Consider the following 191697-nt stretch of genomic DNA (forward strand, 5'->3'; position numbering starts at 1 on the left):
AGGACTTGCGACAATAGTGGATGTTGAGACAAAAAACGCATATTGTGATTTTGTAGATAATTGGTATAAAAAAAATTCTGGCAAGAATATCTATGACGATTTTTTTTTGCAGCTATTTTTGAAAAAAATGCAATGGAAAATCCACTTTATCAGAGAGAGGGAGGAGATTGGATAAACTTTAGAATTCCAAATACGGACTTAAGTATTCCGATGATACAATCGGGATTTGGAGATGGGGTATACCCTGTGTATTTTGGATATGATAAGGATAACAATCTTTGTGATGTCGTTATTGAATATATTTATTTAGGATAGAGAGGTTTTATTAGAGAGAGCATTAAATAGGAGTTAATATTATATTCACCTTCAAAGTGTTTTAACATACGATTAATAAATAGAAGAAACTGTTAAAATATGGGAAGTAAGAATAATAAAAGAGACATTGTGATATAGGAATTCAAGTCTTGAATAGTAATATTATCAAACATCTGTGTAACATATAATTTTAAACATTTTGTTTTATGATACGATTAATTGATGTTTCGTGAACAATTTTGGATAAATTGAAAATTTAGGGAAAAGAAAATGAAGATAGAGAATAAATAGATAAAATTGTATACTGGTAGGAGAAGTTCCATAAATGGCTATTTTAAATGAAAAACAAATAAAATACGGATTTGACTACTGTCATCAAGATGAACCACAGGATAGGTGTATTGTTGAAGTATCAGAATATAATGGAGAAAATGCGTTGACAATAAATTGTACCCAATTAGGTGACAGTTTTACACCTCAATATAAGACGGCAAAAGAGAAGAAGAGTATTTTGCACCAGTGGTGTGATTTTTTGTATGATAATACAACCGCATTCACAGAACTTACATTTTGTACGAGGATGCCACAGGAATTATTTGATGCTGTTTGTGCACAGCAAAATCTGAGAAAGTTATATATAAAATGGGGTGTATATCCAGACATTTCTAAGATTGCAAATCTTAAAAAACTTGAATATTTGCATTTGGGTTCAGGTGCAAGTGTAGGAAGTATAGAGCCTATTTCAAAATTAAAAAATTTGGTTGCGTTATCGGTAGAAAATTTTCAGAAAATTGATGATTATAGTCCGCTTGTTAATCTTAAAAATTTGGAAAGTCTTTCAATTGAGGGTGATTGTTTTGGACCTAAGTATATTCATATAAAGTCTTTGAATTTTTTGAATAATATGAAGCAATTAAGATTTTTTAGTTTTTTAACCGGAATAGTAAAAAGTAAAGATTATACGCCTATTTTAAGTCTTGAAAATGTAGAACATTTAACTCTTAGACCGTCTAAAGAGCTTAAAAACTTATATAGTGAGATAATCAGATTGCCAAAATTGAAATATGGTTTATTAGTGAATAAAGCGGAACTTTATACGAAATAGAAATTTTTGAGGTAATATGATGCTAATAGATAAAATTAAAGCAATTGAGAAATATATCTGTGAAAACTTTGAAGAATGGGACTTGGATGATCCTGTGGAAGAAGAATATTTTGAAGAATACCGAGAAATATCAGGAGTTTTTGAGGAAGATATATTATCGTTTGAGGAGAAATTTAATATAATTTTGCCTGATGATGTAAAAGCACTCTATAGGTATAAAAATGGAAGTAAATACTTAAGTATTTTACCTTGTGTTATTGATGAAAGAGAAATGCCCTTTTGTTTAATGAGTTTGCAGGAAATAGAGAAGACAAAAGAATATTTTCAAAACAGATATGCCTTATTGACGGAATTTACTGATTATTTTACAAATGAAGATATTGATAACATGAAGGATGATAGGATTAAGCCTTATCTTTTTAATAAAAGATGGATTCCATTTGCAAAATATTGCGACAGTTGTTTTCTGATGCTTGATTTTGACCCTAATAAAGGCGGAAAAGAAGGACAGGTTATCTGCTATATTCATGATCCGGATGAGGTAATTTATGTAGCATCATCCATTACAGAGTTGGTTTTGGAGATAATTATAGAAGAAATGGAATAGAAATGATAGGAGTTAAAGTAATTACAGCCTTGTTAAAAAAATGTTTAATAACCTCAGAAAAGGTTGAGCAGTTAATTAAACAGTGTTACCTTAGGCTTTTTGAAAAATATATTATACCCAAAATAGATGGCGTGTTTTTATTGGATATAGTTATTAATTTTCAAACATAAATTAATTCAGGTACATTTGTGTTTATATTGTGAGTACATAAGAGAGGACATGGAGAATGGATATCACAAGTATTATTTATTTAAGCGTGCTTATAATGCTGGGAGTTTTTTTCGTTAACAAGATGTTTAATCCACCTGTTGTACATGACTATAAATTAAAGACTATTGTTTTTGCAAAAGAAGCAGAGAAGAGTCTAAAAACAACAGAGCGTGGCAAGCATATTTTTACTTCAAATGCAAAAAACAAATTGATACTGCCTTGGGAATTTGATCTTTGGACACAAGCGGATTTGTTTGAAAATGCGATTGTCCTAAAGAAATATAAAAAAGAGAAGGTGGTATATTTTTATGAATTATATGCTATACAACCTTTATTGGTGAATTCGCTTTTTGTAAAAGGTAAATACTTTGGATATGTTTTTATATTTAGAGATAAGAAGGAAATTATTTTAAAAAGCTGTGATATGTGCGATATGGATGTTTTTGTAAATAAACTCTGTTCGCTCTTTCCCCCAGAAAAAAACGAAGCGATTATAAGAGATGTTGATTAAAAATCGTATTGGTAAGCTATATGAAAAATAATTTAACTAAACGTTGATTTAATGTGGTATTTGCAGAAATGCTGTCACTTTTTTTAATCTTGGTAATTACCATAATTTTTTATAAGGTGCTTGTGAGAAAGCCTGCATTTTCTTGCAAATATATTTAAGATGAATATATTTGTGTTTCTGTTTTTTCGGATATCTTGATAGAATTATTGGTATGACGAAAGAAGAGATTAGGCAGTATTAAGCTGATGAATTATTCGAAAGTGTTGAATAAGGCTCTGTGCTTAGAAAGTATATGGCAATATGGATATCTATATAATCTACTACTATAGGAATATTAAAGAAAGATATGATGGATTAAGTAAAATGGAGAATTCATTTTGAAAATATATAAAAATAAGGAGGCCTCGTATGGGGGGAAGATTGATTTTTATCACAATACTTTCTTTTTTAGGTATTATTTTTTTTGCAATTGTATTCAGAATGTATATTTATATGAAACGAACTGTTTCAGATGGAAAATCATTGATGGAAAAAGCGGTAAACGAACAGACAAATACTGAAAAAATGGGAATTAGGGAGTTTCTGATATATGCAGTTGCGATATTTGGAGCGTTATCATTTGCTTTGAAACTAATAAAACGAGGTGGTTCCGGTTTTTCTCTTTTGGCAAAATCTATAGTGCTACCACCACTTATGGCACTTTTTAACGCACGAAAGCGTAATGGAAGAACATTATTTGTGTGTACAGTTATTACAATATTTTCATTTTATCTGTTTATGATATATATTTTCATTGATATCCCACCTAAAGCACCGGTTTTTACTATTAATGATATGGAAATTACTCTGGCACATACCACTGTTGCAAGTTTATTGTCAGATGGATTTGATATTTATATCAGACAGAATGATGCTCATAGAACTGATTATGAAAAATTGCTTTATTCCGATGATTTTGAGAAATATACTGCTAATAGAAGTATTCTTGTTGAAAAGGGCTTCCGAAGGAATAATGAATCTGTACCATATTCTATGTACATTCTTGCAAAAGGCGGTGTTGTAATTGGAACTATAGGTCTTTATGGTCACGAAACCAAGGACATTGTATTGGAGGACTGCAAAATAATCCATTTTAAACTTGATGAAAACTGTGTTGCGTCAGCGAGAGAAAATTTGATAATTTATAGTCTTAATGATATTAAACTGCTTGCTCCACTGAAGTTGGAAGAACTGCAAAAAACATTTGATAAAAAACTGTGGTTAGTTCCACCAACTGCTCCTATAGATATAACACAGTTGCATTATGGAATAAAATGGTCAACTCGCAGTGATCATCTCTTTTGGAATGAATATTTTGCCTATATTAATTTCGATGAGAATAATAATATGACAAAATTTGAACTTTCAACTGAAGTGGCACGTGATTGGAAGAAATGATGAAAAACCAGGTCTTGTGATTACAAATAGTATATTTATATATTAAATTATACTGTTTTTACAAAATACATCATATTAGATGTAGGAAGAGACCATTTATGACATTAGAGCCTTATATGGCAGAAGTAGTGAATAATTGCTATCGGCTACTGGAATATATTGGAGATAGTCAATCGGATAGCAGATTGGAAGAACTGATTGCAGAATATTTAAAACCGGTAGTAATCAAAGACTTAATAGGAGAATTTATATTAAACAGAGCGTATTCATGGTTTGAGGGAAGTATTGATTTCAATGGAAATAAAGTCAGCATTATGCTAGATTCAAATAAAAATGAAAAGTTGCCTCCAAAATCTTTTTCTTATCTGAAAAAATTTGTTGAAGATATAGAAAATAGAGACTATAAAATACGTAAATTTATAGTAAAAGAGCTATGGGAAACTGCAAAGGACTGGATAGAGTCTGAGAGAGAAGCTGATGATTTAACAGAAGAATATTTTTATAATTCATTGTATCTTGGGGAGTTATCCATCAGTGAAGCGGGCGATATGACATTATATTATGGAGACAAAGAGGATATTTTTGCAGGTCATGCTATAGAAATTAATGTTAGAAAAAACGGTGAGATAGATGGAGCGACATTAGTAGGTTAGTGAAATATTAAAAAAATATTTTTTTCGTGATTAAAAATATATTATGAAGGTAATATTATAAATATGATATTGAAATATATTTTTAAAAAACTTAAAGTTTATAAAAGTTTAAATATATAACTTTTGTGAACAGATATTTATCTTTCTGGTATTTAACATATATATTTATAATTGTGTTCAAATAAAATTTAAAAAGAATACAAAAAAAGATAATTTTTATATTGACATAATTACAATATTGTTTTATAATTAATACCATAAAAGTATATATTAAAAATTAGTATATTAATTAAAATAAATTTAATAATAGGGAGGATTTTTTTATGTCATTAATAAACAAAAAAGTTAGTGATTTTACAGTGAAAGCATTTAAGAACGGGGAATTTATAGATGTATCTTTGAAAGATACTCTTGGAAAATGGGCAATATATTTCTTTTATCCTGCAGATTTCACATTTGTTTGCCCTACAGAGCTCGAAGATTTGGCTAATAAATATGAAGATTTCCAAAAAGCTGGAGTTGAAATATATTCTGTTTCTTGTGATACTCACTTTGTTCACAAAGCATGGCATGACACATCAGATACTATAAAGAAAATAAAATATACTATGCTTGCAGATCCTACTGCAAAACTTGCAAGAGATTTTGATGTTTATATAGAAAGTGATGGTTTGGCAGAAAGAGGAAGTTTCATAGTAAACCCTGAAGGAGAAATAGTAGCATACGAAGTAAATGCCGGTGGAGTTGGAAGAAATGCAGATGAATTATTCAGAAAATTACAGGCTTGCCAATTTGTTCATGAGCATGGCGATCAAGTTTGCCCTGCAAAATGGAAACCGGGTGAAAAGACTCTTAAACCAAGTCTTGATTTAGTAGGACAACTATAACAGTTTAAAAATTAAGCTACATTTATAAGTTTTATATGCTTATGAATGTAGCTTAATTTGATATAAACTTCGTTTAATTTTAATAACTAACTGTTGATTTTTATTTATACTATGCTTAAACAAACAATTGAAAAAATTTTACTTTCAGTTATTTAATCATTTTTTTAGATATAAAAAAATTTTCTTGAATATTTAAAAAATATTTTATAAACATAAGAGGAGGAATTATGGCTAACAATAATCTATACGATTTGATAGTAATAGGCTCCGGACCTGCGGGGCTTACAGCAGCGATATATATGGCAAGAGCAAGATATAAGACATTGGTACTTGAAAAAGCTGATGTAGGTGGACAGATAACTATAACAAGTGAAGTTGTAAACTATCCTGGAATAAAAATTACAGACGGAAAAAAACTTACACAAGAAATGGCAAAACAAGCAAAATCATTTGGAGCGGAAATAAAAACAGATGAAGTTGTAGATATAGATTTGTCAGGGGATATAAAAAAGATAATCACAAAAAACAACACATATGAGGCGCTTACAGTAATAATAGCTACAGGTGCAAATCCAAGACAACTCGGTTTTGAAGGTGAAGCTAAATTTAAAGGACGTGGTGTTGCCTATTGTGCAACTTGCGATGGAGAATTTTTTACAGATAAAGAAATATTTGTAGTAGGCGGAGGTTTTGCTGCATGCGAAGAAGGTATGTTCCTTACAAGATATGGTAAACAAGTTACTATGATTGTAAGAGAAGATGATTTTACTTGCGCATCGTCAATAGCTGAAAAAGTAAAAAGTCATGTTCCTAAGATAAATATTCATTTCAATACACAAGTAGAAGAGATAACAGGCGATAATTTTCCTAAAAAAGCGGTATTTATAAATAATAAAACAGGTGAAAAATTCACTTATGAAGCTCCTGAAAATGATACATTTGGAACATTTGTATTTGCAGGATATGTTCCAAATACTTCTCTTATAAAAGGTAAGGTAGAACTTGACTCTCAAGGATATGTAATAACAGATGAAAATAGAGCTACAAATGTAAATGGAGTTTTTGCTGCTGGAGATTTGTGTGTAAAAAATTTAAGACAGGTTGTAACTGCTACAGCAGATGGAGCAATAGCAGCAACAAGTGCTGAAAAAATTGCTGCTCAAAAACATATTGAATTAAAAATAGAAAATTTATTTGATATAAGTAGAGTAAAAGTTGATGAAAACAACGAAGTAAAAAAAGTAGAGGCAAATGCGGGAAATGACAGCTTTATAACAGATGAAATGAAAACTCAACTTTCAGGAGTATTTTCTAAATTTGAGAGAAAATTAATTCTTGTAACCAATGTAAATAACTCTGATTTGAGCAAAGAAATAAGCGGATTTTTGTCAGAAATGTCAGGAATATCAGATAATTTAACAATAAAAACAAAAGAGATTCCATCAGATGAAACAGCGTTTATTTCATTAGAGACACAAGACGGTAAAGATACAGGATATAAGTTTGTGGGAGTACCTGGAGGACACGAATTTACATCTTTTGTTCTTAGCATATATAATTATTCAGGAAAAGGTCAAGCTATAGAAGAATATCAAAGAGAAAAAATATCATCTATAAAAGAAGAAAAAAATATAAAAATAGTAGTTTCATTGAGTTGTACAAAATGTCCTGATTTAGTAATAGCTACATCTCAAATAGCAGGCAAATTGGAAAAATCAAAATTTGAAGTACACGACATAGCTTATTCTCAATATCTTAGAGAAAAATATAATATAATGAGTGTGCCTTGCATGATAATAAATGATGACAAAGTCATATTCGGTAAAAAGAACGTGGATGAAATATTAGAAGCACTGTAATTAATTCTATATAAAATAGCTTTAAACTATGTTTTACAGCATTGGTTTAAGGCTATTTTTTGTTATATAGATTGATTTTATAATTTTTAGTTGATATAATATATTGTGTATTTTTATTTATGAATTTATTATATTAATACTAAAATTTAATAGACTTATGCGTATATTTCATAAAAGGATACAGTGATGCTAAAAGTATAAATCATATCATTTAGATAAAATAAATATTTTAAATAGGTTTTGTATAAAATTAATTCAAGAAAACCATACAATTTAATATTTGTTTATACATTTATTATTTCATTACTTTATTTTATTATGTGAATGTCTTTAAAAAAGTTTCAGTATCAATATAATAGCAAATAAAAAAGTGAGCATTTTAAACATTTGAAAAAATTATTCACAAATATAGAAATATTGATTTATTATATTAAAATTCATAGGAGAAGTTTATGAAGAAAATAGGTATAATTGGAGCGATGCAAGAAGAGATAGATTCTCTTATAAAAATACTTGAAAATAGAAAAGAGCAAAATTTGAATCATCTCACATTTTATGAAGGAGTTTATAATAATGTTGAATTGATAGTAGTGAGATGTGGTGTAGGTAAAGTTAATGCGGCTGTTTGTACTCAACTTCTAATAGATAAGTATAATCCGGATTATATAATAAATATAGGTGTGGCAGGTAGTGTATCTGATGATGTCAATATATGTGATATAGTTGTATCAACTCATTTAGTGGAGCATGACTTTGACTGTACAGCGTTCGGATATAAAAAAGGTGTTATACCGAGGTTGGATGACAGCGAATTTAAGGCAGATGAGTATTTGTTGGAACTTTCAAGAAAGTCTCAAACATCTCTTGCTAATAAAATAAGATTTTTTGAGGGTGTAATAGTATCAGGAGATATATTTGTAAGCTCAAAAGAAATAAAAGATGAACTTCAAAAGCTGCATAAAGCTATGTGTACTGAAATGGAAGGAGCTTCGATAGCACACGTTTGTTATCTCAACAACAAGCCGTTTTTAGTAATAAGGTCTATGAGTGATAAAGCTGACGGCAAAGCACCTGATAATTTTGAGCAATTTGTGATAGAATCTGCTGAAAATTCAAGGACATTTATACAAGAGATGATTGCTAATATGTAAAGATAAAATTTACTACAATTAACAAATTAAAAAGTATTTTAAAATATTATTTAACAAATATCTATTGTTTAATTATATAATAGCATCAAAACTTAATGTAAAAATTATAAATTTCCTTGTATAAGGAGTTTTGTATATGAATATCGACATAAATTTTGTAAAGATAAAAGACGCAAAAGAAATCATTGAATATTGCAAACAGGTAGGTTCTGAAACCGATAATTTATCATTTGGTTCAGAAGGTTTAGGTATTTCTGTAAGCGAAGAAAAAAGAATTATACTGAGTTTTTTACAAGATAAAAAAAGTATGATGTTTGTAGCAAGACATAATGGAAAAATAGTCGGCTTGGCTGCATACAGATCTATGCCAAGAAGATTTTCTCACAGAGCTGATATAGGAATAAGCATTTTAAAAGATTATTGGGGAAATAAAATTGCGACAAGGCTTATAGAAACTATGCTTGATTTTGCCCAAAATGTTGCAAGGTCAAAAGTAATTTCTCTCGAAGTTGCTACAGATAATATAAGAGCAATAAGACTATATGAAAAATTCGGATTTGAAAAAATAGGTTTGTTTAAAAAATATTTTAAAGTAGGAGATGAATTTTTGGATGCATATATAATGACTCTATATTTGTAAAGGTATATAAATGAAATATAATTTTGTTTAAACAATTTATGCTTAAGACATTTATATATAAAATTAAAACAATAGATTTGTTCGATAACTCAATTTTAAAAATTGATGAAAGTAATTGTAAAAACTAATATTAGAAAAGCTGTTTTTTTTAATCTGAAATTTTAGATATTTACAGTTATTGACTATAGGTAATCTAACAAATCTAATAAAAGGAGATACAAAATTGGAAGAAAAAAATATTATATTTTCAGGAGTGCAACCATCAGGAGAACTCACAATAGGTAACTATTTGGGAGCACTTAAAAATTGGGTAAAATTGCAAGATGAATATAAATGTTATTATTGTATAGTTGATGAGCATGCAATTACAGTTCCACAAGTGCCTAAAGATTTGAGAAGAATGAGTCTTGAAGTGCTTGCGAAGTATATTGCAAGCGGAATTGATGAGAACAAATCGTGTTTGTTTATGCAGTCTCATGTACCACAACACGTTCAACTTATGTGGGTGTTAAATTCAATCACATATATGGGTGAATTGTCGAGGATGACACAATACAAAGATAAATCTCAAAAAAAAGCTGAAAATCTAAATGCGGCATTATTTACATATCCTGTGCTTATGGCGGCGGATATATTGCTCTACAATGCCAATTTAGTGCCGGTTGGTGAAGATCAACGTCAACATTTGGAAATTGCAAGAGATTTGGCAAACAGATTTAATTCAAAATATTCGGATACTTTTGTAGAACCTAAGATGTATACTTCAAAAGAAGGTGCAAGAATAATGAGCCTTCAAGAACCGACTAAAAAAATGTCAAAATCTGATGAAAATCCTAACGCTTATATTTCTATGGTAGAAGAAGATGATGTTATAAAATCCAAGATAAAACGTGCTGTAACAGATTCAGTCGGTAAGATAGATTATAATGACGAACAGCTTGCAATAAAGAACTTAATAAATATTTATTCAGCGTATTCCGGGAAAAATGTACAAGATATAGTATCTATGTATGAAGGAAAAAATTACGGTCAATTTAAAAATGATCTTACAGAAGTTGTGATTGAAGGCATAAGACCGATAAGAGAAAGGTATAAAGATTTGCTCAAAAACAAAGACCATTTAGAGCAAATATACAAAAAAGGTGCTGAACAAGCCAGATATGTAGCAAATAAGACACTTAGAAAAGTATATAGAAAAGTAGGTTTTGTAGAATATGAATAAAATTGATAAAAAAAGCATATTCTATATAATATTAGGGATATTTTTATTGATAATAGATCAAATAGTGAAAATCAATATAAAAGATAATATGACAGTAGGAGACAGTATAAAAGTTGTAAACGACTTTTTTTCAATAACATATGTACAAAACAAAGGGGCGGCATTTGGTATATTGCAAAATCAAAAATTTCTATTTTTAATCATAGGGATTGTTATGATTTTAGGACTTATATATATGTTTATAAAAGATGAAGATAAAATTACAAGATTATCAATCACTATGATAATATCCGGAGCATTAGGTAATATAGTTGACAGATTGAGATACGGATATGTTGTAGATATGTTTGATTTTCATGCAATATGGTCATATGTATTTAATGTAGCTGACATATGTGTGGTTTTAGGTATAATATTGATGAGTATAAGAGTATTTACAGACAGAAAGAAGAATTTGATTTAATTTTTAGTTGAGTATTTTGAAGTATTTATGGTATTTTTGCATTTAGCTGTTATACTAAAATCTATTTGAAAATAATAATCTATCAAAAATAATATAAAAAAATAGTAATATTCAAATTATTATACAATCTTTTATCTATCATGGTAAATAAAAATAACCTATAATTACAAGGAAATTCAATGCAAAAAATAATAGAAGTAGATGAAAATTCTCAAGGAAAAAGACTTGATATATATTTGAGTGAAAAATTTAATGAACTCTCCAGAAGCAGAATAAAAAAACTTATTGAAGAAGAGCTTATTTTATTAAACGATAAAGCTCAAAAACCAAGTACCAAATTAAATATAAATGATGTTATTACAGTAAAAAAATTTTCTGATGAAAAAAAGGAAATAATATCTCAAAATATAGCACTTGACATAGTATATGAAGATGATGATGTGCTTATAATAAATAAGCCGAGAGGTATGGTTGTGCATCCTGCAAACGGAAACTATGAAAACACACTTGTAAATGCGCTGCTGCGTTATTTAGGAGATAATTTATCATCTGTAAATGGAATCGAAAGAGCAGGTATAGTTCATAGAATAGATAAAGACACATCAGGTTTATTATTGGTTGCAAAAAATGACAAAGCACATATACATTTGGCTGAGCAACTTAAAAATCATACTATCACAAGAAAATATACCCTCATATGCCATGGCATTATAGATGAAACTATGACAATAGAAACTATGATTGGAAGAAATCCTAAAAACAGGCTTCAAATGGCAGTAGTTAAAGAGGGTAAATATGCACATACAACTATAAAACCTATAGAAATATTTGATAAATACACATATGTTGCCGCTATACTTAAAACAGGTCGTACACATCAAATAAGAGTACATTTAAAATATATAAATCATCCGATAGTTGGCGATACTACTTATTCAAATTACAAAGAGAATATAAATGGGCAGTTATTACACGCAGGATTGTTAGGTTTTATACACCCGACAACGCAACAATATCTTGAATTTACAGTAAAAGAACCGGATATATTTATAAAAGAATTGAAAAAATTAAGAACAAAAATCTAAGGGTAAAGATATGAATTTACAAAAACTTATAAAAACGTTAAAGATACAAAATATAACAGGAAAAACAGATGTAGATATACAAGATATAGTATATAATTCAAAATTTGCAAGAGAGAATACAGTTTTTGTGGCTCTTGTAGGAATGAGTGTGGACGGACATAACTATATACAAGATGCATATGATAAAGGAGTAAGAGTTTTTATAGTATCAAAAGAAACAGATATTAAAAGCTATGATATAACTCTGATAACAGTAGAAGATACAAGAGATGCACTTGCAAATATATCAGACGTGTTTTTCTGTTCACCATCAAAAAATATTACTGTAATAGGAATAACAGGTACAAAAGGTAAGACGACAGTATCTAATTATATAAAACAAACTTTGGACAATTCAGGTATAAATTGTGGAGTTATTGGGACTAACGGAATATTTTTTGCAGATAAAAGTATAAAAACAGTAAATACCACTCCTGAAAGCTATGAAATACAAAAATATTTGAGACAAATGGTGGATGAAGATATAAAAGTGCTTGCTATGGAAGTTTCATCAAGTGGTATAATGATGAAGAGGGTTAATTATATAGATTTTGATTATGCTATATTTACTAATCTTACACCTGATCATATCGGAGAAAAAGAGCATCCGACATTTGAACATTATGTAAAATGCAAATCACAGTTATTTTCTATGAGCAAGTATTCAATAATAAACCAAGACGATGAAAAATCAGACATTATGAAAGAAAATGCAAACGAGTATATGACGTATTCAATAGATAAAGAGAGTGACTTAAAAGCTGAAAAAATAATATTTCCATCATCAATATCAAATATAAAGACATATTTCAATGTAGATAATCAAGAATACATAGTAAATTCTTTCGGTAAATTCGGAGTATATAATGCACTTTGTGTTATAGCGGTATGTAAAAAAATAGGATTATCTGAATTGCAAATAAAAAACGGATTATCTAAAGCACACGTCAAAGGCAGATTGCAGATACTTAATATAATAAAAAATACACCGATAATAATAGATTATGCTCATAATGAAGTAAGTTTGGAAAACATATTAAAGACTATAAAAGTTTTGAATCCGAAAAGAATAATAACTATGTTCGGCTCTATAGGCGAAAGAGCAAAGCACAGAAGAATAGAACTTGCTGAGGTATCATCTAAATACAGCGATATAATAATTGTGACTTCAGATAACCCGGATAAAGAAGATATGAAAAGTATAATAGATGAAATAGTAAGCCATATATCAGAAGATAAATTGAAAAATACTTATACTTATATTAACAGAGAAGATGCAATAAAAAAAGCGATAGAAATCTCTCAAGCAGGTGATATAATTGTATTGGCAGGAAAAGGACACGAAGAATATCAACTTATAAATGGCGTAAGAGAACATTTTTCAGACGAAGAGCAGGCTGTAAAATGGGCAAAAATTATAAAAAAAGTATAGGTTTTGTAATATCAAAGAAATATTTTTTAATCAAATGTAGCATTGAAAAATATTTCTTTTTATGTTAATATAATCAAAGATATAAAATATTTTTATAGTTTTTATGAATGTTATATATTGTTTTTTTGTACCACAATATAGTATAAATATGTATATATTTAATTCAAATTTTGCATATTACACATGGAGTGAAAAATAAAAATATAAGTATATATAACTTAAATAAAATCTACAATTTGAATAAATTTTAGCATTACTTTAAAAAATTATATTAATTTATGAAATGATTTTGTTATTTATCATAGTGTATTGAGAGCAAGCTGATAAATATTGTATCATATAATATTTTTATTGGATAGGGGTATAAAACATATATTATAGTAAGTTTAAAAATATTTAAAACTTGGGGATGTACTGGTTTCGACAGGGTTTTGAAGTATTTGGTAGCGAGCCGTGGAATTTATCTCTTAATCACACGTTAAACTTAGAGATATTAAATATAAACGCAGAAGATAATTTTGCAATAGCTGCCTAATAGTTGCAGCTCGTCTTACTGAGAATTCCTGCGACTTGGATAAGGCGTCGTAAGCAGGCAACCTTTCTTGTAGTTAACTGGAATAAGAATTGTACAATTCAGTTGTAGCGATGAAATAGTTGTGATATCAAGACAGTTTCAAAGCGAAAATAAATATTGATATCTACGCTCGTAGAAGCTGGATATGGATGGATTTTGGACATGGGTTCAATTCCCATCATCTCCACCAAAAAGAAAAATAACCTATTGAAATTAAGCCTAAACAGCTTGATATCAATAGGTTTTATTATTTGCATATCTTTGTTTTTTTTATGTATTTTTTGGTAATTTTTATACTATTTTCTAATAAAAATATGGATGACTTATACAATTATATAACATTAATATAAACAGTTTATTTTAAAAATTAATTATTATAATTTTCCATTATTCTATAAGATTTTAGTATAAAAGTAAGTATACTTAAAGTAAGTGCTTTATATAAATGTATCCATCGATTAAACAGATATTAGTATTAAATAAAAGTAATTTTTCAATTTTTACTACAATATTTTTAAATATGTTAATATAATACCTAAAAATCCAAACATGAATATCACAAGTATTGGATGAAATTTTTTTGAGTATAGAACTATAAAGGATATTATAAAAATCATCAAAGATTTGATATCTAATATGCTTTTTTGAAAGGTTGATAGAAAAGCTGAAAATATAAGTGCTACAGTTACAGGTCTTATATGATGTAGTATATTTTCTAAAAATTTGGAGTTTTTATATTTATCTAAGAAAAGACTCGCCAAATTCATAAATATAAATGGACCTGAAACTATTCCAAGTGTTGCTAAAGCTGCACCTAATATACCTATATGTTTTAATCCTATGAATGTTGCAGCATTTATAGCTATAGGACCAGGGGTTATTTGGGATATGGCGAGTATATCCAAAAATTCATTATATGTAAGATAGTGAGCACGTTTAATTATTTCTTCTTCAATAAAAGGTAACATCGCATACCCTCCACCAAAGCTTACAGCGCCTATTTTAAAGAATATTAAGTACGTTGAAATAAGTGTGTGCATATTCCTACTCCACCTCCTAAGGCTATTGTCCAAAGCGGATTTAAATTCAATATGAATACCAATAAGAAAGATATTAGTATCAAGCTATAATATATATAATTTTTGTCTATTTTTTTTAATATGGATATGAAAGAGATTGCCAACAGTGCAGGTACAACAGCACTTACACCGTTAAAAAATCCGCGAACAATTTTAGAGTTTTTAAATGTTACATAGAAGAAGCCTACAGCTAATATGCTTAAAAAAGACGGCATTATTACTCCTATCAGGGAAAACACACTTCCCCAAAAACCGTTAAGCCTGTGACCTATAAGCAAGGATATATTTACTGCAATAGGGCCTGGAAAACTTTGGGCAACAGATACAAAATCTATAAATTCGTCATCAGTAATAAGTTTATTTTTCTCTACAAGTTCTTTTTCAATTATCGGTATCATAGCATAACCACCACCAAAAGTGACAGCTCCGATTTTAAAAAAAATCAAAAAAAGTTTAATCATAACATAATCCTTAAAATTTGTATTTCTATAAAAACATATATTTGAATTAATACTAAACGCTATTGTAAATTATAAAATTTCTAAACACTATATAATTTGTGTGTTTAAAAAAAAATAAATTTTAAAAAATATAATTATAATGTGCTTTTAATTAGTATTTATTATAATAATTTTTTGTAGAAACTTTTATGGCAATATAGTAAAAAATTATTATATATACAGCTTATAGCAAATTCAAGTCTTATTTTAAAAATTGAAATTATTAAATAACATAGCAATTATATACACATAAGATGCTGTAAATATTATTGAGTCAGCTCTATCTAAAATACCACCGTGGCCGGGAATTAAATTTCCGTAATCTTTTATTTGCATTTGTCTTTTGAAGGCGCTTGCGAATATATCTCCTATTTGGGATACTATAGAACCTATAATTGCAAAAGGTATTATAATATAGCCCATATCTTGATGATAAAAACGTGCATATAAATAGCAAGCTAATAAACAAAATACAATGCCACCTATGGCACCTTCTATAGTTTTTTTAGGGCTTAGATTTGGTGACAGCTTATGTTTTCCAAAAAAATATCCGCTGAAGTATGCAAAGGTATCTGTAAACATAGATATTATAAAAACATACCAAAAAAATTTGGGATATTCTTCTGATAACAGATATATATAAGACATGGATACACTTACATAGCAAAATGTGAATATACTTAAGGCGGCTTCAAAAGGTCTTATTTTTTCAAGTACAACCATAGCACCTTGTAAGAATAAGAGTATAAAAATAAATGCTATTGTGAATTTTGCTTCATTTTTATAAACTGCAAGCATTTGAAAAAAAGTCATAGTAAATAAAAGAAATTTCGTCTGTTTTGAAGAATACTCTTTAAGAGCGTTGCAAAATTCATTTATTCCTATTAAAGCACAAAAAAATGTAAATATAGCAAGATAATATCCGCCTTTTATAAGTATGAATATTAATAAAGGCAATAAAACTATTGCAGAAATAATCCTCGTTTTCAATTTTATATACTATCCTTTCCTATATTTCCAAATCTTCTTTCTCTGTTTTGATATGAATATATTGCTTTGCACAATTCTTCGCTGTCAAAATCAGGCCAAAGTGTATCGCAAAAATAAAATTCGCTGTAACTTGCTTCGTACATCATAAAATTCGATAATCTCTGTTCTCCGCTCGTTCTGATTATAAGATCAGGATCAGGCATAAACGAAGTGTAAAGATAAGATTTAATTGTGTCTTTATTGATATCTTCAACAGATATGTTATCTTTTATAAGATTTTTTATTGCGTTGGCAAGATCATCTCTGAATCCGTAGTTGAGTGCAAGTGTAAGTGTTACGCCGGTATTGTTTTTAGTGGTTTCCATAGATTTTTGCAATTCTTCATAAGGTTTTTCTGGTAATTTTGTTATATCGCCTATGGTTTTTATTCTAACATTGTTTTCGTGTAATTCTTTTAATTCATTTTGTAAATATGTAACTATCAAACCCATTAAAACGTTGACTTCATCTTTAGGTCTTGTCCAGTTTTCTGTTGAAAATGCATATACTGTGAGATATTTCACGTTTAATGTGTTACATTTTTTTACAATCTCTCTTATTGCTTCTACACCTGCTTTATGTCCGAAGGTTCTTGGCATAAATCTTTTCTTTGCCCAACGTCCGTTGCCGTCCATTATTATGCCTATATGTGTAGGAATATTTGATAAATCCAATTTGTCTTCAAAGCGCATAATTACTCCTAATTTTAGCAGATTTAATACCAATATAGTTGAAATAGTAAATATAAAAAATGTCATATTATTTTTATTGCTTTATTATTTAATATGTATTGGCTATAAATTAAAAATGCTTATTGTAATATTTTTTAAATAATGTTTTTTAAAAAACTTTGTCTATGGATAGGGCAGGGACCGTATTTTTTTAGTGCATCTATATGTTCTTTTGTGCCATATCCTTTATTTTTTGAAAAGTGGTATTGTGGATATATTTTGTCATATTCTATCATCATTTCATCTCTTGTAACTTTTGCTATTATACTTGCTAAAGCTATCCCGAGTATCTTGGAATCACCTTTTATAATGGCTGTCTGATCGATATTTATATCTTTTATTATTTGATTGCCGTCGATAAGTATATGTTCGATGTGTTTGCCGAAATTATAGGCTACATTTGACATTGCTTTGTAAGTTGCATTAAATATATTTAATTCGTCTATTATGTTGTTATCCAGTATTTCTGTTTTATATTGTATATTTTTTTTATGATTTGTGAATATATGTCTTTTCTTTTTTCTTCGCTTAATTTTTTCGAGTCATTTACATAAAGTATATTCGGATTGTTTTCAAGCATTACTCCACAGACTACAACAGGTCCTGCAAGAGGACCTCTGCCAACTTCGTCCAAACATAATACGTTATTTATATTATCACTTATCTTGATATTTTTCTCATATTCATACATATCTTGTATTCTTAATTTTTCTTTTTCTAATTTATCTAATTTTTTAGACATTGATATACCTATATTTTGTATAGACTTTTTTTCGCTTAAAGAAAATTGATTTATATAGTATGGATATTGTTCAAATTCTATATTAGAAACAAAATCTTTTATAAATTTTGAGTTTTGTTTTAATAATTCGTTTATTTCCATTTTTCACCTATTTTATAGAACTTATTTTGTTTGCTACATATATGCCTATAAGCATAAATATAATTGAAATTGATATACTTGCGAAAAAATATATAAAAGCAGCCATATATTGTTTTTTTATAAGCAGGTTTACTATATCTCCTATAAATGTGGAAAATGTTGTAAATGCACCTATTATTCCAACAGTTACGGCTTTATGAAGTAAAGAGGAGGTTATGAGTTGATTTGCATTTAAAGTATTGATGAATCCTAATGCAAATGAGCCTGATATATTTATAAGCATAATAGAGTATATGCCGATATTAAGAATATTTATAAATAGATATCTTAGTGATACTCCAATAATTGCTCCTATTAAGATTAATATAAGCTGCATATTATATTATTCCGTTTTCTTTTCGTTTCAGATATGTTTCGAGTATATTGACGGCTGCAACGGTATCAATAAGACCTTTCTCTTTTATTTTTTTCATATTCATATGTTTTAGACTGCTTAATGCCATTTTGCTTGTGAGTCTTTCGTCAATATATACTATTTCTATATCTTGTTTTTTTGCCGATATTTTTTCTACAAAGTTTTTTGTCCAGCTTGCCTGATCACCTTCGCTGTCATTCATATTTTTAGGCAGACCTACAACAACTGTTTTTATTGAGTTTTCGTCTATTATTGCTATTATTTTGTCGATTTGTTCTTCCAAATTTTTGCTTCTTATAGTGGAATGTGGCTGTGCAGTTATTTGCAATAAATCAGTTATTGCTATACCTATTTTCTTCTTGCCTACATCTAAAGCTAATATTTTTTGCATAATTAATTCCTATATTTCATAAAAAATTTTAGTTTAATAAAAAAATTATCTGATGTTGTTATCTAATAAAACAATGGGTAATCGAAATTTTTTAATAAATAAAAAATAGTTTCATAAAAAGAGAAGGTGTCCATTTTTTAAAAGATATCAGTATGAAAATTAAAAATAAGATTAATTCAAATATGGTGAAGATGAGTTTATTTTTTGCTTTCAAAATAAATATCAGTTTCTATCCAAATAATCTTTTATTATCATCTCTAATAAATCATCACGTTCGTATTCTGTGATTATTGAACGTGCATTTTTATGATTTGTTATATAAGTAGGGTCTCCTGAAAGCATATATCCTACAATTTGGTTGACACTGTTATATCCTTTTTCTTCAAGTGCATTTTTTACGTAGTCGATGACTTCTTCTCTTGTCATTTTTTGATTGTCTTTTTTACTCTTGAACATCATTGTAAAATCCATATTTTCTGACATTGTAATCCTCCTTTTTTATATATAGCAAATTTAATTTATTAAATTTACATTATAATACAACATTTATCTTAAAATACAAATAACAATTAATTTGTTTGCTTATTTTTTATTATTTATCAACTTTTTTTCTTAAAATATAATCTTGTTTTACGTCTATTCCTAAATCAACATATACTTCTTGCATAGGTATATTTGAACAATCCATATCCTTTCCGTCTAAGGACGTTATTGATTTTATGGTTGCTGTTGTAGTAGGAAAATTTGGACCTATTATTTCTATTTCGTCATTTTTGAAAAATCTGTTTTTTTGTCTGACTCTGCAAAGTTTGGTGTTTTCATTATAGCTGAGCACATTTCCTATTATATCATAAGTTCTTATATATGAGCCTGAACCGTAATTTTGTGAATTTGATGTATCTTTTGAACCGTCAAAGAATGCTGTTGTAAAATCTCTGTAGCTTGCTTTTTGTACTTCATCAAGCCATTCCTGTTTGAATTGCCAACCGTCAGGATTTTCATAATATGAGTCTATCGCCATACGATAAGCTCTTACAACTACTGCCACATAGTATGCAGTTTTTATTCTGCCTTCTATTTTCATTGAATCTACACCGGATTCTATTATTTCTTTTGTGTGTTCTATAAGGCATAGGTCTTTTGAGTTAAAAAAATATGTTCCTCTTTCATCTTGCTCTATAGGGAAATATTCTCCCGGTCTTTTTTCTTCAACTAATGAATAGTTCCATCTGCATGGTTGAGCACAAGCTCCTTTGTTTGCGTCTCTATTTGTCATGAAGTTGCTCATGAGACATCTTCCTGAATAAGAAATGCACATTGCACCGTGTACAAACATTTCGATTTCAAGATCAGGGCAATGAGTTTTTATATCTTTGATTTCTTTCATGGATAGTTCTCTTGCAGATACTATTCTGCTTATACCTTGTTTGTGCCAAAAATCTGCTGTAATGTAGTTTGTGGTATTTGCCTGTGTGCTTAAATGAAGTTCCATATCAGGTACAGCTTCTTTTGCGATGCTCATGAATGCCGGATCGGCAACTATTATAGCATCTACACCTAATTTTTCAAGCGAAATGAAATATTCTTTAACTCCGTTTAAATCCATATTATGAGGTATTATATTGCAAGTCACATATACTTTCTTACCTCTTGAATGTGCAAACTCTATACCTTCTATCATTTCTTCGTCTGTGAAATTTTTTGATGCGGCTCTAAGTCCAAATTTTTCACCGCCTATATAAACCGCATCAGCACCATATATTATAGCTGTCTTTAATTTTTCCAAATCACCTGCAGGTGCGAGTAATTCTATTTTTTTCATATATTATATATGGTGTAAATTAATACACCATAATCTCCCTTCTATTAAATCATTAGACGTGTGTAAAATGTAGTTTTTATAGTTATTCGCAACTATATATTATATTGCAATAATATAGTTATATTTCCATACTTTATGTTTATAGATATGCTTTTTCTTATTTTGCACATCTCTATATTAAATCATAATTGTATAATTTTTATTTAAAATATATAACAAGCAATCCGTCTCCAAGCGGAAGCATATTATATGATATATCTTTGTTTTTTTTAATATTTTCTAAAAATCTTGTCATTTTGTCATATATAGTTTTTTGTCTTTTTGGAATACCCGATCTGTCCATACATAGATAACCTTTAAAAAGGGTGTTGTCACATATGACTATTGCATTTTTTTCCAATTTATTTAATATTAAGCTGAAAAATTCATCATAGTGACTTTTTGAGGCATCTATAAATACAAAATCGTATTTTTGGTCAAGTGATGGTATTATATCCGATGCGTTACCTAATATGACATTTATATTAGTAAGTGAAAACTTTTTGATGTTTTCACTTGCTGTATTATACATATTTTCATTTATTTCTAATGTGTCGATATGCACATCATCATTTAAAACGGATGACATAAATATTGATGAATATCCTATTGCACAGCCTAATTCTAATATTTTTTTTGGTTTTGTTATGTTTAAAAAAGTTTTGAGAAAATTTTCAACATCTTTTTTTATTATGGGGATATTATTTTGCTCTGCAAAAACTCTAAGTTCATCTATAATTTTATTTTCTTTTTTATTAAATTCATCTATATATTCAAAGATTTGTTCATAAGTTACATCATTTATCTTATACATCAGTTAAGTACCTCTTTTTAGTATTCTCCGTATATATCTTTTGTTGCTTTCAAGTGTTCATCATATGTTCTGGAAAAAACGTGAGAACCGTCTTGTTTTGCCACAAAAAATAAATAATCGGTACGTTTATAGTTTTTTACAGCATTAATTGAAGAGATTGTAGGTGTGCATATGGGTGTAGGTGGAAGACCTGCGTTTATATATGTGTTGTATGGGGATTGCACCTGAGTATCTTCATAGGATAATCTTTGTTTATGAATTCCTAAAACATATTCTACTGTTACACATGATTGTAAGGGTATACTATTTGCCAATCGGTTTATGAATATACCGGCAATGATGTCCCTTTCACTATTATCAGCACTTTCTTTTTCAACTATTGATGCAAGTGTAATTAAATTATTCAAATTCCGAATGTTTGGATTTATATCATTTATATTTGAAAGTACAGAGTTTTCATCAAATATTTTTTGTGTCTGTGATAAAAACATAGATATTATTTCAGTTTCAGAAGTACCTTTAGGTATAAAATATGTTTCGGGATACATAAAACCTTCAAGGCTTTGTATGCTTTCATCTTGTAAAAAAGTGAATTTGTCTGAAAAATTAGCCTTATTTTCAGTTAATTCTATGAAAAATTCTTTGTTTACAAGTCCTTTTTCTTCAAGTAATTCGGCTATTTGTTTTATGCTGTATCCTTCTTTTATAGTCACTTTTTCACCTATAGGTCTGCCGCCTGTATTGAGTGATTTGAGTATTTCTTCCAAACTTTGAGATTTTGAAAATTCGTATACCCCTGATTTTAGATTACTTAGATTATTTGTTTTTGCATAGTACAAAAAATATTTGTCATTTTTTATAAGATTATGAGATTTTAGGATTTTTGCTATTTTTATTGAACTTGTGCCGTCATCTATCTGTACTTCTATCTTTGAAGTATCATTTTTGTCTACAGGTGATTTGAGAGTGCGGACATATAGTATACCTAAAATAATAAGTATTATTATGATTGTCAGAAATTTTAAAATATTGTTGTTTTTTCTTTTTTTTCTCAATGTGAATCCTTTCTATTTTACGGTTATAAGATCTTTTATCTGCTCAAATTTTTTTTCGCCTATACCGTTTATATTTTTTATATCATCTATGGATTTAAAATTACCGTTTGTTTCTCTATATTGTATTATTTTTTCGGCTGTTTTTTCTCCGATTGAAGGCAACGAAATGAGAATAGTTTTATCAGCTGTATTTATGTTTACAAGGTTGTTGTTTTGTAAGGATTTGTTATTTGATGAGGTATTTAATTGTAAGTTTTCACCAATCTTAGGTATTACATAGTGATCTTCATCTTTAAGCAATAATGCAAGATTTACAGCGTTTTTATCAGCGTTTTCAGTCATTCCTCCACATTTTTCAACAGCGTCTATAAGTCTATCTCCGTCTTTCATTTCAATAACTTGTGGATTTACAACTTCTCCGCTTATATATACCACTACTTTTTCATTTTTAACAGCAGCACTGTCTTGTTCAATAACAGCATCATTATCCTCTGCTTTAATTTTTTCTGAAATTTTAGTATTTTCACTTTTATCAAGCAGTATATCAGAGCTTTTTGTTGAATGAAAAATTATCATACCTAAAGACAAGATTATTGAGATTGTAATTATAATGATAATATCTTTTCTTTTCATAAAAACCGCCTTTAATAAAAAAATAAGTTTGTAAATTATAAAAAATAAATTCAAAGAAACCCGATAAAAAATAAAGTTATTAAATAGAATTATAGCAAATTTTGTGATATAATAAAATAGACAAAATATAATATCTTAGATTTATACTATTATTTTTATAATGCTTTTTACATAAATTTGTATAATAGTATTTATTAACGGGTATTTAGTGAATGTAAAATTTTTAAAATTTATATTTTACTTTGGAGGTAAATAATGTTAGTTTCAGCTGAAAAAATGTTAAAAGAAGCCGTAGCAGGCAAATATGCGGTAGGTCATTTCAATATAAATAACCTTGAATGGACAAAAGCGATACTTCTTACAGCGCAAGAAAATAATTCTCCTGTGATACTTGGTGTATCTGAGGGAGCAGGAAAATATATGTGCGGATATAAGACAGTAACAGCGATGGTAACAGCAATGTTGGAAGAACTTAACATAACAATACCTGTTGCACTTCACCTTGATCACGGTTCATATGAAGGAGCAAAGAAAGCGTTAGAGGCGGGATTTTCATCAATAATGTTTGACGGATCACATTATAATATAGAAGAAAATATAGAAAAAACAAAAGAAATAGTTGCACTTTGCCATTCAAAAGGAGTATCTGTTGAAGCGGAAGTAGGGGCAATAGGCGGAGAAGAAGACGGTGTTATAGGTTCAGGTGAAATAGCAGACCCGAATGAATGTAAAAAAATAGCAGATTTAGGAATAGATATGCTTGCAGCAGGAATAGGAAATATACATGGAAAATATCCTGCAAATTGGGCAGGATTAAGTTTTGAAACTTTGGCAAAAATTAAAGAGCTTGTAGGAGATATGCCTATAGTTCTACATGGCGGCACAGGAATACCTGAAGAAATGATAAAAAAAGCTATATCTTTAGGAGTTGCCAAGATAAATGTAAATACAGAGTGTCAATTAGCTTTTGCTGATGCTACAAGAAAATATGTAGAAGCAGGAAAAGATTTGGAAGGCAAAGGGTTTGATCCGAGAAAGTTGTTAGCGCCTGGAACAGAAGGAATAAAAGCTATTGTAAAAGAAAAAATGGAAATATTCGGTTCAATAAACAAAGCTTAAAAAATTTTTAGTTATTCGACTCTTTCTTAAAATCTAAAAAATACTTGATTTTTGAGTAATTTTCTGATAAAATAACGATAGAGAAAGTTTAACTTGAATAGTAAATGACTCAGAGTGGGTAAAGACCCACTCTTTATTTTTAGAAAAAATCAGATAAATCTTATTGAAATTTTAAGCATTTTATGGAACTTTACAGATTTTCAATAAGCATAAATCTAAGTAGAAAATATATTAAATTATGTTTTTGATTTTAAAATTTAATTAATTTTTTATACAATTTTTTATACATAGATTTTTTAATTTGTATCAATATATATAATATATGAAATTTTAATTTCAGCGAAAGTATAAGCTGAAGTTTGAAAGGAGAAAAAATGTCAAGGAAAATTGAGCAATTGGCAGAAAAATTGGTAACAGGTGTAATAAGCGATGAATATGAACTTGTAGATGTGGAATATGTAAAAGAAAATAAAGAAATGTATTTAAGGATATTGATAGATAAAGCAGGCGGTATGGGTATAGATGATTGTGAAGAGCTGAGCAGAATTATAGGAGATAAGTTAGATGAAGATGATTTCATAGAGGACAGTTATTATTTGGAGATTTCATCGCCTGGACTTGACAGAACACTCAAAAAAGATAGAGATTTTATAAGAGAAGCCGGTAAACTTGTAGAAGTAAAACTTTTTAAAGCTATTGAAAAATATGGAAAAGAGTTTGTATCTAAACTTAACGGTCTTAACGGCAATATGGTATTACTTGATGTAGATGGAGATTTACTCGAAATTGATAAAAAAAGCATAGCGAAGATAAATCTGTATATAGAATTTTAATTTTCTTGATATGTTTTAAATTTAGTGAAACAGTATAATAGGAGGATAAGAAAAGATGAATGCAGAGTTTTTAAGAGCTCTTGAACAACTTGAAAAACAAAGAGGTATAAAAAAAGAAATATTATTGGATGCAGTAAATCAAGCTATACTCAATGCCTACAAGAAAAATTACGGCAGTAATGCGGATGTAGAAGTTAATATAGATATTAAAAAAGGCGAAATAAAGATAATAAATCCTATAACTATTGTTGATGATGAAAAAATAGATATAATGGATAATGAGATGACTGTGGAATATGCCAATAGATTTTTTGGTAAACAGTATAAAGAAGGAGATATAGTAAGAGAAGAAATCACTCCTAAAGACTTCGGCAGAATAGCTACTCAAGCAGCAAGACAGATAGTTGTTCAAAAGATAAAAGAAGCGGAAAAAGATATACAGTATACAGAATTTAAGCAAAGAGAAACAGAGATGATAACCGGAGAAATAGGCAGAATGTCTAAAGGTACTGTGTATGTGGATATAAGCTTGATAGGAGAAAACTCTGTAACTATAAGTGCTGAAGGTATATTGCCACAAAGTGAACAAATGGCAACAGATGAATATAAATTAGGTAAAAGAATGAAATTTTATATACTTGAAGTAAAGAAAAATAATAATAAATCTCAGATAATATTGTCAAGAACACATCCCGGACTTGTGAAAAGATTGTTTGAAACAGAAGTGCCGGAAATATTTGATGGAACAGTAGAAATTGTTGGTATATCAAGAGAAGCGGGATCCAGAACAAAAATATCTGTTAAAACAAATATTAAAGATGTGGATCCTATAGGTGCATGTGTAGGTTCAAAAGGTCAAAGAGTAAAAAATATAGTTGATGAGATAAATAATGAAAAAATAGATATAATAGAGTTTGATGAAAATGTTGCTGATTACATTACATCGGCATTATCACCTGCGAAAGTTTTAAGTGTTGATATAGATGAAGAAAACAAGATTGCAAAAGTAATAGTTCCTGATGATAAGTTGTCATTAGCAATAGGAAAAGAAGGTCAAAATGCGAGGTTGGCTGCAAAACTTACAAACTGGAAAATAGATATAAAATGCGAATCACAAGATATATAGCAATATAATCATAAATGGAGATGATGATATCATGAAAGTGAAAAAAACACCTCTTAGAAAATGTATAATATGCGGCAATCAATTTGATAAGAAAAGCCTTAAAAGAATTGTACGAAATAATGAAGGTATAATATCAATAGATAAAACATTCAAAGCAAACGGTAGAGGAGCTTATGTTTGTGACAATAATGATTGTATAGATAAACTCTTAAAGACAAAAGCATTGGACAGAGCGTTCAAATGCAAAGTGGAAAAAGAGATTTATGATGAGATAATATCGGAGATAAAAGAAGTTGAATAAAGAAAAGATATCAAAACTTGTAGGATTTGCAATGAAAAGCAGAAATCTGACATTTGGAGAAAATAATTGTCTTACTTCAATAAAATCAAAAAAGGCAAAATTGGTTTTTATTGCAAATGATGTGTCTGAAAATACAAAGAAAAGATTGCTTGATAAATGCAATTTTAGAAATATAAAAACAATTCTCATATTTGACAGATATGAGCTTGGAAATATGATAGGTAGAGAATTCAGTGCGTGTATAGCAATAACGGATAATAATTTTTGTAACGGAATTTTGGAACAATTAGGGGGAGAAGCTATTGGAAAAGAAGAGAGTATATACAATTGCTGATGAGATAGGTATTACGAGTAAAGAATTGATTGCAAAGCTTGAAGAATTGGACATAAAAGTATCGAGCCATATGAGTACTCTTACAAGAGAAGAAGCTGATATAATAGTAGAGATGTTCAAAGAAGAAAAAGCGGTAAAAGTAAAACCTAAAGAAAAAGAAGTAAAAAAAGTGGACTTAGTGCTTGAACATTCAGATCATGAAGAAGAACCAAAAAATAAGAAGAGCGAAAAACAAGACAAAAAAGAAAAAATAAAAAGCAAGATAAAAAAGAAAGTAAGAATACGGAACATATAGAAGCAAAAAAAGAAGAAAAACAAGATAAAGCTGAAGTTGAGGAACAAAACGATAATGATATAATCGTATTGGATGAAACTGTGGTTGTTGGAGAATTTGCAACACTTATAGGTGTACCACCAACACAAGTGATAATGAGCCTTATGAAAATGGGTATTATGGCAAACATAAACCAAAATATAAAATTTGAAACTGCTGAAAAAATAGCCTTTGAGTTTGATAAGCTTGTAGAATTAAAAGAACCTGAAGAAGAAAAAGAGGATATAATAATACAAGAAGACTCAGAAGAGGATTTGGAATTACGTCCGCCTATAGTTACAGTTATGGGACACGTCGATCATGGTAAGACTTCATTATTGGACGCTATCAGAAAGACAAAAGTTACAGATAAGGAAGCCGGCGGAATAACACAACATATAGGTGCTTCAGAAGTATATATAAATGGGAAAAAAGTTGTTTTTCTCGATACACCTGGACATGAGGCTTTCACACAAATGCGTCTAAGAGGAGCACAAGTTACAGATATTGCTATCTTGGTTGTAGCGGCGGATGATGGTATAATGCCACAGACAATAGAAGCTATATCACATGCTAAAGCAGCAGATATTCCGATAATAGTAGCTATAAATAAGATAGATAAGCCGACTGCAAATATAGAAAAAGTTAGACAAGAATTATCAAACAACGGACTTTTGGTGGAAGATTGGGGCGGAGATATAATAGATGTTCCCGTATCAGCAAAAAAAGGACAAAATCTTGATAAACTCTTGGAAATGGTATTACTTGTTGCGGAAATGGAAGAATTAAAGGCAAATCCAAACAGACCTGCGGTAGGAACAGTAATAGAATCCAACTTAGACAAAGGTAGAGGACCTGTTGCAACAGTAATAGTATCAAACGGTACTTTAAAAGTTGGCGATCCTGTAATAGCAGGAACAGCTTATGGAAAAATAAGAGCCTTGGTAAATGATAAAGGTCAAAGAGTAAAAAAAGCTACACCTTCTACACCGGTGGAAATATTAGGTCTTAACGAAGTTCCAATGGCAGGAGATCAGTTTGTGGTTATGCCGAGTGAAAAAGCGGCAAGAACAATAGGAGAAAAAAGACGTATAAAACAAAGAGATGAACAGATGAAAGCCACTTCAAAAATAACTCTTGAAGATTTGTTTGATAAAATGCAAGAGGGAGAAGTAAAAGAATTAGATATAGTTTTGAAGGCTGATGTTCAAGGTTCTTTGGAAGCCATTCGTCAATCAATAGAAAAAATATCAAACGAGCAAGTTCAACTGAAAGTAATACATTCAGGTGTCGGAGCAGTAGCAGATTCAGATATAATGCTTGCATCCGCTTCAAATGCAATAGTAATAGGATTTAATGTAAGACCTACATCAAGTGCTATAGCTATGGCAGAAAGAGAACAAGTGGATATGAGAACTTATAGGATAATATACGAGCTTATAGAAGATATTGAAAAGGCAATGAAAGGTATGCTTGATCCTGAATATAAAGAAGTAGTGATTGGACAGGCTGAGGTTAGAGAAACATTTAAAGTGTCGGGAGTAGGTACGATAGCAGGTTCATATGTTACAGAAGGAAAAGTTACAAGAAGCTCAAAAGCAAGATTGGTAAGAAACGGTATAGTCATATATGACGGAGAAGTTGCATCAATAAGAAGGTTCAAAGATGATGTTAAAGAAGTAGCTCGTGGTTATGAGTGCGGTATAACATTAGCCAATTTTAACGATATAAAAGAGCAAGACATAATAGAAGCATATGAAATGCAAGAAATTGAAAGATAAATTAATGGAGCAATTATATGAAATTTGAAAGAACACAGAGGATATCAGAAGAAATAAAAAAATCTATAACAAAGATGTTGATTGAAGGGCATATAAAAAATTCTGTCATATTAAATACTCATTCATTGATATCAGTAGTTGCTGTAGAAGTGGTTAGAGATTTGAAATATGCCTATATATATATCAGTGTACTTGGAAGTGGAAAAGAAGAAATAATAGAATCTTTCAAAAAATCTGCAGGCTTTATAAGAAGAGAAGTAGGAAAACAAATAAAACTCAGATATACACCGGAACTCATATTTTTATCAGATGACTCCATAAAAAACGGTGTAGATATGATTAATAAAATAAACGAAGTCGCTAAGCATGACGAAGATACACAAGTAAATGAAAATTTTGAAAGAGATGAAGATTAAACTTGGGGATAATCTATGAAAACTATAATAAAATTTATAAAAGAAAATGATAATTTTTTAATAACAAGTCATGTATCTCCTGATGGAGATAATATAGGCTCATCAATAGCGATGACAAAATATTTGCAAAATATTGGAAAAACAGCATATCATTTTTTAGATGATAATGCACCTCAAAATTTGTCGTTTATAACAGATAGAACAAATATATACAAAAGTGATCAAATAAACGAAAAATTCAGACCAAATGAGTACTTTTTGATAGTTCTTGACTGTGGCAATAAAGCCAGAGTAAACGTGTCGGGAGATATTATAAGTAATGCGAAAGGTATAGTTTGCATAGATCATCATGAAAGCAATGAATATTTCGGTGATATAAATTATGTAGATAAGACAGCTTCATCTACTTGTGAATTGGTATATGATTTTGCAAAGCTATATGATGAACACAGTATATGCGAGCTTACAGCAACAGCATTATATACAGGTCTTGCAACTGACACAGGACATTTTAAATATGATTGTACCAAAATAAGCTCATTTAATATGGCGGGAGATTTGATTAGAAAAAATGCCAAAAAGCAAGAAGTTGTAAAATTCATATATCAAAGCGATAACTATAATTATAAAAAATTAGAAGCTGATTTGATAATCAATCAAATGGAAAAAACAGATGATATCTGTATAATGCTACTTCCACAAGAAACGTTGATAAAATATGATGTAGATTTGAAAGATACTGAAAATTTGGTAAACAATACGCTTAATATAAAAGGTGTAGAAGTTGGGATACTGTTAAAAGAAAAAGAAGATGGAACAATAAGAGGCTCACTACGTTCAAAAGAAAGAGTCAACGTCAATAAAATAGCAAATATATTTGGTGGTGGCGGACACGAAAGAGCAGCGGGTTTCACACTTAGGGATACAAGCTTAAAAGAATCAAAAGAATTAGTGATAAATACAATAAAAGAATTATTAAATAAATAAAGTGATGAAAATAGGAGATTAGGAACTTGAATGGTATATTCAACATATTGAAACCTACCGGAATGACGTCGCATGATGTGGTATATGAGATAAGAAAAAAATTCAACATACAAAAAGCAGGGCATACAGGCACATTAGATCCTAATGTCGCAGGTGTATTACCCATAGCGGTAGGAAAAGCAACAAAATTAACTCAGATGCTTATTGATAAAGATAAATCCTATAGATGTATGATGACATTCGGCAAGCAGACAAGCACATCGGACACATATGGAGAAGTAATGAACATAAGTGATAAAATTCATAGTGTTAGTGATTTTGATAAAGCTTGTAAAAGTTTTGTGGGAGAAATCATTCAAGTTCCTTCAATGTACAGTGCCATAAAAGTAGGTGGGCGCAGATTATATAAAATAGCACGTAAAGGCGAAAAAATAGAAAATATTCCAAAAAGAAAGATTGTTATAAATTCTATAAATATAATAGAATTTACAGGAAAAACAGCTATCTTTGATGTTAGTTGTTCAAAAGGGACGTATATACGAACTCTTGTAGAAGATATAGCTAAAAAATTAGACGATATAGCGTATATGAATTATTTAATCAGAACGAAATCAGGAAGTTTTGATATAGAAGATAGCGTAACATTATCAGATATTGATGAAAAAGATTTAATATCAATGGATGACATATATATAGACGGTATTAAAAATATCATATTAGATGAAAAACAATTGTATAGATTTATAAACGGACTTGATTTGAACCCTCAGTATATAAAAAATTTTGAATACTCAAATAAAAATATTTATAAAATATATGATGAAAAAAATAAATTGGTATCAATAGCTAATGTACAGGATAATAAGATAAAAAATATAGCTATGCTGAATAATTAAAAACAATTGATTAATATTTTTACCGTAATTCTAAAATTAATGTCAAAATTCGATTAAATTTTGAGTTTTATTTTAAATTATTGATATATAAAAGAACAGTAAATCATAAAAATGACGACTTTAATGTTATTGTCATATACAATGAATATATTTGCTGTTCAAATTTATTATATGATATCAAAATATATTATGATTAGGGAATATTATGAAACTTTATAAAAATTTTGATATAGAAGATAGATTTCCAAGAACTATGACTATTGGAAATTTTGATGGTCTTCATATTGGACATAAAAAATTGATAGAGGAAAGTATATCTATTGCAAAAAGTTTTAACCAAAAATCTTCAGTTTTGACTTTTTTTTACACATACTGCGAATATGAATAATGATAAGATAAAATACATTAGCACTATAGAGCAAAAGTTGAAACTGTTTGAAGATATGAATGTAGATGAATTATTTATGATAAGTTTTAATGAAGAAATAAAATCAACCAAAGCTAAAGATTTTGTAAAAAATATATTGCTGGATAGATTAAATGTACAAAATCTTGTGTTGGGAGATGATGCAAAACTTGGTAGCGATAGATTGGATATAAATGGTATAAAACTTATATGTGATGAGCTGAAACTGAAACTGTTTAAATTGGACGAAGTAGATGTGAATGGAAAAAGAGTTACAAGCACACTTATAAGAAATATGATAATGAACGGCATTGTTGGGGAAGAGTTATTGCCTTATTTAGGAAGAACTTATTTTTTAGAAGGAGAAGTTGTACATGGAAACAACTTTGGTAAAGAATTGGGTTTTCCTACAGCCAATATAATTATTGATTCAAATTTAGTGGTACCTAAATATGGAGTTTATTATGCTACTTGCGAATTAGACGGAGATTTGTATAGAGCTGGTATAAATATAGGTAATAAGCCGTCAGTAGAAAACAGTTACTTCGGGGTAGAAGCCTTTCTTATTGATTTCAATGAAAATATATACGGAAAGCGTATAAAAATAAATTTATTAAAACATATGAGAGATGAAATAAAGTTTTCAACGATAGATGAACTTAAACGCCAAATAGGATTGGATATAAAATATATAAAAGAACTTTATAAAAAAGGTGATTAATTTTTATTAATTTATGATATATATTTGTATAATAATACAAGTTTTATTTTTTTATTACATTAATGTTAAATTAAAATAATTTATTATAAAAACAATTTAAGCAAAATAAATGTGGTATATAATAGATATATCATGTATTATCATATTTTTAATTAATTTCTAAAATTTAACATTTTAATATAAATATGGCTAAATACAATGCTCAGACGTTCTTAAGCGAAGTATACTGAAGAAGATGTGTATATAATTTTTCTAAGAAAGGAGAAGTTATTGTGAGAAAATGTAGTGAATGTAATGAAAATGTAGCCATGCTTTATATTCAAGATATGAATGACAGGACAAAAGTTAGGGGACTTTGCCTAAGTTGTGCAAAAAAACTTAATGTACCTGGAATTGATGAGATTCTCGAAAAAGCAGGCATAGATCATGAAAATATAGACGAAATAACAGAACAAATGAATTCTGCGAGTGAGATGTTTGAACAACAAATGAGAAATATTGATCCGTTATCCATGAAAGAAGTATTTAATTCTATCAGTACAAATGAAGATTTTGTAAATATAGGCAAAAGTTTATCAAACCTGTTCGCAAATTCAAAAGAAGATAAAAATAAAGACAATAAAGATGATGAAAAGCAAACTGTAATTATAGATGAAATAAAAGAAGATAAAAAGAAAAAAACGACGAAGATACAAAAAAAGATGATGGTCTCATAGATATGGGTACATTTGAACAAGAGCTCAGAGATATGATTGGAAATCTTGGAAGCGGTGCCAGTGTGTTTGGAATAGGTATGGGAGATCAAGGTCCTGTATTCGAAGATATGACTAAATTTTATGAAGACAAAGATTTAAAAGAAAAGCATAATAAATATCAAAATCCCAAAGATAGAAAACGCAATATGAAGACAATAGATAAATTTGGAAATAATCTTACAAGGCTTGCACAAGACGATAAAATTGATCCTGTTATAGGCAGACAAAAAGAAATCGACAGAGCTATACAAATATTGAACAGGAGAACTAAAAACAATCCTGTATTGTTAGGAGAACCCGGGGTAGGAAAGACAGCTATAGCAGAAGGACTTGCACTTAAAATCGTAAAAGGTGAAGTTCCACAAAAATTACTTGGATATGAAGTTATACAGTTGGATATGGCAAGTATAGTAGCAGGTACACAATTTAGAGGTCAATTTGAAACAAGATTGAAAAATATCATTGACGAAGCAAAGAAAAACGGAAAAGTTATACTTGTAATAGATGAGTTGCACAGTATAATGGGCGCAGGAGATTCTCAAGGAGGGGGACTTGATGCAGCCAATATATTAAAACCGGCTCTTGCAAAAGGAGAAATACAAGTAATAGGTGCAACAACACTAAATGAATACAAAAAAACTATAGAAAAAGATAAGGCATTGGAAAGAAGATTCCAAAGTGTAATTGTAGAAGAACCGACAGTCGAAGAAACGATAGAGATAATAAAAGGGTTAAAAGATTACTATGAAAAATATCATAAGATAATTTTATCGGATGAAGTCATACGAGATGCTGTAAAGTTATCAAACAGATATATAACAGATAGATTTTTACCTGATAAGGCTATAGATGTGATAGATGAAGCAGGTTCAAAAACCAATTTAAAAAACACATATATTCACGAAATTGAATCTATAAAAGAGAGCATAGAAACAACAAGACAAAAACAAATGGAAGCATCGGATATGCAAGACTACGAAAAAGCAGCCAATTATAAGACACAGGAAGCAAAATTACAAGAAAATCTTAAAGAGCTTGAAAAAAAAGAATATATAAGCGTAACAACAAAAGATATAGCTGATGTAATAGAAGATTGGACAAAAATACCTGTAAAAGAGCTCACAGTAGAAGAAAGTATAAAACTTATGAATTTAGAAAAAAATCTTCAAAAATCAGTTATAGGACAAGACGAAGCAATAAGTACAGTATCAAAATCTATAAGAAGAAACAGAGCAGGAATATCGCCTGTAAAAAAACCAAGCTCATTTATATTTGTCGGTCCTACTGGAGTTGGTAAGACACAATTGGTAAAAAGCCTTGCAAAAGAAATGTTCGGCTCAGAAGATATGATTATACGAATAGATATGAGTGAATATATGGAGAAACATTCCGTATCTAAATTTATAGGTTCACCTCCGGGATATGTAGGTTTTGATGAAGGCGGTCAACTTACCGATAAAGTCAGAAGAAAACCTTACAGCATAATATTGTTGGACGAGATAGAAAAAGCGCATCCGGATGTATTTAATATGCTGTTGCAAATATTAGATGACGGTAGACTTACAGATTCACAAGGTAGGGTAGTAAGATTTGAAAATACAATTGTCATTATGACGTCAAATATAGGAACAACTTTTAAGAATAAATCATTAGGATTCGGTTCAAGTGAAAATGTAAAAGAAAAAAGCAGAGTACAAGAAGCACTAAAAGAAACATTTAAACCTGAATTTTTGAATAGAGTTGATGATATTGTAGTGTTCAATAACCTTGACAGAGAAAATCTAAGAAAAATAGTAGATATAATGTTTAATCAGCTTAGCGATATGATAAAAGACAAGGGAATAAATATTAAGATTACAGATGAAGTAAAAGACTTCATATTAGAAAAAGGATATGATGAAAAATATGGAGCAAGACCATTAAGACGAACAATTCAAAAATATATTGAAGATGAAATAGCAGACTTGTTCATAATGCAAGATATAAGTAAATATAATATGCTGACATTAAAAATGCTTGAAAAACAAGTAATGATAGAAAAAGCATAAAATAAATATCCACCAGCGTAGCTGGTGGTTTTTCATATACGCCTATAAGGCTCTATTTCCAGTAACGCCCTAACAGGCGTACATACTTTCTGACATTTGCATTATACTTCTTTACTTGCTACCCATAAATGGGTCTTCTTTATAACTTATTTTCATCTGCTTACCTATTTTATCTTCTTCTAACTGATTCTTTATATATTCTGCTATTTTCTTTGCATTCTTCCCTACTGTATCTACATAATACCCTCTGCACCAAAATTATCTATTTCTGTATTTGATACTAAAATTCCAATAAAGAGTTGAAAAACAAGTAATAAGAGAGTATAATCTGAATGGTGATAAAAATGTATAAAATAACAGAAAATGAAGTAGAAAATATTGGTATGTCAACACTTTTTTGTACAATTTTAAAAAGAACAAAAATAAGTTCTATTTCATCAGTAATTTTTTAAAAATGCTTCTTTATACTTTATCGGACTTTGATATCCTAATGAACCATGTATTCGTATATTGTTATACCAATATATATATTCTGACATTTCTAATTTTAGATGTTTAATATTTTCAAATTTTTTCTGATATATGAATTCTTTCTTAATTATCTTGTTTGTCGCTTCTATCACTGCATTATCATAGGGGGTGCCTTTATTACTTAATGACCTCCTTATTCCAAATATTGATAATATTTCTTTTATTTGTTTATTACAAAATTCCAATCCTCTATCTGTATGAAATAATTCTATTTGCTTTAATGGATACTTGATTGAATATAATGCTTCTTCTACTAACTTTGAATCTTTCTTATCTCCTACTGAGTATCCTATTATTTCTCTATTATTTAGATCTATAATTGAAAAAGGAAATTAAACCCCCGATTGAAATGGGGGTTAGGTAACTTTTCTGTAAATGCCGAAACATGGTATCCAACTTTTTTTGGAATTATCTGAGATGAAGCTACGAGGAGATATTAAGCTGAAATTAAGGATTATTCCGCCTAATGAATCTGAAATAATGTGGACGCACTATTATCCTCTAAAACATTATGACAGACTAGATTTGTTGAAAGTGTGGGAATTTGATACAGAAAAAGAGTTTGATAGAGAATTATCATGTAAGGCTGCTAAGTTTGCTTGTTCAATATCAAGTAATGGGGATGTATTTGGTTGTAACTTAATGTCCTCTATCAAGGAGTTATGTGCAGGAAATGTAAAATTTAATAGTTTTGAGAGTATATGGAATGACTCTAAAGTGTTTATGGAGTTGAGGAACTTGAGTATAGCTGACCTAAGTTGTAAGTGCAAAGATTGTGAGAATGATTGGTGTGGTGGTGGTTGTAGAAGCAATGCGTATAATCTTACGGGAAGTATATGCGGCAGTGATATAACTTGTTTTAAAGAGGATTAAATGGAAATAGAGAACTTTATAATCAAAGGAATAAATAACGTGAATATTGTAAAGTCCGGTGATTTGTATTATTGTCTCAATCCTGAAAATATGGAGGTTGAAAAGCTAAATGGTACAGCGGCAGAAATGTTGTATCTTCTCAACAAAGGATATGATTTGGACGATATGGTAAGATATTTTATGGACAACTATGATGTTTCAGAGGATGACTTGAAAAAATATATTTTAGACTTCTTCAATAACCTTTCATTCAAAAAGTCGATTATAAATAAGTTGATTACCACTAAGATTTATTATAGATTAGATTGGGAAAATTAGAAGATGAAAAAAGTTTTTTTGAGTACATTTCATGATATTAATTCTTTTTCTTTACCTTTGATATTGAATAGTATTTTCAATTTGTTCATTTCGATTGTTTTGACATCTATAATAGGTAGAATTTCGGTTGGTGCAATAGTTTCTACTGAAATAATAGATACATTGAATTATGCAATCCTAGGAATAGCTGGGGTTGGGACTTTAATATTTAATATTGAATCTTCAAAGGTGAGGTTGGTGAATGAAAAGGATTTTTTTGATTGGTTTAAATCCTGCTATTTAATAAATGGAAGCATTGGTTTAATTATTATCACTGCGATTTTCTTATTTGCAAAAGATGTTTTTTATTTCATATACGAAATAAAAAATCAGGAATTAGACATTATATGCAAATATGCTTATATAGCTTCCTTCTCTATTTTTGCCAATATGCTGATTTTTTCTTTGAGCAATTTGTTGAAAGTGAATAAGAAGACTAAATATATACTGTTTGCTGGAATTACAGGCTCTATATTACAGGTTGCCCTAGCGTACTTTATGGTGAATAAAGTTCTAGAAGGGAATTATAAATTATTAGGGGTAAGTATAAGTTCTACATTTACTGTATTTTTTCAGTTGATTATTTATTTATATATACTTAGAAAGGAAATACAAACTACTTTTTCTATAAAATCATCTAGGAAGAAAGAACTTATTTTGAAAAGCATACCTCTCATGCTACAAGAAGTGTTAGAAGGTAGCGTATTTTCTGTATTGATAATTACCTTAATTGCAAGGCTTGGAGAAAATGTTATTTCTTCATATAGTATATCTATGAGGATAGTATCTCTATGTTTGCTACCAATGTATATGTATTGTAATTCCTTAACGGTATTAGTTGGAGAGTACCAATCTAAGAAAGAATATCTTAAAATGAAAATACTACCTATTACTACGATTGTAACAACTATATCGGTATATGTTATTATATCGGTTCTATCCTATATTTACAAAGAAAATTTAATTGGAACCTTGACTAACATCAATTCTGTTCAAGAGGGTACTATACAAATGCTCAAAACAGTTTTGCTGTTTAGCGTGTTCCAGATTCTGTTTGAAAATAGCAAATACGTTCTACAATCGATTGGGAAGAGTAAAGAGGCTTTAAAAACAACAGTTGTTATAAATTCTTTAGCTTCCATTATTTTGATAGCACTTAATATTTATAATTTACTTGACTTGAAAATCGTTCTTGGTATCCTTGCCTTGAATTATTTAATTCTATCAGTGTTTTTTTTAGGAGAGTACTTAAAAGAAGTAAGGAAGTATTCTGTTTTGTAGCAGCTGGATTAACAAAAAATGTTAATATTCTCGTGGTATAAAAGTTCGGCAACACTATACACTGTCCAATGAGAACAAGTAGAAATAAACTCAGTCTTCTGTTATTCGATAACAGTAGGATGAGTTTATTTCTAATACATAAAATAATTATACATTCCAATATGGAAATTTTAACGGATACAAAAAATAAATAAATTTACATTCCAATTTGGTGATTTTATTATTTAATTATATCATAAATTTATAAGGTTTGTATAGTAAAATATAGTTAAATTAAATGTTTTTCAAACATATAATATTTATAATATTATGAACTCTGCTATAAATACAACTATTGAGCAGGCAACTGATACTTGGAACATATTGGCATTAAACCATGCAAGTAATATACCGCATACAAGTGAAATTGCACCTGCTATAGGACTTCTTGTAGCATCTAATATAGCAGGAAAAGTCATAACAGAAAGCGTAACATATGGTACATAGTGCAAAAAAGATCTTATAAAATTATTTTCTATAGGCTTTTTTATGAAAGTAAGTGGAAAAACCCTTATAAGGTAAGTTATTATAGCCATTATTGACAAATATATATATGGATTATTCTTCATTTTCACTCTCCTTTGGTATAGGGAATAATATTGCAGCTATTGATGATATAAGTACGGTTAATATGATTGTTCTTGTACCGCTTGATATTCCTGAAAGATATGGCAACTTAGCAAACATAAAACTTGCTATAAAACTCAATATAACTAAAAAGAATATTATCTTATTTTTTTTGGCAGGCGGTATTATAATAGCTATAAACATTCCGTATAATGCTACGCTGAGTGCACTTAATATATCTGTTGACAGGATATTTCCTGCAGCTATCCCTGCGGCTGTACCTGTTGCCCATCCAGGCATAGCTATTGCAACGGCGCCGTAATAGTAAAACGGATCCATATATCCCTTTTTTGCTATTGATATACCGAAAAGTTCGTCTGTAATGTCAAAGCCTATTATAAGACGATGATAAAATGGTGTTTTTTGAGATAATTTTTGACTTATACTACAGCTCATCAGGAAATATCTTGCATTTGCTATAATTGTTATAGGTATCATCTCTATATATGCACCGCCAGATGCAATAAGCATAAATGCTGCATATTCTCCGGCTGAGGCATTTATAAAAAGACTGCCTAAAAAACCTTGAAGTACTGTAAGTCCTGCATTTTTAGCAACTATTCCGAGAGTAAAAGATACTGCAAAATATCCCATCGAAATAGGTATTCCGTCTTTAAAACCGCTTTTAAATTCTCTTATTCTATTAGATTTAATATTGTTAATATTATCCACAACATTCTCCTTAATTTTATAATGCTATTATCTATTTTAACATATACCTTAATTTAAATAGGTTTTAGTTTAAATTTATAATTTTGAATTTATTTTTTAAATAGATATTGTTATAAGCATTGATATTTATATGATTACCTAATTAAATAAATGTATAATAAAAAATGATGAATTAAGCATATTTTTATGTTTTATTTTGAGTAGGTGTTAGTATTAATTCAAAAATTCAATGCTGAACTAACCTGAAATTTAAGCATTATCTAAATTATTAAATTATATTTGAAAAAATAGTATCTACTGATTTTTTGTTTTCATTTTTTAGTTCAATCATAAAGTTTGTATAGCTTTGTTCAATATATTTTATAATTTGAGATTTATTTAGAAAATAGGGTTTTTCATAAATTATTGATGTTTTACAATTCAAAAATTTCTCAAATAAAAATCTGTCGCCTTGTTCATTGATTATGGCTGTATTTGGCAGTTTACATTTATAATCATATATACATTTTCCTAACTCATCTTTATGTGGACAAAATTCACTCAACATGAGATGTGGGTAAATGTATACAGGTATTATGATTTTTGATTTATCATTTAAATATTTGTATTCATCTGAATTTGCGAATATATTTTCCAGTGATGCTACTGTATATATGTTTTGTGAGTTATAGTATTTATGCGAAAGAGAGTTATATATATTCATATGATAATTTGCTATATATGCGGATTTATCTTTCATAAATGAATAGCTGGAAAACATAATTCTCGGTGCATTTAAAGAAGCTTTTAAATTAGATATATTTATAAAATCATTTTGTCTTATTATGCTTGGAAGTTGATATACAGCTTTATCAGGATAAAACTCATATATTTTTTTGTATAGATTTATATCAGATGATATTATACTTTGTATATTATTTATATGTGGTTTTATATAGTCTAACTGATTTTCCGAGGCTATATATACAAAAACGGATAAATCAGATTTGATTTTATCACAATTATTGTTTTTTTCTATGAGAAATTCGTTTATATTATAATTCACATGATTTCTTTTAAATGAATTTATTTTTTCAATATACAGTTTTTCAAGGGCTTTTCTTCTGAGTTCATTTAATATTTTTACAGGGATGAATATATTTTCGCTTTTTTCGATATCTAAGTTTTTTATTTCAAATGGAAATGTATCTGTTTTTGATATTTGTTTAATTATAGTTTTGTCGCTTATAGGTGAATTTTTTGAACTTTCTATTTTAAAATCTATGTTTTGAACAATATTAATATTTTCATCTTTTAGTGTCATGGTAGGATTATCATTCAATTTTAATGTGATTTTTGCTGATATGGGTAATTTTTTTGTGATTTTTTGATCTTCTTCCAAATTTTTTTCATAAGCATAATCATATGTTCTGTGTATTGTTTGTCCTTTTTTTATCTCTCTTATGAAATCTAAGTATATTATTTCGTTTTTTGAGGCTGTATCTGATATTTTCCCGTCTGATTTTATTATTCGTCCTATATTTTCACCTATGTCCAATCCATCGCCTTTTTGAACATTTTCGCTGAGCTTTATTTTTAACTTTTTATTTTTTTATTATATTCTATAACTTGACCTATAACTTGGCCTATAGGTTTTTGATAGCTGTTGTTTATTATGTTACTGCCTTGTGAATTTAATATATATCCGTTTGTAAATGAGCGATTGAATACCCTGTTTAGATTATGGTTTGCATCTGCTATGTTTTGTTTTGATATTTTACCGTATTTTATATATTCGTCTAAGAGTTGTCTGTATGATTTTACACATACATGTATATATTCTTTTCTTTTCATTCTTCCTTCAATTTTTAATGAAGTTACGCCTGATTGAATTATTTTATCTATTGAGTTTGATGTGTTGAGATCTTTAGGGGACAATACATATTCAGATAATTTATCATTTATGATTTTACCGTCTACTTCCAACAGATATTTTTTTCTACAGACTTGCGCACAAGCACCTCTGTTACCTGAGCGACCTCCATTTAAAGCTGAAAAAAGACATTTTCCGCTGTAAGATACACATAGTGCTCCATGGATAAAAGCTTCTATTTCTAAATTACAGTTTTTTGATATTTGAGATATTTCACCTATAGTTATTTCTCGTGGTAGCACAACTCTTTGTATGTCGAAATTTTTAAGTGCATTTATATCTTCTATTGATGATATTGTTGATTGAGTAGAAAAATGTAATGTAAGCTTTGGAAATATTTTTCTAATCAAATGAACGAGCCCTATATCTTGAACTATTATAGCATCAGCTCCGATATCGTTTAAGAAGGATATATAATCTATACATTCTTTAAGTTCTTCATCTTTTATGAGTGTGTTTATTGCAACATATATTTTAACATTTCTACAATGAGAATAGTCTATTGCTTCTGTTATTTGTGCATTATCAAAATTAGTAGCCGATGCTCTTGCTGAAAACATACTTCCGCCTATATAAATTGCATCGGCACCTGCATTTACAGCCGTCTTTAAAGTATCAAAGCTACCGGCCGGTGCCAGTAGCTCTATTTTATTATTGTTCATTATATTCTCCGTTTTATTGGCTTAAAAAGTATTATTCTTGTGAGTTTGTTTCAGTTTCAGATTGAGATTGTATATTTTTCAATTCTTCTTCTCTTTGAGCAAGTTTTATTTGCAATTCAAAAAATTTACTTTCTAATTCACTATTTATTTTTTCACATTCTTCTATTTTTTGATTGCTTTGATTTAATTTTTCCTCATAATCACTTTTTACTTTTTCTATTTTAGCCTTTAAAGATTCACTATTCATATCAGTCATTTCAAGACTTTTTATTTTTATATCTTTTTGTTCGTTTTGTAGTTTTACAGAAGCCAATTCTCTGTTTAATGTATCTATTTTGTTAAACAGCTCTTGTTGAGATGTAGTATCGGGGTTATCAAGTAAGTCGAAATAATGTTCGGCTATGTTATTACATGCGAGTATAAGTATATCTGTTTTAGACCAATTTACAAGAGTTTCAGAGGTTTTGTTTATTTCATCATCTACAAAACTTGCGACTTTGAGAATGAACTCTTTCGGTTTTTCGCTTACCAATGTATATTCATGACCATAAATATTTACATTTACTTTATTCATAAAAATCACCTTTTAAAAAATTAATAAATATGATATTCTTTTAATTATATCATAAGTCTATAGTATTTTATATAACATTTTTAAAAATATTCGCCTAATACAAACATTGTGAAGCTTGATGTGGAAAGCAAGGCATCTGTGGTATAATCGTAAGTGTTTACATCGACAACAACTGTACTTCTGCCTTTGTGAACAACTCTTCCCTTAGAAATTACTTTTCCTGTAGGATTTGCTTTTATGAAATTTATATTGGAGTTTAGTGTAACCACTTTTTTTCCAAGTGATACGGCACATGCTCCAGCAGTTGAATCAGCTATTGTAAATAGCACTCCTCCGTGTATTTTTTCGTGGACATTCAGCATGGACTCTGTGATTTCTACTGATAATTCAGCTTGACCGTCACATGCTTTGATTATTTTTATATCGTTTATTACAAGCGTTTTTAATATTTCGTTTCTTCTTTGATTATCTTGGAAAAGTTCCGCAACATTAATCGGCATTAAAATATCCTCTCTTAATTTTAAAAAATTATATTATTTATATATCTAATATCTAAAAAATTTATATATCTAAAAATTTATCATATTTTTATCTTGATTTCAATATTTTAATAAATTTTTAAATAAAAATTCATTTTTGAAATATAGCTATTTTTATTATATATTTTAATATTCATCAATTAATACTATAAAAATTAGTGAACATATAATATTTATAAAAATGTATTATTTTAAGAGGTTAATTGATATTGTAAAGTAGATATATAAATATTTTAGATTGAAAAATATGTTTTTGTTTTGTATATCATCAGGCTTATTTTTTATTTTATGCAATATATGTGTGTAGTATAAAAAGATTGACAAATAAGTGTAAAATATTATATAATTGTAATAATTCAAATTGTTTAAAGCATTTTTCTCAATATTTTTGTTAAACTTTTGAGTATAGTTTTAATACATTTTGGATTTGTTAAAAAAGAAAATGTATGGTTTTTATCTATAAGTTTACAAGAATATAATGCTAATTTGATTATATTTTTAAATTTCTAAATACTGATAAAACATACATGCAGTTTTTTATCAAGGGGGAGTTGTATGAATAGTTTATGAGTGCTTATCTTATAAGGTGATTTTGCAATACTTTTGGCAAGAGACTTACAATTTATTAAGATTACTGAAAATAGATTGAGCAAAGTATGAATATTTAATCTGTAAGAAAATGATTACATAGGGTTTTTATGACAACTTAATTTCAGTAATTAAAAAAAGCTGTTTTTTAGTAAAATTTATTAAACAACTGTAAAATTATATTTTGTTGACAAGCAATGTATTTGTTTTAATCTGTTGTTAATAATTATATGGTTTTTATGGAAAAGCATAATTATAGTAAAATTAAACAGCAATCAAAATGGAAAAGTATTATCAAAAGATTTATAAAAATTCTTATACCGGCGAAAATAATTGAATTGTTAAACTATCAATAAATGTCTTTAATCTTATATTTATAATGTTTGAAAGGCTGTATATTTAATAACAAAATTAAAAAATATTATATTTTATATATGGATAGAGACGTTTTATAAAAAATTATGGTATTAAAAAATTATGGGATTTTTGTTAATAAAAATTGTGATATTATATTGACTTTTTACGGGATTAGAAAGTTTTTTGAGAGTAAGTTTTTGTTAATGAAAAATTAAACAGTTTTTTTAATTTGATAGTGAGGAGATATTGATTATGAGCGTAAAATTTATGACTGCAAGAGAAGCTGCAGATTTAATATATGACGGTGCTACGGTAGGTACAGGCGGATTTGTCGGATTCGGTATACCGGAGGAAATAGAATTGGAACTTGGCAACAGATATAATGAAACTAAAAGCCCTAAGGCTATAACTCTTTATTATGCTGCGGCTCAAGGCGATGGTAAAGACAGGGCTGTAAATCATTTTGATGCTGAAGGTCTTTTGAAAAGAGTTGTAGGAGGACACTGGAATTTAGCGCCTAAACTACAAAAATTAGTTTTTGACAACAAAATGGAGGCATACAATTTTCCGCAAGGTATTTTATCTCATATGTTTAGAGATGCCGCATCAGGAAAACCTGCAACAATAAGTAAGGTTGGACTTAAGACGTTTGTAGATCCCGATCTTCAAGGCGGAAAATTAAATGATGTTACAAAGGAAGACTTGGTAAAAAAGGTCAATATAGAGGGTGAAGAATATATGTATTATTATACACCTAAATTGGACTTTGTAATATTAAGAGGAACATTTGCAGATGAGCTTGGAAACATAAGTCTTGAAGAAGAATATGCATCTCTTGATGCGACAAATATGGCAGTAGCTTGCAAAAACAATGGTGGAACTGTAATAGTTCAAGTCAAAGATATAGTTAATGCAAATTCACTTGATCCAAGACTCGTTAAAATTCCGGGTGCTTTGGTGGATGTTGTTGTAAAAACTACAGATCCTTTTAAATATCATGAGCAGGCATTTGGAGCTTACTTTGACCCGACATATTGCGGTATGGCTAAAAAACTTCTCAGTACAGTTGAACCTCCTGTACTTGATAACAGAAAAGTTATAGGTAGAAGAGGCGCTTTGGAAATGAAGGCAAACTCAGTTATAAATCTGGGTATAGGAATACCTGAACTTGTAGGCGCTGTTACAAATGAAGAGGGCGAAGGTGAAAAAATGACTCTAAGCGTGGAGGCAGGTATAACAGGTGGGGTACCACTTGGTGGACTTCAGTTTGGAGGAGCTATAAATCCTTATTGTATTGTTGACCAAGATACACAATTTTGTTTCTATGATGGTGGAGGACTTGATGCTACATTTTTAGGACTTGCCCAATGTGATGAAAAAGGTAATATAAATGTTTCTAAATTCGGACCGAGAATAGCCGGTTGCGGAGGTTTCATCAATATATCTCAAAATACTAAAAAAGTTATATTCTGTGGAACTTTCACGGCAGGAGGATTGAAAGAAGAGGTAAAAGACGGAAAACTTACAATTCTTCAAGAAGGTAGAGAAAAGAAATTTATCAAAAATGTTGAGCAGATTACTTTTTCAGCAGATTATGCAAATGAAACAAATCAAGATGTTACTTATATAACAGAGAGATGCGTTTTGAAACTTACTAAAGAAGGTCTTATGATAACAGAAATTGCTCCGGGAGTAGATATGGACAAAGATATCTTGGCTCACATGGAGTTTAAACCGCTTATATCAAAAGATTTGAAACTTATGGATGAAAGAATATTTAAAGATGAACTTATGGGATTAAAATTACAATAAGATATGTAGTTTAAATATTATTTTGACTTCATACACATATTTGAAATTTTATTGTTAAAATGTAAAATTAGTGTATGAAGTCTTGAATTTTAAAGAAAATGTTTTTATTGTGTTTTAAGAAGAATTTTATGACAAAGATTGTTTATTATTTAACTTATTTGCTTGATATTAATTTATGATAATCGAGTATTTTAATAAGTATAGTAAGTTTTTTTTAAGATTATACCATATTTTCAGAATATAATTATATAAAAAATGTTATATTATGACAAAAAAACGGTTGTATTTATTTTATTAGTATGTTATAATTTTATCATTAGAAAATGTTATGAATTCATCTTTTGTTTATAAAAATATTTTTTGATGAAATAGCGAAACATTCAGTATGTTTTAATATATTTTTATATGTGAACTTAAAGCAAATGAGCACTTAAAAAATAGACAAACATACTTTTTATTATGCTTTTTCCTGAAAATATTTAAAATTATTGTAGTCGGAAATTTATTTAGAAATATAGAATTTATATATTAATTTTTTAATATACTTGTATATTTTCTTGTTTTTTATAAGTTAAATGACTATGGAAATAAAATTTGAAATTTAACTTTTTTTAGTATGCTTTTAATTATTATTTGTTATAATTCTTCGTAAATCAAGAATATGCAAACAATACTATATTAATTAATATCTTTGGAGGTATTTATGAAAAATGTTGTTATAGCAAGTGCGGTAAGAACGCCTGTAGGAAGTTTCAATGGTGCTTTAAAATCTGTTTCTGCGATAGATCTTGGAGTGATTGCGGCAAAAGAGGCAATAAAAAGAGCGGGAATAAATCCTGAACAAATAGACGAAGTATTGCTTGGAAACGTACTTCAAGCAGGTCTTGGACAAAATCCGGCAAGACAAATAGCTATGGGAGCCGGTGTACCTAAAGAAGTTCCGGCAATGACAATAAATAAAGTTTGCGGTTCAGGACTTAGAACAGTATCTCTTGCAGCTCAACTTATAAAAGCTGGAGATGCCGATATAGTATTAGCCGGAGGAGCGGAATCTATGACTAATGCTCCATATCTTCTTCCAAGTATGAGACAAGGTGCAAGAATGGGAGACAATACAGTAATAGATGAAATGATAAAAGATGGACTTTTTGATGCGTTCAATAAGTATCATATGGGAATAACAGCTGAAAATATAAACGATCAATGGTCACTTGGAAGAGAAGCACAAGATGAATTTGCTCTTAGAAGCCAAAATAGAGCTGAAGCTGCTCAAAAAGCCGGTAAGTTTGATGAAGAAATAGTAGCAGTTGAAATAAAAGATAAAAAAGGAAATGTTACTGTATTTGATAAAGATGAATTTATAAAATATGATCAAACTATGGATAAATTGGCAAAATTGAAACCGGCTTTCAAAAAAGATGGAACAGTTACAGCAGGTAATGCATCAGGTATAAATGACGGTGCGGCTTGTCTAATAGTTATGAGTGAAGAAAAAGCAAACGAGCTTGGAATAAAACCTCTTGCTAAAATAGTTTCTTATGCATCAGCAGGTGTTGACCCTTCAATAATGGGAATAGGACCTGTTCCTGCAAGTACAAAAGCTCTTCAAAAAGCAGGTTTAAAAGTGGAAGATATAGATTTATTTGAAGCAAACGAGGCGTTTGCGGCACAATCTTGTGCAGTTGCTAAAGATTTAAACTTGGATGTAGAAAAAGTAAACGTAAACGGCGGTGCAATAGCTATTGGTCACCCGATAGGAGCATCAGGTGCAAGAATACTTACAACTCTTTTATATGAAATGAAGAGAAGCGGTAAAAAAAGAGGACTTGCTACACTTTGTATAGGTGGAGGACAAGGAACGGCACTTATAGTAGAAATGTAGATATTATTGTAAATAAGTCTTAATGATACATTTATATAAAATCTTTAAAGTCTCAGTTTTCAAATATTGAAAACTGGGCTTTAAATTTAAAATATAGTTTGATACATACTCTTATATAATACTTACTGAATGCTATACATCTATTTTATATAAATTGTTATTGTTAATAGATTTTAAATAAAATATATAGAAATAAGGATGATTATTATTAAGGAGGAACGTAAATGGATTTTGGTCTATCAAAAGAGCAACAATTACTTAAGCAAATGTATAGAGAATTTGCTGAAACAGAAATAAAACCCAATGCTGCCGAAGTAGATGAACAAGAAAGATTTCCGAAAGAAAACGTTGAAAAGATGGTAAAAGCAGGTTTTATGGGAATACCTTTTGCAAAAAAATATGGTGGAGAAGGTGGAGACACTTTAGGATATATAATGGCTGTTGAAGAACTTTCAAGAGTTTGTGCAACAACAGGAGTTGTGTTATCTGCTCATACTTCTCTTGGAGCATATCCGATAGAAAAATTCGGAACAGAAGAGCAAAAACAAAAATATCTTGTGCCTCTTGCAAAAGGAGAACATTTAGGAGCGTTCGGACTTACAGAACCAAATGCAGGAACAGATGCATCTATGCAACAAACTACAGCAGTTAAAAATGGAGATCATTATGTATTAAATGGTTCAAAGATATTCATAACTAATGGAGACGAAGCCGATACTTATATAATAATGGCTATGACTGATAAATCACAAGGTAACAGAGGAATATCTTCATTCATAGTTGAAAGAGGATTTAAAGGATTTTCAGTAGGTCCTCACGAAAAGAAAATGGGTATAAGAGGTTCAGCTACTTGTGAACTTATATTTGAAGACTGTATAGTTCCGGCTGAAAATCTTCTTTCTCAAGAAGGAAAAGGATTTAAAGTAGCCATGAATACTCTTGATGGAGGAAGAATAGGTATAGCTGCACAAGCACTTGGTATAGCACAGGGTGCTTTGGATGAAACTATAGCTTATGTTCAAGAAAGAAAACAATTTGGAAGATCATTGTCTAAATTCCAAAACACTCAATTCCAATTAGCTGATCTTGCTAATTTAGTAGAGGCGGCAAGACTTCTTGTTTACAAAGCTGCATATTGCAAAGATAAAGGACTTCCATATTCAGTACCGGCAGCACATGCAAAATTGTTTGCAGCTGAAGCTGCTATGAAAGTAACAACTAAATGCGTTCAATTATTCGGTGGATATGGATATACAAGAGATTATCCTGTAGAAAGAATGATGAGAGACGCAAAAATAACTGAAATATATGAAGGTACAAGTGAAGTTCAAAGAATGGTAATAGCAGGTTCACTATTAAAATAAGGAGGATAGATTATGAATATTGTTGTATGCATAAAACAAGTTCCGGATACAACAGAGGTTAAACTTGACCCTAAAACAGGAACACTTATAAGAGAAGGAGTTCCAAGTATAATAAATCCGGATGATAAAGCAGGTTTGGAAGAAGCATTAAAGATAAAAGATAGACTTGGAGCAGATAAAGTTAAAGTTACAGTAATAACTATGGGACCTCCACAAGCAGAAATAGCATTAAGAGAAGCATATGCTATGGGAGCAGATGAAGTTATACTACTTACAGATAGAGCATTTGCAGGTTCAGATACATGGGCAACATCATCAGCAGTTGCAGGCGCACTTAAAAAACTGGACTATGATTTGATAATAGCAGGAAGACAAGCTATAGACGGAGATACAGCGCAAGTTGGTCCGCAAATAGCTGAGCATCTTCATTTACCAAGTATTTCTTATGTAGAAGAAATAAAAGAAGTTACAGAAGATCATGTAGTGATAAGAAGACAATTTGAAGACAGATACCAAATTATAAAAGTAAAATTCCCTTGCTTACTTACTACACTTGGAGAAATGAATCAACCAAGATATATGAGAGTTTCAAGAATATATTACTCATATAGAGATGAAAATCTTATAAAATTGTGGTCAGTAAATGATATTGAGGTTGATCATGCAAATCTTGGATTAAAAGGCTCTCCAACTAATGTTAAAAAGAGCTTTACAAAAGGAGCAAAAACAGCAGGTAAAGTGTTTGATGTTGATGCTAAAGAAGGTGCTAAGATAATTTTAGATAAATTAAAAGAACAGTTTTTAATATAAGGTGGTGCGAATATGGGTATAGAAGGATACAAAGGAGTTTTTGTATTTGTAGAGCAAAGAGATTGCCACATACAAAATGTTTCTCTTGAACTTATAGGTAAAGGAAAAGAACTTGCCAATAAAAGAAATACAGATGTTACAGCAGTAATAATAGGTAAAGGTGTAAACAGCCTTACAGATACGTTATCTCATTATGGAGCAGATAATATAATAGCCATAGATAATGATAAATTAGACAAATATATGACAGAACCATATACAAAAGCATTATTTGAAGTAGTGGAAGCAAAAAAACCTGAAATAATGCTGTTTGGAGCAACTTCAATAGGAAGAGATTTGGCGCCAAGAGTATCAGCAAGAGTTCATACCGGACTTACAGCAGACTGTACAGGACTTGAAATAGATGAGGAAACAGGTAATTTACTTATGACAAGACCTGCCTTCGGTGGAAATATAATGGCTACAATCATATGTAAAGAATTCAGACCTCAAATGGCAACAGTAAGACCTGGAGTAATGCAAAAATTAGAAGAAGATAAAAACAAAAAAGCAAATGTAGAAAAATTTGATGTAAACTTCAATGATGCAGATTTCAATGTAGAAATACTTGAAGAAGTAGTTGAAACTAAAAAGAAAATAAAAATAGAAGATGCTAAGATACTTGTATCAGCAGGTAGAGGATTTGGCTCAAAAGAAAACATATCAATAGCTGATGATTTGGCAAGAGCACTTGGAATGGCAGAAGTGTCAGGTTCAAGAGCGGCAGTAGATTCAGGATGGCTTGAAAAAGACAGACAAGTAGGACAAACAGGTAAGACAGTTAGACCTAACCTATATTTTGCACTTGGTATTTCAGGAGCAATACAACACCTTGCAGGTATGGAAGAATCAGATTTGATAATAGCAGTAAATAAAAATCCTGATGCACCGATGTTTGAAACAGCTGACATAGGTATAGTAGGTGACTTAAATAAAGTAGTACCTGAGCTTACAAAATTGATAGAAGCTGAAAAAAGTAAAAAGTAAACTAATTTATAATGAAAGGTGATAATCTGATAATTTATCGGATTATTACCGTTTGATTAAAATCTATTAATAGAATTGATTAAAAAATCATAGATATTAATATTTGAGATAAGTTTAATTGTTTTTTCGGATTTACATATATTGAATAATTTTAATATGTTTTTTACACTTTAAGAAAACATTTTTTATAATAATTGTTTATTTATTCTAATATTTGGTAATAATTCTATGAAAATATTTGTTTGAAAAATTACTGATTTAATGAAAAATAATTATAACATTATTAGAAATTGATATAATATTATTAGTTAAGTATTATAAAATTAATATTGTTAATTTGAATGTTATATGTATCAGTTTTTTAACAAATATTTTTATAATATATTTTGATTTACTCTTAAGGAGGAGTGTATTGATGAAAATAGCAGTTATAGGTTCAGGAGTAATGGGTTCAGGCATAGCGCAAACTCTTGCGGTTAAACACGATGTTATAATAAGAGATATATTACCTGAAGCACTTGAAAAAGCAATACTTACAATAAAGAAAAATTTGGAAAAAAGCGTATCAAAAGGAAAAATGACTCAAGAAGCTATGGATGAAATAATTTCAAGAGTAAAAGTAAGTGATAAAATAGAAGATATAAAAGATTGTGATGTTGTAATAGAAGCGGCTACAGAAAATGAAAAGATAAAATTAGCAATATTTGAAGAACTTGATAAAGTTTGTGATGAAAAAACAATACTTGCAAGTAACACTTCATCATTGTCAATAACATCTATAGGTTCAGCTACAAAAAGACCTGAAAAAGTTATAGGAATGCACTTCTTTAACCCTGTACCAATGATGGCTCTTGTAGAAGTAATAAAAGGACAACTTACAAGCGAAGATGTAAAAAATAAAATAGTTGAATTAGCAAAAGAAGTTGGTAAAACACCTGTTGAAGTAGAAGAAGGACCGGGATTTGTTGTAAATAGAATACTTATACCTATGATAAATGAAGCAGTAGGTATATATGCAGATAGATTAGCATCACCTGAAGATATAGATACTGCAATGAAATTAGGCGCTAATCATCCTATGGGACCTTTGGCTCTTGGAGATTTGATAGGTTGGGATGTATGCCTTGCTATAATGGAAGTTCTTTACAATGAATTTGGAGATACTAAATATAGACCTCATCCATATATGAAAAAATTAGTTCGTTCTAAACAATTAGGTAGAAAAACAGGAAAAGGTATATACGATTATAGTAAATAAGTTTAATTTAAAAAATATTATTAAATGTTCTATAATATCTGTTGGAGGAAACTCTGACAGATATTTTTATAAAAAAAGAGTTATCCTCTGAATTATAGAGGATAGCTATTTTTGTAGCTTAAGCAAAATAAACCCCCAGTTTTACTGGGGGAATAAAAATCTTTAGATAAAAGAAAACCTCCATTTGATATAATAGATTTGGTCCGCCAAAACCAAAATAAAATCAAAAGGAGGTTTTTGTATGGTGGTTTTGATTTACTGAATAAATTTACTTGTTATTTTTTATACATCTTGAGAGCTGTAATTAGGAGCTTCTTTTGTTACTGTTATATCGTGCGGATGACTTTCTTTCAGTCCTGCTGCTGTTATTTTTACAAATTCGGATTGCTCTATAAGGCTTTTTATATCAGGTGTACCGCAGTATCCCATACCTGCTCTAAGACCACCTACCATCTGGAATATGAGATCTGCTACTTCACCTTTATATGCTACCATTCCTTCTACGCCTTCCGGTACGAGTTTTTTAGCATCTTTTTGAAAATATCTGTCTTTTGAGCCATTTTCCATAGCTGCAAGTGATCCCATACCTCTATAAGATTTGTATGATCTGCCTTTGTACAGTATTGTTTCTCCCGGTGCTTCTTTTGTTCCTGCAAGCAATGAACCGAGCATTACTACAGATGCGCCTGCTGCAATTGCTTTTACAATATCTCCTGAATATTGTATTCCTCCATCTGATATTATCGGAATATCATATTTTGCAGCCACTTCGCTACACTGCATAACTGCTGTTATTTGTGGAACACCTACACCTGCAACAACTCTTGTAGTACATATTGAGCCTGGACCTATACCTACTTTTATACAATCTGCCCCTGCTTTTATAAGTGCTTTTGTTGCTTCCTTTGTGGCAACATTGCCGGCTATTATCTGTAAGTTTGGGAATTTTTCTTTTGCTTGTTTTACGGCTTGTATTACACCGTTTGAATGTCCGTGAGCAGTATCTATGACAACTACATCAACTTTTGCTTTAACAAGAGCTTCTATTCTTTCTATCATATCTTCTGTTACGCCTACTGCAGCACCACACAGTAATCTTCCGTTTTCATCTACAGCAGAATCGGGGAAAAGTATTTTCTTTTCTATATCTTTTATTGTTATTAAGCCTTTTAATTTTCCGTAATCATCTATTAGAGGAAGTTTTTCAATCTTATATTTTCTTAATATTTTTTGAGCTTCTGTTAAAGATATACCTTCTTTTGCGGTTATAAGATTTTCAGATGTCATAGAAACCTCTATTTTTTTTGTAAAATCATCTTCAAATCTTATATCTCTGTTTGTTATTATTCCTATCAGCTTATGTTCATCATCTACTATAGGGACTCCTGATATTCTGAACTTTGCCATCAAATCATCAGCTTCTTGGATAGTGTTGTGTTTTTTGAGGTAAAAAGGATCTGTTATTATTCCGTGTTCTGAGCGTTTCACTTTATCAACTTCACCTGCTTGCTCAGATATTGACAGATTTTTATGAATTATACCTATACCGCCTTGTCTTGCCATAGAAATGGCCATTTCATGTTCTGTAACGGTATCCATACTTGCACTCATTATAGGGATATTGAGTGTTATTTTGTTTGTAAGTTTTGTTCTTACATCAACATCTTTAGGCAATACATTTGATTCGTGTGGAACAAGAAGTACATCGTCAAAAGTTAGCGCTTCTTTAATTTCTTTAATCATAATATTCTCCTTTTTTTAGAATTAAAAATATAAAAAATATATAGATAAAAAGTGTATAATATTTTAAAAAATATAAAAAAAGTTTAAATATTTGTGAACTATATTAAAAAAATTATGTAATTCTTTAATTCTGTACATTATATCATTTTTAATATTTACGTCAATGATTTTTTAATAAATTTTTTATAATAATTCCAAAAATGTCTGTCCTACAGGTGTTGACGGTATGTTTTTAAGCGATAATATACCATACTCTCTTTTTTGTATTTTTTCTTGTGTATATATTATTTTTAAATTCCTACCCTTTATTGACAGATCAGGTACAAATGATATTCCAAGCCCCATTTCTGCCATATCTATAAGTAAATCTATATTTTGAAGTTCTATTTCAGGGTTTATATCTATATTGTTTTTTAAAAATAAATCGTCTAAAAATTTTCTTGTAATGCTCTTATTATCAAGTGTCATGAGCGGATATTCAGCTATTTCTTTTAAAGTCAGCGTATCTTTTATGTTGAAATCCTTGCTTGTTACAAAAACATCATTGAAGGTGTATTTTTTTTCAATTTTGAATTTTGTATTGATGTTTTTGCTTAAGTTTACAAGTGCAAAATCTACTTCTGAATTTTGTAGTAAGTTCATACATTCTATGGATGTTCCGTTTATAATTTTTATTTTTATATTAGGATATTTTTGTGTAACTTTTTTTATCTTTGATAATAGAACATATTTACACAGAGTGTCTGTAGATGCAAATATAAGTTGTCCGTTATATTTATCCTGTCTCATTTTCAGCTTTTCTTCTGCATTTTTGAGAATATTGAAGACTTCTTCAAGATATGTAAATAATATGCTTCCGTCTATTGTAAGTGATACTTGTTTTGTAGTTCTTATGAAAAGTGGAAATCCTAAATGGTGTTCGAGATTTTTTATAGACTGACTTACTGCTGATTGGCTTATATAAAGCTCTTGAGCAGCTTTTGAAAAGCTTTCATTTTTTGCAACTGTATAGAATATTTTATACAGTTCAAGAGAAATATTCATTTATAACTCCTACTTATAAATATTATTAGAAATACTAATTGTACTAATTAATTTTAATATGTTATTATAATTTTGTAAATAAAAATTTATAAATATATAAGATTATTTTTTATAAAATATAAAAAAAGTTTCATATTTTTAGTGATTTAAAAATTTATTGTCTGGATTTTTTGAATATATTTTAGAGTATCTTAATCTAAATAGAGTTTAGCGTAAGGATTAATTATGTACAGCTATTTGTCTAATTATATTGTTAAGATTATTCGTAAATTTGATTATTTTCTGCTGATTAAGAAATATTTGGCAGATTTTTTAATTTAATTTTTTAGGAGTGGTTTGATGAGATTTTATGTAGAAAGAAAAGATGAGTATAATTCTAAAGCAAGAGTTTTGGAAAATGAAATTAAAAAATATCTTAATGTCACTAAACTTGAAAAAGTGAGAATAATAACAGGATATGAAATAATAATGTTATCTGATAAAGAACAAATACTTGGAATGGATGATGAATCGTATAATAAAATAAAATATAAAATATTATCTGATAAAGATATAGATATAGTAAGTGATAGTGTAGATATTGACTCACCATATTATTATGTGACAAGATATTTAGATCATCAGTATGACCAAAGTGCAGATGTATGTGAGAGTCTTTTAAAATTAGAATTTGAATATGAGAATATAAGAGTTAAAACTTTAGAAATAGTAATATTTTATGGAGATATAAAATCTGATTTTGAAAAAATTAAATCATATTATATAAACCCGCTAGAATCTATGGAAATAACATTAAACCAAGAATTTAACTGGGATTATTGCACAGAGATTCCTGAAAATGTAGAGAGCATATCAAATTTTTCAAAACTTTCTATAAAAGAATTAGAAGTTTTGAGAGAAAAATATTCTATATCTATGAATGATGAGGATATGAAGTACACTCAAGAATATTATGAAAAAGAAAAGAAAGAACCTACAGTTACAGAATTAAAGATATTAGACACGTATTGGTCAGATCATTGCAGACATAGTACATTCAATACAATTTTAGAAAATATAGAAGTAGAAGATGAGGCAAATAGACTTGGTTTGGAACTTGCAAGAAAAAGGTTTGATGTGGCACATAGCGAAGTATATAAGGATGAACGTCCGTTATGCCTTATGGACATAGCAACTATACAGATGAAAAAATTAAAACAAAACGGTGTACTTAATAATCTTGAGAAATCTGATGAAGTAAATGCTTGCAGTATAGAAGTGCAAGGAGAAGTAGATGGAAAAAAAGAAGATTTCATATTAATGTTTAAAAATGAAACACACAATCACCCTACAGAAATGGAACCTTTTGGTGGAGCAGGTACTTGTATAGGTGGAGGAATAAGAGATCCGCTTTCAGGACGTTCAATAGTTTTCGGTGCTATGAGAATAACAGGTTGTAGTGATCCGAGAGAAAAATTTGAAGATACATTAAAAGATAAAATACCACAAAGAAACCTTACTAAGACAGCGGCAGACGGATATAGCGATTATGCTAATCAGATAGGACTTGCCTCAGCTTATCTTGATGAATACTATCATGAAGGATTTAAAGCTAAAAGGATGGAGTGCGGTGCATTAGTAGGATTTAATTATAAAGCTAATATAAAAAGAGCAAATCCTGTACCAGGTGATGTAATAGTTATGCTTGGCGGAAATACAGGTAGAGACGGTTTAGGAGGAGCAACAGGTTCTTCAAAAGAAGTTAAGGGAGAATCAAAAAATTATTCAGCGGAAGTACAAAAAGGAAATCCTATAATAGAAAGAAATATAGTCAGGCTATATGCAAAACCCGAAATATCAAAATTAATCAAAAAAAGTAATGATTTTGGTGCAGGCGGAGTATCAGTAGCTATAGGAGAAATGGCAAACAGCTTGGAAATAGATTTAGATGCAGTTCCATTAAAATATAGCGGTATGAATGCAACAGAGGTGGCTATATCGGAATCACAAGAAAGAATGGCGGTATTGCTTGACAAAAATGATTTAGATAAATTCATTCAAGCGGCACATAAAGAAAATCTAAATGCGATTAAAGTTGCAACAGTTACTGATAACAACAGAATGATTATGACATATAAAGGGCAAAAAGTTTGTGATTTGGACACTTCGTTTTTAAATTCAGGCGGAGTAAGACAAAGAGCTGATGTAAGCGTAAAATCACCGAAAATAGAAGCTGAAAAATCAGTAAATTCAGATATAAAAACAGCTTGGCTTGAAAATTTGTCTGATTTAAAAGTATGCTCCAAAAAAAATATAGCAAATCAATTTGACAAAGCAATAGGCGGACAAAGTGTATTTTATCCTTTTGGAGGGAAATATATACAGACTTGTGAACAAGGACTTGCAATGAAATTTCCGTTAGAATATGGAAATACAGATCTTGGAGTTATAATGACAGTCGGATATGATCCTGATTTTGGGGTGCAAAGTCCATTCCATGCAGCATATTATGCAGTTATAGAGTCAGTTTTGAAAGCAGTATCAATGGGGGCAAAATTAGAAGATATAAGATTATCTTTCCAAGAATATTTTGAAAAAATGGCAACAAAAGAAAGTTGGGGCAAAGTATATTCAGCTCTTATGGGAGCATTTTTAGCACAAGATATATTAGATTTGGCATCAATAGGTGGAAAAGATTCAATGTCAGGAACATACAAGAATATAAATGTTCCGCCAAGTCTTATATCATTTGCAGTTGCACCTGTAGATACTACAAAATTAGTATCAAAGGCATTTAAAAATACAAATAATTATGTTTATATTTTAAAAAATGAAATACAAGACAATCATCTTCCAAATGAAGAATTATTATTAAAAAATATAAAGACACTTACAGAATTAATAAAACAAAATAAAGTAAAATCTTCAAGTGTAGTAGGAGCAGGAGGATTATCATCATCAATATCACAGATGTGTTTCGGAAATATGATAGGATTTGAATTTGCTGAAAACATAAAAGATTTGAGTGATTTGTTCATAGCAAAATATGGAGATGTAATAATAGAATCCCAAGAAAAATTGGATTTGGAATTATTAGGAAAAACTTTAGACAAACAAATAGTAAAAATAAATGGTATAGATATAGATTTACAAGAGGCTTTAAAAGCTTATAATTCTACACTAAGTGAAGTATTTGAACAAAAATTATTTACTCCTGAAAAAGTAGAAAAAGTATCTGCAATAAAAATAGATTATAAAGGACAAAAAATTCAAAAACCTGTTGCATTAGTGCCTGTTTTCAGTGGAACAAATGGAGAATTCACTTTGAAAAAACAACTTAGAAAATCAGGCTTTGAAGTAAATGAAGTCCTATTTAGAAGTAATTATGCTGATGAGAGCTATGAAGAGCTTGTAAAAGCAATAGAAAAAGCCAATATAATAGTTATACCTTCAGGAATGTCAGGTGGTGGAAAACCTAATTCGCAAGCTAAGTTCATCACACTCGTGTTGTCACAAAGACAAGTTGCAAATGCAGTTAACTCATTCATAGATAAAGGTGGCTTGGTAATCGGCTTAGGAGAAGGATTTAAAGCACTTGTAAGTTTGGGATTGATACAAAACGGTAAAATATCAGAAAAAACAGACAGTTTGGATATAATAAGAAATCCGTTAAACAGACACTATGCAGACATATTTAAAACTAATATAGTATCAGAAACGTCTCCATATTTTACAGGTATAACAACGGAGATGACACCTGTATCGTCTACTGATGCAAGAGTTATATTATCAGAAGAAGATTTTGCAAAATATCATAGTGCAGGTCAGATAGTAAGCGTATTTGCAGGAGATAATCCATATGGTTCAAAATATGGTATAGAAAGTATGTGCAGTGCAAACGGTCAAGTGCTTGGAAGATTGGGAGATTTCACACAAATAGAAGAAGGATTGTTCGTGAATGTGTTTGATGCTAAAACTTCCAAGATATTTGGAAATATAAAAAAATACTTTGAATAATAATTATTTATAGTAAATTAAATGTTATATTTTTAAATATAAATTATAGTGATTTTTTAAGTTATGAGTATTAGCTTGTGCTTATACTATCACCTAATTAAATAGGCATATAATAAAAATGCTGACTTGAATGTATTTGATTAGATATATCTTTTATTCAAATACATTCAAACGCATTTTTTGTATTTTAGTATTAAGTAGAATTTTTTATAAAACGTTTGGAATGATGCAGATAAATATATCTTTAATACTAAAATCTTATAGAATAATGGAAAAACATAATAATTAATTTTTAAAATAAACTGTTTATATCAATGGTATATAATTATATAAGTTATCCATAATTTTATTAGAAAATAGGATAATATGTATATTTAAAAGGTATACAAATGAAAGATATTTGAGTTCAACTATATAAATGAAAGCTTTTGGAGTAAATTTTTGATAAATTAAAATTGGAGGTAATATGGTTTCTATAATAATGGGAAGCAAATCAGATTTGGAAACGGTAAAAAAATCTGTAGATATATTGAAACATTTCTCTGTAGAGTATGAAGTGAAAATACTGTCAGCTCACAGAACACCGGAACAAACAAAAGAGTATATAAAAAGTGCTGAAAAAAGAGGCACAAAGATTTTTATAGGAGCGGCAGGAAAAGCAGCACATTTAGCTGGAGTTATAGCATCATACACTACAAAACCTGTAATAGGCATACCTATAAAAACATCGGATTTGGGAGGAATGGACTCATTGTTGTCTATGGTGCAAATGCCATCGGGAATACCTGTTGCGACAGTTGCTATAAACGGTAGTGAAAATGCAGGTATACTTGCAGTACAGATGTTATCAATAAATGATGAAAACCTTTCAAAAAAATTATTAGAGCATAGAGAAAAACAAGTACAAAAAATATTAAGCGACGGTGAAGAATTGCAAAAAAATATATAATTTTTTAGTACAGTTCCATTTTTATAAATTTGGAGGCAGTAAAATAGAATGTATGATTTTGGTAAAGATAAATTAAAAGAAGAATGTGGAATAATAGCAATGTCTGTTCCAAATGATAAAAATTTGGCTAAAACGGCATATTTCGGATTGAATGCACTTCAACATCGAGGACAGATGAGTAGCGGTATAGCTGTGCTCAATGATGGTAATATAAGTTGTTACAAGGATTTTGGATTAGTTACTGAAGTTTTTAATGACAATATACTTTCTTTATTAAAAGGCAACTTATGTCTCGGTCACGTCAGCCAAGATCAAAATGCGACAGTATTTTCTAATAATGCACAGCCTTTTGTTGTAAATTATTCTAAAGGAAGTCTGGCAATAGCTTTTAACGGTGGAATAAGAAATAGAAATGCAATAAAAGCATATTTGGAAAAAAACGGTTCAGTATTTTCTTCAACAAGTGACAGTGAAATAATAGCTCATTCAATAATACAAGCTAATAACGAAAATATAGTTGACAGCATAAGATATTTATTGAAAACATTTGTAGGAGGATATGCTTTGGCAGTTCTTACACAAGACAGCATAATAGCTGCTCGTGATCAATATGGAATAAGACCTCTATGTATAGGAAAAGTGGATGGAGGATATGTAATAGCATCGGAAAGCTGTGCTATAGATTTGGTAGGTGGAGATTTTATAAGAGATGTTATGCCGGGAGAGATAGTCATATTGAAAGATGGAGAGATAAAAAACTATGAAACTCAAACTCGTATAAAAAAAGCAAGCTGTGTTTTCGAATATATATATTTTGCAAGACCTGACTCTACAATAGATGATGTAAATGTATATGAGGCAAGAGCAAAATCCGGTAAAATATTGGCAAAAGAACATCCGACAGATGCGGATATAGTTATAGGAGTGCCGGATTCCGGAACTCCGTCAGGTATAGGTTATGCAGAAGGTAGTAAAATACCATATTGTGGAGCTCTTATAAAAAATAAATATACAGGTCGTACATTTGTAGAGCCGAGTAAAGATAAGAGAGAAATGAGTCTGAAAATAAAACTCAATCCTATAAAAAAATTGATAGACGGTAAGAGAGTTGTACTGGTAGATGATAGTATAGTAAGAGGTACAACAATGAAGAGTTTAATATCTAATTTTAGAAATGCAGGTGCAAAAGAAGTACATCTCAGGATAACTTGTCCTCCTGTATATAATTCTTGCGATTTTGGAGTTATAGCGCCAAGCGGTTCAGCCCTAATAGCAAATGTTATGCCTATAGAAGAAATGGCTGAATCATTAGGGGCTGACAGTTTAGGCTTTTTATCTCTTGAAGGTCTTATAGAATCTTTAAAAGGAAGAGACGGATTTTGTACAGGCTGTCTGAATGGTAAATATCCTGTATTTGAAACAACTAACGTATTATTAAGCAAATTTTCCGGAGGTAAATATGAATAAAATAGATTATAAAAGTGCAGGCGTAGATATAAACAGAGGATACGAGGCAGTCCAAAAGATGAAAAAATATGTGGAAAGCACATATATACCTGGAGTTTTAGGCTCTATAGGTGGATTTGGCGGAATGTTTGAATTGCCGAAAGGATATGAAGAATCTGTATTGGTTTGCGGAACAGATGGAGTCGGAACAAAATTGCAATTGGCTTTTATGACCGACAGACATGAAAGTATAGGTATAGATTGTGTTGCCATGTGTGTGAATGATATTGCCTGCATAGGTGCAAAACCGTTATTTTTCTTAGATTATATAGGAACAGGGATATTGGAGCCGAATCAAGTTGAAAACATCGTAAAAGGTATAAGTATCGGTTGTAAAGAAGCTATGTGTGCCATAATAGGCGGCGAAACTGCCGAGATGCCTAATTTTTATAAAAAAGGAGAATATGATTTGGCAGGTTTTTCAGTAGGCGTAGTTGAAAAATCTAAAATTATAACAAGTGATAAATTAAAGCAAGACAATGTTTTAATAGGAGTATCATCTTCAGGAATACATTCAAACGGATATTCATTAGTGCGTAAACTGTGTTTTGACGTACAAAAACTGAATGTAGATACTTTCATACCTCAGCTTAATAAAACTTTAGGTGAAGAATTGCTCACTCCTACTAAAATATATGTAAGATTGATACAAAATTTGATAAATAAATTTGATATAAACGGTATAGCCCACATAACAGGAGGAGGCTGGATAGAAAATATACCAAGAATATTAAGTCCGGATTTGAAGGCTGTTGTTACTATCAAAAACCATAAAATATCACCTATATTCAATCTATTAAAAGAATGGGGAAATTTGGAAGATAAAGATATGTACAACACATTCAATATGGGAATAGGCTTAGTTGTAGCAGTTGACAAGTCTGATGCAGATGAAGTTTTAAAAGAAATACAAAAAACGGATGATGCCTATATAATAGGAAAGGTAGAAAAAAGAAATGGAGAAGAAGAAATCGAATTTATTTAATATAGCAGTTATGGTTTCAGGCTCCGGAAGCAATTTGCAAGCTATAATAGATAATGTAAATTTAGGATATATAAAAGCTAATATAGAACTTGTAATTTCAAGCAAACAAGATGTTTATGCTCTTAAAAGAGCAAAAGACAACAATATAAAATCAGTAGTTTTAAAAGACGATATCAAAAAAATGCTTGAAGTATTGGAAGAAAATGATATAGATTTGATTGTATTGGCAGGATATTTATCCATATTGGATAAAAAAATAATAGAAAGATATGAAAACCGCATAATAAATATACATCCGTCACTTATACCCAAATATTGCGGTAAGGGATATTATGGTATAAAAGTGCATGAACAGGTAATAAGAAATAAAGAAAAAGTAAGCGGAGCAACTGTACATTATGTGGATAACGGCATAGATACAGGAGAGATAATAATTCAAGAGCATCTGCAAGTAAATGAAGATGATACGGCACAAACTTTGCAAAAGCGAATTTTGGAAATAGAACATAAGATATTACCTAAAGCTATAAACATTGTTATTGAAAAATTAAAATTTTGATAAAATTTTTACTATTTATATATTATTCTATTGGTGATTAGTATAAATATATTAATACAGTATATGGAGAATGATAGATGAGAGCAATATTAAGCGTTTTTGACAAGACAGGTATAGTTGAATTTGCAAAAGAATTGGAAAAATTAGGAGTAGAAATAATATCATCAGGAGGAACATTCAAATTATTACAAAGTAATGATATAAAAGCAATTCAAGTTTCTGATGTAACAGAATTTGCAGAATGTCTTGACGGTAGAGTAAAGACATTGCATCCTAAAATACATGGAGGGATATTGGCTGACAGAAAAATAAAAGAGCATATGGATACACTGAAAAAATTGGACATAACACCGATAGACATAGTTGTTGTCAATCTATATCCGTTTAAACAAGTAATATCAGATCCTAATCATACTCTACGAGACGCTATAGAAAATATAGATATAGGCGGACCTACAATGATACGCTCGGCAGCAAAAAATCATGAAAGTGTACTTGTTATAACAGACAGTAAAGATTATGATGAAGTTATAGAAAAAATGAAAAATAAAAGTATAGACAGTTTATACAGAATAAAATTGGCACAAAAAGCATTTTCGACAACAGCGACATATGACATAATGATTTCAAACTATTTAGAAAATATATCAGGCAAAGACACAATGCCTCAAAAAATATTGCTTTCGCTTGATAAAAAACAACAACTCAGATATGGAGAGAATCCACATCAACAAGCAGCATATTACTCATCAGATTCTATAGAAAATAAAGGCATAGAATGTGCAGAATTTTTAAACGGAAAAGAACTTTCATATAACAATTATAATGATGTACAAAGTGCGGCAGATTTGGCTATGGAATTTGATAGACCTGTATGTGTAGCGGTTAAACATTCCACACCTTGTGGAGTATCTGTTGCAGATAATGTGTATGATGCGTATATTAGAGCATATGAAACCGATAAACAGTCTATATTTGGCGGAATAGTATGTATGAACAGAAAAGTGGATGAAAAAACTGCAAAAGAGATAAATAAAATATTTTTAGAGGTGGTGATTGCACCAGACTTTGAAGAAAAGGCTTTAGAAATATTAAAACAAAAGAAAAATATAAGATTGTTAAGGTTAAAAGAATTGGAAAATTACAGTATAAAAAAATTTAATCAATATAAAAGTCTTGGTGGAGGATTTTTATTGCAAGAATCTGACAGTGAGCTATTTCCTGAAGAATTAAATATAGTTACCGAAAAATCTCCAACTAAAGAAGAAATAGAAGATATGAAATTCGCAATGACCGTTGCCAAACATGTCAAATCCAATGCAATAGTAGTGGCAAAAGACGGCGCGACATTAGGGATAGGTGGCGGAGATGTGAGCAGGATATTTGCAGCAAAATCCGCGCTTGAAAGAGCAGGACAGAAGGCAAATGGTGCAGTGTTGGCATCAGACGCATTTTTTCCATTTGAGGATGTTGTAACACTTGCAAATAAATATAATATAAAAGCTATAATACAACCCTCAGGTTCTATAAATGATAAAAAATCGATTGATGAATGCGACAAAAATGGAATATCTATGGTATTTACAGGAGTAAGGCATTTCAGACATTAAATTTTAGCTATAAAAAATAAATTGTTTAAAATAATGTAAATACTTGCTGTTAAGTAATTAAATAATATGTATAATAAAAAAATATTACAAATTATGGTGTAATAAAATATGCAATATTTTTATATATACTTTTTAAATTATGACCAGTATTGTTAAAAAATGGAGAATTTTATGAAAATACTTATTATTGGCTCCGGTGGGAGAGAGCACGCAATAGGAAAGAAAATATCTGAAAATAAAAAAGTTGATAAGATTTATTTTGCAAAAGGGAATGGAGGAACGGCATCTTTAGGAGAAAATATAGATATAAACCCTGAGGATATAGAAAAACTTAGAGATTTTGCACTAAAAGAAAAAATAGATTTGACGATAGTAGGTACAGAAGTACCTCTTACACTTGGAATAGTTGACATATTCAATAAAGCCGGACTTAAAATATTCGGAGCAGACAAAGCAGGAGCAAAATTGGAAGGAAGCAAGAGTTTTGCAAAAGCCTTTATGAAGAAATACGACATACCGACTGCAAGCTACGAGGTTTTTGAAGATGAAAAACAAGCAATTTCATATATAAGTACAGCTAAATTTCCGGTAGTTATAAAAGCTGATGGACTTGCTGCTGGAAAAGGAGTAATAATAGCTGAAAATTTTGATGTAGCAAAGCAAGCAATAAAAGATATAATGGTTGACAAAGTTTTTGGCGAGCAGGGTAATAAAGTAGTTATAGAAGAATTTTTGCAAGGAAAAGAAGTGTCACTTCTATGCTTTACAGATTCAAAAACTATAGTTCCAATGGTGAGTGCAAGTGATTATAAAAAAGCTTATGATAATGATAAAGGTTTAAATACAGGAGGTATGGGTTGTATTTCTCCATCTCCATATTATTTAGACGGAAGTTGCGATTTTATAGCAAAAAAAACACTTGAAGGAATAAAAAAAGAAGGATTCGATGTAAGAGGTATAGTATATATAGGGCTTATAATGACAGATGACGGAGCAAAAGTGCTTGAATATAATATGAGGTTTGGCGATCCTGAAACGGAAGTACTGCTCATAAGATTAAAAACAGATTTGCTCGATATAATCCAAAGTTCATTGCAACAAAAACTGGATGAGAAAGAAATAAAATGGTATGATAAATCAGCGGTAACAGTTATAATGGCTTCACAAGGTTATCCGGGAGAGCCTAAAAAAGGAAGTATTATAAAAATAAATGAGTATATAGACGATACATTTGTTTATCATTGTGGGACAAAACTTGAAAAAGGGAATTATGTTGCAAATGGAGGCAGAGTTTTAGCAATATCCGCACTTGGGGAAGATATAAAACAAGCAAAACAACTATGCTATAAACAGATAGAAAACATAGATTTTCCTAACAGTTTTTATAGAAAAGATATAGGAGAGCTTAAATAAAACATTATTATAAGTAATTTTATAAAAAATGCTTTAATTTTAAAATTGCTATTGAAGTTTTCTATTGATTTATATGATTTAGAATTATTATGAATTATAATAAATGAGTTACAGGAGTAAATAATATGCAAAAAATATACGAAGGTAAGACAAAAACAGTATATCAATTAGATGATGGAAATATAAAATTATTTTTTAAAGATGATGTAACAGGAAAAGACGGAGTATTTGATCCGGGTGAAAATCAAGTAGGTTTGACAATAAAAGACAACGGTTATTATGGTCTTTTGATGACTAAACTTATGTTTGAAAAAATAGAGCAGGCAGGCATATCTACACATTATATATCAGCGAATCCTGACGAGAGAACTATGACAGTAAAACCTGTTACAGTATTCGGCAAAGGAATAGAAGTTATATGTAGATTAAAAGCCACAGGAAGTTTCATCAGAAGATACGGAGAATATGCGAAAGATGGAGATATATTAGATTATTATGTAGAAGTTTCGCTAAAAGATGATGAAAAAGGAGATCCCTTCATAAGCGAAGAATTGCTTGAAAAATTTAAAATACTTGATAAAGATGAGTACAAAACCCTTGAAAAAGCTACAAAAGATATAACAAAAATAATACAAAAGACGATAGAGGATAAAAAGCTTGAACTGATAGATATCAAATTGGAGTTCGGCAGAGATAAACAAGGGAACATAGTTTTGATAGACGAGATATCAGGTGGAAATATGAGGGTTTATAAAGACGAAAAATCAGTAAAACCTATAGAATTGTCAAAAATACTTTTGGATATGTAATATAAATCTTCATAATTATTTTATAGTAATTTCTGTTTTAATCTTTAATTGTAGAAGAAATATGCTACTTAAGATTTATTTAAAATAGTTTATATATAATTTTTTTGGGAATATCTTATGTAATATATTTTTATAGTTTGCATTTTGATAAAATGTTAGATAAAAAAACTCTAAGCAAATGATATATTTATTTTTTAAACTACAAATATAATGGTATTAAATTAGAGTATAATATAAAATACATTTATTAAAATATTTTTTATAACAATTAATAAAATATTATTTAAGGAATTAAAGATGAAACAGATAACATTTAAAATAATAAATATAATTTTAATATGCATTTTTGTCACATCAGGTGTTTTACTGTTGACTTATCGCTTGAGTCTTTATATGTCAAAAAAGCAGTTTGATAATTTGAGTAATATGCATAGGCAAGTAAGTGATGTACAAATTCAAAAAAAATCTGAAAAAAAAGAAATCACTCAAAAAGAAAGATTGAAAGTATTTTTTGATAATTTGCAAAATAAAAACAGCGATATAGCAGCATGGATTAAATTGGAGGGAGCCAATATAGATTATCCGGTTATGTATACACCTGATGATCCGCAGTTTTATTTAAGAAAAAATATAGACAAAAACTATGCTTTAAGTGGAACACCTTTTTTAGATCATAGAACAAAAATAGACAATTCACAAAAAACAAGTCTATATATAGTGTATGCACATAATATGGGTGACGGAACCATGTTTACAAATTTGCACAATTATATCGATGAAAATAATCTTAAAAATGCAAATCCTGTGCTATTGGAAATGCCAAATGCATTAAAAAAATATAAGCTGTTTGCTGCTGTAATGCTCAAGGAATACACAAGAACGGCGGATATATTTTATAATACGACATCGATAAAAAGCGAAGAAGAATTCAATAAATATATAAATTTTTTGAAAACAAATGCAACAGCAATATCTGATGATATATCTCCTAAATATGGAGATGATATATTAGTTATGTCCACTTGCTCCTATCATGTAAAAAGCGGACGATTGGCATTGGTTGCAATAAGCATTCAAGATAATGACAATTGACATAAGATTAATACTATATCTCTAAGTATAGATTATAGAAATTTTTTAAAGTTATAAGTATTGACTTAGTGAAGTATTTTTATTATAATAACCCTTGTGATAAAAATACTGATTAGGAGAGGTGTCCGAGTGGTTTAAGGAGCACGCCTGGAAAGCGTGTATACGAGTTATCGTATCATGGGTTCAAATCCCATTCTCTCCGCCATTTTTAAATATTATTCGTTGAAATTAAGTCAAAATATATTGAAATTAAGTAATTTATGTTATTGTATAAATTCATATTTTTATGATAAAAAATGATATTTTTTGACCTTTAAGCAGTATTTAAGCAGTAAAAATTTAAGGGGCAAGGCTCTCCTATGAGGAGTGCCGAAGCCCCGTTCTTTTTCAATAAGAAAAAAACATACTCTCCGATTAGGAGTGTATGTTTTTATCCTTTTTTATATATTTTTTATTATAGTTTGTATTTTTACTATTTCACAAGCTTCTCTTAACTTCTCATAATCATTTATATTATTTTCTTTAAAATTTTTTTTAATTTTTCTCATACTTGATGTATAAGTATCCACAAATTCATCAAATTTATTTTTATTTATTTTATCTATTTTATCTGCTATTCTCAATATTGCAGACGGAATAGCAATATCTTCATCAGGCTCAAATTCATTTCTATGATATTTTATTATTAAGTATATTTTCTCTAAATCACCATATTTGCTTTCTTCTTTTTCTTTTAAAATTTTATCTAATACTTCTTTTGCTTTTTTATTATGTTCTTCACCATATTTAAATTTTCCTATATCGTGAAATATGGCACTCCTATAAATTATTTTTTTTGTATATTTATCATTAATATCAAAACAATTAATTATTTTTTTACATATTTTTAATACTCTTTCAGTATGTTTTATTAGTTCTTTAATTTTCTTTTTATTTTTACAGGTTTCTTCCAAATATTTTTCAAGTATTTTAAAACATTTTTCTTTTTTTATAGATATTATACTTTCCAAGAACATACACTCCTTTTTATTTTTGATTATAGCATAATCTTTTCCATAAAAAAAGAGTAGGGAATTAATCCCTACTTTATAATTTTAGTAATTTTTGTCTTGTTATCCCATTCAGCTTTTAACACTCCAGCTTTAACTAAGTCCTGTAACTTTACATATTGCATATTGTCTTTCATTATCCTGTTCATTTCAATACTTTTGCCATCTATAATATATTTGCCTTTTTCTATCACTTCGATTTCTTCCTTTCTTGCTGGTGAATTATCAGCGAACACAACATTTCTAAATCTTCTATAAAATTTAAACATATCAGTTTTTTCAAGTGTTACTCCATTCCGGCTGTAATTACAATGTATCCAGTATCCATTTCCTGCATAAATACCGATATGATTATACATTCCAAGTCCGCCACTTTCTTTTATTCCTATATCTCCAATTTTTAATTCCTTAGCAGATACTTTATATGAATTGTTCCATTGATGATATGTTCCGTCCGGTACGTTAAATCCCGCCATTTTATATGCCCATACAACAAAACCGCTACAGTCAAGCAATTTAGGTTTATTCACATCGTTATTATAATTGTAATGCTTAGCTCCCATTTTATAATTGGTAAAGCCGATTAAACTTTTAGCATATTTTAATATATCAGCTCTTGTTTTCAACTATATCACTTCCTTTGTACTTTGATTTTTCAAGTTGTTGACTGTTGCCTCTATCTGTGCATCTAAAAATGTATTCAAGTCGCCGTATATCATAGTCAGCGCTTTTTTAGCGTCTTCATTCAGCATTGATAATATCTTCTTCTTTGCCAATTCAAACGCCTCTTTTTGTTTTTCGATAGTAAAATTACCTTGCTCTTTCAATTTCTCAACAAATGTTTGATTTACTGCTATGACTGACTTTTTAATTATATCTGCAACATAATCAATATACTTATCGAGCCTACTGTTTTTTGTGAGCTCTTTTATCTCATTAGATTTCAGATTAAGTAACCTCACGATAAAAGTTGTTAATATGGGAAATATTGCTATTAATAACTGTATTAACGTTGTTTGAAGTTCTTGTTTCATCTTTCTACTCCTTTATCAATTCAACTGTTTCATTATCAAGTTTATATATTTTCTTTAATTTGATTAGATTTTCTGCCTTTGCTTTGTTATAATAAAAGCCCGTAGCTATTCCAAGTTCTGAAAACCAAGCAGGAATTAGATATGCTAATGGGCTTAAATCATTAGTTTTGTACATCATAAAAAAAGCAAACAATGTTAATAGCACTATGAAAAATGTTACAAAGCAAAATATAAATTTGCTAAATTCAATTTTCTTTTTCATAAACACCTCGTAGCTGACTTTCAAGCATATCAAGTCTTTTATGTGCTTGCTTTGAGCTTTCTTCAACTTTAACGATTCTTTCTCTGTTTTCTCTTATTTCTTCTTTTGCATTAGACATCTCTGATTTTATTTCAGTTATACCATTACTGATGTTTTCTAACTTTACTATAACTGTTGTCATTTGACTCGCACTATTTCTTTCATCTTGTGACTGATTTCTTTTTATATTAGATAACCCTGCATATATTGCAAATCCAACAGATACAATGGGTACTAATATTGACAACTCCACACTCATAAATACACCTCTCTTTTAATTTAAGGCAATAAAAAAAAGACCTATTAAGTCCTCATTTATTGCCTTGTATCATATTAATTTCCTAAACAACACTTCCAAGTATTATATAACTTGTACCTTCTTTTATCGCTATCACTCTGTCATCTGCCTTTGGGGCATAACTTTCAAGTCTTTTAAAAGATTTTGCAGTGTTATCTCCGTCTAACAGAACCAGAAAAGGATCAGTTTTTTTAACAATTCCTGCTCTATACACGTATAACCCTCCTTAATTTGTGTTTCATTCTTCCGCCTGCTTTTAAATTATCTATACTCCACGAAGTTTCAACGTAATTATCATTAATTTCATAAGATTTCAAATTAAGTTCAACTAAATTCAAATACCAATGCTCGGTATTTATTGCCGTTTCAATTTCAATATGTTCGTATATATCACTTGAATTATAGCAATCTTTTTTTGTAATAGCGAATAGTGTATCACTGTCAGCAACATTGCTTACTTGTTTATAATCAATTATACGCCTATCTCGTGATACGGTGCTTAATATACTGTCTGGATTATCATTGATGTATTCAGCCCTTACAGGTGGATTTATTGCACTATTATTACTTACCCTTATAAATACATTCGGTACATTAAATATATCAATTTCTTGTGTAACATTTTTATATATTATACTTGTATCTTTATCATCTGTATAAATTATTTCAGGCGTTCTGTCACTTGGCAATTCATATTTTTGGGCATAAAATACACCAAATCTGTCAGTTAGTAGAGAGCTGAAATTTATCAAATTCAACAGATTGTTTATTATTTCCAAAGTTGACATGCCTGCATTAAAATATATCTCAGCTTTATTAGTTGCGTTTGATTCTATAGAAGAGAAGGCGTGTGAATATTCAAATAGTAAAAGCCCAACATAGTTTATAATATTAGTAAAGCTTGGAGTTATAAAATCTATTTCTGCTTTTTGTTGCTGTATAAGTATGCAGCAATCATAACCAGTAATACGTATAGTCTTGTTAAATCTGTCTCTAATACTTGTTACTATAATAACAGTAGCGACAACTTCATTATAGCTTTTTATAACAAGATATTTGCCATTATAATTATATCCGTCATCTTTTATGAGCATATTAACACTTAACTTTATAACAGATAAGCTGTCATAATCAACTTGACAGCTTACAGGATAGACATTTTTAACATATTTATGATATCTATCTAAAATTTCAAAACTAAAATTATATTTTCTCAATTCATATCACCTACTCAAATACTTTTGAACTGTCATTTTCTATCATATCAAAAGATAATCTTACATATCGGTCATATCTATCATTATACGATATCTTCTTGTTCATAAGATTACATATAAAGCCGTTTCCATAGCTATCTCTATAGGATACTTTTTCTGCTTTAAACAATCTGTCAATAACTTGCATATCATCAATTTTAATTAGACAAGAAAATGAACCTTTTTGATAATGTCTCGTATCTTGTTCAATATCAGCAGTAGCTTTACCGAGATACTCAACAACTACTTTACCATCTAATGTATCAAAATCAGCAGAAATATCAAGATTAAAATTATGAACTTCTTTTGTATCTAAATTGGTAAATAAAAAACTTTTCACATTTACTTTTCTACTTCTTATTTCGCTTATTATAGATTTGTATTCATCATCACTTGATATTATATAGTAATAATATCTCACACCGCTTCTTACATTACTGTCTTCATATACAAAATTACTCTCAGATGTAGTATATATAGCTTTAGCTTCATTAAATTTTTCATCTGTGCATCTGAATAAAGTATGCGTAATGGCATTTTTAAAAGTTGAATTTCCATTTACAATAATTTTATAGTCTTCTGTGTATAAACTTAATTTAGTTAATCCTTCTGTACTATACCAAACTCTTATTCCCTCTTCAATAGCATTACTGCTTTTTTCTTTGAGCTCATTATAAATAGTTACTTTTATGTTCATAACATAATCATTTGCTAATAACAATGCTTTTGTTCTATATGAATTATCTTCTCCTCTTATAATACCGCTATCTTCTTTTACAAAAATCCATTTATCATCATATCTGTAATTTCTTGCTATATCAAATTCTACTCTGTAATATCTTTGCAAATTGATTTTCTTCCAACTTATAATCATATAGTTTTTTCTAAAAGGACCTTGTAGAGTAAATTCAGGAGGTTTTAATCCACCATATAAACTAAAAGTAGCTGTTTTGCTATCTTGTTTAACAACACCATACACAGTATTTGTTACAGTTAATACTATTTTTGCAAAACCGTCTGTTAATGTATTGGGTTTTAATTCGACGCTTTTAGCTATATCACCGCTATTATCATATTTTTTTATACCGTTTTGATATATGCTTATATTATAGCTTTGCTGATTAATACTTTGCCAGCTTATCCATATTTTTTTTCATAATTTCTTGAGACATTCGAAGGTTCTAAAGAATTTATCTGAACATAAGGTCTATTTGTAATAATCATAGTTGTATTCATTTTATCTTCAAATATACTGCTACCGATTTCTTTTTCAATACTTAATAAAACTTCATGTTCTCCATTATACAAAACGACATCTTCAGGTATTTCAAATTTAAAATTATCAATATCATTTTTGGACAAATTGAATACACCTACAAAAGCATTGTTTAAACTTTTATTATATATTCTAATTTTTGCACTTATATTATCAAGATTTTTACCTTTAAAAGTTATAACGTTGTTTATAGCTTTAAGTTCAGTTAATTTAGGTCTTGTATCTTTTAAGCTTACATTAACATCATCACTTGCCCATGCACTTTCACTGAGAGCTTTATTATTTGTAAACTCAACTTTCAACGATATTTTTAAACTTCCCTCTACTGGACTTTCAAGCCACAAAAAATCGGAAGCATCTATACTATAAAAAGTTTCTTTTGCTCCGCTGTATGTTTTGACAGAATTTCCTTTTGTTGCAGTTATAGTGAATTTTTCTTGCATTGTGCTGTTCCACTTTATCACTATATGTTCAAATAAACTATTTCCTTCCACACTCGTTATTTTTACAGTAGGAGCTGTTTTAGTTTGAGCAGTTATAGAAAATTGCACAGATTTATTTCCTGTCCATGATGTATTAAAAGTAAGAGGTTTTATTGCATTTATCCCATTACTTTGATATAACGCGTTGATTTCATCTGCTATATTAATTTCATGGGATTGATTATTTTCTTTAAAATGAGCTCTTCCACTTTCGCCATAATTTCCTATAGAAAAATATCCTTCAGCAATATCGCCATTTGAATTTAACATGCCATATAAAAACACGCTATAGTATGCTCTTATAATATTATACATAGACTTATCACTGATTTTTTGTAATTGCTCGGCATAATTATTATCGCTACCACCTAAACTAATTTTTCCATATCCCTGCTTCACTGTACAACCCCCTTTCTTAAAAGTTCTCTTTGTGTGTATGGTTGATTTCTTATCTCTTGAGTTAGTGTATTGATAGATGATAAGATTTGATTTATTGCTGATGAATAGTCTGCCTCACTCTTATACTCGGTGTTTTTTTCTTTATCAAATGCTATGTTTTGTCTGTTTAAATTTGCTGTAATTTCTTTCTCAAAATTGCTGTTTATCAAAAAATCTGATGTAGGATTTAAACTGTCTCTTACTGAACTCATCAAATCATCAGTAGAACTTAATACAGATTTTTTAGCACTATTAATACCGTCAGCTATAATTGTAAAATCCAATTTATTTAAATCTCTTAATGGTCCTTCTTTGGCAGGAGAAAACGGAAGATAGTTTCTAACAGAACTTACTACATCACCTATGGCATCAGTAACAGTTCCTATAGCACCTTTTATACCATCTGCTATCATATTTACTATATTTGCACCTGCATCTTTAAAATCTCCAAACCAACTTTTAATCTCGTCCACTGTATTTGATATTATATTTTTAATAGAATCTACAACATATAAGGCTTTATCTTTTATACCATTACCTATATTTGTTACTACAGTACCTCCATATTTAAAAAAGTTTATTACAAGTTCTCCTATAGCAGATAACAATCCCATTATAGCGTTAATACCTGAGCCTATCAGTTTACTTGTCATGCTTGCTATTCCTAATGTTACTTTTACAAGCATATCAATACCAAACACAAAAAGATTCGGCAAAAGCTTTGCAAATTCAGTTAATACGCTTATCGTCAATTTTGCTATTGCTACAATAACATCAGGAATTTTTTCTATGATTCCACCTAAGACAGAACCAATAAGTTCATATCCTGATTTTACTAAATTAGGGTAATTTACAAGAAATGTGGATATGATTTTACCTATTAATTTTAGTATGCTTTCTCCAATTGCAGGTAAATTATTTATAATTCCACTTGCTATTGAAAATAATATATCTTTTCCTGCATTTAATATAACAGGGAGATTTACAAGTATAAACTCAACTATTTTAGATAAAACATTGCCTACAGTATCAATAAGTTGAGGTATATTGCTCATAAGTCCGTTTGCTAAATTTTTAATAATTTCTATACCTTTTTCTAAAAATTCAGGTAATTTTTCAGTTATACTGTCAAGCATATTTATAATTACACTTGAAAAATTGCTTAAAGCTTCCGGATATCCATTAATTATACCTTCTGATAACTGTGTTATTAAATCAATACCACCTTGCATAAAAAGTGGTGCACTGCTCTCAATAAAAGCAAAAATTACAACGGGTATATTCTTCACTATATCTACAACCATAGGTATAAAATTATTAAATAGAAAAGTTGAAGTTGTTTCTACTAATCCTTGTAATGATTGTTCTATATTTTCACCTATAGCTATACTTCCAAGCACATTTTGAAAAGCAGATTTCATAGCAGAAAAAGAGCCTTGTAAAGTTTCAGAAGCTTCTTTTGCTGTAGTACCTGTAATTTCTAATTTCCCTTGAATAGCGTGTATAGCAGAATATACATCTGATAAGTTATCAATGTTATATTTAACACCTGTAAGTTTTTGAGCGTCTACAAGCAATCTTTCCATTTCTTTTTTTGTACCGCCGTAACCCAGTTTTAAGTTGTCAAGCATTGTATAGTTTTGTTTGGCAAATCCTTGATATGCCGTTTGGATACTGCTTATATCAGAACCCATTTTATTTGCATTGTCCGACATATCTACCATAGCCATATGAGCTACTTCAGCAGCTTTTTTAGTATCTCCTGCTGTAGCTTGTAAGAGCGATGCTGAAAATGATGTTACATTACTCATATAGTCATTAGCACTTACTCCCACAGTCTTATATGCATCTTGTGCATATTTTTTTACCATATCAGCATTATTTTTGAAAAGAGTCTCTACTCCACCTATTGACTGCTCAAGTTCACCTCCTTCAGTAAGGGCTGACCCTATAAGTTTTCCTATTCCTGCAATTGCAAGAATTTTTTTCAACATTCCTATCAAACTGCTACCTATTCTTTGACCTGCTATATTCCCGGCACTTTGTGCTTCTCCATCCAAAATATTAGATATCGCCCCGCCTATCCCTCTTGCAGACGGTACTATTTGCACAAAAGCTTTACCTAATTCTGTAGCCATCATCTCACTTCCTTATATCTTGCTTTTAAAAAATCCTCACTACTATGAAAACCGATGATTTCATCTTTTTTAACGTCATTAATTATATTTAATATTGATTTAGGTCTGTTTCTGTTATATTTTGCGTCCTTTGTCTTTGTCCATAATAACATTTTGAGAGTGTCGCATATTGACGCTAACAAAAGAGTATTGACAGGCACTTTTTGACCTGCCATCTTCATCTTTATTCTGCTATCTGATTTTAACCCACATGCAAAAACAGCCACACTCATAAGAGGTAGCTGTTTATAATCATAGATGTTATATGTCTGCGCCAAATCGCAAATTAAAGAATTTTCATCAGTTTTTATCATTTTAGCGAGGAATATTAGTTTTTTACTTGACTTGAGTTGAATATTTCTGCAATTTCCTGTCCTACCAAGTCAGCAGGTACAATATCGTCTGATGTTCTTAGATGATCATATAATCTTTGCTTTTGCTCCGCCCCAAGTAGTAATGTCAGTGCTTTAGGGAGTAATAAAGGATTGTTGTCTACTTCCGCAAATATTTCAATCAGCTCAAAATTATTCAATCTATCTTTTGACAATTCATACTCAAAGCCTGACTTAGTAACTCCTTTTATTGTATTATTATCCATTTTTTCACCTTTCTTTTATGGTTTTTGAATGTACTCATAGTGTGTATTTCCATCAGAATCAGGTACACAAGTTATAGTTGTCTCGTATCCTATCGGATCTTCATCAGTATACGATATTTCGCCAATCTCTGATACTGTGCCGTTAGGTATTACTATTCTTTTTAATACACCGCCTTTTAACACCATATCTATAACCAGACAATGTGGTGTTGGCGGTGTGGAATTTGCCTTTATAACTATACCTGTATCAAGTGTGCCTGTTACATTTTTCTCACCATATACCTCTTTTAATACATCTATATTCATTGTTTCGATGAGAGTATATTTGAATGTATCATCTTTTTCTTTTTGGACTACTGCGACAGTATCTCCGCCCCAAGCCTTTATTTTATCGGTGTCCATACTATTTTCGTTTGTCAGCCCGTCTTCACTTACATATCCTAAGCCTTTGAATTTTTCGTCAAGTGCAGCAGTTGCATTGACAGGCAATGTAGTACCAAGTGGTGCGGAATATATCGCACCGCCAATTTTCGGTTTTCCAAAACTTACATTTTCAGTGTTATTTGCCATTTCTTCAACTCCTTTTAATATTTAATGTCAAATATCGCTTGATATCTATATTTTTTTGTAGTTGTATCAGTAAAATTATAATCACTGTTCAATTTTACAAATGCGATATCATCAAGTTCTATCATATTTTCAACAGTTTTTTTAAGTTCATCATTTAACTTTGCGGCCTCATACATACTCTTTGCATATGACTGAAATGCAATTGTAACAGAGTATGTATGATTTTTCTTACTGCTTGATGTCTTCTCAAAAATAACAAATTTTTCAGGTTCGTTTTTTTGATGTTCCATAAACACAGGAACGCTCATCTTGTCTTTTAAATAATTATATATAGTTAATTCAATCATTTTAGTGCCTTTAGTATAGTATTTTCTTTAAGATTTTTATAATATGATTTAATACTGTTTGTCTTTATCAAAACATTAGCTCTATTTCTTCCAATATGAGTATCCGATTCAAAACCATCTCCACATCTGCCAACTATTTCATCAGCTTTTTCAGATAACACCTTTTTCATATCCTCGCCTTTTAAAAGCTCTCTTACACCAATTTTATTGAGTTTAAAAACCTTACTCATAAGACTCCACCATTACCTTTTTATTCCAAGATAGAGGTACAAGATTTTCTATACCTTGCGTTACCTTGCTGAATACTCTCCATTTTTGTCCAAAAAATATTACTTCCTGATTTTCCCAAATATTTGTATCTCCCTTTGGAATAGCAAGAGTATATACAGCCTTTTTACCATATAAATTCAGTGAATTTGTGATATCATCTGTAGTAGGTTGTCCTATAAGCACATTATTAACTTCTATGTTTTTTTTATCATATATAGCATTGCCGAAAGGGTCTTTTCCGCTTTCGATTTTTGATACTAATATGACCTTTATACCTTTTAATCTACCCATACAACTCTATCACTCCTAATTTTTGTCTTTTAAGCCCAAGCCTTGCAAGTTCAGATTTTTTGATAAAAAGTCCACCGCCCGGTACAAGATATGTTCCTTGAAATGTATATCCAAGTGCAGACTCACTACTTTGTATCATCGGTTCGCTATCTGTTGATGTCATAAGAGTTCTTGCTATTATATCTACAGTTACGGACTTGACTACATTCGCATAGGATATGCTGTCTTTTATCATCATATCAAGGTTTTTACCTATGTTTTTTGCCTCTACTCTTAGAGAATCGGACACTATAGGTAGTAGTGCATTTGCCTTTTCTATCTCATCAGGTTTTAAAGGTCTAAACAGTGCAGTTATATCATCTATAGTTGCATAGTTTATCATTTTTATCTACCTTTCATCATCAAATCATATAATTCTTGCTTATTAGCTTTTGGATTATATTTTATTCCAAGTGCATCAAGCTCTTGCATTATTTCTTTCTTGCTAAGCTCTGCTACTTCATCACTTTCTTCTTGTTCTTGATTTTCTTCATTATCATCTTTTTTATTTTCATCTTGCTTATCTTGAATTACTTCATTTTCATCATACACTATCCAATCACCGCCTGAAATAGTGCAAGGACTGTCAATGACAGCCCCTGTTTTAGTATTTCTATATCTCATATTACTCTAAGCCTCCACAATTCTCACAAACGATGCTCCGTCCATTATACCCCAACCAAGATATACTTCTGCTCTTAGATATACTTGATTGTAGCCTTTAAGGTCTTTCCCGGAGTTATCAGGGTCTCCATATTTTATAACTTCAAACGGTATTTCTTTTGCATAGCCCCATTTGACCATATTTGCAAAATCGCCTATTATAGCCCTGTCTTTTACTGTAGCATTTTCGACAGTCCTATTGATATCAGCTTTAAGTCCGTTAATTGAGCCGGGATTTGCTCCCCAAGCAAGTTCAGGAAATAATCTTACTCCGTTTACTTTCATCTTGGCAAGTGCTGATGAAAATATAGGGGATATTGCCAGTCCGTTTACATCTCCCTCACTACCGTGTATCATAGCAATTGCGGCTTCGATATTTGCGTCAGGGTCGTTAGCTGTAAATGATACTGTTTGCGTTACTATATTGTCAAAATGATTTGTACCTATGACACTTGATGCAGTATTTGTTCTTGGATTGATACCGTGAAATGCCATAAGGTCAAGACCTTTTGCCACCTTTTTTGCAAATCCGTCATTAAATGCCTTTAATATGTTAATCTTATCTTCTTCGCTTGAATATATAAATTCATCTGATACTCTTGCTCCATATTCAACCTTTATAGGTACTATTTTAACAGGTTCTACGCTGATACCGCCGTGAGATTTTTTGCCATTTTCAGCGACAACATCAACTTCGTTATCCATTGTAAAGATAAACTCTTTTTGACCGTTAAACGGTATAGGTGTTTGTGATGATAATACCGAAAGTGAAGATTTACCCTTTACTTTGTTTATTAGATCCGTTACTAATTCCTGGTCGAATAATGTTCCTCTTGATAATACATCTGCCATTTTCTTATTCTCCTTGTTCTAAATTTCCTAATAATTTTTTATAACTTGCATCTTTTATATCTATCTTGGGTTCGGTAGACTTCAAAGGTGCCACGGGTTTATTTTTACTTACAAATTCCGATAATGCCTTAGCATCTTTTGTTAAACTTTCTTCATCATCTCCTTTCAATCTGTCTGCAAGGCTGTAAGGTATTCCGTTTTCAAGTGCTATTTTCATTCTCATGCTGTTAAGTTCATAGCCTTTTATTTTAGTATTAAGTGCCTCTATTTCCTTGCTGTGATTTTCTTTTTCTGTATTAAATGTCTCTACACTTTTTTTCAACTCTATAAGTTCATTTTGAAAACTGTCCCTTTCTTTTTTGACCTGTTCATAATCTTCATACTCTTTAAGTATGTTTTCTTTTTGTCTTTTAAGTCTGTCAGCTATTGTCTTGTCAAGTTCTTCTTGAGTTGTTATAGCTTTAAATTCCATTTTTATTCCTCCCATGTTTAGCCCCATGTCTGGGTAATTTTTATATATTATTTTTCTGAAAGCGACCAACCCGCAATATTTTCAATTAAAAATTTTGCTTGTCTGTCTAATTGAGATGCTTGCCCAAAATAAGCAAACTTAATTTCATTCTTTGTTTCTTCAAATCCTTTTACTTCCTTAAAATACGCTACATTTCCGTTATTAAAATAAATTGCTAATTCCATTTGTAAACTCCTTTTTTATAAATATTTTTGCATAAAAAAACACTTTAATAAGTGCCTGAATTTAATAACTTACTTTTTGTTTGCTCTTTTGTTTCTTTTCACTTGCTAAATAATGTGCAAGAATGACACTGTCAAGCAGGGCTATATCTCTATCTTCAAATTGACTTTTATATCCGAATCCGCCTTGACTTCCTATCCACCTTTTTTCACAGTTTGTTGCAACTGCTGTGAGCGAGGGTTGATTGTTATGCAGTATGCTCTCTTGAAATATACCTTGCTCAAATTTTGCATTTGCAATGATTATTTCCTTTACACTCGGTAAAATAAGATTTGTTTTTATACCATACTCTTTCATCTCGTTAGCAAGTATATTTTGACCACTTGCTCCGTCAATTATTACTTTATCTATATTAGCATTTTTCAAAAAATTAATTATCCATAGATTTCCGTTTCGCACGTTTTGACAATCAATCGCTTCAACAAATATACGATTGCTCAATGTCTTTACAGCTATAGACATTGCGACATTAATACCGTCTTTACCGTATTTTATTCCCACATACAATTTACCTTTGAATTTCGGCAAGCTATTTACTTTTAGTCTTTCCCAATCTTTTTCTGATATAGCAGACTTTTGATTATATTTAAGCCATAGACCGAGCCTTTGGATGTTAAAATCTACGTCATCTGTTCCTATCTCATCTTCTATGCTACGCTCTGTAAATATAGTGCCAAGTGACGGATTGCACATATACCATAGCTCTTTATCATGCACATCCGACATTTCATCAACAGACCATTCAGCCCAAGCAGTATTTTTCATACCACCCTCAAGTGCTTTATTTCGCATATTTACAAAAACTGTACCGCCTGATACTACCGTTGGCGGTGTACCGCAAAATATTGTCTGTGGATTCTTACTGTCTGTAACTACATACTTTAATGCACTTTCTTGGTCGTCCGTGTACTCTTGAGCCTCGTCAATAATCAAATAGTCAAAGCCCTCACCGAGTCCGCCCTTAGCCGAGCGGGTACGAAAACATATTACACCTGTATACTCCTTAATCATCTCTATCTTCTCAAGACCGAATTGTCTTAGTGCCTTGTAGTCTTCTTTTTCTACAAAACCGATATCATTAAGGAATTTAATAAGTCTTTCAAAAGCTGCGTGAGATGTAGTAGTTCTATGTGCAGTATGTAGACCTTTTTCTCCGCTAAATAGACCGTATAACTCCCTTATAGCCACAACCTCATTTTTTCCATTTCTTCTCGGTAACGAATATCCGAATTTTGTATGCGTCCATAGATTGTCTTGATTTTTAGCTAATAAGTGTTTAAGTAGGTTCTCTTGCCATATCTGCTCCTTTCTGCCTGTTTTCCTGTACAGGTCAATAGCCTTTTTATATTCACTTTTTACTGATGGCAAAAAAACTGACTTAGTAGGATTTTGATTGCCTATCCTCGTTTTAGCCATCTTATCTCCTTCCATTTTTTACCTTGTGTCCAAGTATTTTTTGCATTAAAAAAGACACTTTAATAAGTGCCTATACAAAAGGTATTATACCTTTTACATCTTTTAATAACTCCTTAAATTTTTGCATTAAAAAACCACTCTTTTGAGTGGTTTAAAAATTATATTAATTTACAAGGTTCTCAAACAAAGTTACTAACAATCTTTAACAACTAACTTTCTGTTTTTCTCTCATTTTTTTTGCATACTCGTTTGCTTTTTTTATTCTTTCTTCCGATAATTTTTTCTGTTCTTTGTTCATTATTCGCGGTGTTTCGGAATCTATTCTTTTTCTATATATTTTTTCTGCTTCTATACTACTGAGAGCATTCATTTTCTATTCCTCCTTGACTTTGTAAATATACATATCTCCACTAAGATTATCTATAAATTCTAATTGTGTTTCACTATTTAATAAAAATTCTCTTTGTTTTTTAAAATTATCAAAACTCAACCTTTCAATATACGCCCCATTTGAATTTTTAGGAACTATTATCGCAACATTCGGCTTTCCACCAATGACACCTCTTTGAGATACAGATGTACTTAAAAATTTATTCATAGTTTTATTCAAAGATTCTGGGCTTATATCGTTTCTGTAAACTATTATATCACTATCTAAATTATTCTTCAATAGTGCATTTTTTATGTTTGAATAATAATTTAATATCATTATTTCTTCCTTTTCATTTTCAGGATTATAATTACCTTCTAAATATCCATTAATTTTTTCAAATAAATTTAATCCATCCTTATCTTTTCCATTGTAAGTATATTTTGAAATAGCCTTTTTTTCCTCTTCTGTTAAATTTTCAATCCAAATATCTGAATCTCGCCTTAATATATCCACTACTTTCTCTTGACTTAGTGGATTATACCCTAATTCATTTGCTTTTGTATACGCTATATTTTTCAAACGGATATTTTCATCCTTTCTTTCTTGTGACATTTCTATTCTTTTTTTAATCTTATCACTTTTGTAAATTTCTGTCCATTTCTTTGTATGAACATTTTGCTTTTTTTTACCTCCCGGAGAATACTCCACTGTACATCTGCAAAATCTATGTCGTCTATATACATCAGGTGGCACTTCATAAGGATAATCATACTCTCCTACAAGTGCTTCACACCAATCACAACAATGTCCTGTAGATTTTCGTATAATTTTAGGTTGCATACCTAATTTATATTGAAAATCAGCATTTGCCTTTACAGTATCATCAACAATAGATTGAGAAAAATTTTTTACAGGTTCATCAAACATCCACTGCACATTCTCAAAATCATCATCTGATACTTTTTTTACCATATTATCAATTCTGCTTTGATTTTTTTCAGCCCTTACACCTTTTATATTAAACCCCGCTTTTTTATTGATTATGGTTTGAATATCTCTTGAATAGTCGGATATTAGGTCATAGTTCTTGCCGAGAGTTTCATTTAATATCTTATCAGCAATGCCGTAACTTATTTTTCCATCAGGAAACATATCAACAGACAGATTTTCTTTAAATACATTTGCAAGCATTTCTCCTAATTCTATTGCAAATTCGTGTGCCTGTCCATACTCCACATCTCCATTTTCAAGTTTTTCAACTAAATTTTTAATTTTTGAGCTATTAGCGTATTTATTGTTAAATTCATCTCTTAGCTTAGATATTATATCCATCACTATACCTCTTGTATTACCTTAGTCTCATCAAGCATTCTTGTTGCCTCGTCATTTGAATATCCCATTGAAACGAGCAATCTTACTCCATTTTCTTTTGATAATACACCTTTTTGATAATTACCAAGTAGTGAGGTAACTTCATAAGTTGATATTATCCTATTTGCCTGTTTATCACTTTGTCCGTTATTTTCTTCTACAGATTGCATATCTGCTTGTATCTCTTGCTTTTCACCTTTTATACCTGTAAGGTCTCTTAACACTTTCGCAGAAATATACCCCGGCACTGCCTGATTTATCTTTATTGCTCCGTCACCGACCAATGACAATGTACTTGCGTCAGGCTCAAAAACAGGCTCCCATTTTACTTTTATATTGTAAAACTGATTTCTAAGATATGGATAGTCATCACGCAGACAAGCCGCAAGATATCCTACATTAAGCAGCCCTGATGAAAAGCTCCTTTGTGCTTTTCTTGCCATTACTCTAAGTGTCTCATGGCTTGCCTTTATAGCTTCACTTGAACTTGGATTATCTGATACAAACCCCAAATCATCAAGCGTTAGTCCTGTTTCTCCCGCAAACCCCGCAGCTGCCATTCTTAACTGCTCCGTAAATGGAGACATGGATGCCGTTGTAAATTGACCAAGCACAGGCTTATCTCCCTCTTCATCTTTACTAATCTGTAGCATAGATGTTATTGTGGCTTTCCACGTGTCTAACGACTCAGCATCATTATTCATACCTAATATATATTTTTGCGGGAATGAATAAAATTCAGCCGTTACATCTGCTCTTTCAAGTGTCCTTTTAGCGTACTTTTGCCAATACATAGCCGACCTTGATATTCGACTGCGTCCAAACGGTCTAACAGCGTCAGGTCTGTGTATTATTGGCACTAACAGAGGATATTCAACATTATGCTCATATATTTCATCTTGCTTGTCTTTATAGTATATTATCGTCTTTTCAGGTAATAACAGTGCCTCAACAGTTGCATTACCATTATCATCTTTTTCAAGTATCGCATAGCCATATTTGAGTAGCCCTGTTATAGGATCTATTATGCCTGTAGCGTTATTAGCCTCTATTACTTGCAATCTCGGTATATCATCATTTCCTTTTGATATATATACAAAACAACATGAACCGATTAAGGCTGATAGTATAACACTGTCAAAGAATACATCCGGATTGTTCATATTAAAGATTTCGTTTATCTCGAAATTATCATCTTCAAATTCTCTGAAAATCAATCTATCCGCTAAGCTATCTACCGCTTTTCCACACCAACCAAGCACTGCTCTGTATCTTGCTCTGATATGCTCAGGTATTGTTATTCCATACATCTTATCGTTATATTTCATGTCATATTGCTTGTATCTGTGTATTACTCTTTTCTCATAATTCGCAAGTTTTTTTCTTAAATATTCCAATTTCCCGTTACCATTAGTTTTTTCTATATTAATCATTTTTTATTACTCCTTTTATTTTCTCAGCGAGAAATATGTACAATGACGGCGTGAACCTCTTAAGAGCTTAAAGAGGGGGAGTTATGCCCCCATAAGCACTTTTTCTCTTAAAAAATGAAAAAAGCTCTTTATTTTATGCCTTTTTTACGTTTTTTGACCAAAAATCATCTTTTCTATAATTTTCATGATTTTAAACAAATTTCACTTTTTTTACTATTTATTGTAATTTTGCCAATCAATTGTTTGTGGCAAATTTCTGTTTCCAATAACTTCTTTGTCTTGTTTTTTTTCTTGAGTGACAAATAGTTTATCACTCTTAGCCCTGTTACATTGTCAATGAGCTAACTGTAGGTTGTTAATGTCGCTTGGATGTCCACCTTTACTAATGGGCACTATATGGTCTATTACAGGTGATAGTGGGTGCGGTGCTTTTAAGGACATGTCTATAGGGTGCCCACATATTTCACATGTGTTCCGTGTTTTTAATATCTTACGACGATTACTCTCATATACTGCTCTGTGTCCACTTTGCTTGTCCGCTCTTACTTTAGCCATATAAAATATATACTCCCATTAAAAAAGGCGTCTTTAATAAGATGCCTTAATTTTCAAATTCAAGATTTTTAGTTTTCCATTTTTTAAGTGCTATACCAACCCAAAAGCCATAAATACCAAAAGTTATTATTGTTAGTAATAACCATTTTATCCAATTACCAAAAAGACCTATAGCAGTACCTTTAAATCTTAATCTTCTTCCATCTAAAACTGTGTGTTTAGCTTCCCAAGAATATATCATAGTTATTGCCCAAGGAAAGCAAATACCAAGAGTAAGCGTAGTTACTATAAATCCTAAAATATACCAACCTATTAGTTCTAATAAACCACCATCAAAATAATATTCTCCGCTTGCCATTATAATTCCTCCTAAAAAATTATTTTTATCCATTCTATTATAACAAAAAAGACCTCATTTAAGAAGTCTTTTTGCTGATAAAAAATATTTTTTAGGAGTTTTCCACGATACTATTGTATCACATCTTAGTGGGTCATTGTGGGTCAACTTTTAAAATTTTTTCAAAAGCCTTTCTTTTCGTTCTTTTTACTGTACTGTAACTCCTATTTATTTTTACAGCTATCTCCTCATTATTCATTTCCTCGAAGAAATACATTTGAATTATCAGATACTCCTCACCAAATAATATTTTTTTAAGCTGCTTATTTAAGTATTCTTTTTTATCACACAACTCATCAATATCAGCTGTTATCTCTCTTTCAAGGTCAATTATCTTATCAACTGTATTGGTAAAATCACATTTTAATCCACCTGATAGTTTTTCTTTTGAGTAGTCAATACCCTGTAGAGTCTTATAATATCTTCTGACTTGTGCTAATTCTCTTTCTTTTGCATCAATAGTTCTTGATAATTGTCTAAGATTGAATAGCTCATATTTTATCCCCATTTATCCAACTCCTTTATATTTTTCCTTATTTCTTCAATTGCTTTTACTCGTAAATTCAGTTTTATCTACTTGCACTCTATTTCTTTCATAGTTTCATAATCAACAATAATGTTTGACTTTGCATTGTCAGCTTGTTGAATTATTGCATTTAATAAATTCTTTATTTTATAATTCATCTTCTTCTATCTCCTTTATATTTTTATCTCCATTCCTGTTTCTTTCTTGATAACTTCGTGTAGTTCTTCAAGTGTTACTACGTTGTTTTCTACGCATTTTACTTGTTTTAATACTTCTTCTGTGAACAGTTCTAATCTCTTTTTGCCAAAGCTGTATTTATCACGAAGCACTATAAGAGGTATACCTAAGAGCATTATCATTGATTTTTCTGTTATTTCTTTTTGAATTAATGCTCTTGTTACTTGTGATTGCGTCATATATACTTGCTTTGCTTTTGCTTTATGATAGACTTGTTTCTTCATATTCTATCTCCTCTATCTTATCTAATTCTTCTTCATATTGTTTTATTAACTTTTTTATTTTTTCATTTTGATTTTCTAATTTTTCTTTTAAGTGTGGATTTTTCCACGCTAAATATATATTTGTATCTATGTCATCTCTTAACTTTGATATTTCATCTTCAATTGCTTTTACAACCAAATCATTCATATTTTAATTTCTCCCGTATCAAAATTTGTTTATTCTTTAATTTTTTTAGCAGTTCTCTCTCATCTGCTTGTTTTAATGCTGACTTTATTATTTTTATTTCTTTATCAGTTAGTTTTTTTGTTACACTTTCAAGCATCATTTTTTCACCGCCTCGATTCTTGCTTTTAAACTGTCCATTAACATTTGTTGCGTGTCGCCTTTTTCCACAAGAGCTTTAGCCACGTCTTCATCTCTTCCGCCTTTTACGAGTAACTGGTGAATGAATACTTTTTGCCTTTGCCCTTGTCTGTGTAGTCTTTTTATTGCTTGTTGATACAGTTCCAACGACCAGTTGAGCCCAAACCATATCATATGATTTCCTCCATCTTGCAAGTTTAATCCGTATCCTGCACTTGCGGGATGCGCAAGTAGTATGTCAATTTCCTTATTGTTCCAATCCTCTTGGTCTTGTATGGTTTTAAGTTCTCGTACTCTTAAGCCTTTTGGTAGGGCTTTCAGTATCCTTTCTTTGTCGTGCTGAAAACTATAAAATATCATTACACTTTGACCATCAAGACTTTCTAATGTCTCAAGTAAAGCGTCCATCTTGCAATCATGCACATGATGGACTTTCCTATCCTCATCATACAGTGCGCCATTGCAGAGCTGTAACAGTTTATTTGAAAGTGCTGCACCACTTGTAACTGATATATCCCCCTCGGGCAATTGTAATATCATTTGCTTTTCAAGTTCTTTGTACTGCCTTTCTGCTTTTTCGTCCAATTTTATCCAAATCGGATTATCAATTAAATCGGGCAATTCGAGATAATCTTGTTCGTTCATAGATATACATATATCTTTTATCTTGTCTGATATCACTTCGTTAGCTGTATTTTTTGCTGTATATTCGTGTCTGCCTGATGAATCTACTTGATAGCTGTCGAAGTAATGCGCCCTGAACTGTCCGATTGTCTTATGCAGTCTTTCGCCTTTGTCAAGTAAATATATCTGAGCCCATAAGTCCATCAGGCTCTTAGGTGCAGGTGTTCCTGTAAGACCTATAATACGGTTTATGTGAGGTCTTACACATTTCAACGCCTTAAATCTCTTAGCTTGGTGATTTTTAAAACTCGACAGCTCATCGATTACTACCATATCGAACGGCCACATGTTCTTGTAGTGGTCGACGAGCCACTGTACATTCTCACGGTTTATTATATATATATCTGCATTCGTATTTAATGCCCTTAGTCTTTTGATTTGAGATCCAAGCACTGATATTATTCTAAGATTAGTTAAGTGATCCCACTTTTCTGCCTCAGTGTTCCAAGTCATCTCTGCTACTTTCTTAGGCGCTATAATAAGCACCTTAGACACTTGAAATCTGTTGTATATTAAGTCATTTAATATCGTAAGCGTGATAACCGTCTTACCAAGCCCCATGCCAAGAAACAGCCCTAATTCTTTTTGTACTATACCACGTTCAATGCAGTATCTCTGATAGTTATGTGGTTTGTATTTCATTGATAAGATCATCTACTTTCTGTTTACTGTTAATCATTCTCACATCAAATCCCAAATTCCTTATCCTTGCAATTTGCATATCCTGCATTTTGCTTGTTTTCCCGTGTTCATTTTTAAGTTCCACAAATATAATTTTTCCGCCTGGAATTAATACAATTCTGTCAGGTACTCCGTTATTGCCGGGCGAAATAAATTTATATGCTATCCCACCTAAATTTTTTATTTTGTCTCGCAAATATTTTTCTATTTCTTTTTCTAACATTTTTCACCTCAAAAGTTGATTTACTACTTTGGACTACTTTATTGGTAGTCCAGTATATCGTTGACGTATCAATACTTATACGATTTTGGACTACCAAATACGATAAATTTCCTATATACGTGTGCGTATTAGGCGTGTAGACGTGTTACGCGTACGCCTAATTCCTTTATTTTATATTTATATATAAATTAAAGTAGTCTTAGTAGTCATTGATATAAAAGTATTGAGATTACAGGTTTTTGATGGACTACTTTATTAGTAGTCCGTCGGTAGTCTTAGTAGTCCGTAAGAAGACTACATGACTACCAACACCACTTTAATTTTAGATATGTCGTTTTTATAAAGTAGTCCTGATTCTATATCCTTTTTGGTTTCCATAGTCCCCGAATTTCATAGGGTACTTAAATCTTTCTAAGTCAGCAAATGATGCAAGAATTGAATTGATTTCAATTGAATCATATCTTTTAATATTTGACATATCTTTTTTAAAGCACTCAACCCATATCTCTGCAACGCATATCCTATCACGTTTTACAAGATTTCCATCGTATGTCTTGTGCTCAAAACTCCAATAAGCCAATCTTTGCTCTTTTGTATATCTATTCCATTCTTCAGGCACTTCTTTTTCAATAAATTCACGTATTATACCCTCTTTTATTGATGTTTCCCTGTGACTTTCCTGTTCAATTTTAGATTGTTCCAATTCTTGACCTGTAAGGAATAATTGTTCGCCTACCTGCCATTGTGCTGTAGCCTCTGCCCATATCTGATCTATCTCGGCGTCAAGGTCTTTAAATACACTTTTTATAGGTGGTATCACTCCGACCGTCACTGGCCAGAATCTTCTGTTTCCTGTCCTATCCTTTAAAAACTCGTTATCGTTAGTCGTTCCAAAGAATACACATCTTCTTGGGTAAGACACGGTACGTCTGCCGTAAGCTTCCCTATAAACGTCATCAGTCTTACTTAAAAACTGTTTAACCGCATTAGTTTCAGCCTTGCTAAGTCCGTTTAGCTCCCCAAGCTCGTTTATCCATTTACCTTGGATAACTTCCGCTGCTTCTTTTCCATCAAAAGTGTTCAAGCTATCGGAATACCAACTTTTACCTAATTTACTTAAAAAAGTCGATTTTCCTATTCCTTGCGGTCCCGTGAATATCGGCATATAGTCGTATTTTATGCCCGGTGAATATACTCTTGCCACTGCGGCGCATAGCGATTTGCGAATAACAGCCCTTACATACGCATTATCTTCTGCACCAAGGTAATCAGTTAAAATGGTATCTAATCGTTTCACCCCGTCCCATTTTAGCCCGTTCAGGTATATCTTAATGTCATTTATACTATGCTTAGATGCAACTATCATAATAGCGTCAAATATTTTTTCTTTACCTGTTATTAAATAAGTCTTTTCAAGATAATGTCTAAATCCTGCATCATCAGTATCCGTCCATTCTCTTTTACCATTTTTGTTGTTCCATGGTAAAGAGCCAAGCACAAGCCCACGATTGGCAAATTCATCGTATGCAATCTTGCCTGCAAGTAGGGGATCATGTTCAAGTATTATAACTATATTATCAATTGTTTTTGCAGGAGTTCCAGTTTGAGGCGAGGTCGATAATAATTTAAACCAATCACCCGGATCAACTAATTCTTTACTAAAATCACTTGTGGCAATTTCATATCTCTGCTTATTCAAGATTGTAAGCACCGTTTCATCTTGTATTACAAATTCCGCCATAGCCGTATATGACGGCAGTTTATTAGTAGGTGTATTGTCTTTTGCCTCGTAGTCGAGTTCGCCGAATTTGTGTATTCTTACTAAATCAAAAGCATTACACAGTTTATGACCTGCGGGATCTGTAGCGTGGTTTGAATACAAGAATAATCCGTTTCCGTATACCACTCCACCGCCAAACGTTGAGCCTCTTGCGAATGTATATCTGTTCTCATCGTCTGTCGCAGTGTACACGTCGGATAAAAACGTAGATATGGCACTGTGGATATCATAGACTTTACAAAATGCACCAACTACTCCGCCTTTCTCGGTTGGATCTTGTTGCTTGTCTGCAAGTTTTTTATGATTTTTTTCTTCTGCCTCAAGTCTCGGCCATTCGTCTATATTCTTCCAGTCATTATATAGTTTTAGTATGCCGTCAGCATCTAAAAAAGGCTTATCTTCATGTACGCATATATATTGACTATCTCTACTGCATGACGGCCAGTACATTAACCTTGACGCTTGAAATGTTGTAGGATCGCACCAAGATATATTAATCATTTCTGCTATTTTCCTTGCAACAGGCTCATACTCATCAAGGGTAAGCGGTCTGTCAGTTGGTATTATAACTCTCAGTCTTGGACGTACAGGCTCGTGCTTACGTGTCGAGTACACAGCGTAAGCACAGCCTAATCCTTTTATCTTCAGTAGTACATCATTAGTGCCCTCAGCTGGTATATTGTCAAGGTCTAGGGCTATAAGGTCACGGCTTAATACGTTTTTCTCATAACGTCTGTTATCTTTAAGCAGACCGCCGACAAATCCGCCAACGTCTTTTAAATCGTCTTGCTGAGTTTTTGAATATTTCAAATACTCAGCAAGCGTCTCCAATGACCTTACAGGATTTTGTATTCTTTCAATAAACTCAGACCAGTACATCTGAGACGACGCCCATTTTGTAGCTTTCCTATTGCCTGCAACGGATATGTTTAAGGCTTTGTTATTGCTTAATATCATCAACCATCACCGCCCCATTAAGGATATAATCCCATAGCGCATTTTCGCAATTAACCAAAGACTCGTTGTAATACGACTCTTTAAGTTCAATTCTCATTGCTCTTCTGCCCATAAGTATTGCCTGATAGACTTCTGAGCCAATGCCCATGAACGGCGTAAATACAATATCATTCGGATTACTCCAAAGTTCTATGCACCTTGCTATAACGTCGAGCTGTAAAGGGCATATATGTCTTTCATCTTTATCATCCCTTGCAGCTATTTTATTAAGTGTATTGGACTGTCTAATGTCCATCCATACAGGACTTGCGTATCTTCGCCATACCTGATGAGAATATACAGGCACTTCGTTATATTTTTCTTTTTTAGCGTATTTTTCCATGTCAGGGGCAGGGCGGTCGCCTTTAATTCCCTCAGGCTCGTCCTCGCCGAAGAATCTATCAAGACCGTCTGCGTGAGCTATCGGCTCTTCATTTTCTCCGGGCTTTCTCATAGTTATTACATAATCAGGTAGTCCTTGTCTACACATAGCAGAGTCTTTGCATAGTTGCTTGTGCATTAGTCCAAGTGACTTTGTTCTTGTAGCTTCAACAAGTGGATCTTTCCAAATTAAAACACGGCTATGGTATATGAATCCTGCATCAGAAAATAATCTTATAATCTCGCCTGGAAAATCTTTTAGACCGATTACTCCGCCTCTTGACTTCAGCATTGGTATATCCATGCAATGGATTGAAACTAATCGACCAGGCATTATTATTCTGTAAAGCTCCGATATTAAATACTTGAAATGTGTATAAAACTCTTCATCGTCTTTACTGTTGCCCATATCCCTGTCGCTGTTGGAGTAGGTATACAGAGATGAAAAAGGCGGAGAAAATATACTATAATGCGTTGAATTATCCTTTATTCCTTTTATCAGCTCGCAACTGTCGCCGTGATATATTGAATACTGTTTATCTATTTTTTGGTTTAATACTTTCAATTTATTATTCCTCCTCCGTCATATATTGATGTTGGTATACCTCTTAATTCTGCAAATCCTTTTTCTAACTTACATCCTTTTGAGTTTTCCCAATCACCGCATAAAATAAGGCGGTCGCATATCGATAGCAGGTTAAAGCACATATTAATCCCTTGCGCATAATTTTCAACGAAATCATACATAAATCCAAAAGTGTGGATTGGTGATAAAAATGTATGTTCAGGATTATTTGTAACTAATGTTTTTATTATCTCTTCAACTTCTCTTTTGTTCTTTTCTTCATTGTTATATGGATGCGCAACATATATCAGCATGCTTGTTTCATCTCCTCCCAATCAGGCAAAATCATTTCAATTTTTGACTCGTAAGGAGTCGTTATTCTCGTTGTCTTAGCAAGTTCTTTTTTAGTTATTTCTTTTGTAAGCTCTATCATAGCATTTCGCATTTTTAAAGCGTCGTTTTCTTTTCTTTGTATATTTTCTTTAACTGAGCCCTCTCTTGCACTCATCACGATATAGGCGTTTACTTGCTTGTTTTGTCCGAATCTCCAACAACGCCTAAGCGCTTGATAAAACTGTTCGTAGCTGTCAGACAAGCCAACGAATATCATATTGTGGCAGTTCTGCCAGTTCATCCCAAAACCTGCAATGCTTGGCTTTGTTACAAGAGCCTTTACTTCGCTATTTGAAAAGCCAATCATAGCATTAGTCTTATGAGTTGCTTTGTCCGAACCTTTGACTTCTACAGCGTCAATTATTTTATCTCTCAACATTGTACTTTCATCATTGAGATTGCACCATATTAGCCATTGTTCGTAGGAGTTGTTCACAAGGTCGGCAGCTGCTGCGCATCGCTCTGTTAAAGTATCTTTTCTTGCTTGTCGTCTTTGTGTTAGCGTCAATGTTTCGTTTATAAACTCTTCACCATCAACTATTATCTCCTGTATGTTCAAGCTCGGCAGGTCGTATCCGCTTATGTCATATCCTAAGCTTTTCGGATTATCTATAAACACAGACCAACTGCACATCCACTGCCAAAATACATCTTCTGCATGACCTTTCAATCTCCATTTTGCTGTGTCTGAACCGTCATGGATGAAAAACATTGACAGCATCTCAGCTCTTGTCATCACGCCTAAAAATTCACTGTGATTGCCTAATTCCATAAAGTCGTTAGGTGCAGGCGTTGCGGTGCAGGCAAGTTTAAACGGTACTCTTTCAAAGTCTGTTATTATTTCGTTTCTGATTTTGCCTGTGAAACTCTTTAATATTGAGCTCTCGTCAAGCACAATGCCTTTAAACGTATGAGCCTCAAACTTCGATAATTTCTCATAGTTGGTTATATTAATTCCGTCCTTAATATCAGCTTGAGATTCGCAGATATTAACTGAGATATTAAATTTCTTTCCCTCTTCGACCGTCTGTGACGCCACGGCAAGAGGCGCTAATATAAGCACGTTCCCGCCTGTATGATTACATATCTGATTTGCCCATTCAAGTTGCATCGGCGTTTTACCAAGCCCACAATCGGCGAATATAGCGGATTTACCTTTTGCAAGTGTCCACCTCACGATATCCTTTTGAAAATCATATAACAGCGGATTAAGAGTATTTTTATCTATATCAAAACCACTTGACTCTATCAGTTTTTGTTTCTCAGCGATAAAGTCCAAGTAGTCTTTATTCTTTTTTATAAAATCCATTTGAAAATCCGTCTCCTTTCAGTAACAGTCCATCAGCCCACGGGATAGGCAGTGACAAGATTTTATTCATTTCATCAAGCACATTATCGCCCTCCGCATATTCAGCTATAATCTCATCGTGGACGTGCATACAGATATCATATCCTGCGTTGTTCACGTTGATTAGTGCATATGCAAGGCAATCTCTCGCCATAGCCTGTACTATGTTTTCTGTAAGCTTACCGCCATAGGTCGATAGTTCGCCCCAAGATTTAGTACCTTGCTCTATGCCGTAATAATGTATAGCAGGTCTGCCGAATTTGTTTTCTTTGATATGCGGATGCGGGTAATATAGCTTACGTCCCGATGGTAGTTGTATAGTAAGGAAATGTCCATCGATAGCAAATATACATCTGCCCGCCATCTGAGGTATTCCTGTCATCACTGCATTTAATGATGCGTTGTCAATTTGAAACCACAAATCAACTATCCTTTTATTTGATGCTCTCCACCTTGCCACGATGTCGGGCAGTTCATCTTCTGTAAGCCCCATATCGAGTGCGCCCATAGCTTTTAATGCACCAACTCCCCCTTGATATCCAAGTGCAAGCTCTGCGATTTTTCCTTTTTGTCTTAAATCATATTCATGATTGCCTTTTTTGATTTTTTCAATAGGCACGCCAAACATCGCACTTGCTGATGCCTCATATATCTTTCCATGTGTCCTAAATACATCAAGGCGCCATTGCTCATTTGCTATATAGGCGATTACTCTTGCCTCTATAGCACTGAAATCACTTACATAATACTTTTTATTGTCTGATGGTATAAACGCTGTTCTGATTAACTGTGAGAGCGTATCAGGCACATTACCATATATTAGCTTTAGAGCTTCAATGTCTTTTTTCTTTACCAATTCTCTCGCAAGCTCCAACGTGCTTATATAGTTACGTGGCAGATTCTGTACTTGTACAAGTCTACCTGCCCATCTGCCTGTCCTGTTAGCCCCATAAAACTGCAACAATCCACGAATACGACCATCCGCGCATATTGCATTTTGCATAGCCGTATATTTTTTGACTGATGTTTTTGAAAGCTCTTGACGTATCTCAAGCATTCTTTTTGCTTTTCCATCGTCAAGATTTTTTATCATAGAAGAAACAGTTGCTTTTTGTAGATTTTCGACTTCTTCGCCTGTCTCATCTTCAAGCCATTTTGTCAGCTGTTGCACCGATTTGGGATTGTCAAGCCCCGATATGTGCTGCGCCTCGGACATTAATTCATTTGTGATTTGATTTGAACAGTATAATGCACCGTCTATAAGTTCTGTATCCGCTCTTACGCCAAAAAGATTAATCTTTTGGTCAAGAGCCCATAGCTCTTTTTCACTTTGCGGAATAGGGAACAGCTCTAAGATTTTTTTAATCTCCATCTCCGTTCTTACGTCCTGCATGCAATACTCCTTGAACAGGTTCCACTTTTCGGGCTCGTGATGTGGAAGTATTCTTGTCCTTGGATCAGTCTTAGTGGGTTTTCTTGGAATACAAAATTTCCTTATAAGGCTTAATCCTATTCCCATTTTTTGTTTATCCTGCGGCAGCCCCATAGCCTTACCTATTGCAGCAAGTCCTGCGGGATATCCGCAATACAATCCATGGTGCATAGTACACGCCCATTGATTAAGAGGTAGATACTTGCCTGCAAACTTAGACAAGCAATACCATTCAAAAGGTGCGTTGTAGGCTCTTTTTTCGACTGTTTCATCGAATAAAGAGTTTAATAAAGGCTCAGGCAGTTTTTCTCCCTGAGCCAAATCTATAATTTCGACTGGAGCTCCGTTTATACTATATGCAAACAGCAATATTTCAAAGTTATGGTACTGTACATATTTGTACAGTCCGCAACTTTTTATATCAACATCGCTGTAGGTTTCGATATCGATATTTAGTGTCTTCATCTTATTGAACTCCCATTATTGAGCCTACAATCGGCATCCCTGTAATAGGATCTATAGTCGGCTGTTGTTGATAAGGTGCTTGTACTGGTGGTTGTTGATACTGTGGTGCAGTTTGTCCTTGATAAGGTGCTTGTGCTGGTGGCATAGCTCCAAAATCTTCGCTTGCGCTTGCTTTAGTAGCTCCGAGCGGTTCGCCGTCTTCGAGTTTTTGCACATTGTTAAGATAGCATCCTATTCCTTTCTTGCCTGCATACAGATACGGAGCGAATACCACAGATACTCTGCCGTACATACCACTGTATATTTCAGTTGCACTCAAGATAGGTTGACCTTGCGCATCTATTATTTCAGGCTTAGCAAATTGCGGATCTGCACTTGTTGATGCCGTGAATACCCAATGACCTTTACACTCTGCACCGTATGGAGTACCGTCTTGCTTTACTCCGTCTCCGTCATGGATTGGACTTGGTACTTGTGGCGGTATTACACCTTTCCATGTGCCTTTTGCTCCCTCTTGTATGGCGTTTTGTATCGCCATATCTATTGCCTGCTTAGTTGCTATATCTGACTTCGGCAATAGTATTGTAGTTGAATACTTCGCTTTTCCCGAGTTAGGATCAACTCTTGGTGCCATTAGGTTTACGTATGAAAATCTCACTCTATTTGTTACAACTTTACTCATTATTATTTCCTCCTAAAAATTCATCAATTGCGCTTTCTTTCTTTAGCGCAGGTCTTTTATCATTTTCATCAACAAGCGCAGGTTTACCCTCGCTTTTAGTTATAAACTCTGACAGTTTGCTTTCAAACTCTTTCTTACCGAGCAATGTTTCAATCGCTGTAAGTGTTAGCGGTTTTTTCTCGTATAGCATATTTTCGTCAATACCGCTGTCGATTAGTCGCTTGAATACATCTTCGATATTTGTAAATGCTCTTGTACTTCTTCCTGCAACAGCTTTCCATCCTTGAATACTGTTGCCTTTCAGTGTTTCAGATAGGGCGTATTCTTTTAGCTTTTTCGCCCAATCCGCTAAATCTTCTGCTTGCTTTAATATAGCTCCTACTTCGTCATTTGTTAGAAGTGGAGGAGTTTTAAACTCATACTTTGCAAGCTCTAAGTTTTCATTTGCCCTTGCACGGCATATTGCTGACGCTTTGCAAAATCTGCAATGTTCTCCTGTAACTTGATTACCTATCCCCATATAAGCCATTTGGGCGATTTCCTTTATAGATTCTCCCCAATTTTGCAAATCGGATACAGATATATCGAATTGCCCTATATTGTTCATTCGTGGTTGGAATATATGCAGGTGGACGTTTTGAATGTTATAAAACAGGCTATACTCTTCAATTGCTCCAAGCGCATATAGTTTTAATTGTGGATTCTCACGAGCCATTACCATATTTTTCTTGCCATATTTCAAATCTACAATGTGCATGTCGTCATTGGCAATAATAATACAGTCAGCCGTGCCAAATCCGTCTTGTACATACTTTGAGAAATCGACTTTTTTCTCAACAGCTACAAAAGGTTTAATATACTTGTAACTAATCATAATTTCTTTTATATAGTCAAGATATTCTTCTGTGTCAGTGTCCATATCTGCGATATACAGTTCGCTCTTTTTCAGCTTATTATATCTGCTGTTGAATGTTCTTGTACTCATAGGCTCTATAGCGTATTTAGTTACTTTTAACTCAGCTATAGAGTGAGCCAAGGTGCCCTCGGCAGCGCTTGGCGACTTCGAATCATCGAATTGTTCTTCCAATCTTGCGGACGGAGTGCACTCAAGCCATCGGTGCGCACTCGATGCGGATAATACTGCGTGCATTAGAATTTCACTCCTTTTGCTATTAAATCTTGAGCAAAAGCATCATACTGTTCAGGCTTTAATTGCATAATTGTAGCTACTCCGTATTTTGCTATAAGCTCTTGAATTTCTCCAATTCTGCCTGCGTCTTTTAATTGCATTGCTGCAACTGCTAATTTCTGAACGTCATAAGTCGGAGCAGTTGTCGGAACTTGAGCAGGCGGAGCAGTTGGTACAGGTTGCGGATCTTGTACAGGTGGTGTCGTAGATTGTTGTCCAGTGATAAATTGATTTGTTGCAGGAGTGATATACTCAGGCATCTCATCTGGCACAGGATTAGGAATAGGTTGTTGTACAGGCGCTTGTGGTTGCTGTACAGGTGGCGCTTGTTCAGTCATTGCAGGTTTAATGCTATTCACCATTGCTTGTTTTATGTTATCTCCTATACTCCAAGCAAGCTCAGTTAGTACCGCTGTAAATTCTTTATCAAATATTATTTCTAATTTCATAATTTCCTCCTAAATTTTCTCTAATAATCTTAATATCAATTTTCCAATTTCCACTCTATCATTAAAGCCTATTGCACTCTCAAAATCTTTGAGATATACATCAAGCATTTTTTGATATATTTCTTTTTTATAGTTTGTTTGTTCTAATATTATGTCTAATTCTTGGCTGTCTATTAAATATTTTCTGTTTTTCAGTATGATGTGTTCTTTTACGCCATCTGTATATTTTTCAGTTATATATCCTCCATTTTTTAGCTTGCACAGATATGAGCTTACAACATTTCTTTCCATGCCAAGCTCTTGACCTATTTGAGATGGAGTATCTGTAGGATGCTCTCTTATATATTCAAATACTTTATCTATTAAAGTCATCTTGATTTTTTCCTTTCAGTGAGTTATAATATAAATATATTTGTTTTTGATTTGCTCTTATCAGAAATTGCCGTTTCTGTAAGAGCTTTTTTATTTACCTGCAAGTTAATCACCTCCTTTTAAACTCTTCTATTAATTCAAGCTGCCTTTGCCATTTTTTTGTTTTTTTCGTTTTTGTATTAATTTTTTTATAAATGTAAGCATTTGATATACCCCCCTTTGTAACATTTTTCTGATTCTTAATAATCTTAGTAGTCTAAATATTTTCATACTATCACCTCTTATATTTCATATATTTGCAAGCCCAGTACGTTTATAGCGTCAAGCTCTTTTGAATTTATCTTCTTTACTCCTATAATCTCTTTTACTTTTTCTTTTAGCACATACAAGCCTTTTTCATCAGCTCTTACTACAGCTCTTGCCTCTATCCCCTTAACGGATAGATATACAAGATAAGTTTCTTTATCATCTAATTTAACATCTATGCTGTCTCTTATTTTTGCGTGCTTTTCAAAGTATGACAACCATACCTCTGTAGTTTTCATATCAATTCTCCTTAATCTTCAATATTGACTTCCCATTTATATATATTTAAACTTGCCGACATGCCTTTTTCTTCCAATAATTTTTTAAACATCTCTGCATCTTCTTTATTTTCAAAAAGAGCATACTCAAAAGATTTTGTCTTTATTACTTTCCACATCATTTTTTTTCATATTTTATTCCTCCTCATAATCTTCATTTTCATGCCAGCTTTACTCCTTTCGCCTCTTTCTTTTTAAACCACTCCTCAGCCCTTGCCACATCCACATAGTATTTCCTGCCGAGCTTCACACTTGGGAAGTCTACTATGCGTACTATGTTATATGCTGTGTAATAAGTAAGACCGAATATCCTCATAAATTCTTTTACAGATACTCTCTTTTCAACTTCCATATTAGCTCCTTTCTTGTTGTTGTGTTTACACAACATCAAAATCAAAAAAAATTCTATTTGCAGGAACTCCTGTAGCCTTAACTATATTAGCGATTGTATCACTCTTTACAGGAGATTCTTGATTTTCTATTGAAATGATGGTTGCTCTTGAAATGTTAGCTTTATCCGCTAACTCTTGTTGAGTAAGATTCAACTCTTTTCTTATTTCTTTAAGACGATTATTCATTTCCTTCCCCCTTTCTTTTGTTGTTTATAATTTACACTACTTTTTAAATTTTGTCAAGCATAAACAACAAAAATTTTATAAAATATATTTACTAATTGTAAAGTATAGTTTACAATTATGATACAGGAGGTGTAAACTATGACTAACAAATTAGGAGAGTATATAAAAAATTTTAGAACAGTAGAACACGATTACTCTTTAAGGCAATTTGCTCAAATGTGTGATATTAGTCATACCCATATTGATAGTATAGAAAGGGGAGTAGACCCAAGAACAGGAAAAGTAGTAAAAGTAACTATTGACACACTTGAAAAACTTGCAAACGCTATGAATGTTTCATCATCTTTCTTACTTGATTTGAGTTTAAATAAAGATGTAGAAACTCCTGCTAAATTCAAACCACAATTACCAGACAAAGACGAAAAAGACATAGCAAAATCAATGAAAAAACTCAAAGAACAACTCAAAGATGAGCAAGGCTTAATGTTTGACGGTGAACCCTTAGATGATACTACAATAGAACTACTCCTTGAAGAATTGGAAAGACAAGAAAGATTAGTGAAAAAGATAAACAAAAAGTACACACCTAAAAAGTATTTAAAATAAAGGTGGTATAATATGAGAAAAGAGAAACAGGCAGTAATAGACTTAATAAAAAAATACAAAACAACAAATGTATACGAATTATGTGATTGTTTAAATATAGATGTATCATTTTCCAATATAGGACAGCTCAGAGGCTTTTATAGATATTTAAAACGCAACTATTTTATAGTAATAAATAAAAATCTATCAGAAAAAAGAAGAGAATTCGTATGTGCTCATGAATTAGGTCACCTCATATTACATAAAGATGAAAACAGAATTTTAATGGACACAAATATACATATACCAAATCGTTTAGAAAATGAAGCAAACAGATTCGCAATATATTTAGTATTTGAAAACTTAGAAAAATGGCAATTACGAGATTATACTAACAATGAGTTAAGTCATATAACAGGCATACCGTTAAAACATCTTAATGAACTAAATTTTTAATAATTTAATTATATAAAAAGGAGAAATTACAATGAAAAAATTATTAACAGCTCTATTATCAGCGACGCTATTATTTACATCATTACCCACATTACACAATACATATGCGGAAGTATCAAAAACTATCACTAAAGAGATAGATTTAACAAAGCAATATGAAGTAACAAATATATTTGATGGAGATACAATAGCAATAAAAATTGATGGAGAAGAACAACGCATAAGATTATTACAAATAGACACACCTGAAGTAAATCACAAAGATATTAAAAAAAGCATACCTATGGCTCTGAAAGCTACAGAATTTACATCTAACTTTGTAAAAGACAAAAAAATAACATTAGAATTTGACAAAGAACAAAAAGACCAATATGGCAGATGGTTGGCATATGTATATGTAGACGGTAAATGCTTAAATGAAGAACTTGTAAAAAAAGGATTTGCTAAAGTTGTAAAATATGGAGAAAATACAAAAAAATATGATGATTATAAAAAAATAGAAAAAGAGTTAAGAGAAAAGAAAATAGGCATTTGGAAAGACATAAAAGCAAACTATCCAAGCAATAATAAATCACAACAAAACACTAAGCAACAATCAAATACGCAAAAAACTACACAAGCAAATAATACAAAAGCTGTTACAAAAACAGATAATGCTTCTAATACAAATACAGCACAAGGCAAGATAAAAGGCAATAAAAAAACTAAAGTATATCACGTTCCGAGTGGAGCTTATTATAACAAAGTATCTGATGAAAACGCAGTATATTTCGATACGGAAGAAGACGCAAAAAAAGCAGGCTATAGAGCTTCAGAAAGATAAGTATAAACTCATATATTAAAATCTATAGTGTGATAACAGGAGTAATTACAACTCATTTGACAAATTAATAAATTTAATGTAGTATAAATTTACGAATTGATAAAACTTTGTGTTTTTGTGGAAGATGTATTTATACGTCTTCCATTTTTTTATATTTAAAGGACTGATTTAAAATGTCAAAACGTAGAAATAAAGGCGAGGGCAGTGTATATTATTCAGATAGTAAAAAACTATGGATATGTCAAGTTACATTAGGGTATGAACCTCAAACAGGAAAGCAAATAAGAAAAACATTGTATGCTAAAACTAAATCTGATCTAATAGAAAAGAAAAAAGAATTTGAGAAAAAAGAAAATTTAGGTTTAAAAGAAGATATTACATTTGACGCATATTTTTATAAATTTTTATATAAAATTAAAAAACAGAGCTAAAACCAAAAAGCTGGGAAAGATATGAGGGGATATATAATAATTATATAAAAAAATCGCCTTTTTTTTGGCTCTAAATTAAAAGATATTACATATAGTGATATCCAAATATGGTACAACAATGAAAACATCCCTCACGGCTCATTAGAGCTTGTAAATATGTTAATTAAATCTTGCTTAAAAATGGCTAAAAAAGATAAAATAATTAATGATAACATATTAGATGATTTATCTATAAAAAGAATTAAAAATACAGATAAATATAATGTATTTACAGCAGATGAACAAAAGATTTTTATTGAATATTTAAAAAATTCTAATGAACCTTTAAAAAATTTATTGCTTTTTACGCTTGCAACCGGATTAAGATTGGGTGAGGTTTTAGCACTTGAAAAAACGGATATAAAAGATAATAAAGTCTTTGTAAATAAAAACTTACAAAAAATAAAATCAGATAAAAAATATGTATATGATGTATCTACAACAAAAACGGCTTTTTCAGTAAGAGAAGTACCACTACCGCAAAAAATTATAGATATACTTCCTGATATATTAAACACAGATGGTAATTTATTATTTGCAGATGAAGAAACAAAAAGTTTTATATTTCCACGCAGACCACTAAGGCATATACAATCTATATGTAAAAAATTGAATATAACAGTTATTACTTTTCATGGTCTTAGACATACATACGCAACAAGATTATTTGAATCTGGAGTATCAATAAAAACAGTACAGAAATTAATGGGACATTCAGACATTCAAACTACAATGAATATATACACACATGTTATGCCCAATATAATTGATGATGCGGTAGAGAAATTAAATAATTTTCTGTAGTTAAGCAGTATTTAAGCAGTATATATTTTATATATTGTTGAAATTCTAATATATTTTTAGCTATATTATCAAATCCCATTCTCTCCGCCATACATAAAATCAACCTATTGAAATTGAGCTTAAACAGCTTACATCAATAGGTTTTTTTAATGGGAAATATTTTTTATAATAGATTAACACTAATACTATTACCTAATTAAAGAAAAATATAATAAAAATGCTAAATGGAATATATTTTTATATTCTACTGTTATACCAATATTTGTTTGACTAATGGATAAAAATTTATATAGGTGGTTTATTTTAAATATCCTTAAATTTACTTAGTTAATAAATTTTTAAAAACAATAATATACAATATTCTATTAACTTTTAGTATTACAGGATTATTGAAATGTATTGGAGAGATATATTAAAAAATATTTATATTTAAGCCTGATAATAGAATTATCTTTTTTATCTCTTTTGACAATGTGTTGTGGAAAGATAAGAGATGAATTATATAGGATATTAAATTATAAAAATGATGAAAAATTTTTAGAACAATAAGGCATAATATTTATAAATGTTATATATATACGAAAAAAATGTACAAAAAATACAAAATTTAAGAAAACAGGTAATATTACAGATGTCAAATTGTAAAATAAATAATATAATATGGAAAAAGTATATTAAAAGTGTAAAAAACAATAACGATTGCTTGAAAAGCTTTTTATTCTATTAACAATGTTTCGATAAAAAATATGGCAGTGTTTAGGATTATTATATAATCCTTTTACCGGAGTTGGAATTATGGTGACCTGAAGATAAGGATGAAGCTTATGGACGAAAAAAAGTATCCCGATTACATAAATATAAATATTTTTTGGAGAATAGTAACTTTTATATTTTCAACAATAGCTTATGTGTTTGTGTCTATATACTACAAAAGACAAGGGATGTACTTGCTGGTAGTTTTAGGAATGCTTATTTCGTGTGCACTTAGTTGTTGGCTATATAAAAAAATAGGTGAAAATAAAACATATCTTCGCATAATGTTTGGTTTAGAAGCATTCGCATATGGAATATTCATATTTTTGAGCGGCGGATTTATGAGTCCTTACCTTTGGTATGAAGTGGATTGTATATTGCTTATGATTGTATCGGAAAAAAGTATAACGATTACAATCATTTCGTATATTTGGTGTATTTTATGTGCTTTTGTAGGAAAAGAGATAAATGAATTATCCTATCAGGATTTGAATATACTTTTAGGTATGATTATGATAATAGGCGGATTTTATGCAACAAGGCATTATATATCATATATTGATAAGCAAAAAGAGGAATTGACTGATCTTAATGAAAAACTGGAAGAGGAAAAAGAACTCAGCAATTATGCTTTTTTGAAGCTTGCAGAATTAAACGAAAGCTTTAGCTTGTTTGCAATAACAAATCCTAAAAAAATTATGGAAGGGCTGTCAATTTTGTTAAGAAGATATATGACAGATTCAGGGTTTATACTTATAAAATTCGAACATGATGATACACCGAAAATTATTGAAAAATTTGACATAGATGAAGATTTATCTAAAAATATAATAAATGAGGTAATATTGTGGAAAAAACAATACAATATGCTTAAAAATGATAATAATGATGATGTCTTTTATTTGAAAGCAGGCGATGGAGATTATCAGATGACACCTATTGGAGAAGGCACTTATATGAGTGGGGTTTTAGTCAAAAAAAATTTCAATAAATTTCAAAATGGCGAAGATTTTTATTGGAGATTAATAAAAATTATTTTTTCTAATTTAGATACATATTCTCAGATGGAGAAATTTATTGCAATGGATGAACAAAATCGTATTGCCAACGAAATTCATGATACAGTAATACAAAAACTTTTTGGAATGACTTGCAGTTTGGCTGTTTTAGAAAATAAGTTAAAAAATATAGATAATAATATATCAAAAGATGAGATTAAAAGTTATATAAATATGCTCAAACATTCGGCAGAACTTACTATGACGGAACTGAGAGAGAGTATATATGGAAAAAGATTTAATGACAGTTTGAACACATTTGTTAATGCGATGTATACTTATATGGAGGAGGTGGAAAAATTAAACGGTGTACATATAGAGATGAACATAGATAAGGAGTCTGATTATATATCAGTAGCACAAAAGATTGCATTGTATAGGATTTCTTGTGAAACGGTTAATAATGCTGTAAAGCATGGAAAAGCTAAAAAAATAGATATTGAATTAAAATTAAATTCTGAATTTATTGAATTATACATAGAAGATGACGGAAAAGGTTTTTCAAAAAATGATGATGATTTTGTAGAAGGTAACGGATTGAAAAATATGAAAAATATGGCAGTATTGTTAAAAGGTAACTTGCTTATAGAATGTGGTGAAGCAAAAGGAGTTAAGGTAAAACTGAGTTTACCGAGATAGAATAGACAGGAGGAATAGATATGGTACTGGTTTTAGATGATCATCCTATTGCAAGACAAGGATTAGAGTCAATTATAAAAATTCATAAACCTGATGTACAAATACTGCAGGCTGGAACTGTTAAAGAAGGCATTGATTTAACAGAAAAAAGTCAGATAGACATGGCATTTGTAGACATACATCTGAATAATGAAAGCGGATTTGATTTTTTAGAGTGGGTGCAAGAAAAAGAAATAGATATGAAAACTTTTGTAATCACTTCATCATCAAATGAAAATGATTTTTTGAGAGCAAAATGTTTAGGTATAGACGCATATTTACTTAAAGATGCGTTTATAGACGATATTGTTTACGGCTTAAAAGTAGTGGAAAGAGGCGGTAAATTTTATTCAGCGGACTTGATTGAAAATGTAGGTAATGCATCAGAAGAAGAAAAGAAAATAGATATGCTTACGAGAAGAGAAGTTGAAGTTATAACTCTTTTAAGAAAAGGCTATTCAAATGCAAAAATAGGAGAGGTTTTATATGTATCGGAAGGTACTGTGAAAAAACATTTATCAAATATATTCGGGAAATTAGATCTTTATAACAGAGCAGAAGCTATGTTGTTTGCAGAAAGAAACAGCGAAAAACTTCAGCTTACTTTAAAAGCAGTCTGAAACAAATTAATACTAATCTCCAATGTAATGGATGATTTATATTAAGAAATTTATAAATAGCATTATATTTTATTAAATTTACACTATTTGAATTTTAGTAAAACATCATATTTACAGGATACATAAAAATTATAACAGGAAAGAGGAGGATGAATATGAAAAACAAAGTGAGAAAATTTTCTAAGAAAATGTATGTCTTTTTAATATTATTTTTCGGCTTATCGGCATTGGGCGTTACATATGCAAGCTGGTCTTCAAATTTGCAAATTAATACTCAGATAAGCACAGGAGCAATGGATATATTATTTGATAAGCAACAAGATGAAAAATATATAATTTCAATTACAGATGCAGATGATAATATTTTTTCTCCTATAAAAGCCGAATTTAATGTTTTGGACAAAGAAAAAGAACTTGAAATATTATTTGGTGAATTACTGCCGATAGAAAAGTTGATTCAAGGGAAAATGTTGAAATTAGAATTTCCTTTGGAACCGTCAAATGAAAGCACGATTACAAAATTAAAACCTACAAAACTTGATATGTCAAAAGAAGGCGAAATTTTGGAAATGAAGGCAAGAAATGCAATATTGGCAAAAGACGGCATAGGATATTTTTTGAAAAACAGCGGACGAGATTTTATGCTACCTTTGAAATTTGAAGTTTACAGAACTTTAAATGCAGATAAAGAAGATGTAAAAGAAGATATTGACGATATGAACGGTGAGATATATCTCAAACTGAAAGAAGAAAGTATTGAACAATTAAAGTTATTACCTACAAATTTGAAGATAGGGAATAATGAACTTGAAGACAATATTAATCTTACTTTAAAAGAAAAAGAACTTGTAAGCACCGCAGGAAACGGTATTATAGTGATATATTCCTGCGAGATACCTTTCAGTATGTTTCAAAATGAAGCCGAAGAAAAAGCTTCTGCAAAATAGGAGGTGAAGCGATATGACTAAAAAAAGACTTTTATTGATTATCATTATATTTTTAGTTCTATTTAATATAAAATCATGGGGATATTGGAGTGATGAACTCAAGATAAAATTTGATGCACCTGTAATATACAAAGTGGAATTGGAAATTGTAGAAAATAAAAATGAAATTACACAGGTAAATATAGAAAAAAATAATACTATGAGTATAGAACAAAATAGCAATATAGAACAAAATAATAATATAAGTGCAGAACAAAATGACAATAATAATACAGAAAACAATAATATACAAGACAATAAAACGGACATAGAAGAAAATAATGCAAATATTGAACAACAAGAGGAAGTAAAATCGGAACAAGAGGACATATAAAAATGAAAAAAGAACATAGAAAAAAACTTTTAAATTCTGATAGAAAATATAAAGTTTATACATTCTTTCTCTTGCTCAGCATAATACTATCCGCCTTACCGTTTTTTAAGACAAAAATATTGTCTTTGCCGTTTGCGGCGCCTATATACTGGAGCTTAATAATATGTATAATATACTTTTGCATACCGGCGATAAATATGCCCAACAAAAATTTTATAAACGGCTCGCTTTTAGGATATGCTGTATCCGGCGCCATAATATTTGTGGCGCTTGAATTTTTATCGGCTGTATTTATGAAAAAACTTGAGGCGAGCCCTTATGATATATCAGCCATAGGCACACTTCTCAATATTTTGAACATATTTCCACAATTAACGGCAAGAGAAATGATAAGACTGTATTCGTTTGCTACAGCATATAAGACTATGAAATACAGGCGTATAGCGATAGTTATTACAACTCTTATAATGATTCTGACAGATATAAATTTTACAAAATTACAGACTATACAGCAAGATCGTGATTTATTTATATATCTTATAAAGAATGTAGCGCCTATAATAACTAAAAATACTCTTATGTCGGCATTTGTATTCTATGGCGGAATTTTGCCGAGCATCGTATATATAGGGATAATAGAACTTTTTCAAAAATGCTTTCCGGTTTTGCCGGAACTTCCTTGGATTGTTGAAGGTGCGATAGGAATAGCATTTCCGAGTATGTATATGACATATATAATGGATCATAGCAGTAATCAGGGAAAAACTGTTGTAAGCGGTAAAGAAAATATATTATATTTGATTTCTCTTTTTTCAGCAACTATGTTTTCTTGGTTTTGTGTAGGAGTGTTTCCTATATATCCGTCAGTTATACTTACAGGAAGTATGGAGCCTTTAATATATCCCGGAGATGTTGTGCTTATAGAAAAAATGAAAGAAGAAAAAGATATATATAATCTTTCAAAAGGAGATATAATAAATTTTAAACGTGAAGATATAACCATAACACACAGAATTAAAGAAGTTATTACCGACGAGGCGGGCAACAGATCATTTGAAACAAAAGGAGACAACAACAAAGCTCCTGATGAAATAATTGTACAGCCTAATGATGTCAAAGGAATTATAGTGAAAGTAGTGCCGAAAGCAGGTCTGCCGGTATTAATACTAAAAGAGCAAGATGAAGTTCCGGAGGGAGTTATTGATAACAAATGAAAAATATAGATAAAGATAAAAATAATGGACAAATTCAAAAAAACGAGGATATTTCAATTCAAAAAAACGAAGACATTTCTGGAACTGTAGAAAATGAAGAAAAAAATACAGATAAAAGAATAGCCGTTAATAAAAAATTAAAAAAGTTTTTATATATTTTCGGTTTTATATTGCTTATTGTTGGCATAGTAATTACAGCTATAAAAGTTATGCCTCATGAAGAAGAAAAAGATATAAGCTTGTATTCCTATAACATTACCTCCGATTCTCATTACAAAGTATATTTGCTGAACAATTCCGTTTTTGATAAAGAATATTTGGATGAGGGTCTTTTATATCCGGATATTCTTACAAATTTTATCAATATAGACTTTAAATCGGAGGCGATACTGACAAAACAGGTTATGCTGTCAGGAGAATACAGCATAAGTGCAGTTATAGAGGGCTATCAATCAGGCGGAGAAGAAAAAAAGAAAATATATGAGAAAATTTATCCTATTGATACAAAAATAATACAAGCAGAGCAAACAGACCATATGACCATGACCGGAAGCGTGAAAATAAAGACGTCTGAATACAGACAATATGCGGAACAAATAGAGTATATACTTGGAGGAGCAACAGCAAAAGACTTTTATATTCTGTTTAAAGGCAAATTTAATTTAGATTCGGAAGAAAAAGAGTTTTCATATAAAATATCCGTCCCTATAGGAAATGAAAAGTTTTACGAAATAAAAAAAGATGAACCGGCTGTTGATAAAGGAGATATTACTGAAAAATCGACTGAAAAAGTTCATCAAGAAATAAAGTCATACATCATATATCCCTTAATAGCCTTATTAGGGCTTATACTGCTTATCTTTGTAAAATTTTTTACAAAAAATATTACAGGGCAAGAGCTTTGGGTTGCAAAAATCATGAACATTATGCATAAATACGGTAGCAGAATGGTATGTGTGGAAGAAATACCGAGTCAAAATGAAAAAACATTACTTAAAGTTAAAGATATAATTGATTTGCTGTCGCTTTCAGAAGAACTTAGAGAGCCTGTGCTTTACAGCATAGATGAAAGCGGACTTCCTAAAGACGGAAAATTTTATATATTGTCAAAAGAATATGTATATATTTTCAACTTGGATATTACTGTACAGTAAATTTTTTGCAAATAGCTAATATTATTTAAACTGAGATAGTCAATATGATTATATTAATATTTCAGGCTGTATAATAAATGGTTTTTTGTCAATAGTAAAGGTGTTTTTACACTTTCGCTATTGACAAAGAACCATATTTTGTTTTAAATTTAAAAAATATGTGATAAATAATAAGAAGTAAACATAAAATAAATACAAATATGTGAAAATAAAGTGAAAAACAAGGTATAAAATAATTGGATTTACTATACACTACTACTTTAGTGGAAGAACAAGTACCACTAAAAAATAAGTAAATATATGTCTTTGGTGGCTTTTAATATATATGTAATTAAGTTATAATTCTAAATGTAAACACATAAATGGAAACTAAAAAAATAATATAAAGTTTCCATAATTAAAATTTAATTTACATAGGAGGAATTGAAAATGAAAAGACCGGGAAGAAATTCATTTATTGGCGGTATAGTAGCGTTGTCATTAGTATTGGCAGGTACAGGTTATGCTTATTGGACAGATTCACTAAACGTAACAACTAAAGCTACAACAGGAGACTTTGGAGTACAATTCGTAGACTTGGGATTATATGCACAATATGGAAATGAAACTATACAAGGTGGTTGGAGTATAGTAGACGGTATAGGAGACCCAGGATATGTAGATGACCATTTCTTTATGAGAGGTGCCAGCAACTATAATATTATAGCTAAACCAGGAAGCATAGATGCTTATAAAGACAGAGCAAAAGGCTATAACAATATTGACTTTGATGCTGAATTAGTTGATAAAGCTCCGATAAAGAAAAAAGTTGGTCCTTACACTCAAGCTAATACAGATGCAAGTGGTAAAATATTGCTTACAATTAATCAAATGTATCCTGGATATGCACAAGCATTCCGTAGTGATATAGTAAATGTTGGAGATATAGCTGCAAAATTAAGTGACATAAAATTTGAAGTAAAAGACCTTGATGGCAAAGACTTAGGTAACTTGGAAGATATGATAGGTGTAGCTGTATACATAGACAGAGAACAATATAGACCTGAAACAATTGTAGACGAGCCTACATTTAAACTTGCTGAACTTATAGGAAAAGATAAAACATTTAATGTTGGTGGAGTTGATTTTGTAAGACTTTCAGCTTTAAAAAGCGCTGATGTTCAAACTGCATTAACAAACAATGAAATAAAATGTGCTCCTGCTACAGATCAAAGATTGGATATATTCATAGGTGTAGCTATGGATCCGGATGCTCAAGGTAAATACACAACAGGTATTGCTTCAAATAGAAATATGGATAATGATGATGCATTAAGCCAAGGAAAAGGAATACAACTTTCAATGGATCTGCTTTGGGATCAATTTAACGCAGGTAAAGATGCAGGAACAGGCAATATATTGATAGAACAAAATGCTAAATAGATAAAAGTTTTGAAATTTATAATATCGTCCAATTAAGATTTTAAAATTTGATAATATAAAAAGTTTAACATTGTTTAAGTTGTTTATATCTATAGTATATAGTATTAGATGAATATAATATTATATCCGTTGTTTAATCGGATAATTATAAAAATAAAACCGTCGGTGGATCGGCGGTTTTATTTTTCTATTTTTTGTATTTACATTCTTTGTTTGTACAGGCTATTTTATATTTTGATTTTTTGTCGGCTTCAGCTAAAGGACTGTTACATTGCGGACATAATTCTCCTGTAGGCTTGTTCCAAGATACAAAATCACATTTTGGATATGATGAACAGCCGTAGAAAATTTTTCCTCTTTTAGTTTTTCGTACTATTACGTCACCTTCGCTGCATTTTGGGCATTTCATTCCTGTTTTTTGTAGTATAGGTTTAGTATTTTTGCACTCAGGATAGTTTGAGCAAGCCATAAATTTTCCAAATCTTCCATGTTTTATAACCATTTTGTTGCCACAAAGCTCGCAGACTTCGTCTGTTTCTTCGTCCATATTTATACGTTCTATTTCTTTGCTTGCTATTTCCAAATCATGCTCTATAGGTTTGTAAAAATTTGATACTACTTCTTTCCAAGCATCTTTACCTTCAGCTACAGTATCCAGTTTTCCTTCGATGTCTGCTGTAAATTCAAGGTCAACTATCTGCTTGAAATATTCTTCTAATAAGTTTGTTACTACTTTTCCAAGTTCGGTAGGAAATAAGTTTTTTTGTTTCTTTTCCACGTAACCTCTGTCTTGAATTGTGGATATTATAGATGAATATGTGCTCGGTCTACCTATACCGAGTTCTTCCAAGGTTTTTACTAAAGAGGCTTCGTTATATCTTGCTGGTGGTTGTGTGAAGTGCTGTTTAGGTAATATTTTTTTTACTTTTAAGATTTCGTTTTCTTCAACTGACGGAAGTATATTTTCTTCGCTTGTGCTGTAATCATATACTCTCAAAAAACCGTCGAACAGTAATTTTGAACCGTTTGCTTTAAAATTGTAATCATCTATATCGGCATTTATGCTTTGCTGTTCATAAAGAGCGTCTTGCATCATACAGGCTATAAATCTGCTGTATATGAGTCTGTATAGTTTATATTGATCTTTATTGAGTGAATTTTCCAATTCCATAGGCTCAAGCTCTATATGTGACGGTCTTATACATTCGTGCGCATCTTGTACATTTTTTCCGGTTTGTTTATATCCGTAAGATTTGTAATATTTATTGCCATATTTTGAAGTTATATGTTCTTTTGCTAATGCCTGAGCTTCGCTTGATATTCTTTGAGAGTCTGTTCTCATATATGTTATAAGACCGAGTGTGCCTTTGCCTTTCACACTTATACCTTCATACAGTTGTTGAGCGAGTTGCATTGTTTTTTTTGTGGTAAATCCCAATTTATTTGCAGCTTCTTGTTGTAAGGTGCTTGTTGTAAAAGGTCTGTACGGCATTTTTTTTCTGTTTTTCTTTTCTATTTTTTTTACTTGCAGATTTTTTCCTTTTATGTCTGATAATATTTTGCTTGACTGTTCTTCGTTTTTTATTTCTATTTTTTTATTTTTATTTCCTGACAATTCAAATGATATGTTTTCTTTGTTTGAATTTTGAGCGTTAAGACTTATACTCCAATATTCTTGAGGAATAAATTTTTCTATTTCGCTTTCCCTATCGCATATCATTTTTGTGGCTACGGATTGTACTCTCCCTGCACTTAGACCTTTGCGTACTTTTGCCCAAAGTATGGGTGATATTTTGTAGCCTACAAGTCTGTCAAGCACACGTCTTGCTTGTTGTGCGTCTACTAAATTTTTATCTATTTTTCTCGGATTTTTTATGGCATTTCGTACAGCTTCTTTGGTAATTTCGTTGAATTCTATCCTGTTGTTTTCGTTTTCATCCAATCCCAATATATAGGCAAGATGCCATGAAATTGCTTCACCTTCTCTATCGGGGTCTGTTGCAAGAAATACTTTTTCCGATTTTTTGGCTTCTTTTTTTAACTCGTTTGCAATACTTGCTTTTCCTCTTATTGTTATATAACTCGGATTGAAATTATCTTCTATATCTACACCGAGTTTGGACTTGGGAAGATCTCTTATATGTCCTATAGATGCTTTTACTTTATAATTTTTTCCGAGAAATTTTTCAATAGTTTTCGCCTTTGCGGGAGACTCGACTATTATAAGATTGCTCAATGTTTTCACCTCTATACAATCATTATTTTATAGTAGCACTAACTGAAATTTGTAAGCATTCGGACATTAAATTATCTGTTTACAAGCAGTTATTATTTTGAAGTATTGCACTTATATTGTAACTTAAACTATACGTTTAAAAAATATATAGTGCATTAGATGTGATGATGTTACAAATTCCAATTTTTTATACAATAGACCTTGATTATATTATAAATTGTTGTTTTTGTCTATTGTTTTCTGATATAAGTTAAGTATTTGTAGCAAATATCTCCTGAAAAATTTTTTTCAACTATCATATTGAATTTGGTTTCATCAAAATCAGGAAAATATCTGTCACCTTCAAATTCCTGCTCTATGAGAGTTATATACATTTTATCTACAAATTCTATTGCGTCTTTGAACAATTGTTCTCCTCCTATTATATAGGTATCTCTATTTCCTGCTATTTTTAATGCATCTTCAAGAGATGATACTGTATAGCAGTTTTCACCTTCAAATTTTTCGGTGTTTGAGATTATTATATTGGTTCTGTTCGGAAGTATTCTGCCTATATCTTTATGTGTCAATCTGCCCATTATTATCACATTTCCTGTTGTAAGCTCTTTAAATCTTTCAAGCTCCTCAGGTATATTCCAAGGCATATGACCGTCTATACCTATAACATGATTTTTTGAGTAAGCGACTATCAATCCTATCATAAATTTTTTCCTTTTTTATATTAGTTTTAAATGTATTTTAAAAGTTCTAACGGACTGTCAATAATTATATTTGCGCCGTTTTTTTCTAAAAATTCTTTACTTCTGAATCCCCAAGATACTGATATACAAGGTAGAGATGAATTTTTTGCAGTCAATATGTCAACTTCTGAGTCACCTATATATACGGAAGTATCTGTTTTTTTACCAAGTGTAGAAAGTGCATAATCCGCCATGTCGCTGCTCGGCTTTTTGCGTATATTTTCGCTTTCACCTATGGCTATATCTACATAGTTTTTGAAAAAATATTCTGAGAGTATTTTTACATATTTATCAGATTTATTGGAAACTATGGCTATTTTACAGTTTTTTTCTTTAAGCTTTTCGAAAACTGTGATTATATCATCGTATATATGTGTGCAGTCAGTTAAATGAGAGTTGTAATAATCTGAAAAAAGTTTGAGAACGTCATTATAATTTTTGTTTTCCAATCCTTGAGGTATTGCACGCTCTATGAGTTTGGCTATACCGTCACCTACATAGCTTTTTATTTGAGAGATTGTTTTTTGAGGGTAATCATAATTTTTTAATGCATAATTTACAGCATTTGTAAGATCTCCTATGGTATCGAGTAAAGTTCCGTCCAAATCAAATATGAACGTATCATAAAATTTCATTAGTTTACCTCCGTTTTTTGTTTTATAAGATTATAATACTATTACAATGAATAAAAAGCAATTATTATATATAATGAAATATGTTTTACACTTTTATCAAAATTAAAAATATTATACTGAAATAAACATTTAAAATAAAAAAATTATCATTTTGATATAAATATTTTTTTGATAAATTTAATTTAAAAAATAAAAGAATAAAAGTATAAATATTTAAATTTCAATATAAAAAGTAAAATGATTATCGAATTGATAAAAAAAATACGAAAAACATTTACATCAATATTTTTTTAATACTAATTATATTGACTGTGTAGAATTTAACTTATATACTTAATATAGAGCTAAAGTGTGTATATGCTTAAGGAGAAACGTATTCATAAAGTTTTAAAACATGAATATTAGTATTTATTTAAACATATTTTTGTTCAAATTTTTATTATTGAATAAATAAAATTTATTTAAAGTTCAGTTTTTATAGAAATATTTGTTAAATTTTTAGAAAGGACGGTTTTCGTATGATAGTTGGTAAAAAAGTAGCTCGTGTTGATGCTTATGATAAAGTAACCGGAGTTGCCAAATATACTGAAGATATAGTGGTACCTAACTGTTTTGTTGCAAAACTTGTTAGGAGCACTATTGCAAATGGGAAAGTTTTGTCAATTGATATTGAAGAGGCAATGAAAGTAAAAGGTGTTGTTAAGATATTTACTTGCTTTGATGTGCCTGATATACAGTTTCCTACAGCGGGACACCCTTGGTCAGTTGAAGCGTCTCATCAAGATATATCGGATAGAAAATTATTAAACGAGAGAGTTAGGTATTATGGAGATGAAATAGCTGTTGTAGTTGCAAGAGATGAAGTGAGTGCAAAAAGAGCTGTGGCAAAAGTAAAAGTTGAGTATGAGGAATATCCGCCTTTATTGGATATAGACTCTGCGCTTGATGAAAATGCAACTGTACTTCATAAAGAGGTACGACCTACTAATACAATAGTTAAATCTAATTATAAGGTTGGAGAAATAAACTTCGATGATTTAAAAGATGAAAAAGATTTGGTTTATTTTGATAAAAAATATTCAACTCAAACTGTTCAACATTGTCATATAGAGTTGCCTGTTTCCAAAGCTTATGGTGAAAACGGAAAGATAACTGTAATATCATCTACTCAAATACCTCATATAATGCGTCGTGTATGTGGTCAGGCGCTTGGTATTCCTTGGGGAAAAATAAGAATAATCAAGCCGTATATAGGTGGAGGATTCGGTAATAAACAGGATGTATTATATGAGCCGCTTAATGCTTGGCTATGTCAACAATTGGGTGGAAAGGCAGTAGAAATTTTGATTTCAAGAGAAGAAACTTTTACTTCTACAAGAACAAGACATGCTATACAAGGACATTTTAGAGCATACATAACAAAGACAGGTAGACTTATAGGCAGAAAATTCTATGGAAAAGCGGATAATGGAGCTTATGCTGCACATGGGCATGCTATAATGGCAAACTGTGGTAATCTTGTACGTATGCTTTATCAAGATGAAAAAGTGCTTGAAGGTACTGCTCATACTGTTTATACGAATAGAGCAACTGCAGGTGCGATGAGAGGATATGGTATACCACAAGCTTGTTTTATGCAGGAATCTTTTATGGATGATATGGCTTACAGTCTTGGGATAGATCCTATATCAATAAGGGAGCAGAATATGATGAAATTGGGTTATGTGGATTTAAGCACAATCACTTGTCATTCTACCGGTCTTCAAGAATGTATAGATATCGGAAAAAAATATATAAATTGGGATGAAAAGAGAAAAACTCTTGGAAAAGAACCTCTTAATAAAAGACGTGGAGTAGGTATGGCGATATTTTGCTACAAAACAGGAGTTTATCCTATATCTCTTGAAACAGCAACAGCAAATATTTCTCTTAATCAAGATGGAAGCGTACAGTTACAAATGGGCGCAACAGAGATAGGTCAAGGCGCTGATACAGCATTTTCACAAATGGCGGCGGAAACTATAGGAATAAGTCTTGAGAATGTTCATATAGTATCATTCCAAGATACAGATGTAACACCGTTTGATACAGGCGCATACGCATCAAGACAAACTTATGTAAGCGGTGGAGCTATTAAAAAAACAGCTGAATCTTTTAAAAGAAAAGTTCTTGACAGAGCAGGAAGAATATTAAATCTTTTACCTGAAAATCTTGATATAAAAGATGATTATATAGTGTTAAAAAGAGACGGAACAAGAAAAATGTCTATGCATGATTTTGCTATGGAGGCAATATACAGTTTAAAAGAAAGTCAACATATAACCGCTTGTGAAACATACGATTGCAAGAATAACACATATTCTTTCGGCGCAACATTTGCTGAGGTGGAAGTTGATTGTTATTTCGGTAAAATAAAAGTGTTAGATGTTATAAATATACATGACAGTGGTAAGCTTATTAATCCTCAGCTTGCGGAGGCACAGGTTCATGGTGGTATGAGTATGGCACTTGGATATGTTCTGGGAGAAAATTATATCTATGATGATAAAGGTAAATTGCTAAATGGAAATTTACTTGATTATAAAATGCCTACATCTATGGATCATCCTGATTTTCATGTAGAATTTGTGCAGACTGATGACCCTTCAGGAGCATACGGCAACAAATCCCTTGGAGAACCACCTACGCTTACACTTGCACCGGCTGTGAGAAACGCCGTATTACACGCAACAGGTATTGGGATAAATTCATTGCCGCTTAATCCTCAAAAACTTATTGAAGAGTTTAAGAAAAATGGCTTAATAGAATAGGAGGGATTAATATATGTATGATATAAAAAAAATATATGAGCCTCAAAATATAGATGAAGCTGTACAAATGCTGTATGATGATAAAGAGGCTATAGTAATAAATGGCGGTAGTGATGTGCTTATCAAAAATAGAGAAGGGCATTTAACTGATATTCCGTTTGTGAGCATATATAATTTAAAAGAGTTGAAAAAAATATATATAGATGAGAATGAGAGTATAATAATAGGATCAGGAGTAAGTTTCACAAATATAGAAAAAGATCCGATAGTAAATAAATATATAGATTTCTTGGCTTATGCTGTTGGTCAAGTTGGAGGACCTCAGATAAGAAATATAGGTACAATGGGAGGAAACATATGTAATGGAGTGCCAAGTGCAGACAGTTGTACAAGTGTAATGGCTCTTAACACATATCTCCATTTAAAAAGTGTAAATGGAACAAGAGTTGTACCTGTTTGTGAGTTTTATGTAGGGGCAGGAAAAACTATAAGACAAAGAGATGAAATATTGACACATTTTGAAATAAAAAAAGAAGATTATTTAGGTTATACAGGCAATTATATAAAGTATGCCATGAGAAATGCAATGGATATAGCAACTTTAGGATGTTGTATAATGACTAAATTAAGTGAAGATAAAAAAACTCTCGAAGATGTAAGAATAACATATGGAGTAGCTGCACCTACACCTATAAGAAGTCCTAAATTGGAAGAAAAATTGATAGGACAAAAAGTGGGAGATAATCTCATCAAAATAATAGATGAAAATTACACTTTAGATGTAAATCCGAGAAACAGTTGGAGAGCGTCAAAAGATTTCAGACTTCATATAATAAGAGAGCTTGCAAGAAGAAACATAAATGCAGCTATAGTAAAAGGAGGTGGTGAGAGTGTTTACAGTTGTTGATTTCAATGTGAATGGTGAAGATGTATCGGTACCTATAGACGAAAGAGAGTCTTTGCTTGATACTCTTAGAAACAGATTAGGACTTACGAGTATAAAAAGAGGGTGTGAAGTTGGAGAATGTGGAGCTTGTACTGTTTTAATAGATGGTGAACCTATGGATAGCTGTATATACCTTACAGTTTGGGCAAGAGGAAAAAATATAATAACAGTAGAAGGCTTAAAAAATCATAGCGGAAAATTACATCCTGTACAGCAGGCGTTTATAGATGAAGCAGCAGTTCAATGCGGTTTTTGTACACCCGGTCTTATTATGTCTGCAGTAGCAATAGCAGGAGAAAAGAAAAGATATACAAGAAATGAACTCAGAAGAAAAATATCAGGACATCTATGTAGATGTACAGGATATGAAAATATATTAAATGCTGTTGAAAAAGCAATAGAGATAAATATTGCAAATGACGAACAATAATTTTTTGTAAAACTTATTGATTTATACTGAATACTGTTTAATACTGAAAATATTTTAAAAATCCATATACTCTATGAAATATTGCAAAGTGTCACAAAAAAATATATAATACAAGAAGTTATATAGCATTTTAAATGGATATATAGTATAAATACAGTATTATTTTATAAAATTTAAAAATAAATAAATTTTTTATATTTATATCAGGCGGGTGATTGTCAAAAAATTATAATAAGTTAATTATCAACCTGATATAAATATTTTGCAGATGATTTGGAGGAAAGGTCATGTATGATGAAAATGGTTTTTTATGGAAATTTTTTAAGTTAAAAGAAAATGGTACTACGGTAAAGACAGAAGTAATAGCAGGTTTTACTACATTTGTAACATTAGCCTACATATTAGCTGTAAATCCTGGAATACTTGAGGCTACAGGTATGGATAAAGGTTCTGTATTTACAGCAACAGTTCTTGCCAGTATAATAGCTACAGTTGTTATGGCGCTTTATGCGAATTATCCCTTTGTATTAAGTGCAGGTATGGGACTTAACGCATTTTTTACATATGTTGTAGTATTACAAATGGGACATAGCTGGCAATTTGCTTTATCAGCAGTATTTATTGAAGGTATAATTTTCTTATTGTTAACTTTTGTAAAAGCCAGAGAAGCGATAGTAAATTGTATACCACTCAATTTGAAATCTGCCGTATCAGTAGGTATAGGATTGTTTATAGCATTCATAGGATTGAAATCTGCAGGTATTGTAGTATCTGATGAGGCTACATTTGTAAAATTGGGTAACCTTACAGATCCGTCAGCAATAGTATGTATATTTGGACTTTTTTTGTGTGCATTCTTAATTATATGGAATGTAAAAGGTGCAATATTAATATCTGTAATAGCATCAACATTGGTAGGTATACCTCTTGGAGTAACTATACTTCCAGAAAGTATAATAGGCATGCCTCCTTCAGTAGCACCTACGGCTATGGCATTTACTCAAATAACACAAGCGGAACTTTTAAGTTTTGATATGTTTTTCTGTGTAGTTACATTTTTGTTCGTAGATATGTTCGATACAATAGGAATGTTGGTAGGAACAGCATCAAAAGTAGGTATGCTTGATGAAAAAGGAAATTTGCCTAAGGCAAGTCAAGCACTAACAGCAGATGCAATAGGTACAACAGTAGGAGCTATGCTTGGTACATCTACTATAACTACATTTGCAGAAAGTGCAGCAGGCATATCTGAAGGCGGCAGAACAGGTCTTACAGGTATGGTAACATCAATATTATTTGCAGTGTCTTTGTTCTTTGCACCGTTATTTACAGCTATACCGTCAGCAGCTACTGCACCTGCACTTATAATGGTAGGCTTATTCATGATTGAAAATATAGTAAATGTTGATTTTTCTTCTTATGATGAAGCTATACCTGCATTTTTAACTATATTGATAATGCCTCTTACATATAGTATAGGTGATGGTGTTATGGTAGGGATAATATCATACGTTATATGTAAGATACTTGCAAAAAAATTCAGCGAACCGTCAATAGTTATGTATATATTGACGATATTGTTTGCAGGTAAAATAATTTTTATGTAAAAATTTGTTGGAGATATAAAATTATTCGGTATAAAAAATATAGATTTTGATTTGAAATGATTTGTTAAACGGCACAGGTAGGATACTATTTGTGCCTTTTGAACAGTTAGGAGATTCCTTATTATGAAAAATGCTGTTAAAGGAGATATAATATATGCAAGTTCTCCTGATAAATTTGAAATTTTTGAAGATGGATACTTATTGTTTGAAAACGATAAAATCATAGGTGTAACAAATGAAATAAATGATGATTATGAAGTTATAGATTATAGTAAAAAACTTATAATTCCAGGGTTTGTAGATATACATATCCATGCACCTCAGATAAATAATATAGGGCTCGGTGCAGATAAAGAACTTATGGATTGGCTTGAAACTTATACTTTTCCTGAGGAGGCAAAGTATAAAGACATGGAATTTGCGCAAAAATCTTATGAAAAGTTTGTAAATAAGTTACTTAATAACGGTACTACAAGCAGTGTTGTATTTGGCAGTATTTATAATGGAAGCACTGAATATCTTATGGATTTAATGGATAAAACTGGTCTTAGAGCTTATATTGGAAAAGTGAATATGGACAGAAATTCACCGGATTTTTATATAGAAAAAACACAAGATAGCGTAAAAAATACTGTTAAATTTGTTGAAGATACAATTGGCAAATATAAAAATATAAAACCTATAATAACTCCGAGATTTGTACCTTCTTGTACGAGTGAATTAATGACTAAGCTTGGAGAGATAGCAAAAAAGTATGATTTAAAAATACAATCACATCTGTCAGAAAACAGAAGAGAGATAAAATTTGTAAATGAATTGCACCCTGAATGTAACTGTTATGTAGATGTGTATGACAAATACGGACTTTTAAGAGATAACTTGAATACTGTTATGGCACATTGTGTATGGACAGATGAACATGAAATGCAAATGCTTAAATCTAAACAGGCTATGGTTGCACATTCACCATATTCCAACGGAAATATATCAAGCGGTATATCGCCTGTTTCAAAATTGCTTAAAAATGGAGTTAATGTCGGACTTGCCTCAGATGTATCAGGAGGACACGAAATTTTTATGGGAAAAGTGATAGTAATGGCTTCTATATTGTCAAATATGCGATGGGTGCATATAGACGACACTTATCCTCAGCTTAAGTTCGAGCAATTATTTTATATGGCGACAAAAGGCGGAGGAAAGTTCTTCGGAGATGTAGGTTCATTTGAAAAAGGTTATAAGGTTGATTTTCTTGTGATAGATGACGATAGTTTATCTGACAGTAATGACAGGACGGTAAGAGAAAGACTTCAAAGATTTTTATATATCGGAGATGATAGAAATATACAATCTGTATATGTAGATGGAAAAAAGATAAAATAGATTTTCAATGCAAAAATATAATCCATTTTTTTTAATGGATTATATTTTTGCAATTTTTCCTAAAATTTATTTTGTATTATTATATGATTAAACAGGTATATAAAATAAAATGCTGAATTGATACATTCAATTAGGAACATTTTCAGTACTATAACGTCAGTAATCTCCTTTGAACAAACACATTTTTTATATTTTAATGTCGTATGGAATTTTAAACAGGTTTTAGTATAAATTTGATTTTTCTTTATATATTTATAGTATTTTTATGTTTCTGTTTTCAAAATTATTGTCTCATTTAATTAAATGACAGAAAAAATTTAAAATAATAGCATATATTGTTAAAAAGCAGACTTAATCATTATATGAAAATAATGAAAATTTTGTTTGTATAAAAATGTATACAAAAACAATTATCTATCATTTTATTAAGCAACACTATAAAGAAAAGGAGATAATATAAATGAAAACAAGACAAAAATACAAGAATTATTTAGAAAATTATTTGAAAAAAGCTGAAAATCTTGTAAAAGAATCGACATATGCAACATACAACAACACCATAAGAACTCATATAATACCTATACTTGGAGAATATTATATGCACGATATAACAAGCGACATATTGCAAAATATGGTTATAGAACTGTCAAAAAACGGAAGAAAAGATAAAAAAACGGGATTGTCACTGAAAAGCATAAAAGATATAATGTCAATAATAAAACTTACATTAAAAGATGCGGCAAAATCCAATATTATAGAACATAAAGATATTCAAATAATATATCCGAAAGCAGAAAATAGTAAAAAAATAAAAATTTTCTCAAAAACAAATCAGAAAAAAATATCACAAAAAATATATATTAATTTTAACTACAAAAATTTAGGTATATTATTGTGTATGTATACAGGGCTGAGAATAGGAGAGATATGTGCATTAAAATGGAGCGATATAGATTTTGAGACAAAAATATTATCCGTAAATAAAACTATTCAAAGAATATTTATAAAAAATACAAAAAACAAGTCACACAGCAAGGTGCTGATAACAAGTCCGAAAAGCAAATCGTCAAATCGAGAAATACCACTGTCAAATTCAATATATAATATATTAAAATCACATAAACCTCAAGATGATGATGTATATTTGTTAACAGGGAGTAAAAAATACATAGAGCCGAGAACATATCGCAGTTATTATGATAAATTTATCAAAAATACAGGCATAGAACACATTAATTTTCACGCTTTAAGACACACATTCGCTACAAGACTGATAGAAAGCGGAGTGGATTATAAGACCGTAAGCGAACTGCTCGGTCATTCATCGGTAAATATAACGTTGAATTTGTATATTCACCCGCATATGGAGCAAAAAAGAAAAGCCGTGGAATGTATAGATAAATTCGTCTAAAATCATTACAGCAGGTTAGGTTTATTGCGACACCGATAAAAATATATATGAATAAATTTAATATGCCATAATAGACTTATTCGATAATTCAATTTTAAAAACTGCCAAAAGTAATTGTAAAAAACAATATTGTTAAAACTGTTTTTTTAAATCTGAAGTTTGATATATTTACAGTTGTTTACGGCATGTAACGCAACAAGTTCAATATATGATTTTTAAGATGATATTAAAAAAGTAGGGAATAAAAAGTAAAAAGTCTTTGATATAATAAAAGCATTTATCATAAATCTGAAAAGTTTTGTAGAAAAATAAGAAAACAGAAAATAAAAAAATTAAAATAGAGAAATAAAATAAGAAAAAATTTTTATAAAAATTTATAAAAAATAATTTTGAAAACAAGAAGATATGTTGAAATTTGAATATAAAAAATAAAATAAAAAATTTTAAAAAATCCTAAAGTTATATACTTGAGGTGTGTTTTGCTGTAACATATTTATTTCAAGATATGGAGCATATATTGAATTACTTTTTATGCCAAAATATGTTTAATTAATTACTATCTCAATAATTGTAATACTTGTTGCGGTAATTGGTTTGCCTGTGCAAGCATTGCCTGAGCCGCTTGTGTCAATATATTGTCTTTTGTGAATTTGCTCATTTCTTTTGCCATATCCGTATCTCTTATTCTTGATTCTGCCGCTTGTGTATTTTCAGCTGCATTATCCAAGTTCTTGATTGTATGTTCAAGTCTGTTTTGGATTGCTCCAAGGTCTGAACGTTGTCCTGATACTGTTTTTATTGCGTTATCTATAATACCTAAAGAGTCATTAGCTTTTTCATGTGTTGACACATCAACCAATGCTTTTTCAACATCACCTTTTTTTAATTCGTCTTTACCGTCAGTAGAAGAAGCAGCTTCAACTCCGACAGCCTTTTTAAGACCTTTAGCTGCTGATGATGTGCCAGTAGCTTTCATTTATACGGAACCATTTCCTACTTCTGATGCTGTTATTTTTATTTTATTACCATTTAGTGTGGCAGTTGCTATTCCTGTAAATGCAGCATTTATTTTAGCAAGGGCATGGCTTTTATCCTTTTCAGTAGTACCATTCATAGTTATATGTTTTGTTACTCCATTTATAGTAACATCGAATTCATAAGCGGCATCTAAATCCACCCAATCTTCAAGAGATTCACCTTCTGTTTTAGAAGCTGTTTGATCTGCCGCCGCTATATCTGCAATACCTATTCCACCTGCCGACATAGATTTGATAGATATATTAAGCGCCTGATCTTGATTGGCTCCTACTTGCAATTTTTTATCCTTAAATTCTCCGTTTAACAGCGTTTGTTTGTTGAATTGTGTCTTTTTTGATACATCTTGTATTTCTTTTGTAAGCTGCTTTATTTCTGATTGGATTGCTCCTCTGTCTTCATCTTGATTAGGGTCATTTGCACCTTGTACTACAAGCTCTCTCATTCTTTGTAACATTGAGTGCACTTCGTCCAATGCTCCTGTACTGCTGATATACCGTCTTGTGCGTTTCTTGATGCTTGTGTAAGCCCTCTTACTTGTGAACGCATTTTTTCTGATATATATAGTCCTGCCGCATCATCTGCCGCTCTGTTTATTCTTTGACCTGTAGATAGTTTTTCTACTGATTTTCCCATTCCTCCGGAATTTACTCCTAAAGATCTGTGTGCGTTCATTGCCATCATGTTGTGATTGATTATCATATTATTTTCCTCCTGAAATTTTTACGGGTGTCCTTACCCTAAATATATTCTAAATTATAATTTAAAACATATGATTCAGTTATGCGTGTGTATATCCTGTTTATTAATTTTTACATCATACGCTTTTTTGTTACCTACAGCTAACGGCGCGCCTTGTCAGTGTAGGTAAAAATGATAATTAATATGATGTAAAGAGGGATATACAAGACGCCTATCTAAAGCATATCTCTCTTACATTTTATATATCGGTCTTCAAGTATATAACTATGTGGTGTGTTTTTTTATGTCTTCGGCTATATTGCAATACTAAACTACAATAGAAAGATATAGAAAAGGTGCTATGCAAATTTAATAAAATATAATACTGTTATATATTTTTTAATATAGAATCATCTATTATTCTATATTGAAATTAGTGTAAAACATATAAAAATCATCAAGATGTTTGATAAAAAATACATATCAGTTTATAATATGGATTAAATATATTTTTAAATCAATTTTTGTATAAGATAATTATATAGGGGAAAAGTTATGAAGTGGAGCATAAATCAGCAAGACGCTATAAACACCAGAGGAAAAAATATACTTGTATCGGCAGCTGCAGGCTCAGGGAAAACGGCAGTGCTTACGCAGAGGATAGTTAATATTTTAATAAAAGAAAAAATAAGTATAGATTCTATGCTCATACTCACATTTACAAAATCGGCCGCAAACGAGATGAAAAGTAGAATACAAAGCAGATTATATAAGTATTTGCAAGAAAATGGTAAAGATATACATATAAAAAACCAGATAGATCTTATAGGGCAAGCGAATATATCCACAATGCACGCATTTTGTGTAAGTCTTTTAAGAGAAAATTTTGAAGTATTGGATATAGATCCCAATTTTACATTGGGAAATAATTCTGTGATAAGCATATTAAAAGACGAGACTATACAAGAAATATTTGAAGAGAAATATGAATCACAGGACGAAGATTTTTTGAACTTGGTAAACATATATTCCAAAAAAAATGATGACAGCTATCTTATAAATATAATATATCAGATTTATACTTTCATTCAAAGTAAAAAAGAGCCTATTAAATGGCTTTATGAACAGGCGGAAAAATATAATATAAAAAATATAAATGACAGTGAATATATGTCAGTTATGAAAAAAGATATAAGGCTGAATATCGAAAGTTTAAAAAGTATAATTCAAAATGCAATAGGTTTGTGTAAAAATGCAAATTTAAAATACGAAGAAACATTAATTCAAGATATGGAAAATCTGATATATTTGGAACAAATATTGCAAAAAGATTATGATTTATTTATAAAAGAAGTGTCACAACTTAAATATACTAAACTTAAACCCATTAGAAAAAATGAAGACGTGGATATGAGTGTAGTTGAAAAAGTAAAAAATATAAGAGATTATCATATAAAAAAATATGGATTTGAAGAGTTGAAAAAACATAATATAACCACTTCTATATATGCCAAGCAGATGAAGGATTATTACCCTGTAATATTGAGCCTTTGCAAACTTGTAGAGGAGTTTGCAAACAGATATATGGTTGCAAAATTGGAAAAAAATATATTTGATTTTAACGATTTGGAGCATCAAACTCTTAAAATATTAAACGATGAAGATTGTGCAAATAAGCTTAAACAAAAATATAAATATATTTTTTATGACGAATATCAAGATTCCAACGAGGTGCAAGACACTATAATCCAAAAAATCGCATCCAAGGATAACTTGTTTTTTGTAGGAGATGTAAAGCAGTCCATATATAGATTCAGGTTGGCTGAACCTCAGATATTTATAGATAAGTATGAGCTTTACAAAGCGGATGAAAACAGTAAAAAAATAGACCTTTCAGAAAATTTTAGGAGCAGTAGTAGAGTTATAGATTTTTGTAATATGATTTTTGAGAAAATTATGACAAAAGATGTGGCAGGAATTGAATACGATGAAAGTGCAAGGCTCAAATATCACAAAAAAAAATATAAAAAAAATTATGAAATCATAAAAAATAAAAAACTGACAAGTGAAAATATAAAATTTAAACTTTATCCGAAAAGCTCTGTAAAAATAAATATCTTAACAAATATTGAAGAAAAAAATAAGTATTCAGACTACGAAAAAGAAAATGATATAGATATATCAGATTTTGAAGATGAAGAACTTATGGCAGAGCTTACAGCCAAACAGATAATAGATATGATAAACAGCAAAAAAAATATAAATTACAGAGATATTATAATCTTAAAGCGTTCTTTAAAAGGCAGTGTCAATATCTATTCAAGAGTGTTTAAAAAGTATAACATACCTCTGTTTATAGATTATTCTCAAGCCGTTTTTGAAGTTTTGGAAGTATCATTGTTCATAGATTTTTTGAAGATAATAGATAATATCAGACAGGATGAAGCATTACTTGCAGTATTGTTGTCATCTATAGGTAAATTTGACATAGACGATATAACAAAGATAAAAATTTATGATATGAAAGAAAAATATTTTTATAACATATTTTTTAAATATGCAAGAGAAGTGCAAGATGAATTATCGGAAAAAATTGCAAAATTTATAAAAAAGATAGAAAATTATGCGGATATAGAAAGATATATGCAGCTTGACGAATTCATAGATTATATTATGACGGACAGCTCGTACAAAGATTATATAAGAACTATGCCTCAAGGAGAAATGAGAATTCAAAACTTGGAGATAATAAACGAAAAAGCAAGAGAGTTTATACAAAACGAAAATAAATCTCTGTTTCATTTCCTTATGTATATAGATGCCATATTAAAAAATAAATCGGATGACATAACACCGAAATCAATATCCAAAGAGCAAAATTTGGTAAGACTTATGTCTATTCATAAATCAAAAGGCTTGGAATCTCGCATAGTTATAATAAATGACTTACAAAAAAAATTCAATATGCAGGATAAAAACAAGGCGATATTGCTTGATGCAAAATATGGAATAGGCAGTAATTATGTGGATATACAAGATGATTATTATATGCCAACACTTGCTAAAAAAGCTGTTTTATCAGAATATGAATCAGGAGCAAGAGCAGAAGAGATAAGGATATTATATGTGGCGCTTACAAGAGCAAAAAATGATATAATATTAAATTCAATAGGCAAAGCGACGTATTATAAGCTTATTGAAAATATAAGAACAGGTTTTTTTCCAAAAGGTTTGGAGAGTATAAATAATTATCAAGATTTTATATTATATGCTATAGCTGATGACATAAGAGATAACTTTTCTAATACTAAATTATATCAATTTAATGAAATAGACATAAAAGATATAATATTGGCAGAAGAAGAAAAAACAGATTTAAGACAAAAATTTGAAGATATGCTTAAAAATATATCGCTAAGTGAAGAAGAAAAAAAATTGATAAGAGAAAAATACACATATGACTATGAATACAAAGATTATATAACAAAACAGGTTAAAACTTCCGTAACATCTCTTGCGAAAAAAAATATTGAACTTAAATCGAAGTATATTGTAGAAAAATTGTTCGATTACGATTATCATAAAAAAATTAATGATTTTACACCTGAAAAAATAGGAACACTAAATCACTTATTCTTGCAGCATATAGATTTTAAAAAAGACTACACTTCGGATGATTTGGAAAAACAGCTTGCAGATATGATAAAATCGGATTTTATAACACAAGAAGAAAGTGAAGTTATAAACTTGAAACAAGTATATAACTTTATAAAATCAGATATAGGAAAGAGAATAAAAAAATCTCAAAATATATATCAGGAAGAATCTTTTATAGACAGCTATGACGGTACATTGCTAAGCGGTGTTATAGATTTGTTTTTTGAAGAAGACAATCATTTGGTACTACTCGATTACAAGACGGATTCTGTAAGGAAAGAAGATGTGAAAGAGCATGCAAAAATGTATAAGGAACAGATAAATTTATATAAAACAGCAATAAACAAGGCATTTGACAAAGAAGTAAAGCAAAGCTATATATATTTTTTAAGCGTGGGAGAGATAGTCGAGATGTGATGAAAAGACATATTTTGAATTGTCAAAAATAATTTGAGTTTATCTTAGTTTATACTAAGCATTAATTAAAAGTATATTATAAGATATCCTTAAAAAAATTATACTTTTTCAAAATAATAAATATATAAAATTTAAAAAATGATGTGATTTTTAACGGAATTTGGTATTAAATAAAATGTAGCATAGAATTGAATTCCTATAAAATAAAAAATATTTTTTAAGGTGTAAAATTATAGGCGAAAATATATTTTTAGCTATAATTTTATAACCTTTTCTTGACATTATTTTTCATACATATTACAATTATAGAGTAGTTTTTGTTTTTAATTATCTGAATGTAAATATTAAAAATTGAAAAAATATTTAAATCTTTAAGAAAGGAAGTAATCAAAGGCATAGTAAATCTTATTTTTGAAAAGCAGGTTCTAATTTAAAGGATTAAGTTTAAAATTCCATTGACAACCATGTTAATTTTGTGAAAAAATATTTGAAAAATTGGCAGAATATTTAATCTTTAACGATTATACTTTTAATGTTTGTGATTATTTCCTGAAAAGATTTTAGGAGGTGGTCATTATTACTACAGATTTAAAAATTTTATTTCCATGCTTAATCACAGCTGTTATTTTCTTGATAATAGGCTTTTTCATAAGAAAATATACATCTGAGAAGAAAATTGGAACAGCGGAAACTTATGTCAAAGAATTAATTGAAAAATCTCAAAAAGACGCAGAAGCTCAAAAGAAAGAAAAAATAATTGAAGCTAAAGAAGAGATTCATAAAATGCGTAATGAGTATGACAAGGAGTACAAGGATAGAAGAAATGAACTACAAAAATTTGAAAAAAGATTAGTACAAAAAGAAGAAACTCTCGACAAAAAGATATTGCAGGTTGAAGAAAAAGACAAAAAATTGGCAGATGTAAAAACTCAACTTATTGAAAAAGAAAAAGAAGTAGACGAAATCAAGGAACAGCAGATAAGAAAACTTGAAGACATATCAAATCTTACATTAGACGAGGCAAAAAAATATGTTCTTGAGATTTCTGAAAAAGAAGTGAGATATGAGCTGTCCGCAAAGATTAAAGAACTCGAAATGCAAGCTAAAGAAGAAGCTGACAACAAGGCAAGAGAAATTGTCGCTTATGCTATACAAAGAGTTGCAGCCGAGCAAGTATCAGAAACTACTGTAAGCGTGGTAAATCTTCCGAATGATGAAATGAAAGGAAGAATTATAGGTAGAGAGGGTAGAAACATAAGAGCTATAGAAAATTTAACAGGTGTGGATTTGATAGTGGACGATACACCTGAAGCTGTCGTATTGTCATCTTTTAGCCCTATAAGAAGAGAGATTGCAAGGTTGGCTTTGGAAAAATTGATTGCAGATGGAAGAATACATCCGGCAAGAATAGAAGAAATGGTTGAAAAAGCTAAAAAAGAAGTTGATAAGGCTATAAAAGAATATGGCGAAAAAGCACTTATGGATACAGGAATATATGGTGTACATCCTGAAATTGTAAAGCTTATGGGGATGTTACATTATAGAACAAGTTATGGACAAAATGTACTCAATCACTCAATAGAAATATCGCATCTTTGCGGAGTGATTGCATCAGAACTCGGTGCAGATGTAAAGATAGCAAAAAGGGCAGGACTGTTCCATGATATAGGTAAAGCTGTTGACCATGAAATGGAAGGAACACATGTAGAGATAGGAATGGATTTATTAAAGAGATATAAAGAATCTTCAGAAGTTATACATGCAATGTCAACACATCATGGTGATTATGAGCCTCAAACAGTTGAAGCAGTAATAGTTACAGCGGCCGATGCAATATCAGCTGCAAGACCAGGAGCAAGAAGAGAAACTCTTGAAACCTATATAAAACGTCTTGAAAAATTGGAAGAAATAGCAAACTCATTCACAGAAGTAGAAAAATCTTTTGCAATACAAGCAGGTAGAGAAGTAAGAATAATGGTAAAACCTGAAAAAATAAGTGATGCTTTACTACCAAAACTTGCAAGAGATGTTTCAAAAATGATTGAAAAAGAAATGGAATACCCGGGTCAAATAAAGGTAAGCATAATAAGAGAAACAAGAACGGTAGATTATGCAAAATAGATAGTAAATATTTGATTAATTAATATGTATTTTGAGAGAATTTATTTTTCTTGAAATACATATTTTTTATATATTGCTTTTTATACTATTATCAAATATTAATCCCTAATAGAATTATGAGTATATTTAACGAAAAATCAATGATTTATACTTATGCCTAATTAAATAGACATTTTATAGTATTACGTGTTATTTTAAATAGGTTTTAGTATAACTCTAATAATCTATTAAATTAAGATATTCATAAATTATGATTCGTATTAATTTGATATCTATATTATAACAAAGTAAAGGAGAGGATAATATGTATAGCTTTTTGAACGATTACAATGAGATTGCGCACGAAAGAATATTAAATGCCATAATTGAAAATAATTATGTTCAAACATACGGATATGGAGAAGATGAGTTTTGTGAAAATGCAAAAAATATAATAAAACAAAAGTTTGAATGTGAAAACAGTGACATATATTTTTTTATGGCAGGAACACAGACCAATTTGACAATAATAGATTATATGCTGAAATCATATGAAGGTATTATAGCGACAGATACGGCACATATAAACGTGCATGAAGCAAGTGCAATAGAAGCGTGTGGACATAAAATAATGACAGTGTCAAATAAAAATGGAAAGTTGTTACCTCAGCAGATAGAAAAAATATATAAAAAGCATTTATCAGATGATCATATGACACTTCCAAAAGCAGTATACATATCAGAAACAACAGAGTTAGGCACAATATATAAAAAACAGGAGCTTGTAGATATATATGATGTTTGTAAAAAGTATGGACTTTATTTGTTTGTAGATGGAGCAAGACTCGGCAGTGCGCTTACAGCGAGAGAAAATGACATCAAAATAACAGATTTATCTAAATACAGCGATGTGTTTTACATAGGCGGTACAAAAAATGGGGCAATGCTCGGAGAGGCACTTGTAATAAATAATGAGGATTTAAAGCCGAATTTTGTAAGACAGATGAAATGCAAAGGCAGTATATATGCCAAAGGGAAAGTACAAGGAATAGAGTTTTACGAATTGTTTAAGGATGATTTATATTTTGAGCTTGCAAGACATTCCAACCATATGGCATACAAGATATATGACAGCTTGAAAGATGATTATGAGTTTTTGGAAAAAGTACAATCCAATCAAATATTTATGATATTAAAAAACGATATATTAGAAGAACTCGGAAAAGAGTTTGTATTTTCAAAAGTAGAAAGTATAGATGAAAATAAGACTTCGATAAGACTTGTAACATCATGGGCGACAAAGGAAGAAGAAGTTGATAAGCTTATAAAATTTTTGAAAAAATATATATGAGATTAAAAATTTATAGTGTTATTGAATTAAACACATACTATTTTAATATGAAATCAAAATATTAAAATGTAAATTGAATAGATTAAATGTATTATCAGTAACTGAATATAACGATAATAAAATAACCATATTAATAAGAAAATTAAAAGTATCTAAACTATAGTAACTTGCTGTAATTTAGATACTCTTTATCTTATATTAATATTCATTTAAACATAATACGGATATTTGATTTTATATAGATATTAAACTCTTAAAGGCAAAAATATTCATTATATTATTAACTTTTATATTAATTTTCATTCTAAAATTCTTGTTCTTTACCTTTATCTATAAATGTTTTTCCACCAGCAGATACAGTGACTTTTTTAGCTGTATCAAATTCTACTGTAAATTCACTGCCGTTATATTTTGATTTTGGCATAGTACCGTAAATACCTTCTATGTATTTTTTCAATTTTTCTTTATCAGTATCTTTATTTTCTATGTAATAAGTTTTTGCTTGTTGTTCTAATTGCAATGCGACAGCCAAATCTGTATTATATTTTTGTTTATCTACTATATTCATATACATTGGTATAGCTACAGAGCTTATGATTACAATAAGTGAAACGGCTGCTATTATTTCCAACAGCGTAAATCCTTTTTTCTTTCTGATTTTCATAAAAAACCTCCTTGATAATAATTGTTTTTTAAATATACTTCAAAATTATTATAACGTTTACCTATAATAATTATAGCACTTTTTAAACAGTTTTAAAATATTTAATTTAATATGTAAATGCTAAAAAATTTACAAAAATTTATATTCATATATATTAAAAAAACATTTTCTTTTTTTATCATATGGTGTATTATATTATTATAAAAAATTTATTATTTTTATACAATAAGGCAATATTTATCCATTGTTTTATATAAAATAAGAAGCTATAATATATTTTTGCATTAAATTTTGTAAATATTTTTATTTAAAACGGATTTATTTTTATGTTAAGGAGGCATTATAATGAACAGTGAAAAAAAAGATTATTTAATAGTCAAACTTATTTTAGGTGTAGTTATAGGTATAATAGTCGGAATGAATGCCAATGAGAGTGCAATACAAATATTTATGTCTTTGAAGCAGGTGCTCGGACAAGTTATATTCTACGCTGTTCCGTTAATAATAGTAGGCTTTATAACACCGGCTATAACAGGGCTTAAGCAAAATGCCAACAAATTACTTTCGACAGCTTTGCTTATAGCTTATATATCATCTATAGGCGCTGCATTTATGTCAATGATCATGGGATACATACTTATACCGGGACTAAATATATCAAGTGATGTTGAAGGTCTTAGAGAATTGCCGGAGATACTTTTTTCATTAAAAATAGACCCTATATTTTCTGTAATGACGGCACTTATTACATCAATATTATTCGGTTTGGCAATAATATGGACTAAATCTCAAATACTTGAAAACATATTTAACGAGCTGAACAATGTTATGATGGAAATAGTAAAAAGAGTTATAGTTCCTATACTTCCGTTTTTTATAGCATCTACATTTGCCTGCCTTGCATATGAAGGTGGAATAATATATCAATTGCCGGTATTTTTAAAAGCGATTATAATAGTAATAGTTATGCACTATGTATGGCTTTTTGTGCTTTATTGCATTGGAGGAGGTATTGCAAAAGCTAATCCTCTTGAAGTTATAAAACATTATGGTCCTGCATATCTTACAGCACTTGGTACAATGAGTTCTGCTGCAACATTACCTATGTCGCTTGAATGTGCTCGAAAATCATCTGTACTTGACAGAGAGATAGTAGATTTTGCTATACCTATAGGTGCAACAATACATCTATGCGGTTCAGTTCTTACAGAAGTATTTTTTGTTATGACTGTATCGAAAATACTTACGGGCGCATTGCCTTCAGTTGCAACAATGGTATTATTTATATTGCTTCTTGGAATATTTGCAATAGGTGCACCAGGAGTTCCGGGAGGTACAGTAATGGCATCTCTTGGGCTTATCATATCAGTTATCGGATTTGACCAAAACGGTACTGCATTGATGCTTACAATATTTGCATTGCAAGACAGTTTCGGTACGGCTTGTAATGTTACAGGCGACGGTGCAATAGCACTTATGCTTACAGGATTATATAAGAAACAAAAATAATTTTTAAAAATGTTTTATTTAAGTTATAAGACTTTGAATATATTTACAAAATTTATAACGCTTTGAATTTGTAATCATTATTATAAAAAATCATAACCACATATTACTAAAAATTGGTTATGATTTTTTGCTTATAATATTAAAACTCAATAGAGAGATAGAAAAATAGTATTTCATAAATTTAATAAAATATAACATATTTTATGGCATTCTTATATAAATTAATATATTGTTTATAAATTCATATTGTTTTCCAATATTTATAAATCCTGACAATAATTTATACATCCAGGTTTTGTTAAATCGAGTAAAAAATTGAATATATTGAGAGTTTGTGCTATACTCAATTTTAAGTTTTTGTTATAGATATAATTAAAAAATGAAAGGCAAGTTATGATAATAAAATTTAAAAAATCTGCAACTGTTGAGCAAATACAGGCATCTAAAAATTGGCTTATAAAGAAAGAAATCAGTTTTCAAGAAATAGATAGTGACAATTATACATTATTGCTTTTAATTGGTGATACCTCGCATATAAGCATAGATACAGTGCAGGCTTTAGAGGGTGTTGCAGAAGTAAGAGTGATACAAGAACAGTATAAATTGGCGAGCAGAACATTTAATCAATATGATACGATAATTACTTTAGATAACGGTGTGAAAATAGGTGGCGAAAATTTTTCGGTTATGGCAGGTCCTTGCTCAGTAGAAAGTGAAGAACAGATAATTGAGATTGCAAAGTCTGTTAAAAAATCAGGTGCAAATGTGTTAAGAGGAGGAGCATTTAAACCGAGAACATCTCCATATTCATTTCAGGGAATGGGAGTTGAAGGTTTAAAATTGCTTGAAATTGCAAAAAAAGAAACAGGGCTTGCGATAGTAAGCGAAATTATGGAAGCATCGCAGTTGAAATATTTTGAAAATGTGGATATACTTCAAGTCGGGGCAAGAAATATGCAAAACTTTGAACTTTTGAAAGAACTTGGAAAAATAGATAAGCCTGTTTTATTGAAAAGGGGTTTGTCAGCCACATATCAGGAACTTCTAATGAGTGCGGAATATATTCTTGCAGGTGGAAATAAAAAAGTAATATTGTGTGAAAGAGGAATAAGAACATTTGAAACAGGTACAAGAAATACTCTTGATATAACAGCAATCCCATATCTGAAAATGAAATCACATTTACCTGTAATAGCGGATCCTTCTCATGCAGCAGGACTTAGTCAGTATGTAGAGCCATTATCTATGGCATCTACAGTATCAGGTGCGAACGGACTTATAATAGAAGTGCATAATGATCCTAAAAATGCGTTATCTGACGGAGCGCAGTCTATTACACCTATACAGTTTGATTTATTGATGAAAAAAATAATTAAATTAAGAAAAGTTATATTAGATGATTAAAATACTAAACATAATTTAAAAAATAATTGTCAATTATAAAATTGATGAAGCATATAAATTTAAATAGGGATATATTATGAAAAATATAGATGATTTTATAGAAGTTACAGTAGATACTGATGATGAATATAAAGTTATAATTGGAAATGATTTATTAAAGAAAACAGGTGAAATTTTATTAACTCTCGGCTTTAAAAAAATTGCAATTATAACAGACGATAAAGTGTGGTCGATATATGAAAACGGACTTACAAATTCTCTTAAATGCTCAAATATATATTATGAAGTATTGATATTTCCGCATGGTGAAAATTCAAAATCTGTACAAAACTATTTGAAAGGAATTGATTTTTTAGCAGAAAATAAATACAGACGAAGTGATGCTTTATTGGCATTTGGTGGTGGAGTTATAGGCGATTTAGGTGGATTTATCTCTGCAACATACCAAAGAGGAATGCAATTTGTACAGTTGCCGACAACATTACTTGCGGGAGTTGACTCATCAGTAGGAGGTAAGACCGCCATAAATTTAAAACAAGGTAAAAATCTGCTCGGTGCGTTTAAACAACCTAAAAAAGTTATATGTGATTTAAGTCTGTATAAAACTATGGATAAAAAAGATTTTTTGGACGGAGTTGCAGAAACTATAAAATATTCTATATTATCAAGTAAAGAAATGTTTTATGAATTGTTTTCACCTATAAAACAAGATGATTTAAGGCTTGAATACTTAGTAAAGCGTTGTGTCGAATACAAAGCGAAAATAGTAGCCTTGGACGAGCAGGACAATGACATAAGAAGATTGCTCAACTTAGGACATACAATAGGACATTCAATAGAAAAATTGAGTAATTATAGTATAACACACGGTTTTGCCGTTGCAATCGGAATATGTTACATAGCGAAGTTGTCATATGTGTTAAATCTTATCACAAAAGAAACTGCCAAAGATATAGTAAACTGTATAGAAACAAATGACTTGCCTATTTCAACGAATTTTACGCCTGAAGAGATATTTCAAAACAGTATTTTAGACAAAAAATGTGAAGATGATACTATAACTGTTATATTAATCCAAGATATAGGCAGTTGTGTATTAAAGAAAATATCTCTTTTAAAATGGAAACATTACATAAAATCGGCAATGGAGGCAAATCTTGATTAAGATAGAAAATATTCAGTTAAACGGTAGTATAGATGCAGTGTCATCAAAATCCATGGCGCATAGATACTTGATATGTTCAGCTTTATCTGATTTCAATTCATCATTATATATTCCCAATATATCTGATGATATAAAAATGACTATAGGTTGTTTGAAAAAATTGGGTGCAGATATAAAAATAAACGGAAGAATTTTAAAAGTAACACCTATAAATATTGATAAATTAAAAAAATAAATGAAATATTGAAGTTTGATATGGGAGAAAGTGGAACTACATTCAGATTTATGCTACCTGTAATCACATCTCTACTTGACAGATGTGAATTTTCAGGTAGAGGAAGATTGCCACAAAGACCTATAAAAGAACTCGTAGATATACTCAAAAAATCCGGTTGCCTTATTTCTTCTGATAAATTACCTTTTAAAATTACTAATAAATTCAGATTTAATAATGTTGACATAAGAGGAGATATAAGCTCTCAATATATCTCCGGATTATTGCTTTGTGCACCTATGCAAAATGAAGATGTGAGAATAGATATTATAAGCAAGTTGGAATCTAAACCGTATGTAGATATGACAATTGATGTTATGAAAAAATACGGTATAGAAGTTGTGCAGGAAAAAAAATCGTATTTTATATCAAAAAATAACAAATACACTAATAAAGGCATATCCGATATTATACAAAAAATAGAGGGAGATTGGTCGAATGTTGCATTTTTTTTAGTTGCAGGAGCAATAGGAAGTAAACAGGTAGAAATAAAAGGACTTAATCTTAATTCAGTGCAGGGAGATATGAAAATATTGGAAATTTTAAAAAAAATCGGTGCAAAAGTGGAGATAGACATTAATTCAGGCGTTGTAAAAATAAATAAACATATATTAAAACAAACAGATATAGATATTTGTGATATACCTGATTTATTGCCTATATTGACTGTTTTGGCATCAGCTTGTATAGGAAAAACGAGATTTTATAACATATCAAGATTAAGATTAAAAGAAAGCGACAGAATAAAGAGCAGTGTCGATATGATAAACAGTTTAGGTGGGATAGCAACAGAAGAAGAAAATTCACTTGTTATAGAAGGCAAAGGATATTTAAAAGGTGGAGAGGTATCGTCATATAATGACCACAGAATAGCTATGTCTGCTACAATAGCATCAATAATATGCGAAAATCCTGTTATATTGGACGAAGAAAATGCAGTTAATAAATCATATGTAAATTTTTATGAAGATTTTGAAAAACTTGGAGGCAGATATGTCATCATTGATAGGAAATAAGTTAAAAATAGGATTGTTTGGTGAATCGCACGGCAGCCGTATAGGAGCTATTGCATACGGATTTCCGTCAGGTTTTGAAATATCTAAAGATGAACTGAATAAATTTTTAAGCAGAAGGAAAACAGGACAAAATAAGTTTACAACACAAAGAAAAGAAACGGACGATTATGAAATAGTATCCGGGTATTATAATGACAGAACAACAGGTACACCTTTTGCTGTAATAATAAAAAACAACGATATAAACTCCAAAGATTATGAGCAGTTGAAATATAAGATGAGACCTTCACACGCAGATTATACAGGACATATAAAATATAAAGGATTTGAAGATAATCGAGGAGGAGGACATTTTTCCGGAAGAATTACAGCACCTCTTTGTGTAATCGGAGGTATAGCACTTCAAATATTAAAATCAAAAGGTATAGAAATATATGCACATATAAAATCTCTTTATGATATAGAAGATGTACCAATAGAAAAAGTAAGCATAGAAGAACAAAAAAAGGTTTGTGAAAAAACATTAGCTTTTTTTGATGATGAAAAATTGGAAGAAGCAAAAATATTATTGGAAAATATAAAAAAAGAGAAAAATTCAGTAGGTGGAATTATAGAATTGGCTGTACATGGAGTAAAAGCCGGTATAGGAGATCCTATTTTTGATTCTGTTGAGAGTAGATTGTCATCAATGATTTTTGGCATACCTGGTGTAAAAGGCTTGGAATTTGGATGTGGTTTTGGCTGTTCGAAAATGAAAGGCTCTTTGCATAATGATCCGTTTGAGATAAAAGACAGCAAGATTGTAACAACTACAAATAATTCAGGGGGAATAAACGGAGGTATAACAAATGGAATGCCGATAATATTAAGAACAGCAGTAAAGCCTACAGCGTCAATAGGACTTGTGCAAGATACAGTTGATATAAAAGAAATGAAAAATACAAAATTGGAAATTACGGGTAGACACGATCCTGCAATAGCAGTAAGAATAGTCCCTGTTTTGGAAGCTGCTGTTGCAATATCAATGTTGGATATGATTTTAGAAAATACGGACATATAAAAAAATTACAGCATAAAATATAATATTTTTTATTGAGTTGAATATATTATAAATTCAATTCATAATATATAAAATTTCACAACAATTATTTTTTAATTTATTACACTATTATTTAATAAAAACAGATAATTTTTAATATACCGAGCATATTCTAATTTAGATGATTCAGTAGTATATGATAAATTTGAGGAGTTTTATGATTGAATACGGTCTTTTAGGGAAAAGTCTTACACACAGCTTTTCAAAATCAATACATAGTCAAATTGACGATTATGATTATACATTTATAGAAAAACAGGAGCAAGACGCAAAAGAATTTATAAAGTCAAGAGCGTTTAAAGGAATTAATGTCACAATGCCGTATAAAAAGACAGTTGTGGAGTTTTGTGACGAATTATCCGATACAGCCAAAAAGATAGGATGTATAAATACACTGATAAATAAAAATGGCAAGCTGTGTGGATATAATACGGATTATTATGGAATTATAAGGATGATTGAAAAGTCACAAATAGATATAAAAGATAAAAAAGTATTGATATTAGGCAGTGGTGCTACATCTGATACGGCGAGAGAAGCAGCTGAATACCTTGGGGCATCAAAAATAACATTTGTCTCAAGAAAAGGAAATATAAAATTTGATGATTATGATAAGTTTTACGATAGCGAAGTAATTATCAACGGTACACCTGTAGGGATGTACCCCGATAATTTAAAAACTCTTGTAGATATAGAAAAATTCAATAATTTGCATGGGGTATGTGATGTTATATATAATCCTGTCAAAACAAGGCTTTTAATAGAAGCTGAAAAAAAAGGAATTAAAACATCAAGTGGACTTATAATGCTCGTTGCACAAGCTATTAAAGCGGCGGAATTGTTTACAGGTAAGAAATATGATGCGAACATTGAAGATAAAATCATAGAAAATTTGAAAAAAAATATATCCAATATAGTGATAATAGGTATGCCGGGAAGCGGTAAAACAACAATAGGCAAGGAAATATCAAAAATATCGGGCAAAAAATCGGTAGATATAGATGAAATAATAGAAAGAGAAACAGGAAAAGATATATCTCAGATATTTAGAGATTATGGAGAAGAATATTTCCGACAAAAAGAAAAAGAAGTAATATCAAGAATAGGTAAAGAAAACAATCAAATAATATCTACGGGTGGAGGAAGCATACTTGATTATGAAAATTATCTGTCGCTCAAACAAAATTCAAGAATATATTATATAAAAAGACCACTCGATAAGTTAGCTGTTGATGGCAGACCTCTATCATCAGGCGGTATAAATGTATTGGAAAAATTGTATGAGCAAAGACATACTTTATACGAAAATTTTGCAGATTTTGAAATAGATAATGATAATATAGAACGCACATCAGCAGATATTTGGAGGGAATTCAATGAAAATTTTGGTGCTTAACGGTGTCAATATGAATATGTTGGGAATAAGAGAAAAAGGTATATATGGGCATGAAACATTTGAAGAGTTGGAAAAGAAAGTTATAGAAAAAGGTAAATCATTGGGAATAGAAGTAATATCCTGTCAGAGCAATTATGAGGGAGAATTGGTGGAAAAAATACAACAAGCCTATGAAACTATGGACGGTATAGTAATAAATCCAGGAGCATATACTCATACTTCTATAGCATTATTAGACGCATTAAAAGCGGTACAATTACCTGCAGTAGAAGTACATATATCCAATATAGATGAAAGAGAAGATTTTAGAAAAATATCATATATAGGGATGTATTGTGAAAAAAGAATATATGGTAAAGGAATAGCAGGATATGAAGAAGCAATAGAATATTTATACAATAAACTTGCTAATTGTGGTTTTGTTTATAAACAGTAAGATTTATAACAAGTGTCACAAAAAAATACAATACAGAATTTATCTATATTGTATTTTTTGTTATAAAGAACTTTCTGCTATACAAGTGAAGTTCAAAAGAGCTAAGAAGATTATCAGACAAAAAACTTCCTTTGATTAAAATAAAGTTACTTTTTTATAATAACAAAATAAAATCAAAACTGTATCCTTATTTTTTAAAATCAAATAAAATATTGAAAAGGAGGCTTTTATTATTATGTAGAAAAATATTTTAAGTCTATTATATCAAAAAATATCTAAACGAAAAAGCCATAATTTTCCTATATATCATCAGTCCTCATATACACTGATGATTGAAAATATCCATCCTTATCTTCAAACTTGGCATCCCCGTTATACTTTCTTGCAACTGACTGTACGGAAGAAAGACCGATGCCGAAGTCATTTCTTTTTGTAGAGCGAAATCTTCCGTTTACGGATACAAAGTTTCCGTCATAAGAGTTGTCCATAGTAATAACAAGCATATCATAGCTTATATCACTTCCAATTCTTATAAACCTTTTATCTTTATCCGTTTTTATGCAGGCTTCTATTGCATTTTCAAGCAGATTTCCAAAAATAATTGTAAGGTCGCTGTTTAGAGATATATTATCAGTTTCAGGTACGATAAGTTTTGCCTTAAAATCTATTTTTTCTTCCTCACATACACCTGCATAGTGGGAAAGTATAGAACTTACCGCTTTATTTTCACAATAATTGAAATGAACGGCAGGTATATTTTTGCTTAAATTATTAAGGTAATCGTTCAGTTTTTCGTTTCCATTTTCAGCAAGCTCTCTTATGGTGATTAAATGATGACGTAAATCGTGCCTTTGCTTTTTCAGCGTTTTTTCATTTTCGGCAATCAGTTCATTATACTTCCTCTGTTCGCTCATCTGTATTTCCATAAGCCCTATCTCAAAGGCAAGACTTTCATTTTGCTTACGCACAGTCTCAAAATCTTTGATATAAAATCCTATTGTAAAGCCCATAATCAAAATAAATATAATTACTCCGTTTTGAAAAAGAAATGCGAATTTATACGTAAATCTGAAATAATAATTCATAACTTCAATCAGTGATGCAAGAGTTAAAATCGCTATCGGTATGACAAAACGTTTCGCCTGTAAATTATCATTCTTAACAGCCTCATATACAGTTAAAAATGAAAGAATACATAAAGAACAAGTGTTCATAAAATGAAAAGCATACATACTGCTTGAAAGAGGATATATTCTCAAGAATTGCAAAACTATTGCTACAGTTGATGAAACTGTCAAAAAAGAAGAAAGTATGTATAAAGGCTTCGGATTTTTAAAACCTATTGATACGATTGCCAGTTGCAACAGAGGTATGCAAACATTAAACAAGCCTATAAAAGCGAACAGATACAGTAAAGTCGGATTTTTAATAACCATACCTGTAAAATTACATTCACCGAATTCCCATAAGCCTGAAATAAATGAAAACATACCGAGCCAAAAGAATATCCTGCCGATTCTCTTTTCAAAAAAAACAATAATAAGTGATACGACAGCAAGGAATACCCCTATCGCAAGCTGAACAACCGAAAACAAAAACTGAACTTTGTAAATCCCTACAAATTCATTGAATATAGATTTGAATGTAGACATAATAGGCGGATATACAGTCATGGAACTGCGAGTTACAGGAGATAAAAACTCCATCTTAAACTCGACTTCCTTATTGTAGACAGGCGATCTTATTAAATAAATCTCCGTAGCAGGATCTATCATAAAATTCGGATAGGTTTCCTTTTTGCCGAATTCATAAATTAATATATCGTCCGTATAAATTTTTACGGGTGAGTATGCAGTCTTGACACAGAACATATCATTTTTATTCGGGGTAACAAGAGCCGTAACAGTAACGGGAGTTTTAGGTTTTAAGTTTTTGAAGTTGTAAGGTAATGTAATATTTTTTGGGACATTTCCATCTACACTTACTTTAACATCTTTGATATACAAAGGCTCAGGAGGTTTTGCCTGATACATATTGTATCCAAAAGACGAAAAGGTGATAATAATAGCAGACAAAACTAAAATAATCTGTAAAGTTGTAAAAATTTTTAAATTTTTTTTCATTTCATAAGTCCCCTTGTACGCTCAAACAGAAAATCTTCCAGAGCCTTTTTTGCCATTATCAAAAATTCTCTGCGTATCGGAATATTGGTCTTGTTTTCCATTACAAAACAGCGAAGATCCATATCTATATACATCACATAAGAAAGATTTACTGCAAAACTTTTGTGAGGTACAAAAAATCCGTTTTCAGGAAGTTGATCTTTCAGTTTTGAAAGTTTGTCGTAAACAGAAAAACTGTCCTCATTTTTCAGACAGATAAAAACTTTGTGCATCTGCTGTTCCATATAAATTATATTTGCAAAAGGTACTCTTTCACAAGCACCGTTTCTTTGCACGAAAAGGGCAGGCACATCATTCTTTTTTAGCAGAGCTAAATGCAAAATATCCCCTATACTTTCTTTTGAATAAGGCTTTTCAATATATTTCATAGCAGATAAACGGTAGCTTTCAAGTGCGTGGTCTTTGCTTGTAGTTACGAATGCAACAGGGACATCTTTATCTTTTTTACGAATAAGTTTTATCGTTTCCACACCTGTAAGATCACTGCCCATATAAATATCCATAAGTATAAGGTCATACTCTCCTTGCTTAAAATCTGCAAGTAAGTCCTCCCCGTTTGCAAAAATGCTGTATGTATTTTTTATGTTGCTCTCGTCAAGAGACTTTATCAGTATATTTCTTTGATCTGTTTCATCTTCGCAGATTGCTATTTTCAGCAGCTCCGACATTTTAATAAACGCTCCTTTTTATAAATAATGAGAGTAATTATATCACACATTCACATTTTAATCAATTTGTCAACTACGAATTATGATAATTATTTTGGCATCTTTCGCACTTTTTTAGTATTAATTTGTATATATAATAAACGTAGTGAAAAAACATTTAGACAGACATAAAAAATAAATATGAAAAAGTATTATCATAATTATACAGCTTTGTTTGTGTGTCAGTTTAAATGTGTTATCAGTATCGGTTAACATATATTCATAATTTTACATTAATTTATCATAGCATAATTGAAAAACATTATAACAGTTTTTATAACAACTTATCCATAATGTATTTCTATTAAATAAAATTATTAATATTATACGTATGCAAAATGTAGTTTTTATATTTATTCATAGTTATATAGTATGATAACATGGCTATTTTTACGTATATTGTGTTAATGAATATATTTTTTCTTGTTTTGCATATCTCTAATTAATATCAGAAAGGAGAATTTATATTGAAAGGTAAGAATTTAAAAAAGAAAATAGCTTACATACTCACGTTAGTATTATTGTTTACAAGCGTATACGTAGGCAATTTTTCTTATACACATGCATTAGAAGATATCACAAATTGGGGGCTTGATTATTCGAGTGGCAAGCCTAATCAAGACAAAATTTATAAAGCAGGTAATGGTAGTATCACTTATAAGGCTGACACTAATACACTTATATTAGATGGTGCTACGATAAATACCACTACAGGAACAGCACTTAATTTTGGTGATAATTATAATGAGATAAATATTGTAACAAAAGGAAAAAACGAAATAATAAGCCAAAAGGGACACGCAATACAAGGCTTCAATATTTATATAAAAGGAGAGTCCGGCTCCGAGCTTAATCTTATATCAAACGATGCTGATGATAACGAAGCTTACACAGTTAAGTGCCATAGTTTGGACATATTAGATAAATCAAATGTATTTGTTACAAAATCGGGAGCGGATAAAAATAATATCGCTATATATACAGCAGGTTTAGAGCTTAAAGACAGTGCCAAACTTACAGCAAAAGAAGGTGGTATAGCCATTCATCAAACTTTTAAATTAGAAGACGGTACTGAATTTAATGCAAAAATTGTTGCACACGGCGAAGAGATTCAAGGTAATGGAAGACGCAACTTTATTGGAAGAGAGTATGACGGATCTACCTATATAACATATACAGTATATGGAAATGTTGCATTAAATGGGAAACTGACTGATTTAACAACAGAGCAAAATAAAATAAACAAGCTGATAGTCCCTGAAAATGCAAATCTTGAATTTACTGGTGCAAAACTGAATGATGTGAAATCTTTTAATATTGAAAATAAGGGGACAATAGACTTCACAAATTATGCAGATTTTGTAAATCCTGACAACGAAATGGATTTTAAGATAGAAAATAACGGCACTATAAATGTAGCGGAGGGTAAAAATTTAAGATTTGACCTTCGAAAAATGCCTACTATGACAGGAACAGGACAGTTTATCAACAAAGGTATAGTAGAGTTTAAAGCATATGAGTCTACAGGTACAAGTGCAGAAGAGGAAATTAATACTATCAAAAATTTTGTCAAAAACGAAGGAAAGGGAATAATAAAAATAGACCAAGGAGGAGATAAAACTCTAATAGGCAGCGATGATATGGAATTAGCCTATGCCAAATTTTCATATACAGGTATAGATCTTGCTAATCAAAACAAAAAAATAAAATTTATACCTAATGATACAGACTCATTGGCTATAGAGGATAAAGAGGCATATATATTATATGACCCTCAAAGTAAGGAATTGACACTAAATAATATTTATTACAGAGCCGCAAATATTACTCTACCAAACGATAAAATCACAATCAAGCTCATCGGTAAAAATATACTGTATAGTCAAGAAGAGGGCGAAATTGTATTTAAACAAGGAGAAAATATCTATCTTGAACAATTTAATAATTATATTATGACAGGCACAATGCCTGATATTCATATAGATAGAGGTATTACATTTACAGGGGACGGCTCACTGAATATATTCACTAAACAGCACGAGAAAGCAAGAAGTATACAAACAGACGGATATATAAAAGTAGATGGAGGTAAAATCTATAGAGATATAGATGAAATAAATAGATTTGAAACACAAAAAAATTTAACTTTATGCGATAAGACCGGTAAGAATTTTGTAATGACTTGTGCATCTTATAGTCAAAATGGCGGATATGTAATGTTTAATGATGAGGTTGAAAACAGTATATTAACATTTGATTTTAATATGACAGGCGGGAAATTTTTAACAGCAAAAGATACAAGTGCCATACAAGTGTATAGAGATTTGGAAGTTACAGGCGGTGAGTTTAAGCCGTCATTTATAGAAACGGCACACATATTAGTATTTGGAGATGTAAAAAATTATACGATAAATGACGGATTGATAGTAGGAAAGTTTGTTTTTCCAAACTCTCCATCACCTACAGATTTTCCAAAATGTATACTGACTGTATATGGAAATGCCGAGATGGCAGGATATGATGAAAATGGTGAAAAAATATTTGTACAAAGTGATGATCCTAAAATCACATTAGGTTTTGGGGGATTTGCATTTACAAAGCTTCAAAGCAAAGATAACTCATCCCTTACTATAAAGGACGGACAAACTGTTGGGTGCAACTTATATGCAACTGTTGGGGGAGTTTTTACGAAATGGGATATTAAAGATGTTATTTCAGGTAATGCTGCAATTATCAACAACGGTAAATTTTTCATAAGGGTAGAGCCGCTTGAAAAGAAAGACTTGGATAAAAAAATAAAAGAAATAGCAATCTATCTGAAAATGCATGGAAACGGCAAGATTGTAACAATGGACAAAGATAACAAGCTACACTATTATAATAACGACGGAAGTGCAATAAATGCAGTGGATTCATCATTTAATCTGAACTTTATTGATGATAAGATGGATAGAGAAACACCAGGTTTGTCTTGGAAAAAAGATACAGCTACAAATAGTTATATACTGACATTAGACAGCGTTTATTTAGATAAAACTCAACAAATAATTCTGCCTCAGGACGAAAAAATAATAATAAAATCTGTAGGTAACAGCAAAATAGACGGTCAAATCAGCAGTGACGGAACAAATCCGCTTAATCTTACAGTAACGGGAGACGGTACATTAAATTTAAACAATCTTCCAAGCGGTAGTGCAAATAATGACACTATAACAATAGATGGCGGTGTAAAAGTATATGTAAAAGATCGTGTAGCTTGTGGCGGTTCAGGCGGGCAAGACGGATTTTTAAATATAAAAGGCAAAGATACACTGCTTGATATTGACATTACTCAATCATCAAATACTAAGGGTACATTTTTGAAAGAAATAAATGTTACAGACGGAGCAAAGTTAAATATACGCTCAAAACAAATAAGTGCATATATATATAATGGCTCAATAAATGTAAAAAACAATTCTACACTAAAAGTATCCTGCAAGTACGGTGTGTATATATATGGCGGTAAATTAACGGTAGATGATACAAGTACACTTCAAACAGATGCCACATCTGCCGGCATAGTGGTAGTAGATCCATCTAAGACTAAAATACAAGATGAAGTGCTAAGTCTACCTGATATTCCTTATAATACTAATATTGTATCCGTAATGGCAAATGACCATAAATTTTGGACTATAGCTAAGATAGGCAGTGCAGTAGAGGTTGTAGGTAATAATGCAGATCCTGCGGATGATATAAAAGGTGCCTTAGGCAAGATGACTATCAAAAAAAGAACGGATATAACAGGATTTACGGCAAAATTGGACAAAGCACAATATGAATATACAGGAAGTCCAATAAAAGCCGGTGTAACAGTAAAAGACAGTGCCGACAAAACCCTTACAAAAGATAAAGATTATATAGTAGAATATCAAAATAACATAAATCCGACTACAGCTACAAACAAAGCAAAAGCTATAGTAACAGGTATAGGAGATTATAAAGGCGAGATAACATTGACATTTGATATAGTTAAAAAATCAGGTGGCGGAACAATTCCTGGAGGATCATCAGGCGGAGGATCACAAGGTGGAGGTTCATCAGGTGGAGGATCACAAGGCGGAGGTTCATCAGGTGGAGGATCGTCCGGTGGCGGAGAGACATCAGGAGACGTAACGCCGAAAAATAATGATATTACAAAGGACAACAAACAAGAGAAAAATAAGGCTGAAAACAAGGTAGATGACAAAAAATCTGATATCAAAAAATTTGATGATGTAAACAAAGATGATTGGTATTATGACAGCGTAATTTTCGTATCAAAAAACGGTTATATGACAGGCATATCAGAAAACAAATTCGCACCTATGATGTCTACATCAAGAGCTATGATAAGTCAAATCATATACAATCTTGAAAAGACACCAAAAACGACTGCAAAACATAATTTTACAGATGTTGCAAAAAATGTATGGTATGAACAATCTCTTAACTTTACATTTGATAAAGATATAGTAGCAGGATTTCCTGATAAAACATTTAGAGGAAACAGCACAATTACAAGAGAACAATTAACTGAAATATTATACCAATATGCAATATACAAAGGATATAATTCTGATACGGATACAGATATGTCAAAATATGAAGACTTTGAAAAAGCCGGAGATTGGTCGAAAATATCAATAAAATGGGCAGTAAAACATAATATTATAAAAGGAAGAACAAGTACAAGCTTAGAGCCGAAATCAGAACTTACAAGAGCGGAACTGGCGGCAGTATTAAAAAATTTTCATTCGGAATTTGTGAAATAGAATTTTATGAAAATAGACAGATATGTGATTGACAGTAAATGAGAAAATATATAAAGGTCAGGAATTTTATATTTTGTAATAGTGTTTAAGATAAATAAATATCCACCGGCTAAGCCGGTGGATATTTATCTTTTCAGTTTTCTGAGCAGGTCATTTTTTTTATTCACGTTATGGTATCCTCCTGCATATGAAGTTATATCGTTGGTAGATACAAATGCTTTTATTTCCTTTGCTTTTATATAGTCATATATATTACCTATTTGTTTTCTTTTCAAGTTTATCATAAGCATTATTCTTTCGCCATCTTTGCCTTCTCCTCTGAAAACAGTAACACCGTAACCCATTCCTCTCAAGTCGTCTACTACATCGTATTGTGAACTTGGCAATACTATTCTCATCTGTGCATCACCGAAGGCTAAAAAGCTTTCTATTTTTGAGCCTATAAAATTTCCCGACGCATATCCGAGTGCATAGGATATGAGATAAAACGGATTGTCAAGTGAGTTTACCACTTTTCCAAGCACAATTATATATATAGTGACTTCAAAAAAACCCATAAAAGCGGCTAATTTTGACATACCCTTAGTTAACAATATTGTTCTTATGGACATAAAAGTAACATCGGAAATTCTTGCAAAAAATATGAAAAGACACATAAAAAACATATCTATATTAAATTCCATAAAATGCTCCTAATAAAATTATTTTTTTAAATTGTTAAAAACAGTATATACGAGTTTTTTATAAATTTCAATATTTTATTCGATATAAGTGTTCAGCTTTTTTTTAAATTTTACCTTTATAAAATTAAAAATCATCAGTTATAGCAGTAATAAAAAATCGTGAAAATCAATTATAAATGTTTAAATTACAAATATATTGCGAATTTATTAATAGTAAAGATAATATATTATAATTTGTTTTTCAGTTTATTGTTAAAACAAATCTCTTGTGGTATAATTAGAAAATATTTTTTAGATGAGGTATATTAATTTTTTAAATAGGTGATATTTTAAAAGTATACAGATGTATAAATATAAAACAATTATACATCTGTATGATAATTGATTCAACTGTTTTAATAAATTTCAATATTTAAGTGATACATTATTATTTATAACGGTAAATAAGTTTTTTATTGAGTGTCAATATTATTGGCATTATATTTTATTCAATCCTAATTTATGAAAGTTTTATTAAAAAGGAGTAATTATTTATGCAAAATATAAGAATTGAACTTACCGAAAATCCTGCGCAGTTACCTGAAGATGAGACTATACTCGGTTTTGGAAAAAGATTTTCGGATCATATGTTTGTCATGGATTATACTGTGGAAAAAGGTTGGTTTGATCCGAGAATTGTACCTTATGCACCTATAAGCTTATATCCGTCTACGATGTGTTTTCATTATGGACAGACTACATTTGAAGGTTTGAAGGCATATAGAACTGAAAAAAATGAGATATTGCTTTTCAGACCTCAGCAAAATTTTAAAAGACTTAACATTTCTGATGACAGACTTTGCATACCTAAACTTGATGAAGAATTTTGTTTGGAGGCATTAAAAAAATTAATACAAATAGATGAAAAATTTGTGCCTCATTCAAAAGGTACAAGTTTGTATATAAGACCTTTCATTATTGCTACTGAACCGCAACTCGGTGCGAATTCAAGTACACAATATAAATTTATGATAATAACAAGTCCGAGCGGAGTGTATTATTCAAGCGGACTTAATCCTGTGAAAATATATGTAGAAGATAATTATGTGCGTGCGGTTCGTGGCGGAATGGGTATGGCTAAAACAGGAGGAAATTATGCTGTAAGCCTTAAATCACAAGTTAATGCACATAACAACGATTATTCACAGGTATTGTGGTTAGACGGAGTGAAAAGAAAATATATTGAAGAAGTTGGAGCTATGAATATATTTTTTGTAATAGGAGATGAAGTTGTTACACCTGAAATAAACGGAAGTATATTGGATGGTATAACAAGAAAATCTATGGTAGAACTTCTAAAAAAAGAAGGTAAAAAAGTGAGCGAGAGAAGAATATCCATACAAGAAGTGGAAGACGCTTATGAAAACGGAGAATTGAAAGAAGTGTTCGGTACAGGCACTGCAGCTGTAATAAGTCCTGTTGGTGTACTTAAATATAAAGATAAAGTAATGACTATAAATGATAATAAAATAGGTGAAATTTCAAAACATCTTTATGATACGTTGACAGGTATACAAAGAGGAGAAATAGAAGACAAGTTCGGTTGGACAGTAAAAGTTTGTTAATATAGTTATAAATTAAATAAGGATATAATAAATATGTTTGAACTTTCAAAGATGGAATTAATAGGTGCATATCTATGCGAACTCAATTCCAATATGGATGCACCACTCATATCTAATTATGATGTAGAACAAGATGATGATATAACAATAACATTTATAGAAAACACCATATACAATCTATATTCATCTAAAGATATGAAATGGGCAAGATTTATAGAAGATGAAGAGCAGTGTAGTAAGGCATATAAAGATATATTGCAGTTAAGCGAGAATTTATCAGATTTTAAGATTAAAAGTAAGAATATTATAGACGAGTATTTTAAAATAATTACAGACAATGTACCGGTTCCATCCGGAGATTTGATAATAGTGCTTTTTGAGATGGAAAAACAGCCATATTTAGGAATATTTAAGTATAATCACAAAACTATGCTCGTATCACAAGTTGATAAACTAAATGACACAAATAATATCTATATATCACAGAAATCATCATTATTTACTACAAATAAGCATAAGGCTGATGAAGGTTTTATAATAAACCTGATAAGTTTTGATATAGCATTGGTAGATAAAAAGTATGAGATAAATGCAGAAAAAAGCAATATATTACAAGATAATATATTGCTTTTGCAAACAAGCCGTTCGGAAAAAGAAAAATTGGATATATTCAATAAAGTTACAAAAAATCTCGAAGACAAGTATATAGGCGATGATATAGAAAAAAAGGCGAAGATAAAAAAAGCCGTGAAAGATACAGTTCTTGATGAAGGTGTTATAAGCGTAGATTCCGTTATGGAAAAAGCATTTGGAGAAACTGAGCAACTCAAAAAGATATATGAAAATACATTGGAAAAATCAGGAATACAAAGAAGAGAAAAAATAGAAGTACCTGAAAGGCTGCTCAAAACAAAGTTCCAAAGGCAGAAGATAACAACAGAAACAGGTATAGAAATAAATGTACCTATAGATTATTACGGTGATGATTCAAAGATAGAATTTGTGCCGGATGATAATGGAACTATATCAATAGTTATAAAAAATGTAAAAAATATAACAACTTAAATAATAAATTTTTACTATAAAGATTAAAAATTATACTTGAAAAAAATTTTTTTTTATGAGATAATACAAAAACAGTTAAGAGAAATTTGAGATTTGATTATGTTTTTTACAAACTTATAGAAAATTTGTACTGTGTTATACTGAACACTGATTAAAACTGTTATAATATATAGCTGAAAAATTATATTTTTTAAAATAGTTAATATATGAAAATTTTATATTTATATTTTATATTTATAATAGTGTTCAGTATTACCTGATAAAATTAAAAAATGAGAATTGTATTAAATTTTAAAGGAGGTGTATATTTTGCAAGAGTGGATATCATGGTTTTTGTTGATATCGTTGATGATTCTGTTAATGGGTGTATTTATCAATGTATATAGAGTATTTTTTTCGAATGTGGCGCTTGCAGTGGAAGATGATATACATCTCTCTGATAATATAGTAGAAAAACGGCATGTGCATGACAATAGAAAAAAGACATCTGTAAATATGAATCGCATACAAAAAAATGGACAAAGAAATACACAAAAACAGACTTTAAGAAAAAACAGTGTATCTTATAAAGATGGAACCGATTCGTCTACGACATATAAGCATAAATACACAAGCTATAAGGAATATAAAAAATATAACAACGTATCAAGATAGAGATATTGTCAAAAGACAGTATCTTTTTTTTCAAAAAAATAATATCTGCTGAAGTTTCCTCCAACAGATATTGTATAGCCTATTTAAATGAAATTACAGAAACTTCATTCGCTTTTACTTCGCTGCCTTCAGTTACCAATTGTTCTGACGGGAAATCATCACTGTTTGTTATTATTAATATGGTATCAGTTTTGTATCCTTTATTTTTTATATTATCTATATCGCATATTACCAATAAATTTCCGGCTTTTATTTTTTGGCCTTGTTCAACTTTTAAATCAAATCCGTCGCCGTTCATTTGTACGGTATCTATACCTATATGGATAAGCACTTCCGCACCGTCATCAGTCTTGATACCGAATGCGTGTCCTGTTGGGAAAACTGATGATAATTCACCGCTTACAGGTGCATAAAAATTATTGGATTTAGGAACTATTGCAAGACCTTCTCCTAAAAATCCTTTTGAAAATACTTCATCTTCAACATTTTTCAAATCTTTTATTATTCCGTCAACAACAGCTTTCAGTTCAACTTTTTCTTTTTTCTTTCCAAATCCGAATAATCCCATATTATCCTCCTAATAAAATAAAATTTATGCTGCTATGATTTCAAAAAAATATGTATTTACAACGGATGTCGTATTTTTAAAATTTGTGTATTAATAAATTGAATATATGATGTATTATAGCAAGTTTTGTTTAAAACTTCAATATTATAATTGGAACTTTAAGATTTATAATTCTTTTAAACAACATTAATTTTTTTCAGTTAAAATAAATTTATGACGGTATAAGTGGTATATTTTTTTAATTGTAGCATAATGCCGTTTACCATACTTTTTTATATATTTGTTTACGTTTTATTAAAAGTGTTTTTTGCAATATTTTCGTATAAAAAAAGTTATCCGTATTATGGTTTTAGAATATTGCATAATATATGAAATGTAATTTTTTATTGATTTTTACCACTTTTTATTATAGAATAAAATTATAAAATCACATAGTCGAGAAAGGAGGGTATGAGTTGGAGGGAAAAATATCCGGAAAGGTAATAGATATAAGATATACTTCATTTGACGGTGAATATACAGTTGCAACTGTAAGACTTGGTGATAAAAGTGAAGTTGTAGTTACAGGTCCGCTTGCAGGTGCTGATATAGGGGATAATATAGAAATAACAGGCGAATATATAACACATAGAATATATGGAGAACAATTCAAAGCAAATTCGTTTATTCCGTTAAAACCTGACGATGAGCAGGGAATATATGAATTTTTATCATCAGGGGTTATAGACGGAATAGGAGAAAAATTTGCAAGGCGAATAATGCAGGTTTTCGGTGATAAAACTTTGGATATAATAGAAAAAACACCGGAGAGATTGCTCGAAATAGAGGGTATAGGCAGTAAAAAATTGGACAAAATAATCACATCATACAATGAAAAAATGATGTTGAAAAATATAATAATACAACTTGCAAAATATGATTTATCCACGACTTTAAGCATAAAAATATATAACACATACAATGAAAATACTCTGAAGATACTCTCCAACAACCCATATAGGCTTTGTGATGACATAAAAGGAATCGGATTTAAAAAAGCTGATGAAATTGCAAAAAAAATGGGAGTAGCCCTTGATTCTACCGAAAGAAAGATACAAGCGATAATTTATTCGCTTACTCAATCTACATATGAAGGACATACATATACTACGTTTTTTAAGTTAAAAAGTGACATGAAAGAGCTTATAGATTTTGATGATGAAGATGAGATATTATCAATAGCCTACGATTTATATGCAAAAAAGCAAATAATAATCGACGGTATAGAAAAAGATGATATGAAGATTTTTCTGTACAGATATGCATTTGCAGAAACTACTGTGGCATCAAAACTCATAGAACTTGCAACATATCAGGACAAAAAAATAGATGAAAAAAAATTGGATGAATTGATACAAGAGCAAATAAAATACAGCAATATAGATTTTTCTCAGGAACAGATACAAAGTGTAAAAATGGCTGTAAACAATAACATATTGATAATAACGGGAGGACCGGGTACCGGAAAGACTACTACACTTTCGTTTATAATAGAAATATTTGAAAGAATAGGGAAAAAAGTAAAACTGTGTGCGCCCACAGGTAAGGCGTCAAAACGTATGGCTCAAGCTACCAATAAAGATGCAAGCACAATACACAGATTGCTTGAAATGAATTACAGCAGTGATGATATGCAGGAGCATTTTTTGAAAAATGAAGATGAACCTATAAAAGCAGATGTTATTATAGTAGATGAAACCTCTATGGTAGATATATTGCTTATGCAAAGTCTTTTACTGGCTATAAAAAACGGTACACATCTGATACTTGTCGGAGATAAAGATCAGTTGCCTTCAGTGGGAGCAGGCAATGTATTGAAAGATATAATAAACTGCGAAATAATACCTTGTATAAAACTCAACAAGATTTTCAGACAAGCTATGAAAAGTCATATAATAGTCAATGCACATAGGATAAATGAAGGTAAAATGCCACTTACAAATGATAAAGATAATGACTTCTTTATAATGAACAGAAATGATAAAAACTCTATTGAAAAACTTATAGTGGAACTTACTACAGAGCGTTTACCGAAATATTATGATGTAACGTCTAAAGACATTCAAATAATAACACCGATGAAAAAAAGAGAAATAGGTACGCAAAATTTGAATAAATTACTTCAAGAAGCATTAAACCCTAAAGAACCTGTAAAAAATGAATATAAGACACAATTTAAAATATATAGAGAAAATGACAGAGTGATTCATATAAAAAATAATTATGAAAAACAATGGATAAGTGAAAAAGAAGAAGGTAGCGGAATTTTTAACGGAGATACCGGAACAATAGAAAGTGTGAATTTGAGAGAAAAGTTTTTAACAGTAAATTTTGATGACGGGAAAAAAGCGACTTATGATTTTGACGAATTGGACGAATTGGAACATTCCTTCGCACTTACAGTGCATAAATCACAAGGCTCGGAATATCCTTGTGTGATATTGCCTATACATTCGGTTGCTCCTATGCTTATGACAAGAAAGATACTATATACAGCTATAACAAGAGCAAAAAAATTGCTCATAATAATATCTAATAATTCTAATATTAAAAAAATGGTAGAGAATATATACGAAGAAAAACGAAATTCAACGCTTATGCAGAAGTTGAAAATGTTTAAAGATTACAAGATGCTGGACTGAAACATATCTATATTAAAACTAAAAATATATCATAAAGGTGAGATATGGAGCTGATATTTCCTAAAAATATATATTGTATAAATTGTGATAAACCTATAAGCAGACAAAATACACTATCTTTGTGTAATAATTGTCATGAGAATATAAAATTTTTGTATGATAAAAATGTCAGCTATGATAAAGAAGTTATAGAATTGTTGAAAAGCAAATATATAGATGACATAAAAATAGCTACGATATATGATGAAGTTATGAAAAATCTCATCCACAAGATAAAATATTCTCAAAAGACGTACTTGGCAAGGTATTTTGCAAGCATATTACACACTCTTATATGCAAAAATAATATAGATTTTGATTTTATATCATCAGTTCCGATACACAAAAAAAGACTTATGCAACGAGGATATAATCAAGTGGATTTGATAGTAAAACATTTGAGCAAATTTACAAAAAAAACACAAATATCAGTATCAAAAAGAATAAAAGAAACAAAAGATATGTATGCTCTTCATCTGAAAGAGAGAAATGAGGAGATGAAAGACGCATTTGAAAGCGAATATGATGAAAAGCTGTCAGATAAAACCTTGTTAATAGTAGATGATATACTAACTACAGGCGCAACAGCATTAAATCTTTGTAAATCTATAAAAAATAAAAATAAAACCGTAAGAATAAAAATTATATTTTTATCAAGGGCATCATTAAAATAAATTTGATATTATGCTTGACAATTACTTATAACAACGTATAAAATATATTTCATAAACATAGAATAGTTTGTTTACAAAATTATAAATTGAAGATATTTTGTATTTATATTGAAAAATTTTTTAATAAATTATAAAAAAATATATATTTTTTCTGATAACTAAAAATACATAATTTATTAATTTAAATATGAATTTAAAAGGACTGATGAAAAATGGAATTAAAAAACTGTGTTGAATGTGGGAGAAGTTTTGCATCAAAACAAGGAGAGAGCCTTTGCAAAAGATGTATGGAAAAAAAAGTGGATGACGATTTTAAGATAGTAAGAGAGTATCTGTATTCGCATCCTGGAGCCGATATAAAGGATGTTTCAGAGGCAACGGGAGTAGATGAAAAAATAATATTCAAGTTGTTAAGAGAAGAAAGACTGGAAGTTGTAGAAGAAGAAAACAGTCTTTTAAGATGTAAAAAATGTGGGAAATCAATAAGATCAGGCAGATTATGTGAAGCGTGCAAGAAATTGGAGTTTGCAAAAGAACTGAAACTTGCAGGAGAAGATTTGAAACGAGATATGGATAAAAAGATAGGATATTATTCAAGAGATTAATTGAAAAATCTATAAGTCAGTTTATTTATACCGACTTATAGATTTTTTGCTTTTATTGTAAAATTTAGATAAATTTATATTAATTAATATAAAAAATTATTAAGTTTTTGGTCAAAATGGCGATATAAGTTATATAAATTAAGGAGGAATTGCTATGAAGATAAATAACACATCTCCGGTGAGCGGATTATATAACAACTATAAAAAAGTAACCAAAAAAAACAGTAATTATGGAATTAATAAAAATTTTGATATAGAAATATCACAAACGGGAAAAGATTTTGCGACTGCAATGGAAAAACTTAAAAGCGTAGAACCGGTAAGGAAAGAAAAAGTGGAACACATAAAAAATGAAATAAAAAAGGGAACATATGTGGTGGATTCGGTAAAAGTGGCAGGAGCTATGTTGTTAGGCGAAGTGAATTATTAATATTTATAAACATCATAAATAACCCTCTCCATAAAAATGAGGGCTATTTTTTGTAACAAACTTATAAATTTGCGAGGTAATTATGAATAATCAAGAATACGAAGATATATTGCAAACATTTAAAAGGCAATCGGAACTTACAAAAGAGCTGATAAGAACGGCAGATTTTAAGTTTGAAGCTATAAAAAATAATAATACCGACTCTTTAATGGATTTGACAAATAAAGAAGAACAATTTGCAAGAGAGATTATACAGCTTGAGAAAAAGAGAGACGTATATATAAAAAAACTTGAAAAAGAGAAAAACAAAAAGATAACTCATATAAGTCAGGTTATAGGTGAATTATCGGTAGATATGTCCGTATCTTTGGCACTTTTGTCTGAAGAATTGAAATACAATCTTGAGATACTGCAAGAAAAAAACAATATAAATCAGGATATGATTGCGTTTGTTTTAGAACAGATAGAGATAGCTAATAATCTTATAAGAGGAGACAGAGTACCAAATACTTATAAAAATACAAAATTTAACAAAAAAATACATGGTAACAATGAACAGGATTCATACTTTGATATAAAGTATTAAAAATTTAAAATAAAGGGAGTTTATTATGAGATCAACTTTTTCCGGTTTCGGTACGGCAATTTCGGGATTGTTTGCGGCACAAAGAGCATTGGATGTAATAGGACATAATATAGCTAATGAAAATACACCGGGATATACAAGACAAAGGGCTACACAAGTTACATCAAACCCTACCAAAGTGGACAACGGCAAATGGCTCGGTACAGGTGTAACAATGCAACATATACAACAAATAAGAGATGAGCTGTTGGATATAAAATATCGTTCTGAAATGACTAAAAAAGGTTATTGGTCAGAAAAAAACATATCGCTAAAACAAGTTGAAGACATATTTGGAGAACCTAACGGCGAGGGACTTACAAAGGCTTTGAACAATCTATTCAAATCTATAGATGACGTTATAAAACATTCGGATGATCCTACCGCAAAAGCTAACTTCGTACAGACGGCTCTCACATTTACAAGATATGTGAATAGAGCTATACAAAATTTTGAGCGGTTGATATCTGATACGGATGAAGAGATAAATTCATTAGTAACACAGATAAATACAAAGACAAGACAAATAGCCGCACTTAATAAAAGCATATTGGAGGCTGAATCTGAAGGAGGAAAAGCTAACGACCTCAGGGATAAAAGAAACATACTTTTGGATGAACTTTCTGAAATGGCAAATATAAGAGTTAATAAAACTGTTTTTACCAATAAAGCGGGAGAAAAAATAGAGAAAATTCAACTCGAAATGGACGGTACATTGTTGGTAGATCATGATAAATCTGTAGATATAAAAACTACGTCCAATCAACATCATCCGTTATATGAAACTTCTCAAAAAAATAATATACCTCCAAGTGAAGATTTAAAAAATGTAAAAATTACTCAGCTTACATGGCCTGACCACAGAAAATTGGATATGAATACAGTAGGCGGAAGATTAGGCTCATTGTTGCAACAAAGAGACAGTTTCGGAGATCCGTCAATGGGTAACAGTATTAAAGGAGTGCCGTATTATGTAAGGGCATTAAACGAATTTGTAAAGTCATTTGCCGCAGAAGCTAACAGAATACACAAACAAGGTGTGGATGCAAACGGAGATAAAGGACTTGATTTATTTACGGTATCAGGTACATCGGATCAAATAGATGCAAGAAATATAACTGTAAACCACGATATAGTAAATGCTATAAATAAGCTTGCTATCGGTTCAAACTCATCAGAGAGTAATACTAAGAATTTTCAAGATTTATTCGATATCAGAAACGGTGAGTTGAGGTTAACTATAAAACAAAACGTAAACGGTAAATTTAAGACATTAGACCTTGGAAAAGGAAATCCTGAAGATATAATAAAATCAATGATAACTTCAGTATTAGGAGTAGATGCGAAAGAGGCGAAGGATACATATTCAAGCCAAACAACTTTAGCTTTACAAGCTGATATGAACAGAATGTCGGTTTCCGGAGTCAGTGAAAATGAAGAACTTACAAATATGGTTAAATATCAGCACGCTTATAATGCGTCAGCAAGAATGATAACAACAATAGATGAAATGATAGATGTAATAATAAACAGAATGGGTAGAGTAGGTTTATAGATGTAGAAAGGATAGGCATATGATAAGAATAACACAGTCGATGCAAATAGCCAGAACATTATTGGATCAAAATCTTAATTTACAAAGAATGAACGATTACAGTAATGATATGTCTTCAAGGACAAATCTCCACAGACCGTCGGATGATCCTCTAAGAGTAGCAAGAGCAATGCGTCTTATGACGGAATTAAGAGTAAACGAAACATATAAGCAGGACTTGCAGGCGGCACATTCATGGACGTCAAAGACGGATGTTACCTTGAATACATTGTCCGATATAATAAAAAGAGTAAGAGAGCTTACCGTACAAGCCGCGTCAGGAGAAAAAACTCAAGAAGACAAACAAAAAATAATGCAGGAAATAAAGCAATTGAAAAAAGCGGCAACGGAATTGGCTAATGACGATTATATGGGGAGATATCAGTTTTCGGGATATAAAACTAATAAAAAATTTGTGAATGAAGACGGCTCATATAATCAAGATCTTGACTTGGCAGGACTTAAATATGAAAAAATAAACTACAATATAGGTGTAGGGCAAAAAACGGATATTAACTTTACAGGAGTGGAAGTATTCGGGAATGAACATTTTACTACCAAGACAAGAGCAAAAAAAGCCGTACCTTTTACTGATGAACCGCAGTCTGTATTAGGCGCAAAAATGAATGTAAAATTGCAAAAATATAAAAAATCCGATGCTTATTATGAAAAAAATAAGACTAATCTCAATACACCGTCAGGAGCTGCCGATGAAGACAAGAAAAATAACGAAATAGAAGAAAAGTATGAAAAAGAAACAAAACTTGGCGTTAAAGACGGCGGTGAAATAGATTTAGGAGAAGTGAGTTTTTACGGCAGTTATAAAAAAGGTGACGTAAATGCAATTGTTGAAGACTTGAATAAATCTCTTAGAGCTCAAATAGCAAAAAAAGCTAAAGAAATGTACCCGTCAGATCCTGATAAAGAAGAAAAATTTAGAAAAGAACTTGAACAATCCGTACAGTTCGTAAATGATGACGGAAAAATTTCAATGGTTACGGATAGAGATTATGCCGGAAAAATACAAGCCGGTAAATTGACTTTAAAAGAAATACAAAAAACAAAAGAGACTTCTGTACAGCCATCTATAAATAAAAATACCGAGCTTGGAGTTACATCAGGTCCATTAAATTACAGCGGTAATACTGTAAGAGCACATTTTAATTTTGATATGGAATTGACAGAATATAATAAGGATTCTAATGGAGATATCATAAATACAAGTCCTAAGACACCTAAAATAGAACTTAAAAATATATCATTGTCAAAAGAATATGATAAAACAGGAAAAAGCGACGAGGAAGTTGCAAAACTTATAGCTGCTGATTTACAAACACAGATAAATGCACAGCTTATGAAGCACGGTTTACCTGAGGATACAGTGAGAGTTACTGTTGATCCTGCAACAAAGCAACCAAGACTTGCAGTAAACAGAGAGTACGGAGTAAAACTTACCAATACAACAGGTGCGACAAATATAACAGCTGCGTCTCCTGCAACACAAACATATACTCCGAATGTAAATTCTGCCAGCAATCCTGTGACTAAGGAAACGGATTTTAATGTTACTACACCTACTGCAGGAGCGGATTCTCTTGTAAATTTCGATTTTAATTTGAAACTTACACAATATCATCGTTATGGACAATCAGGCGGAGATGTGCTTATATCAAATCCTGGAGTAAATCCTGCAACACCTCCTACACCGGGAACACCAGGTCATTTGGCTTTCAGTGATCCGAATTATCCTCCTCAGCCGTTTGATCTTGGCAAAATATCTCTTGTTAAAAAATATTCAGGCAAAAATGATGACGGCAGTAATAAAAATCCGGATGATATATTAAGAGAGATAGCTAAAGATTTACAGGAAACTATCAGTGAAAAAGCTGCCTCTCACAAACCTCCTCTTGATGCGAGCAAGATAAAAGTGGAAGTGAAAAACGGAAAAATAATGTTGATGACAGACGGCAATATGAAAATGGAGATAACAAATACTGCGGGAACATTGACTCAAACTAAATTTGACGATACTATGAAAACACCGGTTCCTGATGGAAAAAATTCAATGGATATAGATATACCGGCTCCGAATCCTATGCCTCCCGGAACAATATCTCCATTAGAACGTTCAAAATATGATACTCATGTATATATGAATCTTAAAATGAACGTACAAAGATATAAAAAAGATGAAAACGGAAATGCCACTACAAACAAAATATTGCCTAATATAGAAATAAATGATCTTACTATAAATAAGACATATAAAAGGGAAAAACCTGACGGTAGCGGAACTTATACCGATGATGAGATACAAAAGCAGATAGCTGATGATATAAAAGCTAAAATAGAAGAAAAATTATCACAGATCAACCCTCCACTTGACAAAAAAATGATAAACATATCATATGACAGTGCAACTAAGAAAGTAAAAGTTTCCGTAAATCAGGATGTTTCCGTGACTGTAGAGACTGATAATAATAAACCGTCTTCTATAAATTCGGATGTAGAATATATGCCTGATAAAGCCGTATATGAAGAACCTACTCGCGAGAAAATGCCGTTTTTTGAAATGATGGACAGGCTTATGAAGTTTATGGATGAAGGTAATTCAAAAGGACTGTCAAGAATGCTTGACGTAATTGATTATCACGCCAAAAATACTCAAAAAATTCAAGGCATAGGTGGCGGAAGAACGAATATGTATAATCTTATGATGGAGAGAACTGAAGATATAAAACTGAACTATAGTGAATTATTGTCGGATACAAGAGATACGGATTATAACGAAACTTCTATGAAGATGATGGTGGCTCAATATGTATATAGGGCATCACTGTCCGTTACAGCTAAGATAATACAACCGTCTCTTGTAGACTTTTTGAGATAGAGATTTTACTTTTTGTTTGTAATTTCTAACAGTTTGTAATATAATTAATATAAATAAAATTTATATTCAGGAGGCTGAACAAATGCTTATAAAAGAAGTATTGCAAAGAAGAGATCAACTTAAAGGTTATTTACATTCTTTATCAATAGCACAGAATTATTGTGATAAACATATTGGCGATATAGTTATGATAGAGGACTTAAAAAGTGTATATAAAGAATTGGAAGTGGAATTCAAGCAAATAGATGAAAGTCTTAGACCTTTTGAAAATATGGATATGTAGACTTCTAACTTTGATGAGGGGGAGTTATGAAAATAAATACAAATTATTATGGAGAGCTTGAAGTAAAGGACGAAGATATACTGACATTGAAAGACGGTATGCTCGGATATGAAGAGCTCAACAGATTTATTCTTATAAAAGAAGATGATATATTCGTTGAGTATTTACAGGCAATAGATGAGTTGGTCGCATTTGCCGTTATGGATCCGTTTTTAATAAAGCAGGATTACAGTTTTGACGTACCGGATAGTGTTTTAAAGGCTTTGGATATAAAATCTGAAGAAGATGTTGTAATAAAGACGGTTGTGGTTATACCTGAGGATATAACCAAAATCAGAACCAATCTTCAAGCTCCTATAGTATTCAATAAGTCGAACAATAAAGGAATGCAAATAATCCTTGATGATTCATACCCTATAAGATATGAGTTCTTCGGCAAGGAGGAGAAGTAATGCTTGTCTTGAAAAGAAAGGTCGGGGAGGCAATTCTGATAAATACGGGCAGTGGAGATAAAATAGAGATAAAAATATCAGAAATATCAGATGGAAGAGTAAAATTAGGACTTGATGCCCCGAAGACAGTGTCTATACTTAGAAAAGAGGTAGTTGAAGAGGCAACATTTGAAAATAAGATGGCTACCCAAAATATATCGATTGACAAAGATAAACTTAAAGATTTATTAAATAATAAGTAAAAAAACGGCTATTATCAAAATTTTATTGATGATAGCCGTTTTTGGGTTTTTATGCACTGCAACTGTCGCAATCTTCTATTTCAAGGGATTTACTTCTCACATAATATAGTGTTTTTACTTCTTCTTCATACGCTTTTATATATAAGTTTAAAATCATACTCATACTGTAATCGGTTGTTATATATAGGTTTACGGACTGTGATTGGTCTATATGTCTCTGTCTTATACCGGCCGATTTTATTACCCAGTTTTGATTTATTTCGTGTGCGCTTTCATATAGCCAAAAAGTTTTTGGTGTTAGAGATGGAGCTACTCTTGGAACAATCTGACCTTTTTTCTCCTCAAGATAATATCTTTTCATAACAGGGTCTACAGCTGCTGTTGTTCCGGCTATTATTGATGTGGAGCTTGTAGGGGCTATAGCCATTATATATCCGTTTCTTAGTCCGTTTTCAGCTACTTGTTTTTTCAGCTCAAGCCATCTTGTAGAATTATAATTTCTTTTTTCAAAATATTTTCCGTTTTGCCAGTCAGAACCTTCAAAGAACGAATATTTACCCTTTTCCATAGCAAGCTCGTTGCTGGCTTTTATTGCAAAATAGTTTATATTTTCATATAGTTCATCTACAAATTTAAGATGTTCATCGCTTTGAAAACTTATATCATTTTTTACAAGTGTGTGGTGGTATCCGCTTGTGCCTAATCCTATTGCACGATATTTTTTGTTTGTTATCCTTGTGTAAGGAAGAGGATAGCAATTCAAATCTATTACATTATCAAGTGCTCGTATAACTGTTTTTATTACATCTTGCAGTTCATCTTTATCGTTTACGTCAATATTTCCCAATACGAGAGATGCCAAATTGCAAACAACAAAATCTCCTGGTTTTGTTGTTTCTACGACTATTTCTTCACCATCAATAATTTGTATTGTCGTATCTATGTTTTCTATAGAGCTCATATTTTGTGCAATTTCAGTACATAGATTGGAGCAATAAATATTGCCTTTGTGAGAGTTAGGATTGTATTTATTTACTATATCTCTGTTGAATATGAACGGAGTGCCTGTTTCTACAGCAGATTTTATTATTAGTCTTACCATATCTTTTACAGAGATTACTCTTTTTTTTATTCTATTATCATCTATACATTCAAGATATTTTTTTGTCCATTCATCTCCAAAATAATCTTCAAGGTTATAGCCTTTTACATCTTTTATTTCGTGAGGGCACATCATATACCAATTTGAATTTATATTTTCTTTGGCTTGTTTCCAAAAATAATTTGGAACGCATATTCCGGGAAATACATCATGGGCTTTCATTCTGTCATCGCCGTTATTGGTTTTTAATTGTAAAAATTCAGGCATATCCTTATGCCATATGTCAAGATATACACTGCAAGCTCCTTGTCTTACACCTAATTGGTCCACCGCTACGGCTGTATCGTTAGCTAATTTTATCCATCTTGAAACACCGCCTGCTACTCCTTTAAAACCTCTTATATCTGAACCCATAGCACGCACTTTGCCAAAATATAATCCCATTCCTCCACCATGTTTTGAGACTTGTGCAAAATTCGTTATGGAACGATAAATTCCATCCAAACTGTCAGGCACAGTATCTATAAAACATGAAGATAATTGATGAAACGGCTTGCGAGCATTTGATATGGTAGGTGTAGCCATTGTAACTTTAAGATTGCTCAGCATATCATATATTTTTTTTGCCCAATAAATTTTATTTTCTTTTTCAGGTATAGCAAGATGCATAGCTATTCCCATAAACATCTCCTGCATATTTTCAAGCAGAATTCCGTCTGTATTTTTTATAAGATATCTTTTTGATAAAATCTCTAAACCGCTGTAGTTAAAGAGATTGTTTCTATCATAATCAAGATATTTTTCAAGTGTGTCAATATCACTATCCGTGTAATTTTCTAAAATATATGAACCGTATAGATTTTTGCTTGACAGATATTTAATTTTGTCTTTAAAGCTGTAAATTTCCAGTTTTTCTGTTTCTCTTTTTATAGATGTATTTATTTGTAAAGCTAAAAATCTGCCGGCTATGAATTCCCATTTTGGAGCTTCTTTAGATGTCAGTTCACTTGAGGCTTTTGTAAGTATGGATAAGTAGTCATCTTCATTCATATTATTTTTTGCAAATGATGAGAATTTTCCGTATAGAAATGATAGATTATAATAATCTTCTTTGAAATCTTCCTGTATTTTTTTCATGGTTTTCAATATATCTTTATCTTTAAAATAAATTGAAAAGTCTTCAATCGTTTTTCGCATTGTATGATGAGATGCTCTATACAATATATATGATTTCACTACGGCATAATAACCTTTTTCTATGAGAGTTATTTCTACCAAATCTTGTACTTCTTCTACTGTTACAATGTGGTCTTTTGGAAATGTATTTATTATTTTATTTTCAACCATTGCAGCCATATTTGAAAGTTCTTTGTAATCTATATCCATTCCTACGCTTATAAATGCTTTTTTCATTGCAATTTCGATTTTTTTTATATCGAAATCTACTTGTTCACTACTGCGTTTAATTATTTTCAAAATTATTCTCCTAAAATCTATATGTTGTATAAAAATAAAAAAATTCTCTATTACTATACCACATATAGTGTATAAAATAAAGAGAATTTTTGTATAAATTTAAATATATTTATTGAAGACCGCTTATTATTTTTACAATTTCGCCTAATTTTTCATCTATGTTTTCTTTATTACCGGTTTCTATGGCATTTGATACACAACCGTTTAAATGTGCTTGTAATATATCTTTATTTATAGCTTTCAAGGCTGATGTCACTGCCATTAACTGTATTGATATATCAATACAGTACCTGTCTTTATCAACCATTCTTGAAACTCCTTCTAATTGTCCCATAGCTATATTTAGTTTTTTTCGTATTTTTTTATAGTCAGCTTGCATTTTATCACCACATACTATTCAATATTTTTAACATCATATCCGGCATCTTCAACTGTATTTTTTAGGATGTCATTGTCTACATTATCGTCCATTTCCAATACAGCCGTCTTTTCCTCAAGATTTACAGTAGCAGTTACTCCGTTTAATTCGTTTAATACTTTTTCAACTCTTGCTTTACAGTGCTTACAAGTCATACCTTCAATATACATTATTTTTTTCATTTTGTTTACCTCGCTTTTTGATGTATTAATTATATTTTCAGCTGAATTATCAGCATTATTTATTTTTTCTGTTCCTTTTACAGTATATCTTTCTGAAATTTCATTATTATTAATCAATATTACATTTACATCTAAAGACATCTGTTCTTTTACATACTCCACTTTTTTATCTGCTTTGAAGTTTCTTAATCTAAGTGCATTAGATACGACAAATACAGATGAAAAACTCATAGCTAATGAGCCTATCATAGGGTTTAAGCTCAACTTGAATGCCGGATAAAATATTCCCATAGCTAAAGGTATACAAAGTATGTTATAGAAAAATGCCCAAAATAGATTTTCTTTTATGTTTTTAAGTGTTTGTTTGCTCAGTTTAATCGCTGTAACAACATCTTGCAGATCGCTTTTCATAAGCACAACATCGGCTGATTCTATTGCTATATCTGTACCTGCACCTACTGCGATACCTACATCGGCTCTTGCAAGTGCAGGAGAGTCATTTATTCCGTCACCGACCATCCCTACAGTTTTTCCTTGATTTTTAAGATTTGTTATTATCTCATCTTTTTGATCAGGCATTACTTCACTGTAGCATTCATCAATACATAAATTTTCTGCTATATAATTTGCAGTTTTTTTATTATCACCTGTGAGCATAACAGTTTTTATGTTTAAAGATTTTAATTCATCTATTGCTGATTTGCTTGTGTTTTTTATTATGTCTGCAATTGCTATTATACTTGCAGGTTTATTATCTATTACAAAAAATACAGGTGTTTTTCCTTGCTCTTGTAACTGAGCGGAATATTTTGTAAAGAAATCTATATCTATATTATTCTCACTCATAAATTGAATATTGCCGGCTATTATTGATTTTTCGTCTATAATTCCTTTTACACCTCTGCCAGAAATCTCTTCAAAGGATGATACTTTTTTATTTGATGCAAAATTTTTACTATAATTAACTATTGCTTGAGCAAGAGGTTGTTGTGAATTACTTTCCAATGATAAGGCAAGAGTTAAAAACTCTTTTTCATCAAAATCTTGTAAAAGTATAATATCAGTAACAGCCGGATTACCTTGAGTAAGTGTACCTGTTTTGTCAAAAACTATTGTATCAAGACCTTGCATCAATTCAAGTGATTCGGCATTTTTAAACAACAGACCGTTTTGAGCACCTTTACCGCTACCTACCATTATTGCAACAGGAGTTGCAAGTCCGAGAGCACAAGGGCAGGATATAACGAGTACAGATATTGCGAGATTAAGAGCAAATTCAAAATCGTATCCTAAAGCTTTCCATACTATAAAAGTTAAAACAGCAAGTAACATCACAATTGGAACGAATACTCCTGCTATTTTATCAGCCATGGATTCAATAGGCGCTTTTGTAGCGTTAGCATCTTTTACGAGTTCAATTATTTTGGACAGTACAGTATCAGAACCTGTACTTATCACTTTTATTTCAAATGCACCTGATTTATTTATTGTTGCACCTATTACTTTATCGCCTATACTTTTTTCAACAGGTATGCTTTCACCTGTTATAGCTGATTCATCTATATTTGCATTACCTGATATTATTATTCCGTCAACAGGTATGCTTTCACCTGATTTTATTTGTAAAATATTACCTACAACTACATCATCTACTGACACATCCTTTATTGTATCATCACTTACCAAATGTGCAAATTGTGGTCTTAAATCCAATAGTGAAGTTATAGCCTCATTAGTTTTACGCTTGGATTTAGTTTCAAAATATTTTCCAAGAGTAATAAGCGTAAGTATCATAACCGCCGACTCAAAATAAAGATTGTGATGATAATGATGTAAAGTGTTTAAATCTCTTATGCCGAGAGAGTAGGACATCTTATATATTGCAAATATACCATAAATCATGGAAGAAGATGAGCCTACGGCTATCAAAGAGTCCATATTAGGAGAACGCTTGATTAAAGTTTTAAAGCCTTTTGTAAAATATGAACCGTTTACAATAACTACAGGTAGAGCTATTAAAAATTGCGTAAATGCAAAATTTACAGCTCCTTTTGTATCTGTTAAAAAATCAGGTAACGGCATATTTATCATATGTCCCATAGAAACATACATAAGAAGTATTGTAAGAGGAATGCTTATTTTTAACCTTAATTTCATAGATTTTAACTGTTCTTCCCATACATCAGATGTAGAGTTTTTGGTTTCTGCTTTTGTATTTTGTAAAGAAGCGTCATATCCGGCATTTTTAACAACTTGTATTATATCGTTATCATTTAATTTAGTTTCATCATATACTACACTCATAGTATTAGTCATAAGGTTTACATTTACATCTGATACAGAATCTATTTTTGATACTGCTCTATAAACTGCACTTTGACAAGCACTGCAAGTCATTCCTTTTACATCATATTTTTGTTTCATACTGATTGCTCCTGTTTTTAAAAACTATTATGCTAAATTTCTTAGTCAGTTAACGCTATAAAAAACACATATAATTTTATAATATAAAATAGTATAATTATTTGTTTGAAGATAATCATTAAGAAACATTTTAATTTTTAAAATACAGCTTTTTATTAGCAAATTTGATTTAGAATATGTATAAATAGATTATCTTTTTTGAATGAGAATAAATCTGTATAATTTACCACTTGTTATAAATAATTAAATATGTTGTTTATTGATTTAAGAATAAATAATTATTGAAAATAAAAAATAACAATATATGAAAACTTGTTATTTAAAAACTGACTATAAAAAATAAAAATATAAGTGATGATAAGAAAAATACTTATATGAAGATTGAATATTAAAACAAAAGTTGAAGGCACTTGAAGCAATTCAATCAATGTATTATATTCATATCATCACTTATTTTTATAATACCCATATGTGGTATTTTAAAACTGAAACTTTTCGCAAATTTATTAATATTATTTTGTTGCATAAATTATAAAAATATATTATACTTGTAAACTAAGGCATAATATATAATGTCATCAATCAATATCGAAAGCAGGTGTAATATTTGAACGATTTAAGAAAGAAAGCTTTTATAAGAATAGGTATTATGGTCGCTATAATGCTGCTCAGTATATTTTTAGCATTTTACATAAAAAATATATTTTTAAAAATACCTTTTATAATTATTGCCGTAGGAGTTGCAGCTTTACTTATAAGACTATATATTTCTTATAAAAGAAAGAAATTATATTTTGACGGAAAAGTGTTGACAATAACTCCGCCTAAGAGGAAAATAGGAAAGTATTCTATAATAATTAAAAATGGAAAAGTATCTAAAAAATTCTATTCATTCCAAAAACCGGAGATGAAATTAGGTGCAAACTATGTTGTTGTATATGAAGAAAAATCTTTTAATATATTAGAATTCCAAGAAGCTAAATTCCAAATGATGAATGCGAAAGCTGTAAGTAAAAACCCTAAATTCAGAATGTAGTTTATCTGTCAAGCATATAAAAATTAAAATATAAAATATTAGACTAATATTTATTACTACGGGTTTATTTTACTCGTAGTTTTTTTATAAATTTATTAAAAAAAATTTTACAATATATTTTGTTGTAATTTTAATTATAAGAAAATATAATATATAATAGACTGATTGCATTATCAGATTAAAATAAAACAGTTTGAAATATAAAAATATTTAGTTTTAAGATATTAAAAATATATTGTTATAAAAGGAGAAATTGATATGTCAAAGACTTTAAATATAGCTGTTGTAGGGGCAACAGGCAGAGTGGGGAGTACTTTTATAGAAGTTTTACAGGAAAGAAAGTTTCCTATAAATAATATATATTTCTTTGCTTCTGCAAAATCAGCAGGCAAAAAGATAGAATTTGCCGGAAAAGAGTATGAGGTTGAAGAACTTACAGAAAATTCTTTTGACAGAGATTTGGACTTGGCACTTTTTTTCAGCAGGAGGTTCCACAAGTAAAAAATTTGCACCGATAGCTGCAAGTAAAGGTATAATTGTTGTAGATAATTCAAGCCAATGGAGAATGGATAAAAATGTTCCGCTTATAGTGCCGGAAGTAAATTTTGAAGATATAAAAAAATATGATTCTAAGATAATAGCAAATCCAAATTGTTCAACAATACAATCTGTTATGCCTTTAAAAGTGTTGGACAAAAGATTTAAGATAAAAAGAATAGTATATTCAACATATCAGGCGGTATCAGGTTCAGGATTTAAAGGAATAAGAGATTTGGAAGAAGGAATGAAAGGCAATCCTCCTACAAATTATCCTCATCCAATTTTTAATAACTGCCTGCCTCATATAGATGAGTTTTTGGATAACGGATATACAAAAGAAGAAGAAAAAATGATCAATGAAACAAGAAAAATACTTGATCGAGATGATTTGAAGATAACTGCGACAACAGTAAGAGTACCTGTGATGAATTCACACAGTGTCAGTATAAATATAGAATTTGAAAAACCGTTTGAGATGAAGGATATATATGATGAGTTATCAAAGGTAGAAAACTTGGTTATAGTAGATGATGTTAAAAACAACAAATATCCCATGGCAATAGATGCTACAGGCACTGATGAAGTTTATGTAGGAAGAATAAGAAGGGATTTTTCGATAGAAAACGGAATAAATTTGTGGGATGTAGCCGATAATATAAGAAAAGGCGCCGCATCAAATGCGATACAAATAGCAGAAAAAATATTTGGAATAAAATAGCGGTATCAACTTCATAAATTCCTTTAGTTTTATAAAATATTATATATTACGATATTACTGTTTTAATAAATAATTTTGAGTTTGAGGTTATTATGAGATTGGATAAATATTTAAAACTTACAAGAATTATAAAAAGAAGGACGGTAGCTAAGGATGCGTCAAGCAACGGAATAGTCAGCGTAAACGGAAAAGTGGCGAAACCTTCAACTCAGATAAAAATAGGCGATATAATACAGGTACAGTTTCCGCAAAGCTCATATAAAGTGAAAGTTGTAGACATAAAAGAACATTTGAAAAAAGAAGAGGCAACTTTGATGTATGAGGTAATAGAGTAATGAAAAAACCGAACTATAAAAATGATGTAAAAAATATGAACAAAAATGCTGATAAAAAAAAAGCGGGAAATAATAAGAAATCTGATAAAGACTATTCGGCTTTAATTGCAAAAGGAATAATAGCTGTTTTTATTTTTTCGTTGCTGATTACAGTATATAATCAGAAACTTGAAATTTCCGAGTTGAATTCCATATATGAGGATGTAGAGTACGAATATAAAGAGAAAGAAGAAGAACTTAAAAAATTAAAAAAAGAACTGAAAATGGTAGACAGTCAGGAATTTATCGAAAAGCAAGCAAGAGAAAAACTGAAAATGGTAAAACCGAATGAGAAAGTGTATATTGATACGAGTAAAAAAGAGAAAACGGATTAATACTTAAAAATCTTTTAAAAAGACATATAATTTATGAAATGGTGCGATAAGCTTTCACATAAAAATATATAATACGGGAATTGGAATCATATATCATTTTAAATAAATAACAGCATAAAAGGAGGTTTTATGAAAGTAGCTACTGTTGACATAGGTACGAATTCTATGAGATTACTGATTGCAGATTATGATAAAAATATTATAAGCAACAGAGAAAAATATGTGCAAATAACTAAAATGGGTAAAGACGTAGATGCAAACAGAAGAATATCAACAGAATCAATAAACAGGAATACAAGAGCTTTGGAAAATTTTGTAAATATGGCAAAAGAACAACATTGTGAAAAGATAAAAGTAATAGGTACCTCAGCACTTAGAGACTCCGTAAACAGAGAAGAATTTGTAAATGAAGCCATGAAAAAAACCGGTATTGAAGTGGAAATTATAAGCGGGGAAATGGAGGCTAATTTAGGTTTTTTAGGTGTTAAAAATCTGCTTGATAAAAAGGATTATACACTTACAATAGACATAGGCGGAGGCTCTACAGAGTTCATACTTGGAAATAATTTGGGAGAACTTATTTTTTCGAAAAGTGAAGATATAGGATCAGTCAGAATGACAGAAAAATTTTTAAAAACAGACCCTCCGACAGAATTTGAAATTTTGAATTTATATGATTATATGGATATAACTATAAATAATACTATAGATGTATTAAAATCATATAAGATAGGGAAATTTATTGGTATTGGCGGAACAGCTACGTCTATTTCATCTATGTTGCAGGAATTATCACCATATTTAAGCGAAAGAGTGCATAATTCTAAAATATATTATGATGATTTAGTTAGAGTTTTTTATGATTTGAGCAAGAAAACTTTAAGTGAAAAGCAGATGATAACCGGATTACAGCCTCAAAGAGCAGATGTGATATTTGCAGGAGTGTGTATATTAAAAAACATAATGTACAGATTAAACGCATCATATTTGGTAGTCAGTGAATATGATAATTTAGAGGGACTTGTATACACTATGTGATTTGTAATAGATATAATATTATTTTAAATTCAATTTAGCTAAGCGATTAGATTTTTTGTTTCTATATTAAAGGGGGTGTTAAAGTGGATAGGCTTATAAATTACAGAGATAAAATAAACGAAATAGATTTAAAAATAGTGGAGTTATTAGAAGAAAGATGTGAATTATCAACACTCATAGGCAATTATAAAAGAGAGCGTAATTTGCCGGTCCAAGACATAAAAAGAGAGCAGGTTGTTATGAGTAATGTAAATAAAAATATAAAAAATCCTAAATATAAAGAAGCATTGGAAAAAATATTTGCAGTTATAATAAATGTATCCAAGATGTTTCAGTATTAGTGTTATTTTTTATAAATATGAATTTAAAAGACTTTAACAAATACATAACAAAGAGCGGATTGTATTAACAGTTGCAATCTGCTTTTTTATTTGATAAAATGTTAATTGTAATTATAATGATTAAAATATTTTAAATAGATTTCAGCACAAGAGTATCAGAATAATAATTGTAATATTTTTCTAAAATTAGAAATTTAATATTGAATAAAATTTGGGGATGATAATATAACAGATAAACTTAAAGCATTAATATCAAAACTTCCTTCGTCAAGCGGAGTTTATTTGATGAAAAATAAGGAAGGCAAGATAATATATGTAGGAAAAGCGGTATCTCTTAAAAACAGAGTAAGACAATATTTCCAAAGTCAAACAAATATGCAGGCGAAAGTAAAAGCGATGGTGTCGCATATAGATGAGTTTGAATATATAGTTACAGATTCTGAAATGGAAGCCCTGATATTGGAAAATAATCTGATAAAAGAATATAAACCGCCTTATAATATACTTTTAAGAGATGATAAAACCTATCCGTATATAAAAATTACAATATCAGAAGATTATCCAAGAGTTACAAAAACGAGAAGAATAGAAAAAGATGGAGCAAAGTATTTCGGTCCGTATTCAAATGCGTTTATAGTAAATGATATAATAGAGATTATACACTCAATCTTTCCTATAAGAAATTGCAAGAGGAATATACAAAAATCCATAGAAAAAAAGGAAAGAGCCTGCCTTAATTATTATATCAAAACCTGCTTAGCTCCATGCCTTGGAACAGTTGATAAAGATGAATATATGGAAATGATATATGAAATAATAGAATTTTTGGAATCAAAGAACGACAGACTTATAGAAACACTTAAAGATAAGATGTATCAAGCATCTATGAAGCAAGATTATGAAAAAGCTATTATATATAGAGATAAGATACAAGGAATAAAAGAGATGCTTGAAAAGCAGAAAATAGTTTCTGCTTCAAATACTACTGACAAAGACTTTTTGGCAATAGAAAAAAATGAAGAAATGTCTTGTATATTTATGTTTTTTGTCAGAGGAGGAAAAGTAGTAGGTACAGAAAATTTTATCTTCGATAAAGACAATAATGGAGAAAAAGATGATATAATGCAATCTTTTTTGAAACAATATTATATAAATACAGGCTATATACCTAAAGAAATATATATAAATCAGCAGTTTGAAGATATGGAATTACTTAGTAGGGTGCTTACAAATAAAAAAGAGCAAAACGTCATAATTAAAGTACCGCAAAAAGGCGATAAAAAAGATATGATAGACTTGGTTTGTCAAAATGCACAGGAAACTATTAAAAGACGAGAGGCTGTTAAGAATAGTGAGCGGCAAAAAACTAAAGACATATCATATGAGCTTAAGACATTGCTGAATATAGATACAGATATACACAAAATAGAATCATATGATATATCAAACATACAAGGTGTTGACAGTGTGGGAGGGCAGGTAGTATTCGTAGATGGCAAAAAAAGTCCGAAGCTGTACAGACGATACAAGATAAAAACTGTACAAGGAGCAAATGATTATGCCTCTATGGAAGAAATATTATCAAGAAGAATAAAACATGAAGATTTGCCCGACTTGATACTGCTTGACGGCGGAAAAGGTCAGGTGAATGTAGTTCGAAGACTTTTTGAAAGGGAAAATATAAATATACCTGTTTTTGGTATGTATAAAGATGACAATCACAAAACCATGGGACTTTGTAGCGATAAAGAATTATTTGAATTGAAAAAGCATACAAAGCTATATACATTCATAGCATCAATACAGGAAGAAGTTCACAGATTTGCAATAGACTATCATAAAAGTCTGAGAGATAAAAAAGTAAGTTATTCTAAGCTCGATAATATAAAAGGAATAGGAGGCAAACGAAAAACTGCACTTTTGAAATATTTTGACAATATAGATCAAATAAAAAAAGCAACAATAGAAGAACTATTACAAGTTGAAACTATGAACAAAAAAAGTGCAAATGCGGTATATGATTATTTTAAGAAAAACTGATTTTATAAAAAAGGAACGATAATATATGGAATCTGATAAAAAATTTGTCTTTGCATCTCAGCTTATAAAAGACTTAAAATTAAGTACCATATTCAAACCTGATAATTTTGATACAAAAATAGATTCAAGCGATATAAACAGGCCGGGTTTACAACTGTCAGGTTTTTTAGATAATTTTCAATATAAAAGAGTACAGATAATGGGACAGACAGAATACCTGTATTTTAAATCTCTAAACATAGAGCAAAGAAAAAATGCTATGGATAAACTTATGTCATTTGATATTCCTATACTTGTAATTTCAACTAAACAGGATGTTCTGCCGGAAATATTGGACTCTGCAAAAGTTAATTCAAGGATAGTTGCAGGCAGTAGAGAAAGCTCTACTAAGACATTGTCAAGAATATCGTATTATCTTAATGAGCGTCTTGCACCTGAAGTCACAATACATGGAGTCCTTGTAGATGTAGATGGAGTAGGGATATTAATAACAGGTGAAAGCGGAGTAGGTAAAAGTGAGGCTGCATTGGAACTGATAAAGCGAAATCACAGATTGGTTGCAGACGATGCCGTAAGAATAATAAAATTGGATGAAGAAACTTTACAAGGAAAATCTCTTGAAACAATAGAACATTTTATGGAGATAAGAGGGCTTGGAATTATAGATATAAAAACTCTTTATGGAATAGGTGCCGTAAAAAATTCAAAAAAAATAGATATGATAGTGGAATTGGAAACATGGCAACAAGGAAAGTATTATGACAGATTGGGATTGGATCAGGATTATACCCAAATACTTAATACAAAAGTGGAGAAGTTGACAATACCTGTAAGACCTGGAAGAAATATAGGAATAATATTGGAACTTGCCGCAAGAAATCATAGGTTAAAAGCTATGGGATACAACTCTGCCGTAGAATTTAACGAAAAATTGATACATTCATTAGAGAAAAAAAGAAATGAAAACAAATTAAATTAATAAATTTATAATTTTAAATGTATGTCTTAATTTAAATATGCTTTAATATAAAAAAATTTTTAACATTTTTATAGGTACAATCAACCAGTTTAAAAAGTATTATATGTTTTTTATTGATTAAAAGAAAGGATATTTGAATTTTTATGATGAATATAGGTATAGATGTAGGCGGAATGACTATAAAATCGGGTATAGTGGATGAGAATTGCAACATAATAGAAACTCTTATAATACCTACAGAAGTTGAAAAAGGATTTGAAAAAATTGCTCAAAATATGGTAGATATGATAAATAATATTGTAAAAAAAGCAAAATTAACCTTAAATGATATAGATACGATAGGCGTGGGTATACCGGGCGTTGCTGATGAGAACGGAAAAATACATTTTGCTACAAATCTTTATTGGGCTGATGTGGATTTAGGCAAGATATTAAGGGATAATTTTCCGTCACAAAAAATATATGTAGAAAATGATGCTACAGTCGCTTGTGTGGCAGAACACAGTTTCGGCAGTATAAAAGGCGTCAAAAATGCCATAATGCTCACATTGGGGACAGGTGTAGGCGGAGGAATAATAATAAACGGAGAAAAATATTCCGGAAGTAACGGAATAGGTTCAGAAATAGGCCATATGGTCATAAACAACGGTGATAATTTTTATGAATGTTCTTGTGGAAACAACGGTTGTTTTGAAACTTATTGTTCAGCACTTGCTATAATCAAATACGCTCAAAAATTGCTGGAAGACGGAGCATATTCAGAAAAATTGAAAGATATGAAAAAAGAAGATATAACAGCAAAGCTAATCTTTGAAGGATATGAAGAAAAAGATGAGTTATGTGTAAAAGTTGTAGATAGATTTATAGATAATTTATCTATAGGAATTGCAAATCTAATAAATATATTTGCTCCTGAATTTATAACTCTCGGTGGAGGTGTTGCAAACTCTTATAATTTGTACATAGATGAATTGTATAAAAAAGTTCAAGAAAAAATAATATTTAAAAAGTTACCATTTGCAAGGATAGTAAAAGCTCAATTAGGAAATGACGCAGGAATAATAGGAGCGGCTATGCTTAAATAATTATTTGCTTTTAAATTCATATAGAAAAATAGTAAAAAAATACTATATTATAAAATTGGATATGTTATAAAATTTAAAAAAATGCATATAATTTGTAAAATAATAGAAGTTGTTGTAAAATTATAAACATAAAATATTTAACTTGTTGTCTATATTATAGTGTTAAATGTTATAAAATAAAAATAAATAGTAAAAAAGACTTGTAAATTTAATTTATATATTTTATAATATACAAAATCAATAATATATTGACAGGAGGTGTTTTTAATTTTAGAAAATTTCAATAATTTTTTTAAACCTCAAATAAAAAATAAAATCAGAAAATATTTATTACTGTTTTATAAAATTATAATTTTCATTGTTTTTATAATGATAATATCTCTTTTATTTATATCAAATAAAAACGAATATAAATACAATAAAATGGATAATATAGACTATATCGCAAATTCCGCTGAAATTGAATATAACAATGATATTCAAAATGTGGTACTTCCATATAGAGTTAAAACTGTAAAACCTTTTAATGTTTATATAGATGTGAGTAAATATGTAAACAAAACACATCAAAATATAGTAATGTTCACAAGATTTTTAGAACTTGAGTGCTATATTGACGGTAAATCCATATATAAATATGCAGTATCTGATAATTCTGTTCCGAGAAGTGGAGGACGTGTATATCACGTTATAAATTTACCTGATAATTTTAAAGATAAAAATATATTAATAAAATTTAAACCTAAAACCGATCAGATAAAATCGTTTAAAATAAATAAAATATATATTGTAAACAGTGAATATTTTTTTATTGGTGAGTTACTGAGCAAAGATATACTTGGAGTAATTTTGGTTTCAACATTAATGATAATGTCTATTATGATAGTGATGTTTTATTTTATGGACATGGGAACGGAGTCTAAAAATAAAAGAATATTTGATATAGGGCTTCTATGCTTTATAATGGCGGTTTATTATGCTACACAATTGGAAATATTTAATTATTTATTCAGAAAATACTATAAAGCTATATATTTTTTGGATTATTTGTCATTTTCACACTATTCAATACCTATGCTCATATTGGTTAGAGGAAGATTGGATAGAAGATTTGATAAGTTTTTAACTGCATCAATATATATGTGTATTTTAAATTTTTCCATACAATTTGTTTTAACATTATTAGGTATAAATGAATTTCATAATATGGTGAAGTATACACATATGGCGTTGTTCATATCGTATTTTGTAATATTAGCAGCACTGCTGTTTTCATCAAGTAAAGAATATCCGGAAAAAATGAGTATGCTTTTGTCAAGTGTGCCTATATTTCTTTCGCTTGCATCTTCGCTTTTTGAATATTGGACAGGCAGTTATGATTCCATGTCACCCATATTGCTTGTAAGTTTGTTTGTATTTGTGATCATTCAGGCATATTTTGCAATAAACGCATTTATGTATATGCAAAAAGAAAGCTTAAATACGAAAACATATGAAAGATTAATGCTTACAGATGCACTTACAAAATTAGGAAACAGGTATTCGTTTGAACAAAAGATAGAAGAGATAAAAAAAGGGAAAGATGACATTACGATAATATCAACTGATTTGAATAACTTGAAAGAAATTAACGATACTTATGGGCATTCGTATGGGGATGCGGCGATAATATCTGCGGCTCGATTTTTGAAAGAAAATTTCGCTAAAGATTTTGTATACAGACTTGGCGGAGACGAATTTATGATAATATCACATGATGATATAGATGATGAATATTTAGAAGAAGTGAAAAATAAAGATTATTTTATAAAAGGCATAGATAAACAAATCAAAATCAGCTTTGCTTTCGGAAAGAGCAGGTATGAGTATAATTCAAGCGATGAACTTAATGATGCTTTAGAAGATGCAGATAAAAATATGTATATAGATAAGAAAAATATTAAAAACGCCAAAAAGAATACTTGAAATATAGTATTCTTTTTTTGTAATATTTGTAATAAAAGTTTAATTTTATACAAACTTAAAAAATTGCATTAAGTATATTTTAAGAAAATAATGTTAATATATCATCATAGAATAGGTTTAGCTTAAATAACCGTATGTTGCTTAATTCATATAAAAATATATGATTAATTATTCAATAAATAGGGTATATATAAATTTAATATTTATGTTTAAAAACTGATAACATATAAAATTGTTTTTTTGATATAATCTCAATTACAAATATTATGCAAACGTTAAACCGGAATTATATAATTATAATTGCATTAAAATCATTTTTGTTTATATTTTTGAACAAGGAGTTGACGATATGATAGAATTCAAATCTGTATCTAAGGTATATTTGGGTGGTAAGGTTGCTGTTCATAATGTTAATCTTAAGATAGAAGACGGACAGTTCATAGTTTTTATAGGTACCAGTGGAAGTGGAAAGACTACTTGTATGAGAATGATAAATAAGATGATAGAGCCAAGTAGTGGAAATATACTGATAGATGGTAAAGATATTAAAAATATGAATGATGTTGCACTTAGAAGAAGTATAGGTTATGTTATACAGCAAATAGGTCTTATGCCGCATATGAATATATTTGAAAATATAGTTATGGTGCCCAGACTTTTGAAAATGCCGGAAAATAAACTAAGAGAGATAGCGGAAAATCTAATAAAAAAAGTCGATTTACCGGTAGAGTATCTTGACAGATATCCTAAAGAGTTATCAGGAGGACAGCAACAAAGAATAGGGGTAATAAGAGCATTATCGGCAAATCAGAATATTATATTGATGGACGAACCGTTCGGGGCATTGGATCCTATAACAAGAGAAAATTTGCAAACACTTGTGAAAAATCTTCAAGTAGAGCTTGGAAAAACTTTTATATTTGTAACTCATGATATAGATGAGGCACTTTTACTTGCTGATAAAATTGCAATAATGGACAATGGACAAGTTATACAGTATGATACACCTCAAAATATATTAAAATCACCTGCAAATGATTTTGTAAAAAATTTGCTTGGAGAAAAAAGACTTGATCACGCAAAATTTGATTATCTGCCTGTGGAAGAAGTTATGATAAGGAATCCTAAGAGCATAAATTACAAGAAAACTACTCATGAAGCTATGGAGATAATGCACAATTCAAGAGTAGACAGTTTATTTTTAGTAGATGATGAAAATGTATTGATAGGTATGGCAGACGTATTTGATATACGCTCATCTAATAGGGAAAGCAGTAAGATTGAAGATTATAATTTGCCGGCTAATGCCATAAACAGAAAAACACCGCTTAGGGACGCTATATTTTATATAAATAAATTAGGCTATAGAAACTTACCTATTGTAGATGAGGAAATGCATCTCATAGGGCTTGTAACAAGAGCATCTGTTATGGATATAATATATAAAGGCTTTTTAGGAGATTATACTCCTGAAAAAAATGATAATGATATAATAGTTACATCTGATATGAAAGAGGTGTAGTTATGTTTATTTTTTTAAAAGAAAATTTTAATCAGCTCTTTATTAAAATAGGAGAACATATTTTTATATCTTCTGTTGCATTGATACTGGGTATTATAGTTGCAGTACCGCTTGGAATAGTAATTACAAAAAATAAAAAAATATCCAACGTATTTATAGCTGTAGCATCAATATTTCAAACCATACCCTCATTGGCTTTATTATCTATAATGGTTCCTTTTATAGGAATAGGAACTCTACCGGCAATAATTGCGCTTTTTATATATTCTTTACTTCCTATACTCAGAAATACTACCATAGGTATGAACAGCGTGGATTTGTCATTGATAGATGCAGGTAAAGGTATGGGAATGACAAGGAATGAAATAATTATGAAAATACAACTTCCTCTCAGTGCACCTGTGATAATGGCAGGTATAAGACTGTCAGCAATATATGTAGTATCATGGACTACCATAGCATCTTATATAGGAGCCGGAGGGCTTGGAGATTTTATATTTTCAGGGCTTAACACATTTGATACAAATTCTATTTTACTTGGGACTATACCTGTTACTCTAATTGCTTTATTAAGCGATTATTTGCTCGGAAAAATAGAGAAAAAAGTTATGCCTAAAACATCATCTTTGCAGGAGGGGTAAATATGGTGAAAAAAATAGTAAAAATAATTTTCAGCATTACACTTATTGTATTATTTACAGGTTGTTCGTTACCATTTTTGGGAAAATCTGGTTCAGGTGGAGGTATAGTTATAGCAGGAGGTAATACATCAGAAAGACAAATTTTGTCAGAAATGCAAAAACAGATGATAAAACATTATATGCCTAAAGAAGATGTGCAGATAATAAATAATTTGGGTTCAACTGTACTTATAGTTCAGACATTTACAAGAAATATATGCAATGTGTCCGGAGCTATGTATACAGGAACATCACTTACAGGAGAACTTGGCTTAGAACCTCAAACCGATACAAAAAAAGCCTTGGAGTTGGTACAAAAAGGATATAAAGAAAAATATAATATGAAGTGGTACGATTCGTACGGATTTGAAAATACATATGCCTTTATGGTAAGAAAAGATTTTGCTGAAAAGAATAATTTAAAAAAAATATCAGATTTAAAAAATTTGGCTCCTAATTTGAGAGCAGGGGTTGATACATCTTGGATAAGAAGAAAAGGTGACGGGTATGAAGCTTTCAAAGAAAAATACGGTTTTGACTTCAAAAAGGTATATCCTATGGAAATAGGACTGGTATATGATGCAGTGAAAAATTCAGAAATGGATATAGTTTTGGGATATTCTACGGATGGTAGGATAAATTCGTATGATTTGATAATATTGGAAGATGATTTAAAAGTATTTCCTGCATACGATGCTTGTCCGGTAGCATCATATGATATATTGGAGAGATATCCTGTTTTAGACGAAGTGTTGTCAAAATTGGTTGGTAAAATAAGCAGTGAAGATATGCAAAGATTGAATAAAATGTCAGATGAGGATTTAATTGAACCTCAAAATGTCGCAAAGATGTTTTTAGAAGAAAATAATTATTTTGAATAAAATATTTAAATGTAAGTATTTTAAATTTATGTATTAATTACGTTATTCAATAAAATAATGGACAAGTATTATATATTTTTGTAGATAATAACCATGTCCATCTTGAAAATAAATATTAATAGAATATATTTATATAATTTAATTCAGAGATACTTACTTAGAAATGGAGGATAGGCATGATTAATCAATTCATTTCATATTTTGCAACTAATGGAGATTATGTATTCGGTCAATTTATAAGGCATTTTTTAATATCGGTATATGGTGTATTATTTGCAAGTATAGTAGCAATACCTATAGGTTTTTTTATATCGAGAAGATATAAAATGGCTGATATAGTAATATCATTGGCCAATATACTTCAAACCATTCCTTCTCTTGCGATGGTGAGTATACTTATGATAGTTATGGGATTAGGTGTGAATACTGTTATAATGGCTGTGTTTTTATATTCGTTGCTTCCTATAATAAAAAACACATATACAGGAGTAAAAAATGTTGACGATAATCTCATAGATGTGGCAAAAGCTATGGGAATGACTAAAAGGCAGATAATATTTAAAATAGAATTACCTTTGTCCATATCCATAATTATGGCTGGTGTAAGAAATGCACTTGTAATGGCGATAGGTATAACTGCAATAGGAACTTTTATAGGTGCAGGAGGCTTGGGAGATATAATAACAAGAGGTATAAATGTTACAGACGGTTCTGCAATAATATTAGCAGGTGCCGTACCTACAGCATTTATGGCGGTTATTAGTGATTTTGTATTACAAAAAATTGAGAAAATGTTAGATCCTGTAAAATAAATTTTATTTGCAATTAATATATTAAAGTGATATTATAAATTATACTTTTACAAAAGTATTATGCTGATACCGATAACCATTTATTATAATGTTATGCACCAATTCTTATAAATTATTATTCTTAGTTTTAAAAGTTAAATGTTGTTTAAAAAAACATATGACTTTTTAACAGTTTTTCAGTATGAAATCAAAAAAATTAAAAATAGGAGAATAAAATGGATAAAGAAGTCTTATTGACATTTTTATTGATATTTTCATTGAGAATAGTTGATACTACACTAAGTACACTTACTACTATGTTCATGAGTCAAGGAAACAAAAAATTGGCTCCACTTATGGGATTTGCCCAAACTGCAACTTGGGTTACTTGTCTTAATATAGTCATGAATAAATTAAGCAATCCTATGAACCTTCTTATATATGCAATCGCCTATGGTTGCGGTGTATGTGTAGGTATAATGCTTGAAGAAAAAATAGCATCAGGAAATGTTATTATACAAGGTGTCATAGATGAAAAAGATAAGCATATTATAACTGAACTTAGAAATATGAATATAATGGTTACCTCCATGGAAGGACAAGGGAGAGAAAATTCAAAAAGATTGGTGCTTTTTATAGCACTTCAACGTAAAAAGTTGAATGCTGTCAGAAAATATTTAAGAGATAATCACGTTTTTATCACGGTATCAAAAGGAGATATGTACTTGAACATAAACCCTAATTCAAAATAGTGTTATAATAAACTTTTAATAACTGTTTTGTTATGAGAGATAATTATGCTTGAATTGATACCGCTTAATGTGTGAATGTAAAGCATGGCAAGTTTTATAATAAGTGTGATTATAATTTATTTTAACTGCACATGGCAGTATAAAAATATATTTAAACTTTATTTACTATAATTCTTATGAGAGGTACTTTTATGAAAAACTTCTATATATATCATTTTGATGACATAAACAGAGATGTTACTGTTGTAGATGAAGACGATTATATAATAAGTATAGAGTTTGATAAAATAAATTATGATTTTAATTATGAAGAAAGCGAAGCAATATCCGGGTTGAAAAAAGAACTTGATAAATACTTTGCAGGAGAATTAAAAGAGTTTAAAACAAAATATAAATTAAAAAATCTTACAGAATTCCAAATGAAAGTATTAAAAGAAGTAGAGAAAGTTAAATATGGAGAGCATATAAGCTACAATGATATAGCTAATGCAATAGAAAGTCCTAAATCTGACAGGGCTGTAGGAAATGCGGTAGGAAGAAACCCTCTTCCTATAATAGTGCCATGCCACAGGATAATAAGAAAGGACAAAAAACTTGGCGGATATACAGGCGGAACGGATATAAAAATAAAACTCGTGGAAATAGAAGATATGAAATTTTAGATATTGACAAAATAGCAGTTTTACTATATAATGCTATAGTTAATTGTAATTCGTATGTTCCGCTGATAGCAATATTTATTAAGAACATATTTGTTAGGGAGGAAAACCATGGAAAAAATAAGAGAAATCGAAAAAAGGCAACTTAAAGCCGACCTACCTTCTTTTGGTGCAGGAGATACTGTAAAAGTACACATCAAAGTAAAAGAAGGAAAAAGAGAAAGAATACAGATATTTGAAGGCGTTGTAATCAAAAGACAAAATGGAGGAATAAGAGAAACTTTCACTGTAAGAAAAATATCTTTCGGTGTAGGAGTAGAAAAAATATTCCCTGTACATTCACCTTCAGTTGAAAAAATTGAAGTTATAAGAAAAGGTAAGGTAAGAAGAGCTAAGATTAACTACTTAAGACAAAGAACAGGTAAAGCTGCAAAAGTTAAAGAAGCGACAACGAAAAGATAGTAAACTGATAAAGCTACCGTATTATTCGGTAGCTTTTTTATTAAATCAGTCAGTAATAAAATAAATTATTAATTAAGGATAGAGAAATGGAAGAAAAAAATAGTATTAATTGGTATCCGGGTCATATGAAAAAAACAAGAGAAGAGATAGTAAAAAATATCAAACTTGTAAATCTCGTAGTTGAAATAGTAGATGCCAGAGCACCTATAAGCAGTAAAAATCCTGATATAGACAGCATGATAAATGGCAAGAGTAAATTAGTCGTACTCACAAAAAAAGACCTTGCAGATGAAGAAAATATTGGTAAATTCATATCCTATTATAAAGAAAAAGGAATAAAAAGCGTTGCTGTAAACGCAACTAAAAAATCAGGAATTTCACAGCTTATTAATATCTTAGAGCAGATAAAAGAAGAAAATTATCAAAAAAATAAAGCGAAAGGCATAATAAAAAAACCTCTCAGAATAATGATAGTAGGGATACCAAATGTAGGAAAATCAACGCTTATAAATCAGATAATAGGTAAGAAAAGTGCCAAGACCGGAAATATGCCGGGCATTACAAAATCACAACAATGGTTGAAAATAAAAGGCGATATCGAATTGCTCGATACACCCGGAATATTATGGCCAAAGATTGAAGATAAGTTTACAGCACAAAAATTGGCATTTTTAGGAAGTATAAGAGATCAAGTAATAGAAATAGAAGATATATACTATGAATTTATAAAATTTTTGATAGAAAACAAAAAACAAAAAAACTTGTTTGAAGAATTTAAGATAAATTTTGATGAAACGGATTTTGAGAAAATATCTGAAATTATAGCAAAAAAAAGAGGCGTTTTATTAAAAAGTGACGAAATTGATTATTTCAGATTGGCAAACATTGTGCTAAATGAGTTTAGGAATGGAAAATACGGAAAAATACAATTAGATGAGATATAAAATTCTTAATAAAAGTGTAATGTAAATTATAAAAGAAATTTTAATAAAATATAAAATCTGATAAAAATATAAAGATTTTTTGCTTGACACTTTGATATTATTGTTGTAAAATCTATGGGTAATGTTTATACACCAAACCAATCTATTTTATATTAATGCTCCTTCTGATTTAAGAATTTTAGGAGGTGGATGAATAATGAGAGTAAGAGTAACATTAGCTTGTCAAGAATGCAAAAACAGAAATTACAATACAACTAAAAATAAAAAGAATGATCCGGATAGGATTGAACTTGAGAAATATTGTAAATTCTGTAAGAAACACACTGTTCACAAAGAAACTAAATAATGAAAAGGGTGTGATGAATTGGCAGAGCAAAATAAACAGAATTTGGGCGGCGGCACAAATCAAGCTGCAAGCCATGAACAAAAAAGAAAATCTTTAGGCCAGGCTGTAAATGATACAAGATCGGAACTTAGAAAAGTTCATTGGCCTAAAAAAACTGAACTTCAAAAATATACCATAGTGGTAATAGCCACAGTTGCATTTTTCAGTGTGGCAATATATGCTATTGATTCAGGACTGGGTTTTGTAATATCGAAACTTGTAGGCAGGTAAGAGAGGATTTTATCTATGTTGGAAAAAGGGGAAATGCTTTGGTATGTAGTGCATACATACTCAGGCTATGAAAACAAAGTTAAGACTTCGCTCGAGAAAACAATAGAAAATTTGGGAATGCACGAGTATATACAAAAAGTAGTTATACCTGAAGAAAGCGTAGTGGAGAATAAAAATGGTGTAGAAAAAGTCAGAAAAAGAAAAATATTTCCGGGATATGTGCTAATTAAAATGGCAGTAACTGATGATTCTTGGTATTTAGTTAGAAATACTAAGGGAGTTACAGGATTTGTCGGTACAAACTCAAAACCTATACCTCTTACACCTGATGAAGTTGTCAAAATGAGGCTTGAAGATGAACAAGCGGTTATAGAGGAAGTTGATTTTGAAGTTGGCGATAAAATTACTATAACAGGCGGACCGTTTGCAGATAGAGAAGCGGTTATAACACAGATTTTTATGGACAAGAGATTAGTCAAAGCTCAAATGATGATGTTCGGCAAAGAAACAGTTATGGAACTTGAATTTTCTCAAATAAAGAAACTATCTTAAAGGAAATATTTAATAAGGAGGTGTAGATATGGCAAAAAAAGTTATAGGACAAATAAAATTGCAGATACCTGCAGGAAAGGCTACTCCTGCGCCACCGGTTGGTCCGGCTTTAGGTCAACATGGTGTTAATATAATGGGATTTTGTAAAGAATTCAATGCTAAGACAGCTGATCAGGCAGGATTGATAATACCGGTTGTTATTTCAGTTTATCAAGACAGATCTTTCAGTTTCATTACAAAGACTCCTCCGGCAGCAGTTTTAATAAAAAAAGCTTGTAAAATAGAATCAGGTTCAGGAGAACCTAACAGAAAAAAAGTTGCAAAATTGACAAAGGCACAATTAAAAGAAATTGCCGAGTTGAAATTGCCTGATTTGAATGCTGCAAGTGTTGAAGCTGCAATGAGTATGATAGCAGGAACAGCAAGAAGTATGGGTGTAACAGTAGAAGACTAGTATTATTTATATAGATTGGTGGGAGGCATTAAATTACCGTTAAAACCACAAGGAGGAAACCAATGGCTAAAAAAGGCAAAAAGTATCAAGACGCTTTGAAAAAATATGATGTAAAAAACTTTTATGACGCATCTGAAGCCTTAGGTATAGTGTGTGACGTTGCAACTGCAAAATTTGATGAATCAGTAGAAGTTCATATAAAACTTGGAGTTGATTCAAGACACGCTGACCAACAGGTTAGAGGAGCAGTTGTGTTACCGCATGGAACAGGAAAAACTAAAAAAGTTTTAGTTTTTGCAAAAGGAGAAAAAGCGAAAGAGGCTGAAACAGCGGGAGCTGATTTTGTAGGTGCAGAAGAATTAGTTCAAAAAATTCAAGGAGAAAATTGGTTTGACTTTGATATAGTAGTTGCAACACCTGATATGATGGGTGTAGTAGGTAGATTGGGTAGAGTTCTTGGGCCTAAAGGACTTATGCCAAATCCAAAATCAGGAACAGTAACATTTGACATAGAAAAAGCTATATCAGAAATCAAAGCCGGTAAAGTTGAATATAGATTAGATAAGACTAATATAATGCACGTTTCAATAGGAAAAGTTTCATTTGGGAAAGAAAAGCTGTTTGATAACTTTAAAACTCTACTTGATGCAGTAGTAAAAGCAAAACCGGCATCATCAAAAGGACAATATTTAAAGAGTGTAACAACTGCAAGTACAATGGGTCCCGGAGTTAAAATAAATTCTTTAAGAATAAATGATTAGTAAGTGACAATTAAATATCGTACCATAGACAGTAGGAGCGTATGCTTAAAAAATAATCCTACTTAGGTAATAAAAAAATTTTTTAGCCTATTTTTGTCTATGTTATGATAATAATAGGTTTTTATTTTATAAAAAGCTTATTTCTTGAGATAGATTATAAGGAGGTGCAATTAATGGGAAAAAAAGCTATAGCGCTAAAAGAGCAGATAGTTGAAAGCATAGCTGAAAAGATTAAAAATTCTCAATCATGCGTAGTTATAGATTACAAAGGATTGACTGTAGAAGAAGATACAGAACTAAGAAAAAAATTCAGAGAAGCTAATGTTGAATACAAAGTGTATAAAAACACAATGGTGAGAAGAGCTGCTGAAAAAGTAGGCAATATGGAAAAATTTGACGATGTTAATTTAGTCGGACCAAATGCGTTCGCATTTGGAGTAGATGATGCTATAATCCCTGCTAAAATAGCAAAGGATTTTGCAAAAACTCATCCTAAATTAGAGTTAAAAATGGCATATATAGAAGGTGAATTCTATGATGCACAAAGTCTTGACAAGGTTGCGAATATACCTTCAAGGGAAGTCCTTATTGCAAAATTGCTTGGAAGCTTCAAAGCTCCGGTTTCAAACTTTGTATATATGCTTGATGCTTTATCAAAGAAAAAAGCAGAAGAAGGACAGGAGTAATATAATTACTATGTGCGGTATTATATAATGAGTTTAAATTGAATGATAGATTTATAAAATTAAAATATTAAATAACGGAGGAATAAAAATGAACGTAGAACAAATATTGGAAGCTATTGAAAATATGAAAGTTCTTGAATTAAATGAACTTGTTAAAGCGGCAGAAGAAAAATTTGGAGTATCTGCATCAGCGCCTGTAGTAGTTGGAGCAGTTGCAGGTGGAGCAGAAGCAGCAGAAGAAAAAACTGAATTTGATGTAATATTGGCAGATGCCGGAGCATCAAAAGTAGGTGTTATAAAAGTAGTTAGAGAAGTAACAGGTCTTGGATTAAAAGACGCTAAAGATTTGGTTGACGGAGCACCTAAACCTCTTAAAGAAGGAGTTTCTAAAGAAGAAGCTGACGATATAAAAGCTAAACTTGAAGGTGCAGGAGCAAAAGTAGAAGTTAAATAGTTTTATATAAAAAATACCG

General features: G+C 30.4%; 192 protein-coding genes, 1 tRNA gene, 1 other RNA gene, 5 pseudogenes and 1 other annotated feature (1 of these 200 only partly in view). Of the genes and pseudogenes, 117 read left to right on the forward strand and 82 right to left on the reverse strand.

Features of this window, described 5'->3' with window-relative positions:
- From HMPREF9629_RS12400 to ssrA, 16 genes are all read left to right on the forward strand, one after another.
- Positions 1 to 175 carry the 3' portion of a DUF4241 domain-containing protein gene (locus HMPREF9629_RS12400; protein WP_009524584.1) on the forward strand. The gene continues 410 nt to the left of window position 1, outside the view, so 175 of the gene's 585 nt are visible here — the last part of the coding sequence; its start codon lies off the left edge, out of view; the stop codon is at positions 173 to 175.
- Complete coding sequence (locus HMPREF9629_RS12645; protein WP_242822186.1) at positions 133 to 315, forward strand: DUF4241 domain-containing protein; 183 nt, start codon at positions 133 to 135, stop codon at positions 313 to 315. Before HMPREF9629_RS12400 ends, HMPREF9629_RS12645 begins: the two co-directional genes overlap by 43 nt.
- Before the next feature lie 325 nt (positions 316 to 640).
- The gene (locus tag HMPREF9629_RS01710; protein ID WP_009524585.1) at positions 641 to 1420 is read left to right on the forward strand and encodes a leucine-rich repeat domain-containing protein; all 780 of its coding nucleotides are present in this window, start codon (positions 641 to 643) and stop codon (positions 1418 to 1420) included.
- Positions 1421 to 1436: 16 nt separating this feature from the next.
- Positions 1437 to 2027 (forward strand): SMI1/KNR4 family protein, encoded by a 591-nt coding sequence (locus HMPREF9629_RS01715; protein ID WP_040012643.1) that lies wholly within the window; start codon positions 1437 to 1439, stop codon positions 2025 to 2027.
- Positions 2028 to 2253: 226 nt separating this feature from the next.
- On the forward strand, positions 2254 to 2748 hold the full coding sequence (locus tag HMPREF9629_RS01720) for a hypothetical protein (protein ID WP_009524588.1): 495 nt from the start codon (positions 2254 to 2256) through the stop codon (positions 2746 to 2748).
- A 408-nt stretch (positions 2749 to 3156) separates the two neighbouring features.
- Positions 3157 to 4185, forward strand: a complete 1029-nt coding sequence (locus HMPREF9629_RS01725; RefSeq protein ID WP_009524589.1) for a hypothetical protein — start codon at positions 3157 to 3159, stop codon at positions 4183 to 4185.
- A gap of 116 nt (positions 4186 to 4301) precedes the next feature.
- Positions 4302 to 4838: a DUF2262 domain-containing protein gene (locus HMPREF9629_RS01730; RefSeq protein WP_242821995.1), complete on the forward strand. Its 537-nt coding sequence runs from the start codon at positions 4302 to 4304 to the stop codon at positions 4836 to 4838.
- Positions 4839 to 5161: 323 nt separating this feature from the next.
- Positions 5162 to 5725: an alkyl hydroperoxide reductase subunit C gene (gene ahpC, locus HMPREF9629_RS01735; RefSeq protein ID WP_009524591.1), complete on the forward strand. Its 564-nt coding sequence runs from the start codon at positions 5162 to 5164 to the stop codon at positions 5723 to 5725.
- 227 nt (positions 5726 to 5952) lie between these two features.
- Positions 5953 to 7584: an FAD-dependent oxidoreductase gene (locus HMPREF9629_RS01740; protein ID WP_009524592.1), complete on the forward strand. Its 1632-nt coding sequence runs from the start codon at positions 5953 to 5955 to the stop codon at positions 7582 to 7584.
- 452 nt (positions 7585 to 8036) lie between these two features.
- Complete coding sequence (locus HMPREF9629_RS01745) at positions 8037 to 8735, forward strand: 5'-methylthioadenosine/adenosylhomocysteine nucleosidase (protein WP_009524593.1); 699 nt, start codon at positions 8037 to 8039, stop codon at positions 8733 to 8735.
- Positions 8736 to 8871: 136 nt separating this feature from the next.
- Positions 8872 to 9375 carry a GNAT family N-acetyltransferase gene (locus HMPREF9629_RS01750; protein ID WP_009524594.1) on the forward strand — a complete coding sequence of 168 codons (504 nt, stop codon included), beginning with the start codon at positions 8872 to 8874 and terminating at the stop codon, positions 9373 to 9375.
- 223 nt (positions 9376 to 9598) lie between these two features.
- Positions 9599 to 10597, forward strand: a complete 999-nt coding sequence (gene trpS / locus HMPREF9629_RS01755) for a tryptophan--tRNA ligase (RefSeq protein ID WP_009524595.1) — start codon at positions 9599 to 9601, stop codon at positions 10595 to 10597.
- Positions 10590 to 11060, forward strand: coding sequence for a signal peptidase II (lspA, locus tag HMPREF9629_RS01760; protein WP_009524596.1), 471 nt, complete (start codon positions 10590 to 10592; stop codon positions 11058 to 11060). Before trpS ends, lspA begins: the two co-directional genes overlap by 8 nt.
- A gap of 179 nt (positions 11061 to 11239) precedes the next feature.
- On the forward strand, positions 11240 to 12145 hold the full coding sequence (locus HMPREF9629_RS01765) for an RluA family pseudouridine synthase (RefSeq protein ID WP_009524597.1): 906 nt from the start codon (positions 11240 to 11242) through the stop codon (positions 12143 to 12145).
- Positions 12146 to 12155: 10 nt separating this feature from the next.
- On the forward strand, positions 12156 to 13616 hold the full coding sequence (locus HMPREF9629_RS01770; protein ID WP_009524598.1) for a UDP-N-acetylmuramoyl-L-alanyl-D-glutamate--2,6-diaminopimelate ligase: 1461 nt from the start codon (positions 12156 to 12158) through the stop codon (positions 13614 to 13616).
- Positions 13617 to 14021: 405 nt separating this feature from the next.
- Positions 14022 to 14380, forward strand: a transfer-messenger RNA (tmRNA) gene (ssrA, locus tag HMPREF9629_RS11380).
- A gap of 313 nt (positions 14381 to 14693) precedes the next feature.
- Here ssrA and HMPREF9629_RS01775 read toward each other — a convergent pair.
- The 12 genes and pseudogenes from HMPREF9629_RS01775 to HMPREF9629_RS01835 all read right to left on the reverse strand — a co-directional run bounded on the left by HMPREF9629_RS01775 (position 14694) and on the right by HMPREF9629_RS01835 (position 23581).
- Entirely contained in the window at positions 14694 to 15230 is a 537-nt protein-coding gene (locus HMPREF9629_RS01775; protein ID WP_009524599.1) for a chromate transporter, read from the reverse strand.
- Positions 15203 to 15730 (reverse strand): chromate transporter, encoded by a 528-nt coding sequence (locus tag HMPREF9629_RS01780; RefSeq protein WP_009524600.1) that lies wholly within the window; start codon positions 15728 to 15730, stop codon positions 15203 to 15205. Before HMPREF9629_RS01780 ends, HMPREF9629_RS01775 begins: the two co-directional genes overlap by 28 nt.
- A 246-nt stretch (positions 15731 to 15976) precedes the next feature.
- Positions 15977 to 16759, reverse strand: a complete 783-nt coding sequence (locus tag HMPREF9629_RS01785; RefSeq protein ID WP_009524601.1) for a phosphatidate cytidylyltransferase — start codon at positions 16757 to 16759, stop codon at positions 15977 to 15979.
- 2 nt (positions 16760 to 16761) lie between these two features.
- On the reverse strand, positions 16762 to 17490 hold the full coding sequence (locus tag HMPREF9629_RS01790; RefSeq protein WP_009524602.1) for an isoprenyl transferase: 729 nt from the start codon (positions 17488 to 17490) through the stop codon (positions 16762 to 16764).
- Positions 17491 to 17624: 134 nt separating this feature from the next.
- Positions 17625 to 18412, reverse strand: a pseudogene (locus HMPREF9629_RS12720) (ribonuclease HII).
- A 7-nt stretch (positions 18413 to 18419) separates the two neighbouring features.
- Positions 18420 to 18788 (reverse strand): fluoride efflux transporter FluC, encoded by a 369-nt coding sequence (locus HMPREF9629_RS01805; protein WP_009524605.1) that lies wholly within the window; start codon positions 18786 to 18788, stop codon positions 18420 to 18422.
- A gap of 1 nt (position 18789) precedes the next feature.
- Complete coding sequence (ruvX, locus tag HMPREF9629_RS01810; protein ID WP_009524606.1) at positions 18790 to 19218, reverse strand: Holliday junction resolvase RuvX; 429 nt, start codon at positions 19216 to 19218, stop codon at positions 18790 to 18792.
- Between the two features lie 222 nt (positions 19219 to 19440).
- Positions 19441 to 19701: an IreB family regulatory phosphoprotein gene (locus tag HMPREF9629_RS01815; protein ID WP_009524607.1), complete on the reverse strand. Its 261-nt coding sequence runs from the start codon at positions 19699 to 19701 to the stop codon at positions 19441 to 19443.
- Positions 19702 to 19810: 109 nt separating this feature from the next.
- Positions 19811 to 21040 carry a peptidase U32 family protein gene (locus HMPREF9629_RS01820; RefSeq protein WP_009524608.1) on the reverse strand — a complete coding sequence of 410 codons (1230 nt, stop codon included), beginning with the start codon at positions 21038 to 21040 and terminating at the stop codon, positions 19811 to 19813.
- 199 nt (positions 21041 to 21239) lie between these two features.
- Positions 21240 to 21893 (reverse strand): O-methyltransferase, encoded by a 654-nt coding sequence (locus tag HMPREF9629_RS01825; protein ID WP_009524609.1) that lies wholly within the window; start codon positions 21891 to 21893, stop codon positions 21240 to 21242.
- 17 nt (positions 21894 to 21910) lie between these two features.
- Complete coding sequence (gene mltG, locus HMPREF9629_RS01830) at positions 21911 to 22948, reverse strand: endolytic transglycosylase MltG (protein WP_009524610.1); 1038 nt, start codon at positions 22946 to 22948, stop codon at positions 21911 to 21913.
- A 12-nt stretch (positions 22949 to 22960) separates the two neighbouring features.
- The gene (locus tag HMPREF9629_RS01835; RefSeq protein ID WP_009524611.1) at positions 22961 to 23581 is read right to left on the reverse strand and encodes a helix-hairpin-helix domain-containing protein; all 621 of its coding nucleotides are present in this window, start codon (positions 23579 to 23581) and stop codon (positions 22961 to 22963) included.
- 255 nt (positions 23582 to 23836) lie between these two features.
- Between HMPREF9629_RS01835 and fba the strand changes: the two genes are divergently transcribed.
- The 14 genes from fba (at position 23837) to HMPREF9629_RS01895 (ending at position 35617) form a co-directional block, all read left to right on the forward strand.
- The gene (fba, locus tag HMPREF9629_RS01840) at positions 23837 to 24700 is read left to right on the forward strand and encodes a class II fructose-1,6-bisphosphate aldolase (RefSeq protein WP_009524612.1); all 864 of its coding nucleotides are present in this window, start codon (positions 23837 to 23839) and stop codon (positions 24698 to 24700) included.
- 374 nt (positions 24701 to 25074) lie between these two features.
- Positions 25075 to 25533, forward strand: coding sequence for a ribosome maturation factor RimP (locus tag HMPREF9629_RS01845; protein ID WP_009524613.1), 459 nt, complete (start codon positions 25075 to 25077; stop codon positions 25531 to 25533).
- Positions 25534 to 25588: 55 nt separating this feature from the next.
- The gene (nusA, locus tag HMPREF9629_RS01850) at positions 25589 to 26659 is read left to right on the forward strand and encodes a transcription termination factor NusA (protein WP_009524614.1); all 1071 of its coding nucleotides are present in this window, start codon (positions 25589 to 25591) and stop codon (positions 26657 to 26659) included.
- A gap of 31 nt (positions 26660 to 26690) precedes the next feature.
- Positions 26691 to 26960 carry an RNase P modulator RnpM gene (gene rnpM, locus HMPREF9629_RS01855; RefSeq protein WP_009524615.1) on the forward strand — a complete coding sequence of 90 codons (270 nt, stop codon included), beginning with the start codon at positions 26691 to 26693 and terminating at the stop codon, positions 26958 to 26960.
- Positions 26953 to 27294 (forward strand): L7Ae/L30e/S12e/Gadd45 family ribosomal protein, encoded by a 342-nt coding sequence (locus tag HMPREF9629_RS01860; protein WP_009524616.1) that lies wholly within the window; start codon positions 26953 to 26955, stop codon positions 27292 to 27294. Before rnpM ends, HMPREF9629_RS01860 begins: the two co-directional genes overlap by 8 nt.
- Complete coding sequence (locus HMPREF9629_RS12410; protein WP_009524617.1) at positions 27263 to 27589, forward strand: translation initiation factor IF-2 N-terminal domain-containing protein; 327 nt, start codon at positions 27263 to 27265, stop codon at positions 27587 to 27589. Before HMPREF9629_RS01860 ends, HMPREF9629_RS12410 begins: the two co-directional genes overlap by 32 nt.
- Positions 27590 to 27669: 80 nt before the next feature.
- A complete protein-coding gene (infB, locus tag HMPREF9629_RS01870) occupies positions 27670 to 29388 on the forward strand; it encodes a translation initiation factor IF-2 (RefSeq protein WP_009524618.1) in 1719 nt (572 codons plus the stop codon).
- Between the two features lie 17 nt (positions 29389 to 29405).
- Positions 29406 to 29804 (forward strand): 30S ribosome-binding factor RbfA, encoded by a 399-nt coding sequence (gene rbfA / locus HMPREF9629_RS01875; RefSeq protein ID WP_009524619.1) that lies wholly within the window; start codon positions 29406 to 29408, stop codon positions 29802 to 29804.
- A gap of 15 nt (positions 29805 to 29819) precedes the next feature.
- Positions 29820 to 30791, forward strand: a complete 972-nt coding sequence (locus HMPREF9629_RS01880; RefSeq protein ID WP_009524620.1) for a DHH family phosphoesterase — start codon at positions 29820 to 29822, stop codon at positions 30789 to 30791.
- A gap of 26 nt (positions 30792 to 30817) precedes the next feature.
- Entirely contained in the window at positions 30818 to 31687 is an 870-nt protein-coding gene (truB, locus tag HMPREF9629_RS01885; RefSeq protein ID WP_009524621.1) for a tRNA pseudouridine(55) synthase TruB, read from the forward strand.
- A 205-nt stretch (positions 31688 to 31892) separates the two neighbouring features.
- The gene (locus tag HMPREF9629_RS12415) at positions 31893 to 32075 is read left to right on the forward strand and encodes a hypothetical protein (RefSeq protein ID WP_009524622.1); all 183 of its coding nucleotides are present in this window, start codon (positions 31893 to 31895) and stop codon (positions 32073 to 32075) included.
- A gap of 37 nt (positions 32076 to 32112) precedes the next feature.
- Complete coding sequence (locus HMPREF9629_RS12420; protein ID WP_278224193.1) at positions 32113 to 32814, forward strand: riboflavin kinase; 702 nt, start codon at positions 32113 to 32115, stop codon at positions 32812 to 32814.
- A 272-nt stretch (positions 32815 to 33086) separates the two neighbouring features.
- On the forward strand, positions 33087 to 33530 hold the full coding sequence (locus HMPREF9629_RS12045; protein WP_009524624.1) for a hypothetical protein: 444 nt from the start codon (positions 33087 to 33089) through the stop codon (positions 33528 to 33530).
- Between the two features lie 2 nt (positions 33531 to 33532).
- Positions 33533 to 35617 carry an ATP-dependent Clp protease ATP-binding subunit gene (locus tag HMPREF9629_RS01895; RefSeq protein ID WP_009524625.1) on the forward strand — a complete coding sequence of 695 codons (2085 nt, stop codon included), beginning with the start codon at positions 33533 to 33535 and terminating at the stop codon, positions 35615 to 35617.
- A gap of 111 nt (positions 35618 to 35728) precedes the next feature.
- On the opposite strand, the pseudogene HMPREF9629_RS11475 reads toward HMPREF9629_RS01895, so the two are convergent.
- A pseudogene (locus tag HMPREF9629_RS11475) lies at positions 35729 to 35905 on the reverse strand (transposase); the annotation flags it as partial.
- 149 nt (positions 35906 to 36054) lie between these two features.
- Positions 36055 to 36471, reverse strand: a pseudogene (locus tag HMPREF9629_RS01900) (transposase); the annotation flags it as partial.
- Between the two features lie 94 nt (positions 36472 to 36565).
- Here HMPREF9629_RS01900 and HMPREF9629_RS01905 point away from each other — a divergent pair.
- Genes HMPREF9629_RS01905 through HMPREF9629_RS01915 form a run of 3 tightly spaced genes read left to right on the forward strand, consistent with a single transcriptional unit; the run spans position 36566 to position 38659 of the window.
- Entirely contained in the window at positions 36566 to 37021 is a 456-nt protein-coding gene (locus HMPREF9629_RS01905; RefSeq protein WP_009524627.1) for an SPASM domain-containing protein, read from the forward strand.
- Positions 37022 to 37339 (forward strand): PqqD family protein, encoded by a 318-nt coding sequence (locus tag HMPREF9629_RS01910; protein WP_009524628.1) that lies wholly within the window; start codon positions 37022 to 37024, stop codon positions 37337 to 37339. It begins immediately after the preceding gene.
- A gap of 3 nt (positions 37340 to 37342) precedes the next feature.
- Positions 37343 to 38659 (forward strand): MATE family efflux transporter, encoded by a 1317-nt coding sequence (locus HMPREF9629_RS01915; protein WP_009524629.1) that lies wholly within the window; start codon positions 37343 to 37345, stop codon positions 38657 to 38659.
- Positions 38660 to 38958: 299 nt separating this feature from the next.
- On the opposite strand, the gene HMPREF9629_RS01920 is transcribed toward HMPREF9629_RS01915, so the two are convergent.
- From HMPREF9629_RS01920 to HMPREF9629_RS01945, 6 genes are all read right to left on the reverse strand, one after another.
- The gene (locus HMPREF9629_RS01920; protein ID WP_009524630.1) at positions 38959 to 39267 is read right to left on the reverse strand and encodes an AzlD domain-containing protein; all 309 of its coding nucleotides are present in this window, start codon (positions 39265 to 39267) and stop codon (positions 38959 to 38961) included.
- The gene (locus HMPREF9629_RS01925) at positions 39257 to 39997 is read right to left on the reverse strand and encodes an AzlC family ABC transporter permease (protein ID WP_009524631.1); all 741 of its coding nucleotides are present in this window, start codon (positions 39995 to 39997) and stop codon (positions 39257 to 39259) included. Before HMPREF9629_RS01925 ends, HMPREF9629_RS01920 begins: the two co-directional genes overlap by 11 nt.
- Positions 39998 to 40265: 268 nt before the next feature.
- Complete coding sequence (locus tag HMPREF9629_RS12050) at positions 40266 to 41534, reverse strand: DUF3656 domain-containing protein (RefSeq protein ID WP_009524632.1); 1269 nt, start codon at positions 41532 to 41534, stop codon at positions 40266 to 40268.
- Between the two features lie 38 nt (positions 41535 to 41572).
- Positions 41573 to 42571, reverse strand: a complete 999-nt coding sequence (locus HMPREF9629_RS12055) for a peptidase U32 family protein (protein WP_009524633.1) — start codon at positions 42569 to 42571, stop codon at positions 41573 to 41575.
- Between the two features lie 31 nt (positions 42572 to 42602).
- Positions 42603 to 43145, reverse strand: a complete 543-nt coding sequence (locus tag HMPREF9629_RS01940) for a cell division protein ZapA (protein WP_009524634.1) — start codon at positions 43143 to 43145, stop codon at positions 42603 to 42605.
- A gap of 80 nt (positions 43146 to 43225) precedes the next feature.
- Complete coding sequence (locus HMPREF9629_RS01945; RefSeq protein WP_009524635.1) at positions 43226 to 43645, reverse strand: PaaI family thioesterase; 420 nt, start codon at positions 43643 to 43645, stop codon at positions 43226 to 43228.
- A gap of 1236 nt (positions 43646 to 44881) precedes the next feature.
- On the opposite strand from HMPREF9629_RS01945, the gene HMPREF9629_RS01950 reads away from it, so the two are divergent.
- The 6 genes from HMPREF9629_RS01950 to HMPREF9629_RS01975 all read left to right on the forward strand — a co-directional run bounded on the left by HMPREF9629_RS01950 (position 44882) and on the right by HMPREF9629_RS01975 (position 52781).
- Complete coding sequence (locus HMPREF9629_RS01950; protein ID WP_009524636.1) at positions 44882 to 46441, forward strand: acyl CoA:acetate/3-ketoacid CoA transferase; 1560 nt, start codon at positions 44882 to 44884, stop codon at positions 46439 to 46441.
- Between the two features lie 703 nt (positions 46442 to 47144).
- Positions 47145 to 48323, forward strand: a complete 1179-nt coding sequence (locus HMPREF9629_RS01955) for an acetyl-CoA C-acetyltransferase (RefSeq protein ID WP_009524637.1) — start codon at positions 47145 to 47147, stop codon at positions 48321 to 48323.
- 224 nt (positions 48324 to 48547) lie between these two features.
- The gene (locus HMPREF9629_RS01960; RefSeq protein ID WP_009524638.1) at positions 48548 to 49687 is read left to right on the forward strand and encodes an acyl-CoA dehydrogenase; all 1140 of its coding nucleotides are present in this window, start codon (positions 48548 to 48550) and stop codon (positions 49685 to 49687) included.
- Positions 49688 to 49699: 12 nt separating this feature from the next.
- Positions 49700 to 50497 carry an electron transfer flavoprotein subunit beta/FixA family protein gene (locus HMPREF9629_RS01965; protein WP_009524639.1) on the forward strand — a complete coding sequence of 266 codons (798 nt, stop codon included), beginning with the start codon at positions 49700 to 49702 and terminating at the stop codon, positions 50495 to 50497.
- A gap of 12 nt (positions 50498 to 50509) precedes the next feature.
- Positions 50510 to 51523, forward strand: coding sequence for an electron transfer flavoprotein subunit alpha/FixB family protein (locus tag HMPREF9629_RS01970; protein ID WP_009524640.1), 1014 nt, complete (start codon positions 50510 to 50512; stop codon positions 51521 to 51523).
- A gap of 415 nt (positions 51524 to 51938) precedes the next feature.
- On the forward strand, positions 51939 to 52781 hold the full coding sequence (locus HMPREF9629_RS01975; protein WP_009524641.1) for a 3-hydroxybutyryl-CoA dehydrogenase: 843 nt from the start codon (positions 51939 to 51941) through the stop codon (positions 52779 to 52781).
- Between the two features lie 282 nt (positions 52782 to 53063).
- Here HMPREF9629_RS01975 and guaB read toward each other — a convergent pair whose 3' ends face one another.
- Together guaB and HMPREF9629_RS01985 are read right to left on the reverse strand one after the other, a co-directional pair.
- Positions 53064 to 54524, reverse strand: a complete 1461-nt coding sequence (guaB, locus tag HMPREF9629_RS01980; protein WP_009524642.1) for an IMP dehydrogenase — start codon at positions 54522 to 54524, stop codon at positions 53064 to 53066.
- Positions 54525 to 54707: 183 nt separating this feature from the next.
- On the reverse strand, positions 54708 to 55568 hold the full coding sequence (locus tag HMPREF9629_RS01985) for a LysR family transcriptional regulator (protein ID WP_009524643.1): 861 nt from the start codon (positions 55566 to 55568) through the stop codon (positions 54708 to 54710).
- A 339-nt stretch (positions 55569 to 55907) separates the two neighbouring features.
- On the opposite strand from HMPREF9629_RS01985, the gene HMPREF9629_RS01990 reads away from it, so the two are divergent.
- From HMPREF9629_RS01990 to HMPREF9629_RS02035, 10 genes are all read left to right on the forward strand, one after another.
- Positions 55908 to 59564 (forward strand): phosphoribosylformylglycinamidine synthase, encoded by a 3657-nt coding sequence (locus tag HMPREF9629_RS01990; RefSeq protein ID WP_009524644.1) that lies wholly within the window; start codon positions 55908 to 55910, stop codon positions 59562 to 59564.
- A 466-nt stretch (positions 59565 to 60030) separates the two neighbouring features.
- A complete protein-coding gene (gene purE, locus HMPREF9629_RS01995) occupies positions 60031 to 60513 on the forward strand; it encodes a 5-(carboxyamino)imidazole ribonucleotide mutase (protein WP_009524645.1) in 483 nt (160 codons plus the stop codon).
- A 48-nt stretch (positions 60514 to 60561) separates the two neighbouring features.
- Positions 60562 to 61980 (forward strand): amidophosphoribosyltransferase, encoded by a 1419-nt coding sequence (gene purF / locus HMPREF9629_RS02000; RefSeq protein ID WP_009524646.1) that lies wholly within the window; start codon positions 60562 to 60564, stop codon positions 61978 to 61980.
- Positions 61973 to 63004, forward strand: coding sequence for a phosphoribosylformylglycinamidine cyclo-ligase (gene purM / locus HMPREF9629_RS02005; RefSeq protein WP_009524647.1), 1032 nt, complete (start codon positions 61973 to 61975; stop codon positions 63002 to 63004). Before purF ends, purM begins: the two co-directional genes overlap by 8 nt.
- A complete protein-coding gene (purN, locus tag HMPREF9629_RS02010) occupies positions 62976 to 63563 on the forward strand; it encodes a phosphoribosylglycinamide formyltransferase (protein ID WP_009524648.1) in 588 nt (195 codons plus the stop codon). Before purM ends, purN begins: the two co-directional genes overlap by 29 nt.
- A 77-nt stretch (positions 63564 to 63640) precedes the next feature.
- Complete coding sequence (gene purH / locus HMPREF9629_RS02015; RefSeq protein ID WP_009524649.1) at positions 63641 to 65173, forward strand: bifunctional phosphoribosylaminoimidazolecarboxamide formyltransferase/IMP cyclohydrolase; 1533 nt, start codon at positions 63641 to 63643, stop codon at positions 65171 to 65173.
- 171 nt (positions 65174 to 65344) lie between these two features.
- On the forward strand, positions 65345 to 66586 hold the full coding sequence (gene purD, locus HMPREF9629_RS02020; protein ID WP_009524650.1) for a phosphoribosylamine--glycine ligase: 1242 nt from the start codon (positions 65345 to 65347) through the stop codon (positions 66584 to 66586).
- Between the two features lie 125 nt (positions 66587 to 66711).
- Positions 66712 to 67395 (forward strand): phosphoribosylaminoimidazolesuccinocarboxamide synthase, encoded by a 684-nt coding sequence (locus tag HMPREF9629_RS02025; RefSeq protein WP_009524651.1) that lies wholly within the window; start codon positions 66712 to 66714, stop codon positions 67393 to 67395.
- 426 nt (positions 67396 to 67821) lie between these two features.
- Positions 67822 to 68487, forward strand: a complete 666-nt coding sequence (locus HMPREF9629_RS02030) for a class B sortase (protein ID WP_242822001.1) — start codon at positions 67822 to 67824, stop codon at positions 68485 to 68487.
- Positions 68488 to 68602: 115 nt separating this feature from the next.
- A tRNA-Ser gene (locus HMPREF9629_RS02035) sits at positions 68603 to 68692 on the forward strand.
- Between the two features lie 235 nt (positions 68693 to 68927).
- Here HMPREF9629_RS02035 and HMPREF9629_RS02040 read toward each other — a convergent pair.
- The 47 genes from HMPREF9629_RS02040 to HMPREF9629_RS02245 all read right to left on the reverse strand — a co-directional run bounded on the left by HMPREF9629_RS02040 (position 68928) and on the right by HMPREF9629_RS02245 (position 100880).
- Entirely contained in the window at positions 68928 to 69497 is a 570-nt protein-coding gene (locus HMPREF9629_RS02040) for an HD domain-containing protein (RefSeq protein ID WP_009524653.1), read from the reverse strand.
- A 71-nt stretch (positions 69498 to 69568) separates the two neighbouring features.
- Positions 69569 to 70162, reverse strand: a complete 594-nt coding sequence (locus tag HMPREF9629_RS02045; RefSeq protein ID WP_009524654.1) for a C40 family peptidase — start codon at positions 70160 to 70162, stop codon at positions 69569 to 69571.
- Positions 70163 to 70570, reverse strand: a complete 408-nt coding sequence (locus tag HMPREF9629_RS02050) for a hypothetical protein (protein WP_009524655.1) — start codon at positions 70568 to 70570, stop codon at positions 70163 to 70165.
- A 4-nt stretch (positions 70571 to 70574) separates the two neighbouring features.
- Positions 70575 to 70832 (reverse strand): hypothetical protein, encoded by a 258-nt coding sequence (locus HMPREF9629_RS02055; protein ID WP_009524656.1) that lies wholly within the window; start codon positions 70830 to 70832, stop codon positions 70575 to 70577.
- Positions 70816 to 71130, reverse strand: a complete 315-nt coding sequence (locus tag HMPREF9629_RS02060) for a hypothetical protein (protein ID WP_009524657.1) — start codon at positions 71128 to 71130, stop codon at positions 70816 to 70818. The genes HMPREF9629_RS02055 and HMPREF9629_RS02060 overlap by 17 nt, the downstream gene beginning before the upstream one ends.
- 82 nt (positions 71131 to 71212) lie before the next feature.
- Positions 71213 to 71383 (reverse strand): hypothetical protein, encoded by a 171-nt coding sequence (locus HMPREF9629_RS11715; RefSeq protein ID WP_009524658.1) that lies wholly within the window; start codon positions 71381 to 71383, stop codon positions 71213 to 71215.
- Positions 71376 to 72386, reverse strand: coding sequence for a hypothetical protein (locus tag HMPREF9629_RS02065; RefSeq protein ID WP_009524659.1), 1011 nt, complete (start codon positions 72384 to 72386; stop codon positions 71376 to 71378). Before HMPREF9629_RS02065 ends, HMPREF9629_RS11715 begins: the two co-directional genes overlap by 8 nt.
- 10 nt (positions 72387 to 72396) lie before the next feature.
- A complete protein-coding gene (locus tag HMPREF9629_RS02070; RefSeq protein ID WP_009524660.1) occupies positions 72397 to 73404 on the reverse strand; it encodes a hypothetical protein in 1008 nt (335 codons plus the stop codon).
- Positions 73405 to 73562: 158 nt separating this feature from the next.
- Positions 73563 to 74582, reverse strand: a complete 1020-nt coding sequence (locus HMPREF9629_RS02075) for a hypothetical protein (protein ID WP_009524661.1) — start codon at positions 74580 to 74582, stop codon at positions 73563 to 73565.
- Positions 74579 to 76759, reverse strand: a complete 2181-nt coding sequence (locus HMPREF9629_RS11270) for a phage tail protein (protein WP_009524662.1) — start codon at positions 76757 to 76759, stop codon at positions 74579 to 74581. Before HMPREF9629_RS11270 ends, HMPREF9629_RS02075 begins: the two co-directional genes overlap by 4 nt.
- Positions 76759 to 77112: a DUF5361 domain-containing protein gene (locus tag HMPREF9629_RS02090; RefSeq protein ID WP_009524663.1), complete on the reverse strand. Its 354-nt coding sequence runs from the start codon at positions 77110 to 77112 to the stop codon at positions 76759 to 76761. Before HMPREF9629_RS02090 ends, HMPREF9629_RS11270 begins: the two co-directional genes overlap by 1 nt.
- Before the next feature lie 14 nt (positions 77113 to 77126).
- Positions 77127 to 77396: a hypothetical protein gene (locus tag HMPREF9629_RS02095; protein ID WP_009524664.1), complete on the reverse strand. Its 270-nt coding sequence runs from the start codon at positions 77394 to 77396 to the stop codon at positions 77127 to 77129.
- Between the two features lie 15 nt (positions 77397 to 77411).
- A complete protein-coding gene (locus tag HMPREF9629_RS02100) occupies positions 77412 to 77966 on the reverse strand; it encodes a phage tail tube protein (protein ID WP_009524665.1) in 555 nt (184 codons plus the stop codon).
- Positions 77967 to 77980: 14 nt separating this feature from the next.
- Complete coding sequence (locus tag HMPREF9629_RS02105) at positions 77981 to 78313, reverse strand: hypothetical protein (RefSeq protein WP_009524666.1); 333 nt, start codon at positions 78311 to 78313, stop codon at positions 77981 to 77983.
- Positions 78310 to 78543, reverse strand: a complete 234-nt coding sequence (locus HMPREF9629_RS02110; RefSeq protein WP_009524667.1) for a hypothetical protein — start codon at positions 78541 to 78543, stop codon at positions 78310 to 78312. The genes HMPREF9629_RS02105 and HMPREF9629_RS02110 overlap by 4 nt, the downstream gene beginning before the upstream one ends.
- Entirely contained in the window at positions 78536 to 78874 is a 339-nt protein-coding gene (locus HMPREF9629_RS02115) for a hypothetical protein (protein WP_009524668.1), read from the reverse strand. The genes HMPREF9629_RS02110 and HMPREF9629_RS02115 overlap by 8 nt, the downstream gene beginning before the upstream one ends.
- Positions 78867 to 79256, reverse strand: a complete 390-nt coding sequence (locus HMPREF9629_RS02120) for a phage Gp19/Gp15/Gp42 family protein (protein WP_009524669.1) — start codon at positions 79254 to 79256, stop codon at positions 78867 to 78869. The genes HMPREF9629_RS02115 and HMPREF9629_RS02120 overlap by 8 nt, the downstream gene beginning before the upstream one ends.
- A gap of 2 nt (positions 79257 to 79258) precedes the next feature.
- Positions 79259 to 79537: a hypothetical protein gene (locus HMPREF9629_RS02125; protein WP_009524670.1), complete on the reverse strand. Its 279-nt coding sequence runs from the start codon at positions 79535 to 79537 to the stop codon at positions 79259 to 79261.
- A 6-nt stretch (positions 79538 to 79543) separates the two neighbouring features.
- On the reverse strand, positions 79544 to 80428 hold the full coding sequence (locus HMPREF9629_RS02130; RefSeq protein ID WP_009524671.1) for a phage major capsid family protein: 885 nt from the start codon (positions 80426 to 80428) through the stop codon (positions 79544 to 79546).
- Between the two features lie 4 nt (positions 80429 to 80432).
- Complete coding sequence (locus HMPREF9629_RS02135) at positions 80433 to 80900, reverse strand: capsid assembly scaffolding protein Gp46 family protein (protein ID WP_009524672.1); 468 nt, start codon at positions 80898 to 80900, stop codon at positions 80433 to 80435.
- 47 nt (positions 80901 to 80947) lie between these two features.
- On the reverse strand, positions 80948 to 81124 hold the full coding sequence (locus HMPREF9629_RS11860; RefSeq protein WP_009524673.1) for a hypothetical protein: 177 nt from the start codon (positions 81122 to 81124) through the stop codon (positions 80948 to 80950).
- A 61-nt stretch (positions 81125 to 81185) separates the two neighbouring features.
- Entirely contained in the window at positions 81186 to 82598 is a 1413-nt protein-coding gene (locus tag HMPREF9629_RS02140; RefSeq protein ID WP_009524674.1) for a terminase large subunit, read from the reverse strand.
- Positions 82599 to 82800: 202 nt separating this feature from the next.
- Complete coding sequence (locus HMPREF9629_RS11720) at positions 82801 to 82968, reverse strand: hypothetical protein (protein WP_009524675.1); 168 nt, start codon at positions 82966 to 82968, stop codon at positions 82801 to 82803.
- A 3-nt stretch (positions 82969 to 82971) separates the two neighbouring features.
- Positions 82972 to 84303 (reverse strand): ADP-ribosyltransferase, encoded by a 1332-nt coding sequence (locus HMPREF9629_RS11960; protein ID WP_009524676.1) that lies wholly within the window; start codon positions 84301 to 84303, stop codon positions 82972 to 82974.
- A 2-nt stretch (positions 84304 to 84305) separates the two neighbouring features.
- On the reverse strand, positions 84306 to 85775 hold the full coding sequence (locus HMPREF9629_RS02150) for a phage portal protein (RefSeq protein ID WP_009524677.1): 1470 nt from the start codon (positions 85773 to 85775) through the stop codon (positions 84306 to 84308).
- A gap of 333 nt (positions 85776 to 86108) precedes the next feature.
- The gene (locus HMPREF9629_RS12725; RefSeq protein WP_009524678.1) at positions 86109 to 86330 is read right to left on the reverse strand and encodes an HNH endonuclease; all 222 of its coding nucleotides are present in this window, start codon (positions 86328 to 86330) and stop codon (positions 86109 to 86111) included.
- Positions 86331 to 86376: 46 nt separating this feature from the next.
- Positions 86377 to 86688 (reverse strand): YjgN family protein, encoded by a 312-nt coding sequence (locus HMPREF9629_RS02160; RefSeq protein WP_009524679.1) that lies wholly within the window; start codon positions 86686 to 86688, stop codon positions 86377 to 86379.
- Positions 86689 to 86821: 133 nt separating this feature from the next.
- Complete coding sequence (locus HMPREF9629_RS02165; RefSeq protein WP_009524680.1) at positions 86822 to 87235, reverse strand: sigma factor-like helix-turn-helix DNA-binding protein; 414 nt, start codon at positions 87233 to 87235, stop codon at positions 86822 to 86824.
- Between the two features lie 191 nt (positions 87236 to 87426).
- Positions 87427 to 87714, reverse strand: coding sequence for a hypothetical protein (locus HMPREF9629_RS02170; RefSeq protein ID WP_009524682.1), 288 nt, complete (start codon positions 87712 to 87714; stop codon positions 87427 to 87429).
- A complete protein-coding gene (locus HMPREF9629_RS02175; RefSeq protein WP_009524683.1) occupies positions 87692 to 87901 on the reverse strand; it encodes a hypothetical protein in 210 nt (69 codons plus the stop codon). The genes HMPREF9629_RS02170 and HMPREF9629_RS02175 overlap by 23 nt, the downstream gene beginning before the upstream one ends.
- Positions 87894 to 88040, reverse strand: coding sequence for a hypothetical protein (locus tag HMPREF9629_RS11725; RefSeq protein ID WP_009524684.1), 147 nt, complete (start codon positions 88038 to 88040; stop codon positions 87894 to 87896). Before HMPREF9629_RS11725 ends, HMPREF9629_RS02175 begins: the two co-directional genes overlap by 8 nt.
- On the reverse strand, positions 88037 to 89404 hold the full coding sequence (locus HMPREF9629_RS02180) for a DEAD/DEAH box helicase (protein ID WP_009524685.1): 1368 nt from the start codon (positions 89402 to 89404) through the stop codon (positions 88037 to 88039). Before HMPREF9629_RS02180 ends, HMPREF9629_RS11725 begins: the two co-directional genes overlap by 4 nt.
- A complete protein-coding gene (locus tag HMPREF9629_RS02185) occupies positions 89385 to 89666 on the reverse strand; it encodes a VRR-NUC domain-containing protein (protein ID WP_009524686.1) in 282 nt (93 codons plus the stop codon). Before HMPREF9629_RS02185 ends, HMPREF9629_RS02180 begins: the two co-directional genes overlap by 20 nt.
- Positions 89667 to 90003: 337 nt before the next feature.
- Positions 90004 to 92403 carry a virulence-associated E family protein gene (locus HMPREF9629_RS02190; RefSeq protein WP_009524687.1) on the reverse strand — a complete coding sequence of 800 codons (2400 nt, stop codon included), beginning with the start codon at positions 92401 to 92403 and terminating at the stop codon, positions 90004 to 90006.
- Entirely contained in the window at positions 92387 to 93388 is a 1002-nt protein-coding gene (locus HMPREF9629_RS02195; protein ID WP_009524688.1) for a DNA-methyltransferase, read from the reverse strand. Before HMPREF9629_RS02195 ends, HMPREF9629_RS02190 begins: the two co-directional genes overlap by 17 nt.
- Positions 93385 to 93702 carry a DUF7768 domain-containing protein gene (locus tag HMPREF9629_RS02200; RefSeq protein WP_009524689.1) on the reverse strand — a complete coding sequence of 106 codons (318 nt, stop codon included), beginning with the start codon at positions 93700 to 93702 and terminating at the stop codon, positions 93385 to 93387. The genes HMPREF9629_RS02195 and HMPREF9629_RS02200 overlap by 4 nt, the downstream gene beginning before the upstream one ends.
- A complete protein-coding gene (locus HMPREF9629_RS02205; protein WP_009524690.1) occupies positions 93696 to 95090 on the reverse strand; it encodes a DEAD/DEAH box helicase in 1395 nt (464 codons plus the stop codon). The genes HMPREF9629_RS02200 and HMPREF9629_RS02205 overlap by 7 nt, the downstream gene beginning before the upstream one ends.
- Complete coding sequence (locus tag HMPREF9629_RS02210) at positions 95068 to 97026, reverse strand: DNA polymerase (RefSeq protein ID WP_009524691.1); 1959 nt, start codon at positions 97024 to 97026, stop codon at positions 95068 to 95070. Before HMPREF9629_RS02210 ends, HMPREF9629_RS02205 begins: the two co-directional genes overlap by 23 nt.
- A gap of 1 nt (position 97027) precedes the next feature.
- Positions 97028 to 97708, reverse strand: a complete 681-nt coding sequence (locus HMPREF9629_RS02215; protein WP_009524692.1) for a DUF2815 family protein — start codon at positions 97706 to 97708, stop codon at positions 97028 to 97030.
- Positions 97701 to 98858, reverse strand: a complete 1158-nt coding sequence (locus HMPREF9629_RS02220) for a DUF2800 domain-containing protein (RefSeq protein ID WP_009524693.1) — start codon at positions 98856 to 98858, stop codon at positions 97701 to 97703. Before HMPREF9629_RS02220 ends, HMPREF9629_RS02215 begins: the two co-directional genes overlap by 8 nt.
- Positions 98858 to 99235, reverse strand: a complete 378-nt coding sequence (locus HMPREF9629_RS11275; RefSeq protein WP_154646048.1) for a hypothetical protein — start codon at positions 99233 to 99235, stop codon at positions 98858 to 98860. The genes HMPREF9629_RS02220 and HMPREF9629_RS11275 overlap by 1 nt, the downstream gene beginning before the upstream one ends.
- A gap of 120 nt (positions 99236 to 99355) precedes the next feature.
- Positions 99356 to 99718, reverse strand: coding sequence for a helix-turn-helix domain-containing protein (locus tag HMPREF9629_RS02230; protein WP_009524695.1), 363 nt, complete (start codon positions 99716 to 99718; stop codon positions 99356 to 99358).
- A 132-nt stretch (positions 99719 to 99850) separates the two neighbouring features.
- Positions 99851 to 99988 carry a hypothetical protein gene (locus HMPREF9629_RS11730; protein ID WP_009524696.1) on the reverse strand — a complete coding sequence of 46 codons (138 nt, stop codon included), beginning with the start codon at positions 99986 to 99988 and terminating at the stop codon, positions 99851 to 99853.
- Positions 99989 to 99999: 11 nt separating this feature from the next.
- Positions 100000 to 100263: a hypothetical protein gene (locus HMPREF9629_RS02235; protein ID WP_009524697.1), complete on the reverse strand. Its 264-nt coding sequence runs from the start codon at positions 100261 to 100263 to the stop codon at positions 100000 to 100002.
- 11 nt (positions 100264 to 100274) lie between these two features.
- On the reverse strand, positions 100275 to 100424 hold the full coding sequence (locus tag HMPREF9629_RS11865) for a hypothetical protein (RefSeq protein ID WP_195890995.1): 150 nt from the start codon (positions 100422 to 100424) through the stop codon (positions 100275 to 100277).
- A 38-nt stretch (positions 100425 to 100462) separates the two neighbouring features.
- The gene (locus HMPREF9629_RS02240; RefSeq protein ID WP_009524698.1) at positions 100463 to 100654 is read right to left on the reverse strand and encodes a MerR family transcriptional regulator; all 192 of its coding nucleotides are present in this window, start codon (positions 100652 to 100654) and stop codon (positions 100463 to 100465) included.
- 25 nt (positions 100655 to 100679) lie between these two features.
- Positions 100680 to 100880 (reverse strand): helix-turn-helix transcriptional regulator, encoded by a 201-nt coding sequence (locus HMPREF9629_RS02245; protein ID WP_009524699.1) that lies wholly within the window; start codon positions 100878 to 100880, stop codon positions 100680 to 100682.
- Between the two features lie 138 nt (positions 100881 to 101018).
- Between HMPREF9629_RS02245 and HMPREF9629_RS02250 the strand changes: the two genes are divergently transcribed.
- From HMPREF9629_RS02250 to HMPREF9629_RS02305, 12 genes are all read left to right on the forward strand, one after another.
- Positions 101019 to 101486 carry a helix-turn-helix domain-containing protein gene (locus HMPREF9629_RS02250; protein WP_009524700.1) on the forward strand — a complete coding sequence of 156 codons (468 nt, stop codon included), beginning with the start codon at positions 101019 to 101021 and terminating at the stop codon, positions 101484 to 101486.
- Between the two features lie 12 nt (positions 101487 to 101498).
- Positions 101499 to 101921 (forward strand): ImmA/IrrE family metallo-endopeptidase, encoded by a 423-nt coding sequence (locus HMPREF9629_RS02255; protein ID WP_009524701.1) that lies wholly within the window; start codon positions 101499 to 101501, stop codon positions 101919 to 101921.
- 31 nt (positions 101922 to 101952) lie between these two features.
- A complete protein-coding gene (locus tag HMPREF9629_RS02260; protein WP_009524702.1) occupies positions 101953 to 102744 on the forward strand; it encodes a thermonuclease family protein in 792 nt (263 codons plus the stop codon).
- Positions 102745 to 102917: 173 nt separating this feature from the next.
- On the forward strand, positions 102918 to 103175 hold the full coding sequence (locus HMPREF9629_RS02265; protein WP_009524703.1) for a hypothetical protein: 258 nt from the start codon (positions 102918 to 102920) through the stop codon (positions 103173 to 103175).
- 156 nt (positions 103176 to 103331) lie between these two features.
- On the forward strand, positions 103332 to 104018 hold the full coding sequence (locus HMPREF9629_RS02270; RefSeq protein WP_009524704.1) for a site-specific integrase: 687 nt from the start codon (positions 103332 to 103334) through the stop codon (positions 104016 to 104018).
- 824 nt (positions 104019 to 104842) lie between these two features.
- Positions 104843 to 106468 (forward strand): sensor histidine kinase, encoded by a 1626-nt coding sequence (locus HMPREF9629_RS02275; RefSeq protein WP_009524705.1) that lies wholly within the window; start codon positions 104843 to 104845, stop codon positions 106466 to 106468.
- 20 nt (positions 106469 to 106488) lie between these two features.
- Entirely contained in the window at positions 106489 to 107127 is a 639-nt protein-coding gene (locus HMPREF9629_RS02280; RefSeq protein ID WP_009524706.1) for a response regulator, read from the forward strand.
- 155 nt (positions 107128 to 107282) lie between these two features.
- Positions 107283 to 108074 (forward strand): hypothetical protein, encoded by a 792-nt coding sequence (locus HMPREF9629_RS02285; RefSeq protein ID WP_009524707.1) that lies wholly within the window; start codon positions 107283 to 107285, stop codon positions 108072 to 108074.
- Positions 108075 to 108087: 13 nt separating this feature from the next.
- Positions 108088 to 108447, forward strand: coding sequence for a hypothetical protein (locus HMPREF9629_RS02290; protein ID WP_009524708.1), 360 nt, complete (start codon positions 108088 to 108090; stop codon positions 108445 to 108447).
- Between the two features lie 2 nt (positions 108448 to 108449).
- Positions 108450 to 109661, forward strand: coding sequence for a signal peptidase I (locus HMPREF9629_RS02295; protein WP_009524709.1), 1212 nt, complete (start codon positions 108450 to 108452; stop codon positions 109659 to 109661).
- Positions 109658 to 110815, forward strand: a complete 1158-nt coding sequence (locus HMPREF9629_RS02300; RefSeq protein WP_009524710.1) for a DUF5305 domain-containing protein — start codon at positions 109658 to 109660, stop codon at positions 110813 to 110815. Before HMPREF9629_RS02295 ends, HMPREF9629_RS02300 begins: the two co-directional genes overlap by 4 nt.
- A 429-nt stretch (positions 110816 to 111244) precedes the next feature.
- Positions 111245 to 112237: a hypothetical protein gene (locus HMPREF9629_RS02305; RefSeq protein ID WP_009524711.1), complete on the forward strand. Its 993-nt coding sequence runs from the start codon at positions 111245 to 111247 to the stop codon at positions 112235 to 112237.
- A gap of 187 nt (positions 112238 to 112424) precedes the next feature.
- Here the strand turns inward: HMPREF9629_RS02305 and topA are convergent, their stop codons facing one another.
- From topA to HMPREF9629_RS02320, 3 genes are all read right to left on the reverse strand, one after another.
- A complete protein-coding gene (gene topA / locus HMPREF9629_RS02310; protein WP_009524712.1) occupies positions 112425 to 114473 on the reverse strand; it encodes a type I DNA topoisomerase in 2049 nt (682 codons plus the stop codon).
- Positions 114474 to 114703: 230 nt separating this feature from the next.
- On the reverse strand, positions 114704 to 115174 hold the full coding sequence (locus HMPREF9629_RS02315; protein WP_009524713.1) for a dihydrofolate reductase: 471 nt from the start codon (positions 115172 to 115174) through the stop codon (positions 114704 to 114706).
- A 26-nt stretch (positions 115175 to 115200) separates the two neighbouring features.
- Positions 115201 to 115848 carry an HAD family hydrolase gene (locus HMPREF9629_RS02320; protein WP_009524714.1) on the reverse strand — a complete coding sequence of 216 codons (648 nt, stop codon included), beginning with the start codon at positions 115846 to 115848 and terminating at the stop codon, positions 115201 to 115203.
- Positions 115849 to 116366: 518 nt separating this feature from the next.
- Here HMPREF9629_RS02320 and xdhA point away from each other — a divergent pair.
- From xdhA to HMPREF9629_RS02350, 6 genes are all read left to right on the forward strand, one after another.
- Positions 116367 to 118658, forward strand: coding sequence for a xanthine dehydrogenase subunit XdhA (gene xdhA / locus HMPREF9629_RS02325; RefSeq protein WP_009524715.1), 2292 nt, complete (start codon positions 116367 to 116369; stop codon positions 118656 to 118658).
- Between the two features lie 13 nt (positions 118659 to 118671).
- Positions 118672 to 119565 (forward strand): xanthine dehydrogenase subunit XdhB, encoded by an 894-nt coding sequence (gene xdhB, locus HMPREF9629_RS02330; RefSeq protein WP_009524716.1) that lies wholly within the window; start codon positions 118672 to 118674, stop codon positions 119563 to 119565.
- Positions 119549 to 120034 (forward strand): xanthine dehydrogenase subunit XdhC, encoded by a 486-nt coding sequence (gene xdhC / locus HMPREF9629_RS02335; protein ID WP_009524717.1) that lies wholly within the window; start codon positions 119549 to 119551, stop codon positions 120032 to 120034. The genes xdhB and xdhC overlap by 17 nt, the downstream gene beginning before the upstream one ends.
- A 287-nt stretch (positions 120035 to 120321) precedes the next feature.
- Positions 120322 to 121641 (forward strand): NCS2 family permease, encoded by a 1320-nt coding sequence (locus tag HMPREF9629_RS02340; RefSeq protein ID WP_009524718.1) that lies wholly within the window; start codon positions 120322 to 120324, stop codon positions 121639 to 121641.
- Between the two features lie 123 nt (positions 121642 to 121764).
- Positions 121765 to 123021: a guanine deaminase gene (guaD, locus tag HMPREF9629_RS02345; protein ID WP_009524719.1), complete on the forward strand. Its 1257-nt coding sequence runs from the start codon at positions 121765 to 121767 to the stop codon at positions 123019 to 123021.
- 460 nt (positions 123022 to 123481) lie between these two features.
- On the forward strand, positions 123482 to 124432 hold the full coding sequence (locus HMPREF9629_RS02350) for a tyrosine-type recombinase/integrase (protein WP_009524720.1): 951 nt from the start codon (positions 123482 to 123484) through the stop codon (positions 124430 to 124432).
- Positions 124433 to 124988: 556 nt separating this feature from the next.
- Here HMPREF9629_RS02350 and HMPREF9629_RS12065 read toward each other — a convergent pair.
- Positions 124989 to 125408 carry a flagellin gene (locus HMPREF9629_RS12065; protein ID WP_009524721.1) on the reverse strand — a complete coding sequence of 140 codons (420 nt, stop codon included), beginning with the start codon at positions 125406 to 125408 and terminating at the stop codon, positions 124989 to 124991.
- Positions 125409 to 126169: pseudogene (locus HMPREF9629_RS12485) on the reverse strand (flagellin N-terminal helical domain-containing protein). It lies immediately after the preceding gene.
- A gap of 534 nt (positions 126170 to 126703) precedes the next feature.
- On the opposite strand from HMPREF9629_RS12485, the gene addA reads away from it, so the two are divergent.
- The 3 genes from addA to HMPREF9629_RS02375 all read left to right on the forward strand — a co-directional run bounded on the left by addA (position 126704) and on the right by HMPREF9629_RS02375 (position 133673).
- On the forward strand, positions 126704 to 130222 hold the full coding sequence (gene addA / locus HMPREF9629_RS02365) for a helicase-exonuclease AddAB subunit AddA (protein ID WP_009524724.1): 3519 nt from the start codon (positions 126704 to 126706) through the stop codon (positions 130220 to 130222).
- A gap of 594 nt (positions 130223 to 130816) precedes the next feature.
- Positions 130817 to 132343 carry a ribonuclease Y gene (gene rny / locus HMPREF9629_RS02370; protein WP_139062749.1) on the forward strand — a complete coding sequence of 509 codons (1527 nt, stop codon included), beginning with the start codon at positions 130817 to 130819 and terminating at the stop codon, positions 132341 to 132343.
- Between the two features lie 304 nt (positions 132344 to 132647).
- A complete protein-coding gene (locus HMPREF9629_RS02375; RefSeq protein WP_009524726.1) occupies positions 132648 to 133673 on the forward strand; it encodes a threonine aldolase family protein in 1026 nt (341 codons plus the stop codon).
- Positions 133674 to 133977: 304 nt separating this feature from the next.
- On the opposite strand, the gene HMPREF9629_RS02380 is transcribed toward HMPREF9629_RS02375, so the two are convergent.
- Entirely contained in the window at positions 133978 to 134337 is a 360-nt protein-coding gene (locus HMPREF9629_RS02380; protein ID WP_009524727.1) for a type II secretion system protein, read from the reverse strand.
- A gap of 345 nt (positions 134338 to 134682) precedes the next feature.
- On the opposite strand from HMPREF9629_RS02380, the gene HMPREF9629_RS02385 reads away from it, so the two are divergent.
- The 8 genes from HMPREF9629_RS02385 to aroQ all read left to right on the forward strand — a co-directional run bounded on the left by HMPREF9629_RS02385 (position 134683) and on the right by aroQ (position 142636).
- The gene (locus tag HMPREF9629_RS02385) at positions 134683 to 135846 is read left to right on the forward strand and encodes a dicarboxylate/amino acid:cation symporter (protein ID WP_009524728.1); all 1164 of its coding nucleotides are present in this window, start codon (positions 134683 to 134685) and stop codon (positions 135844 to 135846) included.
- Between the two features lie 393 nt (positions 135847 to 136239).
- Entirely contained in the window at positions 136240 to 137250 is a 1011-nt protein-coding gene (gene aroF / locus HMPREF9629_RS02390) for a 3-deoxy-7-phosphoheptulonate synthase (protein ID WP_009524729.1), read from the forward strand.
- A 76-nt stretch (positions 137251 to 137326) separates the two neighbouring features.
- A complete protein-coding gene (gene aroB, locus HMPREF9629_RS02395) occupies positions 137327 to 138415 on the forward strand; it encodes a 3-dehydroquinate synthase (protein ID WP_009524730.1) in 1089 nt (362 codons plus the stop codon).
- Positions 138408 to 138650 carry a hypothetical protein gene (locus HMPREF9629_RS12430; protein ID WP_009524731.1) on the forward strand — a complete coding sequence of 81 codons (243 nt, stop codon included), beginning with the start codon at positions 138408 to 138410 and terminating at the stop codon, positions 138648 to 138650. Before aroB ends, HMPREF9629_RS12430 begins: the two co-directional genes overlap by 8 nt.
- Positions 138651 to 138670: 20 nt before the next feature.
- Positions 138671 to 139705 (forward strand): 3-phosphoshikimate 1-carboxyvinyltransferase, encoded by a 1035-nt coding sequence (gene aroA, locus HMPREF9629_RS02405; RefSeq protein WP_009524732.1) that lies wholly within the window; start codon positions 138671 to 138673, stop codon positions 139703 to 139705.
- Positions 139683 to 140765 carry a chorismate synthase gene (gene aroC, locus HMPREF9629_RS02410; RefSeq protein ID WP_009524733.1) on the forward strand — a complete coding sequence of 361 codons (1083 nt, stop codon included), beginning with the start codon at positions 139683 to 139685 and terminating at the stop codon, positions 140763 to 140765. Before aroA ends, aroC begins: the two co-directional genes overlap by 23 nt.
- 196 nt (positions 140766 to 140961) lie before the next feature.
- Positions 140962 to 142200 (forward strand): shikimate kinase, encoded by a 1239-nt coding sequence (locus HMPREF9629_RS02415; RefSeq protein WP_009524734.1) that lies wholly within the window; start codon positions 140962 to 140964, stop codon positions 142198 to 142200.
- Positions 142181 to 142636, forward strand: coding sequence for a type II 3-dehydroquinate dehydratase (gene aroQ, locus HMPREF9629_RS02420; RefSeq protein WP_009524735.1), 456 nt, complete (start codon positions 142181 to 142183; stop codon positions 142634 to 142636). Before HMPREF9629_RS02415 ends, aroQ begins: the two co-directional genes overlap by 20 nt.
- A gap of 299 nt (positions 142637 to 142935) precedes the next feature.
- Here aroQ and HMPREF9629_RS02425 read toward each other — a convergent pair whose 3' ends face one another.
- A complete protein-coding gene (locus HMPREF9629_RS02425) occupies positions 142936 to 144759 on the reverse strand; it encodes a sensor histidine kinase (RefSeq protein WP_009524736.1) in 1824 nt (607 codons plus the stop codon).
- Positions 144756 to 145487, reverse strand: a complete 732-nt coding sequence (locus HMPREF9629_RS02430; RefSeq protein ID WP_009524737.1) for a LytR/AlgR family response regulator transcription factor — start codon at positions 145485 to 145487, stop codon at positions 144756 to 144758. Before HMPREF9629_RS02430 ends, HMPREF9629_RS02425 begins: the two co-directional genes overlap by 4 nt.
- A 506-nt stretch (positions 145488 to 145993) precedes the next feature.
- On the opposite strand from HMPREF9629_RS02430, the gene HMPREF9629_RS02435 reads away from it, so the two are divergent.
- Entirely contained in the window at positions 145994 to 150322 is a 4329-nt protein-coding gene (locus tag HMPREF9629_RS02435; protein WP_009524738.1) for an S-layer homology domain-containing protein, read from the forward strand.
- 125 nt (positions 150323 to 150447) lie between these two features.
- Here HMPREF9629_RS02435 and HMPREF9629_RS02440 read toward each other — a convergent pair whose 3' ends face one another.
- Positions 150448 to 151005: a DUF2179 domain-containing protein gene (locus HMPREF9629_RS02440; protein WP_009524739.1), complete on the reverse strand. Its 558-nt coding sequence runs from the start codon at positions 151003 to 151005 to the stop codon at positions 150448 to 150450.
- Positions 151006 to 151538: 533 nt separating this feature from the next.
- Between HMPREF9629_RS02440 and HMPREF9629_RS02445 the strand changes: the two genes are divergently transcribed.
- From HMPREF9629_RS02445 to HMPREF9629_RS02455, 3 genes are all read left to right on the forward strand, one after another.
- A complete protein-coding gene (locus tag HMPREF9629_RS02445; protein ID WP_009524740.1) occupies positions 151539 to 152609 on the forward strand; it encodes a branched-chain amino acid aminotransferase in 1071 nt (356 codons plus the stop codon).
- Between the two features lie 33 nt (positions 152610 to 152642).
- The gene (locus tag HMPREF9629_RS02450) at positions 152643 to 153674 is read left to right on the forward strand and encodes a nucleoid-associated protein (protein WP_009524741.1); all 1032 of its coding nucleotides are present in this window, start codon (positions 152643 to 152645) and stop codon (positions 153672 to 153674) included.
- 300 nt (positions 153675 to 153974) lie between these two features.
- Positions 153975 to 154328, forward strand: a complete 354-nt coding sequence (locus HMPREF9629_RS02455) for a hypothetical protein (protein ID WP_242821996.1) — start codon at positions 153975 to 153977, stop codon at positions 154326 to 154328.
- Positions 154329 to 154407: 79 nt separating this feature from the next.
- On the opposite strand, the gene HMPREF9629_RS02460 is transcribed toward HMPREF9629_RS02455, so the two are convergent.
- The gene (locus tag HMPREF9629_RS02460; protein WP_009524743.1) at positions 154408 to 154896 is read right to left on the reverse strand and encodes a PTS sugar transporter subunit IIA; all 489 of its coding nucleotides are present in this window, start codon (positions 154894 to 154896) and stop codon (positions 154408 to 154410) included.
- Between the two features lie 455 nt (positions 154897 to 155351).
- Between HMPREF9629_RS02460 and recD2 the strand changes: the two genes are divergently transcribed.
- The 10 genes from recD2 (at position 155352) to HMPREF9629_RS02510 (ending at position 165411) form a co-directional block, all read left to right on the forward strand.
- Complete coding sequence (gene recD2, locus HMPREF9629_RS02465) at positions 155352 to 157577, forward strand: SF1B family DNA helicase RecD2 (protein ID WP_009524744.1); 2226 nt, start codon at positions 155352 to 155354, stop codon at positions 157575 to 157577.
- Positions 157578 to 157621: 44 nt separating this feature from the next.
- Complete coding sequence (locus HMPREF9629_RS02470; protein WP_009524745.1) at positions 157622 to 158290, forward strand: ComF family protein; 669 nt, start codon at positions 157622 to 157624, stop codon at positions 158288 to 158290.
- A 212-nt stretch (positions 158291 to 158502) separates the two neighbouring features.
- Positions 158503 to 158895, forward strand: coding sequence for a flagellar protein (locus tag HMPREF9629_RS02475; protein ID WP_009524746.1), 393 nt, complete (start codon positions 158503 to 158505; stop codon positions 158893 to 158895).
- Between the two features lie 154 nt (positions 158896 to 159049).
- Positions 159050 to 159325 (forward strand): flagellar biosynthesis anti-sigma factor FlgM, encoded by a 276-nt coding sequence (gene flgM, locus HMPREF9629_RS02480; protein WP_009524747.1) that lies wholly within the window; start codon positions 159050 to 159052, stop codon positions 159323 to 159325.
- An 82-nt stretch (positions 159326 to 159407) separates the two neighbouring features.
- Positions 159408 to 159911, forward strand: coding sequence for a flagellar protein FlgN (locus HMPREF9629_RS02485; RefSeq protein ID WP_009524748.1), 504 nt, complete (start codon positions 159408 to 159410; stop codon positions 159909 to 159911).
- 25 nt (positions 159912 to 159936) lie between these two features.
- Positions 159937 to 161505, forward strand: a complete 1569-nt coding sequence (gene flgK, locus HMPREF9629_RS02490) for a flagellar hook-associated protein FlgK (protein ID WP_009524749.1) — start codon at positions 159937 to 159939, stop codon at positions 161503 to 161505.
- 19 nt (positions 161506 to 161524) lie between these two features.
- Positions 161525 to 164434, forward strand: coding sequence for a flagellin N-terminal helical domain-containing protein (locus tag HMPREF9629_RS02495; RefSeq protein ID WP_009524750.1), 2910 nt, complete (start codon positions 161525 to 161527; stop codon positions 164432 to 164434).
- 82 nt (positions 164435 to 164516) lie between these two features.
- Positions 164517 to 164717 carry a hypothetical protein gene (locus HMPREF9629_RS02500; protein ID WP_009524751.1) on the forward strand — a complete coding sequence of 67 codons (201 nt, stop codon included), beginning with the start codon at positions 164517 to 164519 and terminating at the stop codon, positions 164715 to 164717.
- A 26-nt stretch (positions 164718 to 164743) separates the two neighbouring features.
- Positions 164744 to 165169 (forward strand): flagellar assembly protein FliW, encoded by a 426-nt coding sequence (gene fliW / locus HMPREF9629_RS02505; protein ID WP_009524752.1) that lies wholly within the window; start codon positions 164744 to 164746, stop codon positions 165167 to 165169.
- Complete coding sequence (locus HMPREF9629_RS02510; protein ID WP_009524753.1) at positions 165169 to 165411, forward strand: carbon storage regulator; 243 nt, start codon at positions 165169 to 165171, stop codon at positions 165409 to 165411. The genes fliW and HMPREF9629_RS02510 overlap by 1 nt, the downstream gene beginning before the upstream one ends.
- A 49-nt stretch (positions 165412 to 165460) precedes the next feature.
- Here HMPREF9629_RS02510 and HMPREF9629_RS02515 read toward each other — a convergent pair whose 3' ends face one another.
- The 3 genes from HMPREF9629_RS02515 to HMPREF9629_RS02525 all read right to left on the reverse strand — a co-directional run bounded on the left by HMPREF9629_RS02515 (position 165461) and on the right by HMPREF9629_RS02525 (position 171013).
- Positions 165461 to 167989, reverse strand: a complete 2529-nt coding sequence (locus HMPREF9629_RS02515) for a ribonucleoside-diphosphate reductase subunit alpha (RefSeq protein ID WP_009524754.1) — start codon at positions 167987 to 167989, stop codon at positions 165461 to 165463.
- A 109-nt stretch (positions 167990 to 168098) separates the two neighbouring features.
- Positions 168099 to 168368 (reverse strand): metal-sensing transcriptional repressor, encoded by a 270-nt coding sequence (locus tag HMPREF9629_RS02520; protein ID WP_009524755.1) that lies wholly within the window; start codon positions 168366 to 168368, stop codon positions 168099 to 168101.
- Between the two features lie 14 nt (positions 168369 to 168382).
- A complete protein-coding gene (locus HMPREF9629_RS02525) occupies positions 168383 to 171013 on the reverse strand; it encodes a heavy metal translocating P-type ATPase (RefSeq protein ID WP_009524756.1) in 2631 nt (876 codons plus the stop codon).
- 607 nt (positions 171014 to 171620) lie between these two features.
- Here HMPREF9629_RS02525 and HMPREF9629_RS02530 point away from each other — a divergent pair.
- The 25 genes and pseudogenes from HMPREF9629_RS02530 (at position 171621) to rplL (ending at position 191678) form a co-directional block, all read left to right on the forward strand.
- Positions 171621 to 172049 (forward strand): hypothetical protein, encoded by a 429-nt coding sequence (locus HMPREF9629_RS02530; protein ID WP_009524757.1) that lies wholly within the window; start codon positions 171621 to 171623, stop codon positions 172047 to 172049.
- Between the two features lie 258 nt (positions 172050 to 172307).
- Positions 172308 to 173307: pseudogene (locus HMPREF9629_RS02540) on the forward strand (aspartate-semialdehyde dehydrogenase).
- Between the two features lie 92 nt (positions 173308 to 173399).
- Entirely contained in the window at positions 173400 to 173642 is a 243-nt protein-coding gene (locus HMPREF9629_RS02545) for an RNA-binding S4 domain-containing protein (protein ID WP_009524760.1), read from the forward strand.
- Positions 173642 to 174016, forward strand: coding sequence for an FtsB family cell division protein (locus HMPREF9629_RS02550; protein ID WP_009524761.1), 375 nt, complete (start codon positions 173642 to 173644; stop codon positions 174014 to 174016). Before HMPREF9629_RS02545 ends, HMPREF9629_RS02550 begins: the two co-directional genes overlap by 1 nt.
- A 129-nt stretch (positions 174017 to 174145) precedes the next feature.
- Positions 174146 to 175054: a Ppx/GppA phosphatase family protein gene (locus tag HMPREF9629_RS02555; RefSeq protein ID WP_009524762.1), complete on the forward strand. Its 909-nt coding sequence runs from the start codon at positions 174146 to 174148 to the stop codon at positions 175052 to 175054.
- Between the two features lie 83 nt (positions 175055 to 175137).
- Positions 175138 to 175395 carry a chorismate mutase gene (locus tag HMPREF9629_RS02560; RefSeq protein WP_009524763.1) on the forward strand — a complete coding sequence of 86 codons (258 nt, stop codon included), beginning with the start codon at positions 175138 to 175140 and terminating at the stop codon, positions 175393 to 175395.
- A gap of 225 nt (positions 175396 to 175620) precedes the next feature.
- Positions 175621 to 177435 carry an excinuclease ABC subunit UvrC gene (gene uvrC, locus HMPREF9629_RS02565; RefSeq protein ID WP_081466034.1) on the forward strand — a complete coding sequence of 605 codons (1815 nt, stop codon included), beginning with the start codon at positions 175621 to 175623 and terminating at the stop codon, positions 177433 to 177435.
- Between the two features lie 25 nt (positions 177436 to 177460).
- Positions 177461 to 178414 (forward strand): HPr(Ser) kinase/phosphatase, encoded by a 954-nt coding sequence (gene hprK, locus HMPREF9629_RS02570; protein ID WP_009524765.1) that lies wholly within the window; start codon positions 177461 to 177463, stop codon positions 178412 to 178414.
- A 143-nt stretch (positions 178415 to 178557) separates the two neighbouring features.
- Positions 178558 to 179499: an ROK family protein gene (locus HMPREF9629_RS02575; protein ID WP_009524766.1), complete on the forward strand. Its 942-nt coding sequence runs from the start codon at positions 178558 to 178560 to the stop codon at positions 179497 to 179499.
- Positions 179500 to 179922: 423 nt separating this feature from the next.
- Positions 179923 to 181464, forward strand: a complete 1542-nt coding sequence (locus HMPREF9629_RS02580; RefSeq protein WP_242821997.1) for a GGDEF domain-containing protein — start codon at positions 179923 to 179925, stop codon at positions 181462 to 181464.
- A 349-nt stretch (positions 181465 to 181813) separates the two neighbouring features.
- Complete coding sequence (locus tag HMPREF9629_RS02585) at positions 181814 to 182986, forward strand: ABC transporter ATP-binding protein (protein ID WP_009524768.1); 1173 nt, start codon at positions 181814 to 181816, stop codon at positions 182984 to 182986.
- Between the two features lie 2 nt (positions 182987 to 182988).
- Positions 182989 to 183627, forward strand: coding sequence for an ABC transporter permease (locus tag HMPREF9629_RS02590; RefSeq protein ID WP_009524769.1), 639 nt, complete (start codon positions 182989 to 182991; stop codon positions 183625 to 183627).
- A gap of 2 nt (positions 183628 to 183629) precedes the next feature.
- Positions 183630 to 184547, forward strand: a complete 918-nt coding sequence (locus tag HMPREF9629_RS02595) for an osmoprotectant ABC transporter substrate-binding protein (protein ID WP_009524770.1) — start codon at positions 183630 to 183632, stop codon at positions 184545 to 184547.
- 176 nt (positions 184548 to 184723) lie between these two features.
- On the forward strand, positions 184724 to 185359 hold the full coding sequence (locus HMPREF9629_RS02600; protein ID WP_009524771.1) for an ABC transporter permease: 636 nt from the start codon (positions 184724 to 184726) through the stop codon (positions 185357 to 185359).
- A gap of 215 nt (positions 185360 to 185574) precedes the next feature.
- Positions 185575 to 186090, forward strand: a complete 516-nt coding sequence (locus HMPREF9629_RS02605; RefSeq protein WP_009524772.1) for a DUF2179 domain-containing protein — start codon at positions 185575 to 185577, stop codon at positions 186088 to 186090.
- A 191-nt stretch (positions 186091 to 186281) separates the two neighbouring features.
- Positions 186282 to 186752 (forward strand): methylated-DNA--[protein]-cysteine S-methyltransferase, encoded by a 471-nt coding sequence (locus tag HMPREF9629_RS02610; RefSeq protein ID WP_009524773.1) that lies wholly within the window; start codon positions 186282 to 186284, stop codon positions 186750 to 186752.
- Between the two features lie 108 nt (positions 186753 to 186860).
- Entirely contained in the window at positions 186861 to 187211 is a 351-nt protein-coding gene (rplS, locus tag HMPREF9629_RS02615) for a 50S ribosomal protein L19 (protein ID WP_009524774.1), read from the forward strand.
- Between the two features lie 86 nt (positions 187212 to 187297).
- Positions 187298 to 188155 carry a ribosome biogenesis GTPase YlqF gene (gene ylqF / locus HMPREF9629_RS02620; protein WP_009524775.1) on the forward strand — a complete coding sequence of 286 codons (858 nt, stop codon included), beginning with the start codon at positions 187298 to 187300 and terminating at the stop codon, positions 188153 to 188155.
- A 196-nt stretch (positions 188156 to 188351) separates the two neighbouring features.
- Entirely contained in the window at positions 188352 to 188501 is a 150-nt protein-coding gene (rpmG, locus tag HMPREF9629_RS02625; RefSeq protein WP_005366125.1) for a 50S ribosomal protein L33, read from the forward strand.
- Between the two features lie 18 nt (positions 188502 to 188519).
- Positions 188520 to 188771 carry a preprotein translocase subunit SecE gene (gene secE, locus HMPREF9629_RS02630; RefSeq protein WP_009524776.1) on the forward strand — a complete coding sequence of 84 codons (252 nt, stop codon included), beginning with the start codon at positions 188520 to 188522 and terminating at the stop codon, positions 188769 to 188771.
- A 15-nt stretch (positions 188772 to 188786) separates the two neighbouring features.
- Positions 188787 to 189323, forward strand: a complete 537-nt coding sequence (nusG, locus tag HMPREF9629_RS02635) for a transcription termination/antitermination protein NusG (RefSeq protein ID WP_009524777.1) — start codon at positions 188787 to 188789, stop codon at positions 189321 to 189323.
- Between the two features lie 28 nt (positions 189324 to 189351).
- Positions 189352 to 189777 (forward strand): 50S ribosomal protein L11, encoded by a 426-nt coding sequence (gene rplK, locus HMPREF9629_RS02640; RefSeq protein WP_009524778.1) that lies wholly within the window; start codon positions 189352 to 189354, stop codon positions 189775 to 189777.
- A 62-nt stretch (positions 189778 to 189839) separates the two neighbouring features.
- On the forward strand, positions 189840 to 190538 hold the full coding sequence (gene rplA, locus HMPREF9629_RS02645; protein ID WP_009524779.1) for a 50S ribosomal protein L1: 699 nt from the start codon (positions 189840 to 189842) through the stop codon (positions 190536 to 190538).
- 4 nt (positions 190539 to 190542) lie between these two features.
- Positions 190543 to 190671 (forward strand) — a sequence feature (ribosomal protein L10 leader region).
- 40 nt (positions 190672 to 190711) lie between these two features.
- Positions 190712 to 191224, forward strand: coding sequence for a 50S ribosomal protein L10 (gene rplJ, locus HMPREF9629_RS02650; RefSeq protein WP_009524780.1), 513 nt, complete (start codon positions 190712 to 190714; stop codon positions 191222 to 191224).
- A gap of 88 nt (positions 191225 to 191312) precedes the next feature.
- Positions 191313 to 191678 carry a 50S ribosomal protein L7/L12 gene (gene rplL, locus HMPREF9629_RS02655; RefSeq protein ID WP_009524781.1) on the forward strand — a complete coding sequence of 122 codons (366 nt, stop codon included), beginning with the start codon at positions 191313 to 191315 and terminating at the stop codon, positions 191676 to 191678.
- Positions 191679 to 191697: the final 19 nt, after the last annotated feature.

This window comes from Peptoanaerobacter stomatis (assembly GCF_000238115.1).
Classification (GTDB): Bacteria; Bacillota; Clostridia; order Peptostreptococcales; family Filifactoraceae; genus Peptoanaerobacter; species Peptoanaerobacter stomatis.

What these genes read in the sequence shown, in the direction of transcription:
- HMPREF9629_RS02250 (WP_009524700.1), top strand. Translation starts at nt 101,019, where the DNA reads ATGACTAACAAATTAGGAGAGTATATAAAAAATTTTAGAACAGTAGAA.
- HMPREF9629_RS11865 (WP_195890995.1), bottom strand. Translation starts at nt 100,424, where the DNA reads ATGATGTGGAAAGTAATAAAGACAAAATCTTTTGAGTATGCTCTTTTT.
- HMPREF9629_RS02425 (WP_009524736.1), bottom strand. Translation starts at nt 144,759, where the DNA reads ATGAAAAAAAATTTAAAAATTTTTACAACTTTACAGATTATTTTAGTT.
- HMPREF9629_RS02125 (WP_009524670.1), bottom strand. Translation starts at nt 79,537, where the DNA reads ATGAGATATAGAAATACTAAAACAGGGGCTGTCATTGACAGTCCTTGC.
- HMPREF9629_RS11270 (WP_009524662.1), bottom strand. Translation starts at nt 76,759, where the DNA reads ATGGCTACAGAATTAGGTAAAGCTTTTGTGCAAATAGTACCGTCTGCA.
- HMPREF9629_RS01880 (WP_009524620.1), top strand. Translation starts at nt 29,820, where the DNA reads ATGAAAACTATAATAAAATTTATAAAAGAAAATGATAATTTTTTAATA.
- HMPREF9629_RS01915 (WP_009524629.1), top strand. Translation starts at nt 37,343, where the DNA reads ATGAAAAAAGTTTTTTTGAGTACATTTCATGATATTAATTCTTTTTCT.
- HMPREF9629_RS02600 (WP_009524771.1), top strand. Translation starts at nt 184,724, where the DNA reads ATGATTAATCAATTCATTTCATATTTTGCAACTAATGGAGATTATGTA.
- HMPREF9629_RS01970 (WP_009524640.1), top strand. Translation starts at nt 50,510, where the DNA reads ATGGGTATAGAAGGATACAAAGGAGTTTTTGTATTTGTAGAGCAAAGA.
- flgM (WP_009524747.1), top strand. Translation starts at nt 159,050, where the DNA reads ATGAAGATAAATAACACATCTCCGGTGAGCGGATTATATAACAACTAT.
- HMPREF9629_RS02120 (WP_009524669.1), bottom strand. Translation starts at nt 79,256, where the DNA reads ATGATAAACTATGCAACTATAGATGATATAACTGCACTGTTTAGACCT.
- HMPREF9629_RS02210 (WP_009524691.1), bottom strand. Translation starts at nt 97,026, where the DNA reads ATGAAGACACTAAATATCGATATCGAAACCTACAGCGATGTTGATATA.
- rplS (WP_009524774.1), top strand. Translation starts at nt 186,861, where the DNA reads ATGGAAAAAATAAGAGAAATCGAAAAAAGGCAACTTAAAGCCGACCTA.
- ylqF (WP_009524775.1), top strand. Translation starts at nt 187,298, where the DNA reads ATGGAAGAAAAAAATAGTATTAATTGGTATCCGGGTCATATGAAAAAA.
- HMPREF9629_RS02025 (WP_009524651.1), top strand. Translation starts at nt 66,712, where the DNA reads ATGCAAAAAATATACGAAGGTAAGACAAAAACAGTATATCAATTAGAT.
- HMPREF9629_RS01920 (WP_009524630.1), bottom strand. Translation starts at nt 39,267, where the DNA reads ATGAAGAATAATCCATATATATATTTGTCAATAATGGCTATAATAACT.
- HMPREF9629_RS02550 (WP_009524761.1), top strand. Translation starts at nt 173,642, where the DNA reads ATGAAAAAACCGAACTATAAAAATGATGTAAAAAATATGAACAAAAAT.
- HMPREF9629_RS02575 (WP_009524766.1), top strand. Translation starts at nt 178,558, where the DNA reads ATGATGAATATAGGTATAGATGTAGGCGGAATGACTATAAAATCGGGT.
- HMPREF9629_RS02140 (WP_009524674.1), bottom strand. Translation starts at nt 82,598, where the DNA reads ATGGCTAAAACGAGGATAGGCAATCAAAATCCTACTAAGTCAGTTTTT.
- HMPREF9629_RS12725 (WP_009524678.1), bottom strand. Translation starts at nt 86,330, where the DNA reads ATGGCTAAAGTAAGAGCGGACAAGCAAAGTGGACACAGAGCAGTATAT.
- HMPREF9629_RS12065 (WP_009524721.1), bottom strand. Translation starts at nt 125,408, where the DNA reads ATGAAAGCTACTGGCACATCATCAGCAGCTAAAGGTCTTAAAAAGGCT.
- HMPREF9629_RS02295 (WP_009524709.1), top strand. Translation starts at nt 108,450, where the DNA reads ATGAAAAAAGAACATAGAAAAAAACTTTTAAATTCTGATAGAAAATAT.
- HMPREF9629_RS01895 (WP_009524625.1), top strand. Translation starts at nt 33,533, where the DNA reads ATGGGTACATTTGAACAAGAGCTCAGAGATATGATTGGAAATCTTGGA.
- aroB (WP_009524730.1), top strand. Translation starts at nt 137,327, where the DNA reads ATGAAAAATATAGATGATTTTATAGAAGTTACAGTAGATACTGATGAT.
- HMPREF9629_RS01710 (WP_009524585.1), top strand. Translation starts at nt 641, where the DNA reads ATGGCTATTTTAAATGAAAAACAAATAAAATACGGATTTGACTACTGT.
- nusG (WP_009524777.1), top strand. Translation starts at nt 188,787, where the DNA reads ATGTTGGAAAAAGGGGAAATGCTTTGGTATGTAGTGCATACATACTCA.
- rplA (WP_009524779.1), top strand. Translation starts at nt 189,840, where the DNA reads ATGGCTAAAAAAGGCAAAAAGTATCAAGACGCTTTGAAAAAATATGAT.
- HMPREF9629_RS02055 (WP_009524656.1), bottom strand. Translation starts at nt 70,832, where the DNA reads ATGAAAAAGAAAATTGAATTTAGCAAATTTATATTTTGCTTTGTAACA.
- HMPREF9629_RS02595 (WP_009524770.1), top strand. Translation starts at nt 183,630, where the DNA reads ATGGTGAAAAAAATAGTAAAAATAATTTTCAGCATTACACTTATTGTA.
- HMPREF9629_RS11860 (WP_009524673.1), bottom strand. Translation starts at nt 81,124, where the DNA reads ATGGAATTAGCAATTTATTTTAATAACGGAAATGTAGCGTATTTTAAG.
- fliW (WP_009524752.1), top strand. Translation starts at nt 164,744, where the DNA reads ATGAAAATAAATACAAATTATTATGGAGAGCTTGAAGTAAAGGACGAA.
- HMPREF9629_RS02185 (WP_009524686.1), bottom strand. Translation starts at nt 89,666, where the DNA reads ATGTTAGAAAAAGAAATAGAAAAATATTTGCGAGACAAAATAAAAAAT.
- HMPREF9629_RS02375 (WP_009524726.1), top strand. Translation starts at nt 132,648, where the DNA reads ATGTATAGCTTTTTGAACGATTACAATGAGATTGCGCACGAAAGAATA.
- HMPREF9629_RS02415 (WP_009524734.1), top strand. Translation starts at nt 140,962, where the DNA reads ATGATTGAATACGGTCTTTTAGGGAAAAGTCTTACACACAGCTTTTCA.
- HMPREF9629_RS02300 (WP_009524710.1), top strand. Translation starts at nt 109,658, where the DNA reads ATGAAAAATATAGATAAAGATAAAAATAATGGACAAATTCAAAAAAAC.
- HMPREF9629_RS02305 (WP_009524711.1), top strand. Translation starts at nt 111,245, where the DNA reads ATGAAAAGACCGGGAAGAAATTCATTTATTGGCGGTATAGTAGCGTTG.
- HMPREF9629_RS02510 (WP_009524753.1), top strand. Translation starts at nt 165,169, where the DNA reads ATGCTTGTCTTGAAAAGAAAGGTCGGGGAGGCAATTCTGATAAATACG.
- HMPREF9629_RS02255 (WP_009524701.1), top strand. Translation starts at nt 101,499, where the DNA reads ATGAGAAAAGAGAAACAGGCAGTAATAGACTTAATAAAAAAATACAAA.
- HMPREF9629_RS01950 (WP_009524636.1), top strand. Translation starts at nt 44,882, where the DNA reads ATGAGCGTAAAATTTATGACTGCAAGAGAAGCTGCAGATTTAATATAT.
- flgK (WP_009524749.1), top strand. Translation starts at nt 159,937, where the DNA reads ATGAGATCAACTTTTTCCGGTTTCGGTACGGCAATTTCGGGATTGTTT.
- HMPREF9629_RS02100 (WP_009524665.1), bottom strand. Translation starts at nt 77,966, where the DNA reads ATGGCAAATAACACTGAAAATGTAAGTTTTGGAAAACCGAAAATTGGC.
- aroC (WP_009524733.1), top strand. Translation starts at nt 139,683, where the DNA reads ATGTCATCATTGATAGGAAATAAGTTAAAAATAGGATTGTTTGGTGAA.
- HMPREF9629_RS02320 (WP_009524714.1), bottom strand. Translation starts at nt 115,848, where the DNA reads ATGAAATTTTATGATACGTTCATATTTGATTTGGACGGAACTTTACTC.
- purN (WP_009524648.1), top strand. Translation starts at nt 62,976, where the DNA reads ATGGAGAAGAAGAAATCGAATTTATTTAATATAGCAGTTATGGTTTCA.
- HMPREF9629_RS01815 (WP_009524607.1), bottom strand. Translation starts at nt 19,701, where the DNA reads ATGTCAGAAAATATGGATTTTACAATGATGTTCAAGAGTAAAAAAGAC.
- addA (WP_009524724.1), top strand. Translation starts at nt 126,704, where the DNA reads ATGAAGTGGAGCATAAATCAGCAAGACGCTATAAACACCAGAGGAAAA.
- HMPREF9629_RS02445 (WP_009524740.1), top strand. Translation starts at nt 151,539, where the DNA reads ATGCAAAATATAAGAATTGAACTTACCGAAAATCCTGCGCAGTTACCT.
- rnpM (WP_009524615.1), top strand. Translation starts at nt 26,691, where the DNA reads ATGAAAGTGAAAAAAACACCTCTTAGAAAATGTATAATATGCGGCAAT.
- nusA (WP_009524614.1), top strand. Translation starts at nt 25,589, where the DNA reads ATGAATGCAGAGTTTTTAAGAGCTCTTGAACAACTTGAAAAACAAAGA.
- HMPREF9629_RS02060 (WP_009524657.1), bottom strand. Translation starts at nt 71,130, where the DNA reads ATGAGTGTGGAGTTGTCAATATTAGTACCCATTGTATCTGTTGGATTT.
- HMPREF9629_RS02590 (WP_009524769.1), top strand. Translation starts at nt 182,989, where the DNA reads ATGTTTATTTTTTTAAAAGAAAATTTTAATCAGCTCTTTATTAAAATA.
- HMPREF9629_RS12055 (WP_009524633.1), bottom strand. Translation starts at nt 42,571, where the DNA reads ATGAACAATAATAAAATAGAGCTACTGGCACCGGCCGGTAGCTTTGAT.
- HMPREF9629_RS02450 (WP_009524741.1), top strand. Translation starts at nt 152,643, where the DNA reads ATGTTTGAACTTTCAAAGATGGAATTAATAGGTGCATATCTATGCGAA.
- HMPREF9629_RS02495 (WP_009524750.1), top strand. Translation starts at nt 161,525, where the DNA reads ATGATAAGAATAACACAGTCGATGCAAATAGCCAGAACATTATTGGAT.
- HMPREF9629_RS01780 (WP_009524600.1), bottom strand. Translation starts at nt 15,730, where the DNA reads ATGATTAAACTTTTTTTGATTTTTTTTAAAATCGGAGCTGTCACTTTT.
- purF (WP_009524646.1), top strand. Translation starts at nt 60,562, where the DNA reads ATGTATGATTTTGGTAAAGATAAATTAAAAGAAGAATGTGGAATAATA.
- hprK (WP_009524765.1), top strand. Translation starts at nt 177,461, where the DNA reads ATGGAATCTGATAAAAAATTTGTCTTTGCATCTCAGCTTATAAAAGAC.
- ruvX (WP_009524606.1), bottom strand. Translation starts at nt 19,218, where the DNA reads ATGCAAAAAATATTAGCTTTAGATGTAGGCAAGAAGAAAATAGGTATA.
- HMPREF9629_RS02135 (WP_009524672.1), bottom strand. Translation starts at nt 80,900, where the DNA reads ATGGAATTTAAAGCTATAACAACTCAAGAAGAACTTGACAAGACAATA.
- rpmG (WP_005366125.1), top strand. Translation starts at nt 188,352, where the DNA reads ATGAGAGTAAGAGTAACATTAGCTTGTCAAGAATGCAAAAACAGAAAT.
- HMPREF9629_RS01820 (WP_009524608.1), bottom strand. Translation starts at nt 21,040, where the DNA reads ATGAAAAAAATAGAATTACTCGCACCTGCAGGTGATTTGGAAAAATTA.
- HMPREF9629_RS01730 (WP_242821995.1), top strand. Translation starts at nt 4,302, where the DNA reads ATGGCAGAAGTAGTGAATAATTGCTATCGGCTACTGGAATATATTGGA.
- HMPREF9629_RS02130 (WP_009524671.1), bottom strand. Translation starts at nt 80,428, where the DNA reads ATGGCAGATGTATTATCAAGAGGAACATTATTCGACCAGGAATTAGTA.
- purM (WP_009524647.1), top strand. Translation starts at nt 61,973, where the DNA reads ATGAATAAAATAGATTATAAAAGTGCAGGCGTAGATATAAACAGAGGA.
- HMPREF9629_RS01835 (WP_009524611.1), bottom strand. Translation starts at nt 23,581, where the DNA reads ATGAAAAGAAAAGATATTATCATTATAATTACAATCTCAATAATCTTG.
- HMPREF9629_RS02350 (WP_009524720.1), top strand. Translation starts at nt 123,482, where the DNA reads ATGAAAACAAGACAAAAATACAAGAATTATTTAGAAAATTATTTGAAA.
- HMPREF9629_RS02485 (WP_009524748.1), top strand. Translation starts at nt 159,408, where the DNA reads ATGAATAATCAAGAATACGAAGATATATTGCAAACATTTAAAAGGCAA.
- HMPREF9629_RS02105 (WP_009524666.1), bottom strand. Translation starts at nt 78,313, where the DNA reads ATGATTGAATTAACTATATATAATTATTTAAAAGACAAGATGAGCGTT.
- HMPREF9629_RS02610 (WP_009524773.1), top strand. Translation starts at nt 186,282, where the DNA reads ATGAAAAACTTCTATATATATCATTTTGATGACATAAACAGAGATGTT.
- rbfA (WP_009524619.1), top strand. Translation starts at nt 29,406, where the DNA reads ATGAAATTTGAAAGAACACAGAGGATATCAGAAGAAATAAAAAAATCT.
- HMPREF9629_RS11730 (WP_009524696.1), bottom strand. Translation starts at nt 99,988, where the DNA reads ATGAAAATATTTAGACTACTAAGATTATTAAGAATCAGAAAAATGTTA.
- HMPREF9629_RS02475 (WP_009524746.1), top strand. Translation starts at nt 158,503, where the DNA reads ATGGAATTAAAAAACTGTGTTGAATGTGGGAGAAGTTTTGCATCAAAA.
- HMPREF9629_RS01955 (WP_009524637.1), top strand. Translation starts at nt 47,145, where the DNA reads ATGAAAAATGTTGTTATAGCAAGTGCGGTAAGAACGCCTGTAGGAAGT.
- HMPREF9629_RS01845 (WP_009524613.1), top strand. Translation starts at nt 25,075, where the DNA reads ATGTCAAGGAAAATTGAGCAATTGGCAGAAAAATTGGTAACAGGTGTA.
- HMPREF9629_RS02380 (WP_009524727.1), bottom strand. Translation starts at nt 134,337, where the DNA reads ATGAAAATCAGAAAGAAAAAAGGATTTACGCTGTTGGAAATAATAGCA.
- HMPREF9629_RS11725 (WP_009524684.1), bottom strand. Translation starts at nt 88,040, where the DNA reads ATGATGCTTGAAAGTGTAACAAAAAAACTAACTGATAAAGAAATAAAA.
- HMPREF9629_RS01990 (WP_009524644.1), top strand. Translation starts at nt 55,908, where the DNA reads ATGAGATTTTATGTAGAAAGAAAAGATGAGTATAATTCTAAAGCAAGA.
- HMPREF9629_RS02265 (WP_009524703.1), top strand. Translation starts at nt 102,918, where the DNA reads ATGTCAAAACGTAGAAATAAAGGCGAGGGCAGTGTATATTATTCAGAT.
- HMPREF9629_RS02030 (WP_242822001.1), top strand. Translation starts at nt 67,822, where the DNA reads ATGCATAGGCAAGTAAGTGATGTACAAATTCAAAAAAAATCTGAAAAA.
- HMPREF9629_RS01775 (WP_009524599.1), bottom strand. Translation starts at nt 15,230, where the DNA reads ATGCACACACTTATTTCAACGTACTTAATATTCTTTAAAATAGGCGCT.
- HMPREF9629_RS01940 (WP_009524634.1), bottom strand. Translation starts at nt 43,145, where the DNA reads ATGAATAAAGTAAATGTAAATATTTATGGTCATGAATATACATTGGTA.
- guaB (WP_009524642.1), bottom strand. Translation starts at nt 54,524, where the DNA reads ATGATTAAAGAAATTAAAGAAGCGCTAACTTTTGACGATGTACTTCTT.
- HMPREF9629_RS01770 (WP_009524598.1), top strand. Translation starts at nt 12,156, where the DNA reads ATGAATTTACAAAAACTTATAAAAACGTTAAAGATACAAAATATAACA.
- HMPREF9629_RS02110 (WP_009524667.1), bottom strand. Translation starts at nt 78,543, where the DNA reads ATGAGTAAGGTTTTTAAACTCAATAAAATTGGTGTAAGAGAGCTTTTA.
- HMPREF9629_RS02260 (WP_009524702.1), top strand. Translation starts at nt 101,953, where the DNA reads ATGAAAAAATTATTAACAGCTCTATTATCAGCGACGCTATTATTTACA.
- HMPREF9629_RS11720 (WP_009524675.1), bottom strand. Translation starts at nt 82,968, where the DNA reads ATGAATGCTCTCAGTAGTATAGAAGCAGAAAAAATATATAGAAAAAGA.
- ahpC (WP_009524591.1), top strand. Translation starts at nt 5,162, where the DNA reads ATGTCATTAATAAACAAAAAAGTTAGTGATTTTACAGTGAAAGCATTT.
- HMPREF9629_RS02095 (WP_009524664.1), bottom strand. Translation starts at nt 77,396, where the DNA reads ATGGATAATAATACAATAAAAGGAGTTACTAAGTCAGGCTTTGAGTAT.
- HMPREF9629_RS01910 (WP_009524628.1), top strand. Translation starts at nt 37,022, where the DNA reads ATGGAAATAGAGAACTTTATAATCAAAGGAATAAATAACGTGAATATT.
- HMPREF9629_RS02585 (WP_009524768.1), top strand. Translation starts at nt 181,814, where the DNA reads ATGATAGAATTCAAATCTGTATCTAAGGTATATTTGGGTGGTAAGGTT.
- HMPREF9629_RS01905 (WP_009524627.1), top strand. Translation starts at nt 36,566, where the DNA reads ATGAAGCTACGAGGAGATATTAAGCTGAAATTAAGGATTATTCCGCCT.
- HMPREF9629_RS01765 (WP_009524597.1), top strand. Translation starts at nt 11,240, where the DNA reads ATGCAAAAAATAATAGAAGTAGATGAAAATTCTCAAGGAAAAAGACTT.
- purD (WP_009524650.1), top strand. Translation starts at nt 65,345, where the DNA reads ATGAAAATACTTATTATTGGCTCCGGTGGGAGAGAGCACGCAATAGGA.
- HMPREF9629_RS02230 (WP_009524695.1), bottom strand. Translation starts at nt 99,718, where the DNA reads ATGACTTTAATAGATAAAGTATTTGAATATATAAGAGAGCATCCTACA.
- HMPREF9629_RS02220 (WP_009524693.1), bottom strand. Translation starts at nt 98,858, where the DNA reads ATGCACGCAGTATTATCCGCATCGAGTGCGCACCGATGGCTTGAGTGC.
- HMPREF9629_RS02175 (WP_009524683.1), bottom strand. Translation starts at nt 87,901, where the DNA reads ATGAATGATTTGGTTGTAAAAGCAATTGAAGATGAAATATCAAAGTTA.
- HMPREF9629_RS01985 (WP_009524643.1), bottom strand. Translation starts at nt 55,568, where the DNA reads ATGAATATTTCTCTTGAACTGTATAAAATATTCTATACAGTTGCAAAA.
- HMPREF9629_RS01715 (WP_040012643.1), top strand. Translation starts at nt 1,437, where the DNA reads ATGATGCTAATAGATAAAATTAAAGCAATTGAGAAATATATCTGTGAA.
- HMPREF9629_RS02235 (WP_009524697.1), bottom strand. Translation starts at nt 100,263, where the DNA reads ATGAAAACTACAGAGGTATGGTTGTCATACTTTGAAAAGCACGCAAAA.
- HMPREF9629_RS02440 (WP_009524739.1), bottom strand. Translation starts at nt 151,005, where the DNA reads ATGGAATTTAATATAGATATGTTTTTTATGTGTCTTTTCATATTTTTT.
- guaD (WP_009524719.1), top strand. Translation starts at nt 121,765, where the DNA reads ATGAAAAATGCTGTTAAAGGAGATATAATATATGCAAGTTCTCCTGAT.
- HMPREF9629_RS01975 (WP_009524641.1), top strand. Translation starts at nt 51,939, where the DNA reads ATGAAAATAGCAGTTATAGGTTCAGGAGTAATGGGTTCAGGCATAGCG.
- HMPREF9629_RS02500 (WP_009524751.1), top strand. Translation starts at nt 164,517, where the DNA reads ATGCTTATAAAAGAAGTATTGCAAAGAAGAGATCAACTTAAAGGTTAT.
- lspA (WP_009524596.1), top strand. Translation starts at nt 10,590, where the DNA reads ATGAATAAAATTGATAAAAAAAGCATATTCTATATAATATTAGGGATA.
- HMPREF9629_RS01750 (WP_009524594.1), top strand. Translation starts at nt 8,872, where the DNA reads ATGAATATCGACATAAATTTTGTAAAGATAAAAGACGCAAAAGAAATC.
- HMPREF9629_RS02275 (WP_009524705.1), top strand. Translation starts at nt 104,843, where the DNA reads ATGGACGAAAAAAAGTATCCCGATTACATAAATATAAATATTTTTTGG.
- rplL (WP_009524781.1), top strand. Translation starts at nt 191,313, where the DNA reads ATGAACGTAGAACAAATATTGGAAGCTATTGAAAATATGAAAGTTCTT.
- HMPREF9629_RS02470 (WP_009524745.1), top strand. Translation starts at nt 157,622, where the DNA reads ATGGAGCTGATATTTCCTAAAAATATATATTGTATAAATTGTGATAAA.
- HMPREF9629_RS02190 (WP_009524687.1), bottom strand. Translation starts at nt 92,403, where the DNA reads ATGATATTAAGCAATAACAAAGCCTTAAACATATCCGTTGCAGGCAAT.
- purE (WP_009524645.1), top strand. Translation starts at nt 60,031, where the DNA reads ATGGTTTCTATAATAATGGGAAGCAAATCAGATTTGGAAACGGTAAAA.
- HMPREF9629_RS02555 (WP_009524762.1), top strand. Translation starts at nt 174,146, where the DNA reads ATGAAAGTAGCTACTGTTGACATAGGTACGAATTCTATGAGATTACTG.
- HMPREF9629_RS02315 (WP_009524713.1), bottom strand. Translation starts at nt 115,174, where the DNA reads ATGATAGGATTGATAGTCGCTTACTCAAAAAATCATGTTATAGGTATA.
- HMPREF9629_RS02170 (WP_009524682.1), bottom strand. Translation starts at nt 87,714, where the DNA reads ATGAAGAAACAAGTCTATCATAAAGCAAAAGCAAAGCAAGTATATATG.
- HMPREF9629_RS01790 (WP_009524602.1), bottom strand. Translation starts at nt 17,490, where the DNA reads ATGCGCTTTGAAGACAAATTGGATTTATCAAATATTCCTACACATATA.
- HMPREF9629_RS02240 (WP_009524698.1), bottom strand. Translation starts at nt 100,654, where the DNA reads ATGGAAGTTGAAAAGAGAGTATCTGTAAAAGAATTTATGAGGATATTC.
- HMPREF9629_RS02520 (WP_009524755.1), bottom strand. Translation starts at nt 168,368, where the DNA reads ATGCAAGCTGACTATAAAAAAATACGAAAAAAACTAAATATAGCTATG.
- HMPREF9629_RS02270 (WP_009524704.1), top strand. Translation starts at nt 103,332, where the DNA reads ATGTTAATTAAATCTTGCTTAAAAATGGCTAAAAAAGATAAAATAATT.
- HMPREF9629_RS02290 (WP_009524708.1), top strand. Translation starts at nt 108,088, where the DNA reads ATGACTAAAAAAAGACTTTTATTGATTATCATTATATTTTTAGTTCTA.
- HMPREF9629_RS02205 (WP_009524690.1), bottom strand. Translation starts at nt 95,090, where the DNA reads ATGGATTTTATAAAAAAGAATAAAGACTACTTGGACTTTATCGCTGAG.
- aroA (WP_009524732.1), top strand. Translation starts at nt 138,671, where the DNA reads ATGGGAGAAAGTGGAACTACATTCAGATTTATGCTACCTGTAATCACA.
- HMPREF9629_RS02160 (WP_009524679.1), bottom strand. Translation starts at nt 86,688, where the DNA reads ATGGCAAGCGGAGAATATTATTTTGATGGTGGTTTATTAGAACTAATA.
- HMPREF9629_RS01960 (WP_009524638.1), top strand. Translation starts at nt 48,548, where the DNA reads ATGGATTTTGGTCTATCAAAAGAGCAACAATTACTTAAGCAAATGTAT.
- HMPREF9629_RS02200 (WP_009524689.1), bottom strand. Translation starts at nt 93,702, where the DNA reads ATGCTGATATATGTTGCGCATCCATATAACAATGAAGAAAAGAACAAA.
- HMPREF9629_RS02605 (WP_009524772.1), top strand. Translation starts at nt 185,575, where the DNA reads ATGGATAAAGAAGTCTTATTGACATTTTTATTGATATTTTCATTGAGA.
- HMPREF9629_RS02180 (WP_009524685.1), bottom strand. Translation starts at nt 89,404, where the DNA reads ATGAAATACAAACCACATAACTATCAGAGATACTGCATTGAACGTGGT.
- rplK (WP_009524778.1), top strand. Translation starts at nt 189,352, where the DNA reads ATGGCAAAAAAAGTTATAGGACAAATAAAATTGCAGATACCTGCAGGA.
- HMPREF9629_RS01945 (WP_009524635.1), bottom strand. Translation starts at nt 43,645, where the DNA reads ATGCCGATTAATGTTGCGGAACTTTTCCAAGATAATCAAAGAAGAAAC.
- HMPREF9629_RS01720 (WP_009524588.1), top strand. Translation starts at nt 2,254, where the DNA reads ATGGATATCACAAGTATTATTTATTTAAGCGTGCTTATAATGCTGGGA.
- HMPREF9629_RS02385 (WP_009524728.1), top strand. Translation starts at nt 134,683, where the DNA reads ATGAACAGTGAAAAAAAAGATTATTTAATAGTCAAACTTATTTTAGGT.
- HMPREF9629_RS02340 (WP_009524718.1), top strand. Translation starts at nt 120,322, where the DNA reads ATGTATGATGAAAATGGTTTTTTATGGAAATTTTTTAAGTTAAAAGAA.
- rplJ (WP_009524780.1), top strand. Translation starts at nt 190,712, where the DNA reads ATGGGAAAAAAAGCTATAGCGCTAAAAGAGCAGATAGTTGAAAGCATA.
- HMPREF9629_RS02115 (WP_009524668.1), bottom strand. Translation starts at nt 78,874, where the DNA reads ATGGGTAGATTAAAAGGTATAAAGGTCATATTAGTATCAAAAATCGAA.
- HMPREF9629_RS02285 (WP_009524707.1), top strand. Translation starts at nt 107,283, where the DNA reads ATGAAAAACAAAGTGAGAAAATTTTCTAAGAAAATGTATGTCTTTTTA.
- HMPREF9629_RS01725 (WP_009524589.1), top strand. Translation starts at nt 3,157, where the DNA reads ATGGGGGGAAGATTGATTTTTATCACAATACTTTCTTTTTTAGGTATT.
- HMPREF9629_RS02165 (WP_009524680.1), bottom strand. Translation starts at nt 87,235, where the DNA reads ATGGGGATAAAATATGAGCTATTCAATCTTAGACAATTATCAAGAACT.
- HMPREF9629_RS02460 (WP_009524743.1), bottom strand. Translation starts at nt 154,896, where the DNA reads ATGGGATTATTCGGATTTGGAAAGAAAAAAGAAAAAGTTGAACTGAAA.
- xdhA (WP_009524715.1), top strand. Translation starts at nt 116,367, where the DNA reads ATGATAGTTGGTAAAAAAGTAGCTCGTGTTGATGCTTATGATAAAGTA.
- HMPREF9629_RS02090 (WP_009524663.1), bottom strand. Translation starts at nt 77,112, where the DNA reads ATGATAAAAACTGATGAAAATTCTTTAATTTGCGATTTGGCGCAGACA.
- HMPREF9629_RS02050 (WP_009524655.1), bottom strand. Translation starts at nt 70,570, where the DNA reads ATGAAACAAGAACTTCAAACAACGTTAATACAGTTATTAATAGCAATA.
- HMPREF9629_RS01745 (WP_009524593.1), top strand. Translation starts at nt 8,037, where the DNA reads ATGAAGAAAATAGGTATAATTGGAGCGATGCAAGAAGAGATAGATTCT.
- HMPREF9629_RS01805 (WP_009524605.1), bottom strand. Translation starts at nt 18,788, where the DNA reads ATGCAGCTTATATTAATCTTAATAGGAGCAATTATTGGAGTATCACTA.
- HMPREF9629_RS02430 (WP_009524737.1), bottom strand. Translation starts at nt 145,487, where the DNA reads ATGTCGGAGCTGCTGAAAATAGCAATCTGCGAAGATGAAACAGATCAA.
- aroF (WP_009524729.1), top strand. Translation starts at nt 136,240, where the DNA reads ATGATAATAAAATTTAAAAAATCTGCAACTGTTGAGCAAATACAGGCA.
- HMPREF9629_RS02525 (WP_009524756.1), bottom strand. Translation starts at nt 171,013, where the DNA reads ATGAAACAAAAATATGATGTAAAAGGAATGACTTGCAGTGCTTGTCAA.
- HMPREF9629_RS02245 (WP_009524699.1), bottom strand. Translation starts at nt 100,880, where the DNA reads ATGAATAATCGTCTTAAAGAAATAAGAAAAGAGTTGAATCTTACTCAA.
- HMPREF9629_RS12645 (WP_242822186.1), top strand. Translation starts at nt 133, where the DNA reads ATGGAAAATCCACTTTATCAGAGAGAGGGAGGAGATTGGATAAACTTT.
- HMPREF9629_RS01740 (WP_009524592.1), top strand. Translation starts at nt 5,953, where the DNA reads ATGGCTAACAATAATCTATACGATTTGATAGTAATAGGCTCCGGACCT.
- HMPREF9629_RS11960 (WP_009524676.1), bottom strand. Translation starts at nt 84,303, where the DNA reads ATGGATATAATATCTAAGCTAAGAGATGAATTTAACAATAAATACGCT.
- HMPREF9629_RS02280 (WP_009524706.1), top strand. Translation starts at nt 106,489, where the DNA reads ATGGTACTGGTTTTAGATGATCATCCTATTGCAAGACAAGGATTAGAG.
- HMPREF9629_RS02215 (WP_009524692.1), bottom strand. Translation starts at nt 97,708, where the DNA reads ATGAGTAAAGTTGTAACAAATAGAGTGAGATTTTCATACGTAAACCTA.
- HMPREF9629_RS11275 (WP_154646048.1), bottom strand. Translation starts at nt 99,235, where the DNA reads ATGACTGAACAAGCGCCACCTGTACAGCAACCACAAGCGCCTGTACAA.
- HMPREF9629_RS02150 (WP_009524677.1), bottom strand. Translation starts at nt 85,775, where the DNA reads ATGATTAATATAGAAAAAACTAATGGTAACGGGAAATTGGAATATTTA.
- xdhB (WP_009524716.1), top strand. Translation starts at nt 118,672, where the DNA reads ATGTATGATATAAAAAAAATATATGAGCCTCAAAATATAGATGAAGCT.
- fba (WP_009524612.1), top strand. Translation starts at nt 23,837, where the DNA reads ATGTTAGTTTCAGCTGAAAAAATGTTAAAAGAAGCCGTAGCAGGCAAA.
- HMPREF9629_RS01825 (WP_009524609.1), bottom strand. Translation starts at nt 21,893, where the DNA reads ATGTATAAGATAAATGATGTAACTTATGAACAAATCTTTGAATATATA.
- HMPREF9629_RS12415 (WP_009524622.1), top strand. Translation starts at nt 31,893, where the DNA reads ATGAAACTTTATAAAAATTTTGATATAGAAGATAGATTTCCAAGAACT.
- aroQ (WP_009524735.1), top strand. Translation starts at nt 142,181, where the DNA reads ATGAAAATTTTGGTGCTTAACGGTGTCAATATGAATATGTTGGGAATA.
- HMPREF9629_RS02545 (WP_009524760.1), top strand. Translation starts at nt 173,400, where the DNA reads ATGAGATTGGATAAATATTTAAAACTTACAAGAATTATAAAAAGAAGG.
- HMPREF9629_RS01965 (WP_009524639.1), top strand. Translation starts at nt 49,700, where the DNA reads ATGAATATTGTTGTATGCATAAAACAAGTTCCGGATACAACAGAGGTT.
- purH (WP_009524649.1), top strand. Translation starts at nt 63,641, where the DNA reads ATGAGAGCAATATTAAGCGTTTTTGACAAGACAGGTATAGTTGAATTT.
- HMPREF9629_RS02580 (WP_242821997.1), top strand. Translation starts at nt 179,923, where the DNA reads ATGGATAATATAGACTATATCGCAAATTCCGCTGAAATTGAATATAAC.